Origin of the sequence: Kribbella steppae (assembly GCF_004342025.1) — a bacterium.
Classification (GTDB): domain Bacteria; phylum Actinomycetota; class Actinomycetes; order Propionibacteriales; family Kribbellaceae; genus Kribbella; species Kribbella steppae.
The window spans coordinates 454,332-680,078 of sequence record NZ_SLWN01000003.1; the positions used below are offsets into that span (position 1 = coordinate 454,332).

General features: G+C 68.6%; 220 protein-coding genes and 1 riboswitch (2 of these 221 running past the window's edge). Of the genes, 117 read left to right on the forward strand and 103 right to left on the reverse strand.

Annotation, left to right across the window (positions count from 1 at the left end; all coding sequences use genetic code 11):
- From EV652_RS10740 to EV652_RS10775, 8 genes are all read left to right on the forward strand, one after another.
- On the forward strand, positions 1-209 hold the 3' end of the coding sequence (locus tag EV652_RS10740) for an ABC transporter permease (protein WP_242001683.1). 745 nt of this gene lie to the left of the window's left edge; 209 of the gene's 954 nt are visible here — the last part of the coding sequence; its start codon lies beyond the left edge, outside the window; the stop codon is at positions 207-209.
- Entirely contained in the window at positions 206-1,081 is an 876-nt protein-coding gene (locus tag EV652_RS10745) for a carbohydrate ABC transporter permease (protein ID WP_132208889.1), read from the forward strand. Before EV652_RS10740 ends, EV652_RS10745 begins: the two co-directional genes overlap by 4 nt.
- A 47-nt stretch (positions 1,082-1,128) precedes the next feature.
- The gene (locus tag EV652_RS10750; protein ID WP_199238110.1) at positions 1,129-2,148 is read left to right on the forward strand and encodes a LacI family DNA-binding transcriptional regulator; all 1,020 of its coding nucleotides are present in this window, start codon (positions 1,129-1,131) and stop codon (positions 2,146-2,148) included.
- The gene (locus tag EV652_RS10755) at positions 2,129-2,878 is read left to right on the forward strand and encodes an aminoglycoside 3'-phosphotransferase (RefSeq protein ID WP_132208890.1); all 750 of its coding nucleotides are present in this window, start codon (positions 2,129-2,131) and stop codon (positions 2,876-2,878) included. Before EV652_RS10750 ends, EV652_RS10755 begins: the two co-directional genes overlap by 20 nt.
- 175 nt (positions 2,879-3,053) lie before the next feature.
- Positions 3,054-5,444, forward strand: a complete 2,391-nt coding sequence (locus tag EV652_RS10760) for an HNH endonuclease signature motif containing protein (RefSeq protein WP_132208891.1) — start codon at positions 3,054-3,056, stop codon at positions 5,442-5,444.
- 847 nt (positions 5,445-6,291) lie between these two features.
- Positions 6,292-6,684: a PPOX class F420-dependent oxidoreductase gene (locus tag EV652_RS10765; RefSeq protein WP_132208892.1), complete on the forward strand. Its 393-nt coding sequence runs from the start codon at positions 6,292-6,294 to the stop codon at positions 6,682-6,684.
- Positions 6,685-7,019: 335 nt separating this feature from the next.
- Entirely contained in the window at positions 7,020-7,562 is a 543-nt protein-coding gene (locus tag EV652_RS10770) for a molybdenum cofactor biosysynthesis protein (protein WP_242001684.1), read from the forward strand.
- A gap of 307 nt (positions 7,563-7,869) precedes the next feature.
- Positions 7,870-8,364: a class E sortase gene (locus tag EV652_RS10775; RefSeq protein WP_132208894.1), complete on the forward strand. Its 495-nt coding sequence runs from the start codon at positions 7,870-7,872 to the stop codon at positions 8,362-8,364.
- Here the strand turns inward: EV652_RS10775 and EV652_RS10780 are convergent.
- From EV652_RS10780 to EV652_RS10795, 4 genes are all read right to left on the reverse strand, one after another.
- Positions 8,361-9,536, reverse strand: coding sequence for an FAD-dependent monooxygenase (locus EV652_RS10780; protein ID WP_132208895.1), 1,176 nt, complete (start codon positions 9,534-9,536; stop codon positions 8,361-8,363). The two genes, EV652_RS10775 and EV652_RS10780, sit on opposite strands and share 4 nt — an antisense overlap.
- Positions 9,533-10,087, reverse strand: a complete 555-nt coding sequence (locus tag EV652_RS10785; protein ID WP_132208896.1) for a TetR/AcrR family transcriptional regulator — start codon at positions 10,085-10,087, stop codon at positions 9,533-9,535. Before EV652_RS10785 ends, EV652_RS10780 begins: the two co-directional genes overlap by 4 nt.
- A 126-nt stretch (positions 10,088-10,213) precedes the next feature.
- Positions 10,214-10,636, reverse strand: a complete 423-nt coding sequence (locus EV652_RS10790) for a hypothetical protein (protein ID WP_132208897.1) — start codon at positions 10,634-10,636, stop codon at positions 10,214-10,216.
- Positions 10,637-10,673: 37 nt separating this feature from the next.
- Positions 10,674-11,417 (reverse strand): SAM-dependent methyltransferase, encoded by a 744-nt coding sequence (locus EV652_RS10795; RefSeq protein ID WP_199238111.1) that lies wholly within the window; start codon positions 11,415-11,417, stop codon positions 10,674-10,676.
- A gap of 63 nt (positions 11,418-11,480) precedes the next feature.
- Between EV652_RS10795 and EV652_RS10800 the strand changes: the two genes are divergently transcribed.
- Positions 11,481-12,275, forward strand: coding sequence for a class I SAM-dependent methyltransferase (locus EV652_RS10800; RefSeq protein ID WP_132208898.1), 795 nt, complete (start codon positions 11,481-11,483; stop codon positions 12,273-12,275).
- On the opposite strand, the gene EV652_RS10805 is transcribed toward EV652_RS10800, so the two are convergent.
- Entirely contained in the window at positions 12,269-13,036 is a 768-nt protein-coding gene (locus tag EV652_RS10805; RefSeq protein ID WP_132208899.1) for an SDR family NAD(P)-dependent oxidoreductase, read from the reverse strand. The genes EV652_RS10800 and EV652_RS10805 overlap by 7 nt on opposite strands.
- A gap of 198 nt (positions 13,037-13,234) precedes the next feature.
- On the opposite strand from EV652_RS10805, the gene EV652_RS10810 reads away from it, so the two are divergent.
- From EV652_RS10810 to EV652_RS10820, 3 genes are read left to right on the forward strand one after another with little or no spacing between them, the layout of a single operon-like run.
- A complete protein-coding gene (locus EV652_RS10810) occupies positions 13,235-14,422 on the forward strand; it encodes a neutral zinc metallopeptidase (RefSeq protein WP_132208900.1) in 1,188 nt (395 codons plus the stop codon).
- A gap of 28 nt (positions 14,423-14,450) precedes the next feature.
- Positions 14,451-15,824 (forward strand): neutral zinc metallopeptidase, encoded by a 1,374-nt coding sequence (locus tag EV652_RS10815; protein WP_132208901.1) that lies wholly within the window; start codon positions 14,451-14,453, stop codon positions 15,822-15,824.
- Positions 15,824-16,738: a neutral zinc metallopeptidase gene (locus EV652_RS10820; protein WP_132208902.1), complete on the forward strand. Its 915-nt coding sequence runs from the start codon at positions 15,824-15,826 to the stop codon at positions 16,736-16,738. The genes EV652_RS10815 and EV652_RS10820 overlap by 1 nt, the downstream gene beginning before the upstream one ends.
- Here EV652_RS10820 and EV652_RS10825 read toward each other — a convergent pair.
- Entirely contained in the window at positions 16,731-17,216 is a 486-nt protein-coding gene (locus tag EV652_RS10825) for a GNAT family N-acetyltransferase (RefSeq protein ID WP_132208903.1), read from the reverse strand. The genes EV652_RS10820 and EV652_RS10825 overlap by 8 nt on opposite strands.
- A gap of 245 nt (positions 17,217-17,461) precedes the next feature.
- Between EV652_RS10825 and EV652_RS10830 the strand changes: the two genes are divergently transcribed.
- On the forward strand, positions 17,462-18,367 hold the full coding sequence (locus EV652_RS10830; protein ID WP_132208904.1) for a mechanosensitive ion channel family protein: 906 nt from the start codon (positions 17,462-17,464) through the stop codon (positions 18,365-18,367).
- A 185-nt stretch (positions 18,368-18,552) separates the two neighbouring features.
- Here EV652_RS10830 and abmR read toward each other — a convergent pair whose 3' ends face one another.
- From abmR to EV652_RS10845, 3 genes are all read right to left on the reverse strand, one after another.
- Positions 18,553-19,080: an ATP-binding transcription factor AbmR gene (abmR, locus tag EV652_RS10835; protein ID WP_132208905.1), complete on the reverse strand. Its 528-nt coding sequence runs from the start codon at positions 19,078-19,080 to the stop codon at positions 18,553-18,555.
- A gap of 99 nt (positions 19,081-19,179) precedes the next feature.
- The gene (locus EV652_RS10840; protein WP_199238112.1) at positions 19,180-19,488 is read right to left on the reverse strand and encodes a hypothetical protein; all 309 of its coding nucleotides are present in this window, start codon (positions 19,486-19,488) and stop codon (positions 19,180-19,182) included.
- 4 nt (positions 19,489-19,492) lie between these two features.
- Positions 19,493-20,680: an ROK family transcriptional regulator gene (locus EV652_RS10845; RefSeq protein WP_132208906.1), complete on the reverse strand. Its 1,188-nt coding sequence runs from the start codon at positions 20,678-20,680 to the stop codon at positions 19,493-19,495.
- A gap of 146 nt (positions 20,681-20,826) precedes the next feature.
- Between EV652_RS10845 and EV652_RS10850 the strand changes: the two genes are divergently transcribed.
- Genes EV652_RS10850 through EV652_RS10855 form a run of 3 tightly spaced genes read left to right on the forward strand, consistent with a single transcriptional unit; the run spans position 20,827 to position 24,286 of the window.
- On the forward strand, positions 20,827-22,137 hold the full coding sequence (locus EV652_RS10850; protein ID WP_242001685.1) for an ABC transporter transmembrane domain-containing protein: 1,311 nt from the start codon (positions 20,827-20,829) through the stop codon (positions 22,135-22,137).
- Complete coding sequence (locus tag EV652_RS45185; protein WP_242001710.1) at positions 22,029-22,502, forward strand: ATP-binding cassette domain-containing protein; 474 nt, start codon at positions 22,029-22,031, stop codon at positions 22,500-22,502. The genes EV652_RS10850 and EV652_RS45185 overlap by 109 nt, the downstream gene beginning before the upstream one ends.
- Positions 22,499-24,286, forward strand: a complete 1,788-nt coding sequence (locus EV652_RS10855) for an ABC transporter ATP-binding protein (RefSeq protein ID WP_132208907.1) — start codon at positions 22,499-22,501, stop codon at positions 24,284-24,286. The genes EV652_RS45185 and EV652_RS10855 overlap by 4 nt, the downstream gene beginning before the upstream one ends.
- Here the strand turns inward: EV652_RS10855 and EV652_RS10860 are convergent.
- The 9 genes from EV652_RS10860 to EV652_RS10900 all read right to left on the reverse strand — a co-directional run bounded on the left by EV652_RS10860 (position 24,231) and on the right by EV652_RS10900 (position 31,850).
- Positions 24,231-25,205 (reverse strand): DUF2891 family protein, encoded by a 975-nt coding sequence (locus EV652_RS10860; RefSeq protein ID WP_132208908.1) that lies wholly within the window; start codon positions 25,203-25,205, stop codon positions 24,231-24,233. The genes EV652_RS10855 and EV652_RS10860 overlap by 56 nt on opposite strands.
- Before the next feature lie 8 nt (positions 25,206-25,213).
- On the reverse strand, positions 25,214-26,185 hold the full coding sequence (locus EV652_RS10865) for a DUF979 domain-containing protein (protein WP_132208909.1): 972 nt from the start codon (positions 26,183-26,185) through the stop codon (positions 25,214-25,216).
- The gene (locus EV652_RS10870) at positions 26,182-26,883 is read right to left on the reverse strand and encodes a DUF969 domain-containing protein (RefSeq protein ID WP_132208910.1); all 702 of its coding nucleotides are present in this window, start codon (positions 26,881-26,883) and stop codon (positions 26,182-26,184) included. The genes EV652_RS10865 and EV652_RS10870 overlap by 4 nt, the downstream gene beginning before the upstream one ends.
- Before the next feature lie 152 nt (positions 26,884-27,035).
- On the reverse strand, positions 27,036-27,713 hold the full coding sequence (locus EV652_RS10875) for a uracil-DNA glycosylase (RefSeq protein ID WP_132208911.1): 678 nt from the start codon (positions 27,711-27,713) through the stop codon (positions 27,036-27,038).
- 37 nt (positions 27,714-27,750) lie between these two features.
- Entirely contained in the window at positions 27,751-28,413 is a 663-nt protein-coding gene (locus tag EV652_RS10880; protein WP_132208912.1) for a hypothetical protein, read from the reverse strand.
- Between the two features lie 188 nt (positions 28,414-28,601).
- On the reverse strand, positions 28,602-29,165 hold the full coding sequence (locus EV652_RS10885) for a DUF1990 domain-containing protein (protein ID WP_132208913.1): 564 nt from the start codon (positions 29,163-29,165) through the stop codon (positions 28,602-28,604).
- Positions 29,162-29,941: a YndJ family protein gene (locus EV652_RS10890; RefSeq protein WP_255512589.1), complete on the reverse strand. Its 780-nt coding sequence runs from the start codon at positions 29,939-29,941 to the stop codon at positions 29,162-29,164. The genes EV652_RS10885 and EV652_RS10890 overlap by 4 nt, the downstream gene beginning before the upstream one ends.
- Positions 29,942-29,958: 17 nt before the next feature.
- Entirely contained in the window at positions 29,959-30,963 is a 1,005-nt protein-coding gene (locus EV652_RS10895; RefSeq protein WP_132208915.1) for an LCP family protein, read from the reverse strand.
- Positions 30,964-31,046: 83 nt separating this feature from the next.
- Positions 31,047-31,850, reverse strand: coding sequence for a helix-turn-helix domain-containing protein (locus EV652_RS10900; RefSeq protein WP_158441145.1), 804 nt, complete (start codon positions 31,848-31,850; stop codon positions 31,047-31,049).
- A gap of 72 nt (positions 31,851-31,922) precedes the next feature.
- Between EV652_RS10900 and EV652_RS10905 the strand changes: the two genes are divergently transcribed.
- Together EV652_RS10905 and EV652_RS10910 are read left to right on the forward strand one after the other, a co-directional pair.
- Complete coding sequence (locus EV652_RS10905; RefSeq protein WP_132208917.1) at positions 31,923-32,714, forward strand: phytanoyl-CoA dioxygenase family protein; 792 nt, start codon at positions 31,923-31,925, stop codon at positions 32,712-32,714.
- Positions 32,715-32,874: 160 nt separating this feature from the next.
- Positions 32,875-33,168: an HU family DNA-binding protein gene (locus EV652_RS10910; protein WP_132208918.1), complete on the forward strand. Its 294-nt coding sequence runs from the start codon at positions 32,875-32,877 to the stop codon at positions 33,166-33,168.
- 10 nt (positions 33,169-33,178) lie between these two features.
- Here EV652_RS10910 and EV652_RS10915 read toward each other — a convergent pair whose 3' ends face one another.
- The gene (locus EV652_RS10915) at positions 33,179-34,210 is read right to left on the reverse strand and encodes an SMP-30/gluconolactonase/LRE family protein (protein ID WP_132208919.1); all 1,032 of its coding nucleotides are present in this window, start codon (positions 34,208-34,210) and stop codon (positions 33,179-33,181) included.
- Between the two features lie 59 nt (positions 34,211-34,269).
- Positions 34,270-35,205, reverse strand: a complete 936-nt coding sequence (locus tag EV652_RS10920; protein ID WP_132208920.1) for an SMP-30/gluconolactonase/LRE family protein — start codon at positions 35,203-35,205, stop codon at positions 34,270-34,272.
- A 147-nt stretch (positions 35,206-35,352) separates the two neighbouring features.
- Between EV652_RS10920 and EV652_RS10925 the strand changes: the two genes are divergently transcribed.
- Positions 35,353-37,308, forward strand: a complete 1,956-nt coding sequence (locus tag EV652_RS10925; RefSeq protein WP_132208921.1) for a M13 family metallopeptidase — start codon at positions 35,353-35,355, stop codon at positions 37,306-37,308.
- 124 nt (positions 37,309-37,432) lie between these two features.
- On the opposite strand, the gene EV652_RS10930 is transcribed toward EV652_RS10925, so the two are convergent.
- The 9 genes from EV652_RS10930 to EV652_RS10970 form a co-directional block, all read right to left on the reverse strand.
- Positions 37,433-38,926, reverse strand: coding sequence for an aminopeptidase P family protein (locus EV652_RS10930; protein ID WP_132208922.1), 1,494 nt, complete (start codon positions 38,924-38,926; stop codon positions 37,433-37,435).
- A 57-nt stretch (positions 38,927-38,983) separates the two neighbouring features.
- Positions 38,984-39,400, reverse strand: coding sequence for an aspartate 1-decarboxylase (gene panD / locus EV652_RS10935; RefSeq protein WP_132208923.1), 417 nt, complete (start codon positions 39,398-39,400; stop codon positions 38,984-38,986).
- A 175-nt stretch (positions 39,401-39,575) separates the two neighbouring features.
- Complete coding sequence (locus EV652_RS10940) at positions 39,576-41,768, reverse strand: MMPL family transporter (protein WP_132208924.1); 2,193 nt, start codon at positions 41,766-41,768, stop codon at positions 39,576-39,578.
- 81 nt (positions 41,769-41,849) lie between these two features.
- Complete coding sequence (locus tag EV652_RS10945) at positions 41,850-42,548, reverse strand: response regulator transcription factor (RefSeq protein ID WP_132208925.1); 699 nt, start codon at positions 42,546-42,548, stop codon at positions 41,850-41,852.
- A complete protein-coding gene (locus tag EV652_RS10950) occupies positions 42,451-43,818 on the reverse strand; it encodes a sensor histidine kinase (protein WP_132208926.1) in 1,368 nt (455 codons plus the stop codon). Before EV652_RS10950 ends, EV652_RS10945 begins: the two co-directional genes overlap by 98 nt.
- A gap of 75 nt (positions 43,819-43,893) precedes the next feature.
- A complete protein-coding gene (locus EV652_RS10955) occupies positions 43,894-45,321 on the reverse strand; it encodes an FGGY family carbohydrate kinase (RefSeq protein ID WP_132208927.1) in 1,428 nt (475 codons plus the stop codon).
- Positions 45,308-46,705 (reverse strand): alpha,alpha-trehalose-phosphate synthase (UDP-forming), encoded by a 1,398-nt coding sequence (locus EV652_RS10960; protein ID WP_132208928.1) that lies wholly within the window; start codon positions 46,703-46,705, stop codon positions 45,308-45,310. Before EV652_RS10960 ends, EV652_RS10955 begins: the two co-directional genes overlap by 14 nt.
- A 6-nt stretch (positions 46,706-46,711) precedes the next feature.
- Complete coding sequence (locus tag EV652_RS10965; protein ID WP_132208929.1) at positions 46,712-47,713, reverse strand: Gfo/Idh/MocA family protein; 1,002 nt, start codon at positions 47,711-47,713, stop codon at positions 46,712-46,714.
- Positions 47,704-49,107 carry an amidase gene (locus tag EV652_RS10970; protein ID WP_242001687.1) on the reverse strand — a complete coding sequence of 468 codons (1,404 nt, stop codon included), beginning with the start codon at positions 49,105-49,107 and terminating at the stop codon, positions 47,704-47,706. The genes EV652_RS10965 and EV652_RS10970 overlap by 10 nt, the downstream gene beginning before the upstream one ends.
- A 148-nt stretch (positions 49,108-49,255) precedes the next feature.
- On the opposite strand from EV652_RS10970, the gene napA reads away from it, so the two are divergent.
- The 3 genes from napA to otsB are packed head-to-tail and all read left to right on the forward strand — an operon-like array spanning position 49,256 to position 51,044.
- A complete protein-coding gene (napA, locus tag EV652_RS10975; protein ID WP_132208930.1) occupies positions 49,256-49,597 on the forward strand; it encodes a nucleoid-associated protein NapA in 342 nt (113 codons plus the stop codon).
- Between the two features lie 2 nt (positions 49,598-49,599).
- A complete protein-coding gene (locus tag EV652_RS10980; RefSeq protein ID WP_132208931.1) occupies positions 49,600-50,214 on the forward strand; it encodes a LytR C-terminal domain-containing protein in 615 nt (204 codons plus the stop codon).
- Entirely contained in the window at positions 50,211-51,044 is an 834-nt protein-coding gene (gene otsB / locus EV652_RS10985; RefSeq protein WP_132208932.1) for a trehalose-phosphatase, read from the forward strand. The genes EV652_RS10980 and otsB overlap by 4 nt, the downstream gene beginning before the upstream one ends.
- Here otsB and EV652_RS10990 read toward each other — a convergent pair.
- The gene (locus EV652_RS10990) at positions 51,010-51,477 is read right to left on the reverse strand and encodes a hypothetical protein (RefSeq protein ID WP_132208933.1); all 468 of its coding nucleotides are present in this window, start codon (positions 51,475-51,477) and stop codon (positions 51,010-51,012) included. The two genes, otsB and EV652_RS10990, sit on opposite strands and share 35 nt — an antisense overlap.
- A 98-nt stretch (positions 51,478-51,575) precedes the next feature.
- Between EV652_RS10990 and EV652_RS10995 the strand changes: the two genes are divergently transcribed.
- From EV652_RS10995 to EV652_RS11035, 9 genes are all read left to right on the forward strand, one after another.
- The gene (locus EV652_RS10995; RefSeq protein ID WP_132208934.1) at positions 51,576-52,739 is read left to right on the forward strand and encodes a Fic family protein; all 1,164 of its coding nucleotides are present in this window, start codon (positions 51,576-51,578) and stop codon (positions 52,737-52,739) included.
- Positions 52,740-52,768: 29 nt separating this feature from the next.
- Positions 52,769-53,722 (forward strand): DNA-3-methyladenine glycosylase family protein, encoded by a 954-nt coding sequence (locus EV652_RS11000; protein ID WP_242001688.1) that lies wholly within the window; start codon positions 52,769-52,771, stop codon positions 53,720-53,722.
- Between the two features lie 32 nt (positions 53,723-53,754).
- Positions 53,755-55,002, forward strand: coding sequence for a cation:proton antiporter (locus EV652_RS11005; RefSeq protein WP_132208936.1), 1,248 nt, complete (start codon positions 53,755-53,757; stop codon positions 55,000-55,002).
- Between the two features lie 157 nt (positions 55,003-55,159).
- Positions 55,160-56,122, forward strand: coding sequence for a GlxA family transcriptional regulator (locus tag EV652_RS11010; RefSeq protein WP_132208937.1), 963 nt, complete (start codon positions 55,160-55,162; stop codon positions 56,120-56,122).
- 65 nt (positions 56,123-56,187) lie between these two features.
- Positions 56,188-56,327: riboswitch (SAM riboswitch) on the forward strand.
- Between the two features lie 10 nt (positions 56,328-56,337).
- On the forward strand, positions 56,338-57,606 hold the full coding sequence (gene thrC, locus EV652_RS11015) for a threonine synthase (RefSeq protein ID WP_132208938.1): 1,269 nt from the start codon (positions 56,338-56,340) through the stop codon (positions 57,604-57,606).
- Positions 57,603-57,878, forward strand: coding sequence for a ubiquitin-like small modifier protein 1 (locus tag EV652_RS11020; protein ID WP_132208939.1), 276 nt, complete (start codon positions 57,603-57,605; stop codon positions 57,876-57,878). Before thrC ends, EV652_RS11020 begins: the two co-directional genes overlap by 4 nt.
- A 30-nt stretch (positions 57,879-57,908) precedes the next feature.
- Positions 57,909-58,289: a VOC family protein gene (locus tag EV652_RS11025; RefSeq protein WP_132208940.1), complete on the forward strand. Its 381-nt coding sequence runs from the start codon at positions 57,909-57,911 to the stop codon at positions 58,287-58,289.
- 13 nt (positions 58,290-58,302) lie between these two features.
- The gene (locus EV652_RS11030) at positions 58,303-59,331 is read left to right on the forward strand and encodes a zinc-dependent alcohol dehydrogenase family protein (RefSeq protein WP_132208941.1); all 1,029 of its coding nucleotides are present in this window, start codon (positions 58,303-58,305) and stop codon (positions 59,329-59,331) included.
- A gap of 186 nt (positions 59,332-59,517) precedes the next feature.
- Positions 59,518-61,275, forward strand: a complete 1,758-nt coding sequence (locus EV652_RS11035; RefSeq protein WP_132208942.1) for a 13E12 repeat family protein — start codon at positions 59,518-59,520, stop codon at positions 61,273-61,275.
- 77 nt (positions 61,276-61,352) lie between these two features.
- Here EV652_RS11035 and EV652_RS11040 read toward each other — a convergent pair whose 3' ends face one another.
- Genes EV652_RS11040 through EV652_RS11050 form a run of 3 tightly spaced genes read right to left on the reverse strand, consistent with a single transcriptional unit; the run spans position 61,353 to position 64,738 of the window.
- Positions 61,353-62,576, reverse strand: coding sequence for a response regulator (locus tag EV652_RS11040; protein ID WP_132208943.1), 1,224 nt, complete (start codon positions 62,574-62,576; stop codon positions 61,353-61,355).
- Positions 62,577-62,633: 57 nt separating this feature from the next.
- The gene (locus EV652_RS11045; RefSeq protein WP_132208944.1) at positions 62,634-63,596 is read right to left on the reverse strand and encodes a dihydrodipicolinate synthase family protein; all 963 of its coding nucleotides are present in this window, start codon (positions 63,594-63,596) and stop codon (positions 62,634-62,636) included.
- An 8-nt stretch (positions 63,597-63,604) separates the two neighbouring features.
- Entirely contained in the window at positions 63,605-64,738 is a 1,134-nt protein-coding gene (locus EV652_RS11050) for a mandelate racemase/muconate lactonizing enzyme family protein (protein ID WP_242001689.1), read from the reverse strand.
- A 96-nt stretch (positions 64,739-64,834) separates the two neighbouring features.
- Between EV652_RS11050 and EV652_RS11055 the strand changes: the two genes are divergently transcribed.
- Positions 64,835-65,800 (forward strand): LLM class flavin-dependent oxidoreductase, encoded by a 966-nt coding sequence (locus EV652_RS11055; protein WP_132208945.1) that lies wholly within the window; start codon positions 64,835-64,837, stop codon positions 65,798-65,800.
- Positions 65,801-65,850: 50 nt separating this feature from the next.
- Here the strand turns inward: EV652_RS11055 and EV652_RS11060 are convergent, their stop codons facing one another.
- The 8 genes from EV652_RS11060 to EV652_RS11095 all read right to left on the reverse strand — a co-directional run bounded on the left by EV652_RS11060 (position 65,851) and on the right by EV652_RS11095 (position 74,791).
- A complete protein-coding gene (locus EV652_RS11060) occupies positions 65,851-66,723 on the reverse strand; it encodes a carbohydrate ABC transporter permease (protein ID WP_132208946.1) in 873 nt (290 codons plus the stop codon).
- A complete protein-coding gene (locus tag EV652_RS11065; protein WP_242001690.1) occupies positions 66,723-67,613 on the reverse strand; it encodes a carbohydrate ABC transporter permease in 891 nt (296 codons plus the stop codon). The genes EV652_RS11060 and EV652_RS11065 overlap by 1 nt, the downstream gene beginning before the upstream one ends.
- Entirely contained in the window at positions 67,610-68,878 is a 1,269-nt protein-coding gene (locus tag EV652_RS11070) for an ABC transporter substrate-binding protein (protein ID WP_132208947.1), read from the reverse strand. The genes EV652_RS11065 and EV652_RS11070 overlap by 4 nt, the downstream gene beginning before the upstream one ends.
- A 77-nt stretch (positions 68,879-68,955) precedes the next feature.
- The gene (locus EV652_RS11075; RefSeq protein WP_132208948.1) at positions 68,956-70,983 is read right to left on the reverse strand and encodes a ligand-binding sensor domain-containing protein; all 2,028 of its coding nucleotides are present in this window, start codon (positions 70,981-70,983) and stop codon (positions 68,956-68,958) included.
- A gap of 128 nt (positions 70,984-71,111) precedes the next feature.
- Entirely contained in the window at positions 71,112-71,810 is a 699-nt protein-coding gene (locus tag EV652_RS11080; RefSeq protein ID WP_132208949.1) for a hypothetical protein, read from the reverse strand.
- Positions 71,807-72,961: an L-histidine N(alpha)-methyltransferase gene (locus EV652_RS11085; RefSeq protein WP_132208950.1), complete on the reverse strand. Its 1,155-nt coding sequence runs from the start codon at positions 72,959-72,961 to the stop codon at positions 71,807-71,809. The genes EV652_RS11080 and EV652_RS11085 overlap by 4 nt, the downstream gene beginning before the upstream one ends.
- 167 nt (positions 72,962-73,128) lie before the next feature.
- Complete coding sequence (locus EV652_RS11090; protein ID WP_132208951.1) at positions 73,129-73,329, reverse strand: cold-shock protein; 201 nt, start codon at positions 73,327-73,329, stop codon at positions 73,129-73,131.
- 85 nt (positions 73,330-73,414) lie between these two features.
- The gene (locus EV652_RS11095) at positions 73,415-74,791 is read right to left on the reverse strand and encodes an MFS transporter (RefSeq protein WP_132208952.1); all 1,377 of its coding nucleotides are present in this window, start codon (positions 74,789-74,791) and stop codon (positions 73,415-73,417) included.
- 53 nt (positions 74,792-74,844) lie between these two features.
- Here EV652_RS11095 and EV652_RS11100 point away from each other — a divergent pair, with 53 nt between their 5' ends.
- Entirely contained in the window at positions 74,845-75,480 is a 636-nt protein-coding gene (locus EV652_RS11100) for a CGNR zinc finger domain-containing protein (protein ID WP_132208953.1), read from the forward strand.
- On the opposite strand, the gene EV652_RS11105 is transcribed toward EV652_RS11100, so the two are convergent.
- From EV652_RS11105 to EV652_RS11115, 3 genes are all read right to left on the reverse strand, one after another.
- Positions 75,441-75,851, reverse strand: a complete 411-nt coding sequence (locus tag EV652_RS11105) for an MFS transporter (RefSeq protein ID WP_132208954.1) — start codon at positions 75,849-75,851, stop codon at positions 75,441-75,443. The genes EV652_RS11100 and EV652_RS11105 overlap by 40 nt on opposite strands.
- A gap of 110 nt (positions 75,852-75,961) precedes the next feature.
- On the reverse strand, positions 75,962-76,141 hold the full coding sequence (locus EV652_RS11110; protein ID WP_132208955.1) for a hypothetical protein: 180 nt from the start codon (positions 76,139-76,141) through the stop codon (positions 75,962-75,964).
- Positions 76,138-77,538, reverse strand: a complete 1,401-nt coding sequence (locus tag EV652_RS11115; protein ID WP_132208956.1) for a PspC domain-containing protein — start codon at positions 77,536-77,538, stop codon at positions 76,138-76,140. Before EV652_RS11115 ends, EV652_RS11110 begins: the two co-directional genes overlap by 4 nt.
- Positions 77,539-77,733: 195 nt before the next feature.
- Here EV652_RS11115 and EV652_RS11120 point away from each other — a divergent pair, with 195 nt between their 5' ends.
- The 3 genes from EV652_RS11120 to EV652_RS11130 all read left to right on the forward strand — a co-directional run bounded on the left by EV652_RS11120 (position 77,734) and on the right by EV652_RS11130 (position 81,285).
- Complete coding sequence (locus EV652_RS11120) at positions 77,734-79,242, forward strand: ATP-binding protein (RefSeq protein WP_132208957.1); 1,509 nt, start codon at positions 77,734-77,736, stop codon at positions 79,240-79,242.
- On the forward strand, positions 79,239-79,880 hold the full coding sequence (locus tag EV652_RS11125; protein ID WP_132208958.1) for a response regulator: 642 nt from the start codon (positions 79,239-79,241) through the stop codon (positions 79,878-79,880). The genes EV652_RS11120 and EV652_RS11125 overlap by 4 nt, the downstream gene beginning before the upstream one ends.
- A gap of 145 nt (positions 79,881-80,025) precedes the next feature.
- A complete protein-coding gene (locus tag EV652_RS11130) occupies positions 80,026-81,285 on the forward strand; it encodes an MFS transporter (RefSeq protein WP_199238113.1) in 1,260 nt (419 codons plus the stop codon).
- Here the strand turns inward: EV652_RS11130 and EV652_RS11135 are convergent.
- Positions 81,205-81,999: an IclR family transcriptional regulator gene (locus EV652_RS11135; protein WP_132208960.1), complete on the reverse strand. Its 795-nt coding sequence runs from the start codon at positions 81,997-81,999 to the stop codon at positions 81,205-81,207. The genes EV652_RS11130 and EV652_RS11135 overlap by 81 nt on opposite strands.
- A gap of 82 nt (positions 82,000-82,081) precedes the next feature.
- Entirely contained in the window at positions 82,082-82,327 is a 246-nt protein-coding gene (gene rpsR / locus EV652_RS11140) for a 30S ribosomal protein S18 (RefSeq protein ID WP_132208961.1), read from the reverse strand.
- Between the two features lie 199 nt (positions 82,328-82,526).
- Between rpsR and EV652_RS11145 the strand changes: the two genes are divergently transcribed.
- Positions 82,527-83,849: a C1 family peptidase gene (locus EV652_RS11145; RefSeq protein ID WP_132208962.1), complete on the forward strand. Its 1,323-nt coding sequence runs from the start codon at positions 82,527-82,529 to the stop codon at positions 83,847-83,849.
- Between the two features lie 3 nt (positions 83,850-83,852).
- Here the strand turns inward: EV652_RS11145 and EV652_RS11150 are convergent, their stop codons facing one another.
- Positions 83,853-84,584 carry an alpha/beta fold hydrolase gene (locus tag EV652_RS11150; RefSeq protein ID WP_132208963.1) on the reverse strand — a complete coding sequence of 244 codons (732 nt, stop codon included), beginning with the start codon at positions 84,582-84,584 and terminating at the stop codon, positions 83,853-83,855.
- A 104-nt stretch (positions 84,585-84,688) separates the two neighbouring features.
- Between EV652_RS11150 and EV652_RS11155 the strand changes: the two genes are divergently transcribed.
- A complete protein-coding gene (locus tag EV652_RS11155) occupies positions 84,689-85,768 on the forward strand; it encodes a serine hydrolase domain-containing protein (protein WP_132208964.1) in 1,080 nt (359 codons plus the stop codon).
- A 95-nt stretch (positions 85,769-85,863) separates the two neighbouring features.
- On the opposite strand, the gene EV652_RS11160 is transcribed toward EV652_RS11155, so the two are convergent.
- Complete coding sequence (locus EV652_RS11160) at positions 85,864-86,472, reverse strand: ClpP family protease (protein ID WP_132208965.1); 609 nt, start codon at positions 86,470-86,472, stop codon at positions 85,864-85,866.
- Positions 86,473-86,551: 79 nt separating this feature from the next.
- On the reverse strand, positions 86,552-87,148 hold the full coding sequence (locus tag EV652_RS11165) for a ClpP family protease (protein ID WP_132208966.1): 597 nt from the start codon (positions 87,146-87,148) through the stop codon (positions 86,552-86,554).
- Positions 87,149-87,260: 112 nt separating this feature from the next.
- On the opposite strand from EV652_RS11165, the gene EV652_RS11170 reads away from it, so the two are divergent.
- Positions 87,261-87,674: a hypothetical protein gene (locus EV652_RS11170; RefSeq protein ID WP_132208967.1), complete on the forward strand. Its 414-nt coding sequence runs from the start codon at positions 87,261-87,263 to the stop codon at positions 87,672-87,674.
- On the opposite strand, the gene EV652_RS11175 is transcribed toward EV652_RS11170, so the two are convergent.
- The gene (locus EV652_RS11175; protein WP_132208968.1) at positions 87,671-88,297 is read right to left on the reverse strand and encodes a class I SAM-dependent methyltransferase; all 627 of its coding nucleotides are present in this window, start codon (positions 88,295-88,297) and stop codon (positions 87,671-87,673) included. The two genes, EV652_RS11170 and EV652_RS11175, sit on opposite strands and share 4 nt — an antisense overlap.
- Before the next feature lie 60 nt (positions 88,298-88,357).
- Between EV652_RS11175 and pcrA the strand changes: the two genes are divergently transcribed.
- Together pcrA and EV652_RS11185 are read left to right on the forward strand one after the other, a co-directional pair.
- Positions 88,358-90,676 carry a DNA helicase PcrA gene (gene pcrA / locus EV652_RS11180; protein WP_132208969.1) on the forward strand — a complete coding sequence of 773 codons (2,319 nt, stop codon included), beginning with the start codon at positions 88,358-88,360 and terminating at the stop codon, positions 90,674-90,676.
- A gap of 87 nt (positions 90,677-90,763) precedes the next feature.
- Positions 90,764-91,327 carry a hypothetical protein gene (locus EV652_RS11185; protein ID WP_132208970.1) on the forward strand — a complete coding sequence of 188 codons (564 nt, stop codon included), beginning with the start codon at positions 90,764-90,766 and terminating at the stop codon, positions 91,325-91,327.
- Here EV652_RS11185 and EV652_RS11190 read toward each other — a convergent pair.
- The 4 genes from EV652_RS11190 to EV652_RS11205 all read right to left on the reverse strand — a co-directional run bounded on the left by EV652_RS11190 (position 91,324) and on the right by EV652_RS11205 (position 95,234).
- Positions 91,324-92,622, reverse strand: coding sequence for a lanthionine synthetase LanC family protein (locus tag EV652_RS11190; RefSeq protein ID WP_199238114.1), 1,299 nt, complete (start codon positions 92,620-92,622; stop codon positions 91,324-91,326). The two genes, EV652_RS11185 and EV652_RS11190, sit on opposite strands and share 4 nt — an antisense overlap.
- Positions 92,619-93,137, reverse strand: a complete 519-nt coding sequence (locus tag EV652_RS11195) for a DUF6886 family protein (RefSeq protein ID WP_132208971.1) — start codon at positions 93,135-93,137, stop codon at positions 92,619-92,621. Before EV652_RS11195 ends, EV652_RS11190 begins: the two co-directional genes overlap by 4 nt.
- Positions 93,138-93,182: 45 nt before the next feature.
- On the reverse strand, positions 93,183-93,908 hold the full coding sequence (locus EV652_RS11200) for a M23 family metallopeptidase (RefSeq protein ID WP_242001691.1): 726 nt from the start codon (positions 93,906-93,908) through the stop codon (positions 93,183-93,185).
- Between the two features lie 417 nt (positions 93,909-94,325).
- Complete coding sequence (locus tag EV652_RS11205) at positions 94,326-95,234, reverse strand: esterase/lipase family protein (protein ID WP_132208973.1); 909 nt, start codon at positions 95,232-95,234, stop codon at positions 94,326-94,328.
- A 176-nt stretch (positions 95,235-95,410) separates the two neighbouring features.
- Here EV652_RS11205 and icmB point away from each other — a divergent pair, with 176 nt between their 5' ends.
- The 5 genes from icmB (at position 95,411) to EV652_RS11230 (ending at position 100,179) form a co-directional block, all read left to right on the forward strand.
- Positions 95,411-95,830 (forward strand): coenzyme B12-dependent isobutyryl CoA mutase small subunit, encoded by a 420-nt coding sequence (icmB, locus tag EV652_RS11210; protein ID WP_132208974.1) that lies wholly within the window; start codon positions 95,411-95,413, stop codon positions 95,828-95,830.
- A 327-nt stretch (positions 95,831-96,157) separates the two neighbouring features.
- On the forward strand, positions 96,158-97,474 hold the full coding sequence (locus EV652_RS11215) for an ABC transporter substrate-binding protein (protein ID WP_132208975.1): 1,317 nt from the start codon (positions 96,158-96,160) through the stop codon (positions 97,472-97,474).
- Between the two features lie 94 nt (positions 97,475-97,568).
- Positions 97,569-98,633: a carbohydrate ABC transporter permease gene (locus EV652_RS11220; RefSeq protein ID WP_242001692.1), complete on the forward strand. Its 1,065-nt coding sequence runs from the start codon at positions 97,569-97,571 to the stop codon at positions 98,631-98,633.
- Complete coding sequence (locus EV652_RS11225) at positions 98,630-99,508, forward strand: carbohydrate ABC transporter permease (RefSeq protein ID WP_439649050.1); 879 nt, start codon at positions 98,630-98,632, stop codon at positions 99,506-99,508. The genes EV652_RS11220 and EV652_RS11225 overlap by 4 nt, the downstream gene beginning before the upstream one ends.
- A gap of 449 nt (positions 99,509-99,957) precedes the next feature.
- Complete coding sequence (locus EV652_RS11230; RefSeq protein WP_132208976.1) at positions 99,958-100,179, forward strand: hypothetical protein; 222 nt, start codon at positions 99,958-99,960, stop codon at positions 100,177-100,179.
- A gap of 203 nt (positions 100,180-100,382) precedes the next feature.
- Here the strand turns inward: EV652_RS11230 and EV652_RS11235 are convergent, their stop codons facing one another.
- Positions 100,383-102,023, reverse strand: coding sequence for a glycoside hydrolase family 13 protein (locus EV652_RS11235; protein ID WP_132208977.1), 1,641 nt, complete (start codon positions 102,021-102,023; stop codon positions 100,383-100,385).
- A 187-nt stretch (positions 102,024-102,210) separates the two neighbouring features.
- Here EV652_RS11235 and sucC point away from each other — a divergent pair, with 187 nt between their 5' ends.
- Both sucC and sucD read left to right on the forward strand, forming a co-directional pair.
- Positions 102,211-103,383 (forward strand): ADP-forming succinate--CoA ligase subunit beta, encoded by a 1,173-nt coding sequence (sucC, locus tag EV652_RS11240; protein WP_132208978.1) that lies wholly within the window; start codon positions 102,211-102,213, stop codon positions 103,381-103,383.
- Between the two features lie 14 nt (positions 103,384-103,397).
- On the forward strand, positions 103,398-104,288 hold the full coding sequence (gene sucD, locus EV652_RS11245; protein WP_132208979.1) for a succinate--CoA ligase subunit alpha: 891 nt from the start codon (positions 103,398-103,400) through the stop codon (positions 104,286-104,288).
- Positions 104,289-104,344: 56 nt separating this feature from the next.
- Here sucD and EV652_RS11250 read toward each other — a convergent pair whose 3' ends face one another.
- Positions 104,345-105,673 carry a hypothetical protein gene (locus EV652_RS11250; protein WP_132208980.1) on the reverse strand — a complete coding sequence of 443 codons (1,329 nt, stop codon included), beginning with the start codon at positions 105,671-105,673 and terminating at the stop codon, positions 104,345-104,347.
- 184 nt (positions 105,674-105,857) lie between these two features.
- On the opposite strand from EV652_RS11250, the gene EV652_RS11255 reads away from it, so the two are divergent.
- From EV652_RS11255 to purH, 3 genes are read left to right on the forward strand one after another with little or no spacing between them, the layout of a single operon-like run.
- Positions 105,858-107,117 (forward strand): cell division protein PerM, encoded by a 1,260-nt coding sequence (locus EV652_RS11255; RefSeq protein ID WP_132208981.1) that lies wholly within the window; start codon positions 105,858-105,860, stop codon positions 107,115-107,117.
- 10 nt (positions 107,118-107,127) lie between these two features.
- Positions 107,128-107,760 (forward strand): phosphoribosylglycinamide formyltransferase, encoded by a 633-nt coding sequence (gene purN, locus EV652_RS11260; RefSeq protein ID WP_132208982.1) that lies wholly within the window; start codon positions 107,128-107,130, stop codon positions 107,758-107,760.
- The gene (gene purH / locus EV652_RS11265) at positions 107,757-109,316 is read left to right on the forward strand and encodes a bifunctional phosphoribosylaminoimidazolecarboxamide formyltransferase/IMP cyclohydrolase (protein WP_132208983.1); all 1,560 of its coding nucleotides are present in this window, start codon (positions 107,757-107,759) and stop codon (positions 109,314-109,316) included. Before purN ends, purH begins: the two co-directional genes overlap by 4 nt.
- Positions 109,317-109,392: 76 nt before the next feature.
- Here the strand turns inward: purH and EV652_RS11270 are convergent, their stop codons facing one another.
- Positions 109,393-109,662, reverse strand: coding sequence for a DUF3017 domain-containing protein (locus EV652_RS11270; protein WP_132208984.1), 270 nt, complete (start codon positions 109,660-109,662; stop codon positions 109,393-109,395).
- Positions 109,663-109,702: 40 nt separating this feature from the next.
- Entirely contained in the window at positions 109,703-110,560 is an 858-nt protein-coding gene (locus EV652_RS11275; protein ID WP_132208985.1) for a bifunctional methylenetetrahydrofolate dehydrogenase/methenyltetrahydrofolate cyclohydrolase, read from the reverse strand.
- A 203-nt stretch (positions 110,561-110,763) separates the two neighbouring features.
- Here EV652_RS11275 and EV652_RS11280 point away from each other — a divergent pair, with 203 nt between their 5' ends.
- The 3 genes from EV652_RS11280 (at position 110,764) to EV652_RS11290 (ending at position 112,765) form a co-directional block, all read left to right on the forward strand.
- On the forward strand, positions 110,764-111,750 hold the full coding sequence (locus EV652_RS11280) for a pirin family protein (RefSeq protein ID WP_132208986.1): 987 nt from the start codon (positions 110,764-110,766) through the stop codon (positions 111,748-111,750).
- A gap of 71 nt (positions 111,751-111,821) precedes the next feature.
- Complete coding sequence (locus EV652_RS11285; protein WP_132208987.1) at positions 111,822-112,355, forward strand: SMP-30/gluconolactonase/LRE family protein; 534 nt, start codon at positions 111,822-111,824, stop codon at positions 112,353-112,355.
- Positions 112,340-112,765, forward strand: a complete 426-nt coding sequence (locus EV652_RS11290) for an SMP-30/gluconolactonase/LRE family protein (RefSeq protein WP_132208988.1) — start codon at positions 112,340-112,342, stop codon at positions 112,763-112,765. The genes EV652_RS11285 and EV652_RS11290 overlap by 16 nt, the downstream gene beginning before the upstream one ends.
- Positions 112,766-112,767: 2 nt before the next feature.
- On the opposite strand, the gene EV652_RS11295 is transcribed toward EV652_RS11290, so the two are convergent.
- Positions 112,768-113,079, reverse strand: a complete 312-nt coding sequence (locus tag EV652_RS11295) for a cupin domain-containing protein (protein WP_199238116.1) — start codon at positions 113,077-113,079, stop codon at positions 112,768-112,770.
- A gap of 71 nt (positions 113,080-113,150) precedes the next feature.
- On the opposite strand from EV652_RS11295, the gene EV652_RS11300 reads away from it, so the two are divergent.
- Positions 113,151-114,104 carry a helix-turn-helix domain-containing protein gene (locus tag EV652_RS11300; protein WP_132208990.1) on the forward strand — a complete coding sequence of 318 codons (954 nt, stop codon included), beginning with the start codon at positions 113,151-113,153 and terminating at the stop codon, positions 114,102-114,104.
- Here EV652_RS11300 and EV652_RS11305 read toward each other — a convergent pair.
- Both EV652_RS11305 and EV652_RS11310 read right to left on the reverse strand, forming a co-directional pair.
- The gene (locus tag EV652_RS11305; protein WP_132208991.1) at positions 114,071-114,706 is read right to left on the reverse strand and encodes a phosphotransferase; all 636 of its coding nucleotides are present in this window, start codon (positions 114,704-114,706) and stop codon (positions 114,071-114,073) included. The genes EV652_RS11300 and EV652_RS11305 overlap by 34 nt on opposite strands.
- Entirely contained in the window at positions 114,707-115,981 is a 1,275-nt protein-coding gene (locus EV652_RS11310; RefSeq protein WP_132208992.1) for a glycoside hydrolase family 18 protein, read from the reverse strand.
- Between the two features lie 227 nt (positions 115,982-116,208).
- Between EV652_RS11310 and EV652_RS11315 the strand changes: the two genes are divergently transcribed.
- A complete protein-coding gene (locus EV652_RS11315) occupies positions 116,209-116,919 on the forward strand; it encodes a transporter substrate-binding domain-containing protein (protein WP_132208993.1) in 711 nt (236 codons plus the stop codon).
- Between the two features lie 215 nt (positions 116,920-117,134).
- Here EV652_RS11315 and EV652_RS11320 read toward each other — a convergent pair whose 3' ends face one another.
- Positions 117,135-118,127 carry a malate dehydrogenase gene (locus EV652_RS11320; RefSeq protein WP_132208994.1) on the reverse strand — a complete coding sequence of 331 codons (993 nt, stop codon included), beginning with the start codon at positions 118,125-118,127 and terminating at the stop codon, positions 117,135-117,137.
- Positions 118,128-118,467: 340 nt separating this feature from the next.
- Between EV652_RS11320 and EV652_RS11325 the strand changes: the two genes are divergently transcribed.
- Both EV652_RS11325 and EV652_RS11330 read left to right on the forward strand, forming a co-directional pair.
- Entirely contained in the window at positions 118,468-119,616 is a 1,149-nt protein-coding gene (locus tag EV652_RS11325) for a glycerophosphodiester phosphodiesterase (protein WP_132208995.1), read from the forward strand.
- Between the two features lie 12 nt (positions 119,617-119,628).
- Positions 119,629-120,435 (forward strand): spermidine synthase, encoded by an 807-nt coding sequence (locus EV652_RS11330; RefSeq protein ID WP_132208996.1) that lies wholly within the window; start codon positions 119,629-119,631, stop codon positions 120,433-120,435.
- On the opposite strand, the gene EV652_RS11335 is transcribed toward EV652_RS11330, so the two are convergent.
- Positions 120,398-120,958, reverse strand: a complete 561-nt coding sequence (locus EV652_RS11335) for a helix-turn-helix transcriptional regulator (RefSeq protein ID WP_132208997.1) — start codon at positions 120,956-120,958, stop codon at positions 120,398-120,400. The genes EV652_RS11330 and EV652_RS11335 overlap by 38 nt on opposite strands.
- A gap of 53 nt (positions 120,959-121,011) precedes the next feature.
- On the opposite strand from EV652_RS11335, the gene EV652_RS11340 reads away from it, so the two are divergent.
- Positions 121,012-121,875, forward strand: coding sequence for an MOSC domain-containing protein (locus tag EV652_RS11340; protein WP_132208998.1), 864 nt, complete (start codon positions 121,012-121,014; stop codon positions 121,873-121,875).
- Positions 121,876-121,908: 33 nt separating this feature from the next.
- Positions 121,909-123,180, forward strand: a complete 1,272-nt coding sequence (locus tag EV652_RS11345) for a M1 family metallopeptidase (protein ID WP_132208999.1) — start codon at positions 121,909-121,911, stop codon at positions 123,178-123,180.
- Between the two features lie 72 nt (positions 123,181-123,252).
- Here EV652_RS11345 and EV652_RS11350 read toward each other — a convergent pair whose 3' ends face one another.
- On the reverse strand, positions 123,253-124,017 hold the full coding sequence (locus EV652_RS11350; RefSeq protein ID WP_132209000.1) for an MBL fold metallo-hydrolase: 765 nt from the start codon (positions 124,015-124,017) through the stop codon (positions 123,253-123,255).
- Between the two features lie 84 nt (positions 124,018-124,101).
- Here EV652_RS11350 and EV652_RS11355 point away from each other — a divergent pair, with 84 nt between their 5' ends.
- A complete protein-coding gene (locus EV652_RS11355; RefSeq protein ID WP_132209001.1) occupies positions 124,102-125,085 on the forward strand; it encodes a GlxA family transcriptional regulator in 984 nt (327 codons plus the stop codon).
- Here the strand turns inward: EV652_RS11355 and EV652_RS11360 are convergent.
- From EV652_RS11360 to EV652_RS11385, 6 genes are all read right to left on the reverse strand, one after another.
- Complete coding sequence (locus tag EV652_RS11360) at positions 125,039-125,299, reverse strand: hypothetical protein (RefSeq protein ID WP_132209002.1); 261 nt, start codon at positions 125,297-125,299, stop codon at positions 125,039-125,041. The genes EV652_RS11355 and EV652_RS11360 overlap by 47 nt on opposite strands.
- Before the next feature lie 79 nt (positions 125,300-125,378).
- Positions 125,379-127,121 carry a superantigen-like protein SSL4 gene (locus EV652_RS44575; RefSeq protein WP_199238117.1) on the reverse strand — a complete coding sequence of 581 codons (1,743 nt, stop codon included), beginning with the start codon at positions 127,119-127,121 and terminating at the stop codon, positions 125,379-125,381.
- A 188-nt stretch (positions 127,122-127,309) separates the two neighbouring features.
- Entirely contained in the window at positions 127,310-128,272 is a 963-nt protein-coding gene (locus tag EV652_RS11370) for a CAP domain-containing protein (RefSeq protein WP_132209003.1), read from the reverse strand.
- 247 nt (positions 128,273-128,519) lie between these two features.
- A complete protein-coding gene (locus EV652_RS11375; protein WP_132209004.1) occupies positions 128,520-129,311 on the reverse strand; it encodes a CAP domain-containing protein in 792 nt (263 codons plus the stop codon).
- 94 nt (positions 129,312-129,405) lie between these two features.
- The gene (locus EV652_RS11380) at positions 129,406-130,065 is read right to left on the reverse strand and encodes a GNAT family N-acetyltransferase (protein ID WP_132209005.1); all 660 of its coding nucleotides are present in this window, start codon (positions 130,063-130,065) and stop codon (positions 129,406-129,408) included.
- Between the two features lie 156 nt (positions 130,066-130,221).
- Positions 130,222-131,346 (reverse strand): GNAT family N-acetyltransferase, encoded by a 1,125-nt coding sequence (locus EV652_RS11385; protein ID WP_132209006.1) that lies wholly within the window; start codon positions 131,344-131,346, stop codon positions 130,222-130,224.
- 79 nt (positions 131,347-131,425) lie between these two features.
- Here EV652_RS11385 and EV652_RS11390 point away from each other — a divergent pair, with 79 nt between their 5' ends.
- Complete coding sequence (locus tag EV652_RS11390) at positions 131,426-132,238, forward strand: DeoR/GlpR family DNA-binding transcription regulator (protein ID WP_132209007.1); 813 nt, start codon at positions 131,426-131,428, stop codon at positions 132,236-132,238.
- A 46-nt stretch (positions 132,239-132,284) separates the two neighbouring features.
- Positions 132,285-133,520 (forward strand): MFS transporter, encoded by a 1,236-nt coding sequence (locus EV652_RS11395; RefSeq protein ID WP_132209008.1) that lies wholly within the window; start codon positions 132,285-132,287, stop codon positions 133,518-133,520.
- Here EV652_RS11395 and galK read toward each other — a convergent pair.
- Together galK and galT are read right to left on the reverse strand one after the other, a co-directional pair.
- Positions 133,494-134,624 carry a galactokinase gene (gene galK / locus EV652_RS11400; protein WP_132209009.1) on the reverse strand — a complete coding sequence of 377 codons (1,131 nt, stop codon included), beginning with the start codon at positions 134,622-134,624 and terminating at the stop codon, positions 133,494-133,496. The genes EV652_RS11395 and galK overlap by 27 nt on opposite strands.
- A complete protein-coding gene (gene galT, locus EV652_RS11405; protein ID WP_132209010.1) occupies positions 134,621-135,667 on the reverse strand; it encodes a galactose-1-phosphate uridylyltransferase in 1,047 nt (348 codons plus the stop codon). The genes galK and galT overlap by 4 nt, the downstream gene beginning before the upstream one ends.
- A 384-nt stretch (positions 135,668-136,051) precedes the next feature.
- Here galT and EV652_RS11410 point away from each other — a divergent pair, with 384 nt between their 5' ends.
- Positions 136,052-137,362 carry a hemolysin family protein gene (locus EV652_RS11410; RefSeq protein WP_132209011.1) on the forward strand — a complete coding sequence of 437 codons (1,311 nt, stop codon included), beginning with the start codon at positions 136,052-136,054 and terminating at the stop codon, positions 137,360-137,362.
- On the opposite strand, the gene EV652_RS11415 is transcribed toward EV652_RS11410, so the two are convergent.
- The 4 genes from EV652_RS11415 to EV652_RS11430 form a co-directional block, all read right to left on the reverse strand.
- Positions 137,322-138,584 (reverse strand): MFS transporter, encoded by a 1,263-nt coding sequence (locus EV652_RS11415; protein WP_132209012.1) that lies wholly within the window; start codon positions 138,582-138,584, stop codon positions 137,322-137,324. The two genes, EV652_RS11410 and EV652_RS11415, sit on opposite strands and share 41 nt — an antisense overlap.
- 2 nt (positions 138,585-138,586) lie before the next feature.
- The gene (locus EV652_RS11420; RefSeq protein ID WP_132209013.1) at positions 138,587-139,192 is read right to left on the reverse strand and encodes a helix-turn-helix domain-containing protein; all 606 of its coding nucleotides are present in this window, start codon (positions 139,190-139,192) and stop codon (positions 138,587-138,589) included.
- A gap of 88 nt (positions 139,193-139,280) precedes the next feature.
- Entirely contained in the window at positions 139,281-140,153 is an 873-nt protein-coding gene (locus EV652_RS11425) for a serine/threonine-protein kinase (RefSeq protein ID WP_132209014.1), read from the reverse strand.
- A gap of 56 nt (positions 140,154-140,209) precedes the next feature.
- Positions 140,210-141,052: an alpha/beta fold hydrolase gene (locus EV652_RS11430; RefSeq protein WP_132209015.1), complete on the reverse strand. Its 843-nt coding sequence runs from the start codon at positions 141,050-141,052 to the stop codon at positions 140,210-140,212.
- Positions 141,053-141,243: 191 nt separating this feature from the next.
- Here EV652_RS11430 and EV652_RS11435 point away from each other — a divergent pair, with 191 nt between their 5' ends.
- Positions 141,244-141,633 (forward strand): YciI family protein, encoded by a 390-nt coding sequence (locus EV652_RS11435; RefSeq protein WP_132209016.1) that lies wholly within the window; start codon positions 141,244-141,246, stop codon positions 141,631-141,633.
- A gap of 102 nt (positions 141,634-141,735) precedes the next feature.
- Here the strand turns inward: EV652_RS11435 and EV652_RS11440 are convergent, their stop codons facing one another.
- On the reverse strand, positions 141,736-142,725 hold the full coding sequence (locus EV652_RS11440; RefSeq protein ID WP_242001693.1) for an N-acetylglucosamine kinase: 990 nt from the start codon (positions 142,723-142,725) through the stop codon (positions 141,736-141,738).
- A gap of 257 nt (positions 142,726-142,982) precedes the next feature.
- On the opposite strand from EV652_RS11440, the gene EV652_RS11445 reads away from it, so the two are divergent.
- The 6 genes from EV652_RS11445 to EV652_RS11470 all read left to right on the forward strand — a co-directional run bounded on the left by EV652_RS11445 (position 142,983) and on the right by EV652_RS11470 (position 149,041).
- On the forward strand, positions 142,983-143,771 hold the full coding sequence (locus EV652_RS11445; RefSeq protein ID WP_132209018.1) for a sugar isomerase domain-containing protein: 789 nt from the start codon (positions 142,983-142,985) through the stop codon (positions 143,769-143,771).
- Positions 143,772-143,794: 23 nt separating this feature from the next.
- Entirely contained in the window at positions 143,795-145,216 is a 1,422-nt protein-coding gene (gene ngcE, locus EV652_RS11450; protein ID WP_132209019.1) for an N-acetylglucosamine/diacetylchitobiose ABC transporter substrate-binding protein, read from the forward strand.
- 86 nt (positions 145,217-145,302) lie between these two features.
- Entirely contained in the window at positions 145,303-146,214 is a 912-nt protein-coding gene (locus tag EV652_RS11455) for a carbohydrate ABC transporter permease (protein ID WP_132209020.1), read from the forward strand.
- Between the two features lie 13 nt (positions 146,215-146,227).
- Entirely contained in the window at positions 146,228-147,130 is a 903-nt protein-coding gene (locus EV652_RS11460) for a carbohydrate ABC transporter permease (RefSeq protein WP_132209021.1), read from the forward strand.
- Between the two features lie 26 nt (positions 147,131-147,156).
- Positions 147,157-148,500 (forward strand): N-acetylglucosamine/diacetylchitobiose ABC transporter substrate-binding protein, encoded by a 1,344-nt coding sequence (ngcE, locus tag EV652_RS11465; protein WP_132209022.1) that lies wholly within the window; start codon positions 147,157-147,159, stop codon positions 148,498-148,500.
- A 136-nt stretch (positions 148,501-148,636) separates the two neighbouring features.
- Complete coding sequence (locus EV652_RS11470) at positions 148,637-149,041, forward strand: hypothetical protein (RefSeq protein WP_199238118.1); 405 nt, start codon at positions 148,637-148,639, stop codon at positions 149,039-149,041.
- Position 149,042: 1 nt separating this feature from the next.
- On the opposite strand, the gene EV652_RS11475 is transcribed toward EV652_RS11470, so the two are convergent.
- Entirely contained in the window at positions 149,043-149,588 is a 546-nt protein-coding gene (locus tag EV652_RS11475) for an alpha/beta hydrolase (RefSeq protein ID WP_132209023.1), read from the reverse strand.
- Positions 149,589-149,660: 72 nt separating this feature from the next.
- On the opposite strand from EV652_RS11475, the gene trpS reads away from it, so the two are divergent.
- From trpS to EV652_RS11490, 3 genes are read left to right on the forward strand one after another with little or no spacing between them, the layout of a single operon-like run.
- Positions 149,661-150,722: a tryptophan--tRNA ligase gene (gene trpS, locus EV652_RS11480; RefSeq protein WP_132209024.1), complete on the forward strand. Its 1,062-nt coding sequence runs from the start codon at positions 149,661-149,663 to the stop codon at positions 150,720-150,722.
- Between the two features lie 8 nt (positions 150,723-150,730).
- A complete protein-coding gene (locus EV652_RS11485) occupies positions 150,731-151,243 on the forward strand; it encodes a 2'-5' RNA ligase family protein (protein ID WP_132209025.1) in 513 nt (170 codons plus the stop codon).
- A 28-nt stretch (positions 151,244-151,271) separates the two neighbouring features.
- Positions 151,272-152,330, forward strand: a complete 1,059-nt coding sequence (locus EV652_RS11490; RefSeq protein ID WP_132209026.1) for a YihY/virulence factor BrkB family protein — start codon at positions 151,272-151,274, stop codon at positions 152,328-152,330.
- On the opposite strand, the gene EV652_RS11495 is transcribed toward EV652_RS11490, so the two are convergent.
- The 3 genes from EV652_RS11495 to eat form a co-directional block, all read right to left on the reverse strand.
- Positions 152,327-153,451, reverse strand: coding sequence for a D-alanyl-D-alanine carboxypeptidase family protein (locus EV652_RS11495; protein ID WP_132209027.1), 1,125 nt, complete (start codon positions 153,449-153,451; stop codon positions 152,327-152,329). The genes EV652_RS11490 and EV652_RS11495 overlap by 4 nt on opposite strands.
- A gap of 33 nt (positions 153,452-153,484) precedes the next feature.
- Positions 153,485-154,429: a zinc metalloprotease gene (locus EV652_RS11500; protein WP_132209028.1), complete on the reverse strand. Its 945-nt coding sequence runs from the start codon at positions 154,427-154,429 to the stop codon at positions 153,485-153,487.
- 155 nt (positions 154,430-154,584) lie between these two features.
- Positions 154,585-156,024 carry an ethanolamine permease gene (gene eat / locus EV652_RS11505; RefSeq protein WP_132209029.1) on the reverse strand — a complete coding sequence of 480 codons (1,440 nt, stop codon included), beginning with the start codon at positions 156,022-156,024 and terminating at the stop codon, positions 154,585-154,587.
- A gap of 216 nt (positions 156,025-156,240) precedes the next feature.
- On the opposite strand from eat, the gene EV652_RS11510 reads away from it, so the two are divergent.
- From EV652_RS11510 to EV652_RS11540, 7 genes are all read left to right on the forward strand, one after another.
- Positions 156,241-157,605 (forward strand): glutamine synthetase family protein, encoded by a 1,365-nt coding sequence (locus tag EV652_RS11510; RefSeq protein ID WP_132209030.1) that lies wholly within the window; start codon positions 156,241-156,243, stop codon positions 157,603-157,605.
- The gene (locus EV652_RS11515) at positions 157,586-158,299 is read left to right on the forward strand and encodes a gamma-glutamyl-gamma-aminobutyrate hydrolase family protein (protein WP_132209031.1); all 714 of its coding nucleotides are present in this window, start codon (positions 157,586-157,588) and stop codon (positions 158,297-158,299) included. The genes EV652_RS11510 and EV652_RS11515 overlap by 20 nt, the downstream gene beginning before the upstream one ends.
- Entirely contained in the window at positions 158,296-159,648 is a 1,353-nt protein-coding gene (locus EV652_RS11520; protein ID WP_132209032.1) for an aldehyde dehydrogenase family protein, read from the forward strand. The genes EV652_RS11515 and EV652_RS11520 overlap by 4 nt, the downstream gene beginning before the upstream one ends.
- A complete protein-coding gene (locus EV652_RS11525; RefSeq protein ID WP_132209033.1) occupies positions 159,649-160,425 on the forward strand; it encodes a 3-oxoacyl-ACP reductase in 777 nt (258 codons plus the stop codon).
- A gap of 9 nt (positions 160,426-160,434) precedes the next feature.
- Positions 160,435-161,154: a FadR/GntR family transcriptional regulator gene (locus EV652_RS11530; RefSeq protein ID WP_132209034.1), complete on the forward strand. Its 720-nt coding sequence runs from the start codon at positions 160,435-160,437 to the stop codon at positions 161,152-161,154.
- Between the two features lie 258 nt (positions 161,155-161,412).
- On the forward strand, positions 161,413-164,169 hold the full coding sequence (locus tag EV652_RS11535; RefSeq protein WP_132209035.1) for an AAA family ATPase: 2,757 nt from the start codon (positions 161,413-161,415) through the stop codon (positions 164,167-164,169).
- A 221-nt stretch (positions 164,170-164,390) separates the two neighbouring features.
- Positions 164,391-164,636 (forward strand): SCO4848 family membrane protein, encoded by a 246-nt coding sequence (locus EV652_RS11540; protein WP_132209036.1) that lies wholly within the window; start codon positions 164,391-164,393, stop codon positions 164,634-164,636.
- On the opposite strand, the gene EV652_RS11545 is transcribed toward EV652_RS11540, so the two are convergent.
- Positions 164,626-165,417 (reverse strand): helix-turn-helix transcriptional regulator, encoded by a 792-nt coding sequence (locus EV652_RS11545; protein ID WP_242001694.1) that lies wholly within the window; start codon positions 165,415-165,417, stop codon positions 164,626-164,628. The genes EV652_RS11540 and EV652_RS11545 overlap by 11 nt on opposite strands.
- 24 nt (positions 165,418-165,441) lie before the next feature.
- Here EV652_RS11545 and EV652_RS11550 point away from each other — a divergent pair, with 24 nt between their 5' ends.
- On the forward strand, positions 165,442-166,272 hold the full coding sequence (locus EV652_RS11550) for a M55 family metallopeptidase (RefSeq protein ID WP_132209038.1): 831 nt from the start codon (positions 165,442-165,444) through the stop codon (positions 166,270-166,272).
- A 53-nt stretch (positions 166,273-166,325) separates the two neighbouring features.
- On the opposite strand, the gene EV652_RS11555 is transcribed toward EV652_RS11550, so the two are convergent.
- Together EV652_RS11555 and EV652_RS11560 are read right to left on the reverse strand one after the other, a co-directional pair.
- Positions 166,326-167,471: an RNA polymerase sigma factor gene (locus EV652_RS11555; protein WP_132209179.1), complete on the reverse strand. Its 1,146-nt coding sequence runs from the start codon at positions 167,469-167,471 to the stop codon at positions 166,326-166,328.
- An 8-nt stretch (positions 167,472-167,479) separates the two neighbouring features.
- On the reverse strand, positions 167,480-167,887 hold the full coding sequence (locus EV652_RS11560; protein ID WP_132209039.1) for a YciI family protein: 408 nt from the start codon (positions 167,885-167,887) through the stop codon (positions 167,480-167,482).
- A gap of 152 nt (positions 167,888-168,039) precedes the next feature.
- On the opposite strand from EV652_RS11560, the gene EV652_RS11565 reads away from it, so the two are divergent.
- The gene (locus EV652_RS11565) at positions 168,040-168,471 is read left to right on the forward strand and encodes a DUF2000 domain-containing protein (RefSeq protein WP_132209040.1); all 432 of its coding nucleotides are present in this window, start codon (positions 168,040-168,042) and stop codon (positions 168,469-168,471) included.
- On the opposite strand, the gene EV652_RS11570 is transcribed toward EV652_RS11565, so the two are convergent.
- Genes EV652_RS11570 through EV652_RS11585 form a run of 4 tightly spaced genes read right to left on the reverse strand, consistent with a single transcriptional unit; the run spans position 168,446 to position 172,171 of the window.
- A complete protein-coding gene (locus EV652_RS11570; protein ID WP_132209041.1) occupies positions 168,446-169,702 on the reverse strand; it encodes an NAD(P)/FAD-dependent oxidoreductase in 1,257 nt (418 codons plus the stop codon). The two genes, EV652_RS11565 and EV652_RS11570, sit on opposite strands and share 26 nt — an antisense overlap.
- Before the next feature lie 7 nt (positions 169,703-169,709).
- On the reverse strand, positions 169,710-170,486 hold the full coding sequence (locus tag EV652_RS11575) for an amino acid ABC transporter ATP-binding protein (RefSeq protein WP_132209042.1): 777 nt from the start codon (positions 170,484-170,486) through the stop codon (positions 169,710-169,712).
- Positions 170,483-171,226 (reverse strand): amino acid ABC transporter permease, encoded by a 744-nt coding sequence (locus EV652_RS11580; protein WP_132209043.1) that lies wholly within the window; start codon positions 171,224-171,226, stop codon positions 170,483-170,485. Before EV652_RS11580 ends, EV652_RS11575 begins: the two co-directional genes overlap by 4 nt.
- Positions 171,227-171,235: 9 nt before the next feature.
- Positions 171,236-172,171: a substrate-binding periplasmic protein gene (locus EV652_RS11585; protein ID WP_132209044.1), complete on the reverse strand. Its 936-nt coding sequence runs from the start codon at positions 172,169-172,171 to the stop codon at positions 171,236-171,238.
- A gap of 150 nt (positions 172,172-172,321) precedes the next feature.
- On the opposite strand from EV652_RS11585, the gene EV652_RS11590 reads away from it, so the two are divergent.
- Positions 172,322-173,482 (forward strand): CdaR family transcriptional regulator, encoded by a 1,161-nt coding sequence (locus EV652_RS11590; protein ID WP_132209045.1) that lies wholly within the window; start codon positions 172,322-172,324, stop codon positions 173,480-173,482.
- Positions 173,483-173,497: 15 nt separating this feature from the next.
- Here the strand turns inward: EV652_RS11590 and EV652_RS11595 are convergent, their stop codons facing one another.
- Genes EV652_RS11595 through sdhC form a run of 4 tightly spaced genes read right to left on the reverse strand, consistent with a single transcriptional unit; the run spans position 173,498 to position 176,807 of the window.
- Positions 173,498-174,202 (reverse strand): succinate dehydrogenase iron-sulfur subunit, encoded by a 705-nt coding sequence (locus EV652_RS11595; RefSeq protein ID WP_132209046.1) that lies wholly within the window; start codon positions 174,200-174,202, stop codon positions 173,498-173,500.
- The gene (sdhA, locus tag EV652_RS11600) at positions 174,202-175,956 is read right to left on the reverse strand and encodes a succinate dehydrogenase flavoprotein subunit (RefSeq protein WP_132209047.1); all 1,755 of its coding nucleotides are present in this window, start codon (positions 175,954-175,956) and stop codon (positions 174,202-174,204) included. The genes EV652_RS11595 and sdhA overlap by 1 nt, the downstream gene beginning before the upstream one ends.
- Positions 175,957-175,969: 13 nt before the next feature.
- Positions 175,970-176,428 carry a succinate dehydrogenase hydrophobic membrane anchor subunit gene (locus EV652_RS11605; RefSeq protein ID WP_132209048.1) on the reverse strand — a complete coding sequence of 153 codons (459 nt, stop codon included), beginning with the start codon at positions 176,426-176,428 and terminating at the stop codon, positions 175,970-175,972.
- Between the two features lies 1 nt (position 176,429).
- Complete coding sequence (sdhC, locus tag EV652_RS11610) at positions 176,430-176,807, reverse strand: succinate dehydrogenase, cytochrome b556 subunit (protein WP_132209049.1); 378 nt, start codon at positions 176,805-176,807, stop codon at positions 176,430-176,432.
- A gap of 332 nt (positions 176,808-177,139) precedes the next feature.
- Between sdhC and EV652_RS11615 the strand changes: the two genes are divergently transcribed.
- Positions 177,140-177,955: an MBL fold metallo-hydrolase gene (locus EV652_RS11615; RefSeq protein ID WP_132209050.1), complete on the forward strand. Its 816-nt coding sequence runs from the start codon at positions 177,140-177,142 to the stop codon at positions 177,953-177,955.
- A 115-nt stretch (positions 177,956-178,070) separates the two neighbouring features.
- Here the strand turns inward: EV652_RS11615 and EV652_RS11620 are convergent, their stop codons facing one another.
- The 3 genes from EV652_RS11620 to EV652_RS11630 form a co-directional block, all read right to left on the reverse strand.
- Positions 178,071-181,124, reverse strand: coding sequence for a DUF1573 domain-containing protein (locus tag EV652_RS11620; protein ID WP_132209051.1), 3,054 nt, complete (start codon positions 181,122-181,124; stop codon positions 178,071-178,073).
- A gap of 109 nt (positions 181,125-181,233) precedes the next feature.
- Positions 181,234-182,340, reverse strand: coding sequence for a glycosyltransferase (locus tag EV652_RS11625; RefSeq protein WP_132209052.1), 1,107 nt, complete (start codon positions 182,338-182,340; stop codon positions 181,234-181,236).
- Positions 182,337-183,461, reverse strand: coding sequence for a glycosyltransferase family 4 protein (locus tag EV652_RS11630; RefSeq protein WP_199238119.1), 1,125 nt, complete (start codon positions 183,459-183,461; stop codon positions 182,337-182,339). The genes EV652_RS11625 and EV652_RS11630 overlap by 4 nt, the downstream gene beginning before the upstream one ends.
- 219 nt (positions 183,462-183,680) lie before the next feature.
- On the opposite strand from EV652_RS11630, the gene EV652_RS11635 reads away from it, so the two are divergent.
- A complete protein-coding gene (locus EV652_RS11635; RefSeq protein WP_132209053.1) occupies positions 183,681-185,261 on the forward strand; it encodes an acyl-CoA mutase large subunit family protein in 1,581 nt (526 codons plus the stop codon).
- A gap of 64 nt (positions 185,262-185,325) precedes the next feature.
- Here the strand turns inward: EV652_RS11635 and EV652_RS11640 are convergent, their stop codons facing one another.
- Positions 185,326-186,510: an amidohydrolase gene (locus EV652_RS11640; protein ID WP_132209054.1), complete on the reverse strand. Its 1,185-nt coding sequence runs from the start codon at positions 186,508-186,510 to the stop codon at positions 185,326-185,328.
- Positions 186,511-186,743: 233 nt separating this feature from the next.
- Here EV652_RS11640 and EV652_RS11645 point away from each other — a divergent pair, with 233 nt between their 5' ends.
- The 7 genes from EV652_RS11645 to EV652_RS11675 all read left to right on the forward strand — a co-directional run bounded on the left by EV652_RS11645 (position 186,744) and on the right by EV652_RS11675 (position 194,014).
- Positions 186,744-187,802: a BMP family lipoprotein gene (locus tag EV652_RS11645; protein ID WP_199238120.1), complete on the forward strand. Its 1,059-nt coding sequence runs from the start codon at positions 186,744-186,746 to the stop codon at positions 187,800-187,802.
- A gap of 128 nt (positions 187,803-187,930) precedes the next feature.
- Positions 187,931-189,430, forward strand: a complete 1,500-nt coding sequence (locus tag EV652_RS11650) for an ABC transporter ATP-binding protein (protein ID WP_132209056.1) — start codon at positions 187,931-187,933, stop codon at positions 189,428-189,430.
- Positions 189,430-190,539, forward strand: coding sequence for an ABC transporter permease (locus EV652_RS11655; protein ID WP_242001695.1), 1,110 nt, complete (start codon positions 189,430-189,432; stop codon positions 190,537-190,539). Before EV652_RS11650 ends, EV652_RS11655 begins: the two co-directional genes overlap by 1 nt.
- Positions 190,536-191,798, forward strand: a complete 1,263-nt coding sequence (locus tag EV652_RS11660) for an ABC transporter permease (protein ID WP_132209058.1) — start codon at positions 190,536-190,538, stop codon at positions 191,796-191,798. Before EV652_RS11655 ends, EV652_RS11660 begins: the two co-directional genes overlap by 4 nt.
- 4 nt (positions 191,799-191,802) lie before the next feature.
- Positions 191,803-192,210, forward strand: a complete 408-nt coding sequence (locus tag EV652_RS11665) for a cytidine deaminase (RefSeq protein WP_255512587.1) — start codon at positions 191,803-191,805, stop codon at positions 192,208-192,210.
- Positions 192,207-193,484, forward strand: a complete 1,278-nt coding sequence (locus EV652_RS11670; protein ID WP_132209059.1) for a thymidine phosphorylase — start codon at positions 192,207-192,209, stop codon at positions 193,482-193,484. The genes EV652_RS11665 and EV652_RS11670 overlap by 4 nt, the downstream gene beginning before the upstream one ends.
- A 50-nt stretch (positions 193,485-193,534) precedes the next feature.
- Positions 193,535-194,014: a hypothetical protein gene (locus EV652_RS11675; RefSeq protein ID WP_132209060.1), complete on the forward strand. Its 480-nt coding sequence runs from the start codon at positions 193,535-193,537 to the stop codon at positions 194,012-194,014.
- 39 nt (positions 194,015-194,053) lie between these two features.
- On the opposite strand, the gene EV652_RS11680 is transcribed toward EV652_RS11675, so the two are convergent.
- Both EV652_RS11680 and EV652_RS11685 read right to left on the reverse strand, forming a co-directional pair.
- Positions 194,054-196,024, reverse strand: coding sequence for a hypothetical protein (locus EV652_RS11680; RefSeq protein ID WP_132209061.1), 1,971 nt, complete (start codon positions 196,022-196,024; stop codon positions 194,054-194,056).
- A gap of 2 nt (positions 196,025-196,026) precedes the next feature.
- The gene (locus EV652_RS11685; RefSeq protein WP_132209062.1) at positions 196,027-196,350 is read right to left on the reverse strand and encodes a hypothetical protein; all 324 of its coding nucleotides are present in this window, start codon (positions 196,348-196,350) and stop codon (positions 196,027-196,029) included.
- Between the two features lie 227 nt (positions 196,351-196,577).
- On the opposite strand from EV652_RS11685, the gene EV652_RS11690 reads away from it, so the two are divergent.
- The 7 genes from EV652_RS11690 to EV652_RS11720 all read left to right on the forward strand — a co-directional run bounded on the left by EV652_RS11690 (position 196,578) and on the right by EV652_RS11720 (position 205,247).
- Positions 196,578-197,213, forward strand: coding sequence for a hypothetical protein (locus EV652_RS11690; protein WP_132209063.1), 636 nt, complete (start codon positions 196,578-196,580; stop codon positions 197,211-197,213).
- A complete protein-coding gene (locus tag EV652_RS11695) occupies positions 197,207-198,175 on the forward strand; it encodes a hypothetical protein (RefSeq protein ID WP_132209064.1) in 969 nt (322 codons plus the stop codon). Before EV652_RS11690 ends, EV652_RS11695 begins: the two co-directional genes overlap by 7 nt.
- 159 nt (positions 198,176-198,334) lie before the next feature.
- Positions 198,335-198,655 carry a WXG100 family type VII secretion target gene (locus EV652_RS11700; protein ID WP_132209065.1) on the forward strand — a complete coding sequence of 107 codons (321 nt, stop codon included), beginning with the start codon at positions 198,335-198,337 and terminating at the stop codon, positions 198,653-198,655.
- The gene (locus EV652_RS11705; RefSeq protein ID WP_132209066.1) at positions 198,652-200,049 is read left to right on the forward strand and encodes a C2 family cysteine protease; all 1,398 of its coding nucleotides are present in this window, start codon (positions 198,652-198,654) and stop codon (positions 200,047-200,049) included. The genes EV652_RS11700 and EV652_RS11705 overlap by 4 nt, the downstream gene beginning before the upstream one ends.
- Entirely contained in the window at positions 200,039-200,326 is a 288-nt protein-coding gene (locus EV652_RS11710; RefSeq protein WP_132209067.1) for a hypothetical protein, read from the forward strand. Before EV652_RS11705 ends, EV652_RS11710 begins: the two co-directional genes overlap by 11 nt.
- Positions 200,323-200,670 carry a hypothetical protein gene (locus EV652_RS11715; RefSeq protein ID WP_132209068.1) on the forward strand — a complete coding sequence of 116 codons (348 nt, stop codon included), beginning with the start codon at positions 200,323-200,325 and terminating at the stop codon, positions 200,668-200,670. The genes EV652_RS11710 and EV652_RS11715 overlap by 4 nt, the downstream gene beginning before the upstream one ends.
- A 44-nt stretch (positions 200,671-200,714) precedes the next feature.
- Positions 200,715-205,247: an FtsK/SpoIIIE domain-containing protein gene (locus EV652_RS11720; RefSeq protein ID WP_132209069.1), complete on the forward strand. Its 4,533-nt coding sequence runs from the start codon at positions 200,715-200,717 to the stop codon at positions 205,245-205,247.
- Positions 205,248-205,345: 98 nt separating this feature from the next.
- On the opposite strand, the gene EV652_RS11725 is transcribed toward EV652_RS11720, so the two are convergent.
- On the reverse strand, positions 205,346-205,612 hold the full coding sequence (locus EV652_RS11725) for a hypothetical protein (protein ID WP_132209070.1): 267 nt from the start codon (positions 205,610-205,612) through the stop codon (positions 205,346-205,348).
- Positions 205,613-205,850: 238 nt separating this feature from the next.
- Here EV652_RS11725 and EV652_RS11730 point away from each other — a divergent pair, with 238 nt between their 5' ends.
- The 10 genes from EV652_RS11730 to EV652_RS11775 all read left to right on the forward strand — a co-directional run bounded on the left by EV652_RS11730 (position 205,851) and on the right by EV652_RS11775 (position 215,048).
- Positions 205,851-206,564 carry an SAF domain-containing protein gene (locus tag EV652_RS11730; RefSeq protein WP_158441147.1) on the forward strand — a complete coding sequence of 238 codons (714 nt, stop codon included), beginning with the start codon at positions 205,851-205,853 and terminating at the stop codon, positions 206,562-206,564.
- Positions 206,565-207,362, forward strand: a complete 798-nt coding sequence (locus EV652_RS11735; RefSeq protein ID WP_132209072.1) for a CpaE/TadZ family protein — start codon at positions 206,565-206,567, stop codon at positions 207,360-207,362.
- Positions 207,362-208,669 carry a TadA family conjugal transfer-associated ATPase gene (locus EV652_RS11740; RefSeq protein ID WP_132209073.1) on the forward strand — a complete coding sequence of 436 codons (1,308 nt, stop codon included), beginning with the start codon at positions 207,362-207,364 and terminating at the stop codon, positions 208,667-208,669. Before EV652_RS11735 ends, EV652_RS11740 begins: the two co-directional genes overlap by 1 nt.
- Complete coding sequence (locus tag EV652_RS11745) at positions 208,666-209,556, forward strand: type II secretion system F family protein (RefSeq protein WP_132209074.1); 891 nt, start codon at positions 208,666-208,668, stop codon at positions 209,554-209,556. Before EV652_RS11740 ends, EV652_RS11745 begins: the two co-directional genes overlap by 4 nt.
- A complete protein-coding gene (locus tag EV652_RS11750) occupies positions 209,556-210,473 on the forward strand; it encodes a type II secretion system F family protein (protein ID WP_132209075.1) in 918 nt (305 codons plus the stop codon). Before EV652_RS11745 ends, EV652_RS11750 begins: the two co-directional genes overlap by 1 nt.
- 28 nt (positions 210,474-210,501) lie before the next feature.
- Complete coding sequence (locus EV652_RS11755; protein WP_132209076.1) at positions 210,502-210,705, forward strand: hypothetical protein; 204 nt, start codon at positions 210,502-210,504, stop codon at positions 210,703-210,705.
- Between the two features lie 9 nt (positions 210,706-210,714).
- A complete protein-coding gene (locus EV652_RS11760; RefSeq protein ID WP_132209077.1) occupies positions 210,715-211,146 on the forward strand; it encodes a TadE/TadG family type IV pilus assembly protein in 432 nt (143 codons plus the stop codon).
- Positions 211,133-211,576: a TadE/TadG family type IV pilus assembly protein gene (locus EV652_RS11765; protein WP_242001697.1), complete on the forward strand. Its 444-nt coding sequence runs from the start codon at positions 211,133-211,135 to the stop codon at positions 211,574-211,576. Before EV652_RS11760 ends, EV652_RS11765 begins: the two co-directional genes overlap by 14 nt.
- The gene (locus EV652_RS11770) at positions 211,573-212,001 is read left to right on the forward strand and encodes a TadE/TadG family type IV pilus assembly protein (RefSeq protein ID WP_132209078.1); all 429 of its coding nucleotides are present in this window, start codon (positions 211,573-211,575) and stop codon (positions 211,999-212,001) included. Before EV652_RS11765 ends, EV652_RS11770 begins: the two co-directional genes overlap by 4 nt.
- 251 nt (positions 212,002-212,252) lie before the next feature.
- Complete coding sequence (locus EV652_RS11775) at positions 212,253-215,048, forward strand: BTAD domain-containing putative transcriptional regulator (RefSeq protein ID WP_158441148.1); 2,796 nt, start codon at positions 212,253-212,255, stop codon at positions 215,046-215,048.
- Here EV652_RS11775 and EV652_RS11780 read toward each other — a convergent pair.
- Complete coding sequence (locus tag EV652_RS11780; RefSeq protein WP_132209080.1) at positions 215,045-215,704, reverse strand: hypothetical protein; 660 nt, start codon at positions 215,702-215,704, stop codon at positions 215,045-215,047. The two genes, EV652_RS11775 and EV652_RS11780, sit on opposite strands and share 4 nt — an antisense overlap.
- 112 nt (positions 215,705-215,816) lie before the next feature.
- A complete protein-coding gene (locus EV652_RS11785; RefSeq protein ID WP_439649053.1) occupies positions 215,817-216,422 on the reverse strand; it encodes a uridine kinase family protein in 606 nt (201 codons plus the stop codon).
- Between the two features lie 84 nt (positions 216,423-216,506).
- On the opposite strand from EV652_RS11785, the gene EV652_RS11790 reads away from it, so the two are divergent.
- Entirely contained in the window at positions 216,507-216,947 is a 441-nt protein-coding gene (locus EV652_RS11790; protein WP_132209081.1) for a hypothetical protein, read from the forward strand.
- Here the strand turns inward: EV652_RS11790 and EV652_RS11795 are convergent.
- A complete protein-coding gene (locus EV652_RS11795) occupies positions 216,904-217,692 on the reverse strand; it encodes a phosphotransferase (RefSeq protein WP_132209082.1) in 789 nt (262 codons plus the stop codon). The two genes, EV652_RS11790 and EV652_RS11795, sit on opposite strands and share 44 nt — an antisense overlap.
- 6 nt (positions 217,693-217,698) lie before the next feature.
- Positions 217,699-218,658 carry a sugar-binding transcriptional regulator gene (locus tag EV652_RS11800; protein WP_132209083.1) on the reverse strand — a complete coding sequence of 320 codons (960 nt, stop codon included), beginning with the start codon at positions 218,656-218,658 and terminating at the stop codon, positions 217,699-217,701.
- A 134-nt stretch (positions 218,659-218,792) separates the two neighbouring features.
- On the opposite strand from EV652_RS11800, the gene EV652_RS11805 reads away from it, so the two are divergent.
- From EV652_RS11805 to xylB, 6 genes are all read left to right on the forward strand, one after another.
- A complete protein-coding gene (locus EV652_RS11805; RefSeq protein WP_242001698.1) occupies positions 218,793-220,184 on the forward strand; it encodes an ABC transporter substrate-binding protein in 1,392 nt (463 codons plus the stop codon).
- Positions 220,185-220,196: 12 nt separating this feature from the next.
- On the forward strand, positions 220,197-221,150 hold the full coding sequence (locus EV652_RS11810; RefSeq protein ID WP_132209084.1) for a carbohydrate ABC transporter permease: 954 nt from the start codon (positions 220,197-220,199) through the stop codon (positions 221,148-221,150).
- On the forward strand, positions 221,147-221,992 hold the full coding sequence (locus EV652_RS11815; protein WP_132209085.1) for a carbohydrate ABC transporter permease: 846 nt from the start codon (positions 221,147-221,149) through the stop codon (positions 221,990-221,992). Before EV652_RS11810 ends, EV652_RS11815 begins: the two co-directional genes overlap by 4 nt.
- Positions 221,993-222,012: 20 nt before the next feature.
- Positions 222,013-223,461 carry a mannitol dehydrogenase family protein gene (locus EV652_RS11820; protein ID WP_242001699.1) on the forward strand — a complete coding sequence of 483 codons (1,449 nt, stop codon included), beginning with the start codon at positions 222,013-222,015 and terminating at the stop codon, positions 223,459-223,461.
- The gene (locus EV652_RS11825) at positions 223,461-224,492 is read left to right on the forward strand and encodes an NAD(P)-dependent alcohol dehydrogenase (protein WP_199238122.1); all 1,032 of its coding nucleotides are present in this window, start codon (positions 223,461-223,463) and stop codon (positions 224,490-224,492) included. The genes EV652_RS11820 and EV652_RS11825 overlap by 1 nt, the downstream gene beginning before the upstream one ends.
- A gap of 166 nt (positions 224,493-224,658) precedes the next feature.
- Positions 224,659-225,747, forward strand: partial view of a xylulokinase gene (gene xylB, locus EV652_RS11830; RefSeq protein ID WP_132209087.1) — the 5' portion only. The gene runs 342 nt beyond the window's last position; only the first 1,089 of its 1,431 coding nucleotides appear in the window; its start codon is at positions 224,659-224,661; the stop codon falls past the right edge of the window.

Consider the following 225,747-nt stretch of genomic DNA (forward strand, 5'->3'; position numbering starts at 1 on the left):
AGTTCATCCTGCAACGCGACTCGGTCGGCCCGGGTGCGGCCGAAGTACTGGACACCTTCACGTACTACGCGGGTGTCGTCGGCGGCGACTGGAGCAGCGGGGCTGCCGCCGGTCTGGCGAAGGGCGTAGTCGGCGCGCTGCTGTTGTGGGGCGCAAACTCGCTCGCTCATCGGCTCGGTGAGCCCGGAATCTTTCAGAGGCGCTCATGAGACCCATTTGGAAAGAGAGTCCGTCCCCGCTCTACCAGTCGATCAAGGCCGTCGTACTCGGTGGGTTCGCGCTGGTGATCGTGATTCCGATCATGGTGGTGATCTCGACGTCGCTGGCCAGTGATGGCGACATCATCGACGCTGGCGGGTACGTGCTGTGGCCGTCGCATCCGACGCTGAAGGCGTACGAGACGCTCTTCAGCGGCGGGTTGATGGGCCGGGCGATCATGGTCAGTGTTTTCGTGACAGTCGTCGGTACGGCGATCGCCCTCGCGGTCACGATCGCGTTGGCCTACGCGACGTCGCGGCCGGTGTTGTTCGGGCGGCCGGTGCTGTTGATGGTGTTGTTCACGTTGCTGTTCGCGCCGGGGATCATCCCGATGTTCCTGGTGGTCAAGCAACTCGGTCTGCTCGACAGCTTGTGGTCGCTGATCCTGCCGGGCGCGCTCGGCGCATTCAATTTCGTCGTACTGCGCACCTTCTTCATGAACGTGCCGGGTGAGCTGCTGGAGAGTGCGCGGATCGACGGGGCGAGCGACTTCACCATCCTGCGGCGGATCGTGATGCCGTTGTCGAAGGCCGTGATCGCGGTGGTCGGGCTGTTCTACGCGGTCGGGTTCTGGAACGCGTTCTTCAACGCGCTGCTGTACCTGAACGACACGTCGAAATGGCCCGTCCAGGTGATCCTGCGGACGTACGTCCTACAGGGCAAGTCGCTGTCCGCCGACCAGCTCGGAGTGGAGCCGCTGCCGCAACCGCAGTCGCTGCAGATGGCGGTCGTGGTGGTCGCGCTGGTGCCGATCGCGATGGTCTACCCGTTCCTGCAGCGGCACTTCACCAAGGGTGTGATCACCGGCGCGGTCAAGGGTTGACGGCTTATCCCGAGAATCGGCTGGCGGCTTCTGCAAGAATCAATCACATGGCGATGGGGCAAGCTTCTGCGGCCGACCGCCCGACGCTGCGCATGGTCGCAGCCGAGGCCGGGGTGTCGGTCGCGACCGTGTCGTACGTACTGTCCGGCCGGCATCGCAGCCACACCATCAAGGACTCGACCGCCGACCGGGTCCGCGAGGCCGCGACCAAGCTGGGCTACCGGCGCAACGACGCGGCCCGTGCGATCCGCACCGGCAAGTCGGACCTCGTGCTGCTGTCGCTCAGTGTGCTCGCCGATCCGTGGTCGCAGGCGGTCGCGGCCACGGTCAGCGAAGCGGTCAGCCCGCTCGGGAAGACCGCGCTGATCGTCGCGGACGGTGACTGGCGGACAGTGTTGTCGAACCGGACCCCGGACGTGATCTTCATCGACAGCGTCACCCCGGACCCGCAGCAGATCGCCGAATTGGAGGCGTTCGCGGCACAGGGTGTGCAGATCGTGGCGTTCAGCGAGACGCTGGAGCCGCGGGGCTTCGACGTGATCCGGTCGGGTGCCGAGCCGCGCTGTCATCTGGCCGTGGAGCATCTGCTCGAGCACCACACCAGGGTCGGCGCGCTGACCTCCCGGACGTCGGGATTCGCTCGGTTCGACGCGTACCTCAACACGATGCGGGCGGCCGGGCGGCCGATCCGGGACGAGGACATCGAGATCTTCGAGCGTCACCCGGAAGGCGCCTACCGGGCCGCGATGGCGTTGCTGACCAAGCCGGACCGTCCGACGGCGATCTACTGTACGACGGACTTCGCGGCGATCGCCGCGGTCCGGGCTGCGCATCGACTGCGGATCGACGTACCTCGGGATCTGGCGGTGGTCGGCGTCGGGAACACGCCTGAAGGGGAGCACCTGGACCCGTCGCTGTCGACGGTCGGACCGGTCGGCTTCAACGACGCGCTGGCGCGGATCATCGTCGGCCGGCTGAAGGATCGGGAGGGGGCGCCTGGCGAGGTGTTCGACTTCCCCTGGCAACTGATCGTGCGAGACTCTTCGCATGTTTCAACCGGAGGGTGACGGCTGGGAGCCGGTGACTGTCGGCGAGTCCGACACCTCGGTCTACCGGCGGACTGATGTCTTCGCCAAGTGCTGCTCTCCGGCCGGTGTGGAGGAGCTGCGGGACGAGCGGGATCGGGCCGAGTGGCTGGCTGGGACACACTTGCCGGGGGCAACGGTAGTGGATTGGCTCGAGTCGGCCGACGGCGCTTGTCTGGTGACGACGGCTGTGCCTGGCGTTGCGGGGACCGAGTTGCCGGAATCCCTTCAGCTGAAGGCGATGGAGAGTCTCGGCCGGACGTTGCGAGAACTGCATTCGCTGCGCGACTGCCCGTTCGAGCGCCCGCTGGCGTCGGTGATCGCGACGGCGGAGGACGTAGTACGACGGGATGCCGTCAATCCTGCCTTCCTCACTGACGAGTGGCGCCTGCTTTCGTCGAAGGAGCTGCTGGATCGAGTGGTTGCTGAGCGCCCCTATATCGAAGCGGGCGTTGACCTCGCCGTCTGCCACGGCGACGCCTGCCTGCCGAACGTCTTCTTCGATCCGGCCACGCTGGAGGTCACCGGCCTCATCGACGTCGGCCGCCTCGGCATCGCCGACCGCTACTCCGACCTCGCCCTCATCGCGATCCAACTCCATGACGAGTGGTCCGCCGACGCCGCGCCCTTCCTCGCTGCCTACGGCCTGCCGGCGCCGGACCAGCGGCGCCTGGAGTTCTACCGCCTGCTGGACCCACTGACCTGGGGCTGACTGCGCCGGCTGGGACTACGGCGTCTCGCTGCACCGCTGCCCGTTGCGTTAGGCAACTATCATCTGTTGTCCACAGGGGTGATGACTTGTGGATAACGCGGTCTTGCCGAATTCCCTTGAAAACAAGGGGTTCTGGCTTTGAAAACTGTCGGAGGGCGTGTCTAGAGTTGGCGGTATGGAACTCCTGGGCGAGCGGCCGGTGTGGTCGATGAGTGGCGTCGAGATGCTGACGACTCTCGACGCGGTGAAGGCTGAGGTCGCCCGCCTCCAGACCTACGGTCTACACATCGTCGCCGGCATCGAGAACACCGGGTACGCCGAAGAGATCGGCGCCCACGACACCGCTCGGCTGTTGACCTTCCGCTACCGCCTCGACAGCGTCGAAGCCCACCGCGACGTCCGCCTGGCCCGAGCCCTCCCCAAGTACGCGACCGTCTCCGCGGCCCTGCCCGACACCACCTCAGCAACATCCGCCGCCGACCTCTCCACCACCCACCCCGACGACATCGACCCAATCGGCGACCCAGACGTCGATGGCACTGCAGCCGCTCGTGCTACCGCTGACGGCGCTACCGCTGACGGCGCTTCAGCTGACGGCGCTTCAGCTGACGGCGCTTCAGCTGACGGCCGTACCGCTGACGGTGGTGCCGCTGACGGTGGTGCCGCTGACGGTGGTGCCGCTGACGGTGGTGCCGATGACGGTGGTGCCGATGACGGTGGTGCGGGGGAGGCTGCCGGTGGCGTGGGTGAGCGACCCCTCCACCCAGCCCAGGCCCAGGCGATCGTGTGGGCGTTAGACCGTGTCGCTGCCAGGGTGCCGCTGGAGCATCTAGCGGTAGCCGAAGAACAGCTGGTCGGCCTTGCCAGTCACCTGTCGCCAGGTCAGTTACGCAGGGCAGGCAAGGAGATCGGCGACCTGCTGGACAGCGATGGCCCTGGGCCTGACGAGGACAAGGCCTACCTCCGGGAGTCCCTGACACTGGCCAACGCCGAGAACGGGGTGAAGTTCCGCGGCTTCCTGGCCAACGAGAACGCCGAACTCCTCCGCGCCCTGACCCACGCCGGCGCCCGCCCCCACAAAACCATCGACGGCGAACTCGACCCTCGCCCCCGCGACAAGCGCCAGGCCGACGCCCTCACCAGCGCCCTGACCATCGCCGCCGCAGCCACCGACACCGGCTACACGCCACCCCCCAACACTCGCCCCGCCCCCGGCGACACGCCACCCGCCAACGCTCGCCCCGCCACACCCACCGCCACACCGACAGCCACCGCTACCGGCGCCGCCGCCCAGGCAGCCGCCGAGACCGGGCCCATCGAGTCCGGGCCTACTGAGACCGGGCCCACCGAGACCGGGCCCACTGAGACTGGGCCTACCGAGACCGGTGACGCTGCAACCACCGACCCGGCTCGTGCGGCGACCAGCACCGACAACGCTCGTGCTGGCGGATCCGATAGCGCTGCCGGTGGGTGGGTGCCGGGGTTCGGGGCCAAGGCGAACATCACCGTCACCATCGACTTCAACGACCTCAAGGCCGCCACCGCGGATGCAACCGGCCAGCTCGTGTACGGCGACGCGCTGTCGGCAGCCGCGATCCGCCGGCTGGCCTGCGACGCCAAGATCATCCCACTCGTCCTCGGTTCCAACTCCGAACCACTCGACGTCGGACGCTCCGAACGCCTGGTCAACCGCGCGATGCGCCGCGCCCTGAACGCCCGCGACAAGGGATGCGTCGTCTGCGGCGCCCCACCCATCCACTGCGACGCCCACCACGTCCGCTCCTGGATCGACGGCGGCCCAACCGCCATCTCGAACCTGGTGCTGCTCTGCCGCCGCCACCACATCGACCTGCACGCCGGTCACTGGACCATCACCATCACCAACGGCACAGTCCAAGTCTCCCGCCCCACCTGGGCCGACCCGCCGCCCCGACCAAACACCCGCCACCCCGCCCAACAACAATCGCCTGCCCACAACCGCGTCGGTGCACCACCCCCGAACAGCACCGCAGCCCGCTCCGATGCGCATGGCGCCCCCGTCTCACCGCCCGACACCGCGCGCCCGAGTGGCGCCGCAACCTGGCTTGGTGTGAACAGCGCCGCGAGACACAGTCCGCCCACCTCACCCCATGCGGCATCGGAAGCTCCTGCTGCGATGGATGGTGTGGTGCTGACGGGCGGCGCTTCGGAAGGTGGTGCGTTGGACGGTCGTGCGTTGGATGGCGAGGTGTCTGGCCGGGGACGTGGCGACAACAGCGACGGTCCCAGCTCGGGAGACGCTACTCGCCTTGATTGCTGGGGTGAGGAGGAATCGTCTGCCTCTGCGCAGACTTCGCGCTCCGTCAACCGTTGGCCTGACGACGAGACCCGCCGGGAGGCGGCCCGCTTCGCCGTCTGGGGAGACACCTCGGCAGGCGATGCGGCTGCTGACTCCCACGGCGTGGACGGTGCAGGACTCGATCCACGGGGCGATAGTCCCTTCGATCCGTGGGGCGGTGCGGCGCTCGCCGACGAGGCTGTGCTCCCACCGGCGACCGCTGGCCTCCATCCAGGCCCTAGCGGCTGACGACAGATCAGGCCAATCAGGCTCGTGGTCTCGCGCGACCGCGCGTGCCTGATCGACCTCAGCAACGGGAAGACGTTCGAGCGCGGCCGGCCGAGGTGATTGCGCCCCGGGTTCTTCAGCTCGACCGCCGTACGATCTTGGCGCGGGACAACCGCTGCGGCCGGGTTGGCCCGAGCACGCAGCGCCACCTTTCCCGCGAGCCGCCCGTTCCCGGAGCCGCCCGTCTCTGACGCCCACACTTCCCAGACCTCAGATTCGCCGCCCGCTCGAGTGCGATGACTCTCGTCTGCAGCGGGTGCGTTGCCTGCCATCTGTCGACTCTGGCGATCGTTACGCCGGGCAGAGGCGCAGCGGCGGGGGTGGCCCAAGTACGCGGCCCCACCTACGCCGCGAAGCCACCCGTGCCTAGAGCTGGCCGGCTCTCGCGCCACACAGTTCCCAGACCTCGGATTCGCCGCCCGCTCGAGTGGGATGATTCTCGTCTGCAGCGGGCGCGTTGCCTGCCATCTGTCGACTCTGGCGATCGTTGCGCCTGGCAGAGCCGCAGCATCCTTGCGAAGGGAAGGCGGCCTACGTCGGCGCGTACGACCTCATCGAACCGCGCTCCGCTTGGTTCCGCGTGCTCCCTCGTCGAACCCGCGCTCCGCTTTGAACTCGCCTGGATGCTGGGAAGCTCCCCACAGTCGTTCCCGCCTGCTGTCCGACGGTATTGAGATGCTGGTCGAGTGCCTGGCGGCGCAGCCGACGACGTCGGCCTGGGCTGATCCGCAGGTCTTGAACCTCACTAGGGCGATAGACGACCTGCGGGCTTGACCTCAACTTCTGTTGAGGTTGCACACTCGGCCGCATGAGCATCTTCACCGCATCGGAGCTTGCGTACCTGGGTCAGCAGAAGCTTGGCCGGCTGGCCACCAAGGCGCCCGGCGGGACGCTGCAGAACAACCCCGTCGGGTACTTCGTGAACGCCGAGGAGGGCTACATCGACATCGGAGGGCACGGCATGGGCGGCAGCCGGAAGTTCCACAACGTGCAAGCCGATCCGCAGGTGAGCCTGGTAGTGGACGATCTCTCCACCGAGCAGGGGTGGGTGGTCCGGGGTGTCGAGATCCGCGGCCGCTCCGAGGCAATCGCCGACGTCGAACCGCCGATGCCTGGCTTCAGCCGGGAGATCATCCGGATCTACCCCGAGCGCATCCTCAGCTGGGGCCTAGACGGAAGCAGCCGGCGCAACGTGGCCTAGCCCTGGCTGCTCTTGCGGACGAACGCGAGGCATCGCGCTCGCGGGATCTCGGGAGCGACTGCGACCGCCGCGGGAGGTCGCGAGGTCCGCCGGCGTGAGTGCTGCGGGAGGTCGCGAGGTCTACCGGCGTGAGTGCTGCGGGAGGTCGCGAGGTCTACCGGCGTGAGTGCTGCGGGAGGTCGAGGTCTACCGGCGTGAGTGCTGCGGGAGGTCGCGAGGTCCGCCGGCGTGAGTGCTGCGGGAAGTCGCTGGATTCACCGGCGTGAGCATCGTACGGGTCGGGTGCGATGTTGGCGTCTGGGGTCGGGTGGACGGGTCCTCGTAGTGTGGGGGACGTGCAGATCGCGGTGGAGGTTGTCGCTTTGATGGTCTCGCCGGTCCATGCGTTCGAGGGGCGCCCGCAGGACGGGCCGCGGGCGGATCCGTCAGCGGTTGGCCGCGACGAGGTCGAGATCCGGGCCGAGCTAGGCATCGTCGGCGACCGGTACTTCGGCCAGACAGTTCACCGGAACGCCGCAGTCACCTTCCTCGACGCCGCCGCCATGGACGACCTCGCCGAGACCCTGCAGCTCCCCGCAGCCCCAGACCCCCTGCTCCTCCGCCGCAACATCATCCTTCGCGGCTTCCCGATCGACACCCTCGCCGCCCACCGAGCCTCCGACGGCACCCGCATCCCCGGCCGCCGCTTCGCGCTGAACTCCGGCGCCGGCCCGATCGAATTCCAGGCCCACCGTCCAGCCAACCCCTGCGCCTGGATGGACGCCGTACTAGCCCCCGGCGCCTTCAAAGCCCTCCGAGGCCACGCCGGCATCCGCACCACCCCACTGACGTCTGGCTCCCTCCACCTAGGCCCAGCCTCCCTCACCGTCCTCGACTGAGCGGTTTCGGAGGTTTTTCGGTGGGTGGGGTTACCTTCGGAAGGTGCGGCGGTGGTTGGTTGGTGCGGTTGTGGTGGCGGCTGGGCTGGTTGGGTGTGCTGATGTGGCAGGCCCGGCGAGCGAGACGTCTGACCGAGTGACGCCTACTGCTGAACCGAGTGCGACACCGGGTACGCCGACACGCACCACATCGCCCAGTCCAACGGCCTCGCCGTCCGCGCCGCGGACGCCTAGCCCAACGGCCTCGCCGTCTGGGCCGCGGACGCCCAGCCCGACGGCGACTCGGACGACGACAACTGTCGCGAGTATGGCGATTCCGGCGATCGGGGTACGGCGGCTTCGGGTGGTTCCGTACGTCGGGACCGCGGATGATCGGCCCGGTACGGTCATCCAGGATCGCGGGGTCGCGGCCAGTCCGCGCGGGAAGGCCGGTGGGGTGGGACCGGGCCAGATCGGCAACTACATCATCACCGCGCATCGGACCACGCATGGGCGCCCGTTCGGCCAGGTTCCTGAGTTGACGAATGGTGACCACATCCTGGTGACCGCGAACGGGTTCGTCTACGACTACGTGATCAACCGGACCATGACGATCTCGTTCCGCAAGCCGGCCGAGAAGGCCCAACAGAACGCCGCCGTCCCCGGCCGACCGGGTGTGGCCCCGACCCAGGCGATGATCACCCTCTCCACCTGCGCCACCCCCGAGGACCACGCTGCCGGCAACTTCTGGAGCGACGCACTGGGCAACCCCGAACACCGCATCAACAAGATCGGCACCCTGGTGGCCGCACGTCCCGCCTAACTCCCGGCAGGGTGGAGCATTTGGATCAGCGTTATGGGTTTGCCGGTTACCGCGGTGGGCGCCAGGCGGTTGAGGAGGGGGAGCCGGAGCAGGTGGAGCGCGACTCGGCGGCCGACGAGTTGGAGGTTGGACGCCGGGAGGAACCAGCGGGCGGCTGAGCGGCCGACGCGTTGTTTGGCTTCGACTTCAGGGCGCCACAGCTGTTCGTACTCGGTCAGAGCGGCCTCGATCGACTCCGCCCGCCGGAGGCATTCGGCCAGGACGTAGGCTCCCGCGATTCCGAGGGATGCGCCTTGGCCGGCCAGGAGTGAGACCGCGTACGCCGCGTCGCCGAGCAGGACGACCCGGCCCTTGCTCCAGGTCGGCATCACGATCTGCGCCACCTGGTCGTAGTAGATCTCCTCCGGCGAAGGACACAGCTCCAGCGCCTCAGGCACCACCCATCCCAGTTCGCTGTACGACGCCCGGATCGCCTCGCGTGGTTCGGCCGGCGGCGACGGGTCCGCCGTACGGTGCACCGCGAACGACGCCACCCGCCCGTCCCGCAGACCGTAGAAACCGAACTGACTCCCGATTGTGTCGGTCAGCACGAACCGACCGTTGACCGCCGCGTGGATGTCCGGAGCATCGAAGGTGTAGGCAGCGGTGTGGAAGCCGAGATGACGCAGGTACGACGACTCGGGCCCGAAGACCAACCGCCGTACCGTCGAATGGATGCCGTCGGCACCTATCAGCAACTCCGCATCGACTGACGACCCGTCGTCCAACTCGATCCGTACGCCGTCGTCCAACGGCGTCACGTTCTCCACGCCGGCGCCGTACCGGAGGTCCACTCCAGCCGGCAGGGTGGAGCGCAGTACCCGCTCGAGGTCCGGGCGCATCACGCTCACCAGCGCGCCCTCGGCGAACTGCCGCAGGTTCATTCCGGCCCGTCGGCGGCCGTGGTCGTCGACCAGCACGGCCTCGACCACGTGATAGCCGACGTCCTTCAATGCAGGCAGCAGTCCCATCGCCTCGATCGCGTCGTACCCAGGGCCGAAGAAGTCGATCATGTAGCCCTGGGTGCGCGGGCTCGGCGTGCGTTCGACGACGATCACGTCGTGCCCGAGCGCCGCCAGCCGATTCGCGACGGCCAGCCCGGCAATGCCGGCTCCGCAGACGATCGCTCTCATGACACCAGCCTCCGCAGGACGTCCGCCGTACCCTCGCTACTCGAGCCGAGGCCACGGTGCAGCAGGATGCCGTCGATGGCGGCGGCGAGTACGGCGGCAGTCGCAGCGGGATCCGGGACCTGCTGGACCGCGAGCCAATCGCCGACGCGCTGCCGGAAGTCTGCAACGAGGGCCGCGAGTTGCTCGCGCAGGCGATCGTCGCGGGTGGCGGCCAAGTAGGCCTCGACGAACAGCAGCGACATCGGGTCGACACCGGAGTGCGGCTCGATCGACGCGAGCATCGCATCGATGGCCTCGGCTGGTGTCTTGGCCGCGGTGAACTGCTCGTCGGTGGCGGTCAGCATGTGCCGCATCGCGGTGACGACGGCCTCGCTGAGCACCGCCTGCACCGACGGGAAGTGGTAGTGCACGACGCTCGGCGTGACCCCGGCGCGGTCGGCCAGGACCCGCGTGCTCACCGCGGACCAGCCGCGCTCCGGGATCAACTCCGCCGCCGCGGCCAGCAATCGCTGCCGCACCTCCTGCCCGCGGACAGCTGCGGGTGACGTCATTCGGTCACCTCCTGGGCGATTGCCCTGAACACTCGTCCTGTACGATCGCCCTGATTTTAGAACCTACGACGGCAAGGGGCAACACGGGGTGGTCAACGCCCGGCGGTCGGGCCGCCAGGGAAGGGACTACTTGCGGCCGAACTTCCACCACTTGGGTTTGTTGGCCTTGATCTCGTCGTCGGTCAGCGGCGGCGGGACCGGCGGCCGGGACTCCTCGGTGAGGAAGTTGCCGGACTCGGTGTCGTACGGCGTGACGCCGAGCAGGCGGCTGATCTCCATCACGATCGGGATCGAGCGCGGGCCGTCGTTCAGGTAGAAGGTGATGTCGCGGACGTCGACACCCTTGCCGATCGTCATCTCGACGTCGAACTCGTCGCTCCGCAGCGCCAGCCAGGACGGCTTGCTCGCGTCGACGTCCGGTACCACCTCACGGACCTTCGCCACCACGTCTGTCGACGTACCGAGCGAAGGCGGCTCGTATCCGTCTGGAATGTCGTCGAGGCGTCGTACGCCTCCAGGTCCTCGCATCGCGTACACAGCCCAACTCATGACCCCAGCATCCCCTACCCGGGTGCACCGGCAACAGTCAGGCCGCTGGTTTGCGGGCGGCCAATATCGCGAAGGTCAGATACTCACCCTGGTCGGCCTCGAGCATGTCGAGTGCACCGTCGCGGTTGCCGCGGTGTTCGGAGACGGCCTGGGCCCAGGTGAGCCAGTCGTGCCAGCCGGAATCTTGCAGCCGGGCCGCGGTGACCTCGACGAGTTCGGTGATCTCCCACTGGAACCGCCACCAGTCGGCGGTGTGCCAGGCGATCGCCTCCCAACCGACCAGCTTCTTGATGTGGTCGGGGATGTACCCGAGGTCGCGGATCTCGGTCCGCAGCGCCGGAGTCGCGACGCCGAGTTGACCGCCAGGCTTGAGGAACTGGACGAGGTACGCGAGATAGCCGTCGGCCGTACCGAAGTACTCGTACGCGTCGATGCACACGATCGCGTCGAAGAACCCCTGCGCGAACGGCAGCGCGTGTGCCTCCGCTTTCACCGGTACGACGCCGTCCATCTCCTGCGACGCGATGTGAGCAGCCGCCTCGCTCGGCTCGATCCACAGGTCGGCCGCCCAGACCTGTACGCCGTACTCCTTCGCCAGGAACACCGACGTCGAACCCTTGCCGGACCCGAGATCGAGGACGCGCATCCCGGGCCGGAGATCCAGGTCGTTGGCCAGATCTTCGAGCAGCCACAGCGGATGCGGCCCCATGTCGCCGTTCAGCAACCACTCGGCGTCGTACCCGTTGGACCGGGGATACTCGTCCCGCTTCAGCTCCACCACGCGCGCAGCGTAGCGCGATCAAAACGGGATGCGCCGGGAATTTTCGCCAAGCAGAGTGGGGAAATGGTTGAACTCGATCCGCTCATCCGCGCCTTCTACCGCGACCGCTATGTCGAGGACGATCGGCTTGCCCGCTCCGGGCACGGCCGGCTCGAGTTCCTCCGGACCCAGGAGCTCCTCCGTCGCTGGCTGCCGCCGAAGTCCGTCGTACTCGACGTCGGCGGAGCAACCGGCGCGCACGCCCGCTGGCTCGCGTCCGACGGTCATCACGTCACGCTGGTCGATCCGGTCGTCGAACATGTCCAGCAAGCCACCACGATCGGAACCTTCGAAGCTGTCGTCGGCGATGCGCGCCACCTTGATCAGCCGGACGCGAGCGTCGACGTGACGCTGCTCCTCGGCCCGCTGTACCACCTGGTCGAGGCCGCCGACCGGGCTCAGGCTCTCAGCGAAGCCGCCCGCGTGACCAGACCCGGCGGCCTGGTAGTTGCCGCAGGCATCAACCGGTACGCCGGCCTGCTCGAGTACGGCAGCAGCGGCGCACTCACCGAAACCAACGAGCGCGAGTTCATCGAAGCGTTCGAGACCGGCCGGAACCACGACGACCCGAACGGTTTCACCAACGCCTATTTCCACCACGCCGACGAGTTGACGGCTGAGTTCGCGGCCGTCGGTCTCGCCGACATCGAAACGCTCGGCGTTGAAGGCCCGGCCATCACCGTCCTCCACTTCGCCACGCCGGAGGAGGCCGACACTCTCCTCCCGTCAGCGATCCGCCTTGCCCGACGGCTCGAAGCCGACCCCCGGCTGATCTCCGCGAGCTTCCACTTCCTGGCCCGCGGCACGGTCGGTCAGTAGACGGAGTAGCCGCCGTCGACGACCACGACGGAGCCGGTCATGAAGGACGAGGCCGGGCTGGCGAGGTAGACGACGGTGGGGGCGATCTCCTCGGGAGTTGCGTAGCGCTGGAGTGGCGCGTCGAGGATCCAGTTCTGGCGGAATTCGGGACGATCCACGGGCGACATGTCGGTCTTCACGTAACCGGGGGCGATCGCGTTCACGCGGATCCCGTGCGACGCCCATTCGGCGGCAAGGCTCCTGGTCAGGTGGTGCACGGCGGCCTTGGACGCGTTGTACGACGCCTGCCATTGCGGCCTGTTGACGATCTGCGCGGACATGCTGCCGACGTTGACGATCACGCCGCCACCGGCGTCGATCATTCCGGGTGCGACCGCCGTACTGCAGTTCCACAGCGCGGTCAGGTTCAGATCGAGGACCTGCTGCCACTCCTCGGGCGGTACCTCGAGGGCCGGGCGGTGGATCGCGACACCGGCGTTGTTCACCAGTACGTCGATCCCGCCCAGCTCGGCGGTCACCTCCGCGACAAGACGTCGTACGTCGCCCACAGCGGTGATGTCGGCCTCGACGGCGAGCCCACGGCGGCCGCGGGCCTCGATCTCGGCGACGACCGCCGCGTTCCGGTCGACGTCCCGGGCGGCGATCGCGACATCCGCGCCGGCCTCGGCCAGGGCGAGGGCGAAGGCGCGACCGAGGCCGCGGTTGCCGCCGGTGATCAGGGCCCGGCGGCCGGTCAGGCGGAAGGTGTCCAGCGCGTTCATCCAGTGCTCCTCGGTGGTTGTTACTCGGAGTAAGTCGGCAGGCGGTGGTAGCGAAACGATGTCAAAAGCAGCAATGCGGTATCCGCGGCGGGGTGACAAGGCTTAACATCTTGCGGCGGTTCCGGAGGGGGTCCGGGCCGCGGATCAGCTGAGTGGGGGGACCGGCGGAGTCCGGTACTGGGGAGAAGCGGGGACATCATGGCGGACAAGCCGGCGCCGAAGCCTGGCCATTTTCTGCCCGGAGGGGCGGGCAGGGACGAGGCGACCGACGGCGGATCCACGCCCGGATCGGGCCCACTGACCGCGCCGACGCCACGGCTGGGAGCAGACAACCCGGCCGGGCCGCCGCAGTTGTCGGGGTCCCGGCTGGAGTCGCGGCGATCGGTGCAACTCTCCGGCACCCGGCTCGGCCCGCCACCGCCCAACGATCCGGCCGCCGCGGCCTATCGAGCCGTCTACGCACCCGAGCCGATCCCGTTCGTACCCAAGAAGCGGTCGAAGGCGCTGATCGCGGCCATCGTGGTCGCCGCGCTGGTGGTCATCGGCGGTGGTGTCGCCCTCGCCGCGAAGGTGCTGCCGTCGTACGACGACCTCATCGCCAATCCACTCGGTACGCCGTCCTACCATCCATCCGGCGTACCGAAGCCGTCCGGCAAGCCCACACCGGACCTCGTCGTACAGAAGGAGAACCCCTTCTACGCCACCGGTCCGATGGCCACCGTGAAGTGCCAGGAGCCCGCGTACCGGCCGACGTCGAAGGAGAACATCCGCTCGTACTACCAGGCCCTGATCGCCTGCATGGACAGCGCGTGGGAGCCGCTCGTCATCGAGGCCGGGTTCGAGTTCCGCTCGCCGCGGCTGATCGTGTTCGACGAGGGCGAGGAGACGGCGTGCGGGGTCCAGGAGAACGTTTCGTCGTACTGCGCTGACGAACAGGGCGGCAGCGTCACGATGCCGTGGCAGGAGCTGACCGAGGAGTATCCGCAGCACAAGGCGAACGTCCGGGTCGACATGGCCCAGTCGCTCGGTTTCGTGTACGGCGCCCACCTGCAGAACCTGACCGGAATCTTCGACGCGACCGACAACCTGCGCGACACCGAACCGACCGAGGCGGCACGACTGGAGATGGATCGGCGCCAGGCGCTGCAGGCGAACTGTCTGTCGGCCGCGTTCTTCGGCGCGGCCAAGGCCAGCTTCCCGCTGCGCGGCGAACTGCTGACCCAGTGGAGCTGGCTGATCAAGCACAGCGGCGACGAGCACTCCGAGGACAAGGTCCGCGATCACGGGTCGGCCAAGAGTCTGGCGCTGTGGATGAACCAGGGCTTTGCCAGCACCGATCCCGGCACCTGCAACACTTTCGTGGCATCATCCGCCAAGGTCGGCTGAGAACGGGAACGAGCGATGGGGACGAGCGATGCCTGAGGAGCACCCGGACGCAGAACCATCGTCCACGGCCGGCGTATCCACGCCGGCCGATCCAGGCGTGACGCCCGGCCCGGGTACGCCGCCGTCCGGGGGTGGCTCGCCGAAGCCCGGGCACTTCCTGCCAGGCGGCGCCGGCGACATCCTGACCGACGGCGACCGTGCACGTGCCGCGGACCGCCGCCAGTCGCTCGACCTGGGCAAGGCCCGCACCGTCACCGGACCCGTCGACCCGACTCTGCGGAAGAAAGCGCGTCCGCTCCCGCCGCACCCCGGCACCGAGGCCGGGTTCGGCGCGCCTCCGCCCGCCCCGTTGACCGGTGCCCCTCTCACACCGCTGGCCGGCACCCGCCGTACCGGCAGCTCCCGTCCGGTCGGCTGGCACTCGCCGTCGTCGCGGACCGGAGCCCAGTTCTCCGCCGAACCGCCGCCGACCACGCCGCCCCGGCAGTACTCCAAGGCAGTGATCGCCGGACTGTCCGCGCTCACGCTGCTCCTGGTCACCGGTGGCACGTTCGCGGGCTTCAAGCTCATCGACTCCTACGACTCCGTCGACAGCCCGATGGCCCGCCCCACGGTCAGGAAGTCCGAGCCCCCGCTTCCCGTCCCGGCCGACCCCACGGTGACCGTGACCGTCCAGCCGGTCCCCGACCTGGTCCGCCTCCGCCAGAACAAGCTCTACACGGTCGGCAAGGTCCCCTCGGTCAACTGCAAGGAACCGGCCATCAAGCCGAACTCCCAGTCGGCGATCCTGAAGTACTACCAGGCCTTCCTGCCCTGCCTGAACAAGGCGTGGGCACCGCTGGTGAAGAAGGCCGGCTACGACTTCCACCCGCCGCGGCTGGTTCTGCAGAGCAAGCAGGCGAAGTCGGCCTGCGAGAAGGACATCGGCGGCGTCAACTACTACTGCGAGACCGCTGACGTGATCAGCCTCAACTGGCAGGCCGATCTCGCGAACTACCGGAAAGACCCGCTGGGGACGCGGGCCTGGATGATGGACGCGATCGCCGGCATGTACGGCTATCACGTCCAGTACCTGACCGAGATCCTGACCGCGGCGATGTCCCGCAAGGGCTGGGCGAAGACAGAACCGGAGAAGCTCGAGTGGACCCGGCGGCGCGGACTGCAGTCGGACTGTCTGGGAGCTGCCTTCCTGGGCGCCAACAAGAAGTCGCTCGGTCTCACCGGCGCGAAGCTGGACAGCTGGGAGTACCAGAAGAAGCACAGCGGTGACGATGACGAGCCGAAGAAGCCGCGCATTCATGGTTCGTTCAAGAACACCTGGCTCTGGAGCAGCGCCGGCTTCAAGTCCACCGATCCTGGCTCCTGCAACACGTTCGCCGCCCTCGCGAACAAGGTCAGCTGATGTCAGCTACGGCGAAGGGCGCCGGCCTGGCGATCATCGCCGTACTGGTTGCTGTTGTCGCCGGGGCCGCCACCCACCCGGCAGCACCCGCTGTCGCGGAGTCCGCGGTCACGCCGGCCCCGACGGCTCCGACAGCGACAGCGTCGGCCAAGCCTCGGTCGGCGACCTCGGCCTCGCCGTCGACGAACGATCCGACGTTGGTGCCGATCAAGAGTGGGCTCTACAAAGCGGGCCGGGTGCCGGCGGTGAGCTGCAAGCTGCCGAGCAAGCTGGTGCGGACGCGGGCCGGGCTGCTCGCCTACGCGAGGCTGATGGTGGGGTGCATGCAGCGAGCATGGACGCCGCTGGTCGTCCGCGCCGGCTTCTACCTGCCGACTCCCCGGATCGACGCCTACGTGGAGGGCAAGCCGACGGGCACCCAGCTGTGTGACAACCCGCCTCGGCATACCGATGCGTTCTACCGCAGCTCGGGAAGTGTCATCTGTTTCGAGTGGCAGGAGTACGCCGACCCGGACAGCGACCCGGTCTGGGATCTGATCGACTTCCAGGAGATGCTCGCGCACGAGTACGGTCACCATCTCCAGGACACGGTCGACATCCTGCGGACCTACGTGTTCGTCCACGCCGGCGGATCCGAGGCGGTGCAGTTGGAGGACGAGCGACGCCTGGAACTGCAGGCGAGTTGCCTGGGCGCGGCATTCCTCGGCGCGCACAAGCGGTCGCTCCGATTGACCGGCGGACGGCTCGACCTCTGGGAAGACATGGTCAAGTACACCGGGGACGAGTACAACCCGGACAACATCCGCGACCACGGCTCCCGCAAGAACCACGGCTATTGGAGCCTCCGCGCCTTCGCCTCCACCAACCCGTCGTCCTGCAACACCTTCTCCGCCCCGGCGAAGCGAGTCAGCTGAGCTTGAGCTTGAACCCCTCGTGGGAGTTGGTGAAGCCGAGGCGTTCGTAGAAGCGGTGAGCCTCGGTGCGGGTCTTGTCCGAGGTGAGCTGGACCAGGGTGCAGCCGCGGTTGCGGGACTCCTCGACGGCCCACTCCATCAGCGTCGTACCGAGGCCTGAACCGCGGGCGGAGGCTGCGACCCGGACGGCTTCGACCAGACCGCGGGAGGAGCCGCGGCGGGAGAGGCCGGGAATGATGGTGAGCTGGAGGGTGCCGATCAGGTCGCCGTTGCGTTCGGCAACCACCAGGACTTGGTTCGGGTCGGACTCGATGGCCTTGAAGGCCTTCAGGTACGGCGTCAGATCGTCGACCGACTCGCGGGTCGCGCCGAGCTGATCGTCGGCGATCATCGCCACGATCCCGGCCACGTCGGCGGCGGTGGCCCGGCGGATCACGGCGACCGGGGTGGCGGGCTGGGCAGCGGTCTCGTCGGTCATGCGCCCAGTTTCTCAACCCGCTTGACCGGTTCACCCCTCGGGGTAACCAGTGAACCGCCCGGACGGTGATTGCCTTATGCAAGGACTCTTCCTTGCAATCGTTGTTTTACATGCCTGAGACAACTGTTTGGGGTGCACGGCGTGGGGCACGGGGAATACTAGACACCACTGCATCCGCCCGTGCCGGAGTCGTGTGCGGTGTGTGCGCGGCAGCGGATGCGGGCCAGTCCGGAAGGAAAGTCCTGATGTCTGCGTTAGCGATCGACTTCACGCAGCCCTTTGAAGATGCCTTTGGCAAACTTCTCGGATTCATCCCGAACTTGCTCGGCGGTCTCGTCATCCTGGTGGTCGGCTACTTCGTCGCCAAGGTGCTCGGGAAACTCGTCGGCAAGCTGCTCGGCAAGGTCGGCTTCGACCAGTGGATGGAACGAGCCGGTGTGTCCGGCGTCCTGCAGCGGTCCGGCACGGGGCTGACCGCTTCGGCGATGCTGGGCAAGGTCGTGTTCTGGTTCGTGTTCCTGATCAGCTTCACGATGTTCGCCTCGGCGCTCGGCGTACCGGAGATCTCGGCGTTCATGAGCGACATGCTCGGCTACATCCCGCGGATCTTCGCCGCGATCGTGATCATCTGCCTGGCCGCGCTGTTCGCGAACTTCCTGGCCGCGATCATCCGCGGTGCCACCGGCAACGAAACGCTGGCCAAAGTGGGCAAGTACGCGGTCCTGGTGTACGCCGCCTTCGCCGCGCTGACCCAGCTCGGTATCGCGGTCCAGCTGACCGGCAACACCCTGCTGATCGTGCTCGCCGGCGCCGCGCTGGCGATGGGTCTCGCCTTCGGCCTCGGTGGTCGTGAGATGGCGAGCCGGGCGCTCGGCAACCTCTTCGACCGCAACATGATCAAGCCCAACCCGGCCCCGTCCAACGGCACGATGCCGTCGAACGGTACCTACGACCAGGGCACGATGCCGGCGAACGGCACGGCCGGCGCCGACCAGGGTGCGTACCAGCAGAGCGGCTACCAGCAGGCTGGTTACGAGCAGGGCAGCTACCCGCCTGCTCAGGAACACCACGCCACTCACGCTGCCCCGCAGTCCGGCGGCTGGTCCAACGGCACCACCCCCGACGGCAACTGGCAGGGCGGCCAACGCTGACCCAACCCCACCCCCGCACGCCTCCGCACTCCCACGCCGGTGGGAGCCGGATGGCGAACCTCATGTGGGATCGGTGCCCCACCTGGGCTACCGGGTCGTGAAGCCCTGATGCACTGAGCCCGATCCACCGATGAGATCGGTGGATCGGGCTCAGTCGGAGGCCTGGTGCCAGGCCCGCGGGAGATTCAGTTCTGCGCGTCCGGGCCGGCGCGGCGGACGTCTTCCACCTTGGTCATGGCTTCGCGGAGGTCGGCGAGCCAGGTTTCGCTGTGCTGGGCGACGAGTTTGACGCACCAGCCGAGGGCGTCGCTGCGCGAGCGGGCCACGCCGGCGTCGACGAGGGTGTCGAGGACCTGGCGCTCGGGCTGGCGGAGTCGCGTCATCACCGGTGCGGACAACGACGTGAAGATGGTCCGGGTGTCACCGCACAGGACGCCCCAGGCGACCTTGCGGCGGGTCGCGTGCTCGAGTTCGCGGGCGATCTCGATCCGGCGCTCCCGGGTGTCCTCCCGGTACTGCTTGATCCGGCCCTCTTCAGCGGCGGAGCGCTCGGCCGCGCTCACGTCACCCTTCTGCTCGGGCGCCGTGATCCGCCCGACGATCAGAATCTCGTCCCGGTCGATCGTCAGTTCCGGCTCACCCTCGAACCACTCCGCCGGCAGCCGCCCGGTCAACCAGCCCCGCACCCGCTCAACCTCAGTCTGCGTACTCATGTAATCATGATTACACCACTACACCCGGCCTTTTCAAGCACGCCGGAGTGGGGAGCGCCGCGCCGGACGGTCAAGGCATGACGCTGTCGACGCCTGAGCTCAGGCGGCCGACTGTGAAGCGAACGCGGCCCGTAGCGCCGCCTGAGCCGACGGCGATGCGGCAGTGTGGTCCAGCCCCAGGAGGGCGGCGCCGACGACCGGGGGTACGTCGACTACGCGTGGGAGCGCCTTGGGGGCGACTTCGCAGAGGAGGCGTACGACGGTTTCGACCAGGAGCGGGTGGCCGGCGGTGAGGGCCGCCCAGATCGCCTCCTCGGCGAGTTGTTGCCCACCGCCCCAATCCCCGGACAGCTTCCCGAGCGCCGGAAACCGCGCGGTCCGCCCGTCCGGCAACAGCTTGGCATCCATACTCCTAGGGAATGGGTGGACCTGCGGTGTCGAAGACTTCGTCTCGGGTGGTGGTCAGGGCGGACTGCAGGGCTCCGGCGAGGACCGGGTCCTCGTGGATCGCAGTCATCAACAGGCGTGGTCGGGGTACGGCGAGCTCGGCCAGTTCGTCCTGGACGAGTCCGCGCAGGCGTTCACCACCGGCGGTGATGACGCCGCCCGCGAGGACGATCAGCTCGGGGTCGACGACCGCGACGATCGCGGCTAGACCGACGGCCAACCGGTGGGCGAACTCGTTCAGTACGGCGTCGCCGGCACCCTCGGCCTGCAACGCGGCCGCGATGGCGGCTTGCGCCGTCCGCGCTTTCAGACCGTGCTCGCGGGCGAGCCGGAGGACGGGTTCGCCGCCGGCCAGTTCCTGGAAGCCGCCGGCGTTGTTCCGGCTGACGTTGCGGACGAGCGGCGTACCGGGAAGCGGCAGGAAGGCGACCTCGCCGGCACCGCCGGTGGCACCGCGGTGCAGCTGGCCGTTGATGACGATCGCGGCGCCGATGCCCTCCTCGCCCCAGAGCAGGACGAAGTTGTCGCTGTCCTTGGCGTGGCCGACCCGCTGCTCGGCGATAGCCGCGAAGTTGACGTCGTTGTCGACCTCCAGCGGTACGGCGATCGCCGCCGCCAGTTCGTCGAGCAGGTGCGGGGCGTGCCAGCCGGGCAGGTGGGTTGCGTACCGCAGCCGGCCGGTGGTTGGGTCGAAACCGCCCGGGGTGCCGATCGAGACGCGGTGCAGGCGACCGCGGTTCAGGCCGGCCTCGCCGGCGGCGCCGTCGATCGCCTTGATCACCCGCTCGACCGTGCCCTTGGCGCTGCGGCCCGGCGTGGGTAGCTCGTAGCTGCCGACCACCTTGCCGGTCAGATCGGCGACGGCCGAGCGGATCCGGGCCGGCGTGACGTCGAGGCCGGCGACGTACGCGGTGTCGCCGTTGATCTCGTACAGCTGGGCGTTCGGGCCCGGACGGCCCGCGGAGGTGCCGCTCGCGCGGACCAGGCCGGCCGCCTCCAGCCGCGCGAGCAGCTGCGACGCGGTCGGCTTGGACAGGCCGGTGAGGTTGCCGAGGGTGGTGCGGGACAGCGGGCCCTGGGCGACCAGCAGGTCCAGGGCGGCGCGGTCGTTCATCGCGCGGAGCAGGCGGGGAGTTCCGGGTGTCGTAACCATGAGCTAACCCTGCCTCCGATCGCGCTGTCCGTCGCGTTGCCGCGCTCGTCTGATGAACTGTTAGGAAAGTTTCCTATTGATGCGAGACCGTACGGCGGGACGGGCGAGGGTGTCAACGCACTCGCGTGAGTTAGGGTTGCCTAACTATGTCAAGTGGGGAACTGTTGTGGCGGGCCGTACGGCGGCATCGCGGCCGGATGATCGTCGGGGTCCTGGTGTTGTCGTTGCATCAGGCGACCGAGGCAGCGGTGCCGGTGGCGATCGGCATCTTCGTGGACCGGGCGGTGGCGAGCGGCGACGTGCAGCCGTTGCTCTGGTGCGTGCTGATGATGGTCGTGCTGTTCGCGGTGCTGTCGAACGCGTGGAAGACCGGCGCGCGCCAGGTGGTGCGCGCGATCGAGTACGAGACCCATGCGTTGCGGTTGGAGATCGCTCAGCGGGTCCTGGACCCTCGCGGGCATCGCACCGGGTTGCGGTCCGGCGAGCTGTTGTCGGTCGCGACATCCGACGCTGAGAAGGCCGCGCTGGTGATGCGGTCCGTCTCGATCGGGGTTGCAGCGTCGACGGCGCTGGTGGTGTCGTCGGTGTCGCTGCTGCTGGTCGACGTACCACTCGGGCTTGGTGTGCTGATCGGCGTACCGCTGCTGGTACTGGGGAATCAGGCGTTGTCGCCGCTGTTGACCCGTCGTACATCCAGTCAGCAGGAGGCGGTGGCAACGACGACGGCACTCGCAACCGACCTGGTTGGCGGCTTGCGGACGTTGCGGGGGATCGGAGCGCAGCACAACGCGGCAGCGCGCTATCGGCGGTCCAGCCAGGACACACTGCGGGCGACTTTGCGTGCGGCCAACACCAATGGGCTGCAGGACGGCGTGACCACTGCACTGAGCGGACTGCTGCTGGCAGCTGTTGCTGGCGTGTCCGGGTGGTTCGCGTTGACTGACCGGATCACCATCGGTGAGCTGATCACAGTGGTCGGTTTGGCACAGTTCGTCGCGGAGCCGGTCGGTTCGCTTGGGTATGCCAGCCAGGTCGCCGCTATGGCTCGTGCATCGGCCGGCCGGCTGGCGTCTGTGCTGTCGTCGCCACCACTGATCGCCACTGGTACGGCGACGACGGTGGACCCGTCGAAGCCGCTACTGGAACTGGTGGATGTGTCCTACAAGTCCTTGTCCGCAGTGGATCTCGCACTCCGACCCGGAGAGCTCGTGGGAGTGCTGTGCTACGACCCACGCGATGCAGACGCATTGCTGACCGTTGTGGCTGGTCGTGCCCCCGAACACACGTGGAGAAGGTCCGGGCGACTGGCAAGCTGCTCGTGGGTGGTACGGAGATCGAGGAGCTCGACATCGACGCCGTACGACGGACTGTCCTGCCGGAGCAGCACGACACGGACCTGTTCGAGGGGACGCTGCGGAGCAACCTGCTGGTCGAGTCGCCATCGATGGAGCGAGTGATGACGGCTGCCGGAGCTGCAGACCTGATCGACGAGCTCGACCGTCCGCTGGCCGACCGTGGTCAATCACTGTCGGGTGGACAGCGTCAACGACTCGGACTGGCCCGGGCATTGCTGGCGGAGCCGCCGCTGCTCGTGTTGCACGACCCGAGTACGGCGGTGGATGCGGTCACCGAGGAGCTGCTGGCGGAAGGTCTTGCTGAGGTGCGAGACGGGCTGACGACGTTGGTGCTCACCAGCAGCCCGGCGCTGCTCGGCAAGATGCATCGGGTGATCGTCGTGTCGGATGGCGAAGTGGTTGCCGAAGGCATTCATGCCGAGCTCGCCGCCGGCGACGTCGCCTACCAGGAAGCGGTACTGCGATGAGCTTGCTGCCGGTCGCCGGGCCGCGGGCGACGTGGGCCGTGTTGTGGCAGGAGATCCGCCGGCTGCCGGGGTTGTCTGTGCTCGCGGCCGCGGTGATCACCGTTGCGAGTGCGGCCGGTCTCGTTGCGCCGTGGGCGCTCGGCGTACTGGTCGACGACATTGCCGATGGTGCTGACCGCTCGGCCGTCGTCCGCGTGGTCGCGTTGATCGGCGGCGCCGCGGTGGTTTCCGGAGTGCTCACCGCCGTCGGCGTGACGCTGGTCGCGCGGGTGGGCGAAACGGTGCTGGCGCGGATCCGCGAGAAGGTGATCGACCGGGTGCTGCAGTTGCCGGCGCCGGTGCTGGACAAGGTGCGCACGGGTGACCTGTTGTCCCGGGTCGGCGACGACGTGGCATCGGTCGCGACGGCGCTGACGCAGGTCGGGCCGGCCTTCCTGTCGGCCACGTTGACGATCGCGCTGACCGCGGTCGGGATGTTCGCGCTCGACTGGCGGCTGGGGCTGGCCGGGCTGCTCGCCGTACCGATGTACCTCTGGGCCCTGCGGTGGTACCTGCCGCGTTCGGCGCCGTTCTACCGCGACGAGCGGGTGGCGATGGGGGAGCGGTCGGAGGCGATCATCGCGTCGCTGCGCGGTAGCGCGACCGTCCGCGCGTACCAGCTGGAAGACGTGCAGCTGGGGAAGATCGAGCACACCTCGGCCGCCGCGCGGGACATCTCGCTGAAGGTCTTCAAGCTGTTCAGCTTCTTCTCGTCCCGGATCAACCACGCCGAGTTCGTCGGCCTGACCTCGATCCTGGTGACCGGGTTCTTCCTGGTCCGCGGGGATGCGGTCAGCGTCGGTGCCGTGACGGCGGCCGCGCTGTACTTTCACCGGCTGTTCAACCCGATCGGCATGCTGCTGATGGAGTTCGACCAGTTCCAGACCGCGTCCGCGGGGCTGGCCCGGTTGGCCGGCGTACTGGAGATTCCAGCGGTTGAAGAGCCGCCTGAGGGTCCTGCCCCGGCTGACGCGTCGCTGGAGTTGGTGAACGTCGGGCACGCGTACGACGGACCACGTGTGCTGGACGGGGTGTCGCTGCGGTTCGAGCCCGCTGAGCGGGTCGCACTGGTCGGTGCTTCGGGTGCCGGCAAGACGACGCTGGCTGCGATTGCTGCTGGGGTCCTGACTCCCACTGTCGGCACGGTGCGACTCGGTGGAGTGGATGTGCGTGAGCTGGGCGAGGACCGGACCCGGGCGCAGGTTGCCCTGCTGAGTCAAGAGGTGCATGTGTTCTCGGGGCCGCTGGTGGACGATGTGCGACTGGCTCGGGCCGACGCTGATGACTCTGAGGTGGCGGACGCGCTGGAACGAGTCGGCGCACTCGCATGGGTGCGTGCGCTACCGGATGGTGTGGACACAATTGTTGGAGAGAGCGGTCATCAATTGACCGGTGCGCAGGCGCAGCAGGTCGCCTTTGCCCGGCTGGTGCTCGCTGACCCGCCGATCGCCGTACTGGATGAGGCTACGGCTGAAGCGGGTAGTGCTGGTGCGCGCGAGCTCGAGCGAGCCAGTGTTGCTGCCACGGAGGGGCGTACGACGTTGGTCGTGGCACACCGGTTGACGCAGGCCGAGCAGGCGGACCGGATCGTCGTACTGGAGCACGGGCGGGTGGTCGAGTCGGGCACGCATGAGTCGCTGCTGGCCGATGACGGCCGGTATGCCCAGCTGTGGCACAGCTGGACGGGTACTAGTCAGCCAGCGTTGCCAGCAGGGCGAACGAGACCAGCCAGTGCGTCGACATGAAGTCGCCTTCGGTCACTGTGGGCAGGACAGCCTCGACCTGACGGTCGGCACCCGCCCGCAGTACGTCGGCAACGTCTGGAAGCGTCGGCGCGATCGTGCGGAGCTGCCAGGCACGTGAGAGCGCCAGACCGGACAGGTGCGCCAGCTGGCCGTCGCCGGAGTCGTCGGTCGTCGGCACCTCTAGCAGGTGCTGATGCGCGTCCGTGCCGAGGCCGGGGAGGAACGCGGTCAGCCAGGTCTTGTACTCGTCCTCCGGCAGGACGCGGCGCATCAGCTCCGCCTCGGTCAGCGCCGGCGACAGGAAGTCGGTGCCGGACGGCTCGAAGCGGGTGTCGTACGCCGTGTCCTGGCCGAACCACTCGATCGCTCGGTCGCGAATCGCGTCGACCACATCGGTCCGGCCGAGGTCGTCGTACGCCTCGAGGAGCAGTGCGAGTGCGAAGGCGCTGTTGAGGTGGACGCCGTGCCGGACCGGATAGGCCTGTCGTGGCAGCCAGCCGAGGACGAGCTCGGCGATCACGTCACCCAGCGGAGTCAGGTTGTTTGCCTGCGGCAACTTGGCGTTCCGCACAGCTGCGACCAGCATCGCCGCCCAGGCCCAGCCGTACGGGCGTTCGTACGACGGCCGATCGCGCAGGTACGCCGCCTCGGTCGCGATTGCCTCGGCGGTCAACCGCCGGTCGAGAACCTCGATCGGACGCCGGCCGACCTGGTCCGGAGCGAGAGTGAGCAACCGGACCAGGGACCACTGCATGTGCGCGCTCGAGTGCCAGTCGTACGAGCCGTGGAAGGCGGGATGCAACCGCGCCGGGGTCACATCCACGTCGTCCGGGCCGAGCGATGCGTGCGCGGCGCCATACGGATAAGGGGTTTCGAGCACCTCACAGGCGATCTCGGCCCAGCCGGCGGCGTACTTCATCAGGACTCCTAGAAGGCGAAGACGTACATCAGGACGATGTTGCAGGCCAGCAGCGGGACCGCGGTCGGGATCTGCGCCTTGATCGGACCGTACTGGTCCTTCATCTCGAGCAAGGCGGCCGGCACCAGGTTGAAGTTGGCGGCCATCGGCGTACACAGGGTGCCGCAGAAACCGGCCAGCATGCCGATCGCGAACACGACCGCCGGCGTACCGTCGAACTGCTGCACCAGCAGCGGCCAGCCGACCGCGGCCGTCATGACCGGGAACGCGGCGAACGCGTTGCCCATGATGATCGTGAAGACCGCCATGCCGATGCAGTACAGCGCCACCGCGGCGATCAGCGAGCCCTTCGGCACGAGGTGATCGGTGATGCGGCCGACCGCTTGGCCGACGCCGGAGGCGTTGAACAGCAGGCCGAGGGTGGCCAGCATCTGCGGCAGGATCGCGGCCCAGCCGATGTGTTCCAGCAACCGCCGGCCCTCGTGCAGCGGGACCGTCGGCGACTTCGGTTTGAGGATCACCATGCCGACCGCGAGGGCGAGCAGCGAGGCGACGCCGAGGCCGATGATGGTGGCGGATCCGTTCTGCAGCAGGAGTTCGCCGTCGCTCAGTTTCACCTTGGCCAGCCAGGCGCCGAAGATCGCCGCGACCACCGGGATCACCAGCGCCGGCAGGAAGAGCTTGTTGCCGAAACGGTCGGCGAAGCGGACCCGCTCGGCCGGCGTGGTGGTCTGCTCGTGGCCGCGGCCCGGGACGCCGGAACCGGCGAGGACCGCGAGGCCGATCACCGCGATACCGAGCAGCCAGGCCGGTGCCTGCTTGTTGACCACGAACGTGCCGTAGCCGAACGAGACACCGAGAATGCCCCAGAACGCCGCGCTGCCGAGGCGCTTCGGATTGCTGCGGTCATTGACCACCTGCAGGGCGATCAGGACGAAGAACAGTCCGCAGAGCCAGTAGAACCACTCGACCTTGATCATCGGGTCACCTGCTCGTTGTCGGCCTTGACCGCGGCGTGCAGCTTGTCGAGTTGGCGATCGAGCAGCAGCAGCCGGGTGCCGTGGATGAGCAGCGCGCAGATGCCGGTCGGGATCGCCCAGAGCGCGATGTCGATCGCCTCCAGTTGCAGCCCGTACGTCGCGTCCACGAAGCCCGTGATCAGCAGGATCGAGCCGATCGCGACGAAGATGTCTTCGCCGAAGAACAGCCCGACCGTGTCGGCACTGGCGGAGAAGCCCTTGATCTTCTCCTGCAGTTTCTCGGGCAGTGGGCCGTAGCGTCGCTCCGCGGCGCCGGCTGCCATCGGGGCGATCAGCGGCCGGACCGCCTGGGCCGGGCCGCCGATGCTGGTCAGGCCGAGCGCCGCCGTACCCTGCCGGATCAGCAGGTAGATGGCCAGCAACCGGCCGGTGGTGAGGACTTTCAGCTTGCCGATCAGCTTGCGGGCCTGCTGCTGCAGGCCGTAACGCTCGATCAGCCCGATCACGGGCAACGTGACGATGAAGACGGTGACGGACCGGCTGCCGGCGAACCCGTCGCCGAAGGCGTTCAGGATCTTGACCGGTGACAGGCCGCCGATCAGGCCGGCGACGATACCGGCCGCGGTGACGACCAGCATCGAGTTCAGTCGCAGGGCGAACCCGACGACGACCACCGCGATGGCGAGCAGAACCCACATGGTTCCTCCCGGGGACGGACGGACGCGATGCTGGCCACCATAAGAGATTGTTGAACGATCCTGCAATGGATCATTCAAACAAGTTTGGAAAAGGGCATGTCAAAACTCGCCGTGACCGCGTGAGTCCGGCGAGTTCCGACAGTCGGTGCGGGTTAGGGGAGACGCCAGTCGACCGGGGCGGCGCCCTGTTCGGCCAGGAGGGCGTTGACGCGGCTGAACGGGCGGGAGCCGAAGAAACCGCGGTCGGCCGACATCGGGCTCGGGTGGGCGCTCTCGACGTACGGCGTACTGCCCAGCATCGGCTTCAGGGTCTGGGCGTCGCGGCCCCACAGGATCGCGACCAGCGGGCCGCCGCGCTTCACCAGCGCATGGATCGCCTGCTCGGTGACGGTCTCCCAGCCCTTGCCGCGGTGCGCACCCGACTTGCCCGGCTGCACGGTCAGCACTCTGTTGAGCATCAGCACGCCCTGGTCCGCCCACGGCGTCAGGTCACCGTTCGACGGCGCCGGTACGCCGACGTCCGCCATCAACTCGCGGTAGATGTTGGCCAGGCTGCGCGGGATCGGCCGGACGTCCGGCGCGACCGAGAAACTCAGCCCGACCGGGTGCCCCGGCGTCGGGTACGGGTCCTGGCCGACGATCAGCACCTTCACCTGCTGCAACGGCTGCTGGAACGCGCGCAGCACGTTCTCACCCGCCGGCAGGTACGGCCGCCCGGCCGCGATCTCCGCCCGCAGGAACTCGCCCATCTTCGCGACCGTGCCCTCAACCGGCGCCAGCGCCTCAGCCCAGTCGGTAGCCACCAGATCCGTCAACGTCTTAGGACTCACCCGCCACAGTTTCGCAGGACCGATGCGACGGCAGCAATCAGGGGCGGAACAGCTCGACCGGATCGTCCAGCGATTCGGCTTCGCCGGTCGACGGGTTCACTCGGAAGTCGCTGGTGAGCGGCATCTGGTCGTAGCCGAACGTCGTGAGCCGCAACGATCCCTGCTCGCGACCGGTCCGGGCATAGGCATGAGCCAGCACCCGCTCGCGGATCTCGTCCTCGTCGAACTCGGGCCCGCCGTCCATCCGCACCGACCGGTGCGTGCCGAGGACCGTGCCGTCCTCGGTGTGAACCGCCAGATCCAGCTGCTGTGCCGCCGACTTCAGGTCGAACACCGCGTTCGGTGTCATGTCGTAGATGATCCCGACCGCTGAGGCGCTGGTCGGGAGGTTCGCGCTGCCGCCGTTGCTGACCTGCAGCCAGAACGTCAGGAAGTTCGTCTTGAGGTAGACGGTGTTGTCCCGCCGCGTCGGGAACGAGAACCCGAGGACCGTGGTCATCGGGGTCTGCGGCGTCACGATGTACGCCTCGGCCCAACTCGGCTGGAAACCGGTGAAGCGCTCCGGCGTCTGCGTCCGGTAGGCGCTCAGCAGAACATTCGCAAAGACCTGCAGCTCCGGGAAACCCGCGTCGACCTGAGCCCACGCGGCCCCCGACGAGGCGGACTTGGTCAACGGACTGGTGAAAAAGATGCCCGACATTGTTCCCCCCACGCATGCTCGATACCCCGTGTGCCCCAGCTCTCAGTAAGGCACCGGCCGCCGACCCGCGCAAGACCCACGTCCGCCCGCGGGTTCGCCTGAAGTTCGCGTGTCGCTCAACCCCACGTCTTGACCCGCACGATACAAAGGACCCGGCCCCGCAAAGGTATGAGCTTGCGGGGCCTTTGCTATGGGGTGGCGAGGCGGCGGAGGGCTTGGGCGTAGCGGCGGGCGGCCTGTTGCTGGGCTTTGCGGGTGACAGGGCCGCCGAGGCGGGTGTACCAGGTGGCGGGGCGGCTGTAGGCGCGGACGGTGAAGTGGATGCCGTCGGGTTCGCGGGAGACGACGAAGGACTCCTCGCCGGATGCGGGATGGCCTTGCAGGGTGCCGTAGCCGAAGCCGATCCGGTCGGGTTCGTCGATCGTCCAGACCACGCGGCACGGGACCGGGAGGCCCAGTAGGCCCAACGGGGTCGCGGTGCGGAGGCGGCCGATCAGCATGCCGGGGCCGAGGCGGCCGAGGGTGTTCGTGCCGATGGTCGCGGGACTGTCCGTGGCTGTCATCGGCAGGCCGGCGGCGCGGTGCATCCGCCAGTTCAGCAAGGCCTCGCCGGCGCGACGGAACACCTCGTCACCCTCGCCGATCCGGGCCTTGTACTCGAGACGGTGGTAGCCCCGCGGCGTCTCGTCGTACCGGGTGGAGCCGACCACGTCGTAGGAGAATCGCAGCCCGTCCAGGTCCTCGAGCTTCATCCGGCTCCTTCCGTCGTACCGAGTCGTCGCCAGGCCAGCAGCCCGCACAGCGCGAAGCCGACCGCGTTCGCCAGGCCGTGGGTGGCGACCATCCATTCCAACGGTAGATACGGCGTCGCGACCACGTGCCCCAAGGCCCAGCTCAGCGCCAGGAGCATAGTCGCGACGAGCACCGCGGCAGAGATCGTGAGCAGTACGCCGGTGGTCCGGTCAACCTGGCGTGCTCGGCGCCAGAGGTTCCACCCGACCAGCCACATCCCGGCGGTCAGTACGGCGGCTCCGGCGAGCTCGACCGGATCGCCGAGGAAGAACCCGAGCAGCACGATCCCGGTGCCGAGCGGAACGCTGATTGCCGCGGCGTCGCCGGCCGTCGTACGCGGTCCGGCGACCAGGAAGGCGATCAGCGCGGCCGCGAACCCGGCGAAGTGGAAGTGGGCGACCGTGAGCGAGAGGACGGTCAGATCGAAGCCGAAGAGTTCGTACGACGATCGCTCGGCAACCAACGCGAGTGCGGCGATCGACGGCGTCGCGAGGGCGGTGTAGAGCGCGATCTCGCGCGGCCGCAGGCGCTTGTGCCGCAGGAAGTCGCGGACGGCGAGTGCGATCAGGCCGAGCGTCCCGGCCAGATAGATCGATGCCAACGTGATCGAGACAGCACCACGGGGAAGCCAGAGCGAGATCACCCCGGGTACGGCGAACGCGAACCACCAGCGTGCGCTGAACGGCAGCAGGGTGAGCCCGAGCGGCACGATGACGAGCATGCCCAGGCTCACCACTGCATGGACGAGAGCGATCAACTGCTCTTCAGACCGCTGGTCTTGTCCTCCTTGAGCGCCTGGAAGAGCGCCTTCGCCTTGGCGGTGTCCCACTTGACCGAGGAACCCTTGTAGCTGGTGTCGGACACCGGGACGGTGAGGGTGACGCCGTCACTGCCCCCGGCGACCGCCTTCATCGCCAGCGCGAACTTGATCATGTCCATCGGGCCGCTGTCGTTGTCGATGGTCAGCGCGTCGGCGCTCGCCGTACCCAGCTTGTAGTAGCGGACCGGGTTGAGGAACGTCCAGGGTGACACCGCCTTGTCCGCCACCGCGCCGATCATCTCGCGCTGGCGCTGCACGCGGCCGAGGTCGCCGAGCGGGTCGGACTTGCGGGCGCGGACGTAGCCGAGCGCGTTGGTGCCGTTGAGTTGCTGGCAGCCGGCCGGCAGGTTGATGTGCGCGTCCTTGTCCTTCATTGCCTTAGGCAAGCACATCTTCACCCCGCCGACACCGTCGATGATCCCGGCGAATCCGCCGAAGCCGATCTCGACGTAGTTGTCCACCCGCAGACCGGTCACGCCTTCGACCGTCTCGACCAGCAGCTTCGGCCCGCCGAACGCGAAGGCGGCGTTGATCTTGTTGTGGCCGTGTTCGGGGATCGGCACGTAACTGTCCCGCGGCAGGCTGATCAGCGCGGTCGGCCCGGACTCGGGCACATGCAGCAGCATGATCGTGTCGGTGCGCCGCCCCTCCGCATTGCCGGTGCCCAGCTTGGCGCGTTCGGCCGGGCTGAGGCCCTCACGGCTGTCGGAGCCGACGAGCAGGTACGTCGTGCCGGGCGTGTCGGCCGGGCGCTCACCTGTTGGCATGGCATCGGTCTTGTCGATCCGTCCCCACGCGTACAGCGGTACGCAGATCAGGGTGAGGAGGAACAGCAGGACGATCAGACCGATGACGCGGCCGAACCAGTTGCGCCGCTTCTTCGGCTTGGCCGGCGGTCGGTTCACGTATCGCGGGTCGATGGGCTGCGGTTGACTCATACCCACGACCGTATCGGGGTCAGGCGTTCAAGACGTCACCCCAGTGAATGGTTCTACCGGGTAGAAAGTCGGTCCCGCCTCCTTCAGAAGGAGGAAATCCGGCCGGAAATCGAACCAGATCGCCGGAACGCGCGTGGTGACAGGCCGACACGCGCGGTGAACAAGCGGGTGAAGTACGCCGGATCGTCGTACCCGACCCGCCGTGCGATCGTCGCGACGGACAGGTCCTCCTCCGCGAGCAAAGCCTTGGCTGTGTTGAGTCTTGTGGTCAAGACCAGTTCCTGTGGTGTGGAGCCGGTCGTACGACGCACGGCCTCGCGCAGCTCGCGGACACTGAGTTCTAGCTCGGCGGCATAGTCCTGAATGCTCAGCGCCTTGCACGCGAGCCCAGCCAGCTGACCAGCCACGTCGTCATCCGGTGGCGGTGCGGCCAGGGCGATGAGGTCGAACACAGCAGCAACAGTCTGTACGGCGTTGTGCGTCGTGCTGACGCGTAGCAGCCGGGTGAATGCTCGGTCGATGGGTCGGGGATCGGAGTACCGCCGTACTGGCTGGCTGGGATCGAGGTGGCCCAGTGTGGTGAGTGCTGCTGTTGCTGGGCCGCTGAACAGCGTCCAGGCCGAGCGCCAGCGTGTGGTGGGTCGGTAGCCGTGCAGGACGCCAGGGTAGAGCCAGAGCATGGCCGGCGCGTGGACCTCGAACAACTGCCGGTCTGGGCCGTGCAACAGGTGTCCGCGGCCCTCCTTGATCCAGACGAGTGCGTGACACCCGAGGGCGCGTTCCGGCGTTGGCCCGCGAGGGTTCTCCCCCTCGCCAGCGCCCAGGCAGAAGAGTCCAAGTTGGCGTTCGGATTGACCAGGAGTCAGGTAGATCGACCAGTTCAGCACCTGACAAGAGTCCAAGAAGCCGCCCTCGGTGTCCATTCCGGTGGACCGCCGGTGACGGATGGAATGGGTCGTGTGCTGACTTCCAACGGTTATGTGCTCGACGAATCCCCACGGCGGCTCGGTGCGCTGAGCGTCGTACCGGATGAGGAGCGTGCGGACCTTCCGCGGTTGCGTGAGCGGCTGCGGCGGGACGGGTACCTGTTCCTGACCGGGCTGCTGGATCCCGAGGTGGTGCTGGGCTTCCGGCAGTACTACTTCGGCCTGACCGGAGCGGTCATCGATCGGGCGTCGTACCGGAAGGTGCTGTTCGACCAGATTGTGCCGGGACCGGAGTACGGCGCCTTCTGCGCGCAGCCGGCCATCAAGGGGTGGTTCGAGTGGTTCCTGGGCGGTGAGCCGTTCCTGCACAAGCGGAAGATCATCCGGCAGATCGCACCGGGTGAGGACGGGATCGGTACGGCGACGCAGGCCCACTACGACCTGGTGTACCTCAGGGAGGGCAGTGACCAGGTCTTGTCCGCGTGGATCCCGCTCGGCGACTGCCCGGTCGCCCGCGGCGGGCTCGCGTACCTCGAAGGCAGTCACCACCGGGTGCTCGAGGAGGAGGCCGCGGAACTGCTCAAGCGCCCGGCTGCGTCGATGACCGCGGACCTGCCCGGGCTCGCCGACGAGTACGACGCCCGGTGGCTGGTCACCGACTACGCGGCCGGGGACGTGGTCATCCACACCGCGCACACGATCCACGCAGCCCTGGACAATGTCTCCGAGGGCATCCGGCTGTCCACCGACATTCGCTACCAGCGGTCCGACGAGGCCATCGACGGGCGGTGGCAGAACCACTGGCACGACCAGGACTGGCTGTGATCGCCCAACGACGACCGTGCGGCCGGCAAAGTTCCCGTAACGGCGGGGTTGACCGAAATGCGGGCGCTTCTCGCTAACGACAATCATTTCGGTTAAGGTGCTGCTCGATCGACCGGCAGCGGCTGAGGTGCCGCCCGGCGGGACGAGTCTGAGGAGAGCCGTGAATCGCAACGAGCTGGTCGCCGGCGTGGCGCAGAAGGCAGGCATTCCGCGGAACCAGGCCGAGAAGGTCCTCGACGCACTGGGCGACGTCGTCACCGAGGCCGTGCACAAGGGCGACAAGGTGTCGCTGACAGGTCTGCTGAGCATCGAGCGGGTGATGCGCGCGCCGCGCACCGGCCGCAACCCGCAGACCGGTGAGCCACTGTCCATCCCGGCCGGCTACTCCGTCCGCCTGTCCTGCGGCAGCCGTCTGAAGGCTGCCGCCCGTGGAGACCTCCGTACGATTTCCTGACGGTGTCCCGTCAGCGCTGTACTGCGGTGACCCAGTACGGCGTGGTGGGCGTCGGTGTGGTCGTGAACCGGGCATTCGGCAGGTAGAGACGCTTGCCGAAGGCCGCAACGGTCGTCGGCACGTCGAAGGTCGAGCTGGTGATCTCACGGGCCAGCGAACCCTTGGTGCCGGCGCGGTTGAGCGTGACGACCGCGACCTTGTTCAGCTGGTTCTGTACGACGTACAGGGTCCGGCCGATCGTCAGCAGGCCGTCGCCGCTCGTCATCGGGGCACTGAGAGCCACCTGCTTCGTGACACCGGTCCACGGGTTCACCCGGAACAGCAGCCCGGTCGACGACTGCACGATGATCAGCGCACGACGGTCCGGCGTCAGCGTGATGCCGTTGGCGTTGAACCCCGGCTGGTGCATGTAGTCGCCGGTCAACGGGATCGTGCGGACGGCGGACTGCCCGAGCAGCTTTCCGTGACGACCGAACGGCACCTTGTAGATGACCGCCTTCTGCGAGTCGGTGAACCACGCGGCGTTCCGGCCCAGGACCACGTCGTTGACGAACGTCTGAGCGTCCGCGGCCAGCGCATACGTCGCCAGGATCTTGCCGGTGCGGGTGTCGACCACCCGGGCGTTCCCGGCCGGTCCGCCGGCGACGAACAGTCGGCCGCGGTTGTCGATCTTCAGGCCGACAGACGGCGTACCAGGCCCCTGGCTGATGACCTTGCCCTCGCCTGTCCGCAGGCTGGCGGCGTAGATGTCGCCATCGGCCAGCGAGCCGAAGTACGCCGTACTGCCTCTGATCGCGATGCCCTCGGGCCGGAACCCGTTCGGCAGGTCGAACCTGGCCGGGAAGGCACTGGCGGCCGACGCCTTGGCGGTGCCGAAGCGGATCGGGTCGCACAGGCCGTCGTCGACCGAGTGCTTGACGGTTGACGATCCCGGCGCCGGTGCCGGCGCTACCGGTGAGCTGGTGGCAGCCGCCGACGTGGTGACGAGTCCCAGGATCAGTGCGGGCAGGCCGAGTGCGGCCGTGAGGCTACGGATGAACATGAGTGCTTCCTCCCCTGGAGAGTTTCACCGTAGGACAGCCAGCCGCACTCGGGAACGGCTCAGCGTTTGACCGCGGTGACCCAGTACGGCGTGGTCGGAGTGGGCGGTGTAGTGAAGCGGGCGTTCGGGAGGTACAGGCGCGACCCGAAGGCTGCCGCCGTGGTCGGTACGTCGAACGCCGGGCTGGTGATGTTGTCGACCAGGTGACCCGTGGTGCCCGACGGGTTGAGCTTGAGCACCGCGATGTTGTTGAGCCGGTTCTGGACGACGTACAGGGTGGTGCCGATGACCAGCAGGCCGTCGCCGTTCGTCATCACGAGGTCACCGATGTCGATGCGCTGCGTGACACCGGTGTCCGGGTCGACCCGGAACAGGAAGCCGGTGGACGACTGGACGATGATCAGGGCGCGGCCGTCCGGGGTGAGTGCGATGCCATTGGCGTTGTTGACGTCCGGGGTGTGCTGGTAGTCACCGCTGTAGGCGATGGTCTCCACCGCGGACTGTGCGGGCAGCGTGCCGTCGCGGCCGAGCGGGACCTTGTAGAACACGGGCTTCCGCGAGTCCGTGAACCAGGCCGCGTCCTTGCTCAGGATCACGTCGTTCACGAACGTCGGGGCTGCTGTGGTGAAGGTGTAGCTGGCGAGCACGTCGCCGGTGTGGGTGTCGATGACGCGGCCGTTGCCACCCGCGGCACCGGCCACGAACAGCCGGCCTCGGTGGTCCACCTTCATCCCGAGCGATCCGGTGCCCGGTCCCTGGCTGATCACCTCGCCCTCGCCGGTCTTCAGGTCGGCGGCGTAGATGTCGCCGTCGAGCCGCGAGCCGAAGTACGCCGTACCGCGGTCGATCGCGATCCCTTCCGGCTGGAACCCGGCGGGCAACTCGATCCGGGTGGGGAACGTCGTCTGGTGTGCGGAGGCCGAGGTGCTGACGAGGCCGAGCATCAGCGCGGGAACGCTGAGAACGGCAGTGAGCCGACGGACAAGGCGTGGCATGGGCGGGTCCTCCTGATCCGGTGCCTTCACGATTCAGTGCTTTACCCGGAAGAACGGCATGGCCCTGTGGATAGTTCAATGCCGCCGTGCCGGTCACCGGGTACTGTCGCTGGCAGTCAGATCACGCACTGAAGGAGTAGGGCAGGGATGACAGCAGGGATCGATATTTCGGGTCTGTCCGACGCCGTGCGGCCGCAGGACGACCTGTATCCGCACGCGAACGGGCCGTGGCTGGAACAGCACGAGATCCCGGCGGACAAAGCCATCTACGGTGCGTTCCACGCGCTGTCGGACACCGCCGAGCAGGACGTCCGCGCCATCGTCGAGAAGACGGTCGCCGCCGGTCATCCGGACGGCAGCGAGGCGCGCAAGGTCGCCGACCTCTACAGCAGCTTCATGGACGAGGAGACGATCGAGCGGCTCGGCGCCGAACCGATCGCCGACCAGCTCGCCCTGGTCCGCGGGATCCAGGACATCGGCGACCTCGTCGCCGCTCTCGGCACGCTCGAACTGCAAGGTGTGTCCAGCGTGTTCCACACCTGGATCGACGCCGACGCGAAGAAGTCCGACGAGTACATCGTCTACTTCATGCAGGGCGGTATCAGCCTGCCGGACGAGTCCTACTACCGCGAGGACACCTTCGCCGAGATCCGTACGGCGTACGTCGCGCACGTCACCCGCATGCTCGAGCTGGCCGGACTGCCCGACGCGGCCGGAGCCGCCGAGCGGATCATGGAGCTGGAGACGCGGATCGCGGCCGGGCACTGGGACCGGGTCAAGGATCGCGACGTCACGCTGACCTACAACAAGCTCGACCGGGCCGGGCTCGACGAGCTGACCCCCGGGTTCGACTGGTCGCGGTGGCTCGAGGGCGCCGGCGTACCGGCGAGCGCGATCGAGCAGATCGTCGTCCGGGAGCCGGACTTCTTCACCGCGGCCGCGGGGGCGCTGCAGGAGATCGGGCTGGAGCGGTGGAAGGAATGGCTGAGCTGGCGGATCGTGCACGACGCGGCCCCGCTGCTGAGCAAGGCGTTCGTGGACGAGAACTTTGCCTTCTACGGCAAGACGCTGACCGGTGCGCCCGAGCTGCGCGAGCGGTGGAAGCGCGGTGTCGGCGTAGTCGAGTCGGCGCTCGGTGAGGCGCTCGGCAAGCTGTACGTCGCCGAGCACTTCCCGCCGGCCGCGAAGGCCCGGATGGTCGAGCTGGTGGCGAACCTGGTCGAGGCCTACCGGCAGCGGATCGATGCGCTCGACTGGATGGGGCCTGACACCCGGCAACGCGCGCTGGACAAGCTCGGCGCGTTCGTCCCGAAGATCGGCTACCCCGACAAATGGAAGGACTACAGCGCGCTCGAGACCGATCCGGCCGACCTGTTCGGCAACGTGCGCCGGTCGGTCGCGGTGGAGACCGCGCGGGAGCTGGCCAAGCTCGGCCAGCCGGTGGACCGGGCCGAATGGAAGATGACGCCGCAGACGGTCAACGCGTACTACAACCCGCGGATGAACGAGATCGTCTTCCCGGCCGGCATCCTGCAGCCGCCGTTCTTCGACCTGGATGCCGACGACGCGGTCAACTACGGCGCGATCGGCGCGGTGATCGGGCACGAGATCGGGCACGGCTTCGACGACCAGGGCTCCCGGTACGACGGCGACGGCAACATCAACGACTGGTGGACCGACGACGACCGGGCCGCCTTCGAGCAGCGCACCGACAAGCTGGTCGCGCAGTACGAGGTCCTCGAGCCGGCCGAGACGCCCGGGCAGCACGTGAACGGCAAGCTCACCCTGGGCGAGAACATCGGTGACCTGGGCGGCCTGTCGATCGCGTACGTCGCCTATCAGCTCTCACTCGACGGCGCCGAGCCGCCGGTGATCGACGGGCTGACCGGGAGCCAGCGGTTCTTCCTGTCCTGGGCGAACGCGTGGTCGACCAAGACGCGACCGGAAGAGGCGGCCCGGCGGCTGGCGATCGACCCGCACTCGCCGCCCGAGTTCCGCTGCAACGCGGTGGTGAAGAACATCGACGAGTTCCATCAGACCTTCGAGATCACCGAGGGCGACGGCATGTGGCTGGCGCCGGAGGACCGCGTCCGGATCTGGTAACGCACGAACCGGTGGCTCGGTTGACTACCAGCTCCGGCAGTTTCGGCTCACCAACAGTCCGGCAGCTCGCCGCCATCGGCGGCGAGCTGCCGGGTGTAGCTGGTGGGAAGGTCCTTGCCGCTCGCTAGGAAGCCATCCAGTTCTGCAGGCCCTCGATGTCGCGCGGCATGGCTTCGGACAGGTTCTCGGCGCCCTCGTCGGTGATCAGGATGTCGTCCTCGATCCGGATGCCGATACCGCGCAGATCCTCCGGCACGGTCAGGTCGTCGGCCTGGAAGTACAGGCCCGGCTCGACGGTGAGCACGTACCCGGTCTGCAGGTCGCCCTTGCGGTACTTCTCCTCGCGCGCGGCCGAGCAGTCGTGCACGTCGAGACCGAGCATGTGGCTGACGCCGTGCAGGGTGTAGCGCTGGTAGAGCATGCTCTCCGGGTCGAGTGCCTCCTCGGCCGACACCGGCAGCAGTTCCATCGCGTCGAGGCCGTGCACGATGACCTCCATCGCGGCCTCGTGCGCGGTCCGGAACGTGACACCCGGCCGGAGCGCATCGATGCCGGCGTTCTGCGCGTCGAGCACCAGCTGGTACAGGTCACGCTGACGCGGGGTGAACTCGCCGCTGACCGGCAGCGTGCGGGTGATGTCCGCGGTGTAGAGCTGGCGGTTCTCCACCCCCATGTCCAGCAGCATCAGGGTGCCGTCGACGACCGCGCCGTCGTTCTCGATCCAGTGCAGCGTGGTCGCGTGCGGTCCGGCCGCGGCGATCGAGGTGTAGCCGACGTCGTTGCCTTCGGCCCGGGCCCGGCGCCAGAACGTGCCCTCGATCCAGCGTTCGCCGTACTCGCGGACCTTGTCCATCTCAGCGAGCACGTCGGAGAAGCCGCGGTGCGTGATCGCGACCGCGTTCCGCAACTGCTCGATCTCGAACGGGTCCTTGACCAGCCGGAGCTCGGACAGCGTCGCGGCCAGCTCCCGGTCCCGGTCGGCGTCCGTCTTCGCGCCACTCAGCAACGAGGCGATCGACGTGTCCTCACCCCGCCGTACCCGGGTCGGTACGTCGCCCTTGAGCGCGTCCGCAAGCCGGTCGACCTGCCGGGTCTCGACGCCGAACTCCTTGGCGGTCTCGGTCAGCGACGGACGCCGGCCGGCCCACAGTTCGCCGTACATCCGGTCACGCCAGAACTCCTCTCCCTCGCTGCGGTCGGAGCGCGGGCGGAAGTACAGCACCGAGTCGTGGCCGCTGGTGCCGTTCGGCTCCAGCACCAGGACCGCGTCGGAGGTCTGGTCGCCGGCCAGCCAGACGTAGTCGGTGTGCGGGCGGAAGACGAAGTCGGTGTCGTTCGACCGGACCTTGTACGTCCCGGCCGGGATCACCAGCCGCTCGCCGGGGAACGCCTGCGACAGCGCGTCCCGCCGCTTCGCCGCCCACACCCCGACGTCGCTGAGCGTCACGTCCTGTCGCTCGGAGTCGGCCCAGCCGGAGTTCATGAACGCCCGGAGCTTCGGGTTCGGCTCGTTGTCGTGCGACGCGGTCTTCGGCGCGGCGGCGGTCGCCTCGGCGGTGGCCTCGGCGGCGGTGGTCTCGACGGTCTCGGCTGTGGTGGTCTCGGTCGTGTCGGTCATCGTCGACCAGTCCTCATCTCGGCGCGCGGGGGTGTGCGGTTCAGCCCCGGGTGATGGCTAGGTGTGCAGTTGGTCGCCGCGGAGCGTGCCGCTGTCGGGCAGCGCCTCGGCGGGGTCCGAGCCGATGCGGGTGATCGCATTGTGCTCGTCCACGAAGACTACGCTCGGCTCGAACACCTTCGCCTCCGCGGTGTCGAACATCCCGTACGCGATCAGGATGACCAGGTCGCCCGGATGGATCAGATGCGCCGCGGCCCCGTTGATCCCGACCACCCCGGACCCGCGCGGCCCCTCGATCAGGTACGTCGACAGCCGGTTGCCGTTGGTGATGTCGACGATGTCCACCTTCTCGCCGGGCAACAGATCGGCCGCGTCCATCAATTCCGCGTCCAGCGTGCAGGACCCCACGTAGTCCAGATCCGCCTGCGTCACCGTTGCCCGGTGCACCTTGGACTTCATCATCTCGCGCCACATGCGCGCCATGATCCAGCCCAGCCCCCACCCCGTCAGTAACCCCCATCACCCCAACCGGTTCAGCCCGGCCGATCGGGCCCGGGCGCGGAGGCCTGAACAGGAAGTGGGGGTCTGCGACAGGTTATTTCGTGTCGCAGACCCCTGTTTCCTGTGCAGGCCCCGCCTGCACCGACGGTCAGCGGGCGGCTAGCTCCGGTTCGCGGCGATCAGCCTCGGGCAGCCGGCGGCGGAGGGAGTCGCCTTCTACGTCGACGTTGGGGAGGAGGCGGTTGAGCCAGCGGGGGAGGTACCAGGCGGAGCGGCCCAGGAGGGCCATGACGGCCGGGACGAGGGTCATCCGGACCACGAACGCGTCGATGGCGACCGCGAGGGCCAGACCGAAGCCCATCTCGCGGATCAGGGTCTGGCTGGACAGGATGAAGCCGGAGAAGACGGCGGTCATGATGATCGCTGCGGCGGTCACGACGCGGGCGCCGTGAGCGAACCCGTCGACGACGGCCGCCCGCGGCTCGGCGCCGTGGACGTGTTCCTCCCGCATCCGGGTGACCAGGAAGATCTGGTAGTCCATCGCGAGACCGAAGACCACGCCGATCAGGAAGATCGGCAGCATGCTGATCACCGGCCCGGTCTGCCCCTCGATCCCGAAGAGCCCGGCCAGCCAGCCCCATTGAAACACCGCGACCACCGCACCGAACGTCGCCGCGACCGTGAGCAGGAAGCCGAGGGTCGCCTTGAGCGGTACCAGCAACGATCGGAACACCAGCATCAGCAGCAGGAACGCGAGTCCGACCACCAGCGCCAGGTAGGGCACGAGTGCGTCGCGGAGCTTGTCCGAGAAGTCGATGCTGATCCCGGTCGCCCCGGTGACGGCCACCTCGGTGTTGTCGTTCTCCGGCAACGCCCGGATCGCCTGGACCAGGTCGGCCGTCTGCGTCGTCCCCGGACCGCTGGCCGGGATGACCGTCAGCAACGCCGTGTCCCCGGCCGGGTTGAACGTCGGCGGCGTCACCATCGTCACATCCGGCAGCCCGCGTACGGCGGTCGCCGTGGCAGCGGCCGCAGTCCGCGGATCGGCCGACCCGCCCGCGTCGACGACCACCATCAGCGGACCGTTGAACCCGGGACCGAAGCCCTCGGAGAGCAGGTCGTACGCCTTGCGCTGGGTGGAGTCGGGAGCCGCGGTGCTGTCGTCGGGCAGCCCGAGTTCGAGATCGGTCGCCGGGATCGCCAGCGCACCGAGGCCGATCACTGTGACCAGCAGCACCGCCACCGGCCGGCGGGTGACGAACTGTCCCCACCGGCGCCCGGCGGACATGCGACCGGTCGCCTCGGGATCGCCGGACCGCAGGCCCGGGATCCGGCCGCCGAGGACCCGCCGACCGGCGAAGCCCAGCAGCGCGGGCAGCAACGAGAGTGCGATCGCAACGGCCAGTACGACGGTGAAGGCCGCGGCCAACCCCATCTGGGTGAGGAACGGGATGTCGACGACGACCAGCCCGGCCAGCGCGATCACCACGGTCAGACCGGCGAACACCACCGCGGATCCGGCCGTGCCGACCGCGCGGCCGGCCGCCTCCTCGGGTTCCAGACCCGTGCCCAGTTCGTGCCGGTACCGCGACATGATGAACAACGCGTAGTCGATCGACACCGCCAGCCCGATCATCAACGCCAGGATCGGTGTGCCGGACCCGATGTCCATGAAGCCGGTCGCGGCGGTGATCGCGGTGACCCCGATCCCGATCCCGATGATTGCCGACAGCAACGGTAGGCCGGCCGCGATCAGCGAGCCGAAGGTGATCAGCAGGACGACGGCCGCGACGCCGATACCGATCACCTCGGTCAGGCTCTGCTCGTCCTGCGCCTGCATGGCGTCACCGCCGTACTCGACCGTGAGGCCGGCCGCGCGCGCCGGCTCGACCGCGGTGGCCACCGCCTCCTGCGCCTCGGGCGTCACCTCCTGGGCGCTGACGTCGTACGTGACCTGGGCGTAGCCGGTGCGGCCGTCGGCGGAGATCGCCTTGGCGGTAAAGGGATCCAGGACCCTGGCCACCTGCGGGGCGTCGGTGATCCGGTCCAGGGTCTGGCGCACCTGCGCGGCGTTGGCCGTGTCCGTGAGCTTCTGGCCCTCGGCTACCTGGAAGACGACCCGGGCCGTCCCCGCGTCGGCGCCGGCCTGCGGGAACCGCTCACCGAGCAGGTCGGCCGCGCGCTGCGACTCGGTCCCCGGGATCGAGAAGGCGTCGGACGTCGGACCGGAGAGTGTGGCCGCACCGGCGACACCCGTGGCCAGCAGACCAAGCCATACCAGCACCACCAGCCGACGCCGGCGGAACGCGAACCGGCCGAGCCGGTAGAGGAAGGTAGCCATGCCGTCGATCGTTCCGGTCGGCCGTTGTAGCCCGCGTCGGTCAGCCGTGGGCTTCTCGACGTACCGCGGACGCCGTACGAGCTACTGCGTCTGCGGTACGTCGGCCGGCAGCGTCGTACCGGGACGGACCAAGCCGGTCTGGTAGGCGAGCACGACCAGTTGGGCGCGGTCGCGGCAGTCGAGTTTCACCATCGCGCGATTGACGTGCGTCTTCGCGGTCGAAGGGGACAGCACCAGGCGTACGGCGATCTCGTCGTTGGTCAGCCCGAGAGCGACCAGGCTGACGATCTCCCGCTCCCGGTCGGTGAGGACGTCGAGGGCGGACGGGCCGACGTCCTGGCCGATCCGCGGCTCGGCCAGGAAACGGTTCATCAGACCGCGGACCGCCTTCGGCGAGAGCAGTGCGTCGCCGCGGGCCACCACCCGGATCGCGTTGATCAGCTCGGCCGGCTCGACACTCTTGCCGAGGAACCCGCTGGCTCCGGACCGGATCGCCTCGAAGACGTACTCGTCCACCTCGAACGTGGTCAGGATCAGCACCCTCACCCCGGCCAGCGCCTCGTCCGCGGTGATCAGCCGGGTCGCCGCGAGCCCGTCGACCTCCGGCATCCGGATGTCCATCAGGATCACGTCGGCCCGCTCGCTCCGGGCCCGTTCGACCGCCTCCCGGCCGTTCGACGCCTCAGCAACGACCTCCAAATCGGGTGCTGAGTTCACCAGCACCCGGAACCCGCTGCGGATCAGCGTCTGATCGTCGGCCAGCAGCACCCGGATCGTCACCTACGACTCCCGTCTCGAGAGGAAGAACAGCATGGACACCGAACCCGCCACCGGGCTCGGGGCCCGTCCGCAACTCCCCACCGACCGCTTCCACGCGCTCCCGCATTCCCAGCAAACCGTGGCCGGCGCCGAGTGGGGTTGAGGAGAGCGCTACGCCAGAGGGGCTGGCCCCGGAGAGTGCAGGCCCGGAGGGTGCGGCGCCGGCGCCGGGCGGCGTGGTCGACGTTGCCGTCCGGACGGCCGCCGGGCCCGGGGTCGAGGCGGTGTTGGTGATGTCGATGGTCAGGGCGCCCGCTCGGCGGCTCAGGCGGATCTTCGCGGCCGCGCCCGGAGCGTGTTTGAGGACGTTGGTGAGGGACTCCTGCACGATGCGGTACGCCGTCAGTTCGATCACGTCGGGGAGTGGGCCGAGCGAGTCCGGCAGTTGCCAGTCGACCTTGACCCCGGCGGCGGCGAACGAGTCGACCAGCGCACCCACTTCGTGCAATGACGGAGTAGGGGCGGTCGGCAACGACGTACCGGAGCGTCGGAGGACGCCGAGCAGAACGGTGAGTTCCTGCAGGACCGTCCGGCCGCCTTCGCGGACCAGGCTGAGCGCGCGCTCGGCCTCCTCCGGCTGGGTGCGCAGGACATGCGCGGCGACCCCGGACTGCACGTTCATCAGCGCGATGTGGTGAGCGATCACGTCGTGCAGCTCGTGGGCGATCCGCAACCGCTCCTCGATCACCCGCCGCTGTGCCTCCTCGTCGCGGGACTGCTCAGCGCGCATCGCGCGTTCCTCCAGCTCCTGCAGGTAGGCCCGCCGATACCGGGTCGCCTCGCCGATCGCGGCCCCGAACAGCACCACCAGGCCGTTCACCAGGTTCGCGAACAGTTCACCGTCGGTGTAGACCGCTGCCGCGACCACGGTGGCCGCGACCACGGACACGATCGCCGACGCCCGGGTACGCCGGTCCGTCTGCAGCACCACCATGTACGCCGAGCACGCCATGAACAGCCCGATCGGGCTCTTCGCCTGCTGGGTGATGGTGAACGTGACCCCGAGGGCCGTGGTCAGCCCGAGGACGACGACCGGAGCCCGTCGCCGGAACACCATCGCCACCGCGGCGGCGATGACCAGCGACGCGCCCGACACGGTCAACCCGACCTGTCCATGCTGTCGCTGGCCGAGCACGATCATGTTGAGCACGAGGATGACGAGCGCGAGGCCGCAGTCCTGCAGTACCGGGGGTACCCGCAGGTCCCGGCACCATCGCGAGAACGCGCCCATGACCTCACAGTACGTGTCCGGCCAGGGAACCGCGTCGTCCTTCAGCCGTATCCCCGGCGTACCGCGAACGCGGTATCAGAGCGCCGAAGCTTGGACAGCCAGCTCTCGAAGGGCCGCGTAGCGGGGCCGCAAGGCTGCGACCCGCTCCACCTCGGCCTCGACCGGCTTCAGGTGCTCGCCACCCGGCTCGGGCCACAAACCGAGCGCCACGGCGGCGGCACCGCGCGCACCGACCTCGGCCTCCGCGCAGACCGTCGTCGGCCGGGCGAAGGTCGCGGTGAGGCAGCGGCGCCACCAGGCGGATGCGTCGATTCCGCCACCGCCCAGGACCACCGAGAGCTCACGCCCGAAGAGCGAATCCAGCATCCGCAGCCCACGATCGATCTCGAGCGATGCGCCCTGCAGGGAGGCAGCCAGCAGGTCCTCACCGGTGTCGTCGAACGACAGCCCGAAGTACACCCCCGACCCGCTCGGTACCGTTGCCGGCGGTCGTGTCCCGGCGTGGAACGGGATCGCGATCACCCGCGACGCCCCGATCTCGACACCGGTCGGCTCGTGGTGCTCCTCGTCCAACTGCAGTACGCCGGTCAGCCACGCATGCAGATTGCCCGCGGCCGAGAACGCCATCCCGGTCACCGCACTCTCGTCGTCGACCCGGTAACGCCACAGTTCCCACGGCAACTCAGGGGCGTCGGCGATCGGATGCACCACCCGTACGGCGGCTGACGTCCCCACGGTCACCGCTGCCGTCGTGTCGTCGTACCCGCCGGAACCGACGTTCGACGCGGCGCCGTCACCGGTCGGCGGATGCACCGGTACGCCGACCAGCCCGGGCCAGCGGCGTCCGAACTCCGACGACAACAAGCCGGTCCACCCGGTCGGAACGATCGGCGGCAACAACTCGGCCTTGGCGCCGGCGATCTCCAGCGCTTCCTCGTCGTACTCACCGCGGGCGAGGTCGAGCGTGCCGGTCCCGGACGCGATCGACACCGACGTGACCCGCTCGCCGGTGAGCCGCTCCAGCACCAGGTCCGGCAGACCCGCGAAGCCGGCCGGCGACCCTTCGGACAGCAACCAGGGGATCCGCCGCGTCCAGTAGAGCCGATGCAGCCAGGACCCCGTGCGGGCATGGAACGCGTGCTCGTCGAACGACGGCCCGAGGTCCAGCTCGACCGACCGGGTGTCCGCCCAGGTGATCACCGGCGTCAGCGCCGTGCCCCTGTTGTCCAGGGCAACGATCGAGTGCCACTGTGAGGAGATCACGATCGCGCCGATGTCGTTCAGGTGCCCGTTCTGCTGCAGCTCGTCCACGCAGCCGAGCAGCCCCTCGACGTACTCGTGCAGGTCCAGCGTCGCCGAGCCTCCGGTCGCGTAGGTCGGCGAGATCTTGTATCGCGCCAACGCTCCCGGGACGGGCGTGGCGTCGGCGGCCGACAGCACCAGTGCGCGGGCAGACGACGTACCGAGATCGAGTGCGAGCACCGGGCCGTCAGTCTTCGTCATGCAGTGCCTTCAGGAAGCTCGCGGCCCAGACGTTCACGTCGTGCTGGGCGAGGTGCTTGCGCATCGCCTTCATCCGGCGGCCGAGCTGGCGGTCGTCGGTGTTCATCGCGTCGACGATGGTGTCCTTCATCCCGTTGATGTCGTGCGGGTTCACCAGGAACGCCTGACGGAACTCGTCCGCGGCGCCGGCGAACTCGCTCAGCACCAGTGCGCCGGTGTCGTCGTACCGGCAGGCGACGTACTCCTTGGCGACCAGGTTCATGCCGTCACGCAGCGGCGTCACCACGGCCACGTCGGCGGCCCGGAACAGGGCGGCCATCTCGGTCCGCGAATACGACGTGTGCAGGTAGTTGATGGCCGGCGTACCGATCCGGCCGTGCTCACCGTTGATCCGGCCGACCAGCAGCTCGATCTCGTCCCGCAGCACGCGGTACTGCTCGACCCGCTCGCGCGACGGTGTCGCCACCTGGACGAACACCGCGTCGTCGACCGAGACACGCTTCTCGTCCAGCAGTTCGCCGAACGCGCGCATCCGCTGCCGGATGCCCTTGGTGTAGTCGAGTCGGTCGACGCCGAGCAGGATGTGGGCGGGGTCGCCGACCTCCCGGCGGATCTCCGCGGCGCGGACCTCGGTCTCAGGCTGGCGGGCCAGGCTCTCCAGCTCGCCGACGTCGATCGAGATCGGGAACGCCTTGGCCCGGACGATCCGGTCGTCGGGCAGGTGGATCCGGTCGCCGCGGGTGCGCAGGCCCATCCGGTTGCGGGCCAGCCGGGCGAAGTTCGAGGCGGCACCGGGTCGCTGGAAGCCGACCAGGTCCGCACCCATCAGCCCGTCCAGGATCTGCCGCCGCCACGGCATCTGCGCGAACAGCTCGGTCGGCGGGAACGGGATGTGCAGGAAGAACCCGATCCGTACGTCGGGACGCAGCCGGCGCAGCATCGCCGGGACCAGCTGCAGCTGGTAGTCGTGCACCCACACGTCGGCGTTGTCCTCGGCGGCGTCCGCGGCGGCCTCGGCGAACCGCCGGTTCACCGCGACGTAGGACTCCCACCACTCCCGGTGGAACTCCGGTGCCACGATCACGTCGTGGTACAGCGGCCAGAGCGTCGCGTTCGAGAAGCCCTCGTAGTACAGCTGGACGTCCTCGGCCGTCAGCATCACCGGGACCAGGTGCATGCCGTCGTTGTCAAAGGGATCGACCTTCTCGTCGGCGCTGCCGGTCCAGCCGATCCAGGCACCGTGGTGACCCTGCATCACCGGTGCCAGCGCGGTCACGAGCCCGCCGGGGCTCCGCCGCCACGCAGTACTGCCGTCGGGCATCTCGATCCGGTCGACGGGAAGGCGATTGGCCACCACTACGAAGGAACTACGTCCGTTCGGCATCTGCTGTTATCCACCCAGGTCTTCGTTGTCACCGGGGTACCTGACCCCGATCTGTCTACGGGTCTCGTCGAGCAGCTCGAGGATCTCGATCGTCGCGGCATGCGGCAGTGTCGGAACCTCGACGAGTCCGTCGCGCAGCGCACGCATCACGTCCCCCGCCTCATAGTGGTACCCAAGCCCATGCGTCGGTACGTCGATCCGCTCCTGACCGGACGCCGTACTGCGCACGTAGTACTCAGGATGGTGGAAGCGGTGCGGAAGCAACAGGCTGCCGTCCGGACCGCTCACCGCGGCTGTCCACGGATTCTGCGAGCGCAGGCCGCTGGTCAGGGCGGCGACCGCGCCGGAGTCGTACCGCCAGGCCATCGCCACGTTGAGGTCGACGCCGTCCTCGTTGAGCGAGCCGACCGCCTTCACCTCGGCCGGTCGACCGAGCGCCATGTAGGTGAACGTCATCGGGTAGATGCCGCCGTCCATCAGCGAGCCGCCGCCCAGCGCGGGGTCGAGCAGGCGGGCGGGCAGCGACGGCTTGTGGAAGGCGAAGTCCGCGACGACCTGCTGCGGCTCGCCGATCACACCGCCGGCCAGATCGGCGAAGTACGCCTGGATGACGGGGTTGGTCCGCATCCACATCGCCTCGGCGAACAGCGTCTTGTGCTCGGCCGCGACCGCGATCAGGTCCCGCGCCTGCTGTGCGGTCAGCGTGACCGGCTTCTCGCACAGGACCGCGATCCCGGCCTGCAGGGCGGCCCGGGCGACCGCGTAGTGCTGTGGGTGTGGTGTACCGATGTAGATCACGTCGACCGTGCCGGAATCGAGCAGCCGGCGATAGTCGTCGTACGCGTGCTCGATGCCGAACTCGGCGGCGAATCGGTCGGCGTTGCCCTGGGAACGGGACGCGACGGCGGTCACCACGGCGTCGTCGGGTAGTAGCTTCAGATCCCTCGTGAACGACGTGGAGATGTTGCCAGTAGCAACTATGCCCCACCTGACGCGATCTACACCCACTGTGTGAACTCCGGGGTCGGGAACGGTCCGTCTGCTGTGATTCTCGCGGTTTCGAAGGCGTGAGCCAAGCGAATGAGCGTGGCATCACTCCGGCCGGTACCGCTGAAGGTGATCCCGACCGGCAGTCCGGCGACCAGTCCGGAGGGCAGCGAGAGCAGCGGATAGCCCGCCAGGGCGGCGTGGGAGGACGAGCTGCCGAGTACGTGGTCGCCGTTGACCAGGTCGATGGTCCAGGCCGGCGAGTACGACGGGGTAACCAGAGCGTCCAGTTGGTTGTCCCGGAGCAAATTGTCGATGCCGTCCCGGCCGGCCCGGAGTGCGGTCAGCCGGGAAGCCACATAGATCGGGGCGTCGAGGCCCTCGGTGGCCGCGGCCCTCTCGAACAGCTCCTGGCCGAACCACTCGAGCTCGACGTCCGCATGCTCTTTGTTGAAAGCGATCAGATCGTCCAGCGTGCGCGGGCCGCCCGGAGCGCGGGTAGCCAGGTACGCCGCCAGATCGACCTTCAGCTCATGCGCGAGCACCTGCAACTGGTCCTCTTCGCCACCAGGTGTCGGTAGCGACAGGTGGTCGACCAACGTGGCCCCGCACTGGCTGAGGATCCCCAGCGCGTGCTCGGTGGCCTGATCGAGCCCAGGGGAGTACCCCCACAGCGGTCCCCTCGGCACGCCGATGCGCACGTTGCTGAGGTCCGTACCACGGCAGTGCTCGGTGTAGTCGGTGCCGCCGCCTGTCAGCACGGTCAGCAGAGCTGCAGCCTGGGTGACCGTCCTGGTCATCGGCCCAGCGGTGTCCTGCGAGTGAGAGATCGGCACGATGCCCCGCTGCGGGATCAGCCCGACTGTGGGCTTCAGGCCGACGATGCCGTTCAGTGCGGCGGGGCAGACGATCGATCCGTTGGTCTCGGTCCCGATGGCATAGTCCGCCAGGCCTGCGGCGACCGCTGCGCCCGATCCACTCGAGGAGCCGCCGGCAGAGCGGTTCAACGCGTACGGGTTGCGTGTCAGGCCGCCGTACGCGCTCCAACCGGAGGAGGACGCCGAGCCGCGGAAGTTGGCCCACTCACTCAGGTTGGACTTCCCCAGGACGACGCAGCCGGCCTCACGCAGCCGCCGTACGAGCGGAGCGTCCTCCGGTGGTGGCGGCTGGTCGGCCAGGATCAGCGAGCCGGCTGTGGTCGGCAGGTCGGCGGTGTCGATGTTGTCCTTGACCAGGACGGGGACGCCGTGCAGCGGGCCACGGACTCGACCTTCGTCACGCTCGGTGTCGAGTTGGGCGGCATGGGTGAGAGCGGCGGGATTGGGAGTGCAGATGGCGTTGACCAGCGGGTCCACCTCACGGCTCCTGGCCTGCAGCTCTTCTACCAGCGCCACGCTGGAGAGAGTTGAGCTCACCCCCTCGATCCTGCCAGAGTGGGCGCGTCCGGGAGTCCGCCTGACGACACGTTCCGTGTCGCCTGACCGGTGAATGACATCGCTGTTGTTCAGCACGTACAGTGGAGCGCGGACGGACGATCACCGACCGCACAGGAGTCATCAGCAGATGGACAGCGCCAACGCCAGCTCCCCCGGCCCCGCCGAAGCTGCGTCGCCAACTGCCGACCGGGGCGGTGGGGCGGGGGAGCTGGGCATGGCCGGACTCTCCGAGCGTGACGGCGCGATCCTCGCCTTCGAGCGGCACTGGTGGAAGTACGCCGGCGCCAAGGAGCAGGCGGTCCGGGATCAGTTCCAGATGTCCGCGACCCGGTACTACCAGGTGCTGAACGCGCTGATCGACCGGCCCGAGGCGCTTGCTCACGACCCGCTGCTGGTGAAACGGCTGCGCCGATTGCGCGCCGCCCGGCAGCGAGCCCGCTCCGCACGCCGCTTGGGTATCGAGGTCTGAAGATGCCCCGCCCGACGGACGACAGGGGCCAGGTCCTCTCGTCCCTCGTCGCAGTGCTCGCCGTCGTCGCGATCGTCGCCGGACTGCTGGTGCTGTTCGGCACCCGTGGCGACGACAGCACCGCGGACGAGGGGGCCGGGACGAGTACCCCGTCGCCGAAGCCGACCGATGCGCCGTCGACGGTCGGCGCCAGCGTGCCCAGGCCGACCGCTGCGAGCACCACACCGACACCGACTGCGCAGCCGACGAGTGAGCCGACCGCAGAGCCGACGACCGCGACTCCTGCCACGCAGCCCCCGGCTACTCAGCCGCCGGCGACGCAGCCGACCACGATCCCGCCGGCGCAGCGTCCGGCGGTCGAGATCTACAACAACACTGTGCGCAAGGGCCTGGCCGACTCGGTCGCCGGCCGCGCGCGGCAGGCCGGCTGGACCGTCGCCGGTGCCGACAACTGGCGCGGCAAGATCGCCGGCAGCACCGTCTACTACCCGCCGGGCATGCTCGCCGCCGCCAACCAGCTCGCCCGGGACCTCGGCATCGGCCGGACCAAGGGCGCGCTGGACAACATGAAGAAGGACCGCCTCACCGTGATCCTCACCTCGGACTACGCCGGATGAGTACTCCGACCATCCAGACCGAAGCCGGTCGTGAGGGCTGGGAGGCGATCGTCGCCGACCCGGCCACCGCGGTGATCTCGACGGACTTCGACGGCGTCCTGTCCCCACTGGTCGAGGACCCGGCCCGGGCTCGCCCGGAGGAGGGCGCTCTCGACGCACTGGCCCGGCTGGCCGCCTCGGTGCAACAGGTCGCGATCGTCACCGGTCGCCCGGCCCTGGTCGCTACCGAGCTCACCGGTGTCACTGGCCACCCTGGTCTCGGGCGTCTCGTCGTACTGGGGCACTACGGGCTGGAGCGGTGGGAGGCGGCGACCGGGAAGGTGACGAGCGACCCGGTGCCGGCCGGCGTCGCCGAAGCGCGCTCCAGGCTTCCCGAGTTGCTGCAGGAGCTCGGGGTCCCTGATGCCTTCGTGGAGGACAAGGAGAGCTCGCTGGCGGTCCACACCCGTCGGCTGCCCGATCCGGTCGGTGCGTTCGAGAGACTGCGTACGCCGCTGACGGAGCTGGCCGAGTCGACAGAGCTGCGGCTGGAGCCGGGCAACCTGGTGCTGGAGCTGCGGCCGCCGGGTATCGACAAGGGAGTCGCTCTGCGCCGCCTGCTCGAGTCCACCGGTGCCCAGTCGATCCTGTACGCCGGTGATGACCTTGGCGACCTGGCGGCGTACCGGGCGATCGAGGAGCAGCGCAAGGCCGGTCTGCGCGCCGTACTGCTGGCCACCCGCTCCTCGAACGCGACCGAGCTGATCGAGGCCGCGGACATCGTGGTGGACGACCCGACCGGTGTGGTGACCGTGCTCACTGCGCTTTCGGACGCGATCGCCGCCCGCTGAACGTCTGCGTCAGCGTCTGACCGAACGACTGGATCGGCCGCTCGGCGTACCCGCCGTCCTTGAGGTTCGCGAGCCGCTCGAACGGGTTCCGCGACGCCGGGTCCCCGGTGAGCAACCACGAGACGACGACCCCTACGACGTACATCGGCCACAACAGCAACCCGATCAGGCAGAAGTACTGCCACGAGTGCCGCTCCTCGTGCCGCACCAGCGCCTCGTCGTCGAAGTACGCGCGCTCATGCTTGCTGAGCACCACATTCCCGACCGTGAACGCCCCCGCGACCGGGAACGGGATCTTGTACCCGTTCGCGAACACCAACCCCCGAGGCCCCCAACTGAACCGAGCCCGCCCGATCACCCCCACCAGCAACCCGACGAGCGTCGACAGATTCAGGCAGTTCCCCACCACCTTCACCCACTGCCACCCAGTCATGCCTCAGTATCAGCCTGTCATGCGCCCGCTGTCTCGATGTCGCAATCAAGAGGACATCGGCAGTATCATGTCCTAAGAATTGAGACATTAGGACACGAATGACGATCTTCAGCACGCCGCAACCCGATCTCGAGGATCAGGAGGTCCTGGAGCAGATTCACGCGTTCCGGTCCGAGCTGGCCGACGTCCTACGGATGCCACGGCGCTGGGTCGGCGGTCTGCGCCGAAGCATGCTGGCCCGGGCCATCCAGGGCTCGAACAGCATCGAGGGGTACGACGTCGAGCTGGACGATGCTGCGGCCGCGCTCGACGACGAGGAAGCGTTGAGTGCCGACCAGCGGACCTTCGCCGAGATCCGGGGCTACCGGCAAGCGCTCGGGTATGTCCTGGCGATGGCGAAGGACGACGACTTCCGGCTGGACGTGTCCGCCGTCCGCGGCATGCATTTCATGATGTTGAGTCACGACCTGGCCAAGAGTCCGGGCAGCTACCGGCAGGGCACTGTCTACGTCCATGACGAGACGACGGGGGAGAACGTCTACGAAGGTCCGCCGGCGGAGGAAGTGCCAGGTCTGGTTGCGGAACTCATGGAGGCGCTGGCCACTGACGGAGTGGTCGACCCTCTGGTCCATGCGGCGATGGCACATCTCAACCTGGTGATGATCCATCCGTTCCGCGACGGCAACGGGCGGATGGCGAGGGCCCTGCAGACGTTGGTGCTTTCGCGAGGCGGCATCGGTGAGCCGGCATTCTCGAGTATCGAGGAGTGGCTGGGCAGCAACACCGAGGACTACTACCGCGTGCTGGCCGCGACCGGTGCCGGAGCCTGGCATCCAGAGCGGTCGTCCGCGTTGTGGATCAAGTTCAACCTGCGCGCCCACCACATCCAGGCCCAGACCGTCCGGCGGCGCTATCGCGAGGCGGGCAAGTTGTGGTTGGCCTTCGACCAACTGATCGAGCAGTTCGGCTTGCCGGAACGGGTCGCCGACGAGCTGTTCGACGCCTCGCTCGGTTTCCGGATCCGCCGGTCGACCTATGTTCGCCGGGCCGAGATCGAGCAGCGGACGGCGACTCGGGACCTGGCCAGGTTGACGGAGTTGGGACTGCTTCGGCCTGTTGGTGAGACCAAGGGCCGTCACTATGTGATGGGCGACCGACTCGTCGAGCTCGTGCAGAAGGCCCTGTCCAGCAGAGAACGGCTGGTCGATCCGTACCCCTGGATGCGCGAGCGCCTGGCGGGGGTGTCGACACCCGTGCGCTAGTTGTCCGTGGGGTGGGTAAGACTTGGTGGGTGAGTTCGGGAGTGCGGGTTTGGCGGGCTGGGCGGGTGGTGGATCCGCATTCGGTGATTGGGGGGTTGCGGAAGGGGCCGGGGGATCCGGCGTATGTGTTCGATCCGGTACGGCGGACTGTGTGGCGGGCTACGCGGACGCCGGAGGGGCCGGTGCTGTTGCGGCTGACGCCGTACGCCTCGAATGGGGAGGTGGAGGCGGAGGCGTGGGGGCCTGGAGCTGGGTGGGCGCTGGATGGGGTGCCGGAGTTGCTGGGGGAGGCGGACAGCTGGGACGGGTTCGAGCCGTTGCCGGAGCACAAGGTGCTGGTGGATGCGGCGCGGCGGTTCCCGCATGTGCGGGTGCCGCGGACGCGGGCTGTGTTCGAGGCGATGGCCGCCGCGGGGATCGAGCAGGTTGTCACCGGCAAGGAAGCGTTCCGGGCGTGGCGGGTGATTCTCCGCGAGTACGGCGAGCCGGCGCCAGGACCGCAGCCGCCGGACGGACGCATCATGATGGTCCCGCCATCGCCGGAGGAGTGGCGGGTGATCCCCTCCTGGCAGTGGTTGCGGGCCGGCGTGGAGGGCCGCCGGTCGAGGGTCGTGATCACGGCCGCGACGCGGGCCAAGGCGTTGGAGCGGACGCTGGAGCTGACCGACTCGGCGGAGATCGAGCGGCGGCTGCGGTCGTTGCCCGGCGTCGGGGTGTGGACGGCCGCCGAGGTGCGGCAGCGGGCGCATGGTGACGCGGACGCCTTCTCGTTCGCGGACTATCACGTGTCGCGGGATGTCTCGTACGCCCTGATCGGCGAGGAACTCGACGACGACGGCTGCGCCGAACTCATCGAGCCCTACCGCGGTCACCGCTTCCGCGTCCAGCGCCTCCTCGAGCTGACCGGCATCGGCCACCCGCGCTACGGTCCCCGCAAGTCCCTCCCGACCCACACCCCCGGCGCAACCCACCGTCTCCGGTAGATGCGGCCGGATCTGGGCACTAGGGCGTCACCATGAACATCGACGGGGACGGCCTGTACCTGGTGGCGGGGCTGGCGCTGTTGCTGGGTGCCGTCCTGCCACGCCTGCTCCGCCGGTACGCCATCTCCGCGCCGATCGCGTTCGTCGGCGCCGGCCTGTTGCTCGGCCTGGCCGTGGACCGCACCCGGCTCAGCCCGATCGCCGAACCCGAGCTCGCCGAGCACTTCGCCGAGCTGACGATCCTGGTCGCCTTGATGGGCGTCGGCCTGGCGATCGACCGGCCGATCGGATGGCGCCGCTGGAACGTGACCTGGCGTCTGCTGCTGGTTGCCATGCCCGCCTGTATCGCCGCCGTCGCCGGCGCCGGGTGGCTGCTCGGGCTGGCGCCGGCGACCGCCCTGCTGCTCGGTGCCGTCCTCGCTCCGACCGACCCGGTGCTGGCCTCGGACGTCCAGGTGCAAGGGCCGACGACCGGTGCGGGCGCCGAGCCGGAAGAAGACGACGAGGTCCGCTTCGCGCTCACCTCGGAGGCGGGCCTGAACGACGGACTGGCCTTTCCCTTCGTGTACGCCGCGGTGTTCGCGGTGACCAAGGGCGCTGTCGGCGACTGGGCGCTCGAGTGGTTCGCCTGGGACCTGATCGGCCGGACCGTGATCGGAGTCGCGGTCGGCGTAGGCGTGGGCTGGTTGCTCGGCAAGATGGCCTTCTCCGCGCCCTCGCGCACCTTTCGCCTGGCGGATTCTCGCGAACCCGTGCTGGCCTTGGCGATGACGCTGGGTGTCTACGGTCTCGCCCAGGTGCTGCACGGCTACGGCTTCGTCGCGGTGTTCGTCGCCGCGCTGGTGTTGCGTGCGGCCGAACGGAACCACGACTTCCACGAGGAACTGCACGGGTTCATCGAGCAGCTCGAACACATCCTCACGTGGGGGATCCTGCTGCTGCTCGGGGTGGCGATCACGGGCGGGCTGCTCGCGCCGCTGACCCTCGCCGGTGCCGCGATCGGGCTCTTGCTGGTGCTGGTGATCCGGCCCTTGACCGCCTGGGTGGCCCTGGCCGGGACACCGATGCGGCACTCCGAGCGGTGGGTGACCGCGGCGTTCGGGGTCAGGGGCGTCGGATCGGTGTTCTATCTGGCGTACGCCGGCGCCGACTTCCGCACCGACCTGCCGTGGTTATGGGCGACCGTCGGCTTCACCGTCGTCCTGAGCGTGGTTGTTCACGGCGTTGCTGCGACGCCTTTGATGCGGATGCTCGAGCTCCGCCGCGACGACCGTTCGTGAGTGCCTCGGCCGGCGGCTCGACGCCGTGACGGACGGCCGCGGCGGCGTGGATTCCTGCTGCGAAGTCCTTCAATCCCTGGAACATGACTCCATCGTCCGAGGATCTTCCCCACCGCAGAAGTGGCGCGTACGACGACTATCGCTAAGATAGTGACACATGGGTCAACGCAGCGTTTCAGTGCTCGGGTACGACGGGATGACGGCCTTCGAAGCCGGCATCGTGATCGAGGTGTTCGGGCTGGCCTGGCCGGATATCGACGAGCCCTGGTACGAGCTGAAGGTCTGCACCGAGACACCGGACCCGATCCGCGTGCTCGGCGGCGCCACGATGAGCAGCCCGTACGGACTGGAAGAGTTCGCCGCGGCGGACACGGTCGTCATCCCGAGCGTCGTGGACCCGCGCGGCGAGACCTCCCCTGAACTGATCGCCGCGCTGCAGAAGGCGCACCGCCGCGGCGCCCGGATCGTCTCGATCTGCTCGGGCGCGTTCGCACTCGCCGCCGCCGGCGTGCTCGACGGCCGCCGTGCCACGACCCATTGGAGGTACGCCGACCTCCTACGTGAGCGCTACCCCAAGATCGTCGTGGATCCAGAGCCGCTCTACACCGACGAAGGCGACGTACTCACCAGTGCGGGTTGTGCCGCCGGGCTGGACCTGGCCGTGCACCTGGTCCGCAAGGACTACGGTGCGGCCGTGGCGAACGCGATCGCCCGGCGACTGGTGATCCAGCCGTATCGGTCCGGCGGCCAGGCGCAGTACATCGAATCCCCGGTGCCGCCCGACCCCGACGACGCCTCAGTCGCCCAGAGCCTCGGCTGGGCGCTCGAACATCTCGCCGAGCCGATCGGCGTACCCGATCTGGCCAAGCAGGCGGGCCTGTCGCCGCGGACGTACTTGCGCCACTTCGCGAAGGCGACCGGGACGACGCCGGGCAAGTGGCTGATCGCCCAGCGGATCCAGGCGGCGCTGACCATGTTGGAGACTGGGGATGCGCCGGTGGAGGAGATCGCGCTGGCCGCCGGGTTCGCCACCCCGGTCACGCTGAGGCACCACTTCGCCAAGCAGTTGCACACCTCGCCCTCGGCGTACCGACGGACCTTCCGGGCCCGGCACAGCTGAGATCGGCTGTCTCGGATAGTGGGAACCGAAGACACAATATGGACCCGATTGGGTAACCTCGGGGGAGCTCATCCAGAGGGACTGAGGGAAACGGCCCGTTGAAGTCCCGGCAACCCTCCCCGTTGAGGTCCCGTCCGGGACCCTCGCGGCGGAACGGTGCCAAATCCGTCCCGCGCCGAGATCCGGTGTGCGGGGAAGATGAGGAGGGAACCTCCATGAGCCTGACCGCCGACTCGACCACCCACACCATCCGTGAAGGTGCCTTCGGCAACGGTACGCACCTGAGCTGTCGCGCCTGTGGTGCGAAGTCGCCACTCGGTCCGTTCTACGCCTGTATGGAGTGCTTCGGTCCGCTCGAGGTCGGGTACGACTACCCGGCGATCACGCGGGAGCAGATCGAGGCCGGACCCAAGAACATCTGGCGCTACCAGCCGCTGCTGCCCGTCCCCGTCGACGTGGCCAGCTTCCCGAACACCGAACCCGGCTACACCCGGCTGATCGACGCCGGCAACCTGGCCCGCGAGCTGGGCTTGAGGAAACTCTGGGTGAAGGACGACTCCGGCAACCCGACGCACTCCTTCAAGGACCGTGTCGTCGCGAGCGCCCTGAGCGCCACCCGCGAGCTCGGCATGAAGGTCTTCGCCTGCCCCTCCACCGGCAATCTGGCCAACGCCGTGGCCGCTGCCGCCGCCCGGGCCGGCATCCGCTCGGTCGTGTTCATCCCGCACGACCTCGAGCGCCCCAAGGTGATCACCACCGCCGTGTACGGCGGCACGCTGGTCGCCGTCGAGGGCAACTACGACGACGTGAACAAGCTGGCCTCCGAGATCGCCGGCGAGGAGGAGGGCTGGGCGTTCGTCAACGTCAACGTCCGGCCGTACTACTCCGAGGGCTCCAAGACGCTCGCCTTCGAGATCGCCGAGCAGCTCGGCTGGCGGCTGCCGCAGCAGGTCGTCATCCCGGTCGCCTCCGGTTCGCAGCTGACCAAGATCGACAAGGGTTTCACCGAACTCGGCAAGCTCGGCCTGGTCGACGCGACCGACTACAAGGTGTACGGCGCCCAGGCCACCGGCTGCTCGCCGGTCGCCCAGGCGTTCCGGGACGGGTACGACGTGGTGAAGCCGGTGAAGCCGGACACCATCGCGAAGTCGCTGGCGATCGGCAACCCGGCGGACGGACCGTACGTCCTGGACGTGGCCCGTCGTACCGGCGGCGCGATCGAGGACGTCTCCGACGAGGAAGTGGTGGAGGGCATTCAGCTGCTGGCCCGGACCGAGGGCATCTTCACCGAGACCGCGGGCGGGGTGACGGTCGCGACGCTGAAGAAGCTGATCGAGTCCGGTCAGCTCGACCCCGAGGCCGAGACGGTGATCATCAACTCCGGCGACGGGCTGAAGACGCTCGACGCCGTGGCCGACCGGGTCGGCCCCAAGGTGACCATTCCCGCGTCGTACGACGCCTTCGTGAAGGCAGGCCTGCAGTGAGCGTGAGTGTCCGGGTCCCGACCATCCTGCGCCCCTACACCCAGGGCGCCTCCGCGGTCAGCGCCGAGGGGGCGACGCTGAGCGAGGTGCTCGAGTCGCTGGACAGCTCGTACCCGGGGATCAAGTCCCGCGTGCTGGACGAGTCCGGCGAGCTGCGCCGATTCGTGAACGTGTACGTCGACAACGATGACGTACGGTTCGCCGAAGGTCTGCAGACGTCGATCAAGGACGGCGGCGAGGTCTCGATCATCCCGGCGGTCGCGGGCGGCTGATTGTCCGGTGCGGGCGCTAGCGTGGCCCGCATGGCGACCAAGTGGACCATTGGTGGAGACGCGGCCGATCCACAGCGGCTCGCGGAATTCTGGGCGGCCGCGCTCGGCTACATCCTCGAACCCGGGTACGACGACCCGGACGGAGCCTCGATCGTCGATCCCGATGACGTGGGACCGGCGATCGGGTTCCTCCGGGTGCCGGAACCCAAGACGTCGAAGAACCGCCTGCACATCGACATCCGGGTAGCCGGCCCCGGTGAGCGGTCGGCCGCCTCCGCGGAACGGATGCGCTCGAAGGCGGCCTCGCTGGTGGACCTCGGGGCGACACAGGTCCGCGAGGACTTCTACGGTCCGGAACTCGGCCACATCGTGATGCTCGACCCGGAAGGCAACGAGTTCTGCGTCGGCTGACTACGATGCCGGAATGCGCGCTGTCGTGATCTCGCAGTACGGCGTTCCGCCTGTCGTCACGGACGTCCCGCGACCTGAACCGGCCGACGGCGCGGTCGTCCTGAAGGTCGAGGCGACCGGTCTGTGCCGCAGCGACTGGCACGGCTGGATGGGCCACGACCCGGACATCGTCCTGCCCCACGTCCCCGGCCACGAACTGGCCGGCACGATCGCAGCCGTCGGCGCCGGGGTCTCCGGTTGGCAGGTGGGCGATCGGGTCACCACGCCGTTCATCTGCGCGTGCGGGTCGTGCGAACAATGCAGCGAGGGCAACCAGCAGGTCTGTCCGCGTCAGGAGCAGCCTGGCTTCACCTACTGGGGTTCCTTCGCCGAGTACGTCGCTGTGCCGTACGCGTCGGTGAACTTGGTCCGACTCCCGGACGACCTCTCCTTCGACACCGCAGCCGGCCTCGGCTGCCGCTTCGCCACCTCCTTCCGCGCCATCCGCCAGGTCGGGCGGGTCGCTGCTGGCGAGCGCGTGGTGATCTTCGGCTGTGGTGGCGTCGGCCTGTCGGCGGTGATGATCGCGGCCGCACTCGGGGCACGCGTGATCGCGGTCGACACGAATCCCGCCGCGCTGAAGCTGGCCCGCGAGTACGGCGCCGCGGACACACTGCAGGCGTCGCCGGACACCGTTCAGGAGATCCGCGACCTCACCGGCGGCGGTGCGCACGTGACGATGGACGCCCTCGGCTCGAACGACATCGTCCAGCAGTCGCTGCTCGCCCTCCGCCCGCGAGGCCGCCACCTACAGGTCGGCCTACTCCCATCGGGCGTCCAACTGGATGTCGGCCGCCTGATCGGCCAGGAACTGGAATGGCTAGGCAGCCACGGCATGCCCGCCCACGCCTACCCCGAAATGCTCCATCTCGTTGCCCAAGGCAATCTAAACCCATCCGTCCTGATCACCCGAACCATCCCCCTCGACGAAACCCCCGCCGCCCTGGCCGCCCTCTCCCACGGCACCCCCGCCGGCCTCACCATCATCCACCCGCCCGCCTAGCCCCACGCGATCTCATCGGGCCACCGACGCCTGTCACCAGCGCCGCCGCCACGGTTGCTCAGGAGACGGCGCTCACGCATACCTGGTTTCCCTGGCTGGCGCAGTGTGACGTTTCCCCTTGTGGATAAGGGTTTTCGACGAACTTCCAAGTTGCCCGACTGTCAGCCCGTGCCTAAACTAGAGCACATGTTCGATGGAGATCTGGCTTCGCTCTCGACGACCGACCTGCTGGAGTCGGCCGCCGAGCACCGTGCCGAGGAGAACCGCTGCGCGGCCCGCCGGCTCGAACATGCGCAGATCTTCGCCGACCGCCACCACCCCGACCTACGTCCCGCCCGGCCCGCTCGCCGCTCCTGCGACGGCCGCGAACGAGCCATCGTGCTGGGCGGCGACGGTTGCCCGGAGATCGCCGAATTCGCCATCGCCGAGTTCGGTCTCGTGGTCGGCATCTCCGCTGCGGCCGCCGCGCGCTACATCGGCCAGGCGCTGGCCTTGCGGCACCGGTTTCCGTTCACCTGGGCCAAGGTGCAATCCGGCGAGGCCACACCGTGGCGGGCCACCAGGATCGCCGACGCCTGCCTGAAGCTGTCCGAAGGGGCCGCCCGGTACGTCGACCAACGCGTCGCCGGCCTGATCGACTCGATCACGCCCTACCGGCTCGAGAAGATCGTCAACGCCGCCAAAGCACACACCGATCCCGACCGCGCCCGGGCCGAGGCCGACGCGAAGGCCCGCGAACGCGGCGTGTTCGTCGGCCGAACCGACGAACACGGCACCAAAACCGTATATATCCGCGCAGCCTCCGGCGCCGTCATCCGGTACAACGCCAGCATCACCAGCATCGCCGAGGCGCTGATGACCCTCGGCGACACCCGCACGCTGCAGCACCGCCGCGCCGACGCCATCGAGATCATGGCCGACCCCCACTACATGATCGAACTCCTCCTCCAAGCGCACCAACACTCCCTCCGCCACCCCACCCAAGACACCACCCCCACCCCCACCCCCACCCCCGACCACCGCCCAGAGCCACCCACCCCTCCCGCCGCTGCGGTGGGTCCCAACACCGGGTCGAGTCGGGCAGACGAGGGCCTGTTGAGCGACTGGGTGAACGCATGCGGCGAACCCGGCCCGGATGACGAGGCCGATCGCGACGCACCCCACCCGAGCACCAGTGACTTGCCCGACCCACTCGACATCCCCTTCAAGGACGTAGTCGAGCCGTTCGATCCCGGCCTGCGGGTCGACCGCGGCGACGGCGACGTCAGCGCCATCTTCGACCCGGCGACTGGTGATGCCGCGGCTGCCGATGCCGGGGCTGTCGATGCCGAGGCGCAGCGTGCGCTGGACGCCCGGCTCGCCCAGATCAAGCACGACGCCCACACCCACCCGGCCACCGGTGCCCGCGCGAACGGTGCGGGCGGCGCGGCTTGGCGGTTGCGTGCGGGCAAGACCGAGATCTTCGTGCACCTGACCGACCACACCCTGGCCACCGGCACCGGCGTCTTGCGGGTCGAAGACCTTGGCCCGCTACTCGCCGGCCAACTCAGCGAACTCGTCGGCCATGGCCCGTATGTGGTGAAGCCGGTGATTGACCTCAACGACGCAGTCAGCGTCGACGCCTACGAGATCCCCAACCGGATCCGGGAACGGGCCAAGCTGATGTATCCGGTCGAGCTGTTCCCCTACGGCACCCGCGAGACCCACCCCGCCATGGACCTGGACCACATCGAGCCCTACGACCCGCTCGGGCCACCCGGCCAGACGAGCACCGGCAATCTTGCACCGTTGGGGCGTTTCCCTCACCGGGTGAAGACGCACGGCCGCGGCTGGAATGTGCGGCGGCTCGACCGCAAGACGCTGGAGTGGCGAACACCCCACGGGTTCACCTTCCACGTCGACCCCACCGGCACACACCAAGTACCCCGCACGCCGGACCCCTGACATCTTCGCCAACCAGCACGGCAACTGGCACGACGACCACCGCAAGCAGGTTAGTACGCGTGGGTTGGATCAACTACCTACAGCCGGATTAGGTACACCGTGGGTGGGCGGCCGGTGCGGCCGTGTTGTTGGCTGCCTATGGGGTCGGCCAGGCCGGCGCGTTCGAGGCGTTTCAGGACTCGGCGGGCGGTGCGGAGTTGGACGGCCAGGTGGTCGGCGACGTCCTGGGTGGTGAGGCCGTCGGGGAGGGTGGCGACGAGTTCGCGCATTCGGGCGAGGGTTTGGGTGTTCAGGCCGACCCGGCGGGCCAGCAGTGGCAGGCTTTCCGGGCCGCGTGCGGTCGCCGGCTGATCGCCGGTCGGCTCGATCACGATCTCCACGTCGTCCGACATCGACACCACGCCGGCGACCGAACCGATCGAGGCTGCTCGGCTCACGGCGCGACGGGCGAGTGCTTCGGCTTCGGCCGCCGTGCGTCCGACGCCGAAGCCGACGTACGCCGTGCTGTGCCTCGACGCGAGGTGGTCGAGCAGGGGCATCCGGGTGAACTGCTCGGTCGCTTGCTCGAGCACGCCGCGCGTGGTGACGACCAGATGCCGGCCGTCGGGGAGAGCGGCCAGGCTGCCGCCGAGGGTGATCAGGTCGGCGGCCAGGGCGTCGTCCGGCTCGGGCAGGTCGATCACGCCGAGGGCGACCTGGGCGTCGCCGACGTGCTGGCCGGTCGTGGTGAGGACGAGAGCTTGGAGGGTGGAGCGGATCGAGTACCGCGACGGCGCGAGCCGGACCGACGGCATCTCGTTCTCGAGCAGGTGGAAGGCCGAGCCGAGGCAGCTGATCGCGACCTTGGTGTCGTGCTTCTCCCGCGCGGTGCGGTGGAACGCGACGATGTCGTCGGAGGTCAGGCCGGGCCGGTACGGGAGCACGTAGATCTGGTCGGTCGGCATCTTCGCCTCGATCAGCGTCTCCAGCACCTCACTGCGCCGCAGTGTGTCGATCGAGAACTGGGTGACGTTGTGGCCGAGCCGGAGCAGTTCGACGAGTGCGCGCAGGAGGGTGGCGCCGTCGTACGAGACGTACATGGCCGGGCGGTCGATCACGCCGGCCTCGGTGGCGATCGTGTACGGCACGACGCCGGTGAACAGGATCGCGTCCACCTTCTCGTGGGACCGCTCGACCACCTCGACCGCTTCGGTCTCGTGGTGATAGGGCAGCGGAACGAGGGTCGTGCCGCTCGGCGGACCGACCGCGATCACCCGCTGGACCAGGTCCTCCGGGCCGATGACACCGACCGTGAGGGCCATCAGGCCACCGCTGGATTGATCTGCACGGCACTCCTCCGAAGACTTCTGGTCGGGCCCTTAAGTCGCAGGATAGTGGCTGAGCTCCTCGAGGCAGTGCACGACGAGTTCGCGCTCCTGACCGGGAACGTCCGGGCCGTACGGGTCGTGGGCCGCGTCCTCGGGGATCAGGCCCTCCCACACCGCGGCCCAGAGCATCCGCTGCACGTAGCCCTCGATCGGCGCGTAGAAGGTCGCCGCGGCGAAGCGGTCCAGCCGGTCGGAGGCAGTCAGGAACGCACTGTGCTCGCCCGAGGTCCAGGTCCTCAACACTGCGGCGGAGAGCCCGACCTGAGCCGCAGCGATGCCCACCAGCGCGGTGTCGGCACCCCACATGAACGACGGCCCGAACATCCGGTCCTCACCGGTGATCAGCAGCTTGCCCGTACCGCGGCCGGCCCAGATGGCGTCCTGGCAGCCGATAGCGCGGTCCAGTGTGGCCGTCTTGACCCCGAGCATGGCGTCCAGGCTCAGCAGGTCGCGGATGAGCTCCGGTGGGTACGGGTACCCGCCGGCCTCGCCGTGCAGGTAGAAGCCGACCAGCGGCAGCCCACTCTCGGCCGCAACCCGCTCATGCAGTGCAACAGCCTGCGCATGGCCGTCTGGCAACCCTCCAAGCGCTGCCAGCGGGTAGACCATCACCGCATCGGCCCCACCCGCTGCAGCCTGCACAGCCATCGCCACAGTGGCGTCTGCGGCCTCCTGGAGGGTCTGTGCCGGTTCAGACCGAGGTACGCCGACTCCGGCGACGATGGGGACGTTAGTCACCTGTCGCCAGGTCTCCAGCACCTTGGAGCGGTCTCCTACGGACAGGTAGAGCCCACGGCCGGTGTGAGCCCAGACAGCGACGCCACCGATGGGCTCCGCCGCGATCCGGCGCGCGTACGCGGTCAGAGCGTCGTACGCGATGACACCGTCGGTGTCCATCGGTGTGACGACAGCAGGAAGCAGTGTGCCGCGGAGTTGCTCAACGAGTGCGTGCATCGGACCTCTCAGACGTCGTGGCCGAGGCCTGGGCTCGTGGGTACGTCGATCCAGCCGTCGCAGTCGGCGAACACGGTCGGGGCCAGCGGGTCCTCGTGCACCATCAGCGGCCCAACCAGGTCGGCTGCCACGGTCGCACCGGGTACAGCGGCGGCCAGGTGGACCGCGGCCAGTGTGGCCACCCCCAGCTCGGGCATCGAGCCTACCTTCACCGCCAGGCCCGCGGCCTCGGCTACGTTGGCGATTTGCAGGGCTCTGTGCAGCCCACCGACCTTGAGGATCTTGATGTTCAGTACGTCGGCCGCACCGCGCCGGGCGATCTCCAGAGCGTCCTGCAGCGAGTGCATGCTCTCGTCGACCATCAGGCGGACGTCGAGCCGCTCACGCAGCCGGACCAGGCCGGCCAGGTCCCAGCGGGGCAGCGGCTGCTCCAGTAGCGTCAGCCCAGCCTCACCCATCTTGGCCAGGTAGGGGAGCGCTGTGGCTGCGTCGTACCCCTCGTTGGCGTCCAGGCAGAGCTCTGCGTCGGCGGGGATGGCCGCGCGGACCGCTCGGATCAGCTCGAGGTCCTTGGCCGGGTCGTGGCCGCCCTTGACCTTCAGGTGCCCGAAGCCCTTGTCGGCGTACTCAGCCGCCTCGGCAGCCATCTCGTCCAGGGTGCCGAGCCCGACCACCCAGGTGGTCTGCACTCGCTTCCTGATGCTGCCGCCGAGCAGGACATGCACGGGCCAGCCGCTCAGTCGCCCGGCCAGGTCGTACAGAGCGATGTCCAGGCCGGACTTGGCCACGTGCTGCCCGCGCAGTACGGCGTCCATCACCAGGTGGGCGCCGGCCCGGTCGAGCGGGTCATGTCCGATCAGCGCGGGGGCGAGATGCTCCTCGATGGCGGCGGTGACACCGGCCAGCGTCTCCCCGGTGTACGCCGTCATCGGCGAGGTCTCACCGATGCCGATCGCGCCGTCGGCGGTGTGCACCTCGACCACCAGGCTGATCAGCTCGGTGCTGATCCCGCTGCTGATCTGGAACGGGCGCCGGTACGTTGCACTGACCACTCGGGTCTTGATCGCGCTGATCGGCCCCGAGCCGGTCTGTGCCGGTTCGGTTTGGGCCGGCAACCCGACCGGATGCGGTACGACACTCAAATCCGGCTCCTCAGGGTCGCAATCTGGTACGAAAGGACTTACGGTCAAGACCGTAAATACCGCGAGCGCTCTCTGTCAACGGAAGGTGGCACCCCGATGCGGTTGGGTCTCTATCTGAACCTCTACGGCACGCCGGACGAACGGCCGCGACTGGAGGACGCCGTAGAGCAGGCGCGGCTGGCCGAGCAGGCCGGGTTCGAGTGGATCGTGCTCGGCGAACGGCATCTGCATCGGCCCGGATACCACGAGATCCTCACCTCGCTGACGTATCTGGCCGCCAAGACCGACCGGATCGGTCTGGCTACCTCGGGCATCGTGGCGCCGCTCTACGACCCCGTCGTACTGGCCGAGACCCTCGCGCACATCGACGTACTGTCTGGCGGCCGGCTCACCGCCGGGTTCGTGCTCGGCTACCGGCCGGAGGAGTTCGCGCTGTACGGCGTGACGCAGGCCGAGCGGGTCGCGCGGTTCGAGGAGTGCCTGACCATCCTCACCCGGTTGTGGACCGAGGACGAGGTGACGTACGACGGCAAGTTCACCAGCATCAACGAGGCGTTCCTGTCGCCGCGACCCGTGCAGAGTCCGCGGCCGCGACTGTGGAACGGTGGCCGCGTCTCCGCCGTACTGGAACGGACTGCCCGGATGTGCGACGGGTGGACGACGTCGTTCAACGAGCTGGACTCCGATCTGCCTGCGAAGATCGCGGAGTACCTGTCCTACCCGAGCGGCGAGGGCACGTTGGGTCGCGATGTGATCCTGTGCCGGGAGGGCTTCTGCGCCCCGACGTCGCAAGACGCGCGGCAGGCCCTCGAGGAGCCGCTGCGCGACCTGTACGACGCCTACACCGGCTGGAAGCGGACGTCGGCAGACGCGAGCCGCTACAGCCAGGGCTGGGACGAGATCGCCGCCCGCAGCGTCATCGGCTCGCCGGCCGAATGCGCCGAACGCCTCGCCCACTACGAAGAAATGGGTGCCGACGGCATCATCCTCCGCATCCAACCCCCCGGCCTCTCCCAAGCCGACACCCTCCGCTCCATCGAAGCCTTCGGAAACCTGGGCTAACCCGACGCGTGCTACGCAGTCACTCCTGCGTAGCACGCGGGGTGGGACTTCTAAGCCTTCAGGCCTGACATGGCGATGCTGTCTGTCAGGTACCGCTGCAACAAGCCGAAGACCAGGAGGCTTGGTACGACGGTGATGGTTGCGCCGGCCATGATCTGGTTGATCGGTACTGCCTGGGTCTGCAGGGTGGCCAGGCCGACGGTCAGGGTCTGCATCTCGGCGGACTGGCCGATCACCAGCGGCCAGAGGAAGTCGTTCCAGTGCCACAGGAAGACGAAGATGCCGAGGGTGGCCAGTGCCGGCCGGATCAGCGGTAGCACGATCTGGGTGAAGATCCGCCACTCCGGTGCGCCGTCGATCTCGGCTGCCTCGAACAACTCGTCCGGCAGTTGGCTGATGAACTGCCGGAGCAGGAACACGGCCTGTGAATTCGCCAGCGTGGGCACGATGAGGCCCCAGTAACTGTCCACCCAGTCGAGTCGCGAGACCAGGATGTACGACGGGATCAGTGTCGCCTGGAACGGCACCATCAGGGTGGCCAGGAAGGCCCAGAACATGATCTCCCGGCCCGGGAACCGCTTCTTCGCGAAGGCGTAGCCGGCCATCGCCGCGAACAGCAGGACGAACACCACCGACACCAGCGAGTAGAGCAGCGAGTTGACCGTCCAGCGCGGGATGTCAGAGCTGGACAGCACCCGGCTGAAGTTCTCGAAGGTGAAGCGGGTCGGGTCGAGCGCGTCCGGGAACGTCCGGCCGCTCGGCGGGGCGAACGCGACCACCACCATCGCCGCGAACGGCAGGATGGTGACGATCGCGGTCAGCGTCAGCAGCGTCGGCAGGGTGAGCCGCGCGACCGGGCGCCGTTCCTTCTTCGGCGCCGGTGCCGCATCCTGCTGGCGCGGCCGTTCGAGCAGGTTCACCATCAGTCGTCCCTCCCGACCAACCGCCGCTGTACGAGCGAGACGATGAGCACGATCGCGAACAGCATCAGGCCGATCGCGCTGGCATAGCCGAAGTCGAAGTACTTGAAACCGCTGTCGTACAGGAAGTAGACGAGCGAGTAGCTCGACCGGACCGGGCCGCCGCCGGTCATCACGTACATCGCGTCGAAGACCTGGAACGCGCCGATCGTCTCGATCACCAGCACGAAGAACAGCACCGGACGCAGTTGCGGCAGGGTGATGTAGCGGAACCGCTGCCAGGTGCCGGCGCCGTCGATCATCGCGGCCTCCAGGTACGAGCGCGGCACCGCCTGCAACCCGGCGAGCAGGATCAGCATCGAGTAGCCGAAGCCCTTCCAGGCCGACGTCACCGCGATCGACGGCAGCACCAGGCTGGACTCGGCGAGGAAGTCGACCGGGCCGATCGACACCAGCCCGAGGACGGCGTTGATCAGGCCGTCCTGTGCGTCGTAGATCCACTTCCAGATCACCGCGGCCAGCACGATGCTGGTCACGTACGGCAGGAAGAACACGCCGCGGAAGAAGCCCCGCCGCCAGACCACCTGGTGCAGCAGTACGGCGGTGCCGAGCGACAGCAGCACGGTCAGCGGCACGAAGATCACCGTGTAGGTGAGGGTGACGGCGAGCGCCTGGTGGAACAGGTTGTCCTGGACCAGCCGGGTGTAGTTGTCGGCAGCAACGAAGGACCAGCGCCCGCTGAGCCGGTAGTCGGTGAGCGAGAGCAGCACGGCGCCGACCACCGGAACGAACCGGAACAGCAGGAACAGCGCCAGCATGGGGGCGACGAACAACAGCCCGACCCAGGGCCGACGGATGCGGTCCCGGGCCGGGCGGACGCTGACCTGGGTCAACGCTGTCTCGACAGGAGGTCGTTGCCCTGCTTGGCGGCGTCGTCGAGCGCCTGCTGCGGCGACTTCTTACCGGTCAGCACGGCCTGGATCTCGACGCTCAGCAGTGACATCACCTGGCGGGCGGACGCGTTCCGCTCACCCGCGTAGGTGTACTGCAGCGAGTCGGCGAACTTCTGTGCGGTCGGGTCGGTGATCGGCGCCTTCACGTCGGTGCGGGGGGTGAAGAAGCCCGACGCCTTGCTGAGCCCTTCCACCTGGGCCGGCTGGATCATGAAGGACAGGAACTTCTTCGCCTCGTCGATGTTCTCCGAGGCGGCGTTCACGGCCAGACCGCCGGGGATACCGAAGGCGACCTGCTTCTGGCCCGTCAGCGGCGTGCCGATCTCGACGTTGGCGGCCCCCCAGGTCGCCGCCACCGTCTTCGCGTCGGCCGGCGTACTGGTGAAGGCCATCGCCACCTGCCCCTTGCCGAACGGCTGGTCGGCCACGAGGTTGCCGTTGGTCAGGGCACTCTTCGGGATCGCGCCCTGGTCGTACAGGGTCTTCAGGAAGGTGAGTGCCTCGAGCCCCGGCGCCTGGTTGAACGCCACCGTCTTGTTGTCGTCGGCGAACACCTTGCCGCCGGCCTGCCAGAGCAGCGGGTAGAAGTTCAGGTTCAGCGACGCCTCGGGCGACGCGGAGTAGTCCAGGGTCGAGAAGCCGGCCGCCTTGATCTTCGGCGCCGCGGCCTTGATCTCGTCCCAGGTCTCCGGTGGCTTGGTGATCCCTGCCTTGGTCAGGATCGTCTTGTTGAACATCGTGGTGGTGACGGTGTGGTAGATCGGCGCGGCGTAGACCTTGCCGTCGACGGTCAGGCCGGGGATCGCGGCCGGCAGGAACTTGTCCTTGTCCGCCTCGACCACGTCGTCGACCGGCTCGAACGAGCCGTTCTTGACGTACTGCGGCAGCTGGTCCGGGATCTGCAGGACGACGTCCGGGCCCTTCTTGCCGGCGAACGCGGCCGCGATCTTCTCGTCGCGCTTGTCCCACGGCTGCATCTCGAGCTTCAGGTCGATCCCGGAGTTGGCGGCCTCGAAGTCCTTCTCGACCTTCTGCCAGTACGCGTCACTGGCCGCCTGGTCACCAATCACCGGATACATCCAGAGCGTGATGGCCTTTTTCTCCGACGAGGCGCCCGAGTCGTCGCCGCCCCCACAGGAACTGAGAGCAGCGGCCAGCACGAGCGCCGTGAGTGGTGCCGCGATGCGGCGGACGGTGGATTTCATCGCACCCCCTGGGTGTCCGGAAGTCAGGGTCCGGAATAACGGTCAGGACCGAAAGTAGCTGGCTCGAATTTCGGCTGTCAACGGCTGATATCAACTCGGAACAGCTCAGCGCCGTAAGTGAGCAGCAATTGGTGGTCGTTCCGGACGCCGAGCCGGCGGTGCGCCTTCTCGACGAACAGCGCCGGGGCCTTACCCGGTGCGATCCGGAAGATCTTGTTCAGGTCGATGCTTACGTACACCGCCTCCCCGGTCGCGACGATGTCCCCGCTGGACGTCGTCGTCCCCAGGACGTAGGACTTGACCACCTTGCCGGAACGCGGGTCCACTGCGAAGGCGGTCTTGCCGGCGACACCCCAGAGCAGGCCGTCCGGGCCGAAGGCCACCGCGGACACCGTGATCGCCCCGGGCACGGGCACGGTCTCCCACAACTTGCGGGAACGCTTGACGTCCCACGCGAAGACGGTGCCGTCGGTGCGGGTCGGTGGCGTGGTGGCGAGGCCGCCGACGATCGAGGTACCGCCGTAGACGATGCCGGCGCGGGCGGTGAGGCCGAAGACGCTCTCGTCCTGGACCACGTTGCGGATCCCCTGCGAGGTACCGGTCTTCGGGTCGTAGATGACGAGCGCGCCGCCGAGCCGGTCGCCGTCGGGAACGGTGCCGATCGCGATCTTGCCGTTCACCTCGACCAGCGCGCGGGCGCGGGTCTGCAGCAGGTCCGGCTTGAGGTTGAGCAGCAGTTTGGGGTTGTCCGGCGTACCGGGTGGTCCGGGGGAGTACTCCGGGCTGCTCCACGGCTGGCTCTGGTCGTAGGAGTAGAGCCGGGCCTCCGGGTAGGCGCCGATCCAGAGCTTGCCGTCCGACCCCTCCAGCAGCGCCTCGACCTGCGAGAACCGGTTGAAGGTGGCGTCGCCGGTGGCCGGGTCGACGACCGACACGCCGCCGTTCAGGAAGCCGCCGGCGTAGATCTTGTCCTTGCCGCCGGCCACGGACAGGATCTCGATCGGCTCCCGCCGTACCTGGGTCTGGAAGATCTCCGACTTGCCGGTCTGCGGGTTGTAGCGGAACTCCTCGCCGCGCCACAGGGTGCCGACGATGCTCTTGCCCGGGTAGTCGGGCAGGTCGAGCTCGGCCCAGCCGATCGCGCGGGTGTTCTGGATCCGGCCGGTGAAGGTGAGGCCGGTGCCGGTCAGGGTTTTCGTTGCCGGGTCGTACTTCTTCAGCTCACTGGCCTGGATCAGGTAGATCTCGCCGTTGTCGCCGACCGGGGAGATGTCCAGGCCGTGCGCGTTCGGGATCTCGTCCACCCAGGTGCGGCTGGCGATGTCCCAGACGTACATCGGGCCGGGGAAGGCGGTGCTGATCCGGGCGTAGACCCGGCCGGCGCGCGTGTTCAGGTCGTACACGACCTTGTCGGTGGGGTCGCCGAGCCCGGGCGGCGACGGCAGTTCAGTGATCGCGCCGGACGCCACGTCGAGCTCCATGATGTGCGCGTCGGGCAGCGAACCGGTGTAGATCTTGCCGTTCGCGTAGTCGATGCTCTTGACGTACGGCTGGCCGGCCTTGACCTGGCCGTAGTCGCGGACCGCGCCGGTGGCGTGGTCGTACCGGAACACCTTGCCGTTCGGGAAGGTGCCGCCGTACACGTTGCCCTGTTCGTCGGTGGTGATCCGCCAGATGAAGCTCTCGGACGCGATCGGGCGGCCGAGGTCCTCGACCGTGTTCCCCGCACCGGGCTTCCAGCGGTAGAGGTGGCCGTTGTTGTACGTGCCGGCGTAGATGGTGCCGTCGGGTGTCGCGGCCACGGCGTAGCTGCCGTCGGCACCGGGCAGCGGCGCGGAGAGCAGGCTGGCGCCGGTGGCCGGGTCGATGGCGTTCAGGTACGCCGGTTTGCCGGTCGAGACGTTCCAGATCGCGGTCTTGCCGTTCGGGCCGGGCGCGACGGTGCCGCCGATCAGGAGTACGTCGGACAGCGGCGCACCGAGCGAGACGACTGTCGGCGTCGGCGGGCCACCATCCTGGGCACTCGGCGGCTGGCCGGCGTCGGCGGGAGTGGTCAGGGTGCTGACGAGCAGGGCGGCGAGTGCCACCGCGATGAGCGAGCGCATGCGATGCCTCCGGTGGACGACCTATTTACGGTCCTGTCCGAAAGTGAAGCGTTGGGTGCGTGGGGAAGTCAACCGCTCGGCCACAATTGCCGGTTATGGCAGTCGCACTCGGTTTTCGGCCTCGGCCGTTAGGTCTGTGGCAGCCGGGTGAGCAGGGTCTCGAGCATGTCGCGGGTGGCGGCGAAGTAGCTGTTCTCACGGTGCAGGGCCCGGTGAAACGCGGCCAGCTCCTCCGACGAGATGGTGCTGGAGAAGGTGCTGATCTCGGTCAGGTCGAGGCGCCGGTTGAACAGGTGGACGGTGTCGCGCCACCGGTGCAGGAGTCCGACGAGCTCGGCGTCGCGATGCCGGCCCAGGGCTCCGGAGACGAGTGCCAAGTCGACCGCGGAGACCACCAGCCGCGGGTACACCTGGCGGGTGGTCGGCGTCTTAGGCGAGAACCGCTCGTCGCTCAGCAGCCTGGTGTTCTCGCGGAGCTCGTCGGCGACCGCCCGCAGTACCTCGGTACGGCGCTCGGCCTCGGCGGTCAGCCGTTCGACGAAGATTCCGGTCAGCCCGGCGACCAGGGTGAGGGAGTTGACCGCCGGCTCCCAGCGCGAGTTCTCCGGCCAGAGGAACCAGATCACGCCCAGGACGAACGCCAGCCCGAGCAGGCCGTAGCTGACAGCGGTCACGACGGTACGGCGGTACGCCGCCCAGCGGCCGTCGACCAGCGGTACCGCCTGCCGGAGTTGCCGCAACCGGGCCAGCACCCGCAGCCTGGCTCGCCGTACACCTGGATCTGGTGCCGGGTCGGCCGGGTCGGTCGGCGGACCGGAGGACGTCAAGTCGACCAGATGTCGTCGGCGAGAGTGGTCGCGGTGGTGTTCTCCGCGGTGCCCGGGGCGAGCAGGAGCAGGTCCAGGCCGAACGGGCTGGGCTTGCGGGTGTGGCGGAAGCCGGAGTGGGCGTGCTCGATCGGCGTCAGGTCGCAGGCCGTGGTGAGCTTCTTCAGCCGCTCGGTGGAGAACTTGCGGGTGGTGTAGAGCAGGATCGTGTCCTCCGGCTCGAGCACCACCTCGGTGTGGTCCGGCAGGCCCATCACGATCCGGTCGCCGGTATTGTTCTGCCAGACGATCTTCACCAGCAGGGCGTCGTCGGTCTCCACCTCGCCGCGGAAGTCGATCCGGTCGTTGTCGATCTTCAGGTCCGTGTTGTAGCGCAGTGCACTGGTGACGAACTCGGCGAAGGCCCGGGTCTGGTGGTACTCGTCGGCGGCCGCATTCGCCGCGTCCTGGTCGAGGCTGCTGGTGGTCGCCACCTCGAGCAGCAGCCGGTCCTGCGGCCGCAGTACGCGCGTGATGGTGCTGAGCAGCTCCTCGTCGCTGTCGAAGTTGGCCAGCGTGTTGCCGGTCAGCGTGAACAGGATCGGCTCGTCCCCGATCAGCCGGGACAGCATCTGGGCCAGCTCGTCCATGTTGTCCGCGATCGAGAAGTCGAGCTGCACCGGCAGCACCTGCGACATCGGGAACTGGACGCCGCGGACGGGCTCGAGGGTGCCCATCCGGAGCATCTCCGAGCTCATGTCGACCGGGATGTAGTACATGTCCGGGTTGTGGCGGCGCATGTCGCCGAGGATGGTGCGGTCCTTGACGCCGGTGCCGACGCCGAGGCTGACCAGGTGGAAGCCGCCCTTGTCGACGTGCGGGCGGACCTTGCGCCAGTGCCGCAGGAACGACTCGGCACCGACCTTCATCACCAGGTAGAACGGGTCGTTGGTCGCGTTCGCCCAGGCGATCGTCGGACCGATCCCCCAGTAGGAGAAACCGGAGGTGATCTGCTTGCCGTCGCCGGTCGTCGAGAACGGGCCGCGCAGGTCACCGGTCAGCGTGGCCAGCTTGTCGGTCTGGTCCTCGCCGACGAGCAGCAGCGACCAGGCGAAGTTGTCGTCGGCCAGCGCCTGCTCGAGTTTCCGGATCACGGGTACCGGCTCTGTCACGTCTCAACCCCTCACACGGTGAGACGTCAGGTTACCGGTTGTGGCCGCCCGGTGCAGTCCGGAAACCGGGTCCACCGCGTGCCGCAGGCAACCGGTTGCCGCGCCGCTGTGCCGACACCGGAAGTGCCTGGTCCGGCGGGTGCCGGGATGTGCGGCAGGTGCCGGGGTCAGACGGGGGTGACGGCGTCCGCCTCGCGGCCCTTGGGTCCGTCGACGATCTGGAACTCGACCTGCTGGCCGTCCTCGAGGGTCTTGTAACCGTCGGAGACGATCTTGCTCCAGTGGACGAACACGTCGTCCTGGCCCTCCACGGCCAGGAAGCCGTAGCCCTTGTCGGCGTTGAACCACTTCACGGTGCCGCGCACCATCGAAACTCCTGTGACCACGGGACCCGCTTCACCCGGACCCCTCGGGTACTGACCCGCGGCCGAAGCCGCTTTAGCGTTCCAAAGCCTAGCGGAGGTCGTGTGCTGTACGCCGTACAGCCCTGGGCACCGTGAACGCCGCCACGGCGCCGGTGAGCGCGACGACGATGCCGATGAGGAAGCCGAACCGGTATCCCGTCATCGGGTCTTCGGCAGCCGTGACGGGGGCACACAGGGCCAGGCCGAGGGTGGTGCCGAGCTGCGCCGACGAGGTCAGTACGCCGGCCGCGACGCCACGCTCGCCTTCGACGACTTCCGCCGTACCGGCTGTGGTCGAGGACACCGAGGCGAGGCCGAGGCTGAGGCCCATCACGGTGAAGGCGGCGAGGAGCAGTGGGAGGGGTACGTCGTCCTCGGGGAGGAGCAGCAGGAGTGCTACGCCGAGGGCGATGCCGGTGAAGCCGGTGAGGAGCATCCGGCGCGTGCCGTTACGCAGGGCGGCGCGCGGGCCTGCCAGCGAGCCGCCGATGACGGCCAGGTTGAACGCCGGGAAGATCAGCCCGGCCTGTGAGGGTGGCAACTGGTCCTGGACGTAGAGGGCGGCGCTGAGCATTGGTGGGGCCGTGGACGCGGTCACTGCGGCTGCAGTGAGGTTGCCGCCGAGTACGCCTGGAGTCCGCGCGAGGGTGGCGGGCAGAAGCGGCTGTAATGAGCGCCGTTCGATCCTGGCGAACAGGGCGAGCAGTGGTGCGGCTCCTGCGAGGGCTGCCCAGCCGCGAGGGCCGGTTGGGTCGTGAGCGACTTCAGACAAGCCGAGAGCGGTCAGGGCGATGCCTGCGGTGACAAGGCAAGCGCCAGGGAGGTCAAGGGTGCGGACGGGCGTCGTCCGGCCGCGGCCGGGGAGAGCTCGCAGGCTCACGAGGAGTGCGACCAACCCGATGGGGACGTTGACCGCGAAGACCCAGCGCCAGCCGCCGAGTTGGGTGAGTACGCCGCCCAACACCCATCCGCTCGCGCCGCCGCCCGCACCGGCTGCCGTCCACCAGCCGAGAGCGCGTCTGGCGGCGTCCGGTGGCAGTGAGTCGGACAGTGCGGCCAGGGCGGCCGGCGCGAGTAGGGCAGCGCCGAAGCCTTGCACCAAGCGGGAAATGATCAGCGTGGCCGGCGACCAAGCCAGCGCGCAGGCGAGTGAGGCGACGGTGAACGCGATGAGGCCGGTGCGGAACATCCGCCGTGGACCGGCCAGATCCGCCGCCCGGCCGCCGAGGATGAGCAGCCCCGCCAGCGCGACCGTGTACGCGGTGAAGACCCACAGCAGTCCCACCGGCCCGAACCCGAGGTCGGCGTCGATCGCAGGCAGCGCCATGGTGACGATCGTGGCGTCGAGCACCACCACGAACTGGGCCACACAGACGATCGTCCACCCGCCACCCCGCACCGGGGTGTTTCCAGTCAAACTGCTCATGCCAGAAACAGTGCCCGAGTCCGCCGACAAGCAAACTGGTAAAGTGCGTTTTGATGGAAACAGTCCAGCTACCGGACGGCATCCGCGACCTCCCAGTGGTCGCGGGTGACCTCGCCCTGGATTTCGCCAACACCGTCGACGACCCCCTCGGCCCGGCCCGCCACGACCACATCGCCGACTACCACGCACTGTTGTCGTGGTCGCTGCGACTGTCCCTCCTCACCGAACCCGAGGCGAATCGTCTACTCCACACCGCCGCCCCACGCCGAGCGGCCGCAGTGGTCCGCCGAGCCCACTCGTTGCGCGAAGCAATCAACCTCACAGCCGGCGCCGTCGCCGACACACACCGGGCCTCTACCTCCCCGCGGCCCGCAGGGTCGCTCGAGGGTTGGGAGCAGTTGCGGCCGTTCGTGCTGGCGGCAGTCGACCAAGCGGATCTGGTGGAGTTGAAGCCGACATGGCGGTTCGAGTTGATCGACTCGCCGCTCTGGCCGGTGGCGCATGCTGCTTATGAGTTGCTGACCGGGCCGCGGGCGGGCCGGATCAAGCGGTGCGCCGGCTGCCCGTGGCTGTTCGTCGACCAGTCGAAGAACGGCAGCCGGCGCTGGTGCTCGATGGAGTTCTGCGGTACGTCGGAGAAGGTCCGGCTCTACGTTTCGCGCCGAGCGGCCCGACGCGCCCGGAGTTGAACCGTGCCGGCCAGGCAGAGCGCCGTACCGACTAACAGGGCACTGACCCAGAGTGGGGCGTGGAAGTCGGTCGAGCTGATGGCGAGGCCGCCCAGGAGTGGGCCGAGGGCGGCGCCGATGTTGAGGGAGGCGGTGGCGAGACCGCCGGCCAGGACGGGCGATTCCGAGGCGGCGTAGAGGGCGTAGGCGATGAGCGTCGAGCCAACGGCGAACGACAACAACCCTTGTGTGAACACCAGTACGACGGCCGCGGCCGGGACCGATGCGGTCAGGGCGAACGCGCACCAGCCGAGCAACAAGGTGCTGCCGGCAACGAAGACCAGACGGGTCTCGCGCCGGTCGGCGTATCTGCTGGCCTCCGGGCTGGACATGCGGGCGAGCCTAGAGAACGTCGTGCAGTCGGTCCACCGAGTTAGCTGCGGTGAACCGAGTCAACTGCGGTGGACCGAGTCAGCTGCGGTGGACCGAGCGGTGGATCGAGTCAGCTGCGGTGTGAAGCAGCCAGGCCGACGATGCCGGCCGCGACCAGGAGGAGGGCGCTGCTGACGCCAAGGTCGTCTGTCTGGAGCACACCGTTGTCGGTGAGCATCCAGATCGTGGCGGCACCGGAGAGGACGGTGCCGGCGATGATGCCGGGAACGTCCGGTTTCGCCTTCTTCATCCGCGCTCCACTCTGATACTGCCCAGCTTGACGTCCAGGTCCAGTGTGACCTTCTGCGGTCCTGGCGTCTGGTCGGCGCCCAGGTCCTTCAGGGGCAGCTCAGCATTATGGCCGCCCTTGTTCTCGTTCTGCCAGGTCACTTCGCCCATCTCGGCGGACAGTTGCCCTTCGACGTCCACGTTCTGCGGCACCTTGACCACGACCTCACCGACGCCGAGGTGTACCTCGACCCTGGCACCGGGTGCGAACGTCGCCTTGGTCAGATCCAGATGCACCGCCCCGCCGTCGAGGTCGTACTTCGTGCTCGTCGCGGTGATCGGCTGAGCGGCCGTCGCGGTGTAGTTCAGGTCCGTGAAGTTGCGCGGCACGGTCGGGAACACCGTGCTCGCCACGGCACCGGCGGCGAGCAGGATGCCGAGCGGCAGCAGCGCCATCGTCCGGCCGACGAAGCCGCCGAGCAGCATGCCGGCGCCGAGTGTGGCCAGGCCGATGATCAGCGTGGTCGAGGTGGCCGCGCCGGCCGCCCAGGCGATCGCGATCGCGAGACCGGTCAGGACGACGACGATCGACTTCACGCCGCGCATGCCCTTGGCCGGCGGTTCCGCGGCCTTCGCGGTCGCGGGCGGTGGTGCGGTCCGCGGCTCGTCGACGTACAGGCCGAGGGGGTCGTCCTCGGTCCACACAGGCTGGACCGGTTCGACGGTGCGGTCCTGAGGTCGCTGTGGGGCCGAGGACGACGGACCCGCCGGGGGAGCTGACGGGCCGGTCTGAGGAGGCATAGAGGCCGAGGTGGTCGGCTGATCCATCGGCGCGGCGGCCTGACCCGGCTGCCACTGACCAGGCGGACCTGCCGGACCCTGCTGACCCGGCTGCCACTGACCCGGTTGACCGGGCTGACCGGCGGGGCCGGTGTCCTGCGGGCCGGACCAGCCGCGGGTGGCCGCCCAGTCCTGCTGCTGGCCGCGGCGGAGCTTCCTCCGGTGGCGGGCGACGATCCAGATCACCGCGAGCACGATCAGCGGTCCGGGCACGACCCGGCCGAAGTCGAACGACGACATCATGGCGATCCCGACGAACACACAGACGCCGATCACGATCGGCCAGAGCCACGGGTGGTCCGGGCGGACCCGGTCGCCGAGCAGACCCTGCGCCGCCGAGCGGTCCTTGCCCTCGTCGGGCATCAGCACCCAGGCGGCGATGTAGAAGATGATCCCGGGACCGCTGATGACGAGGACCGCCATCACGACGCGGATCAGCACCGGATCGATGTTCAGTGCCCGGCCGATACCGCCGCAGACACCGGCCACCATCCGGTCCGACCGGCTGCGCTGCCAGCTCTGCACGTTCTGCAGGCCGTTGCGGTCGAACCCACCGGGTCCGCTCGAGTTCTGGTCCATGTCATCGATACTGGCCCCGTACCCGGCCGAACAACATCGGGGATCCCCCTCTCGCGACCCCGGGCTGCCCTCCCGGGGAGCCGGCCGCTCGGGGTTCTCCCCGGTACGACCCTGACCTCGCCGGTCGGCCGCTGAGGAGACGGCTAGGGACAAGCCTGCTGGTGTCGGCCCGGTCCACGTGTGACGATCATATGGATGAATCAGCCAGCCTCAGCCGCGCCCACGGGCGGGTCCGCGACGCCAGGGACCCCACCCGGGCCGCCGCATGGCCGAGGTAACCAAGGCAAAGGCCCGTGGCAGTACCAAGGCTGGGGACCGCAGGGACCTAAGCAGTACCAGGGCCCCTATGCCGCGTACGGCGCTCAGCAGCCTCCGCACGGCGCTCAGACCGGCCAGCCTCCGTTCGGCGCCCAGACCGGGCAGGGCCAGGAGCAGCCACCGGTACGCCGGGCATACCGCCGTACCGAGGGACGAGTGGTCGCAGGGGTCGCGGGGGGTGTGGCGGACCACCTCGGAGTGTCCGACACCGTCGTGCGGCTCGTCTTGATCGCGACCACGGTGTTCGGCGGATTCGGCGTACTGATCTATGCGGCGCTCTGGTTCCTGATGCCGCTGGGCACTCCGGCAGTGCCGGCCGCGCCCGGCCTGGCCGCGCACACCCGAGGTGGTCTGCGCACCGACCAGCCGCCGCCGCAGCCGGTGACCGAGGCCAAGGAGCGGAAGAAGGAGAAGAGTCGCGGCCAGGTGATGGCCCTCGTGGTCGTCGGCATCGGTCTGCTGCTCCTGCTGCAGGTCGCCGGGCTCGGGATCGCCGGGAAGATGTTCTGGCCGCTGGTGTTCGCCGGCACCGGTCTGGCGCTGATCTGGCGGCAGGCGGACGAGAGCCAGAAAGCACAGTGGGCCCGCGACGTTCGCGTCCCGATCCTCGGCATCGTGCTCGGCAAGGGCGGCTGGAAGTCGCTGATCCGGATCGCCGTCGGCCTGATCCTGATCGGGACCGCGATCACGGTGTTCCTGGTCCAGAACGGCCGGCTCTCGATGGTCGGCGACGTACTCGTCGCCCTGCTGCTCGCCGTGATCGGTATTGGCGTGATCGCCGGACCGTGGGTGCACCGCCTGACCCGCGACCTGAACGCGGAGCGGGCCGAGCGCGTCCGGTCGCAGGAGCGCGCCGACATGGCCGCGCACCTGCACGACTCGGTGCTGCAGACGCTGGCCCTGATCCAGAAGCAGGCCAACGACCCGAAGGCCGTCGCCCGGCTGGCGCGCTCGCAGGAGCGGGAACTGCGGACCTGGCTGTACGACGAGGACGACAAGACCGACCAGACGCTGTCCGGTGCCGCCAAGCGGGCCGCGGCCGAGGTCGAGGACTCACACGGCGTACCGGTCGAGGTGGTGACGGTGGGGGACTGCGAGCTGTCGGAACCGCTGTCCTCGATGGTCCGGGCCGCGCGCGAGTCGATGGTGAACGCGGCCAAGCACTCCGGTGCGGACAAGATCGACGTGTTCGTCGAGGTGGACGGGGACCGGGCGGAGATCTTCGTCCGGGACCGGGGCAAGGGATTCGATGTCGACGGCGTGCCGGACGATCGGCTCGGGCTGCGGCACAGTGTGATGGGCAGAATGGAACGGCACGGCGGCCGCGCAACGGTGCGGTCCGATCCGGAGACGGGAACCGAAGTGCGACTGGAGATGGACAGATGAGCCAGAGGCGCGTTGTCGTCATCGACGACCACGACATGTTCCGGGCCGGAGTGCGCAGCGAGATCGGCACCGCGGTCGAGATCGTCGGGGAGGGCTCCGACGTCGACTCCGCGGTGAAGGCGATCGTCGGAACCGAACCGGATGTCGTACTGCTCGACGTCCACCTGCCCGGTGGCGGTGGTACCGAGGTGATGAAGCAGGTGCACCAGCGGCACCCGGAGGTCAAGTTCCTGGCGCTGTCGGTGTCGGACGCGGCCGAGGACGTGATCGGCGTGATCCGGGCCGGTGCGCGCGGCTACGTCACCAAGAACATCAGCGGGGCCGAGCTGGTCGACGCAATCGGCCGGGTCGCGGACGGGGACGCGGTGTTCTCGCCGCGGCTGGCCGGGTTCGTCCTGGACGCGTTCTCCGGTGCGATCGACATCGCCTCGGTGGACGAGGACCTGGACCGGCTGTCGCAGCGGGAGCGTGAGGTACTGCGCTTGATCGCCCGCGGCTACGCCTATAAGGAAGTCGCCCGCGAGCTCTTCATCTCGGTGAAGACGGTGGAGACCCACGTCTCCTCAGTGCTCCGCAAACTCCAACTCTCCAACCGCCACGAACTGACCCGCTGGGCCACCGACCGCCGCCTCGTCTGAGCCTGCGCCGCTCGCCGTACCGGACAGTCCACTGAGCCCGGTGGTCTTCCGGTGGTTGGAAGGCGGGGTGGTCGGGTCGAGGGCTGTGCTGGACCTTCGGGGGATGGGTGGGATCTGCCCCGTCCATCCCCGAGCGGAGGTCCGCATGCAGGAGTTCGCTGTGCCGGAGGCGCGCCGATGGGTGCGCCCGCTGTGCTGGAGTGCCGTCCTGCTGGACGGTTTCGACCTGGTCGTGCTCGGCACGATCACCCCAGTCCTGCTGAGTGGGAAGGTCTTCGGCTACACCCCGGAGACCGCTGCGGCGGTGGCGACTGTCGGTCTGGTCGGGATGATGCTGGGCGCCCTGCTGATCGGGACCGTGACGGATCTGATCGGCCGGCGGCGCGCGTTACTCGTCGTGGTCGCGTCGTTCTCGATGTTCACTCTGCTGTGTGCGTTCGCCCCTTCGGCCGGAGCGCTGGGGTTGTTGAGGTTCCTGGCCGGTCTCGGCCTCGGCGGATGTTTGCCCACGGCAATCACGTTGGTGACCGAGTACTCGACCCGCGGCCGTAACGGCGCGCCGACCACGCTCATCATGACCGGCTATCACGTCGGCGCCGTACTCACCGCTCTGCTCGGGATCCTGGTGATCCCGACGCTCGGGTGGCGAGCGATGTTCGTGATCGGCGCCGCGCCCGCTCTGGTGCTGCTCCCGCTGATGTTCCGCTATCTACCGGAATCCCCTGTTTTCAAGGCGGATCGGCCCGGGCTGGAGCCGGTCAAGTCGTTGCTGCGGTCCGGATACCGCCGGCCGACGATCGCCTTCTGGATCACGTCGTTCATGGGACTCCTGCTCGTCTACGGCCTCAATACCTGGCTGCCACAGATCATGCGTGAGGCCGGCTACCCGCTGGGTGCCGCGCTGAGTCTCCTGCTCGTCCTGAACGCCGGCGCCATCGTCGGCCTGCTCGTCGCCGGCCGGATCGCCGACAAGCTCCCGATGCGTCCGGTGACCCGCGCGTGGTTCGCCGGTGCCACGATCACGCTCGCGCTGCTCAGCGTCCGTCTTCCCGGTCCGCTCCTGTACGTCGTCGTACTGCTCGCGGGCTGTTTCGTCTTCGCGGCCCAGGTCCTCGTCTACGCGTACGTCGGCCGCATCTACGCCGCCGAGAACCGTGCGACCGGCCTCGGTTGGACGGCCGGTGTCGGCAGGCTTGGTGCGATCGCGGGGCCGGCCGTCGGCGGTGCGTTGCTGTCCGCCGGGCTGGCGTTCCCGTGGGGCTTCTACGTCTTCGCCCTGGTCGGTCTGTTCGGTGCGATCGCGGTCAGCCTGGTCGAGGGCACGTCAGTCCGGTTGCCAGGCGATCGACGTACGGCGGACCGACTTGGGGAGACCGGTAGCGCTCGGCGCGCCGAGCGCGCGTGAGATCCCGCGGGCGGACGCCTTGATCAGCGGGACCAGAGTCATCGGATCGTGTTGCCCGTACGGGACGACTGTCGACACGGCGGCCACGACGCGGTCATCGGCGTCGTACACGGGAGCCGCCACCGACAGGCTGATCTCCTCGATCGCGCGACTGCTGATCACGTACCCGTCCCGCCGGACGTCGGCGAGCCGGCGCCGCAACTGCTCGCCGTCCGCGACGGTGTGGCTGGTGTAGCGCCGCAGCGGACGGGTGATGACCCGCTCCTGCAGTTCCCGGTCGGCGTGGGCCAGCAAGGCCAGGCCCACGCCGGTCGCGTGCAACGGCAACCGGCCGCCGACCCGGGTGAACACATGCACGGCGCCGCGACCCGAGATCCGTTCCAGGAACACAGCGTCGCATCCGTCCAGTACGGCGAGCTGCGCGTGCTGCCGGGTCGCCTCGTACACGTCCTCGAGGAACGGCATCGCGATCTCACGCAACCCGAGCCCGCGGGGTGCGAGGGCCGCGATCTCCCACAACCACAGGCCGATCCGGTACCGGCCGTCGTCGTCGCGCTCGAGTGCACCGCCCTGCAGAAGCTCACGGACGAGCCGGTGCGTGGTGGTCAGCGGCAGGTCGGACCGGCGGCTGATCTCGGACAGGGTCTGCAGCGGCGTGCGATGACTGAAGGTGCGCAACACCGCCAGCAGCCTCGAACTCACACTCGCCGTCATCTCGGGAGTATGGCTCGCCTTCCGCTGAGCGGAAACCGCCACCTTCCGGTGAGTGGAAGGGTGGCCGCGCCTGGTACGACGGTCAGCGGCTGGCCGAGGTGTAGGGCAGGAGCGCCATCTCGCGAGCGTTCTTGATCGCGCGGGCGACCTGCTTCTGCTGCTGGACGCTCAGCCCGGTGACCCGGCGGGAGCGGATCTTGCCCCGGTCGGAGATGAACTTCCGCAGCAGCGCGGTGTCCTTGTAGTCGATGTAGGTGATGCCGTCGCGGTCGAGCGGGTTCTGCTTCGGCTTGCGCTTGCCGGTCGGCGGCGCCGGGCGTCGGGGCATATCGGGCGTCCTTAGTTGTTGAATGCCATTTTCAATAACGATAGCTGCTGCCCCTCTGGCATACCACCACCGGGGGCCCGGGTGAAGCGCCGTACCGACGGCACGGCAAGAAGTGGGGTGGCGAGTTGTGGACGGGGCGTGTTGTCGCCACCCCGGCGGAGGCGGTACGGGCTTGGCGGCTGTTATACCGTCGACTCTTATGGAGCGGAATCTCACTGCCGAACAACTCGCGCTCTTCGAGAAGGAGTTCGTGTCGAACCCGCAGTATCGGGTGATGCAGAACGCCGTCACGCAGACGCCGGTCAACGCCATCGCCCTCGACCGTCAGGTCGTCACCTCGATCGACCATTCGGTGTCGCATCTGCTGGACGACTGGAAGGTGACGAACCAGAAGAAGAGCGGCCGCTGCTGGCTGTTCGCCGGGCTGAACCTGCTTCGCGCCGGTGCGGCCGACAAGCTCGGCGTGAAGGACTTCGAGTTCTCCCAGAACTACACGTTGTTCTGGGACAAGTTCGAGCGGTCCAACTTCTTCCTCGAGGCGATCATCGAGACCGCCGGCCGGGATGTCGACGACCGGACCGTGGCACACCTGCTGTCCGACCCGATCGGTGACGGCGGCCAGTGGAACATGTTCGTCGCGCTGGTCCGCAAGCACGGTCTGGTGCCGAAGTCGGCGATGCCGGAGACCGAGAGCTCGTCGGCGACCGCGCAGATGAACGACACCCTGCGCAAGCTGCTCCGCCAAGGTGCCCGCGACCTGCGGGCGCTGGACGGTGTCGAGGCGCAGCGTGACCGCAAGCAGGAGATCCTGACCACCGTGCACCGGGTGCTGAGCATCCACCTCGGTACGCCGCCGCAGAAGTTCCTCTGGCAGTGGAAGGACAGCGACAAGGGGTTCCACCGGGACGGGTGGACGACGCCGGCCGAGTTCGCGGCGGCGTACGTGCAGCTGCCGGTGGAGGAGTACGTCTGCCTGGTGCACGACCCGCGGGAGACCAGCCCGGTCGGCAAGACGTTCACCGTCGACTACCTCGGCAACGTCATCGACGCGCCGCCGGTGGTGTACCTGAATGTCGAGGTCGAGCTGATGAAGCAGCTCACCCAGGATGCGATCGTCGGCGGTGAGCCGGTCTGGTTCGGCTGCGACGTCGGCAAGCAGATGAACGCCGACCTCGGCTACTGGGACGCCAAGCTGTACGACTACGGCTCTGTCTACGACACCGAGTTCAGCCTGGACAAGGCCGACCGGCTGGTGCACCACGAGACGCTGATGACGCACGCGATGCTGTTCACCGGTGTCGACGTGGTGGACGGCAAGCCGCGGCGCTGGCGGGTCGAGAACAGCTGGGGCGACGAGAAGGCGGACGGCGGCTTCTGGACCATGAACGACTCATGGTTCGGCGAGCACGTCTTCGAGATCGCCGTCCGGCGCTCCGCCCTGCCGGCCGAGCTGCAGGAGCGCCTCGACGACGCGCCGATCGTGCTGCCCGCCTGGGACCCGATGGGCGCACTCGCCGACTGACGCCTAGCGGATCAGGCCCATCGCTTCGGTGGGTCGCTCGAGGGTCGGCAGGTGGCCGGCCCACGGGAGGTCGACGCGCTCGACGTTCGGGAGCCGCTCGGCCAGGTACGACGCACAGTTGCTGAACCATTCGAAGTCATGCGCGCCCGTGATCAATCGCACGGGCGCGCTGATCTTCTCCGGCTCGAGCTCGTACTCCTCGTTGTCGACCTCACCCGCGGGCACCTGAAGCTCGAACGCCCGCTTCTGCATGGTGTGCAGGAGCTGCTTGGCCTCGTCGTCGGCTTCTGGACCGAGCCAGCTCCGCACCATCAGATCGGTGGCGCCGTCGATGTCGCCGGCGTCCATCAGCCGCCCCTCCTCGGCCCACACGGCCCGGATGTCCGCGGTCGGCTCCACCCCGTCCGTCGGCGCGCAGATCAGGACCAAGCGTTGGAATCGCTCCGGCTGACGGCTGGCGATCTGCTGGACGACGTACCCGCCGTACGACGCGCCGACGGCCTCGACCGAGTCGATCCCCAACTCGTCGAGCACCGCGAGCACATCGCCGGCGTCGGAGTACTTCGCCGCCGGCTCCAGCGGCGTCTCGCCGTACCCCCGGAGATCCACCGTGATCACCCGGTGGTCCTGCGCGAGCTCGTCAACCTGCCGCCGCCACATCCGCGCATCCGCCACTCCGGCGTGCACGAGCAGCAACGCCGGCCCTTCCCCAACCACCCAATGAGCAATAGTCATGCCCGCACCCTCGCCGCTCGCGCTCCAACCCGCAAATCGATTAGTTGCTGACGCGCGCATCTTGGTCCGACCCCCCATGCTGGAGGTGATGGGGAGGAGGATCGATGGAGTTGGGTGGGGAGTGCGAGCCGCGGGACGTCCGGATGGACGCGGGCCGGCTGGGGGCGGCCGTCGACCTGGTTCGCTCCCGTAAGGCTGTGGCGCAGCTGTGCGTGATCCGGGACGGCCGGGTGGTGGTCGACCAGGCGCTCGGGTGCGCGCCGGACACGTTGTTCTGGTTGTTCTCGGCGAGCAAGCCGTACGTCGCGATCGTGATCCACCAACTGGTGGAGGCCGGGCGGCTCCACCTGGACGACGCGGTGGCGGCGTACTGGCACGAGTTCGGCGAGAGCGGTAAGCGGGCCATCACCGTCCGCCAGGTGCTGCAGCACCGGTCCGGGCTGACCACGATCGGTTCCTACATCGGCGACGCCCGCGCGATGGCGGACTGGGACCTGTCGCTGCGGCGGATCGAGGAGGCCCGGCTCCGCTGGCCGATCGACACGGTCGCCTACAGCCCGCTCGCGTACGGGTTCGTCCTCGGCGAGGTCGCACATCGATGCGGTGGGCAACCGATCGAGCAGCTGGTACAGCGCCTCGTCCTCGAACCACTCGGTCTCATGGACACCTTCCTCGGACTGCCCGCCGACGAGTGGGACCGCAGTGTCCCGATCCGGGTGTCCGGAGCGGCCGGCCCGTTCGTCCAGTCGGTGGTGAACCGCCGCAGTACGCGGGAGGCCGTCATACCGGCGGCCGGAATCTCCACCACCGCACGGGATCTGGCCGCGCTGTACCAGGCCCTGCTGGCGGGTGGCTCCGGAATCCTGCGACCGCAGTCGGTCGTGGCCGCGACCGCGCCGACCAGCGAGGGCGAGGTGGACCGGACCGTCGGCGTGCCGATCCGGTGGTCGCAGGGCTTCCAGCTCGGCGGGCCGCGGTTCCTGCCGGAGGCGATCACGCCGCTCGGGACCACGAGCAGTCCGCGGACGTTCGGGCACAACGGCAGCAACTGCTGTATCGGCTGGGCCGATCCCGACCGGCGGATCGCCTACGCGTACCTGACGAACCGGATCGGCCGCCGGGACGCCGACGTGGCCCACCACGCCGCCGTCGCCGACAAGATCCTCGACGCCGCGTTCGACTAGGTACCGAAGGACAGGAGGTACTGCCTCCGTAGGTCACCTCGCACGCTTCCCATCCGCTTGGCCGCCCTACTACCTCCTGTCCTTCGGTACCCCCATCAGGCGAAGGCCGGGACCGGGACCCGATGGTTGACGACCACGTCGACGATCCCGTACTCGCGGGCACCCTCGGCCGTCAGCACGTGGTCGCGATCGGTGTCGTGCCGCAGCCGCTCGATGCTCTGCCCGGTGTGTGCGGCGAGGATCGACTCGACCTGTCCGCGGACCCGGACCACCTCGTCGGCCTGCAGGATCAGGTCCGGGATGGTGCCCTGACCGCGCGCGGCCGGCTGGTGCAGAACGACGCGCGCGTGCGGCAGTACGGCGCGACGCCCGGGCGCACCGGAGGCGAGCAGCACCGCGCCGGCCGAGATCGCCTGGCCCACGCAGAAGGTCGCGATCGGCGCCTGGATGAACTGGATGGTGTCGTAGATCGCGAGCATCGCGGTCATGTCGCCGCCCTCGCAGTTGATGTAGAGGTTGATCTCCTGGTCCGGCTTGTCCGCCTCCAGGTGCAGCAGTTGCGCGATCAGCGCGTTCGCGACACCGGCGTCGATCGCCGTCCCGAGGTAGATGATCCGCTCGCTGAGCAGATGCGAGTAGACATCCATGATGCGTTCGCCCCGCGGGTGCTGGGCGATGACGTTGGGAATCGTGTAGGAGCTCATCCACGTCCTCGCTTCGCTCCGGGAGCGGATGGGACTCGACACGCACTGTGCTTGATGATGAACTCGCTTCGCTCGTTCATTAGGCGGCCTTTCGCTGCTGCGGCATGACTTGGTCGAAGGACTCCACGATGTGGTCGATGAAGCCGTACTGGCGGGCCTGTTCGGCGGTGTACCAGTGGTCGTGCAGCGAGTCCTCGTGCACAGTGTCGAACGGCTGCCCGGTGTCCTCGGCGATCAGGGCGAGCACGGTGTCGCGGATGTGCCGCAGGTCGTTGGCCTGGATCTCGATCTCCACCGCGGAACCGCCGATCCCGGCCGAACCCTGGTGCATCAGGACCCGCGCGTGCCGCAGTGCGTATCGCTTCCCCGGCGCACCGGCAGACAGCAGGAACTGCCCGGCACTGCAGGCCAGCCCGATCGCCAGCGTCGACACGTCACACGGGACCAGCCGCATCACGTCCCGGATCGCCAGCATCGACGGCACCGACCCACCGAGTGAGTGGATCCACAACGCGATGTCGCGATCCGGGTCCTCGGCCGCCAGGGTGAGGATCTGCGTCGCCAGCAAGGTGCCGTTGTCGTCGTCGAGTGTTCCGTCCAGTACGACGATGCGCTGCCCGAGCAACCGCTGGCGCGCGGACTCGTTGAACAGCGGTGGTTTGTTGTCATCAGCCATGTCCTCAACCCTGACCGGCGGATCGGGCCCACCCCAGCTTTTCTGCTGTCGGCAACTCTGCCGACAGCAAACGTGATCGCCGGTGGCGGCGTGTCGGGTCGCCTGGACGGCCGTGGATCCGGACAGTAACGACGTGCATGGCGGAGACGTGAACCTGAGCGACCACGCGATCCTGGTGGCGGACGACCTGTCCGACCAGGAGCGCACCCTGCTGGAACTGACGGCCACCCCGGCGGCGACGCTGCTTGGAGCGGTGTCGATGATCCTGCGTACGACGCTCTTCGGCGAGGACCCGGCGGTCTGGGTCGACATGTGGCAGGCCCGCCCCGACCTGGCCCGGGTCGAGTGGATGGACGGGCCCGAACTCCCCTCCGTCGTCGCCCACTTGGCCGCGAAGGACTACGACGGCACCATCGAGGGCGTCCCAGGTCTCCGCGTCACCAGTTGCGACGACACCTCAGCCAAGATGCACTGGCTCGGCTCACCGACACCAGTAGAACTCCACCTCACCCGCCAGCTGTCCTAGCTGGGACGGACCGCGCGGCCGAGGATGTGGGGCTTGGCGGGGACGGGGCCGAAGTTGAAGCGGTCGATGGTGGTGATGGTGAAGCCAGCCGTGGTGATGGCGGTGGCCGTGTCGCGGTGGACGTGGCAGCCGCCGCTGAACCAGGACCAGATGGTTGCGTCCGCGATCCGTTGGACGCGGTCCAGCCCACTGTCCGGCTCGGCTGCGACGTGTTCGTAGAACCTGAGCTCGCCGCCTGGTCGTAGTACCCGGAACGCCTCGGCCAACGCGACGGCCTGGTCCGGGACCGAGCACAACACCAGTGACGCGACCACGGCGTCGATCGAGCCGTCCGTGAGTGGCAGGCGGTCCGCTGTCCCGCTGACGACCTCGACCGGGACGGCAGCCGCGAACGCCCGGGATTCGGCCTTGGCGCGCAGATAGGACTCCGGTTCGACGGCCACCACACCGGTCACCTCGGCTGGATAGTGCGCGAAGTTCCCGCCGTCGCCCGCGCCGACCTCGACCACTCGGCCGGCCAGCCCGTCCAGGAGCGTCCGCCGATGGTCCGCCGCGCCTTGCTCGTCCATCGCCGGCCGCGCCCGCGCGTACAAACGTGCGAACACCGGATGTGACTGCGCCATGGAGCCACCTTAGGTGCGTGTTTCGAGAACTGTCCGGGGGACCGCCTAAGGTGAGTGGTGATGACTACGCTGTTCTCGCCTGATGAGCTCCCGGTGCCGCTGGAGGAGCCCAAGAAGCATCGGACCGATCCGGACTCGCTGCTCGAAGGGCTGAACCCGCAGCAGCGGGCCGCCGTCGTGCATGCGGGTAAACCGCTGCTGGTGGTGGCCGGTGCGGGATCGGGGAAGACCCGGGTGCTGACCCGGCGGATCGCCTATCTGCTGGCGGCCCGCGACGCGCATCCCGGATCGATCCTCGCGATCACGTTCACCAACAAGGCCGCCGCGGAGATGCGCGAGCGGGTGGTGGACCTGGTCGGGCCGCGGGCGAAGCTGATGTGGGTCTCGACGTTCCACTCCTCCTGTGTGCGGATCCTGCGCCGCGACATCAAGCGGTTCGGGATCAACTCGACGTTCTCGATCTACGACGACACCGACTCGCGCCGCCTGATGACGCTGGTCTGCCGCGAGCTCGACCTGGACGTCAAGCGGTACAACCCGCGCGCCGTGCTGAACTGGATCAGCACCCAGAAGAACGAGTTGATCGACCACGAGACGGCCGCGGCGAAGACGTCGAACCATCTCGAGGAGACGTACGCCGAGTGCTACCGGATCTACCAGGAGCGGCTGGCCCAGGCGAACGCGCTGGACTTCGACGACCTGCTGATGACCACGGTCAACCTGTTGCAGGCGTTCCCGGAGGTGCGTGAGTACTACCGGCGCCGCTTCCGCCACGTGCTGGTCGACGAGTACCAGGACACCAACCACGCGCAGTACACGCTGATCCGCGAGCTCTGCGGCGAGGACGACCCGAACTACAACGGCCCGGCCGCGCCGGCGGCCGAGCTGATGGTGGTCGGCGACTCCGACCAGTCGATCTACGCGTTCCGCGGCGCGACGATCCGCAACATCCTCGCCTTCGAGGAGGACTTCGCCGGCGCCGAGACGATCCTGCTGGAGCAGAACTACCGCTCCACCCAGACGATCCTGACCGCGGCCAATGCGGTGATCAGCCGGAACGAGGGCCGCAAGGCGAAGAACCTCTGGTCCGACCAGGGCGAGGGCGAGCAGATCGCGGTGTACGTCGCCGACAACGAGCACGACGAGGCGCAGTTCGTCGCCGACGAGATCGACCGGCTCACCGACGCCGACGGGGTGAAGCCGTCCGACGTGGCGGTGTTCTACCGGACCAACGCGCAGTCGCGTGTCTTCGAAGAGGTCTTCATCCGGACGGGCCATCCGTACAAGGTGGTCGGCGGCGTCCGGTTCTACGAGCGCAAGGAGGTCCGCGACGCGCTCGCGTACCTACGCGTGCTGGTGAACCCCGAGGACACGGTGTCATTGCGCCGGATCATGAACGTGCCGAAGCGCGGGATCGGCGACCGGGCCGAGGCCGCGATCGAGGCGCTGGCGGCCCGGGACCGGATCTCGTTCGCCCGGGCGCTCCGGAGGGCCCAGGACGCGCCGGCGATGGCGAGTCGCTCGGTGAACGCCGTACAGGCCTTCGTGGACATCCTCGACGAGTTGACCGCGATGGTGGACTCGGGTGCACCGCCGGACGACATCCTGGACGTCGCGCTGCACCGGTCCGGGTACTACGAGGAGCTGCAGAAGTCACCGGATCCGCAGGACGAGACCCGGCTGGAGAACCTGGACGAGTTCATCTCGGTCGCCCGGGAGTTCGTCGAGGAGCGGACGGCCGCCGGTGAAGCGGCCGATCTGCAGGCGTTCCTCGAGCGGGTCGCGCTGGTGGCCGACGCGGACCAGATCCCGGACGCGGCCGACGACGGCGGTGTGGTCACGTTGATGACCCTGCACACCGCGAAGGGCCTGGAGTTCCCGGTGGTGTTCCTGACCGGGATGGAGGACGGCGTCTTCCCGCACTCGCGGTCGCTCACCGACCTGAAGGAGCTCGAGGAGGAGCGGCGGCTCGCGTACGTCGGGATCACCCGGGCGCGGCAGCGGCTGGCGATCTCCCGGGCCGCGGTCCGGTCGGCGTACGGCGCTCCGCAGCACAACCCGCCGTCCCGGTTCCTGGAGGAGATCCCGGCCGAGCTGCTCGACTGGCGGCGCGACGAGTCCGCGATCACCCGCTGGTCCGGCACCGGTACGTCGAGGGGCAGCGGCATCTCCAGTCGCTACGAGCCTCCCCGCCGTACCGCCTCCGACAAGCCGGTGATCAGCCTCAACCCGGGCGACCGGGTCGTCCACGACAGCTTCGGGATGGGCACCGTGGTGGTCGTCCGCGGCGAGGGCCAACAGGCTCAGGCCGACATCGATTTCGGCTCAGAAGGTGTGAAGCGGCTGCTGTTGCGGTATGCACCGGTGGAGAAGATCTGAATCAAGATTCTGGGACGCTGCGTTGCATCTGGCCCCGGGATTGAGACAATCGAGGATCTTCGGCCCTCCCCCGGAAGCTGTCCCCCCATGTCCAAGTCGGTAGCAGGCAGTAACCGCCGGATCATCCTGGCGGGAGCCAACCCTGGGCTGCGGCTGTTCGACGAGTCCGGCAAGGTGACGGCGTACGCGTCGATCTGGATGGTCGACTGGTCGATCCGCGGCGCCGGTACGGCGGTCGTCCTCTGGTTCGACGGGATCGTCCGGGTGGTGTCCGAGGACGTCGACCTGGCGGCCTGGCTGGAGCGCTACTTCGTCCGCTCGTTCCTCGAGGTGCAGGGCCTGCCCTGGCACGAGCCGGCGATCGAGCGCGACCTGGTCCAGGTCTCGATGAACCTGGCCGACGGCCTCAGCGCCAAGGCGGCCGACATCCAGATCGAGATGGGCGGCGTTCTCGACCGCCGGCTGTTCGCGACCGACAACTTCCAGCTCGGCGAGGGCAACCACAGCCTCAGCCTGGTGATCGCCCCGGTCCGGTCCGCGACCGTCTCGATCGGCGGCGCCTCGGTCCCCGGCTTCGTCCAGGTCGACGGCTCACCCGACAAGCCCGGCTCGTCCGCCTTCCTCACCACCGCCGAGGTCTGGCGCCGCTAAAGCCGCAGCGCCCACCAGTTGTCCATCCGCTCGACCGCGTCAGTGCCGCCGTCGAGCACGCGCTGCAGCCGGAACAAGTACGCCGCGATCCCCGCCGCACCCTGCATCCAGCCGACGCCCGGCGGCAGCAGCGGCTCCTCGTTGCGGTGTTCAACGAAACGCCAGTACGCCGTGCCATCTTCCTGAAACGCCCGCTGCACAAGGGCATCCGCGAGCCGTACGGCGAACTCGAGGTCCTGCTCGTCGCCGTCGCGGTGCCACGCGTCCAGGAATGCGTCGCCGGCTCCCGCCGTACCGCAGCAGCGTCCGTCGTTGTCCCAGAAGCCCGGGTAGAGCCGCTCGGGCACACCGGAGTAGCGCACGCTGTCCAGACACCGCCGATGCCAACCGGCCGGCGTCTCACCGGCCACCTTGTCCACTCCGGCGTACTCGAGTGCGCGGAACAGGAGCGACGTACCAGGGCCGCCGTGGCACCAGTTGTAGGTGTACTCGTCGCCGTGGCGCTCCTCCCACGGGATGATGCGCGGCACCCGGAAACCCTTGTCGTCGTTGATCCCGAGCGTGACCAGGTGCTCGGCACCGCCACGGGCCGCGTCGATCAGGTCCGGGCGGTCGAGCTCGACGCCCGCGACCGCGAGCACAGCCGCGATCCCGGCCAGACCGTGCGAGAAGTTCGGCATCTCGCCCTTCTGCTCGGGTCCGGGCCAGAAGCGGCGTGGGATGAACTGCCAGTTCGCCGGCTCCTCCTTCTCGCCCAGGAGCAGGTCGGCGGCTCGCTCAGCCAGCGGGCGCGCGTCGTCGCCGTGTCGACCGGCCCAGAGAGCGCCCATCAGGACGGCGCCGGTGCCGAGTGTCGCGTCGCTCGCAACGGCGTCGGGGAGGTAGTTCGGCGGGTCGAGGAAGCTCTCGTGCCAGCCGTTGTCCATCGTGAGCTCGGTGATCCGGTCCAGAGCCGACGGCGTGCCCTGTTCACCGAGGGCGGTGAGGACGCCGATCGCGCTGACCAGACCGTCGAAGTAGGTGATCGAGGTTTCGGTCGGGATCGCGGTGCGGATCTGGTCGGCGATCGCACCGGCCAATGCGGTTTCCTCGGCTGACCACACGCGGGTGAGCTTGATCTCGGCCAGTGCGTGCGCGAGTCCGCCGATTCCGCTGTGCATGCCCTCGCGGTACTCCTCCGGCTTGTCACCGCCGGCCGCCTCGGGGATCCACGGGCCGGCGTCGTCCCACTGCACCTGCTGGAGGACCCAACCCCAGGCGGCTTCGCCGAGTTCGCCGTACTGCGTCGTGGTCATGGCCGGGCGTTCCGGAGCCGGATGCCGCTCCACTCCAGGGTGCTGGTGATGACCTCGGACCAGAAGTCGTGCAGCCGGGACAGCACACGCAACTGGATGCCGGCTTCGTCGTGCAGTTCGAAGAGGTCGCCGACGCGCTCGGGTGGACCCAGCGGCCGGACCTCAGCGGTTGCGACGACGGCGGCGTCGTACTCGGTGAACGCGTCGGCGGACAGCCGGTAGGCATAGAGCTTGACCGAGCGCATCGCGTCCAGCCAGGAGTACTCGACGGCGTGCACACGGGTGCCGGAGCCGGCGCCGATGATGCGGTCGCGGTCGTTGGAAGTGGTCGAGGGGCCCACCCACGCCATCGCGCGGGGGCACTGCCTCGGGAACCAGTAGTCGGGAGCTCGGTCGTGGCCGACGGCCCAGACGTACGGAGTGGCCTGCTGCGCCGTCCTGGCGACGTGCGGCCGGAAGACCTCGATGGTCGGATCTTCGGAGAAGTGCAGTACCTCACCAGGCGCCGGACGCATGCCCGGCAGCTTAGTCAGGTTCCAGGGCGGAGCGCCCGGGGATTTCTACGGGTTGAGGCCGCAGTGGTCGCGCAGCCAGGGCATCGGGTCGGTCGCGTCGCCGCCGTCCGGGTGGACCTCGAAGTGCAGGTGCGGGCCGGTGGTGTTACCGGTCATCCCGACCGCGCCGACCTGGTCACCGGCGTACACGGTCTCGCCGACCGACACGCTGAACTTCGACATGTGGTTGTACCAGGTGACGGTGCCGTCCTCATGCCGGACCTGGACCTGGCGGCCGTACGCGCCGGCCCAGTCGGCGAAGACCACCACACCCTTCATCACGGACCGGATCGAGGTGCCGACCGGGGCGGCGAAGTCGGTGCCGGTGTGGTTGCGAGCCCAGCGGCTGCCGCCCTGACCGAAGGTCGCGGTGATGTGGTAGCCGGAGATCATCATCTCGCAGCGGCTGGCCGACTCGCGGAGCTTCTTCTCGGCCGCATCGGCCGCGGCCTTGGCCTTGGCGAGGGCGGAGGCGCGCTTGGCCGTGAGGGCCTGGGTGGCGGTGAGCTTGGCGGCCCGGGCCTTGGCCAGCTGGGCGGCGGCGGCCTGCTTCTTGTTCGTCTCGTTGCCGGCGAGCTGGACCCGGGAGGAGTCACGGGTGGCGAGCTGGCGGGCCTGGATACGTGCCGTGGTGATGCCGGACAGTTGCCCGTTGTCGATGCTGAGGGCGGCGAGGTTGACCGCGGAGTTCGCCTGGGTCGGCGAGGCGAGGGTGCTGTGGCTGAATCCCACAGCTCCTGCCGCCGCAGCGAGCGCTGCGGTCAAACCGACGATCTGAGTACTACTGGGGGTGTTACGCCTGGCAACACGATGCTTGGCACTGTGACGTCCTGCGCCGGTTTTGCGCGCAGCGTTGCCTGGCGTGACGCGGTCGCCCGCGACACGGTGCTGGGACACAACGTGGCCTTTCGGTCACAGGGGAGGGGCTAGGGGAGGGGCCAAGGCCTTCTCCGACCCCGGGGAGGTTTTATTCCCCCTGGGGACTCACGCACGATAACGGATGAGTCACGAGGCGACAAACCCTGCCACCCACTTTTTGCCGTCTCCTTCACGAAACCTTTGCATGCGCGCCTGCACGTGCATCCGCCGCAACCGCCCAGAAAGCTGCCTTGTCAGGCAAATCTGCGCATGTCAGGACAACTGAGGCTGTCAGGCGACGGTGTTCTCGTCGTTTTGCTCGTCGAGCTGGGCCAGCATCCCGGTGATCTGGTGCACGACCTCGCCATGGAACGGCAGGGACAGGTGGCCCACGCCGCGAACCCGCACGTTACTCGCCAGCAGATCGGGATGCCGAATCCGGGCCCGCCGCTGCGGCACGATCAGTTGGTCGACGTCGCTGTAGAACGCGACGAACCTGGTCCGGCAGTCAGGTGCCGGCTCGGCCAGCTCGGCCATCAGGTCGCTGTCCGGGCGGACCTGCTTGACCAGCGGCCACGGCAGCAGCCGCGCGGCAACGGTGCCCTCGTGCGGGGTGCCGAGGGTGACGCAGGTGTGTACCCGCTCATGACCGCCGAGCCGCTGGATGTAGTACCTCGCGATCAGTCCGCCCAGGCTGTGCCCGACCAGATGGATCTGGTCCGACCCGGACTCCTCGCAGATCCGCTCGATCTCGTCGCCCATCCGTTCCGCGGTACGGCGTACGTCCAAGGTCAACGGTGAGTACGAGAAGGTGTGGATGCTGCTGAAGCCGCGACGCAGCAGTTGCCGGCGCATCAGGGCGAAAACGGTGTGATTGTCGATGATCCCGTGGGCCAGCAGGATCGGCGTACCGGCGGCCCGGACGTCATGGACCAGCAGGCCGCGCTGGGCAGGGGTCAGGCCGGTCAGGTTGAGTCTCTCGGTACGAGAGCCCGATCCGCTGACCAGGCCGAGCGGATACATCGCCAGATGGGTGGTCAGCCACCCGATCTCTACGGCCGCGCCCTGCAGGACGCGAGGTGACAGCGCGGACCGCGCGCCGTACATGAGTCCGTCCAGTGCACCGCGGACGCCGTCCTGCCAGGAACCGCCGGCCGCCGCAACTGCTTGGCCCGGCTCGTCCACCGCCTCGCTGCTCATGGGCGACTCCTCACGCAACCAGACCCCCCGAATTGGTCCGATCTCTTCCAAGGTAACCGGTTCACTCCCGGCGTGTCGGGGAACACACACCTCCGTGTCTTATCCGTGAGGTTCGGCTCGGATAGCCTGCGAATCTGGACGCAACGCGGCGCTCCAGTACGGAAAGGCCACCGGACATGCCCCCCACCAGCCCTCTGCGGGTCGTCGTCGCCAAGCCGGGCCTGGACGGCCACGACCGCGGCGCGAAGGTCGTTGCCCGGGCGCTGCGGGATGCCGGTATGGAGGTCATCTACACCGGTCTGCACCAGACACCGGAGCAGATCGTCGAGACCGCGATCGCGGAGGACGCCGACGCGATCGGCCTGTCGGTGCTGTCCGGTGCGCATATGACCCTGTTCAAGCGAGTCCGTGAGTTGCTCACCGAGCGGGACGCCGACGACATCGTGGTGTTCGGCGGCGGCATCATCCCGGACGCCGATCTGCAGCCGCTGGCCGAGCTCGGCGTCCACAAGATCTTCACTCCCGGCGCCACCACCACCGAGATCGTCGAGTGGGTCCGCGCCCACGTCGGCGACGCCTCCGCCTCGCCTGCCTGAGGCGCTCGGAGAGATCCGTTCCGCTCCGGAGCGTGATGACGACTGCGTGGAGTCGTTCTGAACGAATACCGTCCGTTCAGCTAGGTTACTAACCGGTAATACCGAATCGTTAAGGAAGACCCGGTTGTGCGGACTGTCGAATCGCGGTCGCATACAGCCATGCGGCTGTCCGTTGCAGAGGCTGTCGAGCGGCAAGGTGTGTGGCTCAGGACACATCACCCCCGTCGTCGGTTACTGTCCGGACATGCGGGATCGCAGCGCGGTGGGGGACTGTGAACCACTGACGCAGGACAAAGTGATGTCCCATCGGGAGAGGGCAGGTAAACGATGAGGTTTGAACGATCACACACACGCAAGGCGGTCGCTCTGGCCGTCGCCGGCAGCTTGGTGCTGCTCGCATCCGCGTGTGGCGGTGACGACGGGAGCGGTGACGACAGCGGCTCGACCGGGGGAGCACTGGAGGGTCGCGGCCCGATCAACTTTGCCACCGGCAAGGACACCTCCGGGAACCTGACGAACCAGGTCGCGGCGTGGAACTCCCAGCACCCGGACGAGAAGGTCACGGTGACCGAGCTGCCCGAGTCTGCGGACCAGCAGCGGGCCCAGATGATCTCGAACGCCCAGATCAAGTCCGACGCGTTCAGCGTGCTGAACCTGGACGTGGTCTGGACCGCCGAGTTCGCCGCGAACCGCTGGATCACCGAACTGCCGGAGGACCAGTTCCCGGATCTCGGCAAGTTGCTGCCGTCGACGCTCGACACGGCCAAGTACAAAGAAAAGCTGTACGCCGTCCCGGTCACGTCCGACGGTGGTCTGCTGTACTACCGCAAGGACCTGCTGGACAAGGCAGGCGTGCAGCCGCCGAAGACCTGGACGGAGATGCAGGAGGCCTGCACGAAGGTCAAGGCGCTGCCCGAGGCCAAGTCGGCCAGCTGCTACGCGGGTCAGTTCGAGAAGTACGAGGGCCTGACGGTGAACTTCTCCGAGGCCGTCAACGGTGCGGGCGGTGTCGTCGTCGGTGACGACGGCAAGCCGAACGTGGACACCCCGGAGGCGCTGGCCGGGCTGACCTTCCTGGTGGACGGCTTCAAGTCCGGGATGATTCCGAAGGCTGCCATCACCTACCAGGAGGAGCCGGGCCGCCGGGCGTTCCAGGAAGGCAACCTGATCTTCCACCGGAACTGGCCGTACGTGTACGCGCTGGCGGGCAAGACCGACGGTTCGTCGAAGATCGCCGGCAAGTTCGCGGTCGCGGCGCTGCCGGGCAAGGACGGCGCGGGTGTGTCCACGCTGGGTGGCCACAACTACGCGATCTCCGAGTTCACCAAGAACAAGGCGACCGCGGCGGACTTCATCAAGTTCATGTCCAGCGAGGAGCGGCAGAAGGCGAACATCGAGAAGACCTCGCAGGCGCCGACCTGGGCTTCGCTGTACGACGACCCCGCGCTGAACAAGCAGTTCCCGTACCTGGCTCCGCTGAAGGCCTCCATCGAGACCGCGAAGTCGCGGCCCAAGGTGGTCAAGTACGGCGATGTCACCACGGCCATCCAGGAAGCGGCGTACGGCGCTCTGACCGGTACGACGCCACCGAAGGATGCGCTGGCCGACCTGCAGACCAAGTTGAGCACGCTCATCACGCAATGACCGAAGCGGCGGGGCCGGCGCGGAGCTTCACCGCTGCGTGCCGGCCCCGGCCTGTCGCTGCCCGCCGGAAGCGGGCGGAAAGAAGGAGGCAGAGGTGAGTACATCCGCACCGGTCGCCCAGCGGCCGACGCCGGAAACAACCAAGAAGCCCAAGCGGAGCTCGTTCAACGAGGGCACCGGCCGGCTGGCCGCGCTGCTGTTGTCGCCGACCATGATCGTGCTGATCCTCGTCGTGGGACTGCCGATCCTGGCGGCGTTGCGCGAGTCGCTGTACCAGAGTGGTCAACGGATCGACGAGTCGGGCTTCGTCGTCCAGGGCTCCGAATTCGTGGGTCTCGAGAACTACACGGCGATCTTCTCCGGCGAGACCGGCGAACGATTCTGGAACGCTTTCTACAACACCACGTTCTTCACCGTCACTTGTGTGCTCCTGGAGACCACGTTGGGTGTCGCGATGGCCCTGGTGATGCACAAGGCGTTCAAGGGCCGCGGCATCGTGCGGGCCAGCATCCTGGTCCCGTGGGCGATCCCGACCGTCGTCTCCGCGCTGCTGTGGAAGTGGATCTTCCAGGCCGACGGCATCGCCAACTCGATGCTCGGCACGCAGATCCTGTGGTCCACCGAGGGCTGGCAGTCGGTGCTGTCGGTCATCATCGCCGACACCTGGAAGACCGCGCCGTTCATCGGGCTGCTGGTACTCGCGGGCCTGCAGACGATCCCGGACGAGGTCTACGAGGCCGCCAAGGTCGACGGCGCCAAGGTGTGGTCGACGTTCATCCACATCACCATGCCGTTGGTGAAGCCGGCGCTGCTGGTGGCAGTGCTGTTCCGCATCCTCGACACACTGCGGATCTTCGACCTGCCGTTCGTGCTGGTCGGCCCGAACAAGGAGTCGGTCGAGACGCTGTCGATCCTGGCGTACCTCGAAGCCAACCAGACGCGGTACGGGCCGGCGGCGGCGTACGCGACCTTGCTGTTCATCTACGTCGCTGTGGTCGCCTACGTGTTCGTCAAGCTGCTGGGTGCCGACGTGTTCGGTGACGCCATCCAGCGGAAGGCGAAGAAGAAGGGCAGCAACGGGCGAGGCCGGGGCAAGCAGCAGGACCCGGGCGCCCCAGTGGCCGGACTGACCGCCGGTGGCGGCTTAGGAGGTGAATGATGTCTGTTGCTGAGAAGGCCCCGAAGATGATCGACGTCAAGGCTGCCGAGGCGCCGTGGTACCGGCGTTGGCTGCCGCTGATCGGTGTCGCGCTGATCGTGCTCTACTGCCTGGTGCCGTTCTTCTGGATGGTGGTGTCGTCGCTGCGCCGGCCGACCGACCAGTTCGAGAACTCGATCATTCCGTCGCCGATTTCCTTCACCAACTTCGCCGACGTGTTCAAGCCCGGTACCGGGTTCCAGCGCGCTCTGCTGAACAGCCTGATCGTGGCCGGCACGGTGACGATCCTGACGCTGATCATCGGGATGGTGGCGGCCTACACCCTGGCCCGGCTGGAGTTCCGGGGCAAGAACTTCGTGCTGGCGATCATCATCGTCACCTCGATGTTCCCGGGGATCTCGCTGGTGATCCCGCTGAAGAAACTGTTCAGCGACATCGAGTGGATCAACACCTACCAGGCGATGATCGTGCCCAGCCTGTCGTTCGCACTACCACTGGCGGTGTGGCTCCTGACAGCGTTCTTCCGGCAGATGCCGCGAGAGCTCGAGCAGGCCGCGATGGTCGACGGCTGTACGCCGGCCCAGGCGTTCCGCAAGGTGATCCTCCCGCTGGCAGCACCGGGTGTGTTCACCACCGCGATCATCACCTTCATCGCGGCCTGGAACGAGTTCCTGATCGCGCTGAGCATGGTGAACAAGAAGGAGTACCAGACCGCCAACGTGGTGATCTCGCAGTTCACCGGTACGTCGGGACGTGACCAACCGTTCGGCAGCCAGATGGCCGCCGGCGTGGTCGTCACCATCCCACTGGTGATCGCGGTGCTCCTGTTCCAGCGCCGTATCGTCGCCGGCCTCACGGCAGGTGGCGTGAAGTGAGTTTGTTCCGCAACCGGGCGGATCGGACCGCCGCGACCGGGATGACCGGGCGCGGCGGGACCGCGAAGACCGGGAGCGGAGGGACCGGGAGGAACGCGATCGACGCGATCGTGAGGACCGGGACCGATGGGAACGAGAGGAACGGGACCGCCGCGACCGAGAAGCCCGCGCCCGCTTCCGCTAACAGTAGAAGGCCGGAGCCGCCCACGCGGCTCCGGCCTTTTGCTTTGTGCGCAGGCCTTTGGTGGTGGCGGTCGAGACGGTTTGAGGGTTGTCCGAGGGCACATCTAAAGTGACCCCGCCGCCGCGAGATCCTCAGCACGCTGACTGGCCTCGGGCTGCAGGTCTATCTCTATCGAGCACAGGTCGCCGGCCGTCCGATCCGTGCCGGGCGGGACGAGTGCCTGCGCGCGCTGATTCCCGCTCTGCTGGAACTCGACGTCACCAGGTTGGTGATCGAGTCGTGCAGTCAGGACCGGCGAGACAACCAGGTCATCCAGCCGATCGCGCAGAAGTTCGTCGCCGACGGCCGGTTCGCGTGGCTTCACTCGGCTCCGGCGGCCGATCCACTGCTGTGGGCTGCGGATGCCACCGCCTGGGCGTTCGGCAAGGGTGGCGATTGGCGGCGCCGGGTGAAGGATCTCGTTGCGTGCGTCGTAGATCTGACCTAGAACCTGGCCCAGACGCGCGAAACCCGGGCGACCAGTCGTCCGGCTGGCTCCCGGGTCCACTTCCTCAGGCTATTGCCCTGGCGTAGTCAGTATATCCACACATTCTGTGACCACACGATTGTGAATGCTGCGCGAACCGGGAGCCAATCGGCCTGCTGGCTCCCGGGTTCACTTCTGCGGCTATGGCCTTGGCCTGTTCGGTTCTAGAGCTCGAGCCAGGCGGTGGTGTCGGTGGGGAGTTGGCCGTCTGTGAGGGGCTGGCTGGTGAGGAGGACTTGGTTGTGGGTGGGGAGGGGGATGGGGGTGTCGCTGAGGTTGGTGAGGCAGCGGAAGTTGGGGGAGCGGGTGAAGGAGAGGACGCTGGCGGGGGTGTCTTCGTCCCAGATGAGGCGGCCTTCGCCCAGGGCCTCGGTGGAGCGGCGGATGCGGAGGGCGGCCTTGTAGAGGTTTAGGTGGCTGTCCGGGACGGATGCCTGGGCCTCGGCGGTCAGCGAGGACCAGTTGGCCGGTTGAGGTAGCCACGGCTGGCCGGCGCCAGTGCCGAAGCCGAAGGGCGGCTCGGTGCCGGACCACGGGATGGGTACTCGGCAGCCGTCGCGGCCGCGGGCAGTGTGGCCGGAGCGCTCCCAAACAGGGTCGTCCAGGACTTCCTCCGGCAGGTCCTCGACCTCGGGCAGGCCGAGCTCGTCACCTTGGTAGATGTACGCCCCACCAGGTAGCGCGAGCTCGAGCAACGCCGCCGCGCGGGCCCGGCGCCGGCCGAGCTCCAGGTCGGTCGGTACGACGCCCGCACCTTCCAACGCATCCCGCTGATCCCGGCCGTACCGCGTCCGGTGCCGGATGGTGTCGTGGTTGCTCAGCACCCACGTCGCCGGCGCACCCACGGCCCACAGGTTGTCCGTGGTGTGGTCGATGACCTCGCGCAACTCCTTCGCGTCCCAGGCACACTGCAGTACGTCGAAGTTGAACGCGGAGTGCAGTTCGTTCGGACGCACATACTGCGCCAGTCGCTCGGCCGGTGACAGCCACGCCTCGGCCACGAACACCCGCGGCCCAAGTGGGGTATCGGCGTACTCGTCGGCGATCGTCCGCCACCGCTGGTGGATGGTGTGGACTCCGGGCTGGTCGTACGTCGGGTTGCCGACGTACTTCTCCCGCGTCGGCTGCCCGTTGTGCAGCGGTACGTCGGGCAGCGCCGGATCCTTGGCCATCGAGTCGGCCACGTCGATCCGGAACCCGTCGATACCGCGGTCGAACCAGAAGCGCAGGATCGCGTCGAACTCCTCGATCACCTTCGGGTGGTCCCAGTTCCAGTCCGGCTGGGAGATGTCGAACAGGTGCAGGTACCACTGCCCGTCCTCGATCTGCTGCCAGGCGCCGCCGCCGAACGCGGCCGGCCAGTTGGTCGGCGGCAGACCGCCCGGCTTGCCGTCGCGGAACCAGAACAGGTCCCGTTCCGGAGAGCCCTTACCCGCCGCCAGGGCGGCCTTGAACCACGGGTGCTCCCAGGAGCAGTGGTTCGGGACCAGGTCGATCAGGATCCGGATCCCGAGCGTGTGCGCCTCGGCGATCAGCGCGTCGGCGTCCGCCAGGGTGCCGAAATCGGGGTTGATGCCCCGGTAGTCGGACACGTCGTACCCGCCGTCGAGGAGCGGGGACGGGTACCAGGGGCTGATCCAGATGGCGTCGATGCCGAGATCGGCGAGGTAGGGCAGCCGGGCCCGGATGCCGTTCACGTCGCCGGTGCCGTCACCATTGGCGTCGGCGAAGGAACGGGGGTACACCTGGTAGACGACGGCGCTACGCCACCAGTCGTCAGCTGGTCTGGTCGCTGCAGAGGTCATACGTCAAGCCTTTCACGGACAGGCAAGACGGCTGTGACGGTCGTCTCAGCGTGCACCCCGGCTGTTGCTGAGGACGCCGGGGTGGCTAGTCTCAGGCCGACGGAACGCGCCGGCGACCGTGCCCTCCATCGGGAACTGCCCGCCTGCCGCGGCCTACTCGAACAGGTGCGAGAGAGGGACCACAGTCGTGGACTTGATGGAATACCAGGCGAAGACTGTCTTCGCCAAGCATGGAGTGCGGACGACCGTGGGTGAGGTCGTCACCACTGCAGAAGAAGCCCGCGCGGCGGCCGAGAAGATCGGCGGCCGGGTCGTGGTGAAGGCCCAGGTGAAGACCGGCGGCCGCGGTAAGGCCGGTGGCGTGAAGCTGGCCTCCTCGCCGGACGAGGCGGAGGAGAAGGCCCGCGAGATCCTCGGTCTGGACATCAAGGGCCACATCGTCAAGACGCTGAACATCGTCCCGGCCGCGGCGATCGCGGAGGAGTACTACTTCTCCTTCCTGATCGACCGGGCGAACCGGAACTACCTGTGCATCGCGTCGGCGGCCGGCGGTATGGAGATCGAGGAGGTCGCGCACACCAACCCTGAGGCGGTGGCGAAGATCTCGATCGACCCGGCCGTCGGGGTGGACGAGGCCAAGGCCCGGGAGATCGCGCAGGCGGCGAAGTACCCGGACGAGATCCTCGACGCAGTCGCGCCTGAGATCGTCAAGCTGTACGAGGTGTTCATCAGCGAGGACGCGTCGCTGGTCGAGGTGAACCCGCTGGTCAAGCTCGAGGACGGCAACGTCGAGGCGCTGGACGGCAAGGTCACGCTGGACGAGAACGCGGACTTCCGGCACCCCGAGCACGCCGAGTTCGAGGACGCGTCCGCGGACGACCCGCTGGAGGCGGCGGCCAAGGCCAAGGGCCTGAACTACGTGAAGCTGGACGGCTCTGTCGGCATCATCGGCAACGGCGCCGGCCTGGTCATGTCCACGCTCGACGTCGTCGCGTACGCCGGTGAGGAGTTCGGCGGCGTGAAGCCGGCGAACTTCCTCGACATCGGTGGTGGCGCATCGGCGGAGGTGATGGCGAACGGCCTGGAGATCATCATCTCCGACGCCCAGGTGGAGAGCGTTTTCGTCAACGTCTTCGGCGGCATCACGGCCTGTGACGCGGTCGCGAACGGCATCGTGCAGGCGTTCGAGCTGCTGGCGAGCCGCGACGAGCACGTCACCAAGCCGCTGGTCGTCCGGCTGGACGGCAACAACGCCGAGGAGGGCCGCCGCATCCTCGACGAGGCCGGGCTGGCCGGTCTGGAGCGGGTCGACACGATGGACGGCGCCGCCAAGCGGGCCGCCGAGCTGGCTGCGAAGTAAGGGATCGCTGAACAATGTCTATCTTCCTGACCAAGGACAGCAAGGTCATCGTCCAGGGCATGACCGGCTCGGAAGGCACCAAGCACACCACCCGGATGCTTGCCTCCGGCACCAACATCGTCGGCGGCGTGAACCCGCGCAAGGCCGGCCAGAGCCAGGACTTCGACGGCAAAGCGGTACCGGTCTTCGGCACCGTGGCGGACGCGGTGAAGGAGACCGGGGCGAACGTCTCGGTCATCTTCGTGCCGCCGAAGTTCACCAAGGACGCCGTCATCGAGGCGATCGAGGCGGCGGTGCCGCTGGTCGTGGTGATCACCGAGGGCGTGCCGGTACACGACACGGCCGCGTTCTTCGCCGCCGCGCAGGCGTCCGGCATCACCCGGATCATCGGCCCGAACTGCCCCGGCATCATCACGCCGGGTGAGTCGAACGCCGGCATCATCCCGGCCGACATCGCCGGCCAGGGCCGGATCGGGCTGGTGTCGAAGTCGGGCACGCTGACGTACCAGATGATGTACGAACTGCGTGACTTCGGGTTCTCCACCGCGATCGGTATCGGTGGCGACCCGATCATCGGGACGACGCACATCGACGCGCTGCGGGCGTTCCAGGACGACCCGGACACCGACGCGATCGTGATGATCGGTGAGATCGGTGGTGACGCCGAGGAGCGGGCGGCCGCGTTCATCAAGGAGAACGTGACCAAGCCGGTCGTCGGCTATGTGGCCGGGTTCACCGCGCCGGAGGGCAAGACGATGGGTCACGCGGGTGCGATCGTGTCCGGTTCGTCCGGTACGGCGGCCGCGAAGCAGGAGGCCCTCGAGGCCGTCGGCGTGAAGGTCGGCAAGACGCCGTCCGAGACCGCCAACCTGATGCGCGAGATCATGCAGGGTCTGACCAAGTAAGCAGCAGGACGACGAGCGGCCCCGGGACATCCCCGGGGCCGTTTCGTTCGGTGAAGCTACTTGTACGTCGCCGAGCGTTCGGCGGCCCGGGTCACGGTGTCGTTGAAGGCGGTGTCGGAGATGTCCAGGCCCTTCAGCACCGGGAACAGGACGTAGACGGCCTGGGCCCCGGACGAGGCGATGCCGATCCGGTAGGTGAAGGTCTTCCCGCCACCGGTGTCGTACGACGCCCGCCAGCTCTCGCCCTTGATCAGGCGCGTCGACACCGTGCCGGTCGACTCCACCTTCGCGTTCGAGACGCTCTTCTCACAACCGTCGACGTTCTTGCGGACCTGGTCGGCGAAGGCCTTCGCGGCGGCCGGGGTGGCGAACTTCGCCACCATGTCGTCCAGGCCGAACTCGGTCGGTACCTTCGCCTCCGGTGTCACGTAGGTCAGCGTGGTGGACTTCGTCGCCTTGGCCTTCTTCAGGTCGATCTTCTCGCAGCCCGTGCCGGCGCCGGTCTTGGTGCCCCCGCTGCTCACCCACGGCTTGTCGATACCGCTCAGCACCGGCAGGTCGACCGGCGCCATGAACCCGGGCGCCTCGGTGGTCGGCAGCAGAGCGGGTTTGGCCAGCGGAGCTCCGGTGCCGCAACCGCCGGTCTGGGCGCAGATCCGCTTCAGTCCGGCCGTCGCCGCGGCCAGCACCGGCTCGGGCTTGGGCGGCGTACCGGCGATGGAGTCGTGCTCGAGCACCATGGTGGCCTGGCCGGCGACCGCGACGGCGACGGTCTTGTACTTCGTCTTGGCGCCGTACGGCTGGCCGAAGACCGCGAGTATGCCGCGCTCGCCGACGCCGGTGGTGACGTAGCTGGAGGTCAGCCGGATCTGTGGGGTGGAGCAGGCGCTCAGCCAGCCGACTATCGAGGTGTAGGCCTTGGCCGCGGCGGACTTGTCGTTCGACACCTCGACGTACTGGACCGCGGTGTCCTTGGTGGCCGAGTTCTGGAAGGTGCGGACCCAGGTGCGCTGGCCGGCCGGGTCGGCGAACCGCTGGGACTGGCAGACGAACGAGCGCTCCGGGGCGCTGCTGCCGTCGAGGGTCTTGGTGATCGCCCAGGCGCCGGTCGCGCCGAGCGGCTTGGCCGTGGTGGCGTCGAGCAGGACCTTGGCATCGGTCAGCACGTTCGTGTCGGCCGACTTGTCGTCGGCGGAGCCGGAGTTCGGACCGGACGTGTCGTCGCCGCCGAAAGCGTTCAGGGCAGCGACACCGCCGCCGCCGACCAGCACGACGACCGCGATACCTGCGGCGATCGTCTGGTTCCGTTTGCGCGCCTTCTGCCGGCGTGCCTCCCGTGCAGCGGCGCGACCGCCGCCGCGGGGTGCGCGGTGGGAACCGGCCAAAGCTCGACCTCCTGACTGATTCCACCCGACAGTACCCGGTGGTCCCTGGTCGTCCCCACTCAGCCGGATTGCGGACACCAGCAGGTGCCCATCCGCCAACTGAGCGTGAACAAGCGGGGGAAGTCTTCCATATCCGGCGTGTCAGAACGAGTGGTCCCCCGGCGCGGGAGACCATGGGAGCCAGATGACCGACATGCTGAGCCGTCCGGGCGCCCGTGATGGCGGACCACACCAGGCGCCCGGACCTACACCGTCCGAGGTCGCCGCCCCGACCAAGCCGGTGGTCCTGTCGGCAGTGATCTCCGCCGGGGCGTGCCTGCTCACCGGTCTGCTCACCTGCGCCGCGGTCGCCGTGATCGGCTGGCTGGCTGCCACCTTCGGCGGCGCCTCCGGAGCGATCCGCGCGGGTGCCTCGGTCTGGCTGGTCGCCCACAAGGCCGGTGTGACACTCGGCAGTGGTGCAATCACGATCGCGCCGCTCGGACTCACGCTGTTCCTCGGCTGGTGCCTGTACCGCGGCGGCAAGTCCGCTGCCCGCAGCAGCGGGGCGGACCGCACCAAGGACCTCATTGTGCTGTCCGGCACGTTCGCCCTCGTCTATGGCCTGGGCGCCCTGATCATCGCCCTGCTCACGGCCGACGGCTCGCTGCGGGTGTCCCCGCTGTCCGCCTTCTTCGGTGCTGCCTCACTGGCCCTGGTCGCAGGGACCATCGGCGCACTGGTCGAGTCCGGGGCGGCCCAGGACATCGCTGACGCGACTCCCACCGGCCTGCGCGACGCCGTGCCGGCTGCGGCTGCCGCCGTACTGACGGTGATCGCCATCGCTTCACTGCTGTACGGCGTACTCCTGGCGATCCATTTCTCCCGCGTCACCGCGATGCTGGAGCTCCTGGACGCCGGTGTGGTCGGCTCGGTGGTGCTGTTCGCGATCTGCCTGACGCTGGTCCCGAACATGGTCCTGTACGTCGTCTCGTTCCTCGCCGGGCCTGGATTCCAGCTGGGAGTGGGTACGACGATCGCACCGACCGGTGTGGACGTGGGTAACTTGCCGGCGCTTCCGCTGCTGGCCGCCGTACCGGCTGATGGGGCGACACCGTCGTATCTGCTCGTGCTGACCGCTGTGGTGCCGCTGGTCGCCGGTGTGGTCGCTGGACTCGTAGTAGCCCGGCGTGGGCTGGCCGACGAGGACTCCGAGGCGCTGGGGTGGGATGCGTTCGCGCTGCGGGGCGGTATGGCCGCTCTGGTCGCCGGAGTGATGCTCTACGTGCTCATGGCGTTGTCAGGCGGTTCTGCCGGGTCCGGGCGGATGTCGGCCGTGGGGATCCCGGCCGCGCTGCCGGCAGCCGGCGTACTGGCTGCCGGGATGGCCATCGGCGCCTCGATCACGGCCGCGGTGATCGCCTCCCGCCGACCGGCTGACGGCGAGGCGGACGCCGGGCGATAAGCTTCGGCGCGTGACAGACCCGGTTGCGCCCACCCCCGAACCTGCGCGACTCGTCGTGCTCATCTCGGGATCGGGATCGAACCTGCAGGCCCTGCTGGACGCCTGCGCCGACCCGGCGTACGGCGCTCAGGTCGTCGCCGTCGGTGCCGACCGCGAGGGTGTCGCCGGGCTGGACCGGGCCGCCGACGCCGGGGTGCCGAGTTTCGTGCACAAGGTCAAGGACTACGCCGAGCGGACCGACTGGGACCGCGCGCTGACCGCGTCGGTGTCGGAGTACAAGCCGGATCTGGTCGTTTCGGCTGGCTTCCTGAAGCTGGTCGGGGATGACTTCCTGGCCGCGTTCGGCGACCGGTACATCAACACGCACAACGCGCTGCTGCCGTCCTTTCCCGGGATCCACGGGCCGCGGGACGCGCTCGAGTACGGCGTGAAGGTGGCCGGCGCGACCCTGTTCTTCGTCGACGGTGGGGTCGACACCGGGCCGATCATCGCGCAGGTCGTCGTACCCGTGGAGGACGACGACACCGAAGAAACCCTGACCGAACGGATCAAGGAGGTCGAACGCCGCCAGCTGGTGGAGTGGGTCGGCCGGCTGGTCCGCAACGGTTGGACCATCACCGGACGAAAGGTTCGACTGAAGTGAGCACCGACCGCAGGCCGATTCGCCGGGCGCTGATCAGCGTCTACGACAAGACCGGTCTGGAGGAGCTCGCGAAGGCACTCTCCGAGGCCGGCGTACAGCTGGTGTCGACCGGCTCCACCGCGGCCCGGATCGCGGCGGCCGGCGTACCGGTGACGAAGGTCGAGGAGCTGACCGGGTTCCCCGAGTGCCTGGACGGCCGGGTCAAGACGCTGCACCCGATGGTGCACGCGGGACTGCTCGCCGACGTCCGCAAGACCGACCACGTCGAGCAGTTGGCCGAGATGCGGGTGGAGCCGTTCGACCTGCTGGTGAGCAACCTCTACCCGTTCACCGAGACCGTCGCGTCCGGCGCGTCGGTAGACGAGTGCATCGAGCAGATCGACATCGGCGGGCCGTCGATGGTCCGCGGCGCCGCCAAGAACCACGCCAACGTCGCGGTCGTGGTCTCGCCGTCGCGCTACCCGGAGATCGTCGCCGCGCTGGCGTCCGGTGGGTTCAGCCTGGAGGAGCGGCAGCGACTGGCCGTGGACGCCTTCGTGCACACGGCGTCGTACGACGTTGCCGTCGCCTCCTGGATGGGCAGCGTGCTGACCGACACGTCGGAGGGTTCCGGCTTCCCGGCGTGGGTCGGAGCGACCTGGGACAAGTCCGCCGTGCTCCGGTACGGCGAGAACCCGCACCAGCCGGCCGCGCTCTACAGCAACGGTCGGGGCGGGCTCGCGGCTGCGGAGCAGCTGCACGGCAAGGAGATGTCGTACAACAACTACGTCGACGCCGACGCTGCCCGTCGTACGGCGTACGACTTCACCGAGCCGGCGGTCGCCATCATCAAGCACGCGAACCCGTGTGGCATCGCGGTCGGCAAGGACATCGCCGAGGCGCACCGCCGCGCCCACGAGTGCGACCCGGTGTCGGCGTACGGCGGTGTGATCGCGACGAACGCACCGGTGTCGGTGGACATGGCCAAGCAGGTCGCGGAGATCTTCACCGAGGTCCTGGTCGCACCGGCCTTCGGCGACGGTGCCGTCGAGATTCTGCAAGGAAAGAAGAACATCCGGCTGTTGGTCGCACCCGCTCTGTCTGATGCGGAGAAGGTCGAGATGCGGGCGGTGAGCGGTGGTCTGCTCCTGCAGCACACCGACCGCTTCCAGGCCCCGGGCGACGACCCGTCGGCGTGGCAGCTCGCGGCCGGATCTCCTGCATCACCTGAGGTGCTCGCGGATCTGGCGTTCGCGTGGAAGGCGTGCCGAGCGGTCAAGTCGAACGCGATCCTCCTCGCCGCGGACGGCGCCTCGGTCGGCGTCGGCATGGGCCAGGTCAACCGCGTCGACTCCTGCCGCCTCGCCGTCTCCCGAGCGGGCGAGCGGGCCGTAGGTTCGGTTGCCGCGTCGGACGCGTTCTTCCCGTTCCCAGACGGTCTCGAGGTCCTGATCGAAGGCGGCGTCAAGGCGGTCGTCCAGCCCGGCGGCTCAATCCGCGACGAGGCTGCTATCGAAGCCGCCGAAAAAGCCGGCATCACCATGTACTTCACCGGCACGCGCCACTTCTTCCACTGAGGCAGTCCTCGACGGCGGTGCGCATGAGCGCCGTACCGATGCCACTCCGCACGCGTGGGACGGATCTACCCAGCTGTTAGTTGGGGACGATGAGGGCGAGGGTGCCGATGGCTAGGCCTACGCCTAGGAGGAGGGCGGTGTCGAACATGCGGCCTCGGACGTGGAGGAGGCCCGCGGCGGAGTCGCTGAGGGATACGCGGAGTAGGCCGGCGAGGAGGACTGCTCCTGCGAAGACCAGTACGCCGTTGCGCCAGTTGTAGAAGGTGAGCAGGACCAAGCCGGTCGCGGCGACCAGGAGCGACAGGGCCAGAGGCCACTCACTCCGACGCTGAGCCTCGCCTGCCATCAGCACGTCACGCCCGCTTCGCGCGGAGCCGCCGCGTCAGTCACCGCGCGACGCTCGCTTCGGCGGCCTCGACGACATTGGTGAGGAGCATGGCTCGGGTCATCGGGCCGATGCCGCCGGGCATGGGGGCGATCCAGGCGGCCTTCTCGCGGGCGGCGGGCTCGATGTCGCCGACGATCTTGCCTTCGGCGTTGCGGCTGGTGCCGACATCGAGGAGTACGGCGCCGGGCTTGACCATGTCCGCGGTGATCAGCCCGGCGGACCCGGCTGCTGCGATCACGATGTCGCCGGTGCGGACCACACCGGCGAGGTCGGTCGTGCCGGTGTGGCACTGGGTCACGGTGGCGTTCTCGGAACGACGGGTGAACAGCAGCCCCATCGGACGACCCGCGGTCACGCCCCGGCCGACGACGACCACGTGGGCTCCGGCGATCGGTACGTCGTACCGGCGGAGGAGCTCGACGCAACCCTTCGGGGTGCACGGGAGCGGGCCGTCCTGGCCGAGGACGAGCTTGCCGAGGCTGACCGGGTGCAGGCCGTCGGCGTCCTTGATCGGGTTGATCAGGCCGAGGATCACGTTCGTGTCGACGTGCTTGGGCAGGGGGAGCTGGACGATGAAACCGGTGCAGTCCGGGTTCTCGTTGAGCTCGACGACCTTCGTGGCGATCTCGTCCTGGGTCGCCTCGGCCGGCAGCTCGACCTGGAGGGACGCGATGCCGACCGCGGCGCAGTCGCGGTGCTTGCCGGCCACGTACGCCCGGCTGCCCGGGTCGTCCCCGACCAGGATGGTGCCGAGCCCGGGAACCACGCCCTGCTCAGCCAGTTTCGCGACCCGGACCTTCAGCTCGTCCTTGATCGCCGCCGCCGTCGCCTTACCGTCCAGAATCTGCGCCGTCACGACGTAGGAGTCTGCCATGCACCGACGAGGCCCGAACCGCCAGGCCATCACAATCACCAGTCGGCCGGGCAGCCACGCGGGGCGCCCGGCTGAACTGTCCAGTTGTGATGGCCTCGGCGTCCGCCCCGCTGGGAATGCCCGACACCTTGCCACGGTTGAGCGAGATAGTTTATTGTTGAACTAACCGGAACGAGGAGACCACCATGCCCGCCGTGACCGTCAGCGACATCACCGTGTTGCCCCGCGTCCATCAGCCGGATCCGGCCGTCGCCAACGAGCGCGCGGTCCGGTCGGTGACGTCGGCCCCGAGCGGCTACGAGGGCGAGGGATTCCCGGTACGGCGTGCGTTCGCCGGAGTCGACCTGCGGGACCTCGACCCGTTCATCCACATGGACCAGATGGGTGAGGTCGAGTACGCGCCGGGCGAGCCGAAGGGCACCCCGTGGCACCCGCACCGCGGCTTCGAGACCGTCACGTACATGCTCGACGGGATCATGGAGCACCAGGACTCCAACGGCGGTGGCGGCGTCATCTCCAACGGCGATACCCAGTGGATGACAGCCGGTAGTGGACTCCTTCACATCGAGACCCCGCCGGAGCACCTGGTGCTGAGCGGCGGCCTGTTCCACGGCATCCAGCTCTGGGTGAACCTGCCGAAGGCGCAGAAGTGGTCCCCGCCGCGCTACCAGGACATCCGCGGCGGCGACTCGGCTCTGCTGTCCACCGAGGACGGGGGTGCGCTGATCCGGGTGATCGCCGGCTCGGTCGACGGCCATGACGGCCCCGGCTCGACCCACACACCGATCACGCTGGTGCACGCGACGGTCAGCCCGGGCGCCGAGATGGTGCTGCCGTGGCAGCCGGACTACAACGCGCTCGTCTACGTGCTGGCGGGTCAGGGCACGGTCGGCGCCGAGCACCGCCCGATCCGCAAGGGCCAGCTCGCCGTCTTCGGCCCGGGCGACACGATCCGTACGGCGGCCGGTACGACGCAGCCGCAGGCCGAACCGAACCTCGACATCCTCGTCCTCGGCGGCCGCCCGATCCGGGAGCCGGTCGCGATGGCCGGCCCGTTCGTGATGAACACCCGCGCCGAGGTGATCCAGGCCTTCGAGGACTTCCAGGCCGGCAAGCTCGGCAGCATCCCCGCGGTGCACGGTGCGCCGACGGAGTTGCGCAGTACCGACTGAGCCATGGACAACCTGAAGCCCCGGTTCTACCTTCGCAGCAAGGGGAAACGGGGATTTTCAGGGGGTTCATCATGTCGCGTTTCCGGAAACTTGCGCTGATCGTGTCCACGGTGGCACTGACCGTGGCCGCGGCCGCGCCGTTCCCGGCCTCGATCCCGGTGCCGGTCGACTTCGCACCGGAAGGGATCGCGACCGGGCCGAAGAGCACGTTCTACGCCGGCTCACTCATCAGCGGGGACATCTACCGCGGCAGCCTGCGCACCGGCGAGGGGGCGATCTTCGTCGACGCTCCGCCGGGACGGCAGGCTGCCGGGATGAAGGTCGAACGGTCCAACCATCGGCTGTGGGTCGCGGGCGGCTTGAACGCGAAGGCCTACGTGTACAGCACCCGCGACGGTTCGACGGTTGCGGACCTGACGCTCACCGCCACGCCCGGTACGTTGATCAACGACGTCGTGGTGACCAACGACGCCGCCTACTTCACCGACAGCTTCCACCGGCGCTGTACAAGGTTCCGATCGGACCGGGTGGCGCGATCGGAGCACCGCAGACCATCTCGCTCAGCGGCCCGGCGGCGGCGATCATCGGGGTGCTCCCCAACCTGAACGGCATTGACGCCACTCCGGACGGTAAGACGCTGATCGTCGGACACTCGCCACTTGGCGCCGTGTTCCTCGTCGACCCGCTGACCGGCGTCAGCAGCGCCATCGAGGTGACAGGCGGAACGATCACGCCCGGGACCCCCGACGGCATCCTGCTTGACGGCAAGACGCTGTGGGTGGTGGAGAACTTCTCCGAGCGCCTGGTCAAGATCGAGCTCAGCCCCGATCTGACCAGCGGGGTCATCGCCGCGGTCGTCACCAGCGAGCTGTTCCGGGTGCCGGCCACGGCCGCCGAGGACGGCAACCGGCTCGCGCTGGTCAACGCCCGCTTCGACCTCGGTCTGCCGCCGCCGTTCGGCCCCGGTGCGCCGCCCGGCACCGACTTCGACGTGGTCCAGATCAAGAAACCCTGACGTCAGCCTTCGGGGTAGAAGAGGAACAGGGTGCAGCCCTGGGTTGTCTGCGGTACGTGTGAGGACCCGGCCGGGCAGTGGATGAAGGATCCGGCCGGGTAGTCGCGGGTTCCGTCGTTGAAGACTCCGTCGACGACGTACACCTCCTCCGGGCCGGGCTCGTGCACGTCGATGCCCTCCCAGATCGAGCCGGGGGCCATCTCGAGGACGTGTGCACTGGCGACCGGGCCGGACCACAGCGAGCGCAATCTGATGCCGGGGAAGAGGTCACGGACGGGTGCGGTGTCGGCCGAGGCCGATTCGAACGTCTGCATACCCACCAGCATCAGTTGTCCACAGGCTTTCCCACAGTGTCTGGATAGTCGTGGTCAGGTACTTTTGTGCCATGCAGACGCATCGCGTCGTCGCGTTGGTGACCGGGACGCAGGCGAGTTTCGAGCTCGGCTGTGCGGCGGCGGTGTTCCGCGCCGACCGGTACCGGTTCAGCGTGTGCACCGAGCAGCCAGGCCAGATTCGGACCACCGAGGGCTTCTCGATGCTCGTGAGGTCCGGGCTGCGGGCACTCGATCGCGCCGACACGATCGTCGTACCGGGGTGGCTGCCGATCGACCGGGAGCCGTCGGAGGCTGTCGTGCGGGCTCTGCACCGGGCGCATCGTCGGGGAGCGCGGCTGGTGAGCATCTGCTCGGGTGCGGTCGCGCTGGCCGCGACCGGGTTGCTGGACGGCCGCCGGGCGACGACACACTGGCGGTACGCCGACGAGCTGCAACGCCGGTTCCCCGCCGTACTGGTGGATCCGGACGTGCTCTACATCGACCACGGTGACGTCGCGACGAGCGCGGGCTCGGGCACCGGGATCGACCTGTGCCTGCAGTTGGTCCGCAACGATCACGGTGCCGCGTACGCCGCTCAGATCGCCCGGCGGATGGTGATGCCGCCGCACCGGGAAGGCGGTCAGGTCCAGTACCGGGTCGACGAATCCCCACCGACCGAATCCCTCGGCACCTTGCTCGACTGGGCGACCCAGCACCTCGCCGAGCCGATCACCCTCGACGACCTGGCCGCCCGTATCAACGTCTCACCGCGGACCCTCGCCCGCCGCTTCGCCGACCAACTCGGCATGGCTCCCGGCCAGTGGTTGCTCGCCCAGCGGATCGCCAGAACCCGTGTCCTGCTGGAAGACACCGACCTGCCGGTCGAGACGATCGCCACCCGCGTCGGGTTGTCCTCGGCAACCAACCTCCGCCGCCGCTTCCAGACTGCCCTGCGTACGACGCCGAGCGCCTACCGCAGGGCGTTCCGGGCTCAGATGTCGCCGGAGTTGTCCAGGTCGATGTAGTAGGCGATGCGCGGGTCGTCCGGGTCGCCGCCGTACGCCTCGACGAAACGCCGGGCTGCGGGCGGTCCGCCGTACTGGGGATTGAGGTTGCCTGACAGGCTCTTGAACATGAGCGCGAGGTCGACGTAGCGGTCGCCCATGCCCAGTCCACTGAGGTCCAGGACGCCGGTGAAGCGGAGGTTGTCCGGGTCGACGAACACGTTGGGAGCGCAGTAATCGCCGTGCGTCACGACGTCGGCTTCGCCGGGGAAAGGAGATGGGAACGGACTGTTCGGCAGCGAGTGTAGGGCGCGCAGGCCGTCGGCCATCGCTGCGAGTACGGCGGGTCGTTCGGCGGCCGGCCAGGGTTGGGAGGCGTCGCGGCCGCGCAGTTCCGTGGTCAGCAGCCAATTGTTGCCGCGGTCAACGATACGCGGGCACGGGAACCCGGTCGCGCCGAGCCAGTCGAGCCGGTCCGCCTCGTCGTCGACGCCCGGGCCGGCCTTGTAGAACAGGTGTTCCGAGCGGCGCCGGAGCCGGACCACGGTCGCCGCGGAGTTACCAAGATGGATCGGCTCGGCACTACCAGCGCCGAACCGATCCACCAGAGCATTCAGATCCACTCAGCGAAGATTACGGTGCAACGCCGAGATCAGCTCCCCATTTTGGGTGTCGCCGTCGAGCGACCAGATCATCGCGCCGCCGAGGTTGCGCTGCGAGATGTACTGCGCCTTGCGCTTCATCTCGACCGGGTCGTCCCAGGTCCAGAACGTCGTACCGTCGAACAACCAGGCGAATCCGGCCGTCTCGTCGCGGTGGACGGTGAAGCCGGAGAGCTTCGCCTTGAGCAGGCGGTAGTCCTCGTAGCCGGCCTCGTACGTCGCCGGCGCCGGGCCGGTGGCCGGTTGGAACAGGCCGTTGTTCTGGTTCGTCACGCCGGTCCAGCCGCGGGAGTAGAACGGCACACCCATGACGAGTTTGTCCCGTGGCGCGCCACGGGACAGATAGGCATCGATCGTCACCTGCGAGCTGAACTCGGCCGCCGACGGATCACCGGCCGGGCCGTCGATCGCCGACTGCTGGTTGGTGATCGAGTCCCACGAGCCGTGGTAGTCGTAGCCTTGCGTCGTACCGAAGGTCAGTTCCTTGAACACCTTCGGGACCTCGAACCCGTTGTCGACCTGCACCGGATTGGCCGGCAGGAACGCGGTCAGGTTGTAGCGGCCCTTGAACGGCCAGGACAGCTTGTCGAGCTGCTTGCGGTACTCGCGGACCAGCGCGGTGAAGTTCTGCTTGTCCTCCGGCCGGATCACGTTCCCCGGAGCGCCTTCGCTGCCAGGCCATTCCCAGTCCAGGTCGATCCCGTCGAAGACACCCTTCGCCGCGCCGGCCGGTAGACCGGGCACGTTCCCCTTCAGCCACAGGTCCAGGCAGGACTTCACGTGCGCGGCCCGCGACGCCGGCGTGAGGGCCGCGTCGGAGAAGTACTTCGAGCCGGTCCACCCACCCAGCGAGATGCTGATCCGCAGCTTGGGGAACTTCTGCTTCAGCTGCTTGAGCTGATTGAGGTTGCCGTTCAGCGCCTGCCCCGGCGCGTCGGCCGTGCCGCTGACGCTCTGCTCGGCGGTGAACGGCCGCTGGTAGTCGGCCCACGGATCGCTGCTCACGCAGGTGCCGTGCTCGTCGAGGAACCCGAACGCGTAGTTCAGGTGGGTCAGCCGCGCGGCCGACCCGTTCTTCACCAGATCACTGACCAGGAAGTTCCGGTCGTACCCACTCCAGTTGGTGTAGTACCCCACCACTCGCTTGCTGCTGCTGTGCGCTTCGGCCGGTACGGCGGTAAGGCCCGCCATCACCGTCGCAGCCGCTACAAGCAGCCCCACACTCCGACGCTTCATCTGACTCCCATTCGGGCGGTCGAGGGGACAACTGGCGCCGACTCTAGAGCTCTTCCGATCACTTACGCAACGACTCTACCGAAAGACCATCAGGAAAGTTTCCTACCTATTGTCTGTTGCCGATGGTACTCAAGCTGGAACTCATCGCCGCCGGCCAGGCCGTGGCGATCGCGCCGTCGATCCTCGGCAGCGGAACGTTGCTGGTGCCGCGACTGTAGGGTCGCGGCATGACGAGTGTTCGTGAGGATCTGGCGCCGTCGGGCGTCCTGCGGGCGTCCATCAACCTGGGCAATCCGGTGCTCGCCCAAGGTACGCCGGAGGAGCCGGCCGGGGTCACCGTCGACATCGCGCGGGAGATCGCCCGGCGGCTCGAGCTGCCGCTGGAACTGGTCTGTTTCGACGCGGCCCGCAAGTCCTTCGAGGCGCTGACGACCGGGCACGCGGACATCTGCTTCCTCGCGATCGAACCCGCTCGTGCAGGCGAGGTCGCGTTCACCGCGCCGTACGTGATCATCGAAGGTGTCTTCGCCGTACGACGGGAATCCGACCTGGCCGGGGTCGCCGACGTCGATCGGGCTGGTGTCCGGGTCGGGGTGAAGCGTGGGTCGGCGTACGACCTGTATCTGACCCGGACGCTGCAGCACGCGACCATCGTCCGGGGTGACGAAGGGGTGGACGTCTTCCTGGCCGAAGGCCTGGAGGCTGCCGCCGGGATCCGTCAGCCGATCACCCAGTTCGTTGCCGAGAACCCCGAGTTCCGGGTGATCGACGAACGCTTCATGGAGATCCGCCAGGCCGTCGGCACCACCAAGAACCGCCACCCCGACACTGTCGCCTACCTGCACACCTGCGTCGAGGACCTCAAATCCACCGGCTTCATCGCCGACTCCCTCCTCCGCTCTCACCAGCCCGACGCGGCCGTCGCCCCTCCGGCCTGACCTCAGACGCTCCGCACCGCTGAGCGACCCAAGCGACCGACCGGCCGGCCCGACCTCGTCGGGGGCTGCGATAGGAACTGGTGGCCTTGAACAGGAAATGACCTGTCCAAGCCCTCGGGTTCCTGTTCAAGCCCCAGGGGCGGATCAGCTCGGCGGGCACGTCGGCGGAGACGGCGTGGCGGTGCTGCCGGCGGTGAAGAAGCTCCAGCTCCCGGTCAGCCGAGCAGGTTCAGCGCCTGGACCGCGTCGCGCTCTTCGCCGAGTTCGGTGGTGCTGGCGTCAATGCGGGCGCGGGAGAAGTCGTTGATCTCCAGGCCCTGGACGATCTCCCAGTTGCCGTCCTTCGTGGTCACCGGGAACGACGAGATCAGGCCCTCCGGTACGTCGTACGAGCCGTCGGAGACGACCGCCATCGACAGCCAGTCACCGTCGGCCGAGCCGCGCAGCCAGTCGCGGGTGTGGTCGATCGTCGCCGCTGCCGCGGACGCCGCCGAGGACGCGCCACGGGCCTCGATGATCGCCGCGCCGCGCTTCTGCACGGTCGGGATGAAGTCGTTCTCCAGCCAGGCCTGGTCGTTCACGACCTCGGCCGCGTTCTTACCGGCCACCTCGGCGTGGAAGATGTCCGGGTACTGGGTCGCGGAGTGGTTGCCCCAGATCGTCACCTTCTTCAGGTCGGTGACGTGCGTGCCGGTCTTCTTGGCCAGCTGGGCCAGCGCGCGGTTGTGGTCCAGCCGGGTCAGCGCGGAGAACCGCTCGGCCGGGATGTCCGGCGCGTTGCTCCGGGCGATCAGCGCGTTGGTGTTGGCCGGGTTGCCGGTCACGGTGATCCGGATGTCGTCCGCGGCGTGGTCGTTCAGCGCCTTGCCCTGGACGGTGAAGATCGCGCCGTTCGCCTCCAGCAGGTCGCCGCGCTCCATCCCCTTGGTCCGCGGCCGGGCGCCGACCAGCAGGGCCACGTTGGCGCCGTCGAAGATGACGTTCGGGTCGTCGCCGATCTCCACCCCGGCCAGCGTCGGGAAGGCGCTGTCGTCGAGCTCCATCACGACCCCCTCGAGCGTCTTCAGCGCCGGGGTGATCTCCAGCAGCCGCAGCTCGACCGGCGTGTCCGGGCCGAGCAGCGCACCGCTCGCGATCCGGAACAGCAGGCTGTAGCCGATCTGACCAGCGGCCCCGGTAACGGCCACCTTCACCGGTGTAGCGCTCACGACACACTCCGTTCTGTGCTCTTTGTGTGTTTCGGACGCTAGCAAGCCGGACTGCGAGGACCAACGCTGGGGCACCGCCGACTTCCTCACATCCACCCCTTCGGCGGGCAAAGGAAGAAGAAGAGGAGGAGAGGGGGAGGACCTCCTCACATCCGCTGCCTTCGGCGGGCGGGGGAAGGAAAGAAGAGGAAAGGAGAGGAGGAGGACTTCCTCACATCGGTTTGTGCTGGTAGGCCGGGATCGTTCACCGCCTGGATACCGGCCGGACCCCGGCAGGCTGCGGCGATGTCGCTGGTCGCGCCGAGGGTGAGGCGAGTCCCTGACGTGTAAGGAGAACCCCATGAAGCGAACGGTGCTGCCCCGCCGATTCGTCCCCGTCGCCGCGTCGGCCCTCGCTGTGGCCGCCGCCTTCCTGGTCCCATCGGCCGTCCCATCGGCTGTCCCGGCGCCGGCCACCGATGCGGCCGTCCAGTCCGCGGACAAGCATCGCGACGACTTCGTCATCGTCGGGCACCGCGGTGCGTCCGGTTACCGCCCGGAGCACACGTTGGCGTCGTACGAGCTGGCGGCCCGGATGGGCGCCGACTACATCGAGCCCGACCTGGTGACCACCAAGGACCGCGTCCTGGTGGCCCGGCACGAGCCGGAGATCGGCGGTACGACGGACGTCGCGGCGCACCCGGAGTTCGCGGCCCGGAAGAAGACCAAGCAGCTCGACGGTGTCGCGGTGACCGGCTGGTTCGCCGAGGACTTCACCTTCGCCGAGCTGCGGACGCTCCGGGCGAAGGAGCGGATCCCGGCGGTCCGGCAGCACAACACCGTGTTCGACGGGCACTACCAGGTCCCGACCCTGCAGGAGGTCATCGACCTGAGTCGCCGGCTGTCCCGCGAGCTCGGCCGGCCGATCGGCATCTACCCGGAGACCAAGCACCCGACGTACTTCCAGCAGCAGGGCCTCGCCCTCGAGCCGCAGCTGGTGACGACGCTGAACCGCAACGGCCTGAACCGCTCCGATGCCAAGGTGTTCGTCCAGTCCTTCGAGGTGTCGAACCTCAAGGCCCTGCGCAAGCAGTTGCGGGTCCCGCTCGTCCAGCTCACCGGCTCGTCCGGAGCGCCGTACGACTTCGTCGTCGCCGGTGACCCGCGCACGTACGCCGACATCGTCAGCCCGGCCGGTCTGCGCGAGGTCGCGACGTACGCGAAGGGCCTCGGACCGTCGAAGGACCAGGTCATCCCGCTCGACGCGACCGGCAGTCTCGGTCAGCCGACCGCGCTGGTCGCCAACGCGCACCGCGCCGGCCTCGTCGTCCACCCCTACACGTTCCGGGTCGAGAACAACTTCCTCCCGGCGAACTTCGACAGCTCCACAGTTGCGGCCGACTCGGGCAACCTGTTCGGCGAGATCGCCGCGTACCGGCAGGCCGGGATCGACGGCCTGTTCACCGACAACACCGACATCGCGGTGGCCGAGGAGACGGAAGCGCGATGACAAGATAGGCGGGTGGAACGCAAGGTCGGCACCGGGACTGCAACCGTCGAGGCTGAGGCCGACGGGACCTTCGTGCTCCGGGTCGACGGATCGCTGCAGTCGCAGGTCGACCTCGCGGATCCCACCCACCTGTCCTTCGAGTACATGCGTCGGATCGGCGATGTCGTCGACGCCGTCGCACCTCGACGCCAGCCGGTCGCCGTCGTGCACGTGGGCGGCGCCGGGCTGAGTCTGCCGCGGTACGTCGCGGTCACCCGGCCGCGATCGCGGCAGATCGTGCTGGAGCCGGACGAGGATCTGACCGAGTTCGTCCGCGAGGCGCTGCCGCTGCCGAAGCGCTCCGGTATCAAGGTGCGCGGCGTCAGCGGACGGGCCGGGATCACCGAGTTGTACGACGACTCGATGGACCTGCTGATCCTGGATGCGTTCGAGCAGGAGGCGGTCCCGTCGAACCTGGTCACCACCGAGTTCTTCGCCGAATGCGCCCGGGTCCTGCGGCCGACCGGCGTACTGGTCGCCAACCTGATCGACGGCTCGGCCGGCCTGCCGTTCATCCGCCGGACGGCGGCGACGGTGCGTGGAGTCCTCGGTGACGGCGTCGTACTGGCCGAGCGGAAAGTCCTTCGGGGCAAGGGTTTCGGGAACGTCATCCTGGTCGCATCAGCGCAGCCCGTCCCGGATCTGACCACGGCCGGCCGACGGGCTCAACCGCCGTACGACGTGATGCCTTTGAGCGAGCTGGCCGGCAAAGCGGCGACGCTCACCGACGCGGAAGGGTTCGTCACGCCGCCCGCACCACCGGGCACCTTCCGGAGCTGAGGCTCCTCTTCGAGCTGATGCGGTCGAGGGTCCGGGCGAACGCGGCGCGCTCGTCGGACGTCGCGCCGAGCGCTCGCACCAGACGATCCAGGCGGTCCCGGTTGGCCAGACGGGTGCCGCGGAACCAGCCTTGGATCGTCGTCCTCGGTACGCCGGTGAGTTGCTCGAGCGTCCGCAGCGATCTCGGCCGCGCGAGTGCGGACAACGCGGCGCCGAGGTCCTCGAGTGTCTCGGCGGACTGCAGAAGCTTGACGACATCCTGTGGGTCGCGGCTGACGATCTCCCATCGGCGCCGCCAGGCCGGCATGAGCTCGGCCGGAACACCGCAACCGCTGAGGAACGCGGACGTCACGTCCCACGACGGCAGGTGCTTGCCGCTCGTCGCGCGGACCAGATGTGCGTGCGAGTAATGCGCGTGATCGGCCAGCTCGCGATAGGTCAGATCGGCCTGCCGTCGTACCCGCTGCATCGCCGCGGCGAATGCTTCCACATCCTGCATCTCGACCTCCTCGCGATCAAACATAATTCAACATGATCGAACAAGGCAAGTGTCAGGAGTCAAGGTAGTCTTGAGCAATGTCTGTCGCGAGGGTTGCTGCTCTGACCTACTACCCGGTGAAGGGTCTGGCCGGGGTGTCCGTGGAGCAGGCCGAGGTGGGGCCGACCGGGCTCCGGCACGACCGGAACTTCATGCTCGTCGAGCCGGACGGGACGTTCCTGAGTCAGCGGAGCCTGCCTGCGATGGCTGCGCTGCGGGCCGAGGTCCTCGACGACGGGGCGGCGCTCCGCTTCACAGCACAGGGTGCTGCGGACCTCGAGATCCCGGTTCGGTACGACGGCAAGCGGCGCGATGTCAGCCTGTTCGGGAAGTGGTTCGGCCAGGGTGTGGTGCAGGACCCGGCTGCGGACGAGTGGTTCTCCGCGCGGCTCGGCAAGCCCGCGGCGTTGGTCCGGGTGACGCCGGAGCACGAGCGGCCGGGGTGGGGAGTGCATCGCGGACAGACCGGGTTCGGTGACGCGCACGCGTTGCTGATCACGTCCTTGTCCTCGCTGGACGGTCTGAACGAGCGGATCGTGGAACGCGGCGGCGACGCGATCCCGATGAACCGCTTCCGGCCGAACATCGTCGTGGCCGGCTGGCCCGAGCCGCACACCGAGGACAAGGTGCTGCGGATGTCGGCGGGTGCGGTGGAGATCGGCTACGCGGCCCGCTCGATCCGGTGCGCGGTCCCCACGGTCGATCAGGCGACCGGCGAGAAGCGCGGTCCCGAGCCGACCCGGACGCTGGCGACGTACCGCCGGCAGCCGGACTACGGCGGCGGGGTCAGCTTCGGCACGAAGGCAGCAGTACTTGCCGAAGGCACCCTTCACGTACGCGATGAGATCTTGGTACATGACTGGATCCCGGAAGGCCCCGACCCGGCGCAGCTCACTCGGTAGCCTGCAGACTCCACCAGTTCGGGGAGTCTGCGCATGCACCGGGTCTTCATGTTGTTGCTGCTGGCATCGATCTCGTTGTTCGCGGCACCGGTCGACGGCGGTGTCGCGCGCGTCCCGGACCTTCCGTCGTACGACGTCGAACTGTCCGGCAGCGCCGACGGTACGACGTGGTCCGGGCGGGTGACTGTCGCCTTCACGAACACGTCGGACGAGCCGTTGCCGGAGATCTACCTGCGGTTGTGGGGCAATGTCCACGATTGCAAGGCGGTTGTGGTCAGGATCGGTGAATCGACTGGTGATTGCACCGTGGTGAAGGTGCCGCTGGCCGAGCCGCTGGCGCCCGGGAAGCGTACGTCCGTCGCCTTCGACGCGACGATGACTGCGCCGAACAGGCTCGATCGGTTCGGCCGGTCGGGGACGTACAGCTTCTTCGGGAATGCTCTGCCAGTGTTGGCGGTGCGTGACAACACAGGTTGGCATCTCGAGCCGGATGTGGGGATCGGTGAAAGCTTCTACACGGTGGCGGCCGACTTCCGGGTCCGCCTGACGCATACGGGCAATCTCGTCGTCCCGGCGACCGGAGTGACGACCGGAGTGACGACCGACGGTGTGACGATCGCCAAGCAGGTCAGGGATTTCGCCTGGGCAGCCGGGCCTTTCACGATGTCGGAGGCCACGTCGCCCGGTGGGACAAAGATCCGGACGTGGGCGACATCGACCGTTGCGCTGGCTGCTGTCGTCGATGCGCGGACCAAGGCGATGACTGCGCTCGACGACTTCGGGCGTCGGTTCGGCGCCTATCCGTATGGCGAGTTCGACCTGGTGCTGAACGATCGGTGGACGAAGTTCAGCGGGATGGAGTACCCGGGGTTCGTGCTGCTGATCTCACCGGCTAGTCCGGTGGTGCACGAGGTGGCGCACCAGTGGTGGTACGGCATCATCGGCAACAACGAGTACGCCGATCCCTGGCTGGACGAGGCCTTCGCGACGTACGCCACCGATCTGCACGAGGGCAACCACCGGCCTGCTTGCTGGCCGCGTTCGTTGCCCACCGCAATCACCAGTCCGATGTCGTACTGGCAGGCCCACCAGGCGTCGTACGGCGCTGTCGTCTACACGTACGGCGCTTGCATGCTGCACGACCTGGAACGCCTGATCGGCACACCGGCGATGGCTGGACTGCTGACGACGTACGCGAAAGCCCATTGGCACGGAGTGAGCACTCCGGCCGACTTCAAGGCTGCCGCGCAAGCCGCCAGCGGCACCGACCTGACCTCCTTCTGGAGATCCCACGCAATGGGCTAGCAGCCAACCCGCGCCCGACCGGCGACGGCCGTGTAGCCGCAGGTGTAGTTACGCTCCGTGGTCGTCAAGGGGTTAGGCGACCTCGGTTGCGACACCGTGGGTGAGGAGTCGGAGTCGGTCGGAAAGGCCGGCCTGCTCGAAGGTTGTGGCGAGGCGGTCGGGGCCTTCGGAGAAGTGCGACCAGCCTTCGGTGTGGACCGGCACGATGGTGGCCGGGTTGAGGAGGTGGGCGGCCTCTGCCGCGGCTTGGGAGGTGAGCGTCAGTGGGGCGTTGTCCATCAAGGTGGTGCGAGCGGCGCCGGCGAAGAGGACGGCTACGTCGATCGGGGCGAAGCGATCAGCGATCTGTTTGACCAGGTCGACTGATGCGTTGTCGCCGGAGACGTAGACGGTCGGCAGGTCCTCCGCGGTGAGGACGAAGCCGGTGACCACGCCGAGAACGGCCTCGGCGCCATCAGGGCCGTGGAGCGCGGGTACGCCGGTGACGGTGATGACGCCACCGTCCGGGCGCGCCAGGTCCACCGACTCCCAGTTCTCCAGACCGCGTGCGCCGGGAATCCGGGTGGCCGCACCTGGAGTCGACAGGACCACCGGGACCGACGGCAGCAGCGCGCGGCCGGCGTCGTCGAGGTTGTCCTTGTGCTCGTCGTGCGACAGCAGGACGACGTCGACCGGGCCGAGCTCCGCGGCGGGCAGCGCCGGGCCGATCAGTTTGGTCATCACCCGACCGTTCGGCAGGACGTACTCCTGTGGTTCGTCGAACGCGGGGTCGGTCAGGATGGTCAGCCCACCAAGGCTGATCAGTGCGGTCGGGCCACCGATGTGCGTGATCTTCATGGCATCGATCGTCGCCCGCCGCTTCGGCGATCACCATTGGCCCGAGAGCCACAGTTCCTGAAGATCGGGCCATATGCTGGTTCCATGCGCACTGTCGCCGTCCTCGCCTTCGACCAGATGAGCCCGTTCCATCTCTCCGTCCCGTGCCTGGTGCTCGGCGACCGCCTCGGTCAGCCGGGCGAGTACGACGTCCGCGTCTGCGCCGAACGACCCGGATCGATGCGGACCAACGCCGGCTTCGGGATCACGGTCGACCACGGGCTCGAGGCGATGGACGCGGCGGACGTGGTGATCCTGCCGAGTTGGCAGCCGGATCGCGAACCATCCGCCGTACTGATCGACACCATCCGGCGGGCACACGACCGCGGCGCCACTGTGGTCGGGTTGTGCATCGGGGCATTCCTGGTCGCGGCGAGCGGGATCGCGGACGGCCGAGAGGTCGTCACGCACTGGAAGTGGGCGGACCAACTGCAAGCGGCGTACCCGGGCATCAAGGTCCGCGCGGACGTGCTGTGGTCCGACCTCGGCGATCTCGTCACCTCGGCCGGGACCGCCGCATCGATCGACTGCTGTCTGCATCTCGTCCGCACGCACTACGGCGTCGAGTTGGCCGAGCGGCTGGCCCGGAGCATCGTCGTCGCACCGCATCGCAGCGGCTCGCAGGCGCAGTACATCCCGGTCCCCATCCCGCCCGATCCCAGCGACGACGTGATCGAGAAGGCGATGGTGTGGGCCCGCGCCCGGCTCGATCAGCCCGTGTCGCTGGACGAATGGGCGGCCGCGGTGGCGCTGTCCCGTCGGACCTTCACCAGGCAGTTCCGGGCGCGCACCGGCAGCTCCGGGCAGGCCTGGCTGCTACGCCAGCGGCTCGATCGGGCCCGGCTGTTGCTGGAGACCACCGATCACCCGGTCGAACGCGTTGCAGGCGAAAGCGGCTTCGGCAGCAGCGCAGCCCTCCGCCACCACTTCCACACAGTTCTCGGTACGACGCCACAGCGGCATCGTCAGGAGTTCGGCGGACTCACAGCAGGAGCAGGAGGGTATACAGGGCCGGCGCCGCGAAGGTGACCAGGAGGATCCAGGCCATCAGCCGGTGACCCGCTTTGCCGCGATCGAGGGACGAGGCGAAGTAGAGTACGGCGCCTTCCTCGGTGTGACGGCTCAGGCCCATCCGCTTGGCCTCTTCCGGGCGCGGATCGGGACGCTCGTCGGCGAACGCGTCCGGCGGGATCCCGAAGTGGGCGGGCCGGGGCGGGTCCAGGTCGTCGCGTTCCCCGTACATCCGGCCTCCGCAGGGTTGGTGGACCAAGGGTCGTTCCCTCCCATGGTCGCACCAACTCCCGGCGAAAGTGCGCTCCGTCTTACGTGAAATCCGCGACCCAGGCGACCCGGGTCTTCGTGCTGCACACGAGCGGGCAGAGCAGGCCTTCCCTGTACGGCGCGTCGGCCGACCCAACCCCCAGTGTCGTCAGGCCGCAGTTGAGGATCGTGCTCTTGCTCTGCGCCATCATCTGGTCGAAAGCCTGCTGAGCGGTGTAGTCCTCGCCGCCGGCCGTCGAGTTCGACCCACTGGAGGAGTTGGTGTTGCCGGACTTGGCGCGCTGGGTGGCATCGCTTCCGGCGCTCGCGCTGACATCGCTGTCGCGCTTCAGCGGTGCACATCCCTTGTTCACGCGTGCGTTGTCGATCAGCTGGAACAGCTGGAGCTCGTCGCCCGACATGTTGCCGTCGTCCACCGGCGGGGGCGGGGTGGTTTTGGGCGGTGCGGTCGGGCGGGTTGCGGTGGTGCGGTCGGGGGTTGGGGTGGAGCGGGTGGGTGCCGTGGTCGTGCCGTCCTCGGTCGACTTCGAGGTCGGGCCGTCGGTGGGTTCCGTCGACGACGGGGTGGAGGTCGGCGTGGCCGAGTCCGTCGGCGTCGGGGTCGCGCTCGGCTTGACCGGCGGCGTACTCACCTTGGAACTCGGGGGATTGACGACCGGCTTGGTCGTCGGGGTGACGTAGGTGTCGTCGGTCCGCGTGACGATCGGGACCGACGCGTCGGCCTCGTCGTTCTGCGGCTGATGCAGCAGGATCCAGGAGATCGGCGTGATCACCAGGAGGACGGATGCGATCGCGATCAACGGCCGCCGCGCCCGCGATCCGCCGTCGGCAGACCGAGCGGCTGCGCGCGAACCGCCGCGTCCGCCGCCCCCACCTGAGGCAGCCGCCGTGGTCCGACCGGAGGCAGCCGCGGTCGCAGTACCGGCAGCGGACGTGGTTGCGGCGGCGCCGATCCGGGAGCCTGAGGTTCCGGTGGGCGCCGGCTCGGAGTCGGCATCGGCCGTCGCGGCGAAGCGCCGACCCGTCCGCGACGCCGGCTCGGTCGTAGAGCCCGCGGGGGACTGTGTCACCCAGGACGGCGAACCGCTGGCCGCCGCACGCGAGTACGACCGCGACGAGGCGGTCTCGCCCAGGCCAGAGCCCGAGTCCGGTGTTCCACCCGCCGCGGATGCGCGCGAGTAGGACCGCGAGGAGGCGGTCTCGCCCAGACCGGACTCGCTCGCGCGGGAGTACGACCGGGACGAGGCGGAGTCACCCAGGCCGGAGCCTGCGTCGGGCGTCGTACCGGCTGCTGATGCGCTGGTGTAGGACCGCGAGGAGGCGGTCTCGCCGAGCCCGGATTCGCTGGCGCGGAAGTACGAACGCGACGAGGCGGAGTCACCCAGACCGGATTCGCTTGCGCGGGTGTACGACCGCGACGAGGCGGTTTCGCCCAGGCCGGAGTCGCTGGCGCGGGTGTAGGACCGGGGCGTGGCGGTGTCGCCGGGGCCGGTTCCTACGCTGGAGGGGGAACTCGGGCGGGCGATCGGCTGGGTCCCGGCGCCTGGGGCGGACTGGGTGTTCGCCCAGAACGGGGACTCGTTGGCCGCGCCCGCGGACTGTGCGGTCGCCCAGAACGGCGACTCGTCACTGGTCCGTGGTGCGTACCGGGGCGGCTCCGGTGGGGGCGGCGGAGTGGTCTCCGCCGGAGTGGGGCGGTTGGCCGCGCTGGAGCGGGATCCGCGGGATGCCGCCCGGGTCGCCTTCCTGCGTGGCTTGTACCGGCCGTTGCCGGACTCGGACATTATTTCGTTGTTCCCTTCACTGTCTCGCCCCCAAGACGTGCCTCACCATTCGTCTCACCGGAGCCCCCCAGGACGGACCGGCGACATGACAAGGACGGATCTACCCGCAGTGACCGGCCACGAACCGGCCGGACGTTGTGGCCGTGAGACAACATCTCCGCCACACTCGGTGTGTTCGACACAATGACTCAGCTCCGGCCGAAGTCCTGGACCCAGCTGCCTGGGCCCCAGTCGGATCGGACCTGACCCGGGTCGTAGCCGATGCCGATCGACGTGAACCGGCAGTTCAGGATGTTCTTGCGATGCCCATCGCTCTTCATCCAGGCCGCTACGACCTTCTGCGCGCTGTCGTAGCCGGCGGCGATGTTCTCGCCCCAGCCCGAGCCGCGGTATCCGGCAGCCGACATCCGGTCACCCGGGTCCTGGCCGTCGGGGTTCGTGTGATCCATGTAGTGCCGGCGGACCATGTCGGACGCGTGCTTCCCGGCCGCCGAGACCAGCGCGCTGTCCAGCCGGAGCGGACCGCAGCCCTGCTGCTCCCGGATCGCGTTGGTGTAGTTGAGCACCTCGCGCTCCTGCGAGTTCGTGCCGCCACCGCTGACGGGCGGCTGCGATGTCGTCGGGTCCCTCGGCCGGGGCTCGGTGGTCCGGGTCTTCGTCGGCGTGGTGCCCGTCGGCCGGGGCTGCTGGGTGGTTCTGGAGTCCGTGGTGCGCGGAGCCGTCGGGCTCACCGTCACGGTCGTCACGCTGCCGGTCGGTGCGGTGGTGACGATGCTCGTGGGTGAACCGGTCGGGGTCGTGGCCGGTGTGTCCGAGGTCGACGTCGACGCGGCCGAGCCGAGTGCCGGCGTACCGGCAACGGTCGTGGTGGTTCCGTTCAGAAGCGTCGCGGTGACCGTGCTGCCCGGCGTACCGGAAGGATTGGTGCCGTCGACAACAGAGCGGCCGGCGTCGTCCCGGGTGTCCTCGGAGACGTTCAGGACCTTGGTCGCGCCGTCGACGGTCGAACCGTCGCGGGACATCAGCCAGACCACCGGGCCGATGGCGAGCAGGACGGACAACGCGCTGACGATCGGGCCGATCAGGCCACGGCTCCGCCGGGGAGCTCGTCTACTGCCGCGGTGCCGCCGGGGGGTAGGCGAATCCGTCATGGGTGGGCGAATCCTCTTCGTTTTCGTCGTACCGAGTGCTCGTCGTTCCCCGCGTTGCAGTTGTTGCCAGGCCCCCCTGGTTACCGAACAGCGACCTTAACCGACCGTAGAGGTCACCGTTACAGATTCGCGACGCCTCTTAACGAACCCTGAAGGTTCCCCCTCGGCGCGCCTGGGCAAACGCTTAACCGGGGGAAGTTCGCGCGGCAGGAAGCTGCCAGAATGCGCGCGTCCGCGACCGTTGCTGTCAGCCGCCGAAGTCCTGCACCCAGCTGCCGTTGCCCCACTCGGGTTTCACCTGGCCGCCGTCGTACCCGATGCCGATCACCGTGTAGGTGCAGTTGAGGATGTTCTTGCGGTGCCCCTCGCTGTTCATCCAGCCCTCGACCACGGCCGCCGGGCTCTTGTAGCCGACCGCGATGTTCTCGGCCATCGCGCCGCCGCGGTATCCGGCCGCCTTCATCCGGTCGAACGGGCTGCGGCCGTCCAGGCTGTCGTGAGCGAAGTAATGCCGGTCGACCATGTCGGCCGCGTGCGCCTCGGCGGCGTCCGTCAGCGCGCTGTTCGTCCGCAGTGGACCGCAGCCGGCCTTGGCCCGCTCGTCGTTCGTCAGCTTCAGCACCTGCGCTTCGGCCGTACCCGATCCACCGGACGGCGCACTGGTCGTCGTCTTGGTGGCCGTAGGCGTCGTGGTGCGCGTCGGCTTCGGCGTGGGCTTCGTCGTCCGGGTGCCCTCCCGGCTCGGTGCTGTCGTCGATCGACGTGGAGTCGGGGTCGTGGTCTTCGGCCGGGTCGGCGTGGCTTTCGGAACAGGCGTCGTACGGCGGGGAGGAGTGGATGACGGGGTCGCCGAGATGCTCGGTGTGAGAGACGCGTCATCCGTCGCAGTCGTCAAGGGCCGGTCCTGGCTGGTCAGGACGTTCGCGGTCCGGTCCAGCACGAACCACCCGATGCCGGCGATCAGCACCAATGCGGTGAGCGAGGCCAGGACCGGCCCGATCACTCCATAGCGCTGCTGCGGGCGTTTGTGGCTCGTCATGGTGTGCAGCCTTGCCCACCTCAGGCGGGCATCACTCCCCGCCCTCGCCGCACTTCACGAACCTTTGACAATGTCATGCGTTTGAACGAAACGGTCAGCACCTGGCGATGATGATGTCCGCGACGACCTTCCAGCCCAGGCTGCGGTAAAGGCGCAGGCCGTCGATCGAGGCGATCAGGATGCCGCGCTTGGCGCCCTGGGCCGCCGCGGTCTCGACCAGCGATGCCATCACCGCACTGCCGAGCCCGCGCCGCCGGTGCGCCGGATCCGTCTCGATCCGGTCCGCGACCGCGTCCGCGCCGACCACCGCCATCCGCCCGCTCGACACCACCCCGCCGTGCAGGGTGGCGCGGGTGATGATCAGGTCGGACTCGAGCTCGGTGTGCAGGGCATAGCGCTCGTGCAGCTTCAGGGCCGGCTGCTCCGACAGCTGGATGGTCATCAGCCAGTCCTGATCCTGCTGCACCTCGAGGCCGAGGTCCTCGAGCTGCTCGATCCGGGCTTCCTTGTCGTCCGTGGCCAGGGTGATCCAGCCGGCCCCGCGGCCACCGCCGGCGGCCAGGGCCAGCTCGGCGGCACGAACGACTCGTTCAGGCTTGTCATCGGCATCCAGTACGACATATTCCATCGCGCGGTTCTCCTCACCCGCACGGACGGTCAGAATGCCGTCGTTATCGTCCTCCACGGTGGTCCAGCCCCTCGAAACCGACCACCCGGCCTGCCAGCGGCGGACGAGCTCCTCACGATCTCTCACCCGTCGATTCAAGCAGCCAGATGGCGAGACGGCGAGGGGAAGTGGTGTCGTCTGTCACCAACTGGCCGTACATCACCGATTCCGGGCGGTCACCATTACCGCTCGGAGTCACCTACCGGCAACCCCTCGGAGCCAACCGATTTCCCGAGTCGGCGGTCAGTCCCGCTCGGCGGCGAGCAGGTCGAATCCGTGGACATCGGAGTACTGGCCGTCGCGGCGTGGGCCGGCCGACCGTTCGCGGCTGACATGGGTGAAGCCGTTGACCTCGGCAACGTGGCTCGACGCGCTGTTGCCCTCGGCAGCCATCAGCACCAGTCGCCGTCGCCCGAAGCCGCCTTCCTCGATGGGCTTGAAGGCGTGCTCGATCACCAGCCGAACAGCAGCCGACATCGCCCCACGCCCCCGCGCGTCCGGGTGCAGCCAATAGCCGATCTCGCCGAGGGTCTTGTCGATCCGGTGGTTCATGTCGAACACACTCACGCAGCCGATCAGCTCGTCGGACTCATCATCGGTGATCGCCCATGTCACGCCCTCGCCGCTGGCCAGATTCTCCTTCCGGCTCTCGATGAACACCTCCGCATCGGACAGCTGGTACGGCGACGGCAGCCCGGCCAGCCAGAACTGCGTCCGCTCGTCGTTGCATGCTTCAACGACCCGCTTCGCGTCCGTTGCCCGGAGCGCCCGCAACCGGATCCCGCCACCCTCGACCTCAGGCACCGTCCACCAGGTACCCGACGGCTCGAGCGCGTCGTTCTTCCCGATCGTGGCGACCCACTCGTCATGCCGCACACCCCGAGACTTCCCACCCCCTGGTACGACGACCAAACCGCGGAACCCGGCCTTCCACGCGACCCGGCGCGAACCCCAGTTGCCGACGAACGCCCGCCAGATCACCCGGTCCCAGCCGAGCACGTCGAACGCATACCGGACCACCAGCTTCAGTGCCCGGGTCATCACCCCGACGCCCCGGACCTGAGGAGCCACTGCGAACCCGACCTCACCGACCCCGCCCTCGCCGTCGCGCAGATCGACGGTGCCGGCGTACTGGCCGTCGTACTCGATCGCCCAGGCCCACATACCGCCGTCGCGCCAGCCGTTCGGGATGATCTCGGTCAGGAAGCCGACCGCGTGTTCGCGCAGGTAGGGGACCGGGATGGTGGTCCAGCGCTGCATCTCCGGGTCCTGGCACATCGCGTAGGCGGGGTCGATGTCGGCCTCGGTGTGTGCACGCAGGGTCACCACGTCGTCGGCCAGCACCGGTACGTCTTCGGGGAATCGCATGCTTCAGGGTGACGTGCCGCAATCACCGGAGCAATGCATTTCCCTGACAGCCAGGCATATCCACATTAGGCTGTGGACCGTGAACGCAGCCGGAGCAGAGGCACCGCGGGGCCGGGGAGGGCAGCTGGCCGCTCAGCGCCAGGCCACGATCGTTGCCGAGGTCAACAGTCGAGGTGCGGTCACGGTCGCCGAACTGGTCGACCGGTTCGGTGTCTCGGACATGACGATCCGCCGCGATCTGGACGCGCTCGACTCCAGTGGCCTGCTGCACAAGGTGCACGGCGGCGCCACCTCGGTCGGGCTGCGCAGCGCGCACGAGCCGGGGTTCGACGCCAAGCTGACCCAGGAGTCCGCGGCCAAGCAGGCGATCGCGGCCGAGGCGGCCAGCCGGGTCCAGCCGGACAGCGCGATCGGCATCGGCGCCGGCACCACGACGTACGCGTTGGCCCGTCAGTTGCTCCGGGTGGAGAACCTGACCGTCGTGACGAACTCGGCGCGGATCGCCGACGTGTTCCACGGCAACAGCCGCTCCGACCGCACCGTCGTACTGATCGGCGGCATCCGGACACCTTCTGATGCGCTGGTCGGCCCGATCGCGACGGCCGCGCTGGGCTCGCTGCACCTCGACCTGCTCTTCCTCGGTGCGCACGGTGTGGACGCCGAGCACGGGCTGAGCACGCCGAACCTGATGGAGGCCGAGACCAACCGGTCCTTCATCGCCGCGAGCCGCGAGGTGGTCGTCGTCGCCGACCACACCAAGTGGGGCACGGTCGGCCTGAGTACGTTCGCGACCTGGGCGGACCTCGACGTCATCGTCACCGACGCCGGCCTCGCCACCCCCGCCCGCAAAGCCATGCGCGACACCGGATGTGAGCTGATCATCGCTTCCTGACCCGCCGCTGTCGGGCTGAAGGTCTGCTGGGGTGAGGGGACAGGGATTGAGGCAGGAGGTTCGGGCCCGGGAGGCTCCTCTCGGCAAGCCGTACTGGGTTCTCTGGACTGCCGGCGCGATCTCCTTTCTCGGGGACGGCATCACCTTCGGCGCGCTGCCGCTGCTGGCCGCCTCGATGAGTCGCGACCCGCGCGTCGTCTCACTGACTGAGGCGGTCACCGGGATCGGCTGGCTGCTGCTCGGTCTGGTGTCCGGCGTGATGGTCGACCGCTGGCGGCGGACCACCACGATGTGGATCGTCGACGCGATTCGCGCGGTCGTCGCCGGCGGGTTCGCGGTCGTCGTACTGCTGGGTCAGGAGAGCATCCCGCTGCTGCTGATCACCGGGTTCCTGCTCGGCATGCTGGCGCCGTTCTTCGACAACGCGTCCGCGGTGGTGATTCCGGACCTGGTCGTCGCCACCGCGCTGGAGCGGGCGAATGGCTACAACCAGGCCGCGCTGGTGCTGCTGGCGAACCTGATCGGTCCACCGCTCGGCGCCGTGCTGTTCGTGATGCATCACGGGCTGCCGATCATGGTCGACGCCATCTCGTTCGCGGCCGCCGCAGTACTGGTCTTCCTGGTACGGCGTGCCGCGCCGGCCCGAGCGGTGTCGCCGGACCGGAACCTCGGCCGCGAGCTGAAAGAAGGACTGCTCTATCTCTGGCGACACAAACTGCTGCGATCGCTCTGCCTGCTGCTCCTGGTGGCGAACGCGGTCGGCGCGGGCATCATCGCGATCCTTGTCCTCTATGTATTGGAGGCGCTGCACCTGCCGGAGGCCTGGTTCGGCTGGCTGGTCGCGACCTACGCGGTCGGCGGAGTCGTCGGCGCGGCACTCGCGCCCCGGCTGGCACGCCGCCTCTCGACGTTCACGAACCTGATCGTGTCGATGCTCGTGCTCGGCTTCGCGGTCGTCGTGTTCGGAGTGGTCAGCGAGCTGGCTCTGATCATCGCCGGCGCCGTGCTGATGGGGTTCGGCAGCACCTGGTGGAACGTCATCTCGATCTCGCTCCGGCAGCGGATCGTGCCGGCCGCGCTGCTCGGCCGGGTGACCGCGGTCTACCGGATGGTCGCGTTCTGCGCCGCGCCGGTGGGTGCGGTCGGTGCGGGGTTCCTCGCCCACCGCACCGACCTGCGCACGCCGTACCTGGTGATGGGACTGCTACAGCTCGCCGCCACCCTCGCCTTCGCTCCGCTGATCAAACGCGAATTGTCAGCTGACTCGGGAAGCTCCGGCTGACGGGGCTGCGGCCAGGGAGCTCGGAGCGCTGAAACCGCGGTCTGCGAAGGCCTTCTCGATGGCGGACAGTACGGCGTCTGCCGAGTCCGCCTCAGTCAGAGCGATGATGCAGCCGCCGAAACCGCCGCCGGTCATGCGGGCGCCGAGCGCGCCGGCTTCGAGGGCGGTGTCGACGGCGACGTCCAGCTCCGGCACGGTGATCTCGAAGTCGTCGCGCAGTGACACGTGCGACGCGGTGAACAGCGGCCCGACGTCGCGCAGCCGGCCGGAGCGCATCAGCTCGACCGCCTCCTCGACCCGGCGGATCTCCGTCACCACGTGCCGCACCCGGCGGCGGACGACGTCATCCGGCAGCCGATCGAGGGCGTCGTCGAGGTCGTCGTACGCGATCGAGCGCAGGGCCGGTACGCCGAGCACCGCCGCGGCTTCCTCGCAGCTCTTGCGGCGGGCGGCGTACTCGCCGTCGACGTGCCGGTGCGGAGCCTTCACGTCGACGACCAACAGCGCGAGGCTGTCGGCGGCCGGGTCGAACGGGATCTGGTCGGTGGACATCGCGCGGATGTCGAAGTACAGGGCGTGCCCGGCGGTGCAGCACATCGACGCCATCTGGTCCATCAGGCCGACCGGGGCACCGACGTATTGGTTCTCGGCCTTCTGCGCCAGCCGGGCGACCTCGGCGGGGGCGACCTCGATGTCGCGCAGCCCGAGCAGCGCGACCGACGTCGCGCACAGCAAGGCGGCGGACGAGGACAGCCCGGCGCCGGACGGCAGGTCGGAGTCGACCAGCAGGTTGGCGCCGCCGATCGAGTAGCCGGACTCACGCAGTACCCAGGCCGCGCCGGCCGGGTACGCCGCCCAGTCACCGACCGAACCCGGGGTCAGCTCGTCGATGGCGAACTCGATCACGCCCGAGTGGCCGCTCGACGCGACCGCGATCCGGCCGTCGTCACGCTTGGAGGCGGTCACCTGGATGCGGTTCGGCAGGGCGATCGGCAGCACCAGGCCGTCGTTGTAGTCGGTGTGCTCACCGATCAGGTTGACCCGGCCGGGCGCCCGCCAGCTGCCCGCCGGCGCTGCCCCGAAGACGTCCTCGAACGAGCTCACGAACCAACCTTCCGCAGGGTTTCGGCGACATCCTCCGGCCGGGTGTCACTGATGAACGCGCCCATCCCGGACTCCGAGCCGGCCAGGTACTTGATCTTGTCCGCGGCCCGGCGGATCGACAACACCTCGAGGTGGAGGTAGCCGAGCTCGCGATCGATCCGGACCGGGGCCTGGTGCCAGGCGGCGATGTACGGCAGCGGGTCGCCGTACAGGCCGTCGAGACGTCGCAGGACGTCGAGGTAGAGCTCGGCGAAGTCGTCGCGCTCGCCGACCGACAGCTCGCTGATGTCGGCGACCTGGCGGTGCGGGTACAGGTGGACCTCGACCGGCCAGCGGGCCGCCTCCGGGACGAACGCGGTCCAGTTGGTGTTCTGCGTGACGACCCGGGTGCCCTCCTTCAGCTCCCCGGCCAGGATGTCGGCGAACAGGTTGCTACCGGCAACCGCCTGGTGCTCGCGGGCGCGGGCCATCAGGGTCCGCATCCGCGGCGGCAGGAACGGGTAGGCGTAGATCTGGCCGTGCGGGTGGTTCAGCGTCACGCCGATCTCACGGCCGCGGTTCTCGAACGGGAAGACGTGCTCGACGTCGTCGCGGGTGCTCAGCTCGGCGGTCCGGTCGGCCCAGGTGTCGACCACCAGCCGGGCCTGGCCCTGGGAGAGATCGGTGAACGACTGGTTGTGGTCGCTGGTGAAGCAGACCACCTCGGTCCGGCCCGGGCCGGCGAAGGAGGGGAACCGGTTCTCGAACACGGCGACGTTGTAGTCGTGGTCCGGGATCTCGGTCGGGTTGCCCGGCTTGCTCGCGCACAGCGGGCACTGGTCGGCCGGCGGCAGGTAGGTCCGGGTGTTGCGGTGGGTCGCGTAGGTGATGACGTCACCGGTGAGCGGATCGGTCCGCAGGTCGACCTGCGGTTGCGGGGCCGGCAGTCCGCGGGTGTCCTCGAGCGGCATCCGGGCCGGAGCGTCGGCCGGGTCGTAGTAGATCAGCTCGCGGCCGTCGGACAGCTTGGTGTCCGTACGGCGTGCGCCGCGCGGTGTGTTCATCGTGTGACCCCTCCCGGCCGTCGGACACCGACAGCCAGGAATCATCGTAAACCAACAAACTCGAACATGCACGGTGATTCCGGCCACCACCAGGGCGTCGCCTCGGGGTGACCGCAGCACGCAGGGGCCCGAGCGGTATGCCCTACTCTTGCGAAATGGACGACGCCCAACCGTCGCCCTCTCGACATACAACGAGAGGGCTTGAGCACCCTGCCTCGGCCGTCCTTCGGCGCTTGCGACGCCCAGGCACGCACCTCGCGGCAGCGGAGGGAAGGCCACGATGAACACCACGTCGAGACCTTCCCTCCGCCACCGCGATGCACGCACCTGGACGCCGCAATCACTCGAACTACGACCAAGGCAGGGTGCTAGGACCCCCTGCTGATGAACGACACCCTGCTCAACATCGTCCTGATCTTCATTTTCGTCCTGATCGGTGGCGTGTTCGCCGCGGCCGAGATGGCGCTGGTCTCGCTCCGGGAGAGCCAGCTCAAGTCGATCGCCCACCGGGGCAAGCGTGGCGAGACGGTGGCCCGGGTGGCTGCCAACCCGAACCGGTTCCTGTCCGCCGTCCAGATCGGCGTGACCCTGATGGGCTTCCTGTCCGCCGCCTTCGGTGGCGCGACGCTCGCGGACGGCCTGTCCCCGCACCTGCAGGACCTCGGACTGCCCGAGTCGGTGGCGAGCACGGTCGCGCTGGTGCTGATCACCATCCTTATCTCCTACGTCTCGATCGTGATCGGCGAGCTGGCGGCCAAGCGGCTCGCGCTGCAGCGGGCCGAGACGTTCGCGCTCGGCCTGGCCCCGCTGGTGGACCGGATCGCATCCATCGCCCGGCCGGTGATCTGGCTGCTCTCCAGGTCGACCGACCTGGTGGTTCGCGCCCTCGGCGGCGACCCGAACGCGAACCGTGAGGTGATGTCGGACGAGGAGTTGCGCGACCTGGTCTCGGCCCACGAGTCGCTCGGCGAGGAGGAGCGCCGGATCGTCGACGACGTGTTCGAGGCCGGCAGCCGGCAGTTGCGCGAGCTGATGCTGCCGCGCACCGAGGTCGACTTCATCGACTCGGAGATGCCGGCCTACAAGGCGGTGAAGTTCGCCGCCGAGCGGCCGCACTCGCGCTACCCGGTGATGAACGGCTCGGCCGACGACATCGTCGGGTTCGTCCACGTCCGCGACCTGTTCGACCCCGCCGTCGCGTCCCGCTCGGTCCGGGTCGGCGACCTGGCCCGCGAGGTGCTGCTGCTACCGGACACCGCGAAGCTGCTGCCGACGCTGACCGAGATGCGCCGGCGATCGACCCACTTGGCCATCGTCCTGGACGAGTACGGCGGTACGGCGGGCATCGTCACGCTGGAGGACCTGGTCGAGGAGCTGATCGGCGACATCAAGGACGAGTACGATGAGGAGTCGGTCGAGACCACCCGCCTGCGCAGTGGTGACATCGAGGTCGACGGTCTGCTCAACCTCGACGACTTCGCCGACGAGACCGGTGTCGAACTCCCCGACGGCCCGTACGAGACGGTCGGCGGGTTCCTTGCCGCCCAGCTCGGCCGCGTCCCGGCCACCGGCGACGAAGCCCGGGTCGACGGCCACATCCTCACCGTCACGGAGATGGACGGCCGCCGGGTAGCCCGGGCCCGCATCCACCGGGTCAAGCCGACGGATGACCAACCAGTTCCTGAGGAGCCGTAGCCGAGAGCATCCGGCGACGGGTGAGGATGACCGCGCCGCCGATGACGTAGCCAAGGCCTTGGAAGACCAGGACCGGGATGATGCCGGCCAGCTCGCCGAGAACGCCGGCCGACGCGATGCCGACCAGGACGGCGAGACCTTCGGCGGCTGAGATGGCACCGAAGATCCGGCCGCGGGACGAGTCCTCGCTGAGACGCTGGAGCACCGTCATCATGCCGGCGACGGTGAACGCACCGGGGAGGCCGACGAGGATCATGCAGACGAACGCGGGGATCAGGCTGTCGGTGACCAGGGGATAGCAGAACAGCACCAGGTCGATCAGCCCGAACAGGAACGCACCGACGCCCCACATCGTCGCTGCAGGCAGCCGTGAGCCGATCGCGGCGGCGACCAGCCCGCCGACGATCCCGCCCACCGCCTGCGACGAAACGATCAGGCCGTACGCCGTCCCGTCGCCGCCGAGTTCGGCCGACACGAACGGCGCGAACAACGTGCTCATCACACCTTCACCGACACCGGTCACCAGGCAGAACACGAACAGCAACCGCATCGCCGGGCCCGCGACACAGAGCCGGAGCCCCTCGGTCCACTCCGCCTTCAGCCGCTGGATCGCACCGCTGGCCGATTGGGTCAGCGTGCGTACGACGCGATGCCGGACCCGGACGATGAGCCCGGCGGCGAGGAGGAAGGTCGCGGCATCCACGACCGCCAGCAGCGGCAAACCGCCAAGCCCCGCGAGCAGACCACCGATACCCGCGCCGATCAGCCGGGCGACATCACTGGTCTGACTGTTCAATGCATTGGCTGTGACGAGTTGTCGCGGCTCGACCAGGACAGGGATGAGCGACTGCTCGGCGGGGCGGAAGAACTGCTGCAAACAGCTCTGCATCAGCACAACGGCGTACACGATCCAGATCGCGCTTTCGTCCCGTACGGCGAGCAGCGGTAGCAGCAGGACCGCATGCAGCAGGTTGGTGACGATCATCGTCCGCCGCCGGTCCCAGCGGTCGACGAAGACGCCGGCCAGCGAACCGAGTACGACCATCGGCACGAACGACGACAGCAGCAGGCCGCCGGAGGCCAGTGTCGAGCCGGTCAGTACATAGACCTGGAAGGCCAGGCCGGTCTTTAGGATCCAGTCGCCGGTGAGCGACACGAGCCCCGCGCTCAGCACCAACCGATAGTCGCGTTGCCGCGCGAGAACGCCCCACAGTTCTTTCACGGCTACTCCTCGGGATCCGAGGTTTCGGGTGAGATCGTGACGATCTGGGTCATGGAGACGTGCCGGCTGCCGGGCGGGCGGGTGGACTTGTCGTCGATCGGCCGCTCGGCGACGTACCGGTGAAGCAGTGCGTCGATCTGCTCGGTCAGCTCCTTCAGTTCTTCTCCGGTCAGGTAGAAGCCGCTGTTCCCGATGCCCGAGTTGTCCCGCCAGATCGGGTCCTCGTTCACCCGCCGCTGCTGCCACTTGGCGAGTGAGTCCAGCGCCCGCTCGGCCAGCAGTTGCTCGAGTACGTCGGCAGCCGCGGCACCTTCAGGTGTCAGCGACGCCTCGCGCCACGACTGTGACGTCGAGACCAGCCGCCACGGCCGCTCGCGGTTGTCCTTCCCCGGTGCCGGCTCGACGAACTCGTACTTCGCCAACTGCCGGAGGTGATGCGAGGCCAGCGCATGGCTGATCCCGAGCGTGCGGGCCGCATCCGCCGCGGTCAGCGGCCCCTCGCGGCCCAGCAACGTCATCAGATCCAGCCGGACCGGGTGCGCCATCGCCCGGATCGCCAGTGGATCGTCCAGCAACCGCATCCGCCGCGGGTCCTTCTCCAAAGACATGCTTGGAATATGCGCCGCAGGAGGCGCAGATGTCAAGCCTTTGCTTGGAATCAGTGCAGGGCGACGGTGGAAGTGATCTTGCGCGACGTCAGTGAGACGGCCAGGTGAGCAGCGCCCAGCGCCAGAACCGGCCGATCGGCAGTCGGTGCCTGACCGCCCCGTCGACTGCTTCGAGGGCCACGCCGTCGACGATCTCGGCGGTGCTCGGGCGAAGCGCCGGGTCCTTCGACAGCATCCGGAGCAGCAGGTCCTCGACCGGACCGGCCACCTCGGGGCACGACTCGCTCGGCGGGGTCGGCTCGGTCCGGACGTGCTGGGACAGAACGTCCGTCGGGTTGTCGCCGGTGAAGGGCGGGTGTCCGGTCACCAGTTGATAGAGGACACAGCCGAGGGCATAGACATCCGAGGCGGCGGTGGCCGGCTTGCCCAGGGCCCGCTCCGGGGCGAGGTACAAGCTGGTGCCGAGCACCTGGCCGGGCACGGTCCTGGCCGGGTCGGTGACGAACCGGGCGATGCCGAAGTCGGCGACCTTCACCGTGCCGTCGGCATCGATCAGCAGGTTGGCCGGCTTGATGTCGCGATGGACGATGCCGCGCCGGTGCGCCGCGGCGAGCCCGGCGGCAGCCTGCTGGACGATGTCGACGGCCCGCTCGGACTCGAGCGGGCCGTGCATCGCGAGCTCGTGGGCGACGCTGCGACCTTCGACCAGCTCCATCACCAGGTAGTAGTTGCCATCCTGCTGCCCGAAGTCGTACGCCGCGACGACGTGCGGATCCTTGACCATCGCGGCGGTTCGCGCCTCTCGCCGGAACCGCGCCGCCGCGAACGGATCACCCCACCCCGGAAGCAACAGCTTCACCGCCACCGGTCGCCCGAGAAGTTCGTCGCAGCCGCGGAACACCTCGCCCATCCCGCCGTGACCGAGGACCTCGGTCAGTCGGTAGCGACCCGCTAGCAGCACGTGCCTCCGGTACCCCGATGCGTTGCTGCCGAATCAACAGTTGCCCAAGGCCACGGTCAGCCGGTGTGTTCGCGGATCCATTCGAGGGCGGGCTCGGTGTGGGTGAGGACGGAGATGTGGCTGTCGCCCGGGGAGAGACGCAGTGCCGCGGACGGGATGTGCTCGACCAGCCAGTTGCCGTGCGAGCTGGGGATGATGCCGTCGTCCTCGCCGTGGCAGAGCAGGGTCGGTGCGGTGATCGTGGTCGGGTCGCAGCCCCACGGGACGACATAGGAACAGTCGTCGTCGATCAGGCCGTCCGGTCCGTTCGGCATCGACTTGTCACCGGCGACCGACCCGAGCCAGCCCCACGGCCCGTCGAACATGGCGAGGTCGGCCGGGGTGAACTCCGGGTCGTACTCCACGCCCGACGTCTCGTGCGCGACCTTCGCCTTCCGGCCGCGGGCCGCGGCCTGGAGTGACGCGACTCCGGACGGGATCATGCCGTCGTACCAGTCGAGGCCTCGGGCGTCGTACGGCGCGATGGCGGCGAAGGTGGCCACCGCCTCGACCCGGTCGCGGAGGATTGCGGCGGCGCCGAGGGCGTAGGAGCCACCGCCCGAGTAGCCCATCAGCGCGAAGGTGCCGACCCCGAGCGAGTCGGCGACCGCGGTCAGGTCGGCCGCGACCGAGGCCATCGTCCGCCCCGGCGCTGCGGTCGAACCGCCGTACCCGGGCCGGTCGAACGAGATCCACCGGATCCCGAGCCACTCGCCGGCCTCGAACAGCGGCTCGGGCGGGGCGCCCAGGTTCGGGGTGCCGTGGTGCCAGACCACCGGCAGCCGGCCGTCGTCGCCGGGTGCGGTGTCGTACACATGCAGGGTGCGGCCGTCCGCCAGCCGGAGGTCCGTCTCGTTCATGTCGCTCACCTTGGGTCGGAGATTGCTTGGCAAGCGGTACGTCGGACGTCCGGCAGCAAACTCGACATTTCAGGCCCGGGATCAGGCCGGAGGCGCTGCGTCGATCGGTTCGTTCGCCGAAATGTCGAGGTTCCCCGGCGGCCTCCGACCTCTGCTGCGAAGATCCACTCAGACTCCGAAAGGAACCGGTCATGAAATACCTGCTGTTGATCCACAGCAACCCGATCACCTGGGCCCACCCCTCCTTCCTGCACACCGAGGAGGGGCAGCGGCTGCCGGCGAAGGCGCGCGACGCGCTGGCTGCCCAGCTGGAGAAACTGCTCACCGAGCTGGACGAGTCGGGCGAACTGGTGGCCGCCGTACCGCTCGAGGCGCCGTCGCGGACGAAGGTGGTCCGGATCCGCAAGGGCGTCCGCGCCACCACCGACGGCCCCTACTCCGAGGCCAAGGAACAACTCGCCGGCGTCTTCATCGTCGACGTCGCCACGCCCGAACGCGCCGAGGAGATCTCCGCCCGCATCCCCGAAGCCGAATACGGCGGCGGCATAGAACTCCGTCCCGCCTCCGTCTTCGAAGACTGAGACCGCGAACCCCCGACCTCGAGGGATAACCACCGAGGTCGGGGGTTGCCCACTGGGATTCTCACTGGGCAACCCCCGAGGTGAGGGGGCAAGCAGCGCGGGTCAGCTGACCAGGCGGGTGTGGTTTTGGTGGGTGGCTAGTGCTGGGTCGAGGGTGCCCAGGGCCAGCCAGGTGGCGCCGCCGACGCCGTCGCGGGCGGTGAGGACCTCGCCGGAGAAGTGTTGGTGGATGGTTTCCCGGATCAGCCGGCCGACCGGAGATGATTCCCCGGCAACACTGCCCGCGAGGATCATCGGACCCTTGTCCTTCGTTGTCCTCAACCGACCGACCGTTTCTGTGAGCAGGTCGGCTGCGCGTTTCACCAAGCCGTGTGCGGTCTCGTCGTTCTGTTCGAACGCCCACACCACCGTCCGGGCCAGTTCAGCCAGCATCACCGGCGGGCGGCTGTTCACTTCCCGGATCAGATCGTCACGCAGTACGTCGTACCCCTCACGCTGGGCGATCGCGTGCTCATCCCGGTCCGGGAGTACTGCGCGGACGACGGCCTGGCCGAGCACACCGATCGGTTCACCCAGATCCAGATTGCGCAACACGCTGCGCACTGCCTCCCGGCCGAGCCAGAAGCCGGAGCCGTCGTCGCCGAGCAGCCAGCCGTGCCCGTCCGCCGTCCGGACCAGCTGGTGATCGCGGACCAGGCCGGCTGCGCTGCCGGTGCCCGCGATCAGCACGAGGCCGTCCGGCTCCGGCGTACCGGAGGCGAACGCGACCTCCAGGTCGCCGATGAACTCGGGCTCGCCGGTCAGCCCGGCGCCGTCCCAGGCGGCGTCGAACTGGGCACGCACATCGGGCCGCGCCAGCGCCGACCCGCCGGCCGCGCCGATGACGGCGGCTTTGACCGCGGTCGGGTCCAGTCCAGCCAGCGCGGTGTGAAGCGCCTGGCCGAAGTTGGCCGCTGCACTTGCGGGGTGGCTGGTCGGATTTCCACCAGCTGCCGCCCCTCGACCGACTACGTTGCCCTCATGGTCCGCGATCACGATCCGGGTGGAGGTGCCGCCGAGGTCGCCGCCCAGGACCAGTGCCGATGCTGGCATCAAGACCACTGAGTCCGCAGGTTCCGGCAGCGGGCGTTCGACCGACATACGCAATGCTCCAAACTGCTCGAAAGAGTTATCTAATGGACAACAACAAACAAGGTCACGCAACGGTCCCGATCTGGGGAGAAGAGTGAGATGAGCCTTGACTTTAGCTGCCAGTTAAGAAAAGTTCTGTCCAGCAAACCGCAAACTTGCGCACTTGTCGGCACCAGGTGTGTCGCGGCGAACACATTAGTCGAGGGGTGGGGCCGCTGATGGCCAGCAGTAACCAGGGCGGACCGGGGGAGACCAACGGGGTGAGTGCGCAGGCTTATGTTCACGCGCTGACGCCGATCATGGCCGCCGTCACCGAGCAGATCGACGGCCCGATCCAGCAGGCCGCCGAACTGTTCACCGAGGCGCTTCGGAAGAACGGCGTCATCCAGGCCTTCGGGTCCGGCCACTCCGAGGCACTGGCGATGGAGATCGCCGGCCGGGCCGGCGGGCTGATCGCGACCAACCGGATCGCGCTGCGCGACCTGGTCCTGCTCGGCGGCGCGCCGATCGAGCTGCTGCGCGGCGGCGAACTCGAACGCGACCCGTCGATCGCGCGCCGGCTCTACGACCTGGCCGAGCCGCATCCGGCCGACCTGTTCGTGATCGCGTCCAACTCCGGTGTGAACGGCTCGATCGTCGAGCTCGCCACCGTGGTCAAGGAAAAGGGCCACCCACTCATCGCGATCACCTCTTTGCAGCACACCGGTGGGATGGAGTCGCGCCACCCGTCCGGCAAGAAACTCATCGACATCGCGGACGTGGTGCTGGACAACCATGCGCCGTACGGCGACTCCGTGCTCGACCTGCCCGATGGTGGCAAGGTCTGCGCGGTGTCGTCCATCACCGCTGCGCTGATCGCGCAGCTGCTGGTCGCTGAGGTCCTGCGCCGGCTGACCGAGGCAGGTGAGACCGCTCCGGTCTACCTGTCCGCGAACATCCCGGGCGGCGACGACCACAACCACGCCCTTGAAGCACAGTACGCCGGCCGGATCCGGCGTACTGCATGAAACACTCTCGGAAGGCGGGACCCATGACCACTCCTGACAACCTGTCGCGGCGGCTGTTCCTGCAGCGCGCGGCGGTCGGCACGCTGCTGGCCACCGGCGGCAGCACGCTGCTCTCGGCGTGTGCCAGCGGCGGTAGCGACGACAGCGGCTCCGGCGGTGGCGGCGCCGAACAAACGGCGGAGAACCCGTTCGGCGTGAAGTCGGCCGACCCGCTCGACGTGGTGATCTTCAAGGGCGGCTACGGCGACGACTACGCCAAGGCGCACGAGGAGATGTACAAGAAGAAGTACCCCGAGACGACGATCAAGCACGCCGGTATCACCGACATCACCCCGCAGTTGCAGCCGCGGTTCAACGGTGGCAACCCGCCGGACGTGATCGACAACTCCGGCGCTTCGGCGCTGCCGGCATCGACGCTGGCGACCTCCGGTCAGCTGGCCGACCTGACCCAGCTGTTCGACGCCGCCTCGATCGACGATGCGGGCAAGAAGGTCCGCGACTCGATCGAGCCGATCACGCTGGAGGCGGCCCAGCTGAGCGGCAAGCCGCTGCTGCTCAACTACGTACTGACCGTGTACGCGATCTGGTACAACAAGCCGCTGTTCGCCAAGAACGGCTGGGAGCCGGCCAAGACCTGGCAGGAGTTCCTCGACCTGTGCGAGGAGATCAAGAAGACCGGGATCGCGCCGATGGCGCACCAGGGCAAGCACCCGTACTACATCGGCCAGGTGATGATGGACATGGCCGTCAAGCACGGTGGCCACGACGTCATCAAGGCGATCGACGAACTCGAGCCGAATGCGTGGAAGCACGAGTCGGTCAAGGCCGCCGCCGAGGCGATCCTGGAGATCAAGGGCAAGGGCTACTTCATGCAGGGCACCGAGGGCCTGGACCACATCCAGTCCCAGACGGCCTGGAACCAGGGCAAGGCGGCGTTCATCCCGTCCGGCTCCTGGCTGGAGAACGAGCAGAAGCCGGTCGCGCCCAAGGACTTCGAGACCACCGCGGCCTACACCCCGCTGCTGGACGGCTCGAAGCTGCCGGTCGACTGCACGGAGATCGCCGCCGGTGAGCCCTTCATCGTGCCGGAGAAGGCGAAGAACAAGGCCGGTGGCCTGGAGTACATGCGGATCATGCTGTCGAAGGAGGCGGCCGGCAAGTTCACCGAGCTGACCGGTTCCCCGACCGTGGTGAAGGGTGCGGGCGAGGGTCTGAAGCTGAGCCCGGGTGCCGCCTCGTCCGGCGCGCTGCTGAAGTCCGGTGGCGACAACAACTGGACGACGTACTTCGCTGCCTGGTACTCGACGATGGACAAGCCGATCCGTAGCGTGTGGGGCGAGCTTGCCGCTGCCCGCATCACGGCCGACGAGTTCTGCACCCGGGCGCAGAAGATCGCAGACGACACGGCCAAGGACCCGAAGACCGTCAAGCAGACCCGTACCTGAGTCTGTTGCCCCTGTGAGCTGTGCGGGGGCGGACGCGATCCGCAGCTGAGCTGATCCTCCGCCGCCTGCGCTGTGTAAGGAGAGAGATGCGGCACGGCAGTTACCGGTTCGTCGCGAGTTTCCTCGCGATTCCACTGGCGTTGTATGCGATCTTCGTGATCTCCCCGTTCGTCCAGGCGTTCTACTACTCGCTGACCGACTGGACCGGGATCTCACCGGATTTCAAGTTCGTGGGTTTCGACAACTTCCAGACCCTCGCTCACGACTCGGTGTTTCGCCAGGCACTCGGGCACAACCTGATCCTGCTGATCGGGCTGCCGCTGTTCACCATCTTCTTCGCGCTGGTGTTCGCCTACCTGCTCAACGTCGGCGGGCGGGCGAACACCGCGGGCATCCAAGGGGTCAAGGGGAACGGCTTCTACAAGCTGGCGTTCTTCCTCCCGCAGGTCCTGGCGGTCCCGGTCATCGCCGTCATCTGGTCGACGGTGATGACCTCGACCGACACCGGTCTGGCCAACTCCGTCACCAAGAAGCTCGGTCTGGGTACGTCGGAGTTCCTGGCCGACCCCGACATCGCGCTGTACTGCGTGATGTGGGTGCTCATCTGGGGCAGCGTCGGGTTCTACCTGGTGCTGTTCAACGCCGCGATGTCCGGCATCCCGAAGGACATCTTCGAGGCCGCCATCATCGACGGTGCCGGACGGCTGTCGACCTTCTTCCGGATCACCCTGCCGCTGCTGTGGGACACCATCCAGACGTCCTGGGTGTACCTGGCCATCATCGCGCTCGACGCGTACGCACTGGTCGCGGTCATGACAGCGGGACCTGGTGGACCTGACAACTCCACTCAGGTGATGGGTCTGCAGATCGCGGACAACGGGTTCCAGTACGGCCGCGCCGGCTACGCCTCGGCGATGGGTGTGGTGCTGTTCTTCCTGACACTCATCATCGCCGCTGTCATGCTCCGGGCCACCCGCCGCGACCGGATCGAATACTGAAGGGCCGCCGGAAATGACCGTACCTGTACAGATCGATGTCGAGGACACCCAGCCGCGGACCGAGCCGGCGGTCCATCCGGCCGGTGGCAAGGACCGTGCCTTCAGCCCGGTGAACGTGTTCTCCCACACGGTGCTGATCGCCTGGAGCATCCTGGTCGTGGTGCCGTTCGTGTGGGCGGTGATCGCCTCGTTCAAGAGCACCGGCGAGATCTTCGGCGACAACCCGTGGGCGCTGCCGAAGGACCTGCTGTGGTCCAACTACACCAAGGCCTGGGACAAGGGCATCGGCCAGTACCTGTTCAACAGCCTGGTCGTGGTGACCGGCGGTGTCTTCGGCACCATGCTGTTCGGCTCGATGGTTGCCTACGTGCTGGCCCGCTACGAGTTCCCCGGCAACCGCTTCGTCTACTACCTGTTCGCAGCCGGGATGATGTTCCCGGTCTTCCTGGCGATCGTGCCGCTGTTCTTCGTGGTCAAGGGCTTCGGGATGGTGTCGACGTACCAGGGGCTGATCCTGGTCTACATCGCGTACTCGCTGCCGTTCACCGTGTTCTTCATGCACGCCTTCTTCCGAACCCTGCCGACCTCGATCGCCGAGGCCGCCCTGGTTGACGGCGCCTCGCACACCACCACCTTCTTCCGCGTGATGCTCCCGATGGCCAAGCCCGGCCTGATCAGCGTCGGCATCTTCAACGTGCTGGGCCAGTTCAACCAGTTCGTGCTGCCGTCGTTCCTGTCCCCGGAGAAACCGGTCCTCTCCCAGGGCATCGCGACCCTGCTGGGCAGTCAGCGCTACGAGAACGACTGGGGCACCCTGTTCGCCGCGCTCACCATCGCCATGGTCCCGGTCATCGCCGTCTACCTGGTCTTCTACCGTCAGGTCCAGGCGGGCCTGACAGGCGCCACCCTGAAGTAACCCGCCGGGGACGCTAACCTGCCGGGGTGCTGAAACGTCGGACTGTTCTGCAGGGGGTGCTGGCGGGCGCCTTCGTGAGCGGTTGTTCGGGTACGACGGGTACGCCGACCGTGGACCCGGACAACCCGTTCGAGGTCGCCTCGGACGCGCCGGTCGAGGTACTGGCCGGTGAGGAGTACGGCGGGTTCGGGGCGGCGGCGTACCGGAAGAAGTATCCGGCGGTGAACGTGACCGCGACCGCCTCGGCGAAGCTGCGGGATCTGGTCCTGCCGCGGTTCGCGGCCGGGAATCCGCCGGATGTGGTGCTGAACTCCGGCGACGGGCGGCTCGAACTCGGGCGGTTGGTGGGGCAGAGCCAGCTGGCGGATCTGCAGCCGCTGCTGGAGGCTCCGGCCTGGGACAACGCCGACGTGACGGTGCAGGACGCCGTACTGCCGGGGATGCTCGACGCTGGGCAGTACGAAGGCTCGCAGCGGAGCGTGAACTACATCGCGACCGTGTACGGCCTGTGGTACTCGGCCAGCCTGTTCCAGCGGTTCGGCTGGGACGTCCCGCGGACCTGGCCGGAACTGCTTGCCCTCGGCACCGAAATGAAGGCGGCCGGGCTCGGCCCGTTCGTGTACGCCGGAGCGCACCCGTACTACCTGCTCGAGCTGGTACTCACCCTGGCCGTGAAGACCGGCGGTCACGACGTGATGAAGCGGATCGACAATCTCGAGGACGGCGCCTGGAAGGACGAGAGCGTCACCCGCGCGATCACCGCGGTCGGCGAGCTCGTCAAACGCGGGCTGGTCGCGCCGGGCAGCACCGACTTCGACCACATCGCCTCGCAGAAACGGTTCCTCGCCTCGAAGGCCGGCCTGCTGCCCTGTGGCAACTGGCTCGAGAACGAGATGAAGCCGCTGATCCCGCGGAACTTCGCGCTGACCGTGACCGGTGTCCCACCGCTCGACGGGTCGTCCGCGCTCGCGCGTGGCCTGCACGTCGCGGCCACCGCGCCGTACCTGGTGCCGGAGAAGGCGAAGAACAAGGCGGGTGGGCTCGAGTACCTCCGGGCGATGCTGTCCAAGGACGTCGCCACCCAGGTCACCGAGGAGTCCAACCAGCTCACCATCGTGCGCGGCGCGGCCGACGGCCTGGAGATCGGTACGGCGCTCCGCTCGGCCCGTGACCTGTTGACTGCCGCCGGTGACCAGGTCATCACCTGGTACTTCGCCGACTGGTATCCGGACTTCGCCACCACCGCGGCCCAAACCACCGGACAGTTCCTGGCCGGCGGTCTTCAGCTCTCCGAGTGGACAGCAAGAATCCAGGCCGCCGCCGACAAGCTCAAGCAGGACAAGGCGGTCACCAAGTACCACCGGGACTGACCGCCGTCCTCGACCGCCTCGTGCCCAAGCTGGCCAAGGCGGTCGACGGGGACCCGGCCACCACCGCCTGATCACGGGAAAAGATCTCGCCGTCGGCCGCGAGCCGTCGTAACCTCGAAAGAGGGTGGTGAGATCGATGGAGTGGATAGCTGTACTGCTCCTTTTCTTCGTGTTGTGCACGTTGCTCAACCTTGTGTTGCCGCAGCCGCCGCCATCGCGCTGGCGCCGGCGGATGCACAGGTCTGCGGACCGTCTGACCGGACGGCTCCGCCACCGCGCTGCGCCCGAGCCGGACCCGTTCGACACGCTCCGCCTGCAGACGAGGCTGGGTCACCTCGCCGGGAAGATCCGGAGGGTCGAGTCCACCCCGCGCGTCTATGCGAAAGCACACCGGCTGATGGCTCTCGAGGCGGCGTACGACGACCTCCTCGACGAGGCCTGCCGGATGGCCGGCGTCTCCACCGAGGCCCATCTGAAGCGCGGCGAGGAAAAGCGATGGCAGGAGGAGCAGGAACTGGCCTCCCGCGGCTGGTCCTGGTGACCTAGGACCACACCACCTCGTCGAGGAAGTCCTCCACCGCGGTCGCCACCTGCCCGAGGACGGCGGCCGATGCCGCCAGCCGGCCCGGCACGTACATGCCGTGGTCTGCCTCCGGCACTTCCAGCACGTACGGCGTGAGTTCGCGAGCCATTGTGGAGTTCCACAGCCGATCCGCCGTACCGCCGACCAGCAGGAACGGCTCGGTCGACCGGCGCAGGCCGTCGACCACCCAGTCGCTGGTCAGGTTCGGCGTCAGCCAGACCGCCGGCAATTCACGGTCCGCGGCGAGGACTGAGCCATAACTGCCGAGTGACTTCCCGATCAGCAACACATCGCCGGTGACGCTCTCGACGGCCTTCGTGGCCTGCGGCAGCACCCACAACCCGCGTTCCGGCTCGGTCAGAGTCAGCGGGCGGTCCGGTTCGTTCCACCAGACGTGAACCACGTCGGCACCGCGGCGTTCGGCGGCATCGGCGGCGTACATCGGCAACGGAGCGGCCGGGCCGTACTGCCCGCCGGGCAGGACGATCACTGTGCGCGAGGTCATAGGACGGAGTTTATGGGGGTCCGGACCCGCCCCGGTGTGGATCGGACCTGGGGCGCTGGCAGAATCGGGGTCATGTCTGTAGCTGCGTCTGACCCCTCCGCAGCCGGTTCCCAGCGTCGCCCTCGGGTGCTGTCCGGGATCCAGCCGACGGCGGACTCCTTCCACTTCGGCAACTACCTCGGTGCGTTGCGGCAGTGGGTGGCCCTGCAAGACGACCACGACGCGTTCTACTGCGTGGTCGACCTGCACGCGATTACGGTGGAGTACGACCCGAAGGCACTGCGGGATCGGACCCGCCGCTCGGTGGCGCAGCTGCTCGCGGCCGGGATCGACCCGGAGCGATCCACCCTGTTCGTCCAGTCGCACGTGCCCGAGCACGCCCAGCTGGGCTGGGTGCTCGGCTGCCTGACCGGGTTCGGCGAGGCCAGCCGGATGACGCAGTTCAAGGACAAGTCCGCCAAGGGCGGCGCCGACCGGGCCACCGTCGGCCTGTTCACGTACCCGATCCTGCAGGCGGCGGACATCCTGATCTACCAGGCCGACCGGGTCCCGGTGGGTGAGGACCAGCGTCAGCACCTGGAGCTGACCCGCGACCTGGCCGGGCGGTTCAACCACCGGTTCGGCAAGACCTTCCGGCTGCCCGAGCCGTACATCGTCAAGGAGACCGCGAAGATCGCGGACCTGCAGGACCCGACCGCCAAGATGAGCAAGTCGGGCTCCTCGCCGGCCGGCATCATCGACCTGCTCGACGACCCCAAGGTGAGCGCGAAGAAGATCCGCTCCGCGGTCACCGACTCCGGTCGCGAGGTCGTCTTCGACCCGGAGAACAAGGCCGGTGTGGCCAACCTGCTGACCATCTACTCGGCCCTGACCGGCCGCAAGATCAGCGAGCTCGAGGACGAGTACGCCGGTCGCGGGTACGGCGATTTCAAGAAGGACCTGGCCGAGGTCGTGATCGAGTTCGTCACCCCGTTCCGGGAGAAGACACTCGGCTACCTGGACGACACCGCCCAGCTGGACGCGATCCTGGCCGCCGGGGCCGAGCGCGCCCGCGCGGTGACCGAGCCGACCCTGCAGCGGGTCTACGACCGGCTGGGATTCGTGCCCGGACCGGCCCTCGGATCGGGCCGGTAGGGCGCCGGATGGCGACGATCGGTGTCGCGATCCCGATCGCGGAACCCTACGGCTCGGAGTTGCAGAAGTACCGGGCCGAGTTCGGTGATCCGATGGCCTCGTCGATCCCCACCCACGTGACCCTGCTGCCGCCGACCGAGGTGGCCGACGCCGATCTGGGCCTGATCGACGACCACCTGCTCGAGCTGGCCGCCCGGTTCCCGAGCTTCCGGATCCGGCTCCGCGGTACGGCGACGTTCCGGCCGATCTCCCCGGTGGTGTTCGTACCGCTGGCCGAGGGCATCTCGTCCTGCGAGGTGCTGCAGTCGCAGGTCCGGTCCGGTCCGCTGCAGGTGGAGCTCCGGTTCCCGTACCACCCGCACGTGACGGTGGCGCACGACCTGGACAAGGAGGCGCTGGACCGCGCGTACGACGCCCTGTCGGAGTACGACTGCGCGTTCGACGTCGACGCCTTCAGCCGATACGAACACGGTGCCGACGGCGTGTGGCGCCCCCAGCGCTCCTTCCCGCTGGCAGGCTGAGTCTCCGCGCGAGGGGTACAGGAGACCAATGGGCATCATCCAGCGGGGCAAGGCGATCTGGGCCCGGGTGAACCGGACGCAGTTGGGACGCGCCTGGAAGCGGTACGGCGACCGGCGGGGCAACCGGTTGGCGGGGGCAACGAGCTTCTTCGGGTTCCTGTCGGTGTTCCCGCTGATCGTGCTGGCCGCGGCGGTCGTCGGTTCGCTGCTGGGCGAGGACGCGATCGAGACGCTGAAGGAGTCCCTGGAGCAGAACCTGCCCGTGATCGGCGAGCGGATCGACCTCGACGCGCTGGTCGCCCACGCCGGCACCATCGGGCTGATCGCGGGGGTCTCGCTGCTGTTCACCGGGCTCGGCTGGATCGACGCGCTGCGCGCCTCGATCCGGTCGATGCACGAACTGGATGACGAGCCCGGGAACATCGTCCTGCTCAAGCTCACCGATCTCGGTGCGCTGGTCGGTCTCGGCGTGATCGGCCTGATCGCCACCGGGGCCGCGTCGATCCTGGCCGGCCTGTCGGAGCGCATCGTCGACTGGGCGGACCTGGAGGGGACCTGGCTGGCGAGCTGGGGCATCGAGTTCTGCAGCGTGGTGGTCGGCATCGGCGCGGGCGCCGTAATGTTCCTGTACCTCCAGACCGTGTTGCCGCGGATCATCCTGCCGCGCAAGGTCGCACTGATCGCCGCGCTGGCCGGCGGGATTCTGTACTACCTGGCGCAGAAGCTCGGCAACGCCTATGTGGACCACGTCCTCGGCACCAACGCCGCGTACGGCGCTCTGGCCTTGCCGCTGGCGCTGCTGGTGTGGATCTACCTGATGACGCGCGCCATCATGCTCATCGCCGCCTGGGCCAAGGAGGCCACCCTCGACGCCCGGGCAACCGAGGAAGCAGCAGCAGTACCACCACCGCCCGAACCTGTTGAGGAGCCGCTGTTGCCTGGGCCGCCTGGCAAGCGCTTCAAGGTCGTGCCGGTGCCGCAGAAGAAGGCCGACACAGTCGCGGTGGCCGCCGGCGCATTGCTCGGTGTCACGGCCAGCGCCCTGGCTGTGCAGTTGGCCAAGGTCGCCCGCTCCGTCCGGCGCTAGTGCCTTCGCCTCCGCAGCGATCGTGGTCGTCGGAGGAACAGTCCGAGGAGGAGGACCGGCGGTCCGGCGTAGGCCCAGGCAGGGACGCGGAGTGCCAGTGACTGGACGGCTTGCCCCGGGTTGAGGACTGTGCGGCTGCGCGGCGGCTGCGTCGTACCGGACTCCGTCTTCTTCTCGGCGGTGCCGGCTGCTTTCGGTGGTGGGGCGGCGGGCTTGACCAGGGTGCCGACCGGGTCGAGCTGGTTGTAGTTCTTGTACGTCCACGTCAGCAGGTTGGTCGCGTCCTCGGTGATGCCGTGGGGTGCGTTCATCAGCGTCACCACCAGCGTGTGGCCGTTGCGGCGGGCCGCGCCGATGAACGTGTTGCGGGCGAGCGTCGTGTAGCCGGTCTTGATGCCCAGCGCGCCGTCGTAGTTGAACAGCAGTTTGTTCTGGTTCGCGACCTGGTACGTGCCCTTGTTGCCGACGTTCGGGAAGGCCGTGAACTTCGTCGACGCGTACTCGGCGAAGTCGGGCCGGGCCAGGCCCGCCTTGGCGAACAGGGCCAGGTCGTAGGCGCTGGAGTACTGACCATCGGCGTCGAGTCCGGTCGGGTCGGTCACGGTGGTGTCGAGCGCGCCGATCTCCTTGGCCTTCTGGTTCATCCGCTGGATCGTGCCTTCGACGCCTCCCGGGTCGTGGGCACACAGTGCGTGCACCGCGTCGTTGCCGGACGCCAGGAACATGCCTTTGAAGAGCAGGTCGACGCTGTAGCGCAGGCCGGGGTACACGCCGACCTTGCTGCCCTCGATGCCCGCGTCCGCGTCGGTGCCGGTCACCACGTCCGACTTCTTGAGTCGCGGCAGCAGGACCAGGGCCGTGAGGGTCTTGAGCGTGCTCGCGGGCCGCAGCTTGGCGTGCGGTGCCTTGGCGGCCAGTACGGCGCCGGTGTCCAGGTCGGCCACGACGTACGCGGATGCCTGGACGGCCGGCGGCGTCGCCCCGTCGGCGACCACCGTCGGCTTCGTGGTCAGCAGGTCGCCGCCGACCGGGCCTTGTGGGCCCTGGTCGGCGGCGGTTGCTGTGAGCGGGCCGCTGATCACCAGTGCGGTGGTAGCGGCTGCCGTCAGAAGCACACGCATCGGCGGCACTCTAGACGGCCCAGGGTTTAGACGTCACGCCCGGTACGCAGTCCACATGTTGCTGATGCGGGTGCTCTGACCGGGAGTGAACTGGTTGTAGCAGGAGTCGTACGAGTAATCCATGTAGTTGTGGATCGGGTCCAGACCGGACAGCGAGCAGGAGTCGCGACCGGTCGGGCAGCCGCTGCTGGCGCTGCCTTGCGCCGGGGTGTCCGACACAGAGTCGTTCGTGGTCGTGCAGCCACCCTGGAAGGTGTGGTAGAGCCCGAACCAGTGGCCGGCCTCGTGCGTGGCGGTCTTGCCGAGGTTGAAGTTGGTCGCCGAACCACCCGGCAGCGAGCTGTACTGCACCCGGATGCCGTCGATCGACGGGTTGCTCGCGTAATCCCACGGGAACGTGGCGATCCCGAGGTAGGAGAAGTTGACCAGCCAGATGTTCAGCGCGTTCTTGCCGCCCTTGCGGGTCTGCGCGCGGTACGTCGTACTCTGGCCGTCGCGGTGCCAGGTGCTGTTGTTGTAGCGGTAGGTGCCGGCCAGGTAGAAGCTGAAGCCGGTGTTCGCCGCCTGGGACGACTCGCCGCCGGCGAAGTTCTGGTTCAGCTCGGCGATCTGCTGCGAGATCTGGGTGCTGGTCACGTCTCCGGCGCCGGAGCTGCTGCGCATCACGTGGATGTACACCGGCACACTCGCGGCCGCCAGCTGGCCGGCCTTCGGGGCCAGGCCGCGAGCGGCCTTCGCCTTCAGGATCTGCGCCGTCTTCGCGTCGATCGCCTTCTGCTCGGCTGCCGACAGCTCCCGGTGGTCCGCGCCGTGGCCACCGCGAGCCGCGGGTCCCTCGGCTGGGGTGAGACACGGGTTGCTCAGCTGGTCAGCCGACGGCAGCTTCGCCGTTGCCTGACCACCGAGCGGACTGAACGTGAGCGCCGTACCAGCCACCAGAACGGCCAGGGCGCGGGGACGGGTGATGAAAGATCGCATGATGCGTCCTCCGTGATCGGGCCGCTTGGGCGGTGCGGCCGAATCCCCCGATTTTGCGCATGATGCCGCGATGCGCATAGCCGTTCACTGTCCGTCCAGTGCCAAGGCACCACCGCGCCGGGCCCGGATCAGGCGGATCCGTCAGTGCCAGGACCTCAGGACAGCTCCTCCTCGGCCTGCTGGATGGCGGCGAACTCCTCTTCGGGAGCGGCGGCGACCAGGTGGTGGCGGCTGTAGAACCAGAAGTAGGCGATGGCCACCACGAAGATCGTCGCGGTGATCGCGGCCGCCAGCTTGTCGACGAAGAACGTTGCCACCACGGCCGTCACCGCCAGGACCAGGGCGACGCCGGTGGTCACGCTGCCACCGGGCGTCCGGTACGGCCGGTCCAGGCCGGGTTCGCGGACCCGGAGCACGATGTGCGAGAGCATCATCAGCACATACGAGACGGTTGCGCCGAAGACGGCGATGTTGATCAGCAGTGCGCCGTCCTGGGTGATCGCCGCGAGCAGGAAACCGATCACGCCGGGGACGGTCAGCGCCAGGTACGGCGTCTTGCGCTTGCCGGTCACGGACAGGAAGCGGGGCAGGTAACCCGCCCGGGACAGCGCGAACAACTGCCGTGAGTACGCGTAGACGATCGAGAAGAAGCTCGCGACCAGCCCGGCGAGGCCGACGTAGTTGACGAAGTCGGCGACCCACGTGTCGCCACCGAACGCGGTCCGCAGTGCCAGCGGGAGCGGGTTGTCGGACTCCGCGATCACCGAGGATCCGGCGCCACCGGCGGTGAACACCAGCATCAGGCCGGCGAAGACCAGCAGCACGACCATGCCGGTGATGATCCCGCGGGGCATGTCCTTGCGCGGGTCCCGGGCCTCCTCGGCGGCCAGCGGTACGCCCTCGATCGCGAGGAAGAACCAGATTCCGTAGACGAGCGCCGCCAGCACCCCGGCGTACCCGAACGGGATGAAATCGCTGGCGCCGGCCGCGGTGTTCGGCACGATGTCGAACAGCTTGTCGGCGTCGAACTTCGGCACCATCGCGATCACGAACACCACCAGCGCGACCACGGCGAGCGCGGTGATCGCCAGCGTCAGCCTGAGTGCCTCGCCCACGCCGTACAGGTGGATGCCGACGAAGATCACGTAGCAGGCCAGGTAGACCGGCCAGCTGGACGTCAGCCCGAACAACCCGAGGGCCTCGATGTAGCCGCCGATGAAGGTGGCGATCGCGGCCGGTGCGATGGCGTACTCGATCAGGATCGCCGTCCCGGTTGCGAAACCGCCGAGCGGGCCGAGCGCCCGGCGGGCGAACCCGTACCCGGCGCCGGCGACCGGGATCGCGGAGGCGAGTTCGGCCAGGCCGAACACCATGCAGGTGTACATCGTCGCCATCAGCACGGTCGCGATCAGCAGGCCACCCCAGCCGCCCTCGGCCAGGCCGAAGTTCCAGCCGGCGAAGTCACCGGAGATGACGTAGGCGACGCCCAGTCCGGCCAGCAGGACCCAGCCGGCCGCGCCCCGCTTCAGTTGCCGGTTCTCCAGGTACTCCTTGCCGACCTGCTGGTAGTCGACGTGGGCTTTCTTCCGGCTCATCGCGGGACCTCCGAGGTGTCGACCGCCAATGGTCTAGGGCCATACCACTAGGAATGGCCATGAGGTTCCTCGCGTCCGGCCTCGCTGTCAAGGGAAAGTGCCGATTGTCAGGCAGGGCCGGATTGACATCCGCCGCGACACTTGCGTCAATGGACAGGTTGCAGACCAATAGAATTCTGCGATCCGTCCAGTCCGACCGACCCTCCGGGAGCGACCGTGGCCTCGAACACCGGCAAGCTGACCGAGCAGGCCCTCCGAGATCTGGTCGCGGCCGGGCAGATCGACACCGTGCTGGTCGCGATCACCGACATGCAGGGCCGGCTCCAGGGCAAGCGTTGTGGCGCGAGGTACTTCGTGGAGGAGGTGCTCGCGCACGGCACCGAGGGCTGCAACTACCTGCTCGCGGTCGACGTCGACATGAACACCGTCGAGGGCTACGACATGTCGTCCTGGGCGCGTGGCTACGGCGACCTGCTGATGGCGCCGGATCTCGACACCTTGCGCCTGGTTCCCTGGCTCGAGGGGACGGCGATGGTGCTCTGCGACGTCCAGTGGCTCGACGGCAGCCCGATGCCCGCGTCACCGCGGCAGATCCTGAAGGCGCAGCTGGAGCGGCTGGCCGAGCGCGGCATGAAGGCGTACGTCGGCACCGAGCTGGAGTTCATCGTCTTCGACGACACCTTCGAGTCGGCCTGGGACAAGCACTACCGCGACCTCACTCCGGCCAACCAGTACAACGTCGACTACTCGCTGCTGGGCACCGCGCGGATCGAGCCGCTGCTGCGCGACATCCGCAACTCGATGACCGGCGCCGGCCTGTACGTCGAGTCGGCCAAGGGCGAGTGCAACCTCGGCCAGCACGAGATCGCGTTCCGGTACGACGAGGCGCTCGCCACTTGTGACAACCACTCGATCTACAAGACGGGTGCGAAGGAGATCGCCTCGAAGCACGGCAAGAGTCTGACCTTCATGGCCAAGTACGACGAGCGCGAAGGCAACTCGTGTCACATCCACCTGAGCTTCCGGTCCACCGACGGTGACGCCGTCCTGGCGGGTGATCGCGACCACGGGTTCTCCGAGCTGATGGAGCGGTTCATCGCCGGTCAGCTCGCCTGTCTGTCGGACTTCACCTACCTGCTCGCCCCGAACATCAACTCCTACAAGCGTTTCGTCCGCGGCAGCTTCGCGCCGACCGCGATCGCCTGGGGTCTGGACAACCGCACCTGCTCGCTCCGCGTCGTCGGCCACGGCGAATCCCTGCGTGTCGAGAACCGCCTGCCCGGCGGCGACGTGAACCCCTATCTCGCCGTCGCTGCGATCATCGCCTCCGGCCTTCATGGCATCGACAACGAGCTGGAGCTCGAGCCGCTGCTCGAGGGCAACGCGTACGAGTCCGACAAGCAGCACGTGCCGACCACGTTGCGCGAGGCGGCCGCGCTGTTCACCGGCTCGAAGATCGCCCGCCAGGCGTTCGGCGACGAGATGGTCGACCACTACGCCAACGCCGCGCGGGTCGAGCTCGACGCGTACGACGCCGTCGTCACCGACTGGGAGCGGATCCGTGGTTTCGAGCGCCTCTAGGCCCCGCATCGGCATTACGACGTACCTCGAGCCGACGATCTGGGGTGTCTGGGAGCGTGACGCCTCGCTGCTGCCGCGCGTCTATCTCGATGCGGTGGTCGCGGCCGGAGGGGTGCCGCTGCTGCTGCCCCCGGTCGGCACCGACCCGACGATCCTCGACGTGCTCGACGGCCTGATCATCGCCGGCGGGTGCGATGTGGATCCGTCGACGTACGACGCCGCGCCGCACCCGGAGACGGTCGACACCAGGCCCGGGCGGGACGAGCACGAGAAGATCCTGATCCGGGCGGCGCTCGACCGGGATCTCCCGCTGCTCGCGATCTGCCGCGGCCTGCAGATGCTCAACGTCACCCTCGGCGGGACGCTGCAACAACATCTGCCCGACGTGGTCGCGCATGACGAGCACCGGCCGTCGCCCGCGATCTTCGGCACCACCGAGGTCAAGGTCGAACCGGACACGCTCACCGGTCGCCTGTTCGGCGAACGCGCGAGTGTGCGCTGCTATCACCACCAGGCACTCGACGCTGTCGCACCGGGTCTGCGGGTGACCGCCCGCGCCGGGGACGGGACCGTGGAGGCGGCCGAAGTGGAGGGCCACGACTTCGCCCTCGGCGTGCAGTGGCACCCGGAGGAGAACCCCGACGACCTGCGGCTGTTCACCGCACTGATCGCAGCATCCAGGAGCACAGCATGATGCACGACGTGATCAACCCGGCCACCGAGAAGGTCGTCCGGACGATCTCCCTGGCCACCGAGCAGGACGCGGACGCCGCGATCGCCCGGGCCGCTCAGGCCTTCGACACGTGGCGAGATGTGGCGCCGGCGGATCGCGGCCGGTTGCTGCGCCGGTTCGCCGACGCGGTCGACGCCGACCTCGAGAACCTCGCGGCGCTGGAGGTCGAGAACGCCGGGCACACCATCGGCAACGCCCGCTGGGAGGCCGGCAACGTCCGCGACGTGCTGAACTACTACTCGGCCGCGCCGGAACGCCTGTTCGGCAAGCAGATTCCGGTGGCCGGTGGCATCGATGTGACCTTCCAGGAACCGCTCGGCGTGGTCGGTGTGATCGTGCCGTGGAACTTCCCGATGCCGATCGCCGGCTGGGGTTTCGCTCCCGCACTGGCCGCGGGCAACACCGTCGTACTGAAGCCGGCCGAGCTGACGCCGCTGACCGCGATCCGCCTCGGTGAGCTGGCGCTGGAGGCCGGGTTGCCGCCGGGGGTGTTCGAGGTCGTGCCAGGGAAGGGCTCGATCGTCGGGCACCGGTTCGTCACGCATCCCGCCGTACGCAAGGTGGTCTTCACCGGATCGACCGCGGTCGGCAAGCAGATCATGGCCGGGTGCGCCGAGCAGGTGAAGCGGGTGACCCTCGAGCTCGGCGGGAAGTCGGCCAACATCGTGTTCGCCGACGCGGATGTGGAGAAGGCCGCGGCCCAGGCGCCGTACGGCGTCTTCGACAACGCGGGGCAGGACTGCTGCGCGCGGTCGCGGATCCTGGTCGAGCGGTCGGCGTACGACCGGTTCATGGAGCTGCTCGAGCCGGCGGTGAAGTCCTTTCGCGTCGGAGATCCCAGTGATCCTTCGTCCGACATGGGGCCGCTGATCTCGGCGGGTCAGTTGGAGACCGTCGCGTCGTACGTCGAGAATCCCGCGTTCCAAGGGACGGCGCCTCAGGGGCCCGGATTCTGGTTCCCGCCGACCGTGCTGGCGCCGGTCGCGGCCGACGCGCGGGCGATGCGGGAGGAGATCTTCGGTCCGGTCGTCGCCGTCATCCCGTTCGAGGACGAGGCGGACGCGCTGCGGATCGCCAACGACAGCGAGTACGGGCTGTCCGGGTCGATCTGGACCCGTCACGTCGGCCGCGCGCTGCGGGTCGGCCGCGGCGTCGAGGCGGGCAACCTGTCGGTCAACTCGAACGCGTCCGTGCGGTACTCGACACCGTTCGGCGGTTACAAGCAGTCCGGGCTCGGCCGCGAGCTCGGCCCGGACGCGCTGGACGCGTTCACCGAGACCAAGAACATCTTCATCAGCACGGAGGACTGAATGGACGTGAAGGCAAGCCGGTTGGAAGGCCGGGTCGCCGTGGTGACCGGCGGCGCTAGCGGGATCGGCCTGGCCGCGGTCCGGCGACTCGCGGCCGAAGGGGCCAGGGTCGTCATCGGCGACCTCGACCCGGCCGCCGGCAAGGCCGCCGCGGACGAGGTCGGCGGGCTGTTCGTCGCGGTCGACGTGACCGACGAGGCCGGGGTGGAGAACCTGTTCCGGCAGGCGTACGACACGTTCGGCAGCGTCGACATCGCGTTCAACAACGCCGGTATCTCACCGCCCGACGACAACTCGATCCTGGACACCGGGCTGGAGGCGTGGCGCAAGGTGCAGGAGGTCAACCTGACCTCGGTGTATCTGTGCTGCAAGGCCGTCATCCCCTACATGCAGCGCCACGGCAAGGGCTCGATCATCAACACCGCGTCGTTCGTGGCGGTGATGGGCGCGGCCACCTCGCAGATCTCGTACTCCGCGTCGAAGGGCGGCGTCCTGGCGATGAGTCGCGAGCTCGGCGTCGAGTTCGCCCGGCAGGGGATCCGGGTCAACGCGCTCTGCCCGGGCCCGGTGAACACGCCACTGCTGACCGAACTGTTCGCGAAGGACCCGGAGCGGGCCCAGCGGCGGCTGGTGCACGTCCCGATGGGCCGGTTCGGCGAGCCGGAGGAGATCGCGGCCGCGGTCGCCTTCCTGGCCAGCGACGACTCCTCCTTCATCACCGCCAACACCTTCCTGGTGGACGGCGGAATCTCGGGTGCCTACGTGACACCGCTCTAGTCTGTCTTCATGGTTGCCCAGGCAGACGACGCGTTGTTCCGGCCGGTCCGGACGGGTAACCCGTTCGAGGAGACGGTCGAGCGGTTGCTGCAGGCAATCAAGCTGGGCGTCGTCGTGCCGGGTGACCGGCTGCCGTCCGAACGCGACCTGGCGGCCCGGCTGAACGTCAGCCGGGTCACCCTGCGTGAGGCGATCCACGTCCTGACCGAGGCCGGGTACGTCGAGTCCCGGCGCGGGCGGTACGGCGGCACGTTCGTCAACGAGCAGCTGCCGAAGCCACGTCGTACCCCGGCCAAGCGGTTGGCCCGCGAGCTGGGCGACGGGCTGGACGATGCGTTGGTACTGCGCGCCGCCCTGGAGACCGGGGCTGCGGAGGCGGCGGCTTCGCGCTCGTTGAGTGAGGCCGAGCAGGAGCATCTGCGGCGGTGCCTGGCGGAGACCTCGGCGGCGAAGCTGTCCGACTACCGCCGCTTCGACTCGCGCCTGCACCTGGCCATCGCCGAGGTCACCGGGGCTCCGTCGTTGACGTCGGCGACTGCTGACGTTCGGATGCGGCTGAACCAGCTGCTGGATGCGATTCCACTGCTCGAACGCAACATCCGGCACTCGAACGAACAGCACGAAGCGATCGTCGAAGCCATCCTGGCCGGCGACCCGGAGGCGGCCCGCCGAGCCATGCAGGAACACCTCTCCGGGACCGCGGCCCTGCTACGAGCCTTCCTCAGCTGATCTTTCAACTACAAGAGACTGCTGCCGACTCGTCGTCCGCCTGCGGAGCTGTCTTTTGTCTACAGCGAAGGTGAGCAATCCGTGCCGGGGCACAACAGTGCCGTTCGGACTGCTCATATCTGGGCAGCAACCGGTGACAGGATGGTGACGAGACGGTTTCCTCATGTGACACTCGCCGTGTCGGATGGTCGTTGACTGTGATAATCGGCGAGGGCCAACAAATGAAGTGAGCGGCCTTCGAGGAGTTATGTGGGATCGATGACTGACGACGAGCTGGTCGGGCGCACCGGGCTGGTCGAGCGTGCGCGAAAGCAGCTCGAGACCAGCGGCAGCGTGCTGCTCTACGGCCCGACCGGGATCGGCAAGTCCGCCCTCGGCCGTGCGCTCGTCGCAGATCGCACCAAGGCCGGCTGCCGTGTCCTCAGTGCCGCCCCGTCACAGTCCGAAGCCAGCCTCCCGTACGTCACCCTCCTCGACCTCCTCTCCCACCAGCTCGAGCTCGCCTGGCAGGTCCTGCCCGACCACCTCCGCCAGCCCCTCGAGGTCGCCCTGCTCAAGGCCAGCGCGCCCGACACTGTCCGTGACGAGTTGGCCGTACGTCTCGCCGTACTGCACGTCCTACGCCGCCTGGCCGCCACCGGCCCGGTGCTGCTCGTAGTGGACGACATCCAGTGGGTGGACCCGTCCAGCCTCGAAGTACTCACGTTCTGCGCCCGCAGGCTGTCCGACGGCGTGCACATGCTTGCCACCGAGCAGGTGGCCGACGGCGACCTCCCGGTGATGGCAGAAGCGTGTCCGGAGCCTGTGCTGCAGCTCGAGGTCCCACCCCTCACGGAGCCCGACGTACTCGGTCTGCTGCGTCAGCGCCTCTCCAGCCCGCTCCCGGTGCGGACGGCTCGCCGCATCTTCACCGCAAGCGCCGGTAATCCGTTCATGGCGCTGGAGCTGGGCCGAGCCGTACTGCGGCATCCGCAAGGCGTCTCGCCGAACGACCCACTCCCGGTGTCCAGTCGGCTCAAGACACTGCTCGGGGACCGCCTGTCCGATCTCTCCACCGGGACGCACGAGCTGCTGCTGCACGCGGCGTCGTCACCACGTCCGACCACGACCCAGCTCGCCCAGTCCCTCGAGCGGCCGATCGACACCGAGCTGGCAGAGGCGGAGGCGCTCGGGCTGATCGACGTGTCGTCCGAGCGGCTGCGGTTCACGCACCCGTTGCTGCGCGAGTTCGTGTACGCCGAGGCAACCTCAGCCGCTCGTCGACAGGCCCACGCCCAGCTGGCCGCCGTAGTGGACGAGCCGGTCGAGAACGCGACCCACCGCGCGCTCGCCACCCAAGAGGCCAACCCGGAGCTCGCCGTCACCATCGAGGAGGCCGCCGCGGTCGCGGCCGGCCGTGGCGCACCCGGAGCCGCCGCGACGCTCTGGCGGCTGGCCGCCGAACGTACGCCGATCAGCCTGCCGGATGAGCGTGCTCGCCGCCTCACCCGGGCCGCAGACGACGCCGCGGCCGCCGGGCATCTCGCGGAATCGGCCGAGATGGCGCGTCACGCCGTACAGGCGGCAACGAAGCGGGAGACCAAGGTGCCTGCGCTGTTGCTGCTGGTCGATGCCGCATGGCCCGACCACGACCGCCGGGTCGAGTTGCTGGCCGAGGCGTTCGAGGCCGCGGTCGGGGACAAGCGGCTTGAGGCGCGGGTGCGGATCATGCGCAGCCACAGCGAGTACTTCGATCGCCGGCTGGACGAGGCGCAGGAGGACGCTCGGGTTGCCGAGGCGCTGGCGCGGGAGTCCGGTGACATCGAGGCGGTCGTGGATGCGTTGAGCGCGGCGAGTTCGGTGCAGATCGCCCGGGATGCTGAGCAGACCGCGGACGCGTTGTTGCAGGAGGCGGCTGAGCTGTCGCACGACCTCCCGCTCACCAAGACCGTGGTGAATGCGCGGCAGATGGCGGCGATGCGGGAGCTGTTCCGCGGCCGGACCGGCGAGGCGATCAAGGCGATCAGCACGCTGGTCGACGAGGTCCGCGACGGCGGTGCGATGCGCTGGCTGGCGTCCGTCCTGATCTCGGCGACCGCGATCTACGAGCGCAGCGGCCGTGGCGCGGACGCGCTCGCCGCGGGCCACGAGTGCTACCAGTTGATGCAGGACATCGGCGAAGAGGCTGAGGTCGGCATGATCATCGCCAGCCGCGCGGAGTGGGTCGGCGGTTCGGCGGTGATGGGACGTCAACTGGCCGAGGCGGCACTGGAGGGTGTCCGCCTGGTCGGAAACGACGAGTGGACCGGGCCGGCGTTGGCGAGTCTGGGTCTGATCGGCGTACTGACCGGAGAACCGCAGCGTGCGGTCGAGGCGTTCGACGCGATCGCGGACTCGGGGGAGGCGGCGATGCCGTTCGACCCGGCCGTCATCCCGTGGCACGCGGACTACGCGGAGGCGCTGGTCGCGGCCGGTCGGCTGGAGGACGCGGCGTCCCTGATCACCGACATCCGGACCCGCGCCGAGACGTTGGACCGTGCGGTCGTGCGGGTCGGCCTGGCGCGTTCCGAGGCCCTGCTGATCGCCAAGCAAGGTGATCCGTCCGCCGCGCTGGAGCTGCTGGAGAAGACGATCAGTACGGCGGGGGACCGCGTCTACCCGTTGGACCTGGCGCGGTGCGAGCTCACCCGCGGTCGCGTAGCCCGCCAGGCCCGCCGCCGCTCAGTGGCACGCACTGCCTTCCTGGACGCGATCGAGCAGTTCGAGGCGTACGGCGCGCCGGCCTGGCGCGAGGTGGCGGAGACCGAGCTCGCCCGGCTCGACGTCCCGAGCCGCAGTCGCCAGCCCTCCGAACTCACAGACAACGAGCAGCAGATCGTCGCCATGGTCCGCGACGGCTCCACCAACCGCGAGATCGCCGCCGCCCTCTACCTCAGCGTGAAGGCGGTCGAGTCTCAGCTGACCCGCCTCTACCGCCGCTTCGGTGTCGCCAACCGCACCCAACTCCTCCGCATGGTCGACCGCCCACACAGCTGACCGTCCGGCCGCGGATGGCCGCGGTTTCGGTTGAACGTCGTACGGGTCTGCAGGGAAACCCTTGAGGTGACCCGTCGGTAGCTTCGAATGTCTTGCTGTCCGGTGCGTGATGGAGAAGGGTCGATCGGGTGAGCTCGCCCCTCGCTCCGGGGCGGCCGAGTGAGGCGCGGCCGCCCCCCATTTCTTTGGGATAACGAGCCGCCTCTTGGGACAATGACCAGGTGAAACTCGAACGCAAGCACGCACTGGTCCTGCTCGGGATCGCGATCTGGAACGTGGTCACTTACGTGACCTTCATCAAGAACCTGGCCGCCACCGAGGGCCGGCCGACCGGGTACTACGTCGCGCACACGGTCCTGATCGTGGTGAACCTGCTGATCGCCGCCCTGCTCGGCACGTGGGGCGTCCGGGCCCTAAAGGCCGCGCGCAGCTCGGCCTCGGCTTCGGCGGGGAAGGTCAACGCCTGACGAAGGTCGCCGGGGTCACCCCGAGCATCTTCCGGAAGTGCCGGTTGAGGTGTGACTGGTCGTAGAAGCCTGCCAGTGTCGCCACCTCCGCCGGTGGGTGCCCGTCGAGCAGGTACCGCCGGGCCAGGTCCACCCGCCGCCCGGTCAGATACCGATGCGGCGGCATCCCGTACTCGCGGCTGAACGCCCGGACGAGATGCGCCGGATGCGCATGCACGAGCTTCGCCGCGTCGTCCAGCGTGATCCCGGCCGGCACAGACCCATCGAGTACGTCGCGCAATCGCGAAGCCACCCCCGGATCGCGACGATCGGGTGGATCAGCAACGTTCCGGCGCAGGTGTTGCCGCAGCCGTTCCTCGATCAGCGTGAGCCGACTCTGCGCCTCGAGGTCTTCCTTGCCGTCGAGCAGTACGCCGTGCAGCTGGTGAATGCGGTGTCGCAAAACCGGATCGACGTACTCGGGCTGGTCGACGGCCGCCCCGATCACGTTGTCGCCGAGCCGATCGGGCTCCAGGTACAGCACCCGCTTGCGGAAGCCCTCCGGCCGGACCGACCGCCCGTCGTGCGGCACGTTCGGGGGTAGCAGCGAGACCTGCGCCTGAGCGAGCCCGTGCTCCCGGTGGTCCAGGTCGTACCGCACTGCGCCCTCGTCGACGATCAGGACCGTCCAGGCGTCGTGCGTGTGGCTCGGGTACGCGTGAGACGGGAAGTGGGCGTGCAGAACCTCGACGACGCCGCTCAGCCCGGGCCGCCACGCCCTGACCTCGGCGCCACCGCTCACGGTAAAGAACATACGCTGCCTGCCGTGAAGGTATATGTGAGCGTGGACATGGAGGGCATCACCGGACTGGTCGACGCGGAGGACGTCCAGCCGCCGGGCCGGGACTACGAGCGCGGCCGGGTGCTGATGACGGAGGACACGAACGCGGCTGTCCGGGGTGCGTACGACGCGGGCGCGACCGCCGTACTGGTGAACGACGCCCACGGCCCGATGCGCAACCTGCTGCCCGACCTGCTCGACCCACGCGCCACGCTGATCAAGGGCCGCCCGAAGCCGATGGGCATGATGGAGGGCCTGACGAGCGAGCACGACGCCGTCCTCTGCGTCGGCTTCCACGCCCGCGCCGGCGTGCTCGGCGTACTCAGCCACAGCTTCATGGGCCACGAGATCGAGGACATCTGGCTCGACGACCAGGTCACCGGCGAGATCGGCCTCTTCCACGCCGCGTCTGCCGCTTACGGCGTACCGGTCGCCCTCCTCACCGGCGACGACGCCGCCTGCACCGAAATGACCGCATGGGACCCCGCAGTCGCCACAGTCCCGGTGAAGTACGCCAAGGACCGCTTCGCCGCCCAACTGGTCCCCGTCGCCGAAGCCCAGGCAGCCATCGAAACGACAACCCTCACCGCCCTGCAGAACCTGCCAACCCTCCCCGCAAACCGGACCGCAACCCGCCAGCTCACCGTCCGCTGGCAATCCGCCTCAGTGACCTCCCACCTCACCGCCATCCCAGGCGTCACCCGCCAAGACGACCGCACCGTCACCGTCGAGGCCGACATGCTCCACCTCTACCGCCTCTTCAACCTCTTCCTCCGCGTAGCCACAGCCGTCACCACCAACCCGCCGTACTGCTGACACGAACACCGCCTCCGGCGGCGACTGCTTGTGCGGTTGGGGTGGTAGAGCCGTCAGGTGGGGAGGTGGGCGTTCAGGCGGGCGGCTTGGCGGGTTAGGTGGGCGACTTCGGGGAGGTTGGGTGCCTTGTGGGCTGCCTCGGCGTACAGGCGGGCCGCTGTCTCCAGGTCGCCGTCGCGTTCGTGGAGGTACGCCGCGACGGCGGTGTAGCGGGGCAGGGAGTCGTCCAGTGCCTCGAGCGCCGCAAGGCCGGCACGCGGTCCGTCGGCCTCGCCGACGGCTACGGCGCGGTTGAGCCGGGCGATCGGGCTGTCGGTCAGGCGCACCAGTTCGTCGTACCACTCGACGATCTGCACCCAGTCGGTTTCCTCGGCGGTAGGCGCGTCGGCGTGGAGTGCCGCGATGGCGGCCTGGGCCTGGAAGTCGCCCAGCTGGTCGCGGGCGAGGGCCGCCTGCAGGATCTCGACGCCCTCGGCGATCGACTGGGTGTCCCACAGGCCGCGGTCCTGCTCGGCGAGCGGCACCAGGCTCCCGTCGGGTGCGGTCCGGGCGGCGCGCCGGGCGTGATGCAGCAGCATGAGCGCGAGCAGTCCCGCCACCTCAGGGTGATCGATCGCGGCCGCGAGCTGCCGGGTGAGCCGGATGGCCTCGGCGGCGAGGTCGACGTCGCCGGAGTAGCCCTCGTTGAAGACCAGGTAGAGCACGCGCAGCACGGTGGCGACGTCGCCCGGCTGGTCGAACCGCACGGTGGAGACGGTCCGCTTGGCCCGGCTGATCCGCTGCGCCATGGTCGCCTCGGGCACCAGGTAGGCCTGGGCGATCTGGCGGGTGGTCAGCCCGCCGACCGCCCGCAGCGTGAGCGCGACCGCGGACGACGGTGTCAGCGTCGGGTGGGCGCACAGGAAGTAGAGCTGGAGCGTGTCGTCCACCGACGGTGCGCTCCCCGGCGCCGGCGCCTCGTCGACGAGGTCCTCACGCCGGCGCCGGGCGGCGTCCGACCGGGTCGCGTCGAGGAACCGGCGCCAGGCCACGGTGATCAGCCAGGCCTTGGGGTCCTGCGGCGGGTCGGCCGGCCAGACGCGGACCGCCTCGACCAGCGCGTCCTGTACGGCGTCCTCGGCCGCCGCGAAGTCGGCTCCGCGGCGGACGAGGATTCCGAGCACGCTCGGCGAGAGGCTCCGGAGCAGGACGTCGTCCATCGCAGCGGTCACTCCGTGGTGGTGGGGTGCGCAGCCAGGAACGGGCGCAGCTCGAGCCACTCGTGGATCGGCTTACCGCCCGCCCCGGGGGCGGCCGACAGCTCCCCGGCCAGCTCGACGGCGCGCTCGTAGCTGTCGACGTCGATGATCATCCAGCCGGCGATCAGGTCCTTGGTCTCGGCGAACGGGCCGTCGGTGACCGGCGGGCGACCCTCGCCGTCGTACCGGACGAACGTGCCCTCGGGGGCGAGCGCCAGACCGTCGACGAACTCACCGGACTCCTCGAGCCGGGCAGCGAAGTCGTCCATGTACTTGATGTGGGCCGAGATCTCCTCCGGGCTCCACCGGTCCATCGGGACGTCGTTGACCGCCTCCGGCGCGCCGCGGTAGTGCTTGAGCAGCAGGTACTTGGCCATCGTGCTTCTCCTCGGTGCGGTGCGACCCGTTGGTCGCGTTCAGAGCAGGGACGGAGCCGATCACGGGTTCTCGACATCATCACCCGAATCTTTTCCGGCAACGTTTGAAACGTACAAGACCGGCGGCCGCCGGTGACGGCAGATTGGGGTGTGTGGAGAGCGAGAACGAGCCGATCCGGTTCGACACCAAGATTGCTGTGTTGTTGCGTGACGATCTGGCGAGTTGGCAGCGACTGAACGTGACGGCGTTCCTGGTGAGCGGGATTGCCGGGACCCGTCCGGAGGTGGTGGGGGAGGCGTACGAGGACGCGGATGGGCAGCAGTACCTGCCGATGTTCCGGCAGCCGGTGCTCGTGTTCGAGGGCTCCAAGGAGTTCATGCGAACCGCTCACGAGCGGGCGCTGAGGCGGGAGATCGAGCACTCGGTGTTCACCCAGGAGTTGTTTGCTACCGGCAATGATCGGGACAACCGGGCGGCGGTGAAGGCGGTTCGGACCGAGGAGCTCGACCTGGTCGGGATCGCTGTGTACGGGCCGAAGAACGCGGTGGACAAGGTGCTCAAGGGCGCCGCCATGCACCCGTGAGCAGATAGCGCTCGGGTGCGAACGGCTTGAGCTCGGCCGGCCCCACCTCGTCGAGTACGAGGGGTACGACGTACCGCGCCGTCCCAGGTGCAAGGGTGAGGCCGAGCATGCCGTGGCCGGTGGCGACGTACAGGCCGCGATGACCGGGGATCGGCCCGATCAGCGGCAGGCTGTCCGGTGTGGCTGGGCGCATGCCCGCGAAGGTGGCGCTTGAGAGCCCGGGACGCCAGTCGGCGAAGTACGGTCTGGTGCGGTTCAGGACAGCGGCCAGGCGTCGCTCCGGGATCGGGCCGCCGGGCCGGCCGAGGTCCAACCGCGCGGCGATGCGTACGCCGTCCGCGAAGGGTGTGACCGCGATACTCGGCTCGACCAGCTTCACCGCGAGCTGCGGCGCGCGACCGGTGCCAGGAGTGGTGATGCTGTAGCCCGTGGCTGCCATCAACGGAAGCCGAACGCCGAGCACCGCGAGCAGCTCGGTCGACCACGCACCTGCAGCGACCAGCAGTCGGTCGGCGACGAAGGTTCCAGCATTGGTCTCGACCCGCCAACCGGAATCAGCGGGCCCGAGTCGGCTGGCCGTACCGATCACCAGGCGCCCACCCGCCTCGGACAGTTGCTCGCGCAAGGCACGCAGTACCTGTTCCGGCCGGACCTGCACCTCGTCGACAGCGTGGACAGCACCAGTGATGGCAGTACCGAGTGCAGGTTCGCGGGAGCGTGCCGCCTGCCCGTCGAGGACTTCGTAGCCACCCTTGTAGCCGGCGGCCGTCGTGGCCTCGGCCAGCTGCGCGACCTCGTCCAGACCCGCCTGCGTGAGTGCCGCCATCAGCAGCCCGGTCTGCCGCATGTCCAGGTCGGCAGTCTCCTGCAACCGGGCGAAGTCGTCCACGCATCCGGCACCGAGATCCAGTACGGCGCGCAGACCCGCGGCGTACTGCCGGGCGGAACCACTGCGAACGAAACCAACCAGCCAGCGCAGCAGCGCAGAGGTGAGACGGGGAGCGACACTGAAAGGCGCCTCCCGATGGAGCGCCTGCCGTGCCGAGTGCATCAGTACGCCGGGACCGGACAACGGAGCCGACAACGCCGGGACCACCCAGCCGGCGGCCGCGGGTGAGGCGAAGCCGGCCTGAGGTCCCGCGTCGAGCACGGTGACCTCGGCCCCGGCCCGGGCGAGTTCCACCGCGGACCACAGGCCGATCACCCCACCGCCGATCACGATGATGCGCATCGGCGACCTACTGCCCGGCCGCGTACGACGCGAGGAACGTCCGCGTCCGGAGCTCTCGTGGCTTGCCCAGCACCTCGGCGGGCTCGCCCTCCTCGACGATCCGGCCGCCGTCGACGAACACGACCCAGTCGGCCACCTCCCGCGCGAATGGGAGCTCATGGGTCACCAGCACCATCGTCATCCCGTCGTCGGCGAGCTCGCGCATCACGCGCAGTACCTCCGCGGTGGACTCGGGGTCCAACGACGAGGTGGGCTCGTCGAACAGCAGGACCTTCGGCCGCAACGCCAGCGCCCGGGCGATCGCAACCCGCTGCTGCTCGCCGCCCGACATCTGTTCGGGATAAGCGACACCGCGGTGCGCGAGCCCGACCCGGCGGAGGAGCTGGACCGCCCGTTCCAACGCATCCTGCTCCGGAATCCCGGCTCGTAGTTGCGCGAGCATCACGTTCTCGACCGCGGTGAGGTGGGGGAACAGGTTGAAGCGCTGGAACACCATGCCGACCGACTGCCGCAGCTTGGCCAGATCGTGGCAGCGCACCTCGTCGCCGGAGAAGATGGTCTCGCCGGCGACCTCCAGGAGGCCGTGGTCCGGTCGCTCGAGCAGGTTCAGGCAGCGCAGCAAGGTGGTCTTCCCACCGCCGCTCTGGCCGATGATCGCGACGATCTTCTTGTGCCGGACGGTCAGGCCGACGCCGTCGAGCACCAGCCGACCGTCGAAGGACTTGCTCAGGTTCTCGATCCGTACGACGACATCCGGTCGAAGTCGGGTGGTCGCCGAGGTCATGCCGATACTCCTTCCCGGTCGGACACGGTGAGGAGTGCGCGGGCAGCCTTGAGTCGCCGCCGCCGTTTCGGTGACAGCGGTACGCCGGCCCGGATCCGGCGCTCCAGCCAGAGCAGACCCTGGGAGAGCGGATAGCACAGGACGAAGTAGATGGCCGCGATCACCAGATAGACCTCCAGTGCGCGGAACGTCGCCGAGGTGATCAGTCGCCCCTCGGACATCAGCTCGGCCGCCGAAATGGTGACCAGCAACGAGGTGGACTTGAGCAGGTCGACCAGCATCGTGTTGGTGCCGGGCAGTGCCGACCGCAGTGCCTGCGGGAACACGACGTACGCGAAGGTACTGACCCGGCCGAGTCCCAGCGCCTCTGCGGCCTCCTGCTGGCCCCCGTGCACACCGGCGATCGCGGCCCGGAAGATCTCCGACAGATACGCGGCGTAGAAGACGATCAGACTCACGCACCCCGCGCTGAAGACGTCCAGCTTGAGGCCGGCCGACGCCAGTCCGAAGTAGGTGACGAAGATGATCGCGAGCAGCGGAATGTTCTTGAACACCTCGGTGTAGACCGCGGCCGGAACCCGCAGTGCGCGATGCCGGTTCACTCGCAGCAGCGCCAGCGCCAAGCCGAGCACCGCGGCGCCGGTGAAGCTCGCGACCGTGTAGGCGACCGTCCGTCCGAGTCCGTCGAGCAGAGCGGGTGAGTAGTCCGACCAGGGCACCTCGAAGAGTTGTGTCAGCATCAGGAGTCCTTAGATGGTCGGCGGCTGCCAGTCCGCGGTTCGGTCGACACCGCGGCGGGTGCCGGCGATCTCCGGCGACGGCTTGAGGAACTGGTCGGGCGCACCGCCGTACTTCTCGATCAGCTTGGTCAGTTCACCGCTGGCGTACATCGCCCGGATCTGCTCCGAGATCGCCTTCTCCAGCGCGGTCGCCTGCTTGGGCAGGTAGAAGCTGGTCATGTACGGGCGGAAGTACTCGTACTGCGGACGTGCCTTGACCTCCGCGTCGGACGGCGGGGTGAGGTACTGCGTCTCGACCTTCAGCTCCGGCCGTTCCTTCTGGGCCGCGAGCACCAGCAGTGGATCCAGGAAGCCGACGTTGATGCGACCGGCTCCGAGGTCGTCGAAGACCCCGTTGCCGTCCGGGTAGGCGTGCAGCTTGGCGCCGGGGACGGCCTGGATCGACTTGACCCAGACGTAGCCCTCGACGGTGCCGAGATCCTTGCCCTGCAGGTCGTTCACGGTCTGGTAGTGCTCGCCGGCGCGGACGGCCATCGCGGGTGGCGAGTAGTACGGCGGATCGGTGAACAGCCCTTGCTTCTGCCGCTCGGCCGTCCAGGCGACACCGCCGATGGTGATGTCGACGCGGCGGGACTGGACGTTCGCCAGCATCCCGGCGAAGTCGGTCAGCTCGGGCTTCACGGTGAGACCGAGTTTCCCGGCCACGGCGTTGAGGATGTCGGCATCCAGCCCGGACATCTTGTCGCCCACCATCGACGTGTACGGCGCGTACGGCTGGATGGCGACCTTGAGGACGCCGGGCTCGATCGTGCCGAGTGCCGCTGCGGCCTCGGAGACCGGTTCGTTGGACTCGCCGCCGCACGCGGTCAGGGAGCCAAGCCCGAGGGCGAATGCGGCGAGTAGATGAGCAGCCCGTGGGATCCGGGCGAGAGGAGAGTTCGACATCGCGTGCCTTCCTGGCGGCGGGCCCCCGGCTGACCTCTTCAAGGCTAGGGAGCCGGTACGGCGAAGTCATTGGACGAGTGATCCGTGATTCGGTGCCAAATAGGGCCTGCCGTCGTACGCTTCGTACAGTCGTCCTCAGAGGGGAGCGCCATGCTCTCGGCCTCGCTCGCCCAGCAGATCGCCCGGGACACCTCCGAGGTGATCGGCTACAACGTGCTCATCACCGACGAACACGGCATCGTCATCGGCAGCGGTGACACCGGCCGGCTGGGCAGCTTCCATGAGGCGTCGGTCGACGTTGTGGCGTCGCAGCAGGCTGCCTGGCACACGGCGGCCGAGGCGCAGCGCTTGCGCGGGGTGAAGCCCGGGATGACGTTGCCGATCGTGATCGACGGCGAAGCGGTCGGGACGGTCGGCATCACCGGGTCGCCGCGGCAGGTCCGCCGATTCGGCCTGGTGGTCCGGCGGCAGACCGAGATCCTGCTGCAGGAGTCGGTCGAGCTCCGCTCGCGGCTGCTGCGGGAACGGGCGCTCGAGGAACTCGTCCGCGATATCGGCTCGTTCGACGCCGACGTGGTCGACCCGGCCTTCCTGGTCGCGCGGGCGAAGGAGCTCGGCTTCGACCTGACCGTCCCGCGCACGGTGGTGATCGTCGACGTGGACGAGCCGGTGCCGGCTGGGACCGGCAATGGCGGCCTCCCGGATGTCGCTACGCTGCGGCCGGAGGTGCTCCGGACCCTGCGTCAGACGTTTGGTGCGGCTGATCTGGTGGCGGCGATGACCGCCGGCCGATTCGCCGTACTCCCGTCGCTCAGGCGTGGTACCGGCGCCGACGACCGGCAGCAGTTGGCCCAGCTCGCCGTACGCACGATCGCTGCGGAGCACGGGTTCGCATCACGCGCCGGCGTAGGCGGAGCGGCGCGAGGGATCGTCGCACTCCGGGAGGCGTACGCCGACGCCGGTGATGCACTCCGCCTGGGCAAAGGACAGTCAGCTTGCGTGATCGACGACCTGCGCGGGCATCAGGTGCTCGCGGCGGTAGGCCACCGCGCCCGCGCCCGACTGATCGCACTCGTTGCCGGTGACCTCGCGACCCACCCCGACTGGCCGGAGCTCCGCGCGACCCTGATCGCCTGGTGCGAGAGCGGCTTCAACCTGGTGCGAACCGCAGAGGCCCTGCACATCCACCGCAACACCCTCATCTACCGCTTGGAGAAGGTCGAACGCCTCACCGGCCACCCTTGGCGCGACCACCGCGGCACCCTCACCATCTACCTCGCCTGCCTAGCCTCCCAACTGGACAACCCCTAACGAGGCGTCCTTTGGTCAGACACGGCGGAAGATCAGGGCTCGCTTCACTTCCTGGATCGCCTTGGTGACCTCGATACCGCGCGGGCAGGCGTCGGTGCAGTTGAAGGTGGTCCGGCAGCGCCAGACGCCTTCCTTGTCGTTCAGGATCTCCAGCCGCTGCTCGGTGCCCTCGTCGCGGCTGTCGAAGATGAACCGGTGCGCGCCGACGATCGCCTGCGGGCCGAAGTACTGGCCGTCGGACCAGAAGACCGGGCAGGACGTCGTACACGCGGCGCACAGGATGCACTTGGTGGTGTCGTCGAACCGGTCCCGGTCGGCCTGGGACTGGATCCGCTCCCGGGTCGGCTCGTGGCCGCTGGTGACCAGGAACGGCATCACCGCGCGGTACGCGTCGAAGAACGGCTCCATGTCGACGACCAGGTCCTTGAGCACCGGCAGGCCCTTGATCGGCTCGACGGTGATCTCCTTCTCCGGGTTCAGGTCCTTGATCAGCGTCTTGCAGGCCAGCCGGTTGCGGCCGTTGATCCGCATCGCGTCGGAGCCGCAGACGCCGTGCGCGCAGGACCGGCGGAAGGTCAGCGTGCCGTCCTGGTCCCACTTGATCTTGTGCAGCGCGTCCAGCACCCGGTCGGTCGGCTGCAGGCTGACCGAGTAGGTCTTCCACTCGGCCTCGTCGACGACCTCCGGGTTGTACCGCAGGATCTTGACCTTGACGTCCATCAGTACTTGCGCTCCATCGGCTTGTAGCGGGTCTGCACGACCGGCTTGTAGTCCAGCCGGATGTTCACAATTTCCTTACCGTCTTCAGCAACTGAGATATCCCGGTACGCCATCGTGTGCCGCATGAAGTTGACGTCGTCGCGCTTGTCGTAGTCCTCCCGGAAGTGCCCGCCGCGGGACTCCTTGCGGGCCAGCGCGGACACCACCAGCACCTCGGCCAGGTCGATCAGGAAGCCGAGCTCGACCGCCTCGAGCAGGTCGGTGTTGAACCGCTTGCCCTTGTCCTGGACCGCGACGTTGGCGAAGCGTTCCTTCAGGTGCTCGATGTCGACCAGCGCCTGCTTCAGCGAACCCTCGGTCCGGTACACCTGCGCGTTCAGGTCCATCGTGGCCTGCAGGTCGGCCCGGATCGCCGCGATCCGCTCCCCGCCGGTGGAGTTGCGCAGGCCCTCGACCAGGTCGACGACGTACGTCTCCGGGGCGTCCGGCAGGTCCTCGAAGGCCGCGGTCGCCGCGTAGTCGGCCGCAGCGATCCCGGCCCGCCGGCCGAACACGTTGATGTCGAGCAGCGAGTTCGTGCCCAGCCGGTTCGCGCCGTGCACGGACACGCAGGCGACCTCGCCCGCGGCGTAGAGGCCGGGGATGACGTCGTCGTTGTTGGCCAGCGCCTCGCCCTTGATGTTGGTAGGGATGCCGCCCATGGCGTAGTGCGCGGTCGGGAACACCGGGATCTGCTCGGTGTACGGCTCCACGCCGAGATACGTCCGGGCGAACTCGGTGATGTCCGGCAGCTTCGCGTCGATGTGGGCCGGCTCCAGGTGCGTCAGGTCGAGCATCACGTAGGCGCCGTCCGGGCCGCAGCCGCGCCCTTCGCGGACCTCGTTCGCCATCGCCCGGGCGACCATGTCGCGCGGCGCCAGGTCCTTCACGGTCGGCGCGTACCGCTCCATGAAGCGCTCGTTGTCCTTGTTCCGCAGGATCCCGCCCTCGCCGCGGGCCGCCTCGGACAGCAGGACGCCGAGACCCGCCAGGCCGGTCGGGTGGAACTGGAAGAACTCCATGTCCTCCAGCGGCAGGCCCTTGCGCCAGACGATGCCCATCCCGTCACCGGTGAGCGTGTGCGCGTTGGACGTGGTCCGGAATACCTTGCCGAACCCGCCGGAGGCGAACACGACCGACTTGGCCGAGAAGATGTGCAGCTCGCCGGTGGCCAGCTCGTAGGCGACGACACCGGTGGAGCGGCCGTTCACCATCAGCAGGTCGAGCACGTAGAACTCGTTGAAGAACTCGACGTTCTGCTTGATGCACTGCTGGTACAGCGTCTGCAGGATCATGTGGCCGGTCCGGTCGGCCGCGAAGCAGGAACGTCGGACGACGGCCTCACCGTGGTTGCGGGTGTGGCCGCCGAAGAACCGCTGATCGATCTTGCCCTCGGCGGTCCGGTTGAACGGCAGGCCCATCTTCTCCAGGTCGAGGACCGCGTCGACAGCCTCGCGGCACATCACCTCGGCCGCGTCCTGGTCGACCAGGAAGTCACCACCCTTGACCGTGTCGAAGGTGTGCCACTCCCAGTTGTCCTCCTCGACGTTCGCCAGTGCGGCGCACATGCCGCCCTGGGCCGCGCCGGTGTGCGACCGGGTCGGGTAGAGCTTGGTGAGGACAGCGGTCCGGGTCCGCTTGCTGGACTCCAGCGCGGCCCGCATCCCGGCCCCACCGGCGCCGACGATCACCACGTCGTACTGATGCCGTTGCATCTGAGAACTGTCCTTACTTGTTGCAGACCGTCAGCGTGCTGCTGGGGTCCAGGCAGGGGTCGAAGGTGAAGATCACCAGGGTGCCGAGTACGACGATCACGAGCGACGCGGTGATCAGCAGGGACTTCAGCCAGAACCGGGTCTGATCCTTCTCGGCGTAGTCGTTGATGATCGTGCGCAGGCCGTTGGTGCCGTGCAGCATCGCCAGCCACAGCATCAGCAGGTCCCAGACCTGCCACAGCGGGTTGGCCCACTTGCCGGCCACGAAACCGAAGTCCAGCGCGTTGATCCCGTCGCCGAGCATCAGGTTCACGAACAGGTGGCCGAGCACCAGGACGACGAGGGCGAGCCCGGACAGCCGCATGAACAGCCAGCTGTAGAGCTCGAAGTTGGTCTGACCGGACCGGTTCCGGCCGCCGCCCTTCAGCGAGCGGGAGCGGGAGCTGGACCGGGGGACTGCGATCTCCGACATCTCAGCCTCCGAAGACATGTGAGAGGTGCCGGATCACGAACGGCACGAACAACACGATCCAGACGACGCCGACGCCGATCATCAGCTGCCGCTGGTAGCGCGGGCCGCGGGCCCAGAAGTCCACCAGGATCAGCCGGATGCCGTTGAACGCGTGGAACAGGATCGCCCCGACCAGGCCGACCTCGAGCAGGCCGACGATCGGGTTCTTGTAGGTGCCGATGACCTCGTTGTAGGCCTCCGGAGACACCCGGACCAGCGCGGTGTCCAGCACGTGCACCAGGAGGAAGAAGAAGATCCCCACCCCGGTGATCCGGTGCGCGACCCACGACCACATGCCCTCCCGGCCGCGGTACAGCGTGCCGGCTGGTTTGCTGGGCAAACCGATCCTCCGATCGGACTCACAGACCGAGAGCCGGTGCACGCGGCACGCCCGAAGCTGGCACAGCGCTGACTCGGCCCGCTCGGTTTCCCAGGGGGCGGCCGCGATCGGCTCGGCCCGGCGAAAACCAGGCCGCTTCGATGCTAGTCCTGCCGGTCGGCCCATTTTGTCCTGACAGGTGTGACATCGCTCTCCCAAGTGGCCCGTCGGGCACAGTGCGCAATGGCCCTCGACGGGTGCGTCGCGAGCCTGTTGACTTCAACCGAGCTTGACGTTCGAGACTGCCGCATCGACCCGGGATGTCGCCCGGGTCACACTGAGGGGAGAACACGGTGAGTTTCTGGATCTGTGCGACCTGTGCGGTCGAGCACTCCGAGCAGGTCGAGGTGTGCGCGATCTGCGCCGACGAACGCCAGTGGGTGCCCGCCGACGGTCAGCACTGGACCACACTCGACGAGTTGGCCGCGGCCGGGACCGAGGTGGTGATCGAGGAGGTCGAGCCGGACCTGTACGGCGTCACGTCGAAACCGCCGGCCGGGATCGGCCAGCAGTCGATGCTGGTCCGGACCTCCGACGGCAACCTGCTCTGGGACCCGATCGGGTTCGTCGACGACGCCGCCGTACGGCGGGTGCGCGAACTCGGCGGCGTGGTCGGGATCATCGCCAGCCATCCGCACATGTACGGCGTCCAGGTCGAGTGGAGTCACCGGCTCGGCGACGTACCGGTGTACGTGTCCGAGGCGGATGCCGAGTGGGTCGCCCGGCGGGACCCGGTGATCGAGACCTGGTCGGGCAAACTCACCCCGCTGCCGGGAATCACCGTGATCCAGCCCGGCGGCCATTTCCCTGGCAGCGCGATCATCCACTGGGCCGATGGTGCCGACGGCAAGGGTGTGATCCTGTCCGGCGACACCGTCTTCGCCAACCCGGACCGCACCTCGGTCAGCTTCATGCGCAGCTACCCGAACCGCATCCCGCTGTCCGGCGCCGTGGTCGACCGGGTCGCCCGTTCCCTCGACGTCTTCGACTACGACCGCCTCTACAACAACTTCGGCTCGGTGATCCCGGTCGACGCCAAAGCCATCGTCCGCCGCTCCGCCGACCGCCACGCCGCCTGGGTCCGGGGCGACTACGACCACCTGACCTGAGCGGGTCCGAAGGACAGGACGTATACGTCCACGGTGCCGACGGATACGCTCCGCCCGGTGCCCGGCTGCGCCGAACCCGGCAACACCTCCTGTCCTTCGGACCTCGGCTTCACAGTCAGGTGCGGCCGACGGCGAGGCCGTCGATCTGGACGAGTTTGCCGGTCGAGGCGGAGACGAACTTCAGCGTGCCGCTGAAGAGCGTGCTCTGGACCGGGAGGCCGAGCAAGACCTGCTTGTGCGTTGTGGGGTAGGCCAGGTTCACCGTGGTCAGGTGCGTGTTCCCGGCGTACACCGCGACCGACCCGCAGGTCGGGCAGCGGGTGGCGACCAGGAAGAACCGCTTTCCCTGGACGGTACGGGTCAGCGACTTGCCGTACGCCGTGGTCTGCGTGGTGGTGCCGTAGTAGAACGTCGATCCGGTCGCCCGGGTCCAGCCGGTCGAGGCCAACGTCAACGACCGGTCGTCGAGCGGCCGCGAGAAGCACCGCTCCGCACTCCACTGCCCGACGTTCCCCAGCTTGTCCTTCGCCCGCACCGAAACGCAGTACTCGTACCCGGCCGCGACCGCAAGGTTCATCGACGTCGCGGTCGTATTCGTCCACGGCTGCACATAGGCGCCGTACGGCCCGGCGGAGGTGGCCCGGCGGTACTGCACGTCGTACGACGCAACTCCGTTGGCATCCGTGGCCGACACCGTCAAGGTCGCCGTCGCGGCCACCGAAGACTGGTACGCCGGCGCCACCATCCGCGCCACCGGCCCATCCGCGTCGACGGTGATGTTCCGGTACGCGGTAGCACCCGTTCCATCCGGTGCGGACGCGCGGACGATGACCTGGTAGTTCCCGGACCGCAGTTCGGTCCCCGTGAACGGCGAGGTGCACGTCTCGGCCGGCTCGAACGATCCCTTCACCTCGCAAGAGAACCCGGTGCCTGCCGGGAAGGCAGAACCGTCGAACGGAATGGAGATGTTCGGTCCCATCACCGCCGGTGTCGGCTTGATCGTCACCCCGGGCCGCTGCCAGGCGACGTCGGCTCGATTGTTCGTCGCCCTGGCCAGCTCGTAGTGCACGTACAGGTCGCCGCTGAGATTGATGCCGAGCTGGTAGAGGCGGCCGCCGGCTGTCAGCGCCAGGATCCAGGTGCCGGACGGATCCCAGGTGATCGCCCGGACCTCCGAGTCGAGCGACGGACTGACTCGCTCCGTCGTCCCGGCCAGTCGTACCGTCGAGCCGTTGCCGAATGCGACGGACTGGCCGTTGGCCGAGGCTCGAACCGGCCGTCCGTCGGCCACCTCGGTCTGGCCCGGCAGCGTGGTGGTCCGGGTGCCGCCGGCGGTTGCCTCGATCGTCGCGAGCCGGCTCGGCGTGAGGCGGTGGTCCGAAACCACCAAGGTGCGGGCGTCCGGCATCCAGCTCGGGCTGGACACCTGGCAGGCGACCTTCGTCGGCGTACCACCGGTGGCCGCGATCACATACACGCACGGGGTGGCGTTCTCGGGCGCCTGGAATGCGATGCGGGTGCCGTCAGGCGACCAGGACAGGTGGGTGATCGGCGCCGCGGAGCTCCACAGCTTCACCGGTACGCCGATCTCGCCCGGGACAACGGTCTGCGTCCACAGGGCTCGCTCGGTGGTATTCGTCACGTAGGTGAGCGATCGCCCGTCCGGAGAGCTGGTGAGGGACTCCTTCGGTGTGACCGAGTTCGGATCGGCCGGGAACGGGACGACGTTCCCGAACTGGTCCGCGGCGGCCAGGTCCCGGCTGTCCGGCTCGCCTTGTGTGACCACGACCTGCTCGGTTGCCCGCGGGACGGTCAGGCGCGCGCTTTCCGGTCCCTCGCCGACCTCGTTGACAACCGAGACGGCGTACTCGATGCCGGGCTTCGTGTTGGGCTCGGCGACGGCGAAGTCACCCGGCGTCGTCTTCTCGGGGAACCATTCGACGGTCTCGGTGCCGTTCAGATAGCGGTGCAGGTTGTAGCCGAGGACCGCCGTACCACCCGCGGTCTGCAACGACCGCCAGCCGACCGTGTGACCGTTGTACGTCGGCCGCACGGTCACGTACTGCGCTTGCGCGACATCGATTCCGTAGCCACTGAGTGTCACGCTGTGCTGGCCCAAGGAGCTGGAGTCGAAGACGGTCAGCTTGGTCGAGTCCGGGCCGCTCACCTGAGGCATGTACCGCACAGTCGCTGTACACGTCGCCCCGGGCGGCAACGACTGCGGACAGTCCTCTGGGGCATCCGGGTCCAACCGCCAGTCGATCCCAGCGTTGGAGACCGAGAAACCGGAGATCTCGACAGGATCGATACCCGTGTTCTTGACGGTGAACGCGGCCCTCGCGGCCTCGCCGTACCTGACCTTGCCGAAGTCGTGCCGCTCCGGCGTGAAGGACACCGCCTGGTACCCGAGCGCGCTGTGGTAGCGGATCTCGTACCACGCGACCGCGGCGCCGTCGCAGGTTCCGGCGGCCAGCGAGGCGGCGAAGGTCTCGAGTTGCAGATCTGGTGTGTACGTGACAGCCGAGACGCGGAGTGTGGCGGCCGAGGTGCAGCTGCGCTCGCCTTGGGTGAGCGTCACCGCCGTCTGGGACGGCAAGTTGTAGTACCCGGGACCGGCGACGAAGGCCGGCAGCGTCAGCTTCAGCGAACCGGCTGTCAACGTCCGGGATCCGTCGGTGGGCGCGGAGGCTGTGACCGGGCTCCCGATCTCGTTCTTCAGCCAGGTGGTGGCTCCGCCGCCGTTGGCGTCGAGAGCCAGTACGTCGATGTCGCCGACTGCCGGTGCCTCGGCGACGCGGGTGGCTTTGACCTCGGGGCTGGTGGCCGGGTCGGTGTCGGAGGTGGCGACGACGCGGTAGTCGGCCGTGGCGCCGGCGGCGAGGGACTCGTCGAGCCAGGTTGTGGTCGAGTCGGTGAGCGGGCCGCTGATGTCTTGCCAGTCGGCGGTGCCCTGCTTGCGTTCTACGCGGTAGCCGGAGGCGTCCACGTCGTTCCAGGTGACACCAATACCTTGGCGGGTCGGGAAGACCTGGGCGGTGGGTGCGGTGACGGTCTCGTCGCCGAAGGCGGAGTGGGCGATGAAGGGGATCGTGATGGCCGCGAGAGCGGCGGCCAGGGCAGAACGGAAGAGGGCAGGACGGGACAGGGCACGCATGCGGGCGCGGCGCATCAAATCTCCAGGCAGGGGGATTCCGGCGCGCCCCGAGACACACCGACGAGAAAGGCAAGAAATATCGCGATTGCGGTCTTCACCGCAACCCAGTTGCAGCTTTGTGCAATCAGGCGGCCAGGCGGGCTTGGGTGAGGCGGGTGTGGAGGTTCAGCATGCGCTGCACGCAGGTGTTCCAGTCGTAGAGCTCGGCTCGTTGGCGGGCGGCGGGTCTGCGGCCAGGCAACTGCGCCAGCTCTAGGACGGCGTCGGCGAGGGCGGTGGGGGTGGCGGGGGCCCAGCGGCCGCAGGTTTCGTCGACTAGTTCGCGGGCGCCGCCGGTGTCTGCGGTGATGACCGGGGTGCCGGCGGCTAGGGCTTCCAGGACGGCTAGGCCGAAGGTTTCGCCGGGGCAGACGGACAGGGCGATGTCGGCTTCGGCGAGGTGACGGGCGAGGGTACGGCGGCCGTCGACGTAGCCGTGGAACGTCACCGGGGCCGAGCCCGCGATCGCGATCAGCTCGTCGAGATGCGGGCCGGATCCATACACGTCCATCCGCATCCGCACGCCCCGGCGATGGAGCTCGGCGGCGGTGGCGACGGCTAGGTGCGGGCTCTTCTCGCGGGACAGGCGTCCGGCGTGGACGAGCTTGAGTACGCCGTCGTCCACCGGCTCCGCGAGCGACGGGTGGAAGGTGTCCAGGTCGACGCCGAGCGGGATCCGGACCAGTGGTGTGGTCACCTCGTCGAACTCGGCTGCCGCATAACGGGACGTCACCACGACAGCGTCGTACGTCCGGCTGAGGAGCTTGTAGAGGGCGCCCACTCCGGCCGCGACACCCAACTGGCGGCCGGTGCGGAGGGACAGCATCGCATCCAGGCGTTCGTGGCTGAAGAGGATCGAGCCGATAACACTACGACGTGCCCAGCGGGCCACCGGCAGCAATGTCGACTTGTCCGAGATCTCCACCGTGGTCGGACGGAACCGCTCGAGCGTGTCGATGACCTTCCACGGATCGGTGATCAGGCGGTAGCCGCCACCGACCTTCGGTGCCTTCATCCGGATCACGGTGCCGGCCGCGGTCTCGATCACGGTGTCGCGTTCGCCGGGAGTGATCACGATCCGTTCCGCGCCGGCGTCTGCGTACCCCTGACCGAGGTGCTCGATCGCGGTCCGCATCCCTCCGGACGTCGGCCCGACGAAGTTGGCCAACTGGGCGATCCGCAGCCCTGTCATGCGACCCGCCGGACGGCTGCGGCCTCGTGCAGGACCTCGGCGTAGTGGCGGTCGACCAGGTCGTCGACCACCGCCGACCAGGTGCGGCTCTGCACCCGTTGGAGACCGTTCGTTGCCATCCGGCTCCGGGCGGCGGGGTGGTCGAGCAGGGTCTTGACCGCGTTCCGTAACGAGCCCGGCTGACCTGGTTCGAACAGCAGTCCGTTGTCGCCCGGACGGATCAAGTCGAGCGGACCGCCCGCGGCCGGGCCGACGGTGGCGACCCCGGAAGCCTGTGCTTCCTGGATGGTCTGGCAGAACGTCTCGTGCTCGCCGGTGTGCACGAACACGTCCAGTCCGGCGAAGATCGACGCCAGGTCGGCGCCGCGGCGCATTCCCAGGAAAGTTGCGTTAGGCAAGGAGCTCTCCAGGGCGGCGCGGTCCGGGCCGTCGCCGACGATGACGACGCGGCAGTCGAGGTCGGTCAGTTCGGCCAGCCGGCGGACCTTCTTCTCCGCGGCCAACCGGCCGACGTACCCGACGATCGGCTTGCCGTCCGGCGAGATCTCCCGGCGCCAGTCCTCGTCGCGGTGCCGGGGATCGAAGAGGTCCAGGTTCACGCCGCGACCCCACAGATGGACCCGCGGTACGCCGCCCTGCACCAACTGCTGGACGGACGCGGTGGACGGTGCGAGGGTGCGGTCGGCGCGTGAGTGCACCCGTCGTACCCAGCGCCAGACACCGCGATCGGCGGCCGCGAACCAGGGGTACTGGCGGGCGAACCCGGCGATGTCGGTCTGGAAGATGGCGACCGTCGGCAGGCCGAGCTTGCGCGCGCTGCGCAGACCGTAGGCGCCGATGATGAAGGGCGACGCAAGGTGCACGAGGTCCGGCCTGAACTCGGCCATCGCCCGCTCGATCGAGGGGTCGGGCAGGCCGACCGGAAACTCCTTGTATCCCGGGATCCCGAAGCTGCGCGCCCGCAGTACGGGGACGTCGCGGTAGGTGTCGGGACCGGGGCCGGCAGCGATGATCAGCAGCTCGTGCCTACGGGCGAGCAGCCGGTCGGCGACATGGCGAACCGTGTTCGCCACGCCATTGATCTGCGGCAGGAAGGACTCAGCGACCATCACGATGCGCACACCCGGAGGTTCCCCAGCGCGCGTGAACCCTCGGCGACACTCTCGTGACACCGCGTCGATTCCCTGTCGACGCGTGCAGGGACATGAAGTGTCCTTCAGGTAGCCACCGGGAGGTTTCTGGTGAGCCGCACGCGAACTGTGGGAGTCGTCACACAGGGTGCTGGATGTCACCAGGCCGGTGCATACCAGTGGTGGGGTGGTTCGGCCTACCTTTGGAGGATGAGTCATCGGAGTGAGTCGGGGTTCGAATTCGCGCCGGTGTACGGGCCGGAGGCGCTGGACGGGTTCGAGCCGGACGCGAAGTTGGGGGAGCCGGGACGGTTCCCGTTCACCCGCGGCGTCTACCCGACGATGTACACCGAGCGGCCGTGGACCATGCGCCAGTACGCCGGTTTCGGGACCGCGGCCGAGTCGAACCAGCGGTACCACCAGCTGATCGACCACGGCACCATGGGTCTGTCGGTCGCCTTCGACCTGCCGACCCAGATGGGCTACGACTCCGACGCCCCGATCGCGCACGGCGAGGTCGGCAAGGTCGGCGTGGCGATCGACTCGATCGACGACATGCGGGTGCTGTTCGACAAGATCCCGCTGGACCAGGTGTCCACCTCGATGACGATCAATGCGCCCGGATCGGTGCTCCTGCTGCTCTACCAACTGGTCGCCGAGGAGCAGGGGGTTGCCGGCGACAAGCTCACCGGCACGATCCAGAACGACGTACTGAAGGAGTACATCGCCCGCGGCACCTACATCTATCCGCCGAAGGAGTCGCTGCGGCTGATCAGCGACATCTTCGCCTACTGCAAGGCGGAACTGCCGCGCTGGAACACGATCTCGATCTCCGGCTACCACATGGCGGAGGCCGGTGCGACGCCCGCGCAGGAGATCGCGTTCACGCTCGCGGACGGGATCGAGTACGTCCGGGCCGCGGTCGCCTCCGGGCTGGACGTGGACGAGTTCGCGCCCCGGCTGTCGTTCTTCTTCGTCGCCCGGACCACGCTGCTGGAGGAGGTGGCGAAGTTCCGCGCTGCCCGCCGGATCTGGGCCCGGGTGATGCGGGACGAGTTCGGCGCCAAGAACCCGAAGTCCCTCATGCTCCGGTTCCACACCCAGACCGCCGGCGTGCAGCTCACCGCGCAGCAGCCCGAGGTCAACCTCGTCCGCGTCGCGATCCAGGGCCTGGCCGCCGTACTGGGCGGAACGCAGTCCCTGCACACCAACTCGTACGACGAAGCGATCGCGCTGCCGACCGAGAAGGCAGCCCGGCTCGCGCTGCGGACCCAGCAGGTGCTCGCCTACGAGACCGACGTGACCGCGACCGTCGACCCGTTCGCCGGTTCGTACGTCGTCGAGTCGCTCACCGACGAGGTGGAGGCGGCCGCAGTCGAGCTGATGGAGCAGGTCGAGGAGTACGGCGGTGCCGTCGCAGCGATCGAGAAGGGCTTCCAGAAACAGGAGATCGAGCGATCGGCGTACCTGATCGCGCAGGAGATCGACTCGGCCGAGCGGGTCGTGGTCGGGATGAACAAGTTCAAGATCGCCGAGGAAGATCCGTACGAACCGCTCCGAGTGGATCCGACCATCGAGGCCCAGCAGACCGAGCGGCTGGCCAAGCTGCGCGCCGAGCGTGACCAGGCGGCGGTGGACGAGGCGCTGGCCGAGCTCAAGACCGCTGCCCAAGGCAACGAAAACTGCCTCTACCCGATGAAGAAGGCCCTGCAGGCCCGGGCGACGGTGGGAGAGGTGTGCAACGCCCTGCGCGACGTCTGGGGCGTGTACGTGCCGGCCGACACCTTCTGATTCCCGGCTGGTCTGGCCCGCCTGACCGCTAGCGTTGGGTGGACCGGCCGGCCGACAAACCCTCTCAGTCCAGCAGGGCGCAGGACGCCAGCACCGTCATCCCGACGGCGATGGCGTCCTCGTCCGGGTTGAAGCCCGGCGTGTGCAGATCCGCGGCCGTGTCCTCGCCCGGCGCGCGAACGCCCAGCCGCGCCATCGCTCCCGGCACGTGCTCGAGGTACCAGGCGAAGTCCTCGCCGCCGAGGCTCTGATCGGTCGGCGCCACCGCATCCGGACCGATGGCGAGTTCGACGGACCGCTGCAGCACGGCGATGGCGTCGGCATCGTTCATCACCGGCGGTACGCCGTGCGTCACCTCGGTGCTCACCTCGACCCCGTACGGCGCGATCAACTGGCCGGCCAAGGTCGGGATCAGGTCGGCTGCCAGCTTCCAGGCGCTGACGTCCAGGCAGCGCAGGGTACCTTCCGCCTCGCCACGGGACGGGATCGCGTTCGCGGCCGAGCCAGCGGTGATCCGGCCCCAGACCAGCGACATGCCTGACCGCGGATCGACCCGTCGGGACAGGGCGGCGGGCATCTCGGTGACCAGGGTGGCGAGGGCGTAGACGAGATCGCCGGTGAGGTGCGGGCGTGACGTGTGACCGCCGGCGCCGGTGAGCCGGACCAGGACTCGGTCCGAGGCGGCCGTCAGTGCGCCGACCCGAAGACCGACCTGGCCGACCGGGAGGCGGGGATCACAGTGCAGGGCGTAGATCCGCCGTACCCCTTCCAGACCGCCGGCCGCGATCACGCCGAGTGCACCACCGGGCATGACCTCCTCGGCCGGCTGGAAGATCAGCCGGACGCGGTGGTTCAGCAGGCCGTCGGCCGCCATCCGCGCGAGCACGACGGCGGCGCCCAGGAGGACCGCGGTGTGTACGTCGTGACCGCAGGCGTGGGCCGCACCCTCGTGAGTGGAGCGAAAGGGCGAGTCGACACCGTCCGGCACCGGCAGGGCGTCGATGTCGGCACGGAGAGCGACGCAGGTGTCGCCGGCGCCGATGTCGCAGATCAGGCCGGTGCCGGTCGGGAGCACCTGCGGGGACAGCCCGGCCGCCACCAGCCGCTGCCGGATCAGTTCGGTCGTCCGCACCTCGTGCCAGCCGAGCTCCGGGTGGGCGTGCAGGTCGCGACGGACGGTCACGATCTCTTCCCGGACCGCGGCTACCCGACTCTGCAGGTCGCTGAGCACCTGCTGCGAAATCGTCATTGCGCGATTCTCGCATTCGGTCGGCGAGACGCCGGTCCCAGGCTCCGAGACCGGACCGATCCGGTCAGCTGCACATCACCGGGTGCGTTGGCGTTCTGGCGGAGCGTCACGGCGGAAACTACGATTGAGTAACGAGCATTTCAGTCACGCATTGTCAGTGGCTGGGGGGTCTGACCGGGTCTATGGTGTCGCTGCGAACGCCTGCACGGGGCGATCTGGATCGAGGAGGCATCTTGCGGCACACGACGAAGCTGGCGGCTCTGGCCGTTACTGTGGCGCTGGTGGTGGCCGGCTGCGCCAAGAAGGAACAGGACAGTGCCGCCGGAGCCAGCGACGAACTGTGCGCTGACAAGTCGGGGGCGGGACCCAAGATCGGCCTGGCCTACGACATCGGCGGGCGCGGCGACAAGTCCTTCAACGACCTCGCCGCGGCGGGTGTGAAGAAGTCCTTGGACGAACTGGACGCCTCCTGTGAGGAGTCCGAGGCCGGACAGCAGGAGCCCGACTCCGCGAAGGAGGAGCGGCTGCGCACGCTGGCCGAGGCCGGCTACAACCCGGTCGTGGCGGTGGGCTACGTCTACACCGAAGAGGTCAACAAGGTCGCCAAGGAGTACCCGGACATCAAGTTCGCGATCGTGGACGGCTTCGGTGAGGGCCCGAACATCAGCAACCTGGTGTTCTCGGTCGAGCAGGGCTCGTTCTTGGTCGGCGTTGCCGCGGCCCTGAAGTCCAAGACCAAGAAGGTCGGCTTCATCGGTGGTACCCGCGGTCCGATCATCGACCCGTTCGCGGCCGGTTACAAGGCGGGCGTCGCCGCCGTCGACCCGTCGATCACGGTCGACATGAAGTGGCTGTCCGACGCGGCCGACGACAAGGCGTTCGCGAACCCGGGCGGCGGCAAGACCGCTGCCACCGCGCTGTACGACGCGGGATCGGACGTCGTCTTCCACGCCGCCGGCCTGTCCGGCGGCGGCCTGTTCGACACGGTGGCCGGCAAGCCGGACGGCATCTGGGCGATCGGCGTCGACTCCGACCAGTACCAGACCGCGACCCCGGAGCAGCAGAAGCACATCCTGACCTCGTCGCTGAAGAAGGTCGACGTGGCCGTCTTCGACTTCGTCAAGACGGTCAAGGACGGCACCGCCAAGGCCGGCTTCGACCTCTACGACATCAAGCGCGACGGTGTCGGGTACGCGACCAGCGGTGGCTTCCTCGACGACGTCGCCCCCAAGATCGAGGAGTACAAGGCCAAGCTGGTCTCCGGCGAGCTCAAGGCGCCGTCGAAACTCTGACGTCTGAAACCCTCGGGCTCGGGTCGGTGACGCGGTAGCGTTCTGGCCCGGGCCCGAAGCTCGTCCGGCGACAACGGGGTCGCCGCGGAGATCTGGGAGCGTGCGACATCAACACCAAGACTCAGACGATGGCCGTCCGGCTGAGGGGAATCGGCAAGAGTTTTCCCGGTGTGGTGGCCAATCACGACGTCGACATCGAGGTCAAGTCCGGCACCGTGCACGCCCTGGTGGGGGAGAACGGCGCCGGCAAGTCGACCCTGATGAAGATCCTGTACGGCGTGCAGAAGCCGGACGAGGGATCGATCGAGATCAACGGCGACGACCTCGTGCTCCACTCGCCGGCCGACGCGATCAAGCAGGGTGTCGGGATGGTGTTCCAGCACTTCATGCTGGCCGACAACCTCACCGTGATGGAGAACGTCGTCCTGGGCGCCGAGAAGCTGTACGGCATCGGCGACCGGGCCCGGGCCAAGATCAAGGAACTCTCCGAGACCTACGGTTTCGGCCTGTCGCCCGACGACCTGGTCGAGGACCTCGGTGTGGGCCAGCGGCAACGGATCGAGATCCTCAAGGTCCTCTACCGCGGCGCGAAGATCATCATCCTGGACGAGCCGACCGCGGTCCTGGTGCCACAAGAGGTCGACGCGCTGTTCGGCAACCTGCGCGGGCTCAAGGCGGAGGGTTACACCCTGCTCTTCATCTCCCACAAGCTCGACGAGGTCCTCGCGGTCGCCGACGACGTCACCGTGATGCGGCGCGGCACCACTGTCGCGTCGGTGCGGCCCGCGGACGTGACCGCGCGCCAGCTGGCCGAGCTGATGGTGGGCTCGGAATTGCCGTCGCCCAGCACCGAGGAGTCGACCGTCACCGAGGACGTCCAGCTCACGGTCGAGAACGTGACCCTGGCCGGCTCGGGCGAACGGAACCTGCTGGACGACGTGTCGCTGCGGATCCACCGCGGCGAGGTGCTCGGGATCGCCGGTGTCGAGGGCAACGGCCAGACCGAGCTGGTCGAGCTGGTCATGGGGATGCGGCCGGCCACCTCCGGGCGGGTCCGGCTCGGGACCGAGGACATCACCGAGTGGTCCACCTCGGACCGGCGCAACGCGGGGATCGGCTACATCCCCGAGGATCGGCACCGGCACGGTCTGCTGCTCGACTTTCCGCTGTGGGAGAACCGGATTCTCGGCCACCAGGACCGGGCCCCGAGCGTGCGTGGGCCGTGGATCAACAAGGCCGGCGCCCGCAAGGACAGCGAGCGCATCGTCGAGCAGTACGACGTCCGGACGCCGTCGATCGAAACCACCGCGCGGGCGCTGTCCGGCGGCAACCAGCAGAAGTTCATCGTCGGCCGGGAGATGAGCGGCGACCCGGTGCTGCTGATCGCGTCCCACCCGACCCGGGGCGTGGACGTCGGCGCCCAGGCCGCCATCTGGGATCACATCCGCGAGGCCCGGCGCCAGGGGCTGGCGGTGCTGCTCATCTCCGCCGACCTGGATGAGCTGATCGGTCTGTCGGACCAGATCCAGGTCATCCTGCGCGGTCGGCTGGTCGGCGAATTCGACCCTGACACGGTCACCCCGGAGCAGCTCGGTTCCGCGATGACCGGTGCTGGAGGAGAGGAATGATGGGCAAGTTCGACCTGCGCCGGATCGGCCTGGCACTCGCCGCACCGGTGCTCGCCATCGTCGCCGCACTCATCATCACCTGCCTGATCCTGCTGGTCGCCGGGAGCTCGGTCTCCGGCTTCCTCAGCACGATCTTCTCGGCGCCGGCCGAGCGCAACGTCGTCAACATCGTCAACAACGCGTCGATCCTGTACCTGTCCGGCCTCGCGGCCGCGATCGGCTTCCGGATGAACCTGTTCAACATCGGCGTCGAGGGGCAGTACCGGGTGGCCGTGTTCACCGCCGCCCTCTTCGCCGCCCAAGGCTGGTTGCCGGGACCGCTCAACGTGATCGTCTCGATCGTGCTGGCGATGGCGGTCGGCGCGGCCTGGGCCTCGATCGCCGGTCTGCTGAAGGTCACCCGCGGTGTCAGCGAGGTGATCTCGACGATCATGCTGAACGCGATCGCGGCCTCGCTCACGGCGTACTTCCTGCGCAGCGTCGGGGTGACCACCGGCAGCAACCTGGCCACCGAGGAGATCCCGCGGGACAGCTGGGTGCCCGGGATCCCCTTGTTGCCGGGGGCCCCGAACGAGGTGCTCGGCCTGACCCTGCTGGCCGTCGTCGGCGGGATCGCGTACGCCGTCCTGCTGAACCGGTCGAAGTTCGGCTTCAACCTGCGGGCCACCGGTCTGTCGGCCAGTGCGGCCGTTGCCAGCGGCATCGACGTACGCCGGATGGTCGTCATCTCGATGATGATCTCGGGTGCGGTGGCCGGCCTGATCGGGCTGCCGCTGCTGTTCGGCAGCTCGCACAGCTACGGCACCACGTTCCAGGCCGGGATCGGCTTCGCCGGGATCGCGGTCGCGCTGCTCGGCCGGAACAACCCGATCGGCATCGCGTTCGGCGCGCTGCTGTTCTCCTACCTGACCGAGCAGAGCAACCTGCTCGAGATCAACGCGCAGGTCTCGCCGGACATCGTGGCGATCAGCCAGGGCGTCATCGTGCTCGCCGTCGTCATCGCCTACGAGGTGGTGCGCCGGTACCGAACGGCATTGGAGCAACGGCAGGTGGCAGCGGAACTCAGTAGCTCGGCCCAGGCCGAGGCGACCCCGGAGGCGACCCGATGACGATGGCTCCCGAAGAGCTCCGGCCGGCCGGAGCCCCGTCCGACGACTTCGTCCGGCGACGCCAGATCAGCGTCTGGATCTGGCTGCTGGTCGGGCTGGCGCTGCTCTCCGCGGTCCGGGTGCTGACCGGTGCCCACGAGGTCGACTCGGCCGGCACCATGCGCGAGGCGGTCAACGCCTCGGTCCCGATCGCCCTGGCCGCGCTGGCCGGTCTGTGGTCGGAGCGAGCCGGTGTGGTCAACATCGGCCTCGAGGGCATGATGATCCTCGGCACCATCGGCGCCGGGTACTTCGGCTACTGGTACGGACCTTGGGCCGGCATCGTCGGCGGGATGATCTTCGGCATGATCGGCGCCGCGCTGCACGCGCTGGCGACGGTGACGTTCGGCGTCGACCACATCGTCTCCGGTGTCGCCATCAACATCATCGCGCTCGGCACCGCCGCCTTCCTGGCCGACACCTGGTTCTCCGGCCTGCGCGGCGGCGGCCCGACCCAGTCACCGCCGCTCGACGCGCCGTTGGCGTTCACGATCCCCGGGATCTCGGACGCGATGATCACGCTGCAGGAAAAGCACTGGTTCATCGTCTCGGACCTCGCCTCGCTGGTCGCCGCGGTGACCACCGAGCTGTCGACCATGACGCTCCTGGCGATCGTGCTGATCGTCGGCAGTGCCCTGCTGCTCTGGCGTACGGCGTTCGGCCTCCGGCTGCGGTCCTGCGGCGAGAGCCCGGTCGCGGCCGAGACCCTTGGGGTCAACGTCTACCGCTACAAGTTCATCGCCGTCCTGACGTCAGGTGCGATCGCCGGGGCGGGCGGTGCGTTCATCGCGCTGGTCTCGTCCGGCATCTACCAGAACGGGCAGACCGGTGGGCGCGGGTACATCGGCCTGGCCGCGATGATCTTCGGCAACTGGCGCCCGGGCGGGCTGGTGATGGGCTCGGTGCTCTTCGGCTACACCGACGCGCTCCAGTTGCGGGCCGGCGGCGAGGCCGTGCATGCGCTGCTGATCATCGTCACGATCATCCTGCTGGGGGTGGCTGTGCTGCAGTTCCGCCGGGGACTCAAGCTCGCGGCCGCCACCTCGCTGGTGATCGCGATCGCCTTCGCGATCTGGTTCTTCACCACCGGCGCGGTCCCGGCCGACTTCACTCGGATGACGCCGTACGTGACGACTCTGCTGGTGCTCGGGCTGGCGTCCCAACGGCTCCGGATGCCGGCCGCCGACGGGCTCCGATATCGACGCGGTCAGGCGGGTTAGCGCCGTGCCGGACGAGCCTCCGACCGTCGACTGGCCGGCCCTCCGGTCGGCCGCGGTCGAGGCGATGGGGCGGGCCTACGCGCCGTACTCCCACTTCCCGGTCGGTGCCGCGGCGCTCGTCGACGACGGGCGGGTGGTGACCGGCTGCAATGTCGAGAACGCGTCGTACGGCCTGGGGCTGTGTGCCGAGTGCGGGCTGGTCTCGGAGCTGATGAACACCGGTGGCGGTCGCCTGGTGGCGTTCACCTGCGTCAACGGCCACGGCGATCTGCTGGCACCCTGTGGCCGGTGCCGCCAGTTGTTGCACGAACACGGCGGGTCCGAACTGTTGCTTGAGACAACGACCGGGATCCGGCCGCTGCGCGAACTGTTGCCCGACGCGTTCGGGCCGGAGTCTCTGGAGGAGAAGTGAGCTTCGACGCCGTCGACGTGATCCGCACCAAGCGGGACTCCGGTGAGCTGAGCGACGGTCAGATCGACTGGGTGATCGATGCCTACACCCACGGTCAGGTCGCCGACGAGCAGATGTCCGCGCTGGCGATGGCGATCCTGCTGAACGGGATGAACCGGCGCGAGATCGCCCGCTGGACCGCGGCGATGATCGCCTCCGGTGAGCGGATGGACTTCGCCCGGCTGTCCCGGCCGACCGCGGACAAGCACTCCACCGGTGGTGTCGGCGACAAGATCACGTTGCCGTTGGCCCCTGTGGTGGCCGCTTGCGGCGTCGCCGTACCGCAGCTGTCCGGACGCGGTCTCGGCCACACCGGCGGCACGCTGGACAAGCTCGAGTCGATCCCGGGCTGGCGGGCCGCGCTGTCCAACGACGAGCTGATGCGGCAACTCGAGGACGTCGGCGCGGTGATCTGTGCGGCCGGTGACGGGCTGGCGCCGGCCGACAAGAAGCTGTACGCGCTGCGGGACGTGACCGGTACGGTCGAGGCGATCCCGCTGATCGCCAGCTCGATCATGAGCAAGAAGATTGCCGAAGGCACCGGCGCGCTGGTGCTGGACGTGAAGGTCGGCTCCGGCGCTTTCATGAAGAAGCTGGCCGATGCTCGCGAGCTGGCCGAGACGATGGTTGCGCTCGGCACCGATGCGGGCGTGAAGACCGTGGCACTGCTCACCGACATGTCGGTCCCGCTCGGGCTGACGGCCGGGAATGCCCTGGAAGTCCGCGAGTCGGTCGAGGTCCTGGCCGGCGGCGGCCCCGCCGACGTCGTCGAGCTCACCATTGCCCTGGCCGTGGAGATGTTGGCGGCCGCCGGCGTCACGGACGTCGACCCGGCCGAGAAGCTCCGCGACGGTACGGCGATGGACGTCTGGCGCACGATGATCGCGGCCCAGGGCGGCGATCCGTCCGCCGAACTGCCGGTCGCCCCCGAGCAGCACGTCGTACCGGCGCCTTCTTCAGGAGTCCTGTCCAGGCTGGACGCGCTGGCCGTCGGCGTCGCCGCCTGGCGCCTCGGCGCCGGCCGCGCCCGCAAGGAGGACCCGGTGTCGGCCGTCGCCGGCGTCGAACTGCACGCCAAGCCGGGCGACAAGGTCACCGAAGGCCAGCCCCTGCTGACCCTCCACACCGATGATGCGGCGCGCTTCGAGCGTGCCCTGGAGTCCCTGACCGACGCGGTCGAGGTCTCCACGTCGTACGAGCCGAGTCCGCTGGTCATCGACCGCATCACCGCCTGACAGCGTGTGCCGCCGCCGGGGTGAGCCGCCCGGCTGGTATGAAGGGCAGCATGCGAAGGCGACTTGCGGGGATCGCGCTGGGCAGCACGCTCCTGCTGGGTACGTCGGCCTGTGGCGGTCCGACGGTGTCGGAGGTGGGATCGCAGTTGCAGCGGGACGGTTCCGAGGTGCTGACCAAGGCGGTGGAGACCGAGGCCGCCGACGGCGTGAAGCCAACGATCACCGAGGACGGGTCCAAGGACGAGGCCTGCCCGGACGGCAAGGTGAAGCGGGTCTACGCCGGCTCGTTCCCGTTCGAGCCCAACTCCGACGTCGACTCCACCTTCGACCTGGCGTTCAAGTCCGTGCTCGGGCAGCTCGACAACGAGCGCTACGAACTCAGCCGGCCGCCCGACTCCGACGACCTGAACCGCCGTGAGTTCGTTGCCACCAGCAAGGATGACGGCAACATCACCCTGACTGTCACCTTCACCGCCGGCCCGGCGCCGACCTTCGCGCTGCGGGGCGAGACGAAGTGCCTGAGCAGCTGACCGGGCTGAGCCAGCCGGTCAGGGGAACCCGGCCGGCTGTCACCACTTGATCTGCGAGGCCATCGCCTCGGCGTACTCGGTGCCGCCGAGGAAGATCTTCTCGCCATGGTCGACCTTGTCGTCGAGGTTGTACGGCGGCTGTCCGCTGGCGTCGCTCCACTCGCTGAACGCGGCGAGCTTGGCATCGTCCTTGACGATCTCGTCGATACTCAGCAGATTGCCGTCCGCGCCGCGGATCTCCTTCGGGAGCTCCGGATGCGGGTAGCCGGCGTCGACGAGCGTGGCCGCCGAGGTGTACTTCATCGCGAGCGTTTCCTGCAGGTCCTGGCTCTCCAGCACCTGGACCCGCGTCTCGCCGCCCTTGACGAACTCCTTCAGGCCGGCGCCGACCAGCTTCGTGAAGCCCTTCCACGCCCATTTGGCGGCGAATCCGGTCGGGGTCGGCACCTTTCCGATACCTAGCGTGAGGACCTTGGAGATGTTCTCGCGAACTGCCTTGTCGAACGCGTCCATCTCGCCGCGGACTTCCTTCATCGACTGGTACTGCAGCCCGGCCAGGCTGCCGAAGGCATCCATCGCGTGTTCGTAGTTGCGTGGATCCTGCTCGCCCCTCGCGATCGCGTCGCGATCCGCCTGCGCGGCCTGGTGGGTGACACTCTGATAGAGGGTGCCCATCGCCTCGTCGAACGGCTCGGAGAGGTGGTCGGCGTCGGCGAAGCCGTGGATGAACCGGTAGGTGTCCTCCGCGCTCAGGTAGAACGCGGGGGTCACCCCGGGCAGATCGGTGAGGTTCTCCGGCTTTCCGAAGCCCGAGTCACGGGAGGTCGCGTCGTCGGTGCGGCCACCGGTGAGCATTTCGTGGCTGTAGGAGGCACCAACGTTGCCGAGGCTGTCCTTGATCGGCCAGGGGATGTCCTTGTGGTCGCCGGAGGCGAGGATGAAGTCGTAGGTGAACTTCGCCGCCTCGGGGCTGTGCTTGCCGGGTTCCTCGGTGGTGGAGCCGGTGCCGGCTTCGATGGCCAGGCCGAAGTTGTCCACCACCGCGTCGCCGGTGCCGCGGGACTCCGCGTAGCCGTAGACGAGGTCGACGGTCTCGTCCATCGGGCCGATCGAGTTGATCGCCGCCCGCGCCGCCTCGGGGTTGTTCTTCAGGGCGCCGAAGGCGAGAGCGAGGATGTCCTCGGACAGGCCGGTCGCCTGGACCGCGTAGACCGAACCACCCCGGAAGTCGGTACGGTCGGGGTCCTCACCTCCGAAGGTGTCCAGCCCGTTCGCCCGGACCACCTTGGTCAGCCACTCCGGGGGGTAGTCCCCCTCCTGGAGCAGCGACAACCGGCCCCAGGCGGTCACGGTGTCCAGCATCCCGTCGACCGTCGGCGCCTCGGTGAACTGGTTCATCAGGTCGACCAGGCCCTGCGGCGGATCGGCGTCCTGGGTCGCCGCACCGAACGCCAGGCTGTACATCTCCATGTCCTGCCCGGCCGTGTCGCTGCCGGCAGATGTCATTCTCTCCGCGAGCATCTGGCTGTTCAGCGGACCGAGTTCGCTGAAGAAGGCCGACATCAGGTCCGGGTCGTACCCGCTGGCAGCCAGTGCCAGGGCGGCCTCGTGGTAGAGCCGCGCGCCTTCCTCGGCGTCGGTGCCGTCCCAGCTCTTGAGCCCCTCGGCGAGCTCCTTCATCTCGGCCAGGTCCTCCGGGTCCGGCAGCCGGACCGGCTCGTACAGGTTGACCGGCTTGCCCGGACCGGCCTGCTTCTCCAGGGCCTGGGCCAGGCTGAGCCGGCGGCGCAGCATCGGCAACTCGTCGTCGATCCACTTGCCGACGTTGATGATGTTCTGGAACTCGGTCATCCCGATGCCGTACTCGCCGAGCCGGCGCTTCAGGCTGCTCTTGCCCTGCAGTTCCTGCGACTGGGCGGCCAGGTCGTTGATCATCTCCGACAGTGAGCCGGGGCTGATCGCCGAGATGTCGGCGCTACCGCCGCCACCACCTTCGTCGGGCCTGTTCACGGTCAGTACCCCCGGGTCCGCTGCTCGTTGTGGATCGCCCGGGCCTGGCTCGCGGTGACCTGCTCAGGCATGTTCTTGAGCTTCTCGTCGATCTGCTCGAGGATCGTGTCCACCCACGGCCCGAGCTTCTTCTTCCGCCCGTCGACCTCGGACTTCCAGTTCGTCGCCTTGGTCGGGCCGGTCCAGGTCCGGCCGTCGGCCATCTTGGCCGCAGCCTTGTCGAGCGCGCCGGCGATCGCCTCCCGGTTGTTCGCCAGCGTGCTCCGCAGACTGGCGAGCTCCGACTTCTGCGGATTGCCCACCATGATCTCTTCCGGCTCAGCCATCTCAGCCTCCGTGTCCGGCGCCGGGCCCCCGTCGGCCCTCTGGGTGGGAGAACGACGAGCGCGCCCCCGAGGCGGAAAATACCAACCGACAGGGCCATCAACCCGCCGTACCCGGGTGGTGACCGGTGGTTGAGAGGATGCCGAGGTGAGGCGAGCCGGTCACTTTCGGCGACCTGAACCATTCGCGCGGTATTTTGGCTGCCCTTGCCGATCGACGGAGGTTCTTCGTGCCCCGCTCCAGACTCGCTGTACTGCTGCTGGCACCGCTTGTGGTGCTGCCGGCGGCGTGTGGCGGCGGTGACGACACCGGCGGCTTGCCGACCGTCAGTTCGACGCCGACCGAGGCCTCGAGCAGCACACCGGCGACGACTCCCACTCCGACCCTGGCGCCGACGACCGTGCCGGCCAGCAGCTCGCAGAAGTACGGCGCGTTGACGTTGGTGATCAACCACACGCCGAAGCCGCCCGCGAACGCGGACCTGGCGCTGCGGGCGTACGACGAGTTCGAGCAAAGTTCGCACAAGAGCCTGGCGACCAACGTCGAGGACCCGGGTGTCGTACGGCGGAGTGCGGGCGCGGCGCTGCGAGACATTCGCAGCGTGCTGCAGGATCAGAAGACCAAGAAGGTACGGACCGGCGGGCTGGTCACGGTGACCACCAAGGTGGTCCGGGTCGGCGCTGCCGTCGCGGCGCTGGACACGTGTTACGACCAGTCGAAATCGGTGCTGATCCGAGCCGACGGATCGACCTATGTGGGACCTGGGACCAAGAAGAACCCTGAGCTCAAGGCGAGTGTGATCCTGGTGAATGTCGGTGCGCTGTGGAAGGTGAGCGAGTACAACCTGAAGGCGGGGCCATGCTGATCCGCCGGCTGTCGATCCTGGCTGCTGTCGTCCTCGGGTCCATGGCGATCGCGCCGTCGGCTCACGCCGACAGGGACACCCCGACCACACCGTCGCCGAACACGTCCGGCAACACCATCAGCATCACGGTCACCGGCACCGGCGTACGCGGTGGTTCCCCCGGCAGCGGAGGCAGCAGCCGGACGGTCACGACCCCGGTTCCTTGCACCTATATCCAGTCGATGACCGGCAAGGAGTACTACGAGTACGTCGAGGGTGGTGGTCCGATGGGCCGCGATCCCGACGGTAATCCGTTCAAGCCGTATCCCGGGTACGAGCAGTACAAGGACGACGACAAGGGTCACTGGTATGGCGGGATGTGTTCGTCGGCGAACTTCGACGGCAACCTGGATGAGTTCTTCGACTTTGCCGAGCAGTGGTTCGATGAGCACAGTGGGGTCTATGTGCAGGCGGGCGGCACGCCGCCGGTCCCACCGGTCCCGCCGGAGATCCTGCGGAATGTGGCGTTCGACGAGTTGACTGTCCCGGCGCCGCGGCTGGACTGGAACCCCAAGCACAACGGTGACGCTGCCACCCTGGTCAATCTGGACACCTGGGTCTGGCTGACCGACCGTCGGGAGGACCTGTACGTCCAGGCGTCGGTCAACACCATGGCGGGACCGGTCTGGGCCCGGGTGGACGCGAAGCTGACCGGCATGACCGTCTCGGCGCCGAACGCGGACCCGGTCCAGTGCCAGGGCGGCGGCGTTCCGTACGCCGCCGGCGCGACCGGCGAGTGCGCTCTGACCTTCTTCAAGGCCAGCCCTGGCCAGGGCACGAGCCCGGTGACGGCGAAGACCACCTGGAGCACGACCTGGTACTCGTCCGCCGACCAGACACCGCGCGCCACCCCGGAGCAGCTGGACCCGGCCCCCGCCACCACCAACATCCGCGTCATCGAGGTCCAGGTCCCGAACCGATGAGCTGAGCGGTACTTGCACCGGCCGAGCCGGCTGTTTTGTCCGTCACCGACGTCGGCCGACTCCGCGCGGAGCGGGTTTCCCACCATGATTTCCGGCCCAGCCATTGCTGCCTCCGGTGACCGGCTGTTCTGAGAGGATGCCCAGCGTGAGGACGATCAGATGACGACGCCGGCCGAGCTCGATGCCAAGGCAGCGCGGTTGCGGGAGATCGCGAGTGACCTGCGCAAGGAAGCGACCGCGGTCACCGGCTTGCTGAGTGGCGTCAAGGACCTGCACGACGACCAGACCTGGCAAGGACCGGTGGCCACCGAGTTCAGCGGCACGCTGACCGGCTGGAAGTCGCGGATCGACGGGGCCCAGCAGGCCATCCTCGACGCGGCCGCCACCTTCGACAAGGACGCCAACAACCTGGAGACCCAGGCCGGCGACCAGCGGCGCGAGGAGAAAGACAAAGAGGAGAAGGAGAAGGGGCCGAAATGACCGGGTACGTCTCGATCACCCCGAGCCGGGTGCGGGAGCTGGTGAAGGCGCTCACCGACGCCAGCAGCGCGGCCGAGACTCGGCGGACCAAGTTCCGGGCCCTGCTGGACCAGGGTGTCCAGAACGGTGGCAGCCCGTTGCCGCAGGTGATGGAGAACCTGCCGTTCGGCAGCGGGGCCTCTGGCAAACTGCGCGGCCTGGCCTCGGACGCCACCGACTCCTCCCAGGCGTACACCCGCCGGGTCGACCGGTTCGAGCAGATGATGAAGGCCGTCAAGGAGGGCAAGCCGGCGCCGGATCCGCAGACCTGGTTCAACGACATGGGCCCGGTCGACAAGGCCAAGGTGGACGAGGCGACCAAGTCGGTCCGCGGCATCATCGACGACTTCGTCCTGCTGTCGAGTGACGACCAGAAGAAGGTGATGGGCCAGCTCAAGGGCCTCACCCCGGCCGAGCTGGAGGCAGTCCTCGCCAACCTGAACGACAAGGAGCTCGGCGACTTCCTGACCCGGATGAAAGACGGCGGGATGCTCGACGGGGGTCTGGACTCCACTGGCGAGCGCGAGCTGCTCAACCTCTTCGGCTCCAACGTGTCGTTGCCTGTCATCCAGCGGATGTGCAAGGTGTCGGAGTGGGCGAACGGGTACTTCCGCCCGACCACCGAAGGCGCTGGTGACTTCAAGGGCTATTCGTGGGATCCGATCACCGGGACCCTCTTCGCCAAGGGGGCCGGCGAGCGAGGCGGCGCCGACCGGACCGATGTCGACCAGATGAGCATCGGCGACTGCGGGTTGCAGGCCACCCTGGCCGCGCTGGCGGACAAGAACCCCGAGCTGCTGGAGAAGATGGTGACCACCAACGCCAACGGCAGCTACACCGTCACCTTCTACGAGGACGGCAAGCCGATCCAGATCGTCGTACAGCCTGAGGTACTGCGGAAGGCGGACGGCACCCCGATCACCGGGTTCGGGGACACGCCGGACGGCAGCAATCCCGAGCTCTGGGCGGTCGTGGTCGAGAAGGCGGCGGCGCAGTGGAAGGGTGGCTACGAGCACATCCAGGGGCGCTGGCCGGGAGACTGGATGGAGGAGCTCACCGGTAAGGAGTCCGAGCGCACCGATGCGGGCGACGTCGATTCGGTGGACGACATCCAGGCGCGGCTGGACGAAGGCAAGTCGGTCACCTTCAGCACCCAGGACCCCAAGGACCACCCGGGGATGAGCACGATCAAGCCGAAGCCGCTCTACGGACCGCACGCCTACACGGTGATCGGTGTCAAGGGCGACAAGGTCTTGCTGCAGAATCCCTGGGGCAGTGGCGAAGGCGTGACGGAAATCTCGATCGACGAGCTGAACAAGTACGGGACCAAGGTGGAGGCAGTCGATGTCAGCTGATCGCGAAGGAACCGTGACCGAGGTACGCGTACCGCAGGGCACCAGGACGAACGAGGGAGACCTGGTCATCGGTCTCGGCGGAGTCCTGCTCGACCCGCTCCGGGCCATGCTGTCGGTGTCCGACCGCAGCCGCCGTGACCAGCTGTCCAGCGACGTCACCTTGGCCGTCGGCGACGAGACGCAGTACGGCGCCTGGACACTCGAGCTCCTGGACATCCAGCCCGCGTACGGCGTCGACGTGGCTCGGATCGCCGTCCGGACAGCGGAGACCCGATGAAGTGGGCCGCGATCGCGGTGCTCGTGCTGATCGGCGTGACCGGCTGCAACTCCGACGAGGCCGACCCGAGTGGCCCGACCAGTGCCTTCACCACCCCGACGGACGGGTCGGTCCGGATCTCGCAGGGGACGACCGGCACCACCGGCGGTATCGAGGTCGGCGTGGGCGGTGTGCTGAAGGATCCCGACCGGGCGATGCTTTCGGTGATGAAGAGTGGCGCGGAGTCCGTGCCCCTGACGCTGGGCGTGGGCGAGAAGGGCACCGCGTTCGGGCAGACGGTGACCGTGTCCGCGATCGAGTTCGGTAGTCACGACTACGCCTGGGTGAAGGTTTCGCCAAGCTGATGCGGGGTGCCGTCGGGCAGCCAGAACGATGAATGGGATGACGTATGCGGCTCATGCTCACGGTTGTCGACCCGGTCAAGGGAGTGAGCGCCGATGTCGTCGTCGACGCGGACGCCGGTCTGACCGTGGGCGGTCTGGCGCCTCGGCTGGTCGAGGCCGTCGGGAGGCGAGTCGCAGTACCGGGCGCGGGCAACGTGATCGACCTGCATGGTCCGGACTCTTCGCCGGCGGGCGTGCCGTCCCTGTTCGTCAACGGGTACCCGGTCGACCCTGAACTCTCGCTGGCCGCCTCACCGCTGCGCGAGGGGACCCTGGTAAGCATCGGCGACTCGCGAGGCTGCGCTCCGCCGGAGCCGCACGGTTTGGTCGAGGTCCGGGTGGTCAGCGGGCCCGGTGCGGGTGCCGTCCACCGGCTCGGCCCGGGCAATTACTCGATGGGCAGCGCGTCCGACTCGGACATTCGGCTGGTGGGTGGCGGAATCCCGGGGCAGGTCGCCACCGTGGCCGTCACCGTCGGCGGCGAAGTCACCTTGCGCGTCGAGGAGCCCGACGGGCTGACGGGGATGGAACGCCCGGTGGATCCCACCTTCGGGCCGATCGTGATTCCGGACGAGTCGGGTGCCGAGGAGACGACGTACGTTCTCGAACAGGGGCAGCGACCCACGCTGGTCGAGCTGGATCGCAGAGCGTTGGACCAATCCGGCGGCTGGGCCGTCACCGAGTGGGAGCCGGGGATGCAGCTCACCGTCGGCCCGGTGATGCTGGCGCTGGCATTGGTGGAGGCGCCGGACGCTTCGCTGTCGCCCAACCCTGCCGGCGGGCTGGTCGACTTCAACCGGCCGCCCAGGCTGCTGCCGCCGCCGCGGATGACCGACTTCTCGCTGCCGGCGGAGCCGGAGAAATCGCAGAAGCCGACGTTCCCGCTGTTGGTGATGCTGCTACCGATGATCGGTGCGGTCGCGCTCGCGGTGATCCTGCGGCAGCCGGGAATGCTGCTGTTCGGCCTCCTCACGCCGTTGATGTACATCGGTCAATACTTCCAGAGCAAGCGCGAGGGCAAGACGACGTACCGCGAACGCATGGCCCAGTACAAGGAGCGCAAGGCGCGGGTCGAACAGGACGCCCGACGTGCACTGGTGGCCGAGCGCAACGCCCGGCGGCGCGATCTGGCCGACCCGGCCGCGGTGCTGTTGTTCGCGACCGGCCCACGGGCGCGACTGTGGGAGCGGCGGCCGACGGACCCGGACTGGCTCGAGCTCCGGCTCGGGATCGCCGACCGGCCCAGCGAGGTGATGGTCGAGGACGCGACGCTGGACGCCCATCTGCGGAAGCGGACCTGGACGGCTCCGGACGTGCCGGCCACCGTCCCGCTGGTGTCGGTCGGAGTGCTCGGCGTGGCCGGCACCGGTGGAACGGCGCAACAGATCGGCGGCTGGCTGGCCGGGCAGCTGGCGGCGCTGCACAGCCCTCGGGCGCTGCGGCTGGTGGTGCTGTGTACGCCGGACGCGGCGCCGGCGTGGCAGTGGATGCGCTGGCTGCCGCATGTCCGGGGCAGGGAGGACGACGGCTTCCTCGGGCTGTTCGGCAACGACGACGAGACCACGATGCGCCGGATCAACGAGCTGGCCAGGCTGGTGGAAGCTCGGCGGAAGGCGCTGAACAGCTCCAACCCCGTCCCGCAGCCGGCCCTGTTCGCCGACCAGATCGTCGTCGTCATGGACGGGGCCCGACGGCTCCGGATGATGCCCGGTGTCGTCGGCCTGCTCAAGGACGGCCCATCCGTAGGCGTCCGGTTCATCTGCCTGGACAGCGACGAGCGGCAGTTGCCGGACGAGGCGCACGCTGTGGTCGCTCCGCACGGTCAGTGGTGGCGGCTGCGGCAGACCGGCGCCCCGACCGTGGACGGCGTCCGGCCGGACCTGGTCAGCCCGCAGTGGCTGGACCGGCTGGCGCGCTCGCTGGCCCCGATCCAGGACGTCTCCGGCGGTGACGGGGCCACCGCGATCCCGGGCTCGAGCCGGTTGCTCACTGTGCTCGGGCTGGAGACGCCCGCGCCGGACGGGCTGGCGCAGACCTGGGCACGCGGCGGCCGAACCACCCAGGCGGTGATCGGCGAGGGGGCCGAAGGGCCGTTCGCCGTCGACATCGTCCGGGACGGCCCGCACGGTCTGGTCGCGGGAACCACGGGCGCCGGAAAGTCGGAGCTGCTGCAGACGATCATCGGCTCGCTTGCCGTCGGCAACAGACCGGACGAGATGACCTTCGTGCTGGTCGACTACAAGGGCGGCGCGGCCTTCAAGGACTGCAACCACCTGCCGCACACGGTCGGCATGGTCACCGACCTCGACGGCCACCTGACCACCCGCGCGCTCGCCTCCCTGGCCGCCGAGCTGCACCGTCGCGAGCATCAGCTGAAGGGCGCCAACGCCAAGGACATCGAGGAGTACCTCGAGCGGATGGGCCCGGACGACGAGCGGATGCCGCGGCTGCTGATCGTCATCGACGAGTTCGCCGCGATGGTGTCGGAGCTGCCCGACTTCGTCACCGGCATCGTCGACATCGCCCGCCGGGGCCGGTCCCTCGGCGTCCACCTGATCCTGGCGACGCAGCGTCCGGCGGGTGTGGTCACCAGCGACATCAAGGCGAACACGAACCTGCGGATCGCGCTGCGGGTCACCGACGCCGGCGACAGTGCGGACGTGATCGAGGCGCCGGACGCCGCCCACATCTCCAAGTCGACCCCGGGCCGTGGGTACGCCCGGCTGGGGCACTCGTCGCTGATCCCGTTCCAGACCTCCCGGGTCGGTGGCCGTCCGCCCGGCCTGGTCGCGGCGGCCGACGTCGGTGTCCGGCCGGTGGGCTGGCGGGATCTCGGCCGGCCGGTGCGGTTCGAGACCGAAGAGGCCGAGGACGACGTGATGGTGCCGACCGATCTGGCCACCCTGGTGAAGGCGCTGCAGGGCGCGGCCAAGGTCGCCGGGATCAAGACACCGCCGAGCCCGTGGCTGCCCCCACTGCCGGAGATCGTCACCCTGGACGACCTCGAGGCGGACAAGGCCGGGGCCGACGGGAGCCTGCCGCCGATCCCGTTCGGACTGGCCGACGTACCCAGCGAGCAGGCCCGCTCCGTTGCGACGTACGACCTGGACGCCGCCGGCCACCTCGCCATCATCGGCGCCCCACGGAGCGGCCGCTCCGCCACCCTGCGCGCGCTGGCGGGGTCCATCGGCCGGCTGGTCGAGCCGACCGACGTCCACCTGTACGGCGTCGACTGCGGCAACAACGCCCTGTTGCCGATGATCGGGCTGCCGCACACCGGTGCCGTGGTCGCGCGGGACCAGGCCGATCGGCTGACCCGGTTGACCGCCCGGCTGCAGGCGACCATCGGCCAGCGGCAGCAGGAGCTCGCCTCGAAGGGCTTCGCCGATCTCACCGAGCAACGCCGCAGCAGCCCACCGGACGAGCGGATGCCGTACCTGCTGGTGCTGCTCGACCGCTGGGAGGGGTTCGTCGCGGCGTTCGAGTCGGTCGACGGTGGCCGCCTGGTGGATGCCTGGATGCAGATCCTGCAGGAGGGCGCCGGAGCCGGCGTCAAGGTGGTGATGACCGCGGACCGGACCGCTCTGATGGGCCGGATCTCCACCCTGATGGAGGACCGGTTGATGCTGCGGATGACCGACCCGTCGGACTTCCTGCTGATCGGGATGCCGACCAAGGAGGTCCCGGAGAAGTTCCCCGCCGGCCGCGGGTTCCGCGCGCAGGGGCTGCTGGAGACCCAGGTCGCGCTGCTCACCGAGGACGACGACGGGACTGCTCAGGTGGCCGCACTGCACCGGATTGCGGCCGAGGCGACGCCGCTGGCCCAGATCCCGCAGAAGCAGCGCCCGTTCCGAGTGGACGCGCTGCCGGCGTCGATCGAGCTGCCGGCCGCCCTCGACATGGCCTCCCGGCCGGTGCGGCCGACCGAGGTCGTGGTCGGGGTCGGCGGCGACGACCTCGACGTACGGGCGTTCGACGCGTTCGACCACGGCCCAGGCCTGGTCGTGGTCGGGCCGCCACGATCAGGACGCAGTACGACGCTCTTGACCATGATCGCTTCGATGACGTCCAGGGGCTGGCAGGTCGCGGCCGTCGTACCGCGGCGGAGTCCGCTGCGGGACCTGGTCGGTGCACCGGGCATCGCCGGGGTGTTCGGCGCGGATGCCGACGCGGAGCAGGTGAAGACCGTGCTGGACGGCCTGAGCAGCCCGCACGCCATCGTGATCGACGACCTGGAGTTGCTCGGTCAGGACAGCCCGCTGGCAGAGATGATCGAGGCCCGGGTCGCGATGCTGCGGGACACCGGAAACCTGATGATCGGCGCCGGGACCGGATCCGACCTCACCAGCATGTACCGCGGGCCGGTCGTGGCGATGAAGAAGTCGCGGGCCGGTATCGTGCTCAACCCGCAGAAGTACGACGACGCGGAGATCTTCGGGATCCAGCTGCCGCGCGGGATGGCCGGTGGCGCCCCGCCCGGCCGGGCCCTGCTGGTCGCCGGCGGCCGCTGGGAGTCGATCCAGGTCGCCCGGAGCTGATCCTCGATCCGTGAGGATGAGCCCGCAACAGCGGAAGCCGGCCGGACCGTGAGGTCCGGCCGGCTTCGGTGCTTCGCCGCAGCAGTGCTGCCGGTCGATCAGCCGCCGGTCGCGGTCTGGATCGCCTGACGGTTCTTCTCGACCGCCTGGGACGCGTTCTGCAGATCGGTCTCGATGCTGCCGATGTTCTTCTTGCACTGCTCCCAGGCAGTGCGGAAGTCGTCCGCGTACTTGCCCTTCCACGTGGTGCTGGTCACAACGCCCGTGGACGCGGTCTTCAGTTGGCCCAGCTCCGTCTGGAACTCTGAGAGCTTCTTCTTCAGAGCATCCATCTCCGGCAGGCTACCGCCGACCATGTCGTTCATAGGACTCCCCATCTCTGGCTGGTGGTGCCTTGGCCGCACCTGTTGACGGTACGAAACCACGACAGGGGTCCACTGGGACCGGATCCTCGCCGTGAGGGTTTGCAGCTTGATGCAAGTGTCGCGTCACTGCAGGTGATTGACCCCGGCGGCGGCTAATGTCGCGAGAGGCCAAACGGGGGCTGAGGCGTGCCGGGTCCGGCCACGCCAACCCGTGGGAATCATGAGGAGGCGGGCCAGTATGTCCAGTCCCGGTACGGAAGTCGTCGACCGGCAGCGTCAGCGTGCCGACCGGGCCGCCGGCCGCAGACCGGGCGGACGGTTGCCGGCAGCATCGAAGCGGCGCCGGCCGGCCATCGCCGCGCTGGCGGCCCTGCTGATCGTCGGCGGCGCCCTGATCGCCGGTGTGCTCGCGGTCCGGATGGACCAGCGGGTCGCCGTCGTGCGGGTGGCGAGCGATATCAGCGTCGGGTCGAAGATCACCGAGGACGACCTCGCCCAGACCCGGGTGGCCAGCGACGGAGTCCGGCTGATCCCGGCCGACCGGGCCAAGGAGATCATCGGCACCTACGCGAAGGTCAACCTGGTCAAGGGCCAGTTGCTCGAGCAGGGGATGCTGACCAGGTCCTCGCCGATCTCGGACGACAAGGCGGCGGTCGGTGTGGTCATGCTGGACGGCCGGGTGCCGGCCAGCGGTCTGCACGCGGGCGACCAGGTCGAGCTGGTCAAGATCGGCACGGGCAACATTCCGCCCGAGGTACTCGGCGACGCCGTCGTCCTGGACGCGCCCACCCCGACCGGCCAGGGCAGCGGGCTGGGCGAGAAGGCCGAGTCCGCAACGACCGCGACGATGCTCGTCGACCGGGCCGACGTCAAGGCGATTACTGATGCCTCAGGCAACAACCGGATCGCGGTGGCACTGCTGAAGAGCGGTGTTTCGCTGGGGGAGAAGTAGATGGGTCTGTACGTCGTCGCGTCCGCCAAGGGCTCGCCGGGAGTCACCACCACCGCCGTTGTCCTGGCCGGGGGCTGGCCGGTCGAGCCTGTGCTGGCAGATCTCGACCCGGCCGGCGGTGATGTCGCACTTCGTTATCGCGACGAGGCCGGCGCACCGCTCGACCCGGACCGTGGCCTGTTGTCGCTGGGCGCGGCTGTCCGGCGGGGCACCGACGAGGTCCGGCTGGCCGACCACCTGCAGCGGGTGTCCGGCGGCCTGGAGGTGCTGGCCGGGGTCAACTCACCGAGCCAGGTCCAGGGTCTCGGTCCGGCCTGGCTGAACCTGGCGAGGTTGCTGCGCGCGGTTCCCGACCGGGACGTGATCGCCGACTGCGGCCGGCTGATGCCCGGCTCGGCGACCGTGCCGGTGCTGCAGAACGCCGATGCCGTGCTGCTCGTCGGACGGCCGACGATCGAGGGTCTCGCGCATCTGCGCGAGCGCCTGACGAGCTTCGCCGAGGCACTCCAGTTCGGCACCTACGAGGCTGTTCCGGTCGGGGTCGCACTCGTGGCGTCGTACCGGGACGCGCGGGTCGTCGGCGACGTCCAGGCCATCCTGGACCGGGCCCGGCTGCCGGTGACCGTGCTCGGCATCATCGCCGAGGACGAGAAGGCCGCCGCCGCCATCCGGGCCGGCGACGGGCGGCGGGCCCGCAAGTCGCTGCTGGTGCGCTCGGGCACGGATCTGGCCGAGCGGCTGTACCGTCTCGGCCGGCCGCGGCCGCAGGAGCAGACCGTCGAGTGGGGGGTCGCCTGATGGACCAGTCACTTGTCCGCCGGCTGCGTGAAGAGGTCGCCGAGGTGCTGGCGCGGCAGCGGCGGGAGGACGCGGCCAACGGGCTGCCGCAGATGACCGCCGAGGACGAGCGGCAGTTCGCCCGCGCGGTCGTCGGCCGGGTGCTCGAGAACCATGCCCGGGGCGAGATCGCGTCCGGCCGGACCCCACCCGGGGCGGGCGAGGAGCAAGAGCTTGCCGACGGCATCCATGCCGCGCTGTTCGGCGTCGGCCGGCTGCAGCCGCTGCTCGACGACCCGATGGTGGAGAACGTCGACATCAACGGCTGCGACAAGGTCTTCATCGGGTTCGCCGACGGCCGCGAGGAGCTGGGTCAGCCGGTCGCCGAGTCCGACGACGAGCTGGTCGAGCTGATCCAGACGCTGGCGGCGTACTCCGGCCTCGCCAGCCGGCCGTTCGACTCGGCCAACCCGCAGCTGGACCTGCGACTGCCCGACGGCAGCCGGCTGTCCGCGCTGATGGGGGTCTGCCCGCGTCCGTCGGTGTCGATCCGGCGCGCCCGGCTGTCCCGGGTCTCACTGGACATGCTGGTCGAGTACGGCACGCTCTCACCGGACCTGGCGTCGTTCCTGTCGGCGGCGGTCGCGGCCCGCAAGAACATCATGATCGCCGGCGCCACCAACGCCGGGAAGACGACGTTGCTGCGCGCGCTGGCGAACGAGATCCCGCCGGAGGAGCGCCTGATCACCGTCGAGCGCTCGCTGGAGCTCGGCCTGGGCGAGTTCGAGGACCTGCACCCGAACGTGCTGGCGACCGAGGAGCGGCTGCCGAACAGCGAGGGTCAGGGCGCCATCGTGATGGCCGAGCTGGTCCGCCGGTCGCTCCGGATGAACCCCAGCCGGGTCATCGTCGGCGAGGTGCTCGGCGACGAGATCGTCACCATGCTGAACGCGATGAGCCAGGGCAATGACGGCTCGCTGTCGACCATCCACGCCAACTCGTCGCTGGAGGTCTTCAACCGCATCTGCACCTACGCGATCCAGTCGGCCGAGCGGTTGCCCGCGGACGCGACCATGATGCTGATCGCGGGCGCGATCGACTTCGTCGTGTTCGTCGAACGGCGCAACGACTTCTCCCGCGGTGGTGCCCTGCGCCGGATCATCACCTCGGTCCGCGAGGTCAACGGTGTGGACGGGCGGGTGCTGTCCAGCGAGATCTTCCAGGCGGGACTCGACGGTGTGGCCGTGCCGGCGGCGCCGATCAGCTGCCTACCCGAGCTTCAGGCCGCCGGCTACACCGCCGGTGCCCCAGCGGGGTGGGCATCATGACAGCACCATCACTGGACCTGCTGTTGATCGTGCTGATCGGCGCTGTCGTCGGCGGTGGGCTCCTGATCTTCGTCTGGGCGCTGGTCCCGCAGGCCGAGCCGGAGGTGATGAGCGGGCCGTCGAAGCTCGCCAACGGTCTCAAGACTGCCGGCACCCGGATCCCGATCGCGGTGGGTACGACGCTGCTGACACTGCTGATCACCCGCTGGCCGGTGGCAGCCGCCGCGTGTGGTGCGCTGGCCTTCGCCTTCCCGGCGCTGTTCGGCGGGGCGGCTCACGAAGCCAGGGCCATCGCCCGGCTCGAGGGCCTGGCGGCCTGGACGGAGTCGTTGCGCGACACCGTGGCCGGCGCGGTCGGCCTCGAGCAGGCGATCCCGGCCACCGCGTACGCGGCATCGCCGGCCATCTCGACGGAACTGACCGCACTCGCGGACCGTCTCAGGGTCCGTGTTCCGCTACCGCAGGCGCTGCAGAAGTTCGCCGACGAGATGAACGACTCCAGCGTCGACCTGATCGTCGCCAGCCTGATCCTGAACTCCAGGCTGCGCGGCCCCGGCCTGCGCGACGTGCTGGGTTCGCTGTCGGAGTCGGCGCGGGCAGCGCTCGACATGCGTCAGCGGGTCAGCGCCGGCCGCCGCAGCACCCGGCGCAGCGTGCAGATCGTGATGGTCGTGACCGTGGCCGTCGTCCTCGGCCTCGCGCTCTTCAACCGCAAGTACGTCGCTCCCTACTCGACACCGCTGGGTCAGGTCGTGCTGTTGCTGATCCTCGGCCTGTTCGCGGCAGGCTTCCTGTGGCTGCGCCGGCTGGCCAGCTTCGAGGTCCCGGAGCGGTTCCTGCACGCGCGGGACCGGCTGCCGGCCGCCGACGGGGGAGGTCGTCGCTGATGACGTTCATCATGCTCGGCGGTGCGCTGGCGGGGCTCGGCGTCTTGCTCGCCATCCGGCTCGTCGGCGGGACGGGAGTCAGCGGCGCCGCCGGACTGCTCCAGTTGGACGCGGACCTGCGCCGGTACCGCCAGGACGTGAAGCTGACCGCGGACCGGCGGCACAAGGAGGAGTCGCTGCGGATGCGGCGGCTCGGCTCCGGACTGCGCCGTGCCCTGGAGTCTCGCGGGATCCAGGTACCGCCGTCGATCTCGGCCGACCTCGGAATCGCCGGCCGGTCGGTGGAGACCCATCTGGCCAGCAGTCTGGTCGGTGCGCTGGTCGGCTTCGTCGTACCGTTCCTGATGCTGACGCCGGTGAGCATCGTCACCGGCAGCCTGCCCGGCGTCATCCCGGTTTGGCTCGGGATCATCGGTGCCGTGGTCGGGGCTTTGCTCCCGACGGTTCAGTTGCGTGGTGTCGCGGCCGACCGGCGACGCGACTTCCGGCACGTGGTCAGCTCGTTCCTCGATCTGGTCGCGATGAACCTGGCCGGCGGTCGCGGCGTACCGGAGGCACTGTCGTCCGCATCCGGGATCAGCGACGGCTGGGCGTTCGTCCGGATCCGGGACACCCTCGAGACCGCCAGGCTGCAAGGCGTCACCCCGTGGGCGGCGCTCGGCGAGCTGGGCGACGAGGTGGGGATCGACGAGTTGCGCGACCTGTCCGCCGCCCTGGCCCTGGTGGCCGAGGACGGCGCCAAGGTGCGCGACTCCCTGGTCGCCCGCGCGGTCTCGATGCGGCGTCGCGAACTGGCCGACACCGAAGGCCGTGCCCAGGCGCGGTCCCAGTCCATGCTGATGGCGCAGATGCTGCTCTGCGTCGGCTTCCTGCTCTTCCTCGTCTATCCAGCTGTTGCCCGGGTGATGGGGCTGTGAACCGTCACGCCGTCTCGGAGGAAAAATCATGATCGAACCCACCAACCAGACCCTCGTCTTCGTGCGAGCCCTGCTCGCCGGGCGGATCGCGCACGCCCGGCGCTCCCAGCTGGGCGCGTCCGCCGTCGAGTGGGTGCTGATCTCCGCGCTGCTGATCGGGATCGCCATCGCGGTCGGCGCGATCATCCTGGCCAAGCTCACCGGCAAGGCCAACGACCTGGACCTCGGCTGAGCCTCGGCGATGACGACAGGACGGCGAGGGGCCCGGCGGATCATCCGCCGGTGTCTTCCGGGCAGCAGGGGCGAGCGCGGTGCGAGCAGCGTCGAGCTCGTCCTTTACATGCCCATCCTCTTCCTGGCGATCTTCCTGACCATCCAGTTCTCGCTGATCTACCTGGGCAACCAGGCCGCGTCCGCGGGTGCGCGCGAAGCCGCCCGGGTGGCCCGGACCACGCTGGACCGAGGCCAGGCCGAAGCGGCCGGCTACGCCTACGCGGGCAAGATCGGCAAGGGGATCCTCGAGGACGTGCAGGTGACCGTCACCCCGGTCGGCACCGAGCAGGTGCGAGTCGAGGTCCGGGGCCACGCGCAGAAGATCACCCCGTTCGTCGATCCGCCGACCGTCACCCAGGTCGTCCAAGGGCCACTGGAGGAGTTCCGTGCGGACAACTGACCGCGGTCCTCTCCTGGCCGGCTCAAGGCGCGGGCGACGGGCCGAGCGCGGCTCGATGGCGGTGGAGATCGTGCTGCTGGCGCCGGTGATGATGGCGTTCATGATGCTGGTCGTCGCGGGCGGCCGGTACGTCGCGGTCCGCGGCGACATCGAGGCCGCCAGCCGGGACGCCGTCCGGGCCGCCTCGCTCGAGCGCACCGAGGCGGCGGCCGCCGCCATCGCGGTGGACACCGCGAACGCGGCCCTGCAGAACGTCGGGCGGTGCACGAACGCCGCGCTCGGCGGCAACTTCGCGTCCGGCGGCACCATCACCGTCACCCTCAGCTGCGAGGTGTCGTACGACGGCCTGGGCCTGATCGGACTGCCAGGGTCGAAGACCGTCACGATCACCAGTTCGGCGCCGATCGACCAGTTCCGGAGGACCGGATGAGGAAGCTGATCCAACGGATCCGCGGCCGCGACCAGCGGGGTTCCGCCACCGTCTTCATGCTCGGCTTCGCCGCCGTGCTGATGGTTGGGGCCGGGCTGGTCGTCGACGGCGGCCTGGCACTGAACGCCCGCAGCCGACTGACCGACGACGCCGAACAGGCCGCCCGGGCCGGCGCCAACGCCATCGACGTGACGGCGCTGCGCGACCGCGGCGAACTGGTCGTCGACCCCAACCAGGCCCGGTCGGCCGCGGCCGGCTTCCTGGCCGACCGCGGCTACCAGAACATCTCGGTGTCGGTGAACGGGAACCGGGTCACCGCCTCGGCCGAGTCGACCGCGGACACCGCGATCCTCGGGTTGATCGGGATCGGTTCCTTCACCGTGCGCGGCGACGCGGTCGCCGAGCCTGAGACCGGGATCGGCTAGGAGACCTTCATGACAGTGCATTTTGGCCGGGCCTTCGGCGCCGGCGGGTCATGGGTCCTTGGTTCCCGGCCTTCCCTCGTCACTCCAGTCGCTGTGCACATTGCCACGCCTCCGGCGCGGCGGGTCATGGGGCCTTGGCTCCCGCCCTTCCCTCGTCACTCCAGTCGCTTCGCTCCCTGCGCTCCTCAGTCCAGGGCGGGAGGCCCCATGACCGGGCTCCCTGCGCTCCTCAGTCCAGGCCGGGAGGCCCCATGACCCAGCAGCCGAAGGCGCGGCGATTCGTCGCCAGTCCACCTGATCCGTCCCGCTTCCGGCAGGCGCCGTCGGAGGACCCGCGGTCGCCCGGACAGGTGGTGCTGGCCGCGCTCGCGCTGCTCGTGCTCGTGGTCGGCGTACCGGTTGCGTTGTGGGTTCTGAGCGGTCCGCCGCCGCTGCCGGACGGTTGGCCGACCCGAGAGGATCTGACCGCGCCGATCGGCATCGACACGTTGCTGACCGTACTGCGAGTGGTCGTCTGGATCGCCTGGTTCCACTTCCTCGTCTGTGTGGTGGCCGAGATCGCCAGCGCGATCCGCGGCCGCGGTGTGCCGGCGGCGATCCCGTTGGGCGGCGGCAGCCAGCAGCTGGCCCGGATCCTCGTCAGCGCGCTGCTGCTGACCGGGATCGCGGCCGGTCAGGCCGCCGCGGCGACCGGCGGCGGCGGCGCCCCGGTCGAGCCACCGTCACAGGTCACCATCAGCGCCACCACGACCACTGCCCAGCCGAGCGCCGAGACGATTCAGCCGATCGACCACAACCGCTTCGAGGGGCACACGGCGCAGGCGGGGACGAAGAATCCGCTGGCAGGCAAGAAGGTCTACACGGTCAAGGCGCCGGTAGGGCACCACCACGACAGCCTCTGGGACATCGCCGAGAAGCACCTCGGTGACGGCCGCCGCTACAAGGAGATCTACGAGCTCAACAAGGAGCGGGTCCAGCCGGACGGCCAGCACCTTCACCTGGCCCGGCTGATCATGCCGGGGTGGGAGCTGATCATGCCGGAGGACGCCGTCGGCGTTCCCCGCGTGCCGACCGAGACCCCGGCGAAGACCACTGTGCGTACCACCGAGCAGACTCAGCCCGGTCAGAGGGAGCAAGGCCCGCAGACGCCGACGACCAACCAGGGCGAGGAAACCGGCACGGGGAGCGGTACCACAGTCGGTGGCGACCACCAGTCTGTTGACGGCGGCCAGACGCAGGACGCTCGCTGGCGGCTGCCCAACGACCTCCTCGGCGGTGGTCTGGTGGGTGCCGGTCTGCTGATGCTCCTGCTGGTCGAGCGGTACCGGCGGCGCGGACGTGATCCCGAGCAGGCCGCGGCAGCCGCCGAGGTGGCACTGCGGGTCGGGGCGGATCCGGAGCGGTCGGACGCGCTGGACCGGGTGATGCGTGCGCTGGTGCGGCAGTGTGACGCGGCCGGGATGCCGCTGCCGTCCCTGTTCGGAGCGCTCGTCGACGACACCGGGGTCGAGTTGCTGCTCGCGCCCCCGCAAACAACCGTCCCGCCGCCCTGGCACGCGCTCGACGACGGCCGCCGGTGGCGGATCAACCGGGCCGACATCGTTCCCGATCGATCCGGGCCTGCGCCGTTCCCGGCGTTGGTGTGCCTGGGGCGGGACGAGTACGACCGCGACGTGCTGGTCGATCTGGAGGCGGCCAGCGGTGCGCTCAGTCTGGAGGGCGACACGGTCGTGGCCCGCGAGGTCGCGACGTCGGTCGCGGTGCAGCTCGCGACCAACCCGTGGACGGATCTGCTGCAGGTCACCACGTCCGACCTGCCGGACGCGATCGAGGACGTGCTGGCCGATCGGCTGCGCGTGGTGAACGACATCGACGAGGTCATCCCGGATCTCGAAGCCGGAACGATCGAGACCGAGGTGCTGTCCGGCCGGGTCAGCCGGGCCGCGGACGCTTCGCCGCAGTACGTCGTACTCGGAGCACCGCCCAGTGAGGCCACGGCCCAGCGGCTGACCGCGCTGGCGTCCCGCACGCGTGCGGGGTTCGGGTTGATGGTCGCGGGGACCGTGCCTGGTGCGCGCTGGCAGCTGCGGGTGGACGAGTCGGGCACGTTGCGCATCCCTGCGCTCGGGCTGACGCTGTCGGCCAGTCGGCTGTCCGAGCCGACGGTCGAGTCGCTCACCGAGTTGCTGGCGGCGGCCCGGACGCACACTCAGCCGCCGACCGGCCAGAACCGGGTCCGGGTGCCGAACAGCGGCCGCATCGGCGACGACGCGGCCTGGTGGACGGCGAACGTACGGATCGGGGTGCTCGGACCGATGGACGTCCGGGCCACGAACCGGCTGGAGCAGGAGCGGCTGTCGCTCGCGACCGAGATCGTCGCGTTCCTGGCGCTGCACCCCGGTGGCGTGCACCCGAGTGTGCTCGGGGCCTCGGTCTGGCCGCGCGGTGTCACCGCCGAGGTACGCGACTCGATGGTTGAGCGAGTGCGGCAATGGTTGGGGACCGACACCACGGGTGCTCATCACCTGCGGCAGGACTCGGGCGGCCGGTTGTACCTCGGACCTGAGGTCGCGGTCGACTGGGATTGCTTCACCGAGCTCGTACGGCGGAGCCGGACCGCGCAGACGGTGCGGGACGAGCGGGAGTTGCTGCGGCGTGGTCTGCAGTTGGTCCGTGGGCCGTTCCTCAGCGGGCGACCACGGGGCGGGTACTCGTGGATCGCGCGGGTGCACTTGGAGCGGTTGGTGCCGGATGTCGTGGTCGACGCTTCGCACCGCTTGTGGGAGCTCACGATGGGTGGGGACGATCCGGCTGGTGCGGTGAGCGCGGTCCAGGCTGGCCTGCGGCTGGCCGAGAGCTCGGACCTGCTGTGGCGGGATCTGCTGACGGCGGAGCACCGGTACGGCGGTGTGGCCGCGGCCGAGAAGGTGGTCGAAGCTCTCGGCGAACGCATCCAACGTCACGGCCTCGTCCTCAGCCCGGAAACCGAAGCCTTGATCGAAGACCTGCTCCCAGCCTCAGCCCCCCGCTCCCGCCGCGCGGGCTAGCTGGATCGGGTGGTGAGGCGGGCTTCTTGTTGTGCGGCGAGGGTTTTGAGGAGGGCCGTGTCGGGGCGGGGATCGGTGCCCAGGGCACCGGTCTGACGGATGGTGAGTTCGGCGACGAGGGTGCCGACCACGAAGCTGACCTCGGCGACCGCCTCGGACTGGCCGGTGCCGCCGTCGTACTGGACCCGCGCGTCACTCAAGGCGTTCGGTACGTCGAAGCCGCGCTCGTGGGTGTCCTGGCTCCAGAAGCCTTGCTGCAAGGCCTTCGCCTTGGCCGGGCTCGCGGCCTTGAAGAGCTGCACCGTGAACTGCTTCTTCTTGTCCGGGCTCAGCCGGCTCGCCCGGTACCCCTCGACGAAACCGGCGTTGAGCAGGAGCGCGCGATCGAGGGCGGGGTCGGCGGACCAGTTGCCCAGGAACGTGGTGGCCGTGAACGCACCGGTGGTGCTCCGCGGATCGGCGATGTAGCCGCGGGGGAGGACGACCAGACCGGCCAGCGTGTTCTTCGTCGCCTTGTCCCGCGCGCCCGCCGGCGCTTTGGTTGCCGAGGGCGTCTGCAGGGTGCCGGTCGAGGCGCCGGCATCGCTCCCGCACCCGGTCATGCCGAGCACCAGCGCGGTCACCACGGCGGCGACGCCTGGCGCAGTCCGCTTCACGGTTCTTCTCCGTCCGCCTGTCCAGAGAGGATCAGTTCGCCCCGAGAGCATCAGAACGTTTCGGGCCTGATGCCATCAGACAAAGGTGAACGCCGGGCGAACGGGCCGCGAATCAGCGGGACCGTGCGTCCGTGAGAAGCGCCTCGATCCGGCGGCGGGCAGCCTTGGGATGCAGGGGCTCACAGCCCGCGTCGAGACAGCGGCGAACCACCTGTGGATCGTCGCGGAGCAGCAGCAGACCGCGCCGCAGCAGGGTGAACGGCGGTTTGCGGTGCTCCCGGAGGTCGCGCTGGAACCGCCGGACGAAGGTGACGAGGCGGTGGTGCCGGACGCAGATGGCGGCAGCGAGCAGGTCGCGATCCTTCAGCGCACCGACGATCTGGTCGGCGAAGATGCCCTCGGCAATGATCAGCGGCGATCCCTCAGTGGAAACCGGCCGGTGCCCGACCGTCCCGTCCGCGGCGATGTCGTAGATCGGCAGGTCCGCCGTACCCGCCGTACACAAGGTTTCCAGCGCCGCGACGGCCCGGTCGCCGTCCCAGGACCGCGGATCGTCCCAGTCCACGATGCCGAGCGGGGAACGCGGCATCGCGTCGTCGCCGCCGTCGCGGTAGAAGTCGTCCAGCCGGACGACGGGCAGCCCCACCAGCTCCGCCAGGTGCGACTTCCCCGTCCCCGAAGGCCCCGCCAGCAACACCACGCGCGAACTCACCGGCATATTCTCTGCCACTTGCTGCAGTAACATCCAACCCACTCCCCGCGATAGGCGGACTAGACCCGTCCCGACCGCACCAGGAGCCTCATGCCGAAGCTGAAACTGGGCGCCGCGGTGTACGCCGTTGTCGCGATCGCCTTCGCGGTCGAGTTTGTCCGGATGATCCGGCACGACGGTCAGTGGAGTGGGGTGCACGGCTGGGAGTTCGCCGCCTTGCTGATCGTGGCCGCGCTGACGACCGCGCTGTTGGCTCTTGGCGCAGTGACCCGGAGAGGGCTCATCGCCGACGACGGGCCGTGGATCTGCCGGCACGGCTGGATCGTGCTGCTCGGAGTCGTGGCGTGCGCGTTAGCCGTTCAGCTGATCGGCAGCGAGGAGCTCGGGATCTGGCCCAGCCCGGCGATCGTCTTCCTGCCGCATTTCGTCCGCAGGATGCACGAGTCGTACTCCGACGGCGTGTCCGAGGGCGAGCGTGAGCTGGAGATCAGGGCTGCAGTGCGTGACGAAGAGCTTCCGCCTGCTCGGTGAACCACTGGTTGGTGCGGTCGGTCAGTTCGGCCTCGCCGGTGGTCCAGCGTTGGTGGAACCACGGGTGGCCGGTCTCGGCGCCCCGGCGTACGTAGTCCATGCACCAGACGTGGTTGCGGGCGGTCGCGTCGACCAGGCGGCCGCGGTCGGTCTCGTCCAGGCCGTAGGCGTCGGCGAAGCGCCGGAGCCGGCTGAGGGTGCGGCCGCGGCGCGCGTCGGCGATGTCGGCGTCCGGGCGGAGCGGGGCCCAGAGCCGGATCGCGGTGGCGACGTCCCACAGTGCGGAGCCTGGTCCGGCCAGGTCGAAGTCGATCAGTGCGACCGCGACACCGTCCCGGAACACCACGTTGTCCAGGTTCGGATCGTTGTGGCTGACCAGGTCTTCGACGTACGCCGGAGGCACCGGCTCGGCCCAGGCCAGGCCGGCGGGATCGAAGCCGGCGACCGCCTGGTGGTACTCGCGCAGCAGCCGGGCGACGCTGTCGAGCGCCTCGTCCGTCATCGACCAGGCCGGGTACGGCGGGGTCACGGTCTCACCCGGTACGTAGGACAACACCTCGCGCTTCTGGGAGTCCACCCCCAGAAAGTTCGGCGCACCGGAGAAGCCGACGCGCTCCAGGTGCTCGAGCAGCGCATGAGTGGCGGTGCTGCTCGCGCGCAACGGGCGGCGTACCGTGTCGCCGACACGCACCACCAGACCACGGTTGGCGGTGCCGCCGAGCAGCTGCGTCTCGACATCAGGCATCGCGCGTCAGTGTGTCTCGTCCAGTAGCGCCTTCGCCAGGGGTCCGTGGGTAACGATCCCGTTGACCAGGCCGCTGCGGACCGCCGCGCGGACGGCGTCGACCTTCGCCAGCCCGTACGGGATCGCGATCACCTCGTCGATCGCGTCCATCTGCTCGGCGCTGATCGCGATCACCCGGTCGGTGAACCGGGTCTGCACGGGCTCGCCGTCGGCACTGACGAACACCCCGGAGATGTCGGCGGCGACACCGCGGCGGCGTAGTTGCTCACGGGCCTTCTCGTCCATCGCGTCGTACAGCGTCGACTGGCCGGCGTTCCAGGAACCCAGCCCGACCACCGCCTTGGTCACGGACTCGAAATGACTGATCGCCTCGGCCACCTCCGGCTGCTGTCGCAACGCCCGCGCGGTCGCGGCGTCGGGCACCACCAGCGGGGCGTAGAACAGGTACGCCGGTCCGCCCGACAACCGAGCGGTGTGTCGCACCAGCTCCACCGAGTTCGCCTCGACGTCCGGGCGGGTCAGGGCGCCGGTGAGTTGCACCACGGGAACGGGGGCCAATGAGGTCAGTTGCTCTGTCATCGCGGTCACGGCCCGGGCCCACGCGAGCCCGAGGACGTCCTCAGCGGTGACGATCTCCGACAGCAGATCGGCGGCGGCCTTGCCGAGCTGGAGTCGCAGCGCGGCGGGATCGTCCTCGGGTGTGTCCACCACGATCGCCCGCCGCAGTCCGAGGGCCTCCTGCAGCCTGGCCGAGAGGTCCAGGTCGATGGCACCGGGATGGCTGATCTCGATCCGCACCAAGCCACTGCTGCGCGCGTGGTCCAGCAACCGCGCCACTTTGAACCGGCTGAGCTGGAACTCGTCGGCGATCTCCACCTTGGAGCGCCCGTCGACGTAGTACCGGCGCGCGATCGACGCCGTGAGAACGAGCTGCGACGGCCCGAAGGCGTTGGTGCTCGGCTCCATCTGACCTCCCCGCTCATATGAGCATGCCTGCGCCCTAGTGTTGCACAGACTCTTGACAGGTCAATGCGTACCCGGTTCACTCATCCTGTGAGCAGAGCCATGCTCATATGAGCGAACCCTGATCGACACGTTTCGTGAACGACACAGCAGAGGAGCAGCTCGTGCTGGGACAGCGGAAACGCATCGGGGCCGTCGCGATCGCATTCCTGGTGAGTGCGGTCAGCGGCTGCGCCGGGTGGGGCGGCGGTGCGGGCGGCGGCGGTGCCGACAGCATCAACGTTCTGATGGTGAACAACCCGCAGATGGTCGACCTGCAGAAACTGACCGCCGACCACTTCACCAAAGAGACCGGAATCAAGGTCAACTTCACCGTGCTGCCGGAGAACGACGTCCGGGACAAGATCAGCCAGGAGTTCTCCAGCCAGGCCGGTCAGTACGACGTCGCGACGCTGAGCAACTTCGAGATCCCGATCTACGCGACCAGCAAGTGGATCGCCCCGCTCTCGGACTACATCGACAAGGATCCGTCGTTCGACCAGGACGACGTACTCGCACCGATGACCCAGTCGCTGTCCGGTGAGGACGGCAAGATCTACGGCGAACCGTTCTACGGCGAGTCGTCGTTCCTGATGTACCGCAAGGACGTGCTGGCCGCGAAGGGCGTCACGATGCCGGCCAAGCCGACCTGGCAGGAGATCGCGGACATCGCGGCGAAGGTCGACAACGCACAGCCCGGGATGCGCGGCATCTGCCTGCGTGGACAGCCCGGCTGGGGGCAGGTGTTCGCGCCGCTGACAACGGTGGTGAACACGTTCGGCGGCACCTGGTTCACCGAGGACTGGCAGGCACAGGTCGACTCGCCCGAGTTCACCGAGGCAGTCAAGTTCTACGTCGATCTGGTCCGCGCCCACGGTGAGCTCGGCGCACCGCAGGCAGGCTTCACCGAATGCCTCAACAACACTGTCCAGAGCAGCGTCGCGATGTGGTACGACGCCACGTCCGCGGCCGGCTCCTTGGAAGCGCCGAACTCACCCGTGAAGGGCAAGATGGGCTATGCCCCGGCGCCGGTGGTGAAGACCGACAGCTCCGGCTGGCTGTACGCGTGGGCCTGGAGCATCCAGGAAGCCAGCGAGAAGAAGGACAACGCCTGGAAGTTCATCTCCTGGGCGTCCGGCAAGGACTACGAACAGCTCGTGGGTGAGCAGCTCGGCTGGTCGCGTGTCCCGGCCGGCAAACGCGCCTCGACGTACGAGAACCCGGCCTACCTGAAGGAAGCCGGGGCGTTCGCGGAGCCGACCAGGCAGGCGATCGAGACAGCGGATCCGCGCAACCCCGGCGTCCAGCCGCGGCCCGCGATCGGGATCCAGTTCGTCGACATCCCGGAGTTCCCGGACCTCGGGACCCAGGTCAGCCAGGACGTCAGTTCGGCGATCGCCGGGCGGATGAGCGTCGACGAAGCGCTGAAACGCGGGCAGGAGCTCGCCGACGACGTGGCCGAGCGGTATCGCTCACGAGAAGCGAAGTAGGAGAGAGCTGTCATGAGCATCACTACCGAGACGCGCAAGAATCGGCAGTCCACTCCTCCGCCTGGCTCCGAGGGTTCGTTGATGCGCAAGACGGGCGACTGGGCCCGCCGCGCGCCGCTGATGCCGGCGCTGGTGTTCATGATCATCGTGACCCAGCTGCCGTTCGTGGTCACCATCGTGGTGTCCTTCATGGACTGGAACGCCTACTACCCGGACGAGCGCGGGTTCGCCGGATTCGACAACTTCCGCCGGGTGCTGACGGACGGGAACACCCGGCATGCGATCTGGGTGACGGTCGTGCTGACGGCCGGCGTCGTCCTGATCAGCCTGGTGCTGGGGTTGCTGATCGCGTTGCTGCTGGACCGCAAGTTCCGCGGTCGCGGGGCGGTCCGGACGATGATGATCACGCCGTTCCTCGTCGTCCCGGTGGCTGCCGCGCTGTTGTGGAAGCACGCGCTGTACAACCCGTCGTACGGGCTGTTCAACGGCGTCCTGAAGTGGATCTTCGGTGAGAACGCGCCGCAGCCGGACTGGATCAGCAACCAACCACTGTGGTCGATCATCTTCGCGCTGGTCTGGCAGTGGACGCCGTTCATGATGCTGATCCTGCTGGCCGGTCTGCAGGGCCGTCCGCTGGACGTGATCGAGGCGGCCGGGATCGACGGCGCGAACCAGTGGGAGATCTTCCGCTACATGACGCTCCCGCACCTGCGCCAGTACCTCGAGCTGTCCGCACTGCTCGGGTCGATCTATGTGGTGCAGAACTTCGACGCCGTCTTCACGATCACCTCCGGCGGCCTCGGTACGGCGAACCTGCCCTACTCGATCTATCAGACCTTCTACACCGCGCACGACTACGGCCGCGCCTCCGCGGCCGGCGTGATCGTGGTGATCGGCACCATCGTGATCGCGACGCTCGCGCTGCGGTCGGTGTCCACCCTGTTCCGAGAGGAGAGCGGACGATGAGCGGGCACGTGACGATCGTGACCGGGCGGAAGAACCGCGGTGGCCGGTTCGCGCTGACCGGGCTGGCCTGGGTCGTGGGCCTTCTGTTCGTGCTGCCGGTGCTGTGGATGCTGCTGACGTCGTTCCACTCCGAGGAGGACGCGGCCAAGAACCCGCCGGACCTCGGCGCACCGCTGACGCTGGACGGCTACCGGGCGTTCTTCGAAACCGGCCCGTGGCCGTCGATCCTGAACTCGCTCACCGCGAGCCTCCTGTCGACGGCGGTAGTGATCCTGCTCGCGTTCCCGGCGGCGTACGCGCTGTCGATCAAGCCGGTGCGCAAGTGGACCGATGTGATGTTCTTCTTCCTGTCCACCAAGATGCTGCCGGTGGTGGCCGGCCTGCTGCCGATCTACCTGTTCGCCCAGTCGGTCAAGTTCCTGGACAACATCTGGCTGCTGATCATCCTCTACACCTCGATGAACCTGCCGATCGCGGTCTGGATGCTGCGCAGCTTCCTGTCCGAGGTGCCGGTGGAGATCCTCGAGGCGGCCTCGGTGGACGGCGCGAATCTGACCCGCACGCTCCGCTCGGTGGTGGCGCCCATCGTCACACCCGGGATCGCGTCGGCGGCGCTGATCTGCTTCATCTTCAGCTGGAACGAGCTGCTGTTCGCCCGGGTACTGACCGGCACAGTGGCGCAGACGGCGCCGGTGTTCTTGACTGGGTTCGTGACCAGCCAAGGATTGTTCCTCGCCAAAGTCTGTGCCGCGTCCCTCGTGGTGTCGTTGCCGGTGCTGATCGCCGGGTTCGCCGCCCAGGACAAGCTCGTCCAGGGTCTGTCGCTGGGGGCGGTCAAGTGACTGTGCTGTCCTCTTCGGCTTTGGATGCTCTGGGCAACGAGGTCGGCGTGCCGTCGTACGACCGCACGGCCGTGCGCCCCGGCATCGTGCACTTCGGGGTCGGTGGCTTCCACCGGGCCCACCAGGCGATGTACCTCGACCAGTTGATGACCGACGGCAAGGCGCTGGACTGGGGCGTCGTCGGGGTCGGCGTGCTGCCGCAGGATCGGCGGATGTACGACGTCCTGAAAGCCCAGGACTTCCTGTACACACTGGTGGTGAAGTACCCGGACGGGACGCTCGAGCCGCGGGTGATCGGGTCGATCGTGGACTACCTGTTCGCGCCCGACGATCCGTCGGCGGTGCTGGACCGGATGGTTGACCCGGCCACCCGGATCGTCTCGCTGACGATCACCGAGGGCGGGTACAACGTCAACCAGGTGACGGGTGAGCTCGACGCCTCCGATCCTGCGCTTTCGGCGGATCTACAGCCGGGTGCTGTGCCGGTCAGCGTCTTCGGGTTCGTGGTCGAGGCGCTGGCCCGGCGTCGGGCGGCCGGCGTTGCGCCGTTCACGGTGATGTCATGCGACAACATTCCGGGGAACGGGCACGTCGCGCAGAAGATGCTGACGTCCTTTGCCCGCTTGAAGGACGCCGAGTTGGCCGACTGGATCGCTGCCGAGGTGCGCTTTCCGAACTGCATGGTGGACCGGATCACCCCGGTGACCGCGGAGTCCGACCGGGAAGCGCTGGCTTCGCGGTTCGGGGTCGACGACGGCTGGCCGGTGGTGTGCGAGCCGTTCACGCAGTGGGTGCTGGAGGACGAGTTCGGCGGCGATCGGCCGCCGTACGAGGATGTCGGCGTACAACTCGTGGAAGACGTCGAGCCGTATGAGCTGATGAAGCTGCGGCTGCTGAACGCGAGTCACCAGGCGTTGTGCTACCTGGGTTATCTGGCCGGCTACCGATACGCGCACGAGGTGTGCCAGGACAAGCTGTTCGTCGACTTCCTGCTGGGCTACATGGATGTCGAAGGTACGCCGACCTTGCCGCCGGTGCCCGGGGTCGACCTCGATCGCTACAAGCATCAGCTGATCGAGCGGTTCGCGAACCCGGAGGTGCGGGACACGCTGGCGCGGTTGTGCGCGGAGAGTTCGGACCGGATCCCGAAGTGGTTGCTGCCCGTCGTCCGTGAGCAGTTGGCGGCCGGGCGGGAGATCGAGCGGTCGGCGCTGGTGGTCGCGTCCTGGGCCCGGTACGCCGAGGGCGTCGACGAGCAGGGTGAGCCGATCGAGGTCGTGGACCGGCTCCGGGACAAGCTGGTCGAGCGCGCCCAGCACAACCGGAAGGATCCGCTGGTCTTCATCTCGGACCCGGATCTGTTCGGTGACCTCGCTCAGGACGAGCGGTTCGTGGCGGCATACACCTCGGCGCTGGCGTCGCTGCACGAGCACGGTGCCCGGGCGACGCTCGAAGGTCTTGTTCGTTGATGGCAGCGGACACCACCATGCGAGTCTCCGTGCTGCGGGGCGTCGGCGACGTGGTCATGGAGCAGCGGGCAGCGCCACGTCCGGGTCCCGGCGAGGTGCTCGTGAAGGTGTCAGCGGTCGGGGTGTGCGGGTCCGACACGCACTACTTCGACCACGGCAGGATCGGGAGGTTCGTCGTCGAGCAGCCGCTCGTCCTGGGACACGAGGCGTCCGGCGTCATCGTGGAGCTCGGCTCGGGCGTGACTGATCGGCAGGTCGGGCAGCGGGTGTCGATCGAGCCCGGCCGACCGGACTTCACTTGTGCACAGTGCCTCGCCGGCCGGTACAACCTCTGCCCGAACATGCGGTTCTTCGCCACCCCTCCGATCGACGGTGCCTTCGCCGAGTTGGTCGTCGTACATCAGGCGATGGCGCACGTCGTACCGGACACTGTGAGCGACGAGGCGGCGGCCCTGTTAGAGCCGTTGTCGGTGGCTGTCTGGGCTTGTGGCAAGGGTGCGGTCAGTGCCGGTTCACGGGTGTTGGTCACCGGTGCCGGGGCGATCGGCCTGCTCTGCGTCCAGGTGGCGCGGGCGCTGGGCGCGACCCGGATCGCGGTCTCCGACGTCAATCCCGCACGTCTCGAGACAGCGTCAGAGCTGGGTGCCACTGACGTGATCGATGCCCGTACGGCGAGCTTGGCCGAGCTGGGCTGGTCACCAACGGTGCTGCTGGAGTGCTCGGGACATCCACCCGTCGTCGCCGAGGGAATCCGGGCTCTCGCGGCGGCAGGCCGCGCAGTACTGGTCGGCATGGGCGGTGACGAGCTGCCGTTGCCGCTGTCGTACGTGCAGGAGCATGAGATCGAGGTGACCGGCACCTTCCGCTACGCGAATACCTGGCCGACGGCGATCGAACTGGTGGCGAGCGGCCGGGTCGACCTGGACAGGCTGGTGACCAGTCGCCACGGGCTGGAGCAGGCACCCGAAGCGTTGGCTGCCTCACGGCAGGATCCAGCTGCGATCAAGGCGATCGTCCATCCCGGGAGCTGAGCGGCCCCGGACCCCGGCCCTCGCCAGGGTCGGACCAGCACCCGCAGCCACACCCGGTCCGGCTGCGGGTGCCGGGCCGCTTGTGGACAACGTCGTACGCGTTCTTTCGCCGGCGGCTAGGGTTGGTTTTCGCTCGCAGGACCGGCGCTGACATGGAGGGACGAACATGAGTCAACCCAGGCTGGTCGCCGGTGTGGACTGCTCCACCCAGGCAACCAAGGTCGTCGTGTGCGACGCAGAGACCGGAGCGGTACTGCGGGAAGGCCGCGCACCGCATCCGGACGGGACCCAGGTGGACCCGGCCGAGTGGTGGAAGGCGTGGGAGATCGCGTCCGACGGACTGCTCGACGGGGTCGAGGCGATCTCGATCGGCGGTCAGCAGCACGGCATGGTCTTGCTGGACGAAGCCGGTGAGGTCGTCCACCCGGCGGTGCTCTGGAACGACACTGCGTCCGCTGATGCGACGGTGGAGCTGGTTTCCGAGCTCGGTGGGCCTGGAGCATGGGCCGACGCGGTGGGTTCGGTGCCGGTGCCGAGCTTCACGGTGACGAAGCTTCGGTGGGTGAGCGGGGCCGCGCCCGATGCGGCCGCTCGGGCTGCGGCCGTCGTACTGCCGCACGACTGGATGACGCACCGGCTGGCCGCGGATCGGAGCGGGATCTCGGGGATCACGACCGACCGGGGCGATGCTTCGGGGACTGGCTGGTGGTCGCCTGCGACCAACACCTACCGGCCTGATCTGGTCGAGCGGGCCTTCGGGCGCTCGCTGGAGCTGCCGCGGGTCGCCGGGCCGGCCGAGATCGTCGGGCAGACCGCCGGTGGTGCCGCGCTCGCGGCCGGTACGGGCGACAACATGGCCGCCGCGCTCGGCCTCGATCTGCAGCCTGGTGACGTCGCCGTTTCGCTGGGCACGAGTGGGACCGCCTTCGCGCGCTCGGATTCACCGACCGCCGACCCCACCGGACTGGTCGCCGGCTTTGCCGACGCGACCGGGGGATACCTGCCGTTGGTCTGCACGTTGAACGCCGCGCGGGTGATGTCGGCGACGGCTCAACTGCTCGGGATGGAGCTGGCGGAGTTCGACGAGGCCGCGCTGGCGTCGTCCGGTAGCCAGGGCCTCGTGCTGCTGCCGTTCCTGGACGGCGAACGTACGCCGGACCTCCCGCACTCCACCGGCCTCGTCTACGGTCTCACCCGCGCAACGATGCAACCCGCGACGATGGCCCGTGCCGCCGTCGAGGGGCTGCTGTGCGGC

Excerpts from the sequence above, each read along its gene's own strand:
- EV652_RS10745 (WP_132208889.1), top strand. The coding sequence starts at position 206 with ATGAGACCCATTTGGAAAGAGAGTCCGTCCCCGCTCTACCAGTCGATC.
- EV652_RS10750 (WP_199238110.1), top strand. The coding sequence starts at position 1,129 with ATGGCGATGGGGCAAGCTTCTGCGGCCGACCGCCCGACGCTGCGCATG.
- EV652_RS10755 (WP_132208890.1), top strand. The coding sequence starts at position 2,129 with ATGTTTCAACCGGAGGGTGACGGCTGGGAGCCGGTGACTGTCGGCGAG.
- EV652_RS10760 (WP_132208891.1), top strand. The coding sequence starts at position 3,054 with ATGGAACTCCTGGGCGAGCGGCCGGTGTGGTCGATGAGTGGCGTCGAG.
- EV652_RS10765 (WP_132208892.1), top strand. The coding sequence starts at position 6,292 with ATGAGCATCTTCACCGCATCGGAGCTTGCGTACCTGGGTCAGCAGAAG.
- EV652_RS10775 (WP_132208894.1), top strand. The coding sequence starts at position 7,870 with ATGGCGATTCCGGCGATCGGGGTACGGCGGCTTCGGGTGGTTCCGTAC.
- EV652_RS10780 (WP_132208895.1), bottom strand. The coding sequence starts at position 9,536 with ATGAGAGCGATCGTCTGCGGAGCCGGCATTGCCGGGCTGGCCGTCGCG.
- EV652_RS10785 (WP_132208896.1), bottom strand. The coding sequence starts at position 10,087 with ATGACGTCACCCGCAGCTGTCCGCGGGCAGGAGGTGCGGCAGCGATTG.
- EV652_RS10790 (WP_132208897.1), bottom strand. The coding sequence starts at position 10,636 with ATGAGTTGGGCTGTGTACGCGATGCGAGGACCTGGAGGCGTACGACGC.
- EV652_RS10800 (WP_132208898.1), top strand. The coding sequence starts at position 11,481 with ATGGTTGAACTCGATCCGCTCATCCGCGCCTTCTACCGCGACCGCTAT.
- EV652_RS10805 (WP_132208899.1), bottom strand. The coding sequence starts at position 13,036 with ATGAACGCGCTGGACACCTTCCGCCTGACCGGCCGCCGGGCCCTGATC.
- EV652_RS10810 (WP_132208900.1), top strand. The coding sequence starts at position 13,235 with ATGGCGGACAAGCCGGCGCCGAAGCCTGGCCATTTTCTGCCCGGAGGG.
- EV652_RS10815 (WP_132208901.1), top strand. The coding sequence starts at position 14,451 with ATGCCTGAGGAGCACCCGGACGCAGAACCATCGTCCACGGCCGGCGTA.
- EV652_RS10820 (WP_132208902.1), top strand. The coding sequence starts at position 15,824 with ATGTCAGCTACGGCGAAGGGCGCCGGCCTGGCGATCATCGCCGTACTG.
- EV652_RS10825 (WP_132208903.1), bottom strand. The coding sequence starts at position 17,216 with ATGACCGACGAGACCGCTGCCCAGCCCGCCACCCCGGTCGCCGTGATC.
- EV652_RS10830 (WP_132208904.1), top strand. The coding sequence starts at position 17,462 with ATGTCTGCGTTAGCGATCGACTTCACGCAGCCCTTTGAAGATGCCTTT.
- abmR (WP_132208905.1), bottom strand. The coding sequence starts at position 19,080 with ATGAGTACGCAGACTGAGGTTGAGCGGGTGCGGGGCTGGTTGACCGGG.
- EV652_RS10840 (WP_199238112.1), bottom strand. The coding sequence starts at position 19,488 with ATGGATGCCAAGCTGTTGCCGGACGGGCGGACCGCGCGGTTTCCGGCG.
- EV652_RS10845 (WP_132208906.1), bottom strand. The coding sequence starts at position 20,680 with ATGGTTACGACACCCGGAACTCCCCGCCTGCTCCGCGCGATGAACGAC.
- EV652_RS10850 (WP_242001685.1), top strand. The coding sequence starts at position 20,827 with ATGTCAAGTGGGGAACTGTTGTGGCGGGCCGTACGGCGGCATCGCGGC.
- EV652_RS10855 (WP_132208907.1), top strand. The coding sequence starts at position 22,499 with ATGAGCTTGCTGCCGGTCGCCGGGCCGCGGGCGACGTGGGCCGTGTTG.
- EV652_RS10860 (WP_132208908.1), bottom strand. The coding sequence starts at position 25,205 with ATGAAGTACGCCGCCGGCTGGGCCGAGATCGCCTGTGAGGTGCTCGAA.
- EV652_RS10865 (WP_132208909.1), bottom strand. The coding sequence starts at position 26,185 with ATGATCAAGGTCGAGTGGTTCTACTGGCTCTGCGGACTGTTCTTCGTC.
- EV652_RS10870 (WP_132208910.1), bottom strand. The coding sequence starts at position 26,883 with ATGTGGGTTCTGCTCGCCATCGCGGTGGTCGTCGTCGGGTTCGCCCTG.
- EV652_RS10880 (WP_132208912.1), bottom strand. The coding sequence starts at position 28,413 with ATGTCGGGCATCTTTTTCACCAGTCCGTTGACCAAGTCCGCCTCGTCG.
- EV652_RS10885 (WP_132208913.1), bottom strand. The coding sequence starts at position 29,165 with ATGAAGCTCGAGGACCTGGACGGGCTGCGATTCTCCTACGACGTGGTC.
- EV652_RS10895 (WP_132208915.1), bottom strand. The coding sequence starts at position 30,963 with ATGAGTCAACCGCAGCCCATCGACCCGCGATACGTGAACCGACCGCCG.
- EV652_RS10915 (WP_132208919.1), bottom strand. The coding sequence starts at position 34,210 with ATGTTCATCCGTAGCCTCACGGCCGCACTCGGCCTGCCCGCACTGATC.
- EV652_RS10920 (WP_132208920.1), bottom strand. The coding sequence starts at position 35,205 with ATGCCACGCCTTGTCCGTCGGCTCACTGCCGTTCTCAGCGTTCCCGCG.
- EV652_RS10925 (WP_132208921.1), top strand. The coding sequence starts at position 35,353 with ATGACAGCAGGGATCGATATTTCGGGTCTGTCCGACGCCGTGCGGCCG.
- EV652_RS10930 (WP_132208922.1), bottom strand. The coding sequence starts at position 38,926 with ATGACCGACACGACCGAGACCACCACAGCCGAGACCGTCGAGACCACC.
- panD (WP_132208923.1), bottom strand. The coding sequence starts at position 39,400 with ATGTGGCGCGAGATGATGAAGTCCAAGGTGCACCGGGCAACGGTGACG.
- EV652_RS10940 (WP_132208924.1), bottom strand. The coding sequence starts at position 41,768 with ATGGCTACCTTCCTCTACCGGCTCGGCCGGTTCGCGTTCCGCCGGCGT.
- EV652_RS10950 (WP_132208926.1), bottom strand. The coding sequence starts at position 43,818 with ATGGGCGCGTTCTCGCGATGGTGCCGGGACCTGCGGGTACCCCCGGTA.
- EV652_RS10955 (WP_132208927.1), bottom strand. The coding sequence starts at position 45,321 with ATGACGAAGACTGACGGCCCGGTGCTCGCACTCGATCTCGGTACGTCG.
- EV652_RS10960 (WP_132208928.1), bottom strand. The coding sequence starts at position 46,705 with ATGCCGAACGGACGTAGTTCCTTCGTAGTGGTGGCCAATCGCCTTCCC.
- napA (WP_132208930.1), top strand. The coding sequence starts at position 49,256 with ATGGACAGCGCCAACGCCAGCTCCCCCGGCCCCGCCGAAGCTGCGTCG.
- EV652_RS10980 (WP_132208931.1), top strand. The coding sequence starts at position 49,600 with ATGCCCCGCCCGACGGACGACAGGGGCCAGGTCCTCTCGTCCCTCGTC.
- otsB (WP_132208932.1), top strand. The coding sequence starts at position 50,211 with ATGAGTACTCCGACCATCCAGACCGAAGCCGGTCGTGAGGGCTGGGAG.
- EV652_RS10990 (WP_132208933.1), bottom strand. The coding sequence starts at position 51,477 with ATGACTGGGTGGCAGTGGGTGAAGGTGGTGGGGAACTGCCTGAATCTG.
- EV652_RS10995 (WP_132208934.1), top strand. The coding sequence starts at position 51,576 with ATGACGATCTTCAGCACGCCGCAACCCGATCTCGAGGATCAGGAGGTC.
- EV652_RS11005 (WP_132208936.1), top strand. The coding sequence starts at position 53,755 with ATGAACATCGACGGGGACGGCCTGTACCTGGTGGCGGGGCTGGCGCTG.
- EV652_RS11010 (WP_132208937.1), top strand. The coding sequence starts at position 55,160 with ATGGGTCAACGCAGCGTTTCAGTGCTCGGGTACGACGGGATGACGGCC.
- thrC (WP_132208938.1), top strand. The coding sequence starts at position 56,338 with ATGAGCCTGACCGCCGACTCGACCACCCACACCATCCGTGAAGGTGCC.
- EV652_RS11025 (WP_132208940.1), top strand. The coding sequence starts at position 57,909 with ATGGCGACCAAGTGGACCATTGGTGGAGACGCGGCCGATCCACAGCGG.
- EV652_RS11030 (WP_132208941.1), top strand. The coding sequence starts at position 58,303 with ATGCGCGCTGTCGTGATCTCGCAGTACGGCGTTCCGCCTGTCGTCACG.
- EV652_RS11035 (WP_132208942.1), top strand. The coding sequence starts at position 59,518 with ATGTTCGATGGAGATCTGGCTTCGCTCTCGACGACCGACCTGCTGGAG.
- EV652_RS11040 (WP_132208943.1), bottom strand. The coding sequence starts at position 62,576 with ATGGCCCTCACGGTCGGTGTCATCGGCCCGGAGGACCTGGTCCAGCGG.
- EV652_RS11045 (WP_132208944.1), bottom strand. The coding sequence starts at position 63,596 with ATGCACGCACTCGTTGAGCAACTCCGCGGCACACTGCTTCCTGCTGTC.
- EV652_RS11055 (WP_132208945.1), top strand. The coding sequence starts at position 64,835 with ATGCGGTTGGGTCTCTATCTGAACCTCTACGGCACGCCGGACGAACGG.
- EV652_RS11060 (WP_132208946.1), bottom strand. The coding sequence starts at position 66,723 with ATGGTGAACCTGCTCGAACGGCCGCGCCAGCAGGATGCGGCACCGGCG.
- EV652_RS11070 (WP_132208947.1), bottom strand. The coding sequence starts at position 68,878 with ATGAAATCCACCGTCCGCCGCATCGCGGCACCACTCACGGCGCTCGTG.
- EV652_RS11075 (WP_132208948.1), bottom strand. The coding sequence starts at position 70,983 with ATGCGCTCGCTCATCGCGGTGGCACTCGCCGCCCTGCTCGTCAGCACC.
- EV652_RS11090 (WP_132208951.1), bottom strand. The coding sequence starts at position 73,329 with ATGGTGCGCGGCACCGTGAAGTGGTTCAACGCCGACAAGGGCTACGGC.
- EV652_RS11095 (WP_132208952.1), bottom strand. The coding sequence starts at position 74,791 with ATGAGCAGTTTGACTGGAAACACCCCGGTGCGGGGTGGCGGGTGGACG.
- EV652_RS11100 (WP_132208953.1), top strand. The coding sequence starts at position 74,845 with ATGGAAACAGTCCAGCTACCGGACGGCATCCGCGACCTCCCAGTGGTC.
- EV652_RS11105 (WP_132208954.1), bottom strand. The coding sequence starts at position 75,851 with ATGTCCAGCCCGGAGGCCAGCAGATACGCCGACCGGCGCGAGACCCGT.
- EV652_RS11110 (WP_132208955.1), bottom strand. The coding sequence starts at position 76,141 with ATGAAGAAGGCGAAACCGGACGTTCCCGGCATCATCGCCGGCACCGTC.
- EV652_RS11115 (WP_132208956.1), bottom strand. The coding sequence starts at position 77,538 with ATGGACCAGAACTCGAGCGGACCCGGTGGGTTCGACCGCAACGGCCTG.
- EV652_RS11120 (WP_132208957.1), top strand. The coding sequence starts at position 77,734 with ATGAATCAGCCAGCCTCAGCCGCGCCCACGGGCGGGTCCGCGACGCCA.
- EV652_RS11125 (WP_132208958.1), top strand. The coding sequence starts at position 79,239 with ATGAGCCAGAGGCGCGTTGTCGTCATCGACGACCACGACATGTTCCGG.
- EV652_RS11130 (WP_199238113.1), top strand. The coding sequence starts at position 80,026 with ATGCAGGAGTTCGCTGTGCCGGAGGCGCGCCGATGGGTGCGCCCGCTG.
- EV652_RS11135 (WP_132208960.1), bottom strand. The coding sequence starts at position 81,999 with ATGACGGCGAGTGTGAGTTCGAGGCTGCTGGCGGTGTTGCGCACCTTC.
- rpsR (WP_132208961.1), bottom strand. The coding sequence starts at position 82,327 with ATGCCCCGACGCCCGGCGCCGCCGACCGGCAAGCGCAAGCCGAAGCAG.
- EV652_RS11145 (WP_132208962.1), top strand. The coding sequence starts at position 82,527 with ATGGAGCGGAATCTCACTGCCGAACAACTCGCGCTCTTCGAGAAGGAG.
- EV652_RS11150 (WP_132208963.1), bottom strand. The coding sequence starts at position 84,584 with ATGACTATTGCTCATTGGGTGGTTGGGGAAGGGCCGGCGTTGCTGCTC.
- EV652_RS11155 (WP_132208964.1), top strand. The coding sequence starts at position 84,689 with ATGGAGTTGGGTGGGGAGTGCGAGCCGCGGGACGTCCGGATGGACGCG.
- EV652_RS11160 (WP_132208965.1), bottom strand. The coding sequence starts at position 86,472 with ATGAGCTCCTACACGATTCCCAACGTCATCGCCCAGCACCCGCGGGGC.
- EV652_RS11165 (WP_132208966.1), bottom strand. The coding sequence starts at position 87,148 with ATGGCTGATGACAACAAACCACCGCTGTTCAACGAGTCCGCGCGCCAG.
- EV652_RS11175 (WP_132208968.1), bottom strand. The coding sequence starts at position 88,297 with ATGGCGCAGTCACATCCGGTGTTCGCACGTTTGTACGCGCGGGCGCGG.
- pcrA (WP_132208969.1), top strand. The coding sequence starts at position 88,358 with ATGACTACGCTGTTCTCGCCTGATGAGCTCCCGGTGCCGCTGGAGGAG.
- EV652_RS11185 (WP_132208970.1), top strand. The coding sequence starts at position 90,764 with ATGTCCAAGTCGGTAGCAGGCAGTAACCGCCGGATCATCCTGGCGGGA.
- EV652_RS11190 (WP_199238114.1), bottom strand. The coding sequence starts at position 92,622 with ATGACCACGACGCAGTACGGCGAACTCGGCGAAGCCGCCTGGGGTTGG.
- EV652_RS11195 (WP_132208971.1), bottom strand. The coding sequence starts at position 93,137 with ATGCGTCCGGCGCCTGGTGAGGTACTGCACTTCTCCGAAGATCCGACC.
- EV652_RS11205 (WP_132208973.1), bottom strand. The coding sequence starts at position 95,234 with ATGAGCAGCGAGGCGGTGGACGAGCCGGGCCAAGCAGTTGCGGCGGCC.
- icmB (WP_132208974.1), top strand. The coding sequence starts at position 95,411 with ATGCCCCCCACCAGCCCTCTGCGGGTCGTCGTCGCCAAGCCGGGCCTG.
- EV652_RS11215 (WP_132208975.1), top strand. The coding sequence starts at position 96,158 with ATGAGGTTTGAACGATCACACACACGCAAGGCGGTCGCTCTGGCCGTC.
- EV652_RS11225 (WP_439649050.1), top strand. The coding sequence starts at position 98,630 with ATGATGTCTGTTGCTGAGAAGGCCCCGAAGATGATCGACGTCAAGGCT.
- EV652_RS11235 (WP_132208977.1), bottom strand. The coding sequence starts at position 102,023 with ATGACCTCTGCAGCGACCAGACCAGCTGACGACTGGTGGCGTAGCGCC.
- sucD (WP_132208979.1), top strand. The coding sequence starts at position 103,398 with ATGTCTATCTTCCTGACCAAGGACAGCAAGGTCATCGTCCAGGGCATG.
- EV652_RS11255 (WP_132208981.1), top strand. The coding sequence starts at position 105,858 with ATGACCGACATGCTGAGCCGTCCGGGCGCCCGTGATGGCGGACCACAC.
- EV652_RS11270 (WP_132208984.1), bottom strand. The coding sequence starts at position 109,662 with ATGGCAGGCGAGGCTCAGCGTCGGAGTGAGTGGCCTCTGGCCCTGTCG.
- EV652_RS11280 (WP_132208986.1), top strand. The coding sequence starts at position 110,764 with ATGCCCGCCGTGACCGTCAGCGACATCACCGTGTTGCCCCGCGTCCAT.
- EV652_RS11285 (WP_132208987.1), top strand. The coding sequence starts at position 111,822 with ATGTCGCGTTTCCGGAAACTTGCGCTGATCGTGTCCACGGTGGCACTG.
- EV652_RS11295 (WP_199238116.1), bottom strand. The coding sequence starts at position 113,079 with ATGCAGACGTTCGAATCGGCCTCGGCCGACACCGCACCCGTCCGTGAC.
- EV652_RS11300 (WP_132208990.1), top strand. The coding sequence starts at position 113,151 with ATGCAGACGCATCGCGTCGTCGCGTTGGTGACCGGGACGCAGGCGAGT.
- EV652_RS11310 (WP_132208992.1), bottom strand. The coding sequence starts at position 115,981 with ATGAAGCGTCGGAGTGTGGGGCTGCTTGTAGCGGCTGCGACGGTGATG.
- EV652_RS11315 (WP_132208993.1), top strand. The coding sequence starts at position 116,209 with ATGACGAGTGTTCGTGAGGATCTGGCGCCGTCGGGCGTCCTGCGGGCG.
- EV652_RS11325 (WP_132208995.1), top strand. The coding sequence starts at position 118,468 with ATGAAGCGAACGGTGCTGCCCCGCCGATTCGTCCCCGTCGCCGCGTCG.
- EV652_RS11335 (WP_132208997.1), bottom strand. The coding sequence starts at position 120,958 with ATGTTTGATCGCGAGGAGGTCGAGATGCAGGATGTGGAAGCATTCGCC.
- EV652_RS11340 (WP_132208998.1), top strand. The coding sequence starts at position 121,012 with ATGTCTGTCGCGAGGGTTGCTGCTCTGACCTACTACCCGGTGAAGGGT.
- EV652_RS11345 (WP_132208999.1), top strand. The coding sequence starts at position 121,909 with ATGCACCGGGTCTTCATGTTGTTGCTGCTGGCATCGATCTCGTTGTTC.
- EV652_RS11350 (WP_132209000.1), bottom strand. The coding sequence starts at position 124,017 with ATGAAGATCACGCACATCGGTGGCCCGACCGCACTGATCAGCCTTGGT.
- EV652_RS11355 (WP_132209001.1), top strand. The coding sequence starts at position 124,102 with ATGCGCACTGTCGCCGTCCTCGCCTTCGACCAGATGAGCCCGTTCCAT.
- EV652_RS11360 (WP_132209002.1), bottom strand. The coding sequence starts at position 125,299 with ATGTACGGGGAACGCGACGACCTGGACCCGCCCCGGCCCGCCCACTTC.
- EV652_RS44575 (WP_199238117.1), bottom strand. The coding sequence starts at position 127,121 with ATGTCCGAGTCCGGCAACGGCCGGTACAAGCCACGCAGGAAGGCGACC.
- EV652_RS11370 (WP_132209003.1), bottom strand. The coding sequence starts at position 128,272 with ATGACGGATTCGCCTACCCCCCGGCGGCACCGCGGCAGTAGACGAGCT.
- EV652_RS11375 (WP_132209004.1), bottom strand. The coding sequence starts at position 129,311 with ATGACGAGCCACAAACGCCCGCAGCAGCGCTATGGAGTGATCGGGCCG.
- EV652_RS11385 (WP_132209006.1), bottom strand. The coding sequence starts at position 131,346 with ATGCGATTCCCCGAAGACGTACCGGTGCTGGCCGACGACGTGGTGACC.
- galT (WP_132209010.1), bottom strand. The coding sequence starts at position 135,667 with ATGAACACACCGCGCGGCGCACGCCGTACGGACACCAAGCTGTCCGAC.
- EV652_RS11410 (WP_132209011.1), top strand. The coding sequence starts at position 136,052 with ATGAACGACACCCTGCTCAACATCGTCCTGATCTTCATTTTCGTCCTG.
- EV652_RS11420 (WP_132209013.1), bottom strand. The coding sequence starts at position 139,192 with ATGTCTTTGGAGAAGGACCCGCGGCGGATGCGGTTGCTGGACGATCCA.
- EV652_RS11430 (WP_132209015.1), bottom strand. The coding sequence starts at position 141,052 with ATGAACGAGACGGACCTCCGGCTGGCGGACGGCCGCACCCTGCATGTG.
- EV652_RS11435 (WP_132209016.1), top strand. The coding sequence starts at position 141,244 with ATGAAATACCTGCTGTTGATCCACAGCAACCCGATCACCTGGGCCCAC.
- EV652_RS11440 (WP_242001693.1), bottom strand. The coding sequence starts at position 142,725 with ATGCCAGCATCGGCACTGGTCCTGGGCGGCGACCTCGGCGGCACCTCC.
- EV652_RS11445 (WP_132209018.1), top strand. The coding sequence starts at position 142,983 with ATGGCCAGCAGTAACCAGGGCGGACCGGGGGAGACCAACGGGGTGAGT.
- ngcE (WP_132209019.1), top strand. The coding sequence starts at position 143,795 with ATGACCACTCCTGACAACCTGTCGCGGCGGCTGTTCCTGCAGCGCGCG.
- EV652_RS11455 (WP_132209020.1), top strand. The coding sequence starts at position 145,303 with ATGCGGCACGGCAGTTACCGGTTCGTCGCGAGTTTCCTCGCGATTCCA.
- EV652_RS11460 (WP_132209021.1), top strand. The coding sequence starts at position 146,228 with ATGACCGTACCTGTACAGATCGATGTCGAGGACACCCAGCCGCGGACC.
- EV652_RS11470 (WP_199238118.1), top strand. The coding sequence starts at position 148,637 with ATGGAGTGGATAGCTGTACTGCTCCTTTTCTTCGTGTTGTGCACGTTG.
- EV652_RS11475 (WP_132209023.1), bottom strand. The coding sequence starts at position 149,588 with ATGACCTCGCGCACAGTGATCGTCCTGCCCGGCGGGCAGTACGGCCCG.
- trpS (WP_132209024.1), top strand. The coding sequence starts at position 149,661 with ATGTCTGTAGCTGCGTCTGACCCCTCCGCAGCCGGTTCCCAGCGTCGC.
- EV652_RS11485 (WP_132209025.1), top strand. The coding sequence starts at position 150,731 with ATGGCGACGATCGGTGTCGCGATCCCGATCGCGGAACCCTACGGCTCG.
- EV652_RS11490 (WP_132209026.1), top strand. The coding sequence starts at position 151,272 with ATGGGCATCATCCAGCGGGGCAAGGCGATCTGGGCCCGGGTGAACCGG.
- EV652_RS11495 (WP_132209027.1), bottom strand. The coding sequence starts at position 153,451 with ATGCGTGTGCTTCTGACGGCAGCCGCTACCACCGCACTGGTGATCAGC.
- EV652_RS11500 (WP_132209028.1), bottom strand. The coding sequence starts at position 154,429 with ATGCGATCTTTCATCACCCGTCCCCGCGCCCTGGCCGTTCTGGTGGCT.
- eat (WP_132209029.1), bottom strand. The coding sequence starts at position 156,024 with ATGAGCCGGAAGAAAGCCCACGTCGACTACCAGCAGGTCGGCAAGGAG.
- EV652_RS11520 (WP_132209032.1), top strand. The coding sequence starts at position 158,296 with ATGATGCACGACGTGATCAACCCGGCCACCGAGAAGGTCGTCCGGACG.
- EV652_RS11525 (WP_132209033.1), top strand. The coding sequence starts at position 159,649 with ATGGACGTGAAGGCAAGCCGGTTGGAAGGCCGGGTCGCCGTGGTGACC.
- EV652_RS11530 (WP_132209034.1), top strand. The coding sequence starts at position 160,435 with ATGGTTGCCCAGGCAGACGACGCGTTGTTCCGGCCGGTCCGGACGGGT.
- EV652_RS11535 (WP_132209035.1), top strand. The coding sequence starts at position 161,413 with ATGACTGACGACGAGCTGGTCGGGCGCACCGGGCTGGTCGAGCGTGCG.
- EV652_RS11555 (WP_132209179.1), bottom strand. The coding sequence starts at position 167,471 with ATGGACGACGTCCTGCTCCGGAGCCTCTCGCCGAGCGTGCTCGGAATC.
- EV652_RS11560 (WP_132209039.1), bottom strand. The coding sequence starts at position 167,887 with ATGGCCAAGTACCTGCTGCTCAAGCACTACCGCGGCGCGCCGGAGGCG.
- EV652_RS11570 (WP_132209041.1), bottom strand. The coding sequence starts at position 169,702 with ATGCGCATCATCGTGATCGGCGGTGGGGTGATCGGCCTGTGGTCCGCG.
- EV652_RS11575 (WP_132209042.1), bottom strand. The coding sequence starts at position 170,486 with ATGACCTCGGCGACCACCCGACTTCGACCGGATGTCGTCGTACGGATC.
- EV652_RS11580 (WP_132209043.1), bottom strand. The coding sequence starts at position 171,226 with ATGCTGACACAACTCTTCGAGGTGCCCTGGTCGGACTACTCACCCGCT.
- EV652_RS11585 (WP_132209044.1), bottom strand. The coding sequence starts at position 172,171 with ATGTCGAACTCTCCTCTCGCCCGGATCCCACGGGCTGCTCATCTACTC.
- EV652_RS11590 (WP_132209045.1), top strand. The coding sequence starts at position 172,322 with ATGCTCTCGGCCTCGCTCGCCCAGCAGATCGCCCGGGACACCTCCGAG.
- EV652_RS11595 (WP_132209046.1), bottom strand. The coding sequence starts at position 174,202 with ATGGACGTCAAGGTCAAGATCCTGCGGTACAACCCGGAGGTCGTCGAC.
- sdhA (WP_132209047.1), bottom strand. The coding sequence starts at position 175,956 with ATGCAACGGCATCAGTACGACGTGGTGATCGTCGGCGCCGGTGGGGCC.
- EV652_RS11605 (WP_132209048.1), bottom strand. The coding sequence starts at position 176,428 with ATGTCGGAGATCGCAGTCCCCCGGTCCAGCTCCCGCTCCCGCTCGCTG.
- EV652_RS11620 (WP_132209051.1), bottom strand. The coding sequence starts at position 181,124 with ATGCGCCGCGCCCGCATGCGTGCCCTGTCCCGTCCTGCCCTCTTCCGT.
- EV652_RS11625 (WP_132209052.1), bottom strand. The coding sequence starts at position 182,340 with ATGACAGGGCTGCGGATCGCCCAGTTGGCCAACTTCGTCGGGCCGACG.
- EV652_RS11635 (WP_132209053.1), top strand. The coding sequence starts at position 183,681 with ATGAGTCATCGGAGTGAGTCGGGGTTCGAATTCGCGCCGGTGTACGGG.
- EV652_RS11640 (WP_132209054.1), bottom strand. The coding sequence starts at position 186,510 with ATGACGATTTCGCAGCAGGTGCTCAGCGACCTGCAGAGTCGGGTAGCC.
- EV652_RS11650 (WP_132209056.1), top strand. The coding sequence starts at position 187,931 with ATGGCCGTCCGGCTGAGGGGAATCGGCAAGAGTTTTCCCGGTGTGGTG.
- EV652_RS11655 (WP_242001695.1), top strand. The coding sequence starts at position 189,430 with ATGGGCAAGTTCGACCTGCGCCGGATCGGCCTGGCACTCGCCGCACCG.
- EV652_RS11660 (WP_132209058.1), top strand. The coding sequence starts at position 190,536 with ATGACGATGGCTCCCGAAGAGCTCCGGCCGGCCGGAGCCCCGTCCGAC.
- EV652_RS11675 (WP_132209060.1), top strand. The coding sequence starts at position 193,535 with ATGCGAAGGCGACTTGCGGGGATCGCGCTGGGCAGCACGCTCCTGCTG.
- EV652_RS11685 (WP_132209062.1), bottom strand. The coding sequence starts at position 196,350 with ATGGCTGAGCCGGAAGAGATCATGGTGGGCAATCCGCAGAAGTCGGAG.
- EV652_RS11695 (WP_132209064.1), top strand. The coding sequence starts at position 197,207 with ATGCTGATCCGCCGGCTGTCGATCCTGGCTGCTGTCGTCCTCGGGTCC.
- EV652_RS11700 (WP_132209065.1), top strand. The coding sequence starts at position 198,335 with ATGACGACGCCGGCCGAGCTCGATGCCAAGGCAGCGCGGTTGCGGGAG.
- EV652_RS11705 (WP_132209066.1), top strand. The coding sequence starts at position 198,652 with ATGACCGGGTACGTCTCGATCACCCCGAGCCGGGTGCGGGAGCTGGTG.
- EV652_RS11710 (WP_132209067.1), top strand. The coding sequence starts at position 200,039 with ATGTCAGCTGATCGCGAAGGAACCGTGACCGAGGTACGCGTACCGCAG.
- EV652_RS11715 (WP_132209068.1), top strand. The coding sequence starts at position 200,323 with ATGAAGTGGGCCGCGATCGCGGTGCTCGTGCTGATCGGCGTGACCGGC.
- EV652_RS11720 (WP_132209069.1), top strand. The coding sequence starts at position 200,715 with ATGCGGCTCATGCTCACGGTTGTCGACCCGGTCAAGGGAGTGAGCGCC.
- EV652_RS11725 (WP_132209070.1), bottom strand. The coding sequence starts at position 205,612 with ATGAACGACATGGTCGGCGGTAGCCTGCCGGAGATGGATGCTCTGAAG.
- EV652_RS11730 (WP_158441147.1), top strand. The coding sequence starts at position 205,851 with ATGTCCAGTCCCGGTACGGAAGTCGTCGACCGGCAGCGTCAGCGTGCC.
- EV652_RS11735 (WP_132209072.1), top strand. The coding sequence starts at position 206,565 with ATGGGTCTGTACGTCGTCGCGTCCGCCAAGGGCTCGCCGGGAGTCACC.
- EV652_RS11740 (WP_132209073.1), top strand. The coding sequence starts at position 207,362 with ATGGACCAGTCACTTGTCCGCCGGCTGCGTGAAGAGGTCGCCGAGGTG.
- EV652_RS11745 (WP_132209074.1), top strand. The coding sequence starts at position 208,666 with ATGACAGCACCATCACTGGACCTGCTGTTGATCGTGCTGATCGGCGCT.
- EV652_RS11750 (WP_132209075.1), top strand. The coding sequence starts at position 209,556 with ATGACGTTCATCATGCTCGGCGGTGCGCTGGCGGGGCTCGGCGTCTTG.
- EV652_RS11755 (WP_132209076.1), top strand. The coding sequence starts at position 210,502 with ATGATCGAACCCACCAACCAGACCCTCGTCTTCGTGCGAGCCCTGCTC.
- EV652_RS11760 (WP_132209077.1), top strand. The coding sequence starts at position 210,715 with ATGACGACAGGACGGCGAGGGGCCCGGCGGATCATCCGCCGGTGTCTT.
- EV652_RS11770 (WP_132209078.1), top strand. The coding sequence starts at position 211,573 with ATGAGGAAGCTGATCCAACGGATCCGCGGCCGCGACCAGCGGGGTTCC.
- EV652_RS11775 (WP_158441148.1), top strand. The coding sequence starts at position 212,253 with ATGACCCAGCAGCCGAAGGCGCGGCGATTCGTCGCCAGTCCACCTGAT.
- EV652_RS11785 (WP_439649053.1), bottom strand. The coding sequence starts at position 216,422 with ATGCCGGTGAGTTCGCGCGTGGTGTTGCTGGCGGGGCCTTCGGGGACG.
- EV652_RS11790 (WP_132209081.1), top strand. The coding sequence starts at position 216,507 with ATGCCGAAGCTGAAACTGGGCGCCGCGGTGTACGCCGTTGTCGCGATC.
- EV652_RS11795 (WP_132209082.1), bottom strand. The coding sequence starts at position 217,692 with ATGCCTGATGTCGAGACGCAGCTGCTCGGCGGCACCGCCAACCGTGGT.
- EV652_RS11800 (WP_132209083.1), bottom strand. The coding sequence starts at position 218,658 with ATGGAGCCGAGCACCAACGCCTTCGGGCCGTCGCAGCTCGTTCTCACG.
- EV652_RS11810 (WP_132209084.1), top strand. The coding sequence starts at position 220,197 with ATGAGCATCACTACCGAGACGCGCAAGAATCGGCAGTCCACTCCTCCG.
- EV652_RS11815 (WP_132209085.1), top strand. The coding sequence starts at position 221,147 with ATGAGCGGGCACGTGACGATCGTGACCGGGCGGAAGAACCGCGGTGGC.
- EV652_RS11825 (WP_199238122.1), top strand. The coding sequence starts at position 223,461 with ATGGCAGCGGACACCACCATGCGAGTCTCCGTGCTGCGGGGCGTCGGC.